Genomic DNA, 223886 nt, shown 5'->3' on the forward strand with positions numbered 1-223886 from the left:
TTCACGCGCTTTCGCGCCTCCGAACCGGAGCCGAAAGGCGAGCTGGAGCATGTGAACGCCTATACGCTGGTCGTGGCTGTGGCTCTCTCGGCGCAGGCGACGGATGCAGGCGTGAACAAGGCCACGCGCGCGCTTTTCCGGATCGCGGATACGCCGCAGAAGATGCTCGACCTCGGCGAAGAGGCGTTGATCGGCCATATCAAGACGATCGGTCTCTATCGCAACAAGGCCAAGAACGTCATCAAGCTCAGCCGCATTCTGGTGGAGCAGTATGACGGGCAGGTGCCGTCCTCCCGCGCGGCGCTGCAATCGCTGCCCGGGGTGGGGCGCAAGACCGCCAATGTGGTCCTGAATATGTGGTGGGGCTATCCCGCGCAGGCGGTCGATACGCATATCTTCCGCCTTGGCAACCGTTCGGGCATCGCGCCGGGCAAGGATGTCGATGCGGTGGAGCGCGCGATAGAAGACAATATTCCGGTGGAATTCCAGCAGCATGCCCATCACTGGATGATCCTGCACGGGCGCTACATCTGTGTGGCGCGCAAACCCAAATGCGCGGCCTGCATCATCCGCGATCTGTGCCAATTCGAGGACAAGACCTTATGAGTAAAACCTATGACGTGGTGGGCATCGGCAATGCGGTCGTCGACGTGATTTCCCATGGCGATGACAGTTTCCTGGACAATATGGGCATCACCAAGGGCATCATGCAGCTGATCGAGCGCGAGCGCGCCGAGGTGCTTTACGCCGCCATGTCGGACCGCGTCCAGACGCCGGGCGGATCGGTCGCCAACACGCTGGCGGGTCTTGGTACGCTGGGTTTGAGCACGGCCTTTGTCGGCCGGGTCAAGGATGACGCGCTTGGCCGGTTCTATGCCGACAGCATGGTGGCCGAAGGCACCGATTTTCCGAACCCGCCGGTGAATGGCGAGCATCTGCCGACCTCGCGCTCGATGATCTTCGTCTCGCCCGATGGCGAACGCTCGATGAACACCTATCTGGGCGTGTCCTCCGAACTGAGCGAGGAGGACGTGGACCCAAGCGTGATGGGGGCCGCGAAACTCCTGTTTCTAGAGGGCTATCTTTTCGACAAGGACAAGGGCAAATCCGCCTTTCTCGCCGCCGCGGCGGCATGCCGGGCGGCCGGCGGGCAGGCGGGCATCACCCTGTCCGATCCGTTCTGCGTGGACCGCCACCGCGACGGGTTCCGGGCGCTGATCGAGGATGAGATGGATTTCGTCATCGGCAACGAGGCCGAATGGCTGTCGCTTTATGAGACCCACGATCTGGATGTGGCCCTGCGCGAGGCGGCGATGGTCTGCCCGACGCTGGTCTGCACCCGCTCGGGCGAGGCGGTGATCCTGCGCCGCGATGACGAGCAGGTGGAGGTGCCGGTGGACAAGATCACGCCGGTGGATGCAACCGGCGCGGGCGATCAGTTCGCCGCCGGGTTCCTTTACGGGCTGGTCACGGAGCAGAGCCTTGAAATGGCGGGGCGCATGGGCGTGCTGGCCGCGGCCGAGGTGATCCGCCATATCGGCCCGCGCCCGCATCGCTCGCTCAGGCAGCTCTTCGCCGAAGAGGGGCTGATCCAGACCGAAGGCTAGGTCCGCCCCCCGCGATTTGCTAGCAAGGGTCTGGGCCGCCATGCACAGAGCCGCCGCAGCCCGTTGTTCTTGAAGCAGATTTTCCGGGGCGCCGATCATGGATCGCTACATCATCCTGCGCGATGAAAACACCGCGCTGCGGCGTGGACAGCCCTTTGGCGTGCCCGGGGCGGGCGCCGAGCCGTTCAGCCGCGGCATGGCGTCGACGATCCCGCCCGATCCCGTCTTCGAAACCGCCGAGATGCACAGCGCCGAGGCCCGCAGTCTTAAGCATGACCCGGGCGTGCTTCACGTCGCCCGCGCCATGCCGACCCGGCTGGTGGCCCCGGTCGCTTCCGCCACCCCGGGGCCGGGCGTGGGGGATGGGCCCACATGGGGCGTTGTGCGGACCGGTGCCGCCGACAGCCCGTTTGACGGGGTGGGGGTGAAGGTGGCCGTGCTGGACACCGGCATCGATGCCGCCCATCCGGCGTTCCGGGGCGTACAACTGGAGCAGCGGGACTTTTCCGGCGATGGTGACGGCGATCCGAACGGTCACGGCACCCATTGTGCGGGCACGATTTTCGGCCGGGATGTGGAAGGAACGCGGATCGGCGTTGCCCCCGGGGTCGGGACGGCGCTGATCGGCAAGGTTCTGGGCGATGACGGCTCGGGCAGTTCGGAGATGCTGTTCGATGCGCTGAAATGGGCCTCCAGCAACCGGGTGCGGGTGGTCTCGATGTCGCTCGGCTTCGATTTTCCCGGATTTGCGGAGCGGTTGGTCGCGGAGGAGGGCATGCCGGTGATCCTGGCCACCTCCATCGCGCTGGAGGCCTACCGGATGAACCTGCGCATGTTCGACCGGATCATGGACCTGTTTCGCTCGCAGGCCGCCTTCGATGGCGGCGTGGTCGTTGTGGCGGCGAGCGGCAACGAAAGCGCGCGCGAGACGAACCCGGATTTCGAGGTTTCGGCCTCCGTCCCGGCGGCGGCGGAGGGCGTCATCTCCGTCGGTGCGGTTTCCGAGGCGAGCGGCGTGCTGTCGGTTGCGCCCTTTTCCAACACCAACCCGGTGCTGAGCGCGCCGGGGGTCAATGTCGTCTCCGCCGCGACCGGGGGCGGGCTGGTGGCGCTGAACGGCACCTCCATGGCCTGCCCGCATGTGGCCGGCGTTGCCGCGCTCTGGTGGCAGGCGCTGGCGGGCGCGGGCGTCCCGCTGACCAGCCGGGCGGTGGAGGCGCGGATGCTGGCCAGCGCCACGCGGGACGGGTTCGTCGACGGCACCGATATCGCCGATCGGGGGCAGGGTCTGGTGCAGGCACCCTCCGCCGCGCTTGCCTAAGCCATCGGAAGGCTTTTCCTATCAATTGTTGCAATGACTTGCAGACCGGAATCTCTGTAACAGGGTAGCGGTGCTTTGGCAGGCCCGGGGCATCCAATCCAGCCAGGCCATCGTCGCAACATTGCCGGAGGCCGCTACGTATGACTGACGCGCTCAACAGCTATATCTTCTACGAAATCGCCGCCCTTCTGGTGCTGGCGGCGTCGGTCGGCTTCGTCGGGCTGATGCTTCGCCAGCCGCTGATCGTGAGCTTCATCGCCGTAGGCATCCTGGCCGGGCCGTCGGTTCTGGACATCGCGCGCTCGGATATCCAGATCGACCTGCTGGCCGAGCTTGGCATTGCGGTGCTGCTGTTCCTTGTCGGGCTGAAGCTGGATCTGAACATGGTCCGAACCCTCGGGCCGGTGGCGTTGCTGACCGGGTTGGGGCAGGTGGCCTTTACCACGATCTTCGGCTTCCTGATCGGGCTGGCGCTTGGCTTCGGCTGGGTCACGAGCCTTTACATCGCGGTTGCGCTGACCTTCTCCTCCACCATCATCATCGTGAAACTGCTGACCGACAAGCGCGAACTGGGTTCGCTCCACGGGCGCATCGCGCTGGGGTTCCTGATCGTGCAGGATCTGGTGGTGGTGATGGCGATGATCGTGCTGTCGGCCATCGGTGTGGGGGCGGGACAGGACGGCGCCTGGACCGAGGTGCTGGCCGTGTTCGGCTATGGCGCGCTGATGCTGGTGGCGGTCGGGCTGTTCATCCGCTATCTGGCCGACCCGCTGGTGCAGCGGCTGTCCCGGTCGCCGGAACTGCTGGTCTCCTTCGCCATCGGATGGGCGGCGATGCTGGCGGCGCTCGGCCATTATCTGGGCTTCGGCAAGGAGCTGGGCGGTCTGCTGGCGGGTGTCTCGCTCGCCTCCACCCCGTTCCGGGAGGCGATTGCCGCGCGTCTGGCAAGCCTGCGCGACTTTCTGCTTCTGTTTTTCTTCATCGCGCTCGGTGCCTCGCTGGACCTGTCGGTTCTGGGCGCCAGCGTCTTCGCCGCGCTGATCTTCTCCGCCTTCGTTCTGATCGGCAACCCGTTGATCGTACTGGCGATCATGGGGGCCATGGGATACCGCAAGCGAACCGGGTTTCTGGCGGGTCTGACCGTGGCGCAGATCAGCGAGTTCTCCCTGATCTTCATGGCGATGGGCGTCTCCATCGGCCATGTCAGCGACGAAGCGCTCGGGCTCGTCACGCTGGTCGGGCTGATCACCATCGCGGCCTCGACCTACATGATCACCTATTCCCACCAGCTCTATGACCGGGTGGAGCCGGTTCTGGGCGTGTTCGAACGCGCCTCGGCCGGGGCGATGGAGGATCGAAGCGAGGCGCCCACCCGCGCCCATGATGTCATCGTCTTCGGCCTTGGCCGCTACGGCATGGCGATCTCCCGCGAACTGGCGGAGCAGGGGCAGCGCGTTCTGGGGGTCGACTTCAATCCGGTCGCGGTCCGCTTCGCCCGCGATCAGGGCATGGATGTGGTCTATGGCGATGCGACCGACCCGGAATTTCTGGCCCATCTGCCCTTGTCGAACGTGCGTTGGGCGGTTTCGGCGGTGCCGGAGCATGACACGGGCATCACCCATGACGATCCGCGCCGCGCCCTTGTGCTGGCGTTGCGCCAGTTGGGCTTTGCGGGGAAGGTCGCGGTGGCTGTCCACAATGACAGGACGGGGGAGGCGATGCGGCTGGCCGGTGCCGATCTGGTGCTGCGCCCGTTCCAGGACGCGGCCACCCAGGCCGCGCGACTGGTGATGGACGGCACCGCGCGCCCCGCAATCGCCGATGTCACCGACCCCGAGGGGCAGCGCGATCTGGCCTCATGACCCGCGTTGCGGGCCCGCAGGCCTAGCCGAACTGCCCATCGATGAAGGCGCGCGCCTCGCGGGTCTTGGCATGGGTAAACATGGTTTCCGTGGGCCCGATCTCCAGAAGCCGGCCCAGATGGAAATATGCCACCCGGTCCGCGACCCGGCGGGCCTGCATCATCGAATGGGTGATGATGACGATGGCCTTGCTTTCCTTCAGCTCCAGCACCAGTTCCTCGACCTTGGCGGTCGCGATCGGGTCGATGGAGCCGGTGGGTTCGTCCATGAGCAGCACATCGGGCTGGGTGGACAGCGCGCGGGCGATGCACAGCCGTTGTTGCTGCCCGCCTGACAGATCGGTGCCCGCTTTGCGGTGCAGATCGTCCCGCACCTCCTCCCACAGATGGGCGCGGCGCAGGCAGGTTTCCACATGGCCCTCCAGCTCTGCCTTGTCGCGCATCAGCCCGTGAAGCCGGGCCCCGTAGGCGACATTGTTCCAGATCGAGGAGGGGAAGGGGTTGGGCTTCTGCGCGACCCAGCCGAAGCGCCGGCGCAGAAGCGGCGGGTCCACATCGGGGTCGTGAATGTCTTCGCCATCCAGCACCAGTTGGCCGGTGATCCGCACGTCCCGCGTGTCGTCATGCATCCGGTTCAGGCATTTCAGCGCGGTGGATTTGCCGCAGCCGGAAGGGCCGATAAAGGCCAGCGCCTCGCCGGGATGGAGATCGAAATTCACGTCGATCAGCGCCTGTTTCTCTCCATACCAGAGGTTGAGGTCGCGGATCTCCATGAAGGGCGCCGTATTGCGGCCCGAGGGATGAATGACGGTGGTGGTCGTGGCGGCGTCCGTGTCAGCAGTGTCGAACATCTTTGCGCTCCTGATTTTGGTCCTGATCCTTGCTCTCGAAGGTCTCACGCGGACAGAGACGGGATGTTGATCTGGATCGAACCGGGGCAAGATTTCATGAAAGTTTCACAAACCTGAGGAATCACGTCAGACTGATGTCACCTGCCTTCATTAGACAGGATCTTTGATACCCTTTTGTGACGGAGACGATCCCATGCAGAGTTTTACCGCGGCCTTTGACCGTCGCTGGGTGCTGAAGGCCATGGCCGCCGCCCCGATTGCCGCCGGTCTGCCCGCCCGGGCGCGCGCGCAGGAGAGCCGGGATGCGATCCTGCTCAGCATCTCGGACCTGCATTCGCCCTATGCGCGGCTTCCCGCCCTGCTGGAGGAGGTGCGCGGGATCGTGCGCGGGGCCGGCGTGCCCGTGGGCATGGTGATCAACGGCGATCTCTTCGAGCGCGGGAATGTGGCGGCCACCCGGTCCGGCGCCAGCGCGGACTGGGCGTTTCTTGAGGCGCTGGCGGCGGAACTGCCGCTGGTCGTCAATCTGGGCAATCATGAAACCGCGATCCTCGACGATATGGCCGTGTTCGTGGCCCGCGCCACGGCCGCGGGCGCGCAGGTGATCGGCAATCTGGTGGACCGCCGGACGGGGCGGTTCTTCGCGCCCGTCTCAACCCGGATGGGGCTGGGCGGGATCGACATCGCGCTGATGGGTGTGGGAACCGACAACCCCTTCGTCTATCGCCCGCCCGCCCGGGAGACGCTCAGCCTTCTGGATCCCGTGGGTTTCGTTTCCGATGCCTTCGCCGATGCGACCGGCGGCGCCGACCTGCCGGTGCTGGTCAGCCATGCGGGCGTGCTGGCGGATCGGGCGATCCTGCCGGATCTGTCGCCGGGCACGCTGATCCTCGGGGCTCATGACCATCTGGATTTCGCCCATGAGGCCGACGGGCTGAGCTATCTTCACGGCGGGGCCTGGGCGCGCAACCTGACGGTGATCGGGTTGAGCAGGACCGGCGAGGGCGTGGCCGTCAGCCATGAGATGCGCGCGATCGCCCCCATGGGCGGCGACGCGGCCCTGGCCGAGACGATCGCGGCGGTCAAGGCCGAGCATCTGACCGCGGAGGATACCGCCGTCATCACCGAACGGGCCGCCGCGCTGGATCTGCCGGCCTCGATCCTGCTGGCCGCCGAGGCGGTGCGCGCGGCAAGCGAGGCCGATCTGGCGGTTCTGGGCCATACGACCTTCGGCGCGCCTTTGGCCGCGGGACCGCTGACCCGCTATGATTTCGACGCGTTCATCCGGTTCGACGGGGCCATCGCCGTGGCCGAGGTGCCGGGCGATGTGCTGGCGCAGATCATGACCCGCGCCAATCAGCATCAGGCCGGCAGTCTGGACCAGCGGACCGGCGATTTCATTCACGCCGCCGAAATCGAGATCGATCCCGCGCGCATCTACCGGCTGGCCACCAATGGCTGGACCGCTCGGAACCAGGACAGCTATCTCGGGACGAGCGATCTGGAATTTGCCGAGATCGAGGGCATGAGCCTGAAATCCGTGGTGGCGGAGGCGCTGGCGGCCGGGCTTTGACGACCCGGGCTTGACCGGATCCTGAGGGCGCGCGGGGAGGCTCTTTGCGCGTCAGAGTTGCGGGACGACCAGCCAGAGCGTTGCGCGCTGGCCGCTCTCCTCATCCGCGCATGTCAGCCGGACAAGCGCGGGGTCCGTGTCGGCATGAAAGAGGCGCATCGCGGCATCGGCCCGGCAATCCGCCACCGGATCGAAGGCGGAGGGATCGAACGCATCCGGGCCCGTGTTGCCGCCACCAAGCGCATGCGGCGGCAGGATCTGCCGGCCGGCGCGCAGCGTATCCTCGATCCGCGCGGCCAGATCCTTGGCCGACAGGTGATAGGCGGGCCCGGACGGGACAGCGGAGTTCGGGCGGTACCCAAGGCCGATCCGGTCGAGCGTCAGGGCATCCTCGCGGGGCAGGGCGGTGCGCCCGGCGTCAAGCGGTCAGGCATCGGCCGCGGCAAAAAGATCATACGGGTTGGCGGGGTCTTGCAGGGGAAGCGTCTCGACACGCGGCGCGCCATCGGGGCCGAAGTCGATCACCCGCGCCACACCGCGAAATCCGCGGTCGTCGCCCCCGGCGAGAGAGCGATGGATCAGGAGTGTATCGGTCTGCCGGACCATGTGCAGCCTGTGATTGTCGGTGATCGTGCGCAGCAGAAACAGCGTATCGGCGTTGCGCGCGAACAGCGCATCCTCCACAGTCACGACCTGCGGCGGGGTGGCCCAGACAGGCCCCGCCGCGATCAGGGCCGCGGCGCAGAGCCTAGTCGCCCAGTTTCGCGTGCACCTCGTCAAGGTCGATCTCTCCGATGGGCATCTTGTTGGATGGATCCTCGAAATCATACCGGAACAACTGGAAATCGCGTTTGTAGATCTCATAGACCAGATGCATCGACAGATCGTCGAAATAGTCTTCGACCGGGTGGGCACGCTTGGGGCCATGCCCTTCGGATTCGTTGAACCGCGGCACGGCGTCCAGCGCGACCTCATGGGCCATCGGGATCGCATCCAGAACGGTCTGCATCCCGTCATTGAACTTTTCGGTCCAGAAAATGTGGTCGTAGCGCCCGCCATTCACGATGAAGGTGGAGATATGGCCCGACATTGCCGACCAGTGGATATCCGGGTCCATCGGGCGCCGCCAGCGGATGGTGTCGCGCGCGAACAGCAAGAAGCGCCGGAAGCTCCTGATCTGGTCGAACTCCTCCTTCCCGTCATCGCCGCCGACCTCGATCCCGTATTTCTGGATCAACAGCGGCACCATGTTGCCCCGGTAGCGCTTGCCGTTGCGCTGAATGCCGCAAATCTTGTCGAAAAAGCTGGACAGGATGCGGGTATAGGGGTTGCGCACGCAGGTGAAGGCATAGGATTTATGCGCTTTCACATTCGCTTCGATCTTGGGCTGGCTGGCCTCAAGCGCCCATTTGTGGATGCCCGCCTTGGCATCATGGATATCGCCGTCGAAATACGCGCCCTGATCGGAGTAATACATGATCTGGCCGATGGTGGAGCAGGCGCATTTGGGCACCACGCGATAGACCACGCTTTCGCTTTCGGTCATCCAGGTTCCGGGAAAACCCATGGGCGGAGCACCTCCTACTCGATATTCGACGCCTTATAGCGCGCTGATTGATACCGAAAAAGCAAACAACTAGGGTTTCTTCAACCGATATCAGGTATTAGTGGCACAACTATAAGGAAAGATTGAGGCTTCTGTTTCGGAAATGGCAAAGATCGCCTTCATCCTTCTGTGCCACAAGGATGCGCCTGCCATCATCCGGCAGGCGGAGCGTCTGACCGCGACGGGCGACTATGTGTCGATCCATTTCGACGGGCGTGCCAACCAGGCGGACTATGTGGCCATCACCACGGCGCTGGCGGATAATCCGGGCGTCGTCTTCGCCAGAAAGCGGATCAAATGCGGTTGGGGGGAATGGTCGCTGGTGCAGGCCAGCCTGAATGCGCTGGAGGCGGCGGAGGCCGCCTTTCCCAAGGCCACGCATTTCTACATGCTGTCGGGCGATTGCATGTCGATCAAATCGGGCGCCTATGCGCGGCGCTTTCTGGACGCCGCCGACAAGGACTACATCGAAAGCTTCGATTTCTTCACCTCCGACTGGATCAAGACCGGGTTCAGGCGCGAGCGTCTGGTCTACCGGCATCTGGTCAACGAGCGGAAGAACAAGTGGCTGTTCTACCTGCTGTTCAACACGCAACGGCGTCTTGGGCTGGAACGCAGCATCCCCGAGGATCTGCAAATCATGATCGGAAGCCAGTGGTGGTGCCTGCGCCGCCGCACGGTGGAGGCGGTGCTGGGGTTCTGCCGGCAGCGCCCGGATGTGATCCGGTTCTTCCGCACGACCTGGATCCCCGACGAGACGTTCTTTCAGACGCTGGTGCGCCATCTGGTGGCCGATGTGGAGATCGAGACGCGCTCGCTGACCTTCAAGATGTTTTCCGATTACGGGATGCCGGTGACCTTCTACAACGATCACTACGATCTGCTGATTAGTCAGGATTACCTCTTTGCCCGCAAGATAAGCCCCGAAGCGACGTTTCTGAAAGACCGGCTTGGCGCGCTCTGGGCCTCCAGCGAAACGAATTTCGCGATCTCGGGCGATGGCGAGAAGCTTTACACGTTCCTCACCGGCCGGGGCCGGATCGGGCGGCGGTTCGCGCCGCGCTTCTGGGAGCGGGAATCGACCCTCGGGCAGGACCGGGAACTGATGATGATCGTCTGCAAGAAATGGCATGTGGCCAAGCGGCTGCTGCATGCCGCCGAAGCCGCGACCGGGATCAGGGGGATCGAGTATCTGTTCGACGAGGCATCCTGCGCCATCCCGCATCTCGGCGGGCTGGAACGCACATTGGACAAGCGCAACCGCCACCGTCGCGCGGTGATGCGGATGCTGTTCGACTATTACGACACCGATCAGATGATCATCTGCCTCGACCCCAACAATCTCGACCTGATGCAGGATTTCATGTCCGACCGGGCCAATGTCAAACTGCTGGAGATCCAGTGTGTCTTCGACGATGCGTATCTGATCGGGCATGCCGAGCGGGTGGGGCTGGCGGCGCCGGAAACCCCGGCAAAGATCGTCGACCGGCTGCTGCCGACGCTGCGCTATGAGTTCGATTACGAATCGGACCGGATCCGCGAGGCGGACTTTCCCAATCACCTGCGCCTGCGGCAGGATCGCCTGGCCGAGGAGAACACCGATGTGCTGCACAGCTTTTTCGGCGGCTCGCGGGAGGTGGCCATGGCGCTGGCGGACACCCCAAATCTGTTCGACGACTGACCGCATGCGCAACATCCGGGTCGCGGCGAGGGGGCCCGGCACCGCATGCTGGCCCCGATGACGACCTATCGGGGAGATACAGCCATGTCCGTAACCTTCGAAGCCCTGCCCACCGATCTTGTCGAGGCGCTCAGATCCGGGGCGCCGGATGCCAATGGCATGGCGGCCGAGCGGATGGTCTCCGACGGGCAGGGAATGCCCTGTCGTCACTGCCTGCGAAATGTACCCGCCGGTCGGGAGGCGCTGGTGCTGAACCACCGGCCGTTCGCCGCTCTGCACCCCTACGCGGAAAGCGGCCCGATTTTCCTCTGCGCCGACGCCTGTACGCCCGGCGACGGGCCGACGCCCGAGCTCCTGACCTATTCGCCGGATTTTCTTGTCAAAGCCTATAATGCGGAGGAGCGGATCATCTACGGCACCGGCGCGATCACCCCGGCTGAGGACGTGGCCAGCCGCTGCGAGACCCTGCTGCGCGATCCCGATGTCGCCTTCGTCGATGTGCGATCCGCGCGCAACAACTGCTTCCTGACCCGGGCGAAGCGGGCCTGATCAGGCGTTGGTGGAGGTCAGCGCCACGAACACGTCTTCCAGATCGGGCTCTTCCGTCGCCACGTCGCGGATCGTGATCCTGGCCTTGCGGACCGCTTCCAGGATCGCATTGGCCGAGACTTCCGACCGGTGATAGGTGAACACCAGCGCGCCGTCGTCGCGGGTCAGGCATTCCACCCCGCCCGGCACGTCGATCGGGCCCGAAGGCGCCTCGGGCGTGATGACAAGGGTCTTCGCATCCATCCGGGCCAACAGATTGTCCGTGCGGTCGCGGACGATCACCTCGCCATGATTGATGATCGCGATTTCGTCGCACATTTCCTGGGCTTCTTCCAGATAATGGGTCGTCAGGATGATCGTCATCCCTTCTTCGTTCAGGCGGCGGACATTGGCCCAGAGCATCTGCCGCAACTCGATATCCACGCCCGCGGTCGGTTCGTCCAGAACGAGGATTTGCGGATGATGGACGAGCGCCTTGCCCAGAAGCAGCCGCCGCCGCATCCCGCCCGAAAGCGATCTGGCATAGGCCTCCGCCTTGTCCTCCAGCCCGATCAGGCGCAGGATATCGTCCGTCCGGCGCTGTGCCTTGGGCACGCCGTAAAGCCCGGCCTGCACCTCCAGCGCGCCGCGCGGGGTAAAGAACGGATCGAGGTTCAGTTCCTGCGGCATCACTCCGATTGCGGCGCGGGACTGGCGCGGGTTCACGTCCTGATCGAAGCCCCAGATCCTGACCTTGCCCGAGGTTTTGTTGACCAGCCCGGCCAGGATGTTGATCATCGTCGATTTGCCTGCGCCATTCGGCCCGAGCAGCCCGAAGATCGACCCTTGGGGGATTGTCAGATCGATCCCTTTCAGCGCCTCTTTCGCCGGGCCGCTGCCGGCCGCCGCATAGGTCTTGCGCAGCCCCGTCAACTCGATCGCGTTGCCTGACATCTGGCCCCTCCTCCCCGGGCTTGCCCGAAAGGGGGCAACCTGCAATATGGACCCCGCACTTAGGCTGTAAGCCCCCGACGGGCAAGAACGAGGACGACCAAAATGACCCAGGATGCCCCCGAAACCGAGATTGTCACTCAATGGCGCGTGTCCTGTGACGGCGGGGAGGGTGCATTGGGGCATCCGCGGGTCTGGTTGCAGATCCCGCCCGACCGGGGCTGGGTCGAATGCGGCTATTGCGACAAGCGATACATCCATGAGGACTTCGCGGATCAGACCGGCAAGGGCTGATGCGGCGGACGCTGCGCCGCGTCGCGCTGGCGCCGGTGCTGACCATCTGCGCGTATCTGGCCGCAGCGATCATCGGCGCGCTGATCCCGGGGCCCGTGGCCGAGATGCCCCGCGACGGGGCGCAAAGCGTCGAGATCGGCCTGATAGGGGGCCCGATCCATTACGATTTCCTGCTGCCGGCCACGGCGGAAAGCCGCGCCGCCCTGTCTGACGCGGAGGCCGCGGGCGTTCCCGTCCGGCACACGCTGGTGGCGCATTTCCTGGTCGGTTGGGGCGCCCGCGCGTTCTACACCACTGCGGGCAGCTACGCGGACATCACCGGCACCGCGCTGGCCCGCGCGGTCGCCGGCGACGGCTCGGTTCTGCGGGTGGAGGCGTTGGGCATCGTGCCGCCGGGGTTCGACTATGCCCGGATATCCCTGACGCGGGCGCAATACGACGCGCTGCTGGCGGCCATCGCGGCAACCTCCACCGGTGTGCCCGTTCCCGGGGCAAGCTTCACTGAAGCCGACGGATTTCTGGAGGCGCGGGGGCGGTTTCACATATTTCGCACCTGCAACACCTGGATCAGCACCATGTTGCGCGCCGCCGGCGTGGAGGCCGGGATCTGGACGCCCACACCCTATGCGGTGCGCCTGTCGCTCTGGTGGCATCAAGGCTGAACCGCAGCGTCGGCGGGCCGCGCCGCCCGCCGACGCGCGGGTCCCCGAAAAAGGCAGTCGCGCAGAGCGCGGCACTTGGGTAGAACCAAGAGCATCAGCGTGGGAGACGGCAATGGCGGGCGACAAATTCGGCAAGGGACATCATCTGCACCTCGTGGACGGCTCGGCCTTCATCTTTCGCGCCTACCATGCGCTGCCGCCGCTGACGCGCAAATCCGACGGTCTGCCGGTCGGTGCGGTGAGCGGCTTTTGCAACATGATCCACAAGATGATCGAGGGGAACACCGGCCCCGATGCGCCGACCCATGCGGCGGTGGTGTTCGACAAGGGATCGCACACGTTCCGCAATGACATGTACGACCAGTACAAGGCCAACCGCGATGAAATGCCCGAGGATCTGCGCCCGCAAATCCCGCTGACGCGGGAGGCCACGCGCGCGTTCAACCTCGCCTGTCTGGAGTTGGAGGGCTACGAGGCCGACGACATCATCGCCACATTGGCGCGACAGGCGCGCGAGGCGGGCGGGCGCTGCACGATCATTTCGTCGGACAAGGACCTGATGCAGCTTGTCGGTGGCGGGGTCGAAATGCTGGACGCGATGAAGAACCTGCGCATCGACGCCGAGGGGGTCGAGGCCAAGTTCGGCGTCGGCCCGGACCGGGTGGTGGACGTGCAGGCGCTGGCGGGCGACAGCGTCGACAACATTCCCGGCGCGCCCGGGATCGGGGTGAAGACCGCCGCGCTTCTGATCAACGAATACGGAGATCTGGAGACGCTTCTGTCACGGGCGGACGAAATCAAGCAGCCCAAGCGGCGCGAGACGCTGATCGAGTTTGCCGAGCAGATCAGATTGTCGAAACGGCTGGTAACGCTCGACACGGAAACACCGATCGAGGTGACGCTGGAAGAGCTTGAGGTGAAGGACCCCGAGCCGGGCCCGCTGATGGCATTTCTGGCGGAAATGGAGTTTCGGACGCTCACCCGCCGGATCGCCGAGCAGATGGGTGTGGAAGCGCCCGAGATCGCCGATACACCCGCCCCCGTGGCCGAGGGCGCGCCGGAAGCCGTACCTTTCGACCATTCCGCCTATGAGATCGTGCGCGACATGGCCGCGCTGGAGGCGTGGATCGCCAGGGCCCATGCGGTGGGATATGTCGCGGTCGACACCGAAACCACCAGCCTGAACGAGATGACTGCCGATCTGGTGGGGGTATGCCTGTCGACGGAGGCCGGCGGCGCTTGCTACATTCCCGTGGGCCACCGGGAGGGCGGGGACGATCTTTTCGGCGGAGAGAAGCGGGTCGAGGGTCAACTGCCGCTGACCGATGTGCTGGATGCGCTGAAACCGATGCTCGAGGATCCCTCGGTCCTGAAAATCGGGCAGAACATGAAGTACGACGCCAAGATCCTTGCCCGCTACGGGGTGGATGTGGCGCCCATCGACGATACGATGCTGATGTCCTACGCGATGCATGCAGGGCTTCACGGGCACGGCATGGACACGCTCTCGGACCGCTATCTGGGGCATGAGCCGATCCCGATCAAATCCCTCCTGGGAAGCGGCAAATCGCAGATCACCTTTGCCGAGGTCGGCATCGCCGATGCGGCGCCCTATGCGGCGGAGGATGCGGATATCACGCTCCGCCTCTGGCAGCAGTTCAAGCCGGCCTTGCACCGGGCGCAGGTGACCACGGTCTATGAAACGCTGGAGCGCCCGCTGGTGCCCGTGCTGGCGCGCATGGAGATGGCCGGGATCAAGGTCGACCGCGATACGCTCAGCCGCATGTCGAACGCGTTCGCGCAGAAAATGGCCGGGCTGGAGCATGAGATCCATGCCCTGGCGGGGACGCCGTTCAACGTAGGCTCGCCCAAGCAATTGGGCGAGATCCTGTTCGATCAGATGGGGCTGGAGGGGGGCAAGAAGGGCAAGACCGGGGCATATGCCACGGGCGCCGACGTGCTGGAGGATTTGGCCGCGCAGGGCCATGATCTGCCCGCGCGGGTGCTGGACTGGCGACAGCTTTCCAAGCTGAAATCGACCTATACCGACGCCCTGCAGGACCATATCAACGCCGAGACCGGCCGGGTCCACACATCCTATTCCATCGCGGGCGCCAATACCGGGCGGCTGGCCTCGACCGATCCGAACTTGCAGAACATTCCGGTGCGCACCGAAGAGGGCCGGCGGATCCGGGAGGCGTTCATCGCAGAGCCGGGCAAGGTTCTGGTCTCGCTTGATTATTCACAGATCGAATTGAGGATCCTTGCCCATATCGCGGGGATCGACGCGTTGAAACAGGCGTTCAGGGAGGGCCAGGACATCCATGCGATCACTGCATCCGAGATGTTCAACGTGCCGCTTGACGAGATGACGCCGGATGTGCGCCGGCAGGCAAAGGCGATCAATTTCGGCGTGATCTACGGTATCTCCGGCTTCGGTCTGGCGCGCAATCTGCGCATTCCCCGGGCCGAGGCCCAGGGTTTCATCGACCGCTATTTCGAGCGGTTCCCCGGTATCCGCGACTACATGGATGCGACCAGGGATTTCGCGAAATCGAACGGCTATGTCCAGACGTTGTTCGGCCGCAAGATCCATACGCCCGAGATCAACGCCAAGGGGCCGAAGGCCAGCTTTGCCTATCGCGCGGCGATCAATGCGCCGATTCAGGGCACGGCGGCCGATGTGATCCGGCGTGCGATGATCCGCATGGAACACGCCATCGAGGGGTGCCCGGCCCGGATGCTTTTGCAGGTGCATGACGAATTGCTGTTCGAGGTGGAGGAGAACGCAGTGGACGATCTGATCGCCCGCGCCCGCGAGGTGATGGAGGCGGCCGCCGACCCGGCGGTGCAACTTTCGGTGCCGCTGACCGTGGATGCGGGGCAGGGGGCGAACTGGGCCCAGGCGCATTGAGGGCCGGGCGCGCAGAGGTGACGCGGGCCCTGCGCCTGCCGCGCGCATGACCGGGCCGGAGGATACACCCCTTGTGACCGTCAGGTCGCGCGCGGAGTTGCGTGACTGGCTGGCCCAGAACCATGCCACCGCCAGGACCGCCTGGCTTGCCACCTACAAGAAACATCACCCCGATTACCTGCCATGGGAGCAGGCGGTGGAAGAGTTGCTGTGCTGGGGCTGGGTCGATGCGCAAGTGGCCGCGCTGGACGCGGACCGGATGAAGCACCGCGTGGCCCCCCGCAACGAAAGCTCGGCCTGGTCGGCGGTCAACAAGGAGATCGTGGCGCGGATGCGGGCCGAGGGCCGGATGACGCCGGCGGGCGAGGCGAAGATCGCCGCCGCGGAGGCCAACGGCATGTGGCAGTTTCTGGACGATGTGGAGCGTCTGGAGGTGCCGGACGATCTTGCCGAGGCTCTGGGGCCGCTGATGCCCGTCTGGGACGGCTGGCCGCGCAGTGTGAAACGCGGCACGCTGGAATGGATCAAGACCGCCAAAACCGCGCCGACCCGCATCAGGCGCGTCGATGAAGTGGTCGAAAGCGCCCGCGCCGGATTGCGGCCCAGCCCGTTCCGGCGATAGCGCGACGCCCGGTCAGGCTTGACCCAGCCCCCGCCGCCCGGTCTGTTCGGTCGCGGGTAGCAAGGGGAGAGCATCCATGGGCACGCTGGTTTCCGTCATCGATGAACAGGGCCCGGTAGTGGAGCTGCGGCTGAACCGCCCCGAAAAGAAGAACGCGGTCACGCTGGAGCTTCTGGATGAGCTGGTGGAGCTGGGCGAGGCGCTGGCAGACCGGGACGACCTGCGCGCGGTCATCCTGACGGGGGAGGGCGGCGATTTCAGCGCCGGGATGGATACAGGCGTTCTGATGCAGATGGCGGGCAAGCTGGATCAGGTGAAGGCCCAGATGCTGGCCCCGCCCGAGGGCCGGACCGCCAACCGGTTTCAGCGCCCGGCGCAGGTCTGGATGGATCTGCCCGTGCCCGTGATCGCCGCCATCGAGGGCGTGTGTTTCGGCGCCGGATTGCAGATCGCGCTGGCGGCGGATTTCCGCATTGCCGCCCCGGAGGCCCGGCTGTCGATCATGGAGGCGAAATGGGGCCTGATCCCGGATATGGGCATCAGCCTGTCCCTGCCGCGCCTGATGCCGGTGGACCGGGCCAAGGCGCTGATCATGACGGGGCAGGTCTTGTCGGGCGAGGCGGCGCTGGCCGAGGGGCTGGTGACGCGGGTGGCCGCGGACCCGCTGGCCGCCGCGCGGACCCTTGCCGGCGAGCTTGCGGCGAAATCGCCCGATGCGGTGCGCGCGGCGAAGGTGCTGGCCGATGCGCTCTGGGCCGGGGAGACGGAGGCCGATCTGGCGCTGGAGGCGCGCCTTCAGGCCGGGTTGCTTGGGGCGCCGAACCAGATCGAGACGGTGATGGCGCAGATGCAGAAGCGCAAGCCGGACTACCGGTAGCCGGCATCGAAACGGGCAGCGCCGGTTCCGGCGCCGCCCGTTTTGCAGCAGGTTCTTCCTTTGCGACCGAAGCCCGCGATCAGGCCAGCATCACCATCGGATTTTCCAGATTGTCGACGATGGCTTGCAGCAGTTCTGCGCCAAGCGCCCCGTCGATGACCCGGTGATCGACGCTGAGCGTGACCGACATCACGGTGGCCACGGCCAGTTCGCCATCCTTGCCGACGACCGGTTTCTTGACGCCCGCGCCAACCGCAAGGATCGCGCCATGGGGTGGATTGATGACCGCGTCGAAATTGTCGATGCCGAACATGCCGAGATTGGAGATCGCGAAGGTGCCGCCCTGATACTCATGCGGTGCCAGTCTGCGTTCCCGCGCGCGGGCGGCGAGATCCTTCATCTCCGTCGAGAGGGCGGACAGGGATTTCATCTCCGCGTCTTTCAGAACCGGGGTGAACAGGCCGCCCTCGATGGCGACGGCCACCGCCACATCGGAGGGTTTCAGTCGCAGCATGCGATCGTTGGCCCAGACCGCGTTGGCCGCCGGAACCTGTTGCAGCGCGTTGGCGCAGGCCTTGATGATGAAATCATTGACGCTGAGTTTCACGCCGCGGGCTTCGAGTTGCTTGTTGAGCTGGCCGCGGAAGGCCAGAAGCGCATCGAGTTGGATATCCCGGCGCAGGTAGAAATGCGGGATCGTCTGTTTCGCCTCGGTCAGGCGGGCGGCCACGGTCTTGCGCATCCCGTCCAGCTTGACCTCTTCGAACTCGCGGCCCTCGTACATCTTGAGCACGGTTTCGGTGGCCGGACCGGTGGGCATCGCCCCTCCGGCCGCCGCGGCGGCCGCGGGGGCCGCCGAGGGCGCGCTGGCGGGCGCGTCCGCCCTGGGGGCGGCGGTGGCGTTTTCCACATCCGATTTCACGATGCGGCCTTTGGGGCCGGACCCTTTGATCGCGGCCAGGTCAAGGCCCTTGTCCGCCGCGATCCGCCGTGCCAGCGGGCTGGCGAAGATGCGCGCGCCATCGCCCGATGTGGGGGCGGCGGGGGCGGGCGTGGCCTCCGTCGCGCCACGGCCATGGCCCTTGGCGGGGGCGGTCTGCTCCGATGCCTCCGCCGGTGCGGTCTCCGATGACGTCTCCGCCGGTTTGGGCGCGCTGTCGGTGCTGCCGATATCGTCCGCGCTTTCGCCATCGGCCAGAAGCACGGCGATGGGGCTGTTGACCTTGACGTTCTCGGTGCCCTCCGCGACGAGGATCTTGCCGATCACGCCGTCATCCACCGCCTCGAATTCCATCGTGGCCTTGTCGGTCTCGATCTCGGCCAGAAGGTCGCCGGAACTGACCTCGTCGCCCTCCTTGACCAGCCATTTGGCGAGCGTGCCTTCCTCCATCGTGGGGCTGAGGGCGGGCATCAGAATTTCGGTAGGCATCGCTTAACTCTCCTCTGCCAGCGCCAGGCCGTCATATGGCGCGCGCGGGGTCTTTCCATTGGCCAGAACGCGGGCCGCATCGACCAGCGCGTGTTGATTGGCCGCAATCCATTCATAGGCTTCGGTGTGGCTGACACGGGCGTCCCGGCCGTATTCCGAGGACAGGAGCGCATCGCCGACCCACAGTTCGACCGGCGGCTTGCCGTCCAGATCGACGGCGACCCGGTAGGCCGCTCCGTCTTTGGTTTTGCCAAGCACATCCATCCGATCAGCGATAGGTCACTTGCTTCACCGCCGCGATCACCTCGTCGGTGGTGACCAGCGCGTGTTTCTCAAGATTCGCCGCATAGGGCATCGGCACATCCTTGCCCGTGCAGTTGATCACCGGTGCGTCAAGGTAATCGAAGGCGTTTTCCATGATATAGGCCGACAGGTGATTGCCGATGGCGCCCACGGGGAAACCTTCCTCCACGGTCACGCAGCGGTTGGTTTTCTGCACGCTCGCGATCACCGTGTCATAGTCGAGCGGGCGCAGCGTGCGCAGATCGACCACTTCGGCCTCGATCCCATCCTCGGCCAGCTTCTCGGCCGCTTCCAGGGCATAGGTCATGCCGATGCCGAAGCTGACGATTGTCACATCGCCCCCCTCGCGCCAGATCCGGGCCTTGCCGAAGGGCACGGTGAAATCGTCCATCACCGGGACGTCGAAGCTGCGGCCATACAGGATCTCGTTTTCCAGGAAGATCACCGGGTTCGGGTCGCGGATCGCTGTTTTCAGCAACCCCTTGGCGTCGGAGGCGGAGTAGGGCATCGCCACTTTCAGGCCCGGAACGCTGGAGTACCATGCCGCGTAATCCTGGCTGTGCTGCGCGCCGACGCGCGCGGCGGCGCCGTTGGGCCCCCGGAACACCATCGGTGCCCCCATCTGGCCGCCGGACATGTAAAGCGTCTTGGCGGCCGAATTGATGATCTGGTCCATCGCCTGCATGGCGAAGTTGAAGGTCATGAACTCGACGATGGGGCGCAGGCCGCCGAACGCCGCGCCGACGCCGATGCCGGCGAAGCCATGCTCGGTGATCGGCGTGTCGATGACGCGCTTGGCGCCGAACTCGTCCAGCAGCCCCTGGGAGATCTTGTAGGCGCCCTGATACTCGGCCACCTCCTCGCCCATCAGGAACACCGTGTCGTCGCGGCGCATTTCCTCGGCCATGGCATCGCGGAGCGCTTCGCGGACGGTCGTCTGCTTCACCTCGGTGCCCTCGGGCCAGTCCGGTTCCATCTTCCGCGCCTGGGCCGGCGTCGCGGGGGCGGGGTGGTCCATGCCGGCGGCCGGCTCATCCTCGGAAGACCGGGCCTTTTCTACCGGCGCCGGCTGCTGCGGCTGCTGGCTGCTTTCCACGGTCGCGCTGTCGGCGTCCTCGCCCTCGTCCAGCAGCACGGCGATGGGGCTGTTCACCTTCACGCCCTCGGTGCCTTCCTCGACAAGGATCTTGCCCATGACACCTTCGTCCACGGCTTCGAATTCCATCGTCGCCTTGTCGGTTTCGATTTCGGCCAGAATGTCGCCGGACGAGACGGTATCGCCTTCCTTTACCAGCCATTTGGCCAGCGTGCCTTCCTCCATCGTCGGAGAGAGCGCCGGCATGAGAATTTCGGTTGCCATGGGTAGTCGTCCTTCAGTCGGGCGCGGCGCAGCGGGACGCGAGCGCGCGGATATCGTCGAGCACGAACTCGGCCCGGGAGCCGGCCATCGGGCCGCCCACAACGAGCGAGGCCGAGGGCGCGTCGTCCCGGGCGGGATGTTCGAGCGTGATGGTGCAGGCGGTGTCGGAGCAGGTCGCGCCCTGCTGGGTCCAGGAAGCGCGGGTTTCGGGCTCGGTCGTGGTCAGCGTGATATCGACCATCACCGGCTCCGCGCCGTCGCGAAGAAACAGGTTGATCTGCGCGATGTCCAGCGTATCGACCGTGCCCATCTCGTTGATGTCGGTGCGGATGTCGGCATAGTCGATCGGGGTGCGGGTCGTGCGCTCGGCCCCGTCCGAATACACTTGGGTCATGGTCGCGGTGGCTGTGCAGCCGTCGTTTTCATATCCGAACAGGATCGAACCGTCATTGCTCTGCCCGTTGAGATAGGACGCCATGCGGGCATCGGTGGTCTGGGCCAAGACGACCGCAGGCACCGCCAGCGCGAGGCCAAGCATCGGGGCGGCACGCATCATGCGGACGCCTCCTGCGGGACCTCATCGGCATAGATGTCGGTCCAAAGCTCGTCCAGCGCCGGTTCCGGGCTTTCCTTGGCGAACTCCGCCGCCTCGTTCACGATCGCCTTGATGTCCTTGTCGATGGCCTTCAGATCGTCCTCGGTCGCGTGTTTGCCCTGCAGGAGCAGCTCGCGCACATGTTCGATCGCGTCGCGTTCCTCGCGCATTTTCTGAACTTCTTCGCGGGTGCGATACTTGGCCGGGTCCGACATGGAGTGCCCGCGATAGCGGTAGGTCTTGATTTCGAGGATGTAGGGGCCCTTGCCCGCGCGGCAGTGCGCCACGGCCTTTTCGCCCGCGGCCTTCACGGCCAGCACATCCATCCCGTCCACCTCCTCGCCGGGGATGCCATAGGCCGCCCCGCGTTCCCAGTAGGATGGCGATTTGGTGGAGCGTTTGGTGGAGGTGCCCATGGCGTACTGGTTGTTCTCGATCACGAAAACCACCGGAAGGTCCCAGAGCTCTGCCATGTTGTAGGCCTCATAGACCTGCCCCTGGTTGGCCGCGCCATCGCCGAAATAGGTGAAGGTCACGCGATCATTGCCAAGGTACTTGTCGGCGAAGGCGAGGCCCGCTCCGATCGGCACCTGCGCGGCAACGATGCCATGGCCGCCGTAGAAATGCTTCTCTTTCGAGAACATGTGCATCGAGCCGCCCTTGCCCTTGGAATAGCCGCCCTCGCGCCCGGTCAATTCGGCCATCACCCCCTTGGGGTCCATGCCGCAGGCGAGCATATGGCCATGGTCGCGGTAGGATGTGACGCGCTTGTCACCCTCCTCGGCGGCGGCCTCAAGGCCCACGACGACCGCTTCCTGACCGATATAGAGGTGGCAGAACCCGCCGATCAGGCCCATGCCGTAAAGCTGGCCGGCCTTTTCCTCGAATCTGCGGATCAGCAGCATCTCGCGGTAATATTCCAGCAGCTCCTCGGCGGAAACATTTGGTTTCGCGGCAGTTTTTGCCGTTGTCTTCCGTGCGGCCATGCGAACGGCTCCTCCAGCCTTGGGCAGATAGTTTAGCGTTGAACTATCGTTAGCAAAGGATTTGAGGAATTGCACCAGTGGAATTCGACGTTGCGTCAAAGCGTCGTGCGGCGGGCATCCGCGCTAGGGCAACACGATCTCGTCTGCGCGCATGTACCCCAGAACGGTGCGGGCCTGTTCGTCCAGCAGATCCAGGTCGAGATACTCGTCCGACATGCGCCGGGTCAGTATCTCCATCTCGGCGGTTTCCTCGCGCAGCATGGCAAGCTCTTCAGTCAGGCTCGCCACTTCCGCCTCTACCTGTATCCGATGGAACAGGCCATAGTTTCCCTGCACTGCGGAAAAGGTGAAATACGCCCCCACAAGCAGAAGCACCATCGGGATCAACAGCCCGGAAGCGGAGCGTTTTTTGGTCATCTGGTCGTGTTGCCTCAATGCCGCGCGGTCTCTGTCGGATCGCTGCACGGGGGAGATTCGCATATCTGCTTTGAAAAGGGAATCCCTTGAAAACAGATTGTTGCGCTATAATGACAAGGGAAAGGTGATCATGATCGATCCGCAATCGCATCTGCCGACCCATGAGGTCACCAATCAGCCGCCGGGCCCGCCCGAACGGCATCTCTGGCATGACGATCCGGTGTTGCGCAGCTACGCCGATGCGGATGCGGCCCCCTATGCGGAGATGTTGAGCCAACCGGACTGGACCGAGATCGCCCGGCAGGCGCAGCATCCGGGCCCCGAACTTCGGCTCTTCGATGCGGGCGGCCGGCGTCTGGACGAGGTGCGTTTCGCGCCCGCGTATCATCGCTTGTTACAGGCGGGGCTCGCGGCCGGATACGCGGGCGGGCCATGGACCGGCGGCAGCCATCTGAGCCATGCGGCGATGGTCTATCTCCATTCCCAGGTGGAGCCCGGCACCTGCTGCCCGATGACGATGACCTATGCGGCGATCCCGGTGCTGGCGAACACGCCTCTGGCCGCGGAGTGGGTGCCGAAACTCTCCGCGCGGGAGCATGATCCGGCGATTGCCCCGATCGGCGGCAAGCGGGCCGCGACGCTTGGCATGGCGATGACGGAAAAACAGGGCGGATCGGACGTGCGGACCAACACCACCCGCGCCGAGCGCGACGGGGCGGTCTATCGCCTGACCGGGCACAAGTGGTTCTGTTCCGCGCCCATGTCCGACGGGTTTCTGACATTGGCGCAGGCGCCCGGCGGTCTCAGCTGCTTTCTGGTGCCCCGCTGGCTGGAGACGGGCCGCAACGGCATCCATCTGCTGCGTCTGAAGGACAAGCTGGGCAACCGCGCGAACGCCTCCGCCGAAATCGAGTATCACGGCGCGCAGGCCCATCTGATCGGCGAGGAGGGGGAGGGCGTTCAGCGGATCATCGAAATGGTGCATCACACCCGGCTGGACACGGCGCTGGCGCCCGCGGGGCTGATGCGCGCGGCTCTGACCCATCTGCACCACTGGGTGTCCCATCGCCGGGTGTTCCAGCGTAGCCTGATCGATCAGCCGCTGATGCGGAGCCTTCTGGCCGATCTGGTTCTCGACTGGGAAGGGGCCACCGCGCTCGGTCTGCGCGTGGCGCGCGCGTTCGACGGTGACCGCTCCGAGGATCGCGCCTTTGCCCGGATCGGTGTGGCGCTGGCGAAATACATCAACAACAAGCTTTGCCCGCGCGTGGTGGTGGAGGCGATGGAGGGGCTGGGCGGCATGGGCTATGTGGAGGACACGCCCCTGCCGATGCTCTACCGGGAGGCGCCGTTGAACGGGATCTGGGAAGGGTCGGGCAATGTGATCTGCCTCGATATCCTGCGGACGCTGGCGCGGGACGGGCTGGCCGCGGCGACATTGGGCGAGGAACTGGAGGCCGCGCGCGGCGCCGACCGGGCCTATGACGCGGCGCTGGCCGACCATCGCGCGCGCTGGCCGGTCCTGCCGGAGGAGGCGGAGGCGCGGTGGTATGCCGAGCGTCTGGCGCTTCTGCTGACCGCGTCGGTCCTGCTGCGCCATGCGCCGGGCGCGGTCGCCGACGGGTTTTGCGCGACCCGGCTGGCCGGGATGCGGGGCCATGTGGCCGGAAGCGTCGGCGGATTGGACATGGACGCGCTGATCGCGCGGCTGGGGCGGTAGCGGGCCGCCCTGCCACGGCCCTGTCCCGTCATGCCGAGAGGGGAATGGCGCGCCCGACCCCGCAGGCTCGGCGCTAGCCGGCGACGGAGGCCGCGTAGATCGTATCGATCGATTTGCCGATGGCGGCGTTGAACTCCGCATCCGATTGCCGGGCCGACAGACCTTCGGTCAGGGCGCGGGAAAAGCTTGCGATGACGCCGGTGTTCTGCGCCAGTTTCGCGTTCGCCTCGTCCCGCGAATAGCCGCCGGACAGCGCCACGACCCGCATCACGGCGGGATGCTCCACCAGCGGTTTGTAGAGGTTGGGCTGGTCCGGCAGGGTCAGTTTCAGCATCACCTGCCGGCCTTCGGGCAGGGCGTCGAGATGCCGGGTAAGCTCGGCCAGGAGGATCTCCTCGGCGCGCGCCTTGTCGGCGATGGAGATCGTCACTTCCGGCTCGATGATCGGCATCAGGCCCTTGGCCGAAATCCGCGCCGCGATCTCGAACTGCTGCGCCACGTTGGCGGCAATCCCGTTTTCCGAGGCCGCATTGATGACCGAGCGCATCTTGGTCCCGAAAATGCCGGCGGCGACCGCGCGGTCAAGCAGGGCGTCAAGATCGGGAATGGGCTTCATCAGCTGGACGCCATCGGCCTCCTCCTCAAGGCCCTTGTCGATTTTCAGAAACGGCACGACGCGCCGGTCCTCCCACAGAAACCGCGCCGAGGGCTTGCCGCCGATCTCCCGGTCCATCGTCATCTCGAACAGGATCGCCCCGATCACCTTGTCGCCGGTGAAGGCCGGGGCCTGGGCGATGCGGGCGCGCATCTGGTGGATCAGGTCGAACATCTCCGCCTCCGAGCCATAGGCGTCCTCCTCGACCCCGTAGAGACACAACGCCTTGGGCGTGGAGCCGCCGCTTTGGTCCAGCGCGGCGATGAAACCGGGGGCCGAGGTCATTTGGGCGGCTTGGGCATCGGTCATGGGGACAGGGCCTTTCGTTGGAGGAAACGGGTGACCCCGTGCTTATGCGCTGCGGCGGCGGCGGGCAAGATTGGTGGCGCTAACGACGCGCCGGACCGGTTGCCCGCCGCGTCCGTTCACGGCGCGCGGTAGCGGCTGGCCAGATCGAGCGCGATCCAGTCCGCCAGCGCCGCGCGTTGGGTTTCGGCGCTCAGATCGGACCAGAAGGCCGCAACCGCGGGCCCGCGGGCGCCAAAGCGCGCCTCGATCTCCTCGCGGAGCGCCGTGGCACCGATATCGCCCGCGGCTTCGGCCAGAAGCGCATAGTAATAGGCCCGCGCATAGGCCCGTGGCGCACCCAGACCCGTGAAATGGGCCAGCGCCAGCGCCCTGAGATCGCGCGGGTCGGTGCCGGTGCCAAGCGCATCGGCGGGGCTGCCGGTCAGATTGACGTTCTGCGCGGCGATGACGGTCGGCGTGGTCAGCCGCGCCTCCAGCGCGTCAAGCATCGAAATGGCCCCGGGCACTTCGGCGGCGGTGGCGCGCAGCGCGTGGCCATAGGCGGTTTCCGGGTCGGTCCGGGCCAGCGCATTGGCCACCAGACCGGCGGCTTCGGCGGCGCGGTCATCGTCACTGCCGAGGACCGGGGCCAGAAGCTCGGGCACAAGCGCGGTGGCCAGCGGCACGCCGTCTCCGGACATCAGCGCCCGGGCCAGATCGAGCCGCTCGGCGATGGTCAGGTCGCCGCCGTCGATCTGCGACAGAAGGCCGGTGTCGATCAGGCGCGACCGCGACAGGGGCGTCATCCGTGCATCCAGCGCCAGCGCCGAGATCAGACCGTGGGGTTTGGCGTAGGTGTCGGGTTCCAGCACGATGCCACCGGGTGGCAGATCGGCCTCGATGGTGATTTCGCCCGGGTCGCGGACATAGGCCTCCACCTGCGTCATCAGCGCGTCGATGAAGTTGCGTTCGATGGCGCTGAGATTGCGGGTGCCGCCTTCGGAAAGGGCCTGGGTCAGCTGCTCGTTCCCGAGGGCGCGGATGGTTTCGGGCGCGCGCAGGTTTTCCGGCAGCAATTGCGACAAGGCGGCCCATCCGCCGGTGTCGCGCAGGCTGGCCACGGCCCGCGTGACACGGAAGGCGGGATCGCCCGATTGCCCGAACTCACCCGGCCGCGGCAGGAAGGTCCCGGCGGCCGAGACATCCAGAATGGCCACCCCGTTCAGCGCCGCGGACAGATCGAAAAGCGTGGCGCCGGTGCCATAGACGTAATCGGCGGTCAGGGTCAGCCGGTCGAGCGTGATGGCATTGAAACCGGCCGTGCGAAGCCCGAGCGATGCCTCCGGCGGCAGGCAGGCGATGGCGGCATTGGCCCCGATCAGCGTCAGCGCAACCTCGGAGGAGACGGCGAAAGGCTCCGACAGGTCGGAGCTGAGCACGGCCCGTTCCACGGTGATCTCGCATTGCCCGGCGCGGTCATAGGGCAGGCGGGGGCGGGCGGTGACACCGGACAGGGACAACGTGCCGCGCAGGACATCGGTGGACAGATACTCGTATTCGAGCTCCATCTGGGTCCGGATCGCGGCAATGCCGACATTGGCGAGTGCCGTTGCCAGACGATCGGGCGCGAAAATCTCGCCATAGCCCGGGCGTGGGTCGCCCTCTTGGGCGGCGGCAGGCAGGCTCAGCGCGGCGGCGACAAGTGCTGCCCGCGGCAGCATGGTGAAAAGACGCATGAAAAATCTCCCCTCAGAAATGTCCGGGGCAGAGAGTACCGCAGAATTGCCGTTTGGTAAGGGGGGTTTCACTTACCCTGCCTGGCACCGGGCCTGTCGCGCGCGGCCGGCCCGGCTTCACCCTTCCAGCGCGGCGACGCCGGGCAGGGTCTTGCCCTCCATCCATTCCAGAAACGCGCCACCGGCGGTGGAGATGTAGGTGAAGCGATCCGCCGCGCCAGCCTGGTTCAGGGCCGCGACCGTGTCGCCGCCGCCCGCCACGGTGATCAGATCGCCCGCGGCGGTCAGGCGTGCCGCGGCGTCGGCGGCGCGATTGGTGGCGGCATCGAACGGCTTCAGCTCGAACGCGCCAAGCGGGCCGTTCCAGATCAGCGTTTTGGAGGCCCCGAACACCGCCTCCAGCGCCGCGACGGTCTGCGGTCCGGCATCCAGGATCATCGCGTCCTCCGGGCAGGCGTCGGCGGGCAGGGTCTCGTGCGGGGCCTCGGCGGCGAACGCGCGCGCGACGACGATATCCTTGGGCAGATGGATCGTGCAGCCTGCGGCGTCGGCCTTCGCCAGCACGTCACGGGCGGTTCCGGCCATGTCCTTTTCGGCCAGAGAGGTGCCGATTTCATGGCCCTGCGCATACAGGAAGGTGTTCGCCATGCCGCCGCCGATCACCAGATGATCGACCTTTGCCACGAGGTTGCCGAGCAGATCGAGCTTGGTGGAGACCTTGGCGCCCCCCACCACGGCCACAACCGGGCGCTTGGGGGTGCCAAGGGCGGCCTCCAGCGCGCTCAGTTCGGCCTGCATCAGTCGCCCGGCGCAGGCCGGCAGAAGCCGGGCCACGGCCTCGGTCGAGGCATGGGCGCGATGGGCGGCGGAAAAGGCATCGTTGCAGTAGATATCGGCAAGGGAGGCGAGGCGGGCGGCGAAATCGGGGTCGTTCTTCTCTTCCCCGGGGCGAAGCGGATATTCTCCAGAAGCAGGATATCGCCCGGCTGCATCGCCTGCACCGCCGCGCCATAGTCGCCGTCGGCGAAGGTGACCGGCTGCCCAAAGGCCTTTTGCAGCGCCGGCAGAAGCTGGCGCAGGCTCATCTCGGGAACGACCTTGCCCTTGGGGCGGCCGAAATGCGCGACCAGAACGGGCAGGCCACCCTTGGCGAGGATGTCCTTCACCGTGGGCAGGATCCGGTCGATCCGCGTGGTGTCGGTGACCTCGCCGTTTTCGACGGGTACGTTGATATCCACCCGCGTCAGTACGCGCTTGCCCGACAGGTCCAAATCGTCAAGGGTTTTCCAGGTCATGTCACGCTCCTTCCGGCCGGGGGCCGCCTCTTTGAAACCGGCGCGGGGGCCGGGCGTTCCGAAGAAACCGATCTCCCTGCACCTGTCAGAGATATCTGCCCATTTCAACGGCGGTATCGGCCATCCGGCAGGAGAAGCCCCATTCGTTGTCATACCAGCTGAGCACGCGGCACATGTTGCCGTCCATCACCTTGGTCTGGTCGGTGGCGAAGATCGAGGAATGCGGGTCATGGTTGAAATCCATCGACACCAGCTTGTCGTCGGTGACGCCGAGAATGCCTTTCAGCGGGCCATCGGCAGCGGCGGCATGGATCGCGGCGTTGATCTCATCGGGGCTTGTGTCGCGCCCGGCCTCGAAGGTCAGGTCGACGACCGAAACGTTCGGCGTGGGCACGCGGATCGCCACCCCGTCAAGCTTGCCGGACAGCTCCGGCAGGACAAGGCCCACTGCCTTCGCCGCGCCGGTCGAGGTCGGGATCATGCTCATCGCGGCGGCCCGCGCGCGGTAGAGATCCTTGTGCATCGTGTCGAGCGTCGGCTGGTCGCCGGTATAGGAATGGATCGTCGTCATGAACCCGCGCTTGATACCTATCGTGTCATTCAGCACCTTGGCCACGGGGGCAAGGCAATTGGTGGTGCAGGAGGCGTTCGAAACGACGATCTTGTCGCCGTCCAGCAGCTCGTGGTTGACCCCATAGACAATGGTCGCGTCCGCGTTCTTGCCGGGGGCCGAGATCAGCACCCGGCTGGCGCCGTTCTCCAGATGCGCCTGGCAGGCCTCCTTCGAATTGAAGATGCCGGTGCATTCCAGAACGATATCCACGTCCGACCACGGCAGATCGGCGGGGTTGCGGATGGCGGTGACGGCGATCGGGCCGCGGCCCACATCGATGCTGTCGTCGGTGGTCGTGACGGTGGCGGGAAACCGCCCGTGAACGCTGTCGAACCGCAGCAGATGGGCATTGGTCTCGACTGGCCCCAGATCGTTGATCGCGATCACCTCGATATCGGTGCGGCCCTGCTCGATGATGGCGCGCAGCACGTTGCGCCCGATCCGTCCAAACCCGTTGATTGCAACTTTGACGGCCATGATCTGTCTCCTCGCCATGTAACTCTGGATGCTCTCGGTGCCATTATGCAGATCGTGTTGGGGAATGGCACATGTTAGCGGTAACAGTCCGCTTGTAACGGTATGATGTCGGGATGGAAAGACCGGCTAGCGCCAGAAGGCCATCCAGTCGAGGAGGCGCAGGAGCAACTCCCCGAGAATCAGGTGCAGATCCCAGTCGAAGACCAGAAAATCGGCGGCGAAAACGGTGAGGATGATGGCCGCCAGCCAGAGCGCGAGCGTATTGGTCATCTGGGCAGGGTCCCGGGGCTGATCCGTCGCGGCAGACTGGTCCGGGCCGGGGCCGGGCGCAACCCCTCAGTGCAGGAGCCGGCCCATGGCGCCCGCCACATCCGCCATCCTGACGGAGAAGCCCCATTCATTGTCGTACCATGCCAGCACACGCACCGTGCGGCCGCCCACGACCTTGGTCTGATCCGGCGCGAAGATCGAGGAATGCGGCGTGTGATTGAAATCGATCGAAACCTTGGCCTCGGGGTCGTAGGCCAGAACTGCGCCCATATGCCCGGCCGCGGCTTCGGCGACCACGGCGTTCACCTCCTCCACGGTGACGTCGCGCGCCGCCTCGAAGGTCAGGTCGACCGCCGAGACATTCGGCGTGGGCACCCGCAGCGCGATCCCGTCAAGCTTGCCGTCGAGTTCCGGCAGCACCTCCTTCAGCGCCTTGGCGGCCCCGGTGGAGGTGGGGATCATCGCCAGCGCCGCGGCCCGCGCGCGGTACAGATCCGCATGGCGCCGGTCCAGCGTCGGCTGGTCGCCGGTATAGCTGTGGATCGTGGTCATGATCCCGCGTTCGATGCCGATCGCGTCATTCAGGACCTTGGCCAGTGGAGCCAGGCAATTGGTCGTGCAGGAGCCGTTGGAGACCACATGGTGTTCGGGCCGCAGCTCCCGGTGGTTCACGCCATAGACGATGGTCTTGTCGGCCCCCTTGGCCGGCGCGGAGACAAGCACGCGTTTCGCCCCGTGCTCCAGATGCACCGCCGCCTGATCGCGGGAATTGAACTTGCCCGTGCATTCCAGAACCACGTCGCAGCCGGACCAGTCCAGCTCGCGCGGCTCGTAGGTTGAAAACACCTTCATCGGCCCGCGACCCAGATCAAGCGTGTCGCCGCTGACCCGCACCTCGCCGCCGAACCGGCCGTGGATACTGTCGTATTTCAGCAGATGGGCATTGGTCTCTATCGGGCCGGTGGCGTTGATCTTGACCACCTGCACATCGTTGCGCCCGCTTTCGGCGATATGCGCCAGCGTGCAGCGCCCGATGCGGCCAAAGCCGTTGATCCCGATGGTGACAGTCATGCCCGGTGTCCTTTTGTCGTCGCGCGTCGCATTTCCCGGTCCGAATACAAAACCGGACCCGGGATCGAAAGGAAAAACCGACATGTTTCCGGCATGTTAGCGCAAACCCCTGTCGAAACGGCCATGGTGGCGCTAACGAAATGCGTCCTCCCCTCTCCGGACCGGCGGAACCGCCCGCAGGCGCAAACGTTGCCTTCCGGGGCCGATTGGGCCACCAGTGGGGACACAAGTTGCACACAAGGCGGGCAGGATGAGCGGGCTACTGGCACTGTTGGACGATGTGGCGGCGATCGCCAAGGTTGCGGCGGCGTCGGTCGATGACGTGATCGGGCAGGCGACGAAGGCCGGGGCCAAGGCCGCGGGCGCGGTAATCGACGATGCCGCGGTGACGCCGAAATATGTCCACGGTTTCGCGGCCGAACGCGAGTTGCCGATTGTCTGGCGGATCGCGCGCGGCTCGATCTTCAACAAGCTGGTGATCCTGTTGCCGGTGGCGCTGCTGCTGTCCGTCTTCGCGCCCTGGATGATCCCGCCGCTGCTGATGCTGGGGGGCGCCTATCTCTGTTTCGAGGGGGCGGAGAAGATCTGGCACAAGCTGAACCCTACACCGCATCCCGAGATTCCCATCGACGAACAGCTGAAGGATGCCGCCCATCTTGAAGAGGAAAAGGTCAGGGGCGCGATCAAGACCGATTTCATCCTGTCGGCCGAGATCATGACCATTGCGCTGGCGGCCTTGCCGGAAAGCAACCTCTGGTTCGAGGCGGCCGCGCTGGCCATCGTCGCGGTCGGGATCACGGTGCTGGTTTACGGCAGCGTCGCGCTGATCGTGAAGGCCGATGATGTCGGTCTGCACATGGCCGCGGAGGGGCGCCTGGGCGTGACCCGCCGCGCGGGCCGGGCAATCGTCCGGGGCATGCCCGGTTTCATGACGGTGCTGACCTGGGTCGGCACGGCGGCGATGCTCTGGGTCGGCGGGTCGATCATCGTGCATGGGCTGGCGGAGCTTGGCTGGCACGCGCCCGAAGACAGGATCCACCATGCGGCCGAGGCCGTGGCGCATCTGGTGCCCGCCGGTCTGGCCGGGTTCACCGAATGGCTGGTCAAGGCCGTCATCGACGGCATTCTTGGCCTTGTGCTCGGTCTGCTGCTGATCCCGGTCGCGACCCGGGTGATCGGCCCCACGATCCGCGCCGTGACCGGCAAGGCCGAGGCCGGCGGGCACTAAGCCCGTCAGCCCCGCAAGGTCGCGCGCCCCGTCGCGCGCGGGCCGGATGTGCGGCCCCGGCATGGGCCGGCGCTATTTCAGCAGGGATTTCACCTTGTCCGCCACGGCTTCGGCGGTGATGCCGAAATGGGCGTAGAGATCTTCCGCCGGGGCCGATCCGCCAAAGCCATGCATGCCCACGAAACCCGATTTCTCCCGCTTGCCGCGTTCGCCGAAAAGCCAGCGGTCCCAGCCGAAGCGCACCGCCGCCTCGACCGCGACGCGGACCGGCCCGCCGGGCAGAACTCGTTTGCGGTAGGCTTCGGGCTGCTCCTCGAACAACTCCCAGCATGGCATCGAGACGACGCGGGTTCCGATCCCGTCGGCCTGAAGCAGATCGCGGGCGGCCATGGCAATCGCCACCTCGGACCCCGTGGCCATGAGGATCGCCTGCCGCTTGCCCTCGGCATCGGCCAGCACATAGCCGCCCTGGGCAACCATGTTGCGGGTCTTGTGGTCGACCCGGACCGTGGGCAGCCCCTGACGGCTGAGCGCCAGAACGGATGGCGTTGATTTCTGCGACAGGGCCAGTTCCCACGCCTCGGCGGTTTCCACCGCGTCGGCGGGGCGGAAGACAAGGCAATTAGGGGTGGCGCGCATCATCGCCAGATGTTCCACGGGCTGGTGGGTGGGGCCGTCTTCGCCCAGACCGATGCTGTCATGGGTCATCACATATTGCACCGAGACGCCCATCAGCGCGCTCAGCCGGATCGCGCCGCGCGCATAGTCGGTAAAGCACATGAAGGTGCCGCCATAGGGGCGCACGCCCCCGTGAAGCGCCATGCCGTTCATCGCCGCCGCCATGCCGTGTTCGCGGATGCCGTAATGGATGTGGCGGCCCTTGCGGTCCTCGGGCGAGAACACGCCGAGATCTGCGGTCTTGGTGTTGTTCGATCCGGTCAGATCGGCCGAGCCGCCAAGCGTTTCGGGCACGATCGGGTTGATCACCTCAAGCGCCATCTCGCTGGCCTTGCGGGTGGCCACCTTGGGCCGGGTTTCGGAGATCTGCTTTTTCAGCGCCTTGATCGTGGCCGACAGTTTCGGGGGCATATCGCCCGCGAAGGCCCGCGTGAAACTTGCCTGTCTGGTGGCCGATTGCAGGGCAAACTCCGCCTCCCAGGCCTCGCGCGCGGCGCGGCCGCGCGACCCGATCGCTTCCCATTCGGCTTTCAGATCCTCTGGGATCTCGAACGGTCCGTATTTCCAGCCATAGGCGGCCTTGGTGTCGGCGATGAGCTTGGGATCGGTCAGCGCGCCATGGCCCTTGGCGGTATCCTGGGCGGAGGAGCCGATGGCGATATGCGTCTTGCAGGCGATCATCGCCGGGCGCGGGGACGCCTTGGCCTCGCCAAGGGCGCGGTCGATATCGGCGGGGTCATGGCCGTCGCAGTCGAACACATCCCAGCCGGAAGCGGCAAAGCGCGCCTTCTGGTCGGTCCGGTCCGAGAGCGACACCGCACCGTCGATGGTGATGTTGTTGTTGTCCCACAGCACGATCAGCCGGCTCAGCTCGTGGCGGCCGGCAAGGCCGATGGCCTCCTGGCTGATCCCCTCCATCAGACAGCCGTCGCCTGCGATGCAATAGGTGTAATGGTCGATCAGCTTGCGGCCCCACCGGGCGCGGAGGCTTTCCTCGGCCATGGCAAAGCCCACAGCATTGGCGATGCCCTGCCCAAGCGGGCCGGTCGTGGTCTCCACGCCCTTGGCATGGCCGTATTCCGGATGGCCCGCGGTGATCGCGCCCAGTTGGCGGAAGTTGCGGATCTGGTCGATGGTCATGTCCGCATAGCCCGTAAGGTGCAGCAGGCTGTAGATCAGCATCGAGCCGTGGCCCGCGCTCAGGATGAACCGGTCGCGGTTGGGCCAGTCCGGGGCGCTTGCGTCGAAGCTCAGATGTTTCTCGAACAGAACGGTCGCCACATCGGCCATGCCCATGGGCATGCCGGAATGTCCGGAATTCGCGGCACCGACCGCGTCAAGCGTCAGGGTGCGGATGCAGGCGGCTCGGCGCCAATGATCGGGGTTCTGTGCGGCAAGGGCGGAAAGGTCCAAGGCGGGCGTCCTGTCTCAAGTGTCGTTAGGTCGGGGCGGTGATAGCAGAGGTCGGGCGAAGTGCAAGCGCGCCCGCGCCGGTGGCGGTGCCGATTTGGCGGCGAAAAATGCGTGCGCGACCGGGAAAACCCCGGAAACGGTTGCAAAACCGGTCCGGATAAGATTCGCTAGGCGCGAGGGTCCGGAATGCGGCGACAGGCCCGCCGGACAAGGTGAAAAACGGCCCCCGTCCAAAGGGGGCGCCAGAGACCGGGGGCATCCGCAGAGCATGAGCGAGACCGCAGATATGGACCAGATCGCCGCGTTGGAGGGGCGTCTTGCCGCCGCGCTTGACCGGATCGCCGCGGGCGTGACCGCCCTGCAGAGCCAGACCGGTGCCGCCGAAGACATGAACGCCGCCGCAGCCGCGCTGGAAGCCGCCGAGGCGCGCGCGACCGAACTTGCCGCCCGTCTGGCCGAGGCCGAGGAGGGGGCAGGGGGCGAGGCGCTGGCCGAAACCCAGGCCGCGCTGGCCGCGGAACAGGCCGCCAATGCGGATCTGACGGAGCAGGTTCGCGCGCTGGAGGCCTCCCGTCAGGCAAGCCGGGACGAACTGGCCCGCGCCGCCAGCGCCCATGATGGTCATCTGGACGAGATGAAGGCCGAACTGGAGCAGGCGCGCGCCACCATCGAAGAGCTGCGTGGCAAGGTCGCCGAGGCGGATACGGCGTCTTCGGCTGACGCGGGCGACCCCGCCGACAAGGACCGGATCGCCCAATTGGAAAACGAGGTCGAGGTTCTGCGCCGCCGGGTGAAGCGGTTGCGCGGCGAAAGCCACGCCGCCATGGCCGCCCGCGACGAGGCGCAGGATGCGCTGGACGAACTGCGCGCGTCGGATTCGGATGGCGCCGCAATGCCGGAGGCCGCGCTGCGTGCCGAACTGCGCAAGTTGCGGCTGGCCAATGCGGAACTGATCGCAACCAGCGAGGAGATGCGCCGGAACGCGGCGGCCGGCGACGCGGTGGATGCCGACCTGCTGAATGCCGCGCTGGCCGCCGAACTGCTCGCGCTCAAGGCGGAACGCGCGGCGGATGCGGCCGAGATGCAGGATATCGTGGACGAGTTGACCCCCCTTGTAAGCGGAGACAAAGCCAATGCCTGAGCTGGATATCGAAATCGGCGGCCGCACATTTGCCGTGGCCTGTCAGGAAGGTGAAGAGCCGTTTCTGGAATCCGCCGCCCGCATGCTCGATACCGAGGCGGCGGTGGTTCTGGGCCAGATCGGCCGGATGCCGCCCGAGCGCATGTTGCTGATGGCGGGCCTGATGCTGGCCGACAAGACCGCCGGATTGGAGGAGGATCTGGGCCGCATGCAGAGCGAGATGGAGGCGATGCAATCGGCCCTGACCACGGCGCAGAACCGGCTGGACGACCGGGCGCGCCGGATCGCCGAACTGGAAGAGGCGGCGCCGCCCGCCGAGATCGCCGTGATCCCGGCGCAGGTAACCGATGGTCTGGCCGAACTGGCCGCACGGGCCGAAGCAATGGCCGATACGCTCGACCGGGCGCGCGGGTAGGTCCGCGCCGGTCTGCCGCGGATTGTGCCTGTGGCTCATAGGTTTATTCGATTGATCCCTTCGGGTTGACCCTGCCCGGCGGCATTCATCTCACAGATGACTTGGCCTAATCTTTGCCCCGTCGGGAGCGTCCCGTCGACTTTCGGAAGGGGTGAAGATGAAGCGGGTCGTGTTGCGGGTGTTCCTTGGGCTGGGGCTGATTCTGATCCTGGCCGGGGCGGGGGGCTACATCCTGTTGCGCAACAGCCCGGCCTGGGACGGTCTCATGCTGTTTTCCGAAGGTACGCGGGTTGAGAATTTCCGCAATCTCGATGCCTTGTTCCCGTCCGATCCGGTTCGGCGCGGCACGACGGTCTGGGCGTTGGACGAAGCGCCCCACAGCCTACCGGACGGCTATGAGTTCGAAGGCGAAAACCGGAACCTGGCCGCATTTCTGGACAGAACCGAGACGACCGGGCTGCTTGTCCTGCATCAGGGACAGATCGCCCACGAGGACTACCGGCTCGGGGCGGACGAGACCTCGCTCTTCACGTCATGGTCGGTCGCGAAATCAATGCTGTCGGCCTTGATCGGCATCGCGCTGGAAGAAGGCCATATCGCATCCATCGATGACCCGGTCGCGGATTATGTCGGCGCGCTGGACGGGTCGGCCTATGGCGCGGTTCCGATCCGGCATGTGCTGACCATGTCATCGGGCATCGGGTTCGACGAGAACTACGCCAATCCGTTGTCGGACGTGTACCGCATTTTCATGAGCTTCTCCACCGGCACCCCGCTGGCCGAGGTTCTGGCCGACTACGAGGCGGAGCGGGAGCCCGGCATCTACAACGACTATATCAGCAGCGACAGTCTGGTGCTCGGTCTTGTGCTGGAGGGTGCGACCGGTATCGGGCTTGCGGACTATGCGCAAACCCGGCTCTGGGCCCCCATGGGGGCGGAGGCCGATGCCACCTGGAGCCGCAGCGTCTCCGGCGAAACGATCGCGATGTGCTGCTTCAACGCCACGCTGCGGGATTATGGCCGGTTCGGCCAGCTCTATCTGCAGAACGGGGCCCGGGATGACGTGCAGATCGTGCCGCAGGACTGGATCGAGGCCAGTATCACGCCGGAGGCGCCGCATCTGCAACCGGGTGACAACCCGGCCTCGTTCTGGAGCTTCGGCTACGGGTATCACTGGTGGATCCCCGAAGATCCGCAGGGCGATTACCTCGCCATCGGCATTTGGGGGCAGTACATCTATATCGACCCGTCACGCGAGATCGTGATCGTGAAGAAAAGCGCCGACGCGGGGTTCGATACCCGCGACCATGAAACCGTCGCGGCGTTTCGCGCCATTGCCCGGCATGTCGCGGGGGGCTGACGCCGACCCTCAGGCGCCGAGCAGAACCGGCAGCAGTCGCGCGGCCTCGTCGCGGGGGGAGGCGAGGGCGTCCCTGTCTTCACCGGGATAGAACCGGGCCCGGATCGCGGTGGGCATCGGCTCGGGCTTGAGCAGGTGGATCTTCGGGCCGGATTTCGCCGTTTCGGCCCGCCAGCTTTCCACCAGCGCCCGCTGCGCCGCTTTGGACATGCCATAGCCGCCCGCGAATTTCCGGTCCCAGTCGCTGTCGAAGAAAACCGCCCTGGGGGCCGGGCTGGGCGCAATCAACGGATCGACCAGCGCGATCAGCCGGGCCAGCGCGCGGATATTGGTGGCGATCAGCCGGTCCAGATCCTTGGCCGTCAGATGTGGCGTGGGGGTCAGCGCCGTGGCGTGAAAGGCGCTGTGAACCCAGATATCGGCATGCCCCCACCGGTCATGTATCGACCGGCAGAGATGGGCCATCGCCCCTTCATCGGTCACATCCATCGGCGCAAGCGTGGCCTTTCCGCCCGCAGCCTGGATGCGGTCATCCAGTTCTTCCAGCGAGCCCGTCGTGCGGGCCACCGCCACCACATGCGCACCCCGTGCCGCCAGCCATTCGGCGCTGGCCGCGCCGATCCCGCGGGAAGCGCCGGTCACCAGCGCGATCTGTCCGTCCAGTATCTTTTCCATGGCCGCCAAATGCCGCGTCTGGCGCCGCTTGGCAAGGGGTGCAGCCTGCGGCGGATTGCTTGACTTTGCCGCGCCTGCATCAGACAACATCCCCCGACATGGACATTATGCAAGGAGAGGCCGATGAGCCGCGAAATGACCCTGAGCCAAGCCGCTTTCGGAACCGATGGTCTGCTGCGCAAGACGCTGATGGTGGTGTTCGGCACCTTGCTGATCGCGCTTGCCGCGAAGGTCAGCGTTCCGCTCTGGCCGTCGCCGATCAGCCTGCAGACCCTGGCCATCCTGACCGTCGGCTTCGCCTTCGGCTCGCGCATGGGCGCGGTCACGTTGCTGGTCTATCTGGCGCAGGGCTGGGCCGGTCTGCCGGTCTTCACGCCCACCACCGCACTCGGGCCGCTGGCCTTCGTCGGCCCGACCGCGGGCTTCCTCGTGGGCTTCGTCGGCATGGCATGGCTGGCCGGCCTGGCGGCGGAACGCGGGCTGGCCAAAGGCTTCCTCGGCACCGCGCTTGCGGGCGTGGTGATCTCGGCGCTGCTCTATATCCCCGGTGCGATCTGGCCAATGGCCGTGGCCGGTGTGCTCGGCGTTGAGGCCGGCTGGGTCGGTCTGGATGCCTCGGCGATCTGGGCCGGTTTCGTCGCGCCCTTCCTGATCGGCGATGCGATCAAGGCGGTACTCGCGGCCCTGATCGTCACCGGCGCCTGGACGGTGCTGCGCAAGCGCGGCTGAGCGCCTTCCGGGCCTCGCGTCGGTCCCTACCACATTCAAAGCGCCGTCCCCGTCCGCGGGGGCGGCGTTTTGCGTTGCAGGGCCCCCCGAAACCACGGCCATGGCCGTCGGCGCAGAAGAAAGCTGGACTTGCGTGGCATGGCGGCGCAGGCTGCCTGCGGTGGCGGGCACAATCGCCCGCCCGGGTCGAAAGCGGTTTGCCGATGCACCTTGTTCAGTTGATCTATTCCTCGCGCCCCTTCGGCTATGATCAGGCCACGCTGAACGGCATTCTCGTCACTGCCCGCGGGCGCAACTCCGCGGCTGGCGTGACCGGCGCGCTGATCTGTCGGGCGGATCTCTATCTCCAGCTTCTCGAAGGGCCCGAACCGGCGGTCACCGAGATCTACAAAAGCATCATCCGCGATGACCGGCATCTGGACGTCACCCTGCGCAGCGACGGGGCGGTGACAGAGCGGCTTTTCGGCGAATGGGACATGCTGGACGATCCGGCGCGGGGCTGGATGTGGGACCGGGACGCGGTGGCCGACGGGGTGCTGGACCACGCGACCGCGCAGGAATTCGTGTCCGTGTTTCGCCGGGTGCGCCGGGAGATCCCGGCGGGCTGAACGCCGCCTGTCGGTCTACTCGGCCGGTTCGCGCTGCCGAAACTCGAACCCCTTGGCCTCCATATCCGTGGGACGCACCGGGTAATCGCCCGAAAAACACGCATCGCAATATTGCGGCGATCCGGCATCGCGCCCCTTGGGCTCGCCCACGGCGCGGTAGAGACCGTCAAGGGAGATGAAGCGCAGGCTGTCCACCTGCAGATGCGCGCGCATCTCCTCCTCCGACATGGTGGAGGCCAGAAGCTTTTCGCGTTCGGGCGTGTCGACCCCGTAGAAGCAGGGCCATGCCGTGGGCGGAGAGGCGATGCGGAAATGCACCTCCGCCGCGCCGGCATCCAGGATCATCTCCTTGATCTTGCGGGAGGTCGTGCCGCGCACCACGCTGTCGTCCACAAGGATCACGCGCTTGCCGCGGATCAGCGCCCGGTTCACGTTCAGCTTCAGGCGCACACCCATGTTGCGGATCTGTTCGGTCGGCTCGATGAAGGTGCGGCCCATATACTGGTTGCGGATGATGCCCATCGCATAGGGAATGCCGCTTTCCTGGCTGAAGCCGATGGCCGCGGGCGTGCCGCTATCGGGCACGGGGCAGACCAGATCGGCATCCACCGGCGCCTCCCGGGCCAACTCCACCCCGATCTGACGACGGGTTTCATAGACCGACTGGCCGCCCAGAATGCTGTCGGGCCGGGAGAAATACACATGCTCGAAGATGCAGCTGCGCGGTTTGCGCGGCTCGAACGGCATGTAGCTTTCGATGCCGTCGCCATTGATCACCACCATCTCGCCGGGCTCCACCTCGCGCACGAACTCGGCGCCGATGATGTCCAGCGCGCAGGTCTCCGAGCTCAGCACCCAGGCTCCGTCACCGATCCGGCCCAGAACCAGCGGCCGCACGCCAAGCGCATCGCGCACGCCGATCAGCTTGGTGCGGGTCATCGCGACGATGGAAAACGCGCCTTCGACCCGTCTGAGCGCGTCCTTCATCCGCTCGGGGATGTTCTTCTGATAGCTGCGCGCCATCAGGTGGATGATGCATTCGCTGTCCGACGAAGACTGGAAGATCGAGCCGCGCCCGATCAGCTCCCGCCGGAGTTCCTCCGCATTCACGATGTTGCCGTTATGGGCGATGGCCGCGCCGCCCATGGCGAACTCCCCGAAGAAGGGCTGCACGTCGCGGATGGCGGTGTTGCCCTTGGAGCCGGTGGTGGAATAACGCACATGGCCGATGGCCAGCGGGCCGGGCAGGGTCTCCATCACCTTGTGGGAGGTGAAATTGTCCCGCACATAGCCGAAGCGCCGGGCGGAGTTGAACCCGTGATCGGGGTGGTGGGCGACGATCCCGCCCGCCTCCTGCCCGCGATGCTGAAGCGCATGCAGGCCAAGGGCCACGAAATTCGCCGCATCGGTCACGCCGATCACGCCGAAGACGCCGCATTCCTCATGCAGTTTGTCATCATCGAAAAACGGGTCGAAAGGATGGGTGGGAAACCGGTCGTCAGCGCCAGTCGGGTGGCTCATTCAGTCGCTCCTGTGGCAGCAGGTCAGGGCCGAATCCGGGGTCAGAGTTCAGCTTGTATGTAGGGCGTCGGGCAGGGGCTGTCACGCGCCGCTTCATCAAGCTGTCACAATTGTTGCGGCGATGCCCTAGTTGCCGGTCGTTTCGGGGGCGGCCGGTTCGTCGGTTGCGGGCTCGGTGGCGTTGATCAGCTCTTCGTACCGATCGAGAATCCAGGCCGGTGCGTTGCTGGGGATCTGCGCCTCGATCCGGTCCTGAAGCTGGCCGAAGATCTGGGCGGTGCGGCTGTCATCGACCATCGACACCGCCTGATCGCCCGACACCCGGTCATAGACGATCAGCGCCACCACGATCAGTAGAATGCCCCGCGCGACCCCGAAGAGAAAGCCCAGACCGGCATCGAGCCCCCCCAGCACCGAGCGTTGCACGGCGCTGGCGAAGAGCGGCGTGAAGATCGAGACGATGACGAGCGCGATGGCAAAGACACCCGCGAAGGCGACGATGATCCCAAGTTCGTTGCTGCCGCCGATGAAACTGCCCAGATAGGGGATCTCGTCCACCAGCGGAAAGGCAATGGGGGCGAAGATGAAGGCCACGACCGCCGCGATGATCCAGCCGACGATTGCCATGACCTCGCGCACGAAGCCCCGGGAATAGGCCAGAATCGCGGAAATCACGATGACCCCGGCCACGACGCCGTCGATGATGGTGAAGCCGTCCATGGCTGCCCTCGTTTCTTTCTGCGCCCCTGCTGCTGGCGCCGTCCTTGCCCCGGCGCGCCTAGGCGGCGCCGAAAATATCGCCCACGAACCGGGTCAGATCGGCCATGGCTTTCAGTTCCATACCCGCGCCATCGCCGGTTTTGCACCCCTCGGGCGCTATAGCCTGTGAAAAACCAAGTTTCCGGGCCTCTTTCAACCTGTTTTCCGCCTGCGACACGGGGCGAAGCGCGCCGGAAAGGCTCAATTCCCCGAATACCACGCAGTTCGGCGGAATCGCGGCATCTTCCCGCGCGGACAAAAGCGCCGCCGCCACGGCCAGATCGGCGGCCGGTTCCGAGATGCGCATGCCGCCCGCGATGTTCAGATACACATCCAGCCCCTGAAAGGAGATACCGACCCGCGCCTCCAGCACCGCAAGGATCATCGACAGCCGCCCGCTGTCCCATCCGACTACCGCGCGACGCGGCTGGCTGAGCGACGAGGGCGCCACGAGGGCCTGGATTTCCACAAGCACGGGACGCGTGCCCTCGATACCCGCAAAGACGACCGACCCCGGCGCGGGCGTGTCCCTGTCCGACAGGAACAGCGCCGAGGGGTTCGGCACTTCGGCCAGCCCCGCACCGGTCATTTCGAACACGCCGATTTCGTCGGCGGGGCCGAACCGGTTCTTGACGCTGCGCAGGATGCGGAACTGGTGGCCGCGCTCACCCTCGAAATAGAGGACGGTATCGACCATGTGTTCCACCACCCGCGGCCCCGCGATCTGGCCGTCCTTGGTCACATGGCCCACCAGCATCACCGCGACACCGCGTTTCTTGGCGAATGTGACCAGTTCATGGGCCGCGGCGCGCACCTGCGACACGCTGCCGGGCGCGCTCTCGACCGTGTCGAGCCACATGGTCTGCACCGAGTCGATGATCGCGAGATCGGGGCGTTCGGCATCCAGCGTGGTCAGGATGTCGCGCAGGTTGGTTTCGGCGGCAAGCTTGACCGAGGCATCCGCCAGCCCCAACCGCTGCGCCCGCATGCGAACCTGCGCCGTCGCCTCCTCTCCGGAGACATAGATGACCTTCAGGCCCATGCGCGCGAAGCTGGCGGCGGCCTGCAGCAGAAGCGTGGATTTGCCGATGCCCGGATCGCCGCCCACCAGACAGGCCGACGCCGCGACAAGCCCGCCGCCAAGCACCCGATCCAGCTCCGCCAGACCGGAGCTTTGGCGGGGCGGCGGCGTTTCCTCGCTCGTCAGATCGGTCAGGGCCATGGCGCGGCCCTTGACCGCGCCGAGCGATTTTCCGGGCCCGGCACTCAACGGGGCTTCCTCGGCGATCGTGTTCCACTCGCCGCAATTGTCGCACCGGCCCGACCACTTCTTGTGGACCGAGCCGCAGGCGGAGCAGATGAACTGGGTGACGGGTTTTGCCATGGCGGGTTGGTACCTTGCCCAATGCGGAAAGACCATGGCCCGGATTGCGCCAGCCGTCAGGCGGCACGGACCGGAAGCCATGGGTTTTCTTCAGGGGAAAAATATTGACTTGATGAGTCGGCAGGCGGTATTCCGCCTATAGTGGAATGGTAAAACAAGCGCGAAATTGCGCGATACAGGCATAAGGCTCTCCATATGGATTATGTTCGGTTTTCAACGGCTCTGGCCGCAACCACACTGCTGTCTTCTGCAGTGTTCGCGCAGGACAGCTTCACACATGTGTCAACCATAGATGCCACGGGTACGCAGAGGCTCAACACTTCTCAACCTTACAGCACGGTTCAGGTAACCATTACCGATGTATCCGTCTTCTCCATACGCCGCGATCTTCAAACCGTCGTTAACGGGTGTTGCGGAGATGAGCATTACGGAACCCTTATTTATTTCCATACCGGATCGGCCCCTTTCCCGGGTGATGCGACCATTAACTCGGCTCTTTCCGGGATCGATGGCTATGCTGGAACGTCCAGTTTGTTTCAAGGCAGCACGACCAGCGGGCCGTCGGGCCTGAGTAACGGTCAGTACACGATTTTGTTCATGCCGGATCATCTCGATACAGGAAATGAAGTGTTCACGATTACGAAGACGTTTACAGGCGCGGTTCTGGGGTGGGGGCCAGCAGTCAGCGAACAGTTTGCGCAGCTTGTCGGGGCCGCCGGCGCCTTGAGCCGCAGATCCTCCGCCTCTTCTTTCGCAGTGGCCCGGTCATCTGCCGAGGACAGTTTTGTCGCCCGGGGCCGGGCGCTGAGCTATGAACTGGCTCCTGCCGAAGATGGCAGCCCACAGGTTGTTGCGGTCTCGTCTCAGTCGCCCGATCTGGTCGGCAACTTATATACATGGTTCGAATTCACCGGATATGAGGCCTCTGGCCGGTCCGACAGTCGCGACTACTCCGGTCGGGGTCTGCAATTCGGGGCCGATGTCGCGGTGTCGCCGAACTGGATCGTTGGCGTTTCACTGGGCGCGGCCGATCTGAACGCGTCCTCGACCGGATTTGCCCAGGAAGGCACGTTTCGCTTCATTCAACCTTATGCAAGCTATCGCAACGGATCGTGGTCGGCCGATCTCAGCCTTGTTTACGGCCAAAGCGATTATGATCAGGTTGATGCCGGCGGTACGGGCAGCGCGGAAAGCGACACGCTGGCGTTCAGTGTGTCGCTTACCCGCGACATCGCACTGGGCGATCGGACCCTGACGCCGTCGATCACGGTTCTGACCGGTCAGGAGGAGATCACAGGAACCGGTGGCACGCTGGCCGCCGCCGGAACCGAAGATATCGACTACACGGAGATATCGCTTGGCGCGCGCTACAGTTTCCCTACGTCCTTCGGCGGGGCCTATCTCGGTCTGTACGGGGACCATCTGTCGACCGATGCAACGACCGCGCTGGCGTCGGGCAGCTTCGATGAAGAAGGCTGGTCGGGCCGTGTGGAACTGGGGGCCGATTTCGATCTGTCGGATCGCAGCCGTCTGGCGGCCGGGGTTGCGGTCGGCGGGCTTGGATCCGATCTTCGCACGACGTCGGGCAATCTGCGCTTCGAGATCCGGTTCTAGGGCGCCCCGTCCGCTGCCAGACGCCTGCCGCTCGCCAGGCTGATCGCCAGCGAGGCGAGCACGCAGGCCGTGAACAGCCAGAGCCCCCAGGCGGTTTCGATGCGCCCGACGCTGACGCCCTTGGCCAGAACGATGTAGAGCGCGATCAGGAAGATATCCGCCATTGCCAGCTTGCCGAGCATCGTGGTGACGCGCAGCGCCCGACCGGGCAACCGGCCGAGATGGATCAGCGCGATGGCAATCGTCTTGGCCATGGGCGCGATCAGGGCGAAGATCGTGACCAGAACGGCCAGCAGCTTCTCATCCTCCCAAAGTGCCGCGATGCCCGACAGGACGGAGATCTCCTCCAGCCCGAAGAGCGGCAGCACGCCCGCCCGCATCAGCGGCGCGGTCCAGGAGATGGGGAACAGGATCAACAGCGCCAGATTGGCGACTTGAAGCGCGCGCATGGAAGGGCCTTTTTGCAACCGGTCTTCTGACGCAGATGACCCGATGCGCCCGGGCAGGCAAGTCTTCGCTGAAAGATCGTGCTTGGGATATCGCCCCGACCGATGTAATGTTCACCATATGTTCTGATATTATCCTTGCCCCGGGAAGAAGTCTGTGGCTTCGGGCGCGACGCGGTGCCCCCGCCGTGATCGCGCCGGCCTGCGGACCGGTGCAGGACCATTGGTGGAGAAGACGGATGCAGACGCGTGAAGGAACGCCCGGTGGCCCTTCGATGATCTTTGACATCCGCCCCGCGGATTGGGCCGGGTTTGCCAGCGTGATGGGCGAAAAGGGTGGCTGCGGCGGGTGCTGGTGCATGTTGTGGCGGCAATCCCGCGCGGAGATGGAGGCGGGCATGGGCGCGGGCAACCGGGCGGCGATGAAGGCGCTGTTCGCGGAGGGGCCGGGGCCGGGTCTGATCGCCTATCACGACAGTCTGGCCGTGGGCTGGGTGCAGGTCGCCCCGCGCATGGCGTTCATCCGGCTCGCGCGGTCGCGGGTCCTGCAACCGGTGGATGACAGACCGGTCTGGAGCGTCTCGTGCTTCCTGATCGACAAGCGGTTTCGCCGCACGGGCCTATCGGTGCAGTTGCTGCGCGCGGCCTGCGGCTTCGCGCGAGAGAGGGGCGCGGATATGCTGGAGGGGTATCCGGTCGACACGCCGAAACGGACCTATCCGCCGGTCTATGCCTGGACCGGATTTGCGGGCAGCTTCCGGCGGGCGGGGTTTGTGGAGGTTGCCCGCCGGTCGGAGACGCGGCCGATCATGCGCAAGGAATTGATATAGCGGGAGATTAAGGGGGCCCGCGCGGTCAACTGAACTGCCGCCGCCAGATCGTGACGCCCGCAACCGCAAGAACCACCAGCAGCTTGACCGTCTCGAACCGCCAGTTGGCATCCCGCATGTCGTTGAGCGACTGGTGCAGCCCGAACGCCAATCCGGCGGGAAACAGCAGCGCGATGATCACCACGACCGAGGGCAGGCCGACCACGGCGCCCGCCATCACCACCACGATCAGGGCGATCATCACCGGCACCAGATTGGCCAGAAGCTCGGTGACCATCGGAATATGCTGCCGCCTTTCGGCGCGCGCGGCGCGCAGCAGCCACTCCAGCAGCCCGGCCCCCGCATAGACCCACAGGATCGTGGCAATCGCCTCGATGGCGGCGATAGGGGTCATCGCTTCGCCGCCTCCGGCAGGGCGGTGCCGAGGGCGGGCGGCGTCCTTTTGGCGCGGCGTTCGGGGGCCATCAGCGCACGGCCTCGATCGGGCCGTCGGCCGATCCGGTGATGAACTGATGCAGATAGGGATCGGTCGCATCATCCATCCGCGCCACCGGGCCTTTCCATTTCACCACCCCGTCATGCAGCATCGCCACCCGGTCGGCGATGGCGCGCACCGACGACATGTCATGGGTGATGGTCATCGCGGTCGCGCCCATCTCGACCACGATTTCCCGGATCAGTTCGTTGATGACGCCCGCCATGATCGGATCAAGGCCGGTGGTCGGTTCGTCGAAGAAGATCACATCCGGTTCCGCGGCGATGGCGCGGGCCAGTCCCACGCGTTTCTGCATGCCCCCCGACAATTCCGAGGGGAAGAGATCCGCCACATCCGGGGTCAGCCCCACCCGCCGCAGTTTTTCGATGGCGATCTCGCGCGCCTCGGCCATCGGCCGTTTCAGGGAGCCGCGCAGAAGGCGGAAGGCGACATTCTGCCAGACGGCGAGCGAATCGAACAGCGCGCCGCCCTGAAACAGCATCCCGAAGCGCGCGAGGAACGCATCGCGCTCGGCGGTCAGCACGTCCTCGCCCTCCAGCGTGATGGTGCCGCTGTCATGACGGATCAGGCCAAGGACGCATTTCAGCAACACGGATTTGCCCGTGCCCGAGCCGCCGATGATCACCATGCTCTGGCCACGTTCGATGGTCAGATCGACGCCGCGCAGCACCCGTTTGGGCCCGAAGGATTTATGAACGCCCTCAAGTCTGATCATGCGGTGAAAAACAGCTCCGTCAGCAGGTAGTTCGAGGCCAGGATCAGGATCGAGGCCGAGACGACGGCGTTGGTCGTGGCGCGCCCCACACCGCGGGCGCCGCGGCCCGAATTCATCCCGTGATAGCAGCCCATCAGCGCCACGATGAAGCCGAAGACGGCCCCCTTTACAAGGCCCGAAAGCACATCCCAAAGCTCCAGGAAATCGACCGTGTTGTCGAGATAGGTGGCCGGGTTGAACCCCAGCCGCGAGGTCCCCACCAGATAGCCGCCGAAGATGCCGATCACGTCGCCCACGGCCACCAGAACCGGCAGGCTGAGCGTGGCGGCCAGCACCCGCGGCGCGGTCAGGTACTTCATCGGATGCGTCGACAGCGTGACAAGCGCGTCGATCTGCTCGGTCACCTTCATCGTTCCGATTTCGGCCGCGATGGCCGAGGCGACACGACCGGCCACCATCAGGCCGCCCAGAACCGGCCCCAGTTCGCGGACCATGCCGATGGCCACGATGGAGGGCACCACGGCCTCGGCGTTGAACCGCGCGCCGCCGGCGTAGATCTGCAAGGCGAGCGCGCCGCCGGTGAACAGTGCGGTCAGCCCCACGACCGGCAGGCTGAGCCAGCCGATCTGCAGCAGGGCCTGGGCGAATTCGCGCGGGTAGAAGGGCGGGCGGACCAGATGGCTGATCGCCTGCGCGGCATAGATCGCGACGCGCCCGATCAAGCCAAGCATCGACAGGGTCGAACGGCCGATCGCCCCAAGCGGAGAAAGCAGGATCATGCCGTGGTGCCCCCGGAATACAGGCGGTCATAGCGCGCGCCCAGAGAGGTGAGGATTTCATAGCCGATGGTGCCCGCGGCCTCGGCCAGATCGTCGACCGTCTGCGCGGGGCAGAGGATATCGAGGTGATCGGGCATGTCACGGAGGCCGGTCACGTCCACTGTGATCAGGTCCATCGACACGCGGCCCGCGACCGGGCAGGGCGTGTCGCCCGCGTAAAGCGTGGCCCGGCCGCTCAGCGCGCGGATCAGCCCGTCGGCATAGCCGCCCGACACCGTGGCGATCTTCCGCGGCGCCGGGGCGGTGTAGGTCGCGGAATAGCCGACCGTTTCGCCGGGCGCGAGATCGCGGACCTGCACCACGGGCAGGGACAGGCGGATCGCGGGGCGGGCCGCGGCATAGGGCAGCCCGCCATAAAGCCCCACCCCCGGGCGCGTCAGGTCGAAATGATATGCGCGCCCAAGCAGGATGCCGCCCGTCGCAGCAAGGGAGCGGGGCACGGTGACGCCCTCGGTCATGGCGGTGAAGGCGGCCAGTTGCGCGGCATTCTGCGGATGGGCGGCCTCGTCGGCGCAGGCCAGATGGCTCATCACAAGCCGCATCGGGCCGGTTTCCAGCCCATCGCGCAGTCCGGCCCAGTCTGCGGCTTCCATCCCCAGCCGGTTCATGCCGGTGTCAAGCTGCACGCCATAGGGCGCATCGGGCAGCGCCTTGCGGTGGCGCGCGGCTTGTTCGGCGCTGTTGAGCAGCGGGATCAGCGCGGCGTCGCGGATCGGATCGGTATCGCCCGCCATATGACCGGAAAAGACGTAGATCTCCGCCGACGGGCCAAGGATGTCGCGCAGATCGGCGCCCTCCCGCGCGGTTGCCACGAAAAAGCTGCGGGCGCCCGCACCGGCCAGTGCGCGGGCCACATGCGCCGCGCCCAGCCCATAGCCATCGGCCTTGACCACCGCACCGGTTTCGCCCGCCGACAGGGCATCCAGCGCCCGCCAGTTGGCGATCACCGCATCCAGATCGATATGAAGCTGCCCGCATGCCATGGGCTCTTCTGTCCGCGTTCCGGGCAGAGGCGTCAAGGCCCATGCTCCGGCGCGGGCCTTTTCGGGTGCAAGACGCCGCAGGAGGCCTCCCGCCATGAGATGGCCCGCCGCTGCCGGGCGTTCAGCGGAACCCGTCGCCTTCGACCGCCGCCTGCCACGGTTTGACCAGATTGCCGAACCGGGTGAAGCGGCCCTCGAAGCTGAGATCGACCGACCCAACGGGGCCGTGACGCTGCTTGCCGATGATCACTTCGGCCTTTCCGTGCAGTTGCTCCATCTCCTGCTGCCATTTGGCCATGGCCTCAAGATTATCCTCGCCGGGTTTCTCGCGCTCTTTGTAGTATTCGCCGCGATAGACGAACATCACCACATCGGCATCCTGTTCGATCGACCCGGATTCACGCAGGTCGCTCAGTTGCGGGCGCTTGTCCTCGCGTTGTTCCACCTGCCGGGAAAGCTGCGACAGGGCGATCACGGGGATGTTCAACTCCTTGGCGACCGCCTTCAGCCCTTGGGTGATCTCCGAGACCTCGTTGACCCGGTTTTCCGATTTTCCGCCGCCGCGCAGAAGCTGGAGATAATCGACGATCAGAAGATCCAGACCCTGCGGCGAACGTTTCAGCCGCCGGGCGCGGGCGGCCAGCTGGCTGATCGGCAGGGCGGGCGTGTCGTCGATGTAAAGCGGGCAGCTTTCCAGATCCTGCGCCGCGCGCAGGTAACGCTGGAACTCCTGCTCGTTCAGGTCGCCCTTGCGGATCAGTTCGGAGGGCACCTCGGCGGCCTCGGACAGCACCCGCTGCGCAAGCTGCGCGGCCGACATCTCCAGCGAGAAGAACCCCACCACGCCCCCGTCCACCGTACCCTCGGAGCCATCGGGCTTCTGTCCGCGCTTCCACGATTTGGCCACGTTGAAGGCGATGTTGGTGGCCAGCGATGTCTTGCCCATCGACGGCCGCCCGGCAAGGATCAGCAGGTCGGAATTGTGCAGCCCGCCCAACATCTTGTCCATGTCGATAAGGCCGGTGGAAATACCGGCCAGCCCGCCGCCCCGGTTATAGGCGGCATTGGCGATATCGACCGCATCGGTCAGCGCGCGCAGGAAGCTCTGAAAGCCGCGCGAGGTGGTGCCGGAAGAGGCGAGCTTGAACAGGTCGGCCTCCGCTTCGACGATCTGCTCATCGGGGGTGGCGTCGTCGCGTACGGTCTGCGCCCGGTCGGCGATGGTGCGGCCCAGATCGATCAGTTCGCGCCGCAGCGCCAGATCGTGGATCAGCTGCGCGTAGTCGCGCGCGGCGGAGGTGGCGATGGCGGAAAGCTGCAGGCGCAGCAGATATTCCGCGCCGCCCAGATCCTTCAGCCCCGGGTGATCGGCAAGGAAGTTCTTGAGTGTGGTGGCGTCGGTCTGCAGGCCCTTGGTGATCCGGCTGGCGGCGGTGGCGAAGATCTCGCCATGCACGGGATCGTAGAAATGATCGGGTTTGACCAGATCGTCGACCCGGTCCAGCACGTCGTTGGAGGACAGGATCGCGCCCAGAAGCTGCTGTTCGGCCTCGATATTATGGGGCAGCTCGGGCGCGGCATCCAGCGCGGCACCGGTCGGGTTGATGGCCTTCACCTCGTTCATGACGCTGCCCCTGTTTTTGCTTTGGATCGCTGCCCCCGACAGTGGTCACGGGCCTACAGGAGCCGCCGCGCTGGGGTCAATCTGGATATCCCTGTGGATAGCCTGTGGGCCGAAATCAGGGGCGCATATTGCCTTACTTCGCCTGCCCGCGTCAACATCTGGTGTCTGCCGGCCGGCGGCGTGGCGCAAAGACCACGCCCGCGATTTATTCCCGCGGTCCCGGATCAGGCGCCGCCACGTGCGGCTTGCCAGGCGTCGGGCGCGGCAAGGAATCGCTCCACCTCGGTCAGCGTGTCCTCGTCGAAATCACCGGCGCGGCGCGCCTCGGCCACCACATCGGCCCAGGTGCAGAGGTAATGGAGCGCCACACCTTCCGCGGCCAGCGTCTTCACCGTATCGGGAAAGATGTCGTAGAAGAAAACCACCGCCGTGTGGTTGCAGCTTGCGCCGGTCTTGCGGATCGCCTCGACGAATTTCAGCTTCGACCCGCCATCGGTCGTCAGATCCTCCACCAGCAGGACCCGCTCGCCCTCGTTCATCTGGCCTTCGATCTGGGCGTCGCGGCCATAGCCTTTGGGCTTCTTGCGCACATAGGTCATCGGCAGCGCCATGCGTTCGGCGACAAGCGCGGCGAAGGGGATGCCCGCGGTTTCGCCGCCCGCGATATTATCGAAGGCTTCCAGCCCGGCATTGCGCAGGATCGTGCAGGTCAGGAAATCCATCAGCGTGGAGCGGATGCGCGGGTAGGAGATCAGCTTGCGGCAGTCGATATAGGTCGGGGCCTGCTTGCCCGAGGCATGGGTGAAGGGCTCGGTCGCGTTGAAGTGGACGGCGCGGATATCCAGCAGCATGCGGGCGGTCATCTGCGCCATGTCAGCGGGAGAAAGATAGGTAGCGGGGATCATCGGCGCGGGTCTCCTTGGCGGGCCGCGGGATGCCTCCGGCGGCCATGTGTCGAAAGCGAAGGTGCGGTCAGGTCACGGCCCAGTACAGCGGGTGGCCGGGATCGAACAGGGTGACCGGCCCGTCGCCGGTGTCGAGCTTCGCGGGGTAGGCGACCGGCGTGGCCTGTCTGGTGAGGGTGATCATGTCCGTGTTCGGGGGCAGCCCGTAATGGGCGGGGCCGTGCAGCGAGGTGAAGCCTTCAAGCCGGTCGAGCGCGTTCTCCTCCTCGAACACATGGGCGAGGCAGGAGAGCGTGTTCGTGGCGGTGAAGCAGCCGGCGCAGCCACATGCGCTTTCCTTGTTCGGATCCGTGTGCGGCGCGGAATCGGTGCCCAGAAAGAAGCGCGGATTGCCCGAGGTCGCGGCCCGGCGCAGCGCCTGCTGATGGGTGTTCCGCTTGGCGACCGGCAGGCAGTAGTAATGCGGCCGGATCCCGCCTGCGAGAATATGATTTCGGTTGATCATCAGGTGGTGGGTGGTGATGGTTCCGGCGATTTTGCCATCCACATCAGCAACATAGTCGATACCATGGCTGGTGGTGATATGTTCCAGCGTGACCGTCAGGCCGGGCGTGGCGCGGCGGAGCGGGTCGAGCACCTTGTCCAGAAACACCTGTTCGCGGTCGAAGATATCGACCTGCGGATCGGTCACTTCGCCGTGGATGCACAGCGGCAGGCCGATCTCGGCCATCGTTTCCAGAACGCCGCGCACCCGGTCGAAATCGGTCACACCCGAGGCGGAATTGGTGGTGGCCCCCGCGGGGTAGAGCTTGACCGCCGTGATCAGTCCGCTGGCATGGGCGGCGGCCACGTCGCGGGCATCGGTCTCCTCGGTCAGATAGAGCGTCATCAGCGGGGTGAACTCGGCGCCTTCGGGCAGGGCCGCGAGGATCCGGTCGCGATAGGCGGCGGCATCGCTCCCGCGGACCACGGGCGGCACCAGATTGGGCATGATGATCGCGCGGGCGAAATGGCGGGCGGTTTCGGGCAGAACGGCCTCCAGCATGGCGCCATCGCGCAGGTGCAGGTGCCAGTCGTCGGGGCGGCGGAGACGAAGTGAGGTCATGACCTCTCCGCTACACCGGGGCGGCGGCGCTGCCAAGGGGGAAGTCCGCCGCAGCGCCATGCGCGGCCTGCCGATTCTCGCGGCGCTTTGCCTGAATTTTGGGCGAATCTGCAAGGCGCGGGCGGGTCCGGTCGGGGACCGCTTGTCACCATCCGAAAGCGTGCCAAAGCTTGGCCGATGTTCGACGCAACCAGCACCGCCACCGGTTTGCAACGCACCCGCGGGCGGGCCCGGGTGGCGATGGCAGATGGCCGGCTGACCCATCTGCATCAGGAAGGCGCGGCCAAGGCGATGCTGCCCCGGATGCATGGTCGCTGGCCCGAGGTGGTGTTTCTGAACACAAGCGGCGGGATCACCGGCGGCGACAGGCTGGATTACGCGCTGGATCTGGCCCCGGGAAGCCGGGCTGTGGGCACCACGCAGACCGCCGAGCGTGCCTATCGCGCCGCGGGCGGGGTGGGGCGGGTGCGCACCCGGCTGACATTGGGCGCGGGCGCTGAGCTGCATTGGCTGCCGCAGGAACTGATCCTCTTCGACGGCGCCGCGCTGGAGCGGGATCTGCAGGTGGAGATGGCGGCGGATGCTACGCTGGTGATGCTGGAAACGCTGGTTCTGGGCCGTATGGCGATGGGCGAGACGCTGACCGATCTGCATCTGCGCGACCGGCGGGCGGTGCGCCGGGGCGGGCGGCTGGTTCTGCTTGAACCCGTCCGGATGGACGCCGCCGACCTGATGCGCCCGGGCACGGCCGGGCTGAACGGGGCGCGGGCGCTGGCCAGCCTCAGTCTGATTGCGCCCGATGCGGTGGATCGGCTGGCGGGGCTTCGCCGGGTCCTGCCCGCCGATGGCGTGCGGGCCGCGGCGTCCGTCTGGGGCGGGCGGCTGACCGCGCGGCTTGTCTCGGCGGATGCGTTCGCCCTGCGCCGCTGCGTGGCCCGTGCCGTGACTTTTCTGACCCGCCAGCCGCTGCCGCGGGTCTGGCAGATTTGAGCTTCGAGGAGACCGGATGAACCTGACCCCCCGCGAAAAAGACAAACTGCTGATCAGCCTTGCCGCGATGGTGGCGCGCAACCGCCTGCAGCGCGGTGTCCGGCTGAACCATCCCGAGGCCATCGCGTTGATTACGGATTTCGTGATCGAAGGGGCGCGGGACGGGCGGAGCGTGGCCGATCTGATGGCCGCCGGCGCCGGTGTGATCCGTGCCGATCAATGCATGGAAGGGGTGCCCGAGATGATTCATGACGTTCAGGTCGAGGCGACATTTCCCGACGGCACCAAGCTGGTGACCGTGCATCACCCGATCCGATGAGCGGAGCGGCCGGCATGCCTGCGACATCCCAATCGCCCGCACGCTCCGCCGGTCTGTGGTATCGTCGGGGGCGGGCCCGCTTCCGGGCCCCGCGCAAAGCTGCTGTGGCAAAGGAGTAGAGACGGATGTTGTGGAACCTGATCCTGGGGGCGGTCGCGGGCTATCTGACACCGATGGCCGAACCGCATGTCAAACGGGTGCTCAAAGAGCTGGTGCAGGCCGAAATACCCGTCGGCAAGACTGAATACGACATGCTGACGCTGGTATTGCTGCTGATGGCGGCGGCGATCCTGGTCTGGCTTCTCGGCGGGGACAGCGCGGCGTTCCTGCTGTTGCTGGGCGCGCTTGGCGGGCTTTTCGGCAAGAGTATCTACAAGGCGATCGTGAACCCGGGCGTGGCGGAAAACCCGGGCACGGGCGCGCGCTATGCGGCGGCGGCCTCCCCCGCTGCGCCGGCCGATGCAGGCGTTGTGGCGGCGGAACCGGTGAGCGTGGCCGAGGCCCCCCAGACGGAGCCGGTGGCGGAGACGCCCGCCGAAGATACGGTGCCCGCGGAGGATGCCGCACCGGCCGAGGACGCCGCGCCCGCCGCCGCGCCCGCCGAGGATACCCCGTCCGCGGAAGAGACCGCGCCCGCGAAGGCCAGCCCGTCCAAGCGCAAGACCCGATCCCGGACGCCCAAATCATGATCCCCGGAGAGATCATCGCCGCGCCGGGCGACATCACGCTCAATGCGGACCGTGCGGTGGTCACGTTGCGCGTGGCGAATACGGGCGACCGGCCGGTGCAGGTCGGCAGCCATTACCATTTCGCCGAGGCCAACGAGGCGCTGAGCTTCGACCGCGACGCGGCGCGCGGCCACCGGCTGGACATCCCCGCCGGCACCGCCGTCCGGTTCGAACCGGGCCAGACCCGCGATGTGCAACTGGTGCCCTATGGCGGGGACCGGATCGTCTGGGGCTTCAATCAGAAGGTCATGGGGGCATTATGAAATCCTCTCCGTTCGATTACTGGCGCGCCGGGTTCGAGCTTGCGCAACTGGGTGTGGAGGCCAGTTCGGTCATCTGGATGCGGATGATGGGGCTGGCGGGCGCGTGGAACACACCGTTTGACGAAAGCTGGCGGATGATGCGGGAAAAACCGGGCGCATTCGTCGAGGCGACCGGCCGCGGGGTGGAGGCGATGCTGCGAGGCCAGCCCCCGGCCAATGTGGTGTCCGCCACCGTCGCACCGCTCAACCGGCACGCGGCGACGAACCGGCGGCGGCTGGCGCGGCGCGGCCCGCAGAGGAGACGCTGAGATGCCGTGGGGCGAGGCGGCGGCGATCGCGCGGGCCGGGAGGGGGTAGCGATGGGCACCGTCCGGCTTTTGCGCGATGACGAGTTGAGCGACACGGCCCGCGCCGTGTTCGACGATATCCGGGCCACACGCGGCACCGATCACATCAACAATTTCTGGCGCGCGCTGGCCCATGACCCGGCCCTGCTGAAGGCGACATGGGAGCGGTTGAAGGTGGTCATGGCCCCGGGGGCGCTCGACCCGCTGGTCAAGGAGATGCTCTACGTCGCGGTCTCCACGGCGAACGGGTGTTCCTACTGCATCCACAGCCACACGGCGGCCGCGAAGGCCAAGGGGATGACGCCGGAGCAGCATGGCGAATTGCTGGCCGTGATCGGGATGGCGATGCAGACGAATGGGCTGGTGCAGGGGCTGGGGGTCGAGGTGGACGAGGGGTTCAAGGCGTGAGGTTCGGCCGCAGCACCCCGGCGCGGAATCAAGCGCGTCGCGCGTTGCGCCATACATCGCCCGACAGGCGATCTTGCGCAGCCGGATCCGCCGAAAGGGGACGGGTCGCCCTGGTCGTGCGGAGCACCCAGCGCGTTAACAGCGGTCGCAGGCCGCCGCGCCATCTACGGGCCGCCCCCCGGCACGTCGATTGGGTTGATCTGGGCGCGCCGCTCGGAGGGTCTTCTGATCTGGCTGCCATAAATCGACTTCGCTCAGAGGTCGGTTCGACGCCCCGCGGCCCGTCGATGGCGCTCCGGGGACGGCGAAATTCAGACCGAGTGGCCTCATTTGAACCTGCTGAAAAGCAGTACCAGCATGATTTCTACAAGTGCTTTCAAAGCAACTTTGGCAATGAGGTGCCAAGTCTCGATGGGTTCCATTCTGGGTGCCTTTCAGTTTCGATGGCGAACGAATTACCCGTTGCGCGGGCACCCTCTCTAATAATCAGGCTCAACAGGCGTGTGCGGCGGAATTCTAGCCCGCCGCCAAATTCTTGAGGTTCAAATGCCCACCCGCATCCCCCGCAGCACCTATGCCGACATGTACGGCCCCACCACGGGCGACCGGGTGCGGCTGGCCGATACGGATCTCATCATCGAGGTGGAGCGCGACCTCACCACCTATGGCGAGGAGGTGAAATTCGGCGGCGGCAAGGTGATCCGCGACGGCATGGGCCAGAGCCAGGTCACCCGGGCAGACGGCGCGGTGGACACCGTCATCACCAACGCGCTGATCGTCGATCATTCGGGCATCTACAAGGCGGATGTGGGCCTGAAGGACGGGCGGATCCACGCCATCGGCAAGGCGGGCAACCCCGACACGCAGCCGGGTGTCGACATCATCATCGGCCCCGGCACCGAGGCGATTGCGGGCGAGGGGCGGATCCTCACGGCGGGCGGGTTCGATGCGCATATCCATTTCATCTGTCCCCAGCAGATCGAGGATGCGCTGCATTCCGGCATCACCACGATGCTGGGCGGCGGCACCGGCCCGGCCCATGGCACGCTGGCCACCACCTGCACGCCCGGGTCGTGGCATATCGGGCGGATGTTGCGGGCGCTCGACGCGTTTCCGATGAATTTCGGCCTGTCGGCCAAGGGCAATGCCAGCCGGCCCGCCGCCCTGGTGGAGATGATCGAGGCCGGCGCCTGCGCGATGAAGCTGCATGAGGATTGGGGCACCACGCCCGGCGCCATCGATTGCTGCCTGTCGGTCGCCGAGGATATGGATGTGCAGGTGATGATCCACACCGATACGCTGAACGAAAGCGGGTTCGTGGAAAACACGCTCAAGGCCATCGGGGAGCGCTGCATCCACGCCTTCCACACCGAAGGGGCGGGCGGCGGGCATGCGCCGGACATCATGAAGGTGGTGGGCTACCAGAACATCCTGCCCAGCTCGACCAACCCGACGATGCCCTACACCGTCAACACGCTGGAAGAGCATCTGGACATGCTCATGGTCTGCCATCACCTCGACAAGTCGATCCCCGAGGATGTGGCCTTTGCCGAAAGCCGGATCCGCAAGGAAACCATCGCCGCCGAGGATATCCTGCACGACATGGGCGCGTTTTCCGTCATGGCCTCCGACAGTCAGGCCATGGGCCGGGTGGGGGAGGTCATCATCCGCACATGGCAAACGGCTGACAAGATGCGCAAGCAACGCGGCCGTCTGGCCGAGGAGACCGGCGATAACGACAATGCCCGCGTCAAACGCTACATCGCGAAATACACGATCAACCCCGCCATCGTGCATGGGATGAGCCGGCATATCGGCTCCGTCGAGCCGGGCAAGCGCGCCGATCTGGTGTTGTGGTCGCCCGCCTTCTTCGGCGTGAAACCCGAGATGTCGCTGATCGGCGGCAGCATCGCGATGGCGCAGATGGGGGACCCGAACGCCTCCATCCCCACGCCGCAGCCGGTCTATAGCCGGCCGATGTTCGGGGCCTTCGGCGGCGCGGTCGGGCAATCGTCGGTCAGCTTCGTCAGTCAGGCGGCGCAGACGGCGGGCATCGGCGCGGCGCTGGGGCTCGCCAAGGACACGGTCGCGGTCGAGGGCATCCGCGCGGTCCGCAAGGCCGACATGATCCACAACTCGGCGACGCCGGAGGTGCACGTGCATCCCGAAACCTACGAGGTGCGCGCCGACGGGGAACTGCTGAGCTGCGCGCCCGCGACCGAGTTGCCCATGGCGCAGCGCTATTTCCTGTACTGAGGCCGCCCTTTCCGGCGGCAGGCGTCGGGGCGGCCCGGATCGGGCCAGCCTTGACAAGAAAGGCCAACCTCCGCCCCCATGGGATACGGGCGATGCGGAAGAGCCGTCCGGTGACCGGCACGGCCCGCTTGGTCCGCCCGGATGAAGGAAGGGGGGTTATTATCCATGCGCGATTATCTGATGGCGGCCTGTCTGGCCCTGATCGCGGCGGGCCCCGCCATGGCCAGTTGTCCCGCCAGCCGGGAGGATGTGACCGATGGCATCTATGTGGGGTTCGACGGCTATGTGATGCGGTATCAGCTGCGCCGCGACGGCAGCATGGAGGAGGTGGAAACCCATTTCGACGGCAGTTCCACCTTTCGGTTCCTGACCCGTGGCGGCGTCTTCGTGACCGACAGCTGGGAGATGGAGCATGGCCGGCTTCTGGCCGGATCGCATCACCGGACATCCTTTGCGGTCCCGCCCGGGGATCTGCCGCGCCTCAGCGCCGGTCTGCGCTGGAACGCTGCGACGCAGACCCGTTTCGCCGACGGAAGCGTGTCGGCCGATACGATGACAGTCAACGTGGCGCAGCCGACGCAGCTTCGCCTTGGCGCCTGCAGCTACGAGGCGCTGCCGGTGCAGGTGACCCGGACCGAAGGCACCGCAGGCGAGCCCTATGTGGAACGGATGCTTTACCTGCCGCAAATGGGCATCGGGATCTATCTGGCCGGGGGTGGCGCGTCGGAGACGGTTCGCCCGGCGATCCCCCTGACGATCGGTTTCGAGCCGCCGGAGACGGAGCCGGAAGATGACGGCGGGCAGGGCGGCGGTGCGGCGCTGCTCCCGCCCGCGGGCGGCACGGCCCCGGCCAAGTAGCCGCTAACCCCGCCCGGCCCGGTTCGGCGGCGGTTCGGGGCGCGCGCCATGCGCGGCGGCTGCCCGTCCAGCGCAGACCGGGGTTGCAGGAATGGCAATTGCCCGGGCCGAGCGCCACGCCTAGCTATGGATCAAGGGAGGAAACACCTGACACGACCCTGAAGGAGTTTCCATATGGCATCGAGCACAGCCAGTATCAGAACGGCCCCCATCAGACCTCTCGCGGGACTTGCCGCGCTGATCGCGAAACCTTTCGCGGCAATCGGCGGTTTCCTGGTGCGGATGATGGATGGCAACGACCGGGTTCGCGAGGTCGAAAAGCTGAACGCCCTGAGCGATGCGCAGCTTGCGCACCGGGGGCTGAAGCGCGAGAACATCGTGCGCCACGTCTTTCGCGACATGGTTGGCTGATCGGCGCAGCGCATAGGCAATGCAGGAAGGCGGTCCGTCAGGGATCGCCTTTTTTTTGTGCAATGCGATGAATTGGCGGGCAGGCCGTTCTTGCCGGCCCGACCGTGGCCCGGCGAGGGGATTGCGCCCGCCGGCGCGGCGCTTATCGTCGCTCCTGACCCGCGCATCCATCCGCCGAAATCAAGGACATCATCGCCCATGACCGCCGCCCAGATCGTTCATAAAGCCGGGCACTGGTCCGGCCCCGCCGCCGACCGGCTTGTGCTGGACTACGAGGCGCGGTTTCTGCGCCGCAAGCGGCTGGTGACCGAGGCAGGGGCCGAGCTGATGGTGGATCTGGCCGAGACCGTATCGCTTGACGAGGGCGACGCGCTGGAAACCGGCTCGGGCGAGATGATCGAGATCCGCGCGGCGGCGGAGCCCTTGCTGAAGGTGACCGGCGATCTGCCCCGGCTGGCCTGGCATATCGGCAACCGGCATACGCCCTGCCAGATCATGGGCGACCACCTGCTGATCCGCGCCGATCACGTGCTGGCCGGAATGCTGGCGGGCCTCGGCGCGGAGACGGAGGCCCTCACCGCGCCCTTCACGCCGGAAGGCGGGGCCTACGGACATGGCCGCACCCATTCCCATGCCCATTGAGGCCGCATTGCCCGACGACGGGCTCTTGCGCCTGACCCAATGGCTGTCGCCGGGCTTTCCGGTCAGCGCCTATGCCTATTCCCATGGGCTGGAGGCGGCGATGGAGGCGGGCGAGGTGACCGACGCGGCAAGCCTGTCGCTCTGGATCGAGGGGGTGTTGCGCGCGGGCGCGGGGCGCAACGACGCGATCCTGCTGGGCCGCGCCATGGCCGGGGAGGACCCCGCCGGCCTGGCCGAACATGCCGAAGCGCTTGCGGGCTCCGCCGAACGTTGGGAAGAAACCCGAGATCAGGGCGCGGCGCTGGCGCGGACCTTGACGGCAATGGGCCACCCGGTGCCGCCCTTGCCCTATCCGGTGGCTCTGGGCGTGGCGGCGGCGGGGCTGGCGGTGCCGGCGGAAACGGTCGCGCGGCTGATGCTGCATGCTTTCGCCGCCAATCTCGTCTCGGCGGGGGTGCGGTTCATCCCGCTCGGGCAATCGCAGGGGCAGGCGGTGCTGGCCGGGCTGCACGGCGCCGTGGCTGAGGTGGCGGCCAAAGCCGCCGGGGCCACGCTTGACGATCTCGGCGGCGCGGCCTTCGGAGCCGATCTGGCGGCGATGATCCATGAGCGGCTGGAGGTGCGGCTGTTTCGCAGCTGAACCGCCCGGCAGGGCGCGGCGCACGCAGGACGCCGAAGCAAGCGCCGCCCGCTCCGATCGCATCGGGCCGGGGCGGCAGATCTGAAGGGAGATCGGACTATTGGCACATGCGAACGGGCCCCTCAGGGTCGGGATCGGCGGGCCGGTGGGCGTGGGCAAGACCACGCTGACGGCGGAACTTTGCCGGGCGATGGCGGCGGAGTTTTCCGTGGCCGTCATCACCAACGATATCTACACCGCCGAGGATGCGGAGTTCCTGCTGCGCGCGCAGGTCTTGCCCGCCGACCGGATCAAGGGCGTGGAAACCGGGGGCTGCCCGCACACGGCGATCCGCGAAGACGCCTCGATCAATCTAGCGGCGGTGGCGGAGTTCCGGGAGCGGCTGCCCGATCTGGACGTGATTTTCATCGAATCCGGCGGCGACAATCTGGCCGCGACCTTCAGCCCGGAACTGGCCGATCTGACGCTCTATGTGATCGACACGGCGGCCGGGCAGGACATTCCGCGCAAGAAGGGGCCGGGGCTGACCCGCTCCGACCTGCTGATCATCAACAAGACCGATCTGGCGCCCTATGTGGGCGTCGATCTGGACCTGCTGCGGCACGATGCGGAAACGGCGCGGGGCACGCGGCCCTTCGTGATGGCGACGCTGCGCGAGGGCCGGGGCGTGGCCGAGGTGGTGGCCTTCCTACGCCGGGAGGGTGGGCTGTGACCCGGGCGCGGCGCCGAGTGTCTGCAGCGCGGCGGCGAATTCCGGGTGGCCGGTGACCTCGGCGCCGTGGGCCGCGACCTTGCGGGCCAGAGCTGGGCGCCCCTTGTCGAGCGCGCGGGCCATCAGCCGTTTCAGATAGGCCGGATCGCTGCGCCGGGCGGTGCGGGTGATCCGCGCGAAGCCGTGGACCGTCATCCTGCCCCGGGCGGCCTCCTGCAACAGGCGGTCGAGCGCGCCGTTGCGCGCCAGAAGCGGGAGCAGGTTGGCCCCGCACCAGCGCATGGGCAGGCGCATGGTATTGGGCGCGCGGAACAGCGCCGCATGCGCCGCCGAGGGCGGATCGTAGGGGTCATAGACGATGGTCGTCTGGGCCGTGCCGTCCACCATGTAGGGCGCATAGCCGTAGCGATCGGTGAAGTTCAGCCGCCGGGCGCCGCGGAACCGCATTTCGAACGGCGCGTCTTCGCGATCCAGCGTGGCCGCCGGGCCAAGCGCCAGCACCCACGCCCCCGGCGAGCTCACCGCATAGGCGCAGGCCGCATAGCCGCACATCGGCCCCGCCCCCAGAAACACCACCCGGTCGAAGTTGTCGAAGAAGCCCTCGTCCACCAGCTTGTCGAAAAACGCGTAGAGATCTGCGTCGCGGAACCAGCTCTGCCCCGAGGCCATGATGTTCAGCAGCGACCATTCATGGCGCTGCACGGCGTCGAAACCGATGGGCAGGCCGTCTTCCGTCTGGCCGTAGACGCGGGCGGCCTCATCGAACGTGACCAGAAGGGTGGGGCCCTCTTCGACGAACAGCGCCGAATGCCGTTTCCCGATCCGTTCGAAAAAACCGTGCGCACGGCCGATCTCGGTCAGGTGGGCCAGCCAGGACTGGCGCGAGTCGTGGCTCGGCCGGGTCGGGTTACTCATGACACTCTCTCAAAACTAATCAACTCGTACCGCTGCCGTCTTGGGAGACAACTGTGGCAGCGCTGCGCATCGGATGTGGTTTTTCTTGGGGAAGTAGTTACCAAAACCTTAACGGTGTCAGAAGGGGTAATCGGGTCAACGAACGGGCGCGATTGTTTCGTGGCGGCTCAAGGCGGGGCTTGACGGTCATGATCTGCGCCGCCTTGATGGGCGCTCAAGGAGGAGAGGCCATGCAAAGCATCGACGCGGTCACCCAAGCCCTCGCTGCGCAGAATTATGTGTGTGGCCGCCCGTTGGCGACGGTGGTGTTTCTGTCCCTGAAACTGGGCCGTCCCCTGTTTCTGGAAGGGGAGGCCGGCACCGGCAAGACCGAGATCGCCAAGGCGATTGCGGCAAGCCTCGGCCGCCGCCTGATCCGTCTGCAATGCTACGAGGGGCTGGACGCGGCCAGCGCCGTCTATGAATGGAATTTCGCCGCGCAGATGGTGGCGATCCGCGCCGCCGAGGCCGAGGGCGGGGCCGACAAGGAGGTGCTGACCAAGGCGCTGTTTTCCGCCGATTACCTGATCGAACGGCCCTTGTTGCAGGCGATGCGGCCGGATGCGGCGGGCGCGCCGGTGCTGCTGATCGACGAGCTGGACCGGACCGACGAGCCGTTCGAGGCGTTCCTTCTGGAGGCGCTGTCGGATTTTCAGGTGACGATCCCCGAACTGGGCACGATCCGGGCGCCGGAGCCGCCCATCGTGATCCTGACCTCGAACCGCACGCGCGAGGTGCATGACGCGCTGAAACGCCGTTGCCTCTATCACTGGGTCGACTACCCCGATTTCGCCCGCGAGATGGAGATCGTCACCGCCCGCGCGCCCGAGGCGTCGCACGCGCTCAGCCGCGAGGTGGTGGCCTTCGTGCAGAAACTGCGCACCGAGGATCTGTTCAAGAAACCCGGCGTGGCCGAGACGATCGACTGGGCCAAATGCCTGCTGGCGCTGGACGTGATCTCGCTCAGCCCCGAGGTAATCGCCGACACGCTGGGCGCGATCCTGAAGTACCAGGACGATATCCAGAAGATCGAAGGGTCTGATGCGAAACGGCTGCTCGACGAGGTGCGCGCCGATCTCAGCGCGGCCTGATGTCTGTGCCGGTCGCGCCCGTTATCCATATCGGCGGCTGGCCCGGTGCAGGAAAGCGGACCGTCGGGCGGATCGTAGCGCGCCGTCTTGGCGGACGACTGATCGACAATCATCTGATGCTGGACGCGGCGCACGCCATCCACGACCGGGGAACCCGGGCCTTCGGGACCTTGCGTGGCGAGGTGCGTGACGTGATCTTCCAGCATGCCCGGCAATTGCCGCTGGAGGTGGCCTTGGTCCTGACCGATGCGTTGGCTGACGAGCCCGCCGCATTGCCGCTGTTCCAGCCGACGGTCGATCTTGCCGCCGCACGGGGCGCGCCGCTTCGCGTGTTCGTGCTGGACCTCGACCCGCAGGAGAATCGCAGACGACTCACCGACCCGGCGCGCGGAGGTTACGGCAAGCTGATGGATCCCGACATCCTGGCCTCGCTGCGCGCTCACGAGAAACTGTTTTGCCCCGACGGCGCGATCACGCTGGATGTGACCGATCTGTCACCGGAGGCCGCGGCCGAGGCGATCCTGTCGCGCCTTGAGGCGCCGTGATGCCTGAATATGCCCCCCTCGATATCCCCAATGAGGGCAAGCTGGCCCGGAACATCACCCATTTCGCGCGCGCCTTGCGCAAGGCGGGGCTGCCCGTCGGGCCGGGGCGGGTGGTCGAGGCGATCCGCGCGGTGGAGGCGGCGGGCTTCTCCGACCGGACCGATTTCTACTGGACGCTTCACGCCTGTTTCGTCTCGCGCCCCGAACAGCGCATGGTTTTCGCGCAGGTGTTCCGGCTGTTCTGGCGCGATCCGCGTTATCTGGAACACATGATGGCGATGATGCTGCCCGCGCTTTGCGGCGTTGCCGAGGACCGGCTTGTCAAACCGGCGGAGAAACGGGCCGCCGAGGCGCTGCTGGACGGCGCGGCGCGGGATCTGCCCGAGGGCATGGACGAGGAGGAGGGGACCGAGATCGAGGTCGATGCCTCCTTCACCATGTCGGGGGAGGAACGGTTGCGCAGCCTCGATTTCGAACAGATGAGCACGGCCGAGATCGCGGCGGCCAAACGGATGCTGACGCGTCTGAGCCTGCCGGTCCGACCCCTGCAAAGCCGCCGGACCATGGCCGCGCGTGGCGGGGCCCTGCCGGACTGGCGGCGCACCATGCGCGCGGCGATGCGGCAAGGCGGCGAGATCACCGGGTTCGAGATGCGCCGCCGCCGCCTGCGCTGGCCCAATCTGGTGTGCCTGTGCGACATTTCGGGCTCGATGTCCGCCTATTCCCGGGCGGTTTTGCATTTCCTGCACGCGGTGGCGAACCGCAAGGGCGCGGGCTGGGCGCGGGTGCATGCCTTCACCTTCGGCACCCGGCTGACCAATATCACCCGGCATCTGGACCAGCGCGATGTGGATGCGGCGCTGGCCGCGGCCGGGGCCGAGGCGCAGGATTGGGAGGGCGGCACGCGGATCGGGGCCTGCCTGCATGCGTTCAACCGCGACTGGTCCCGCCGGGTGCTGGGGCAGGGCGCGGTGGTCCTTTTGATCACCGACGGGCTCGACCGGGACGACCCGGAGGCGCTGGCCCGCGAGATGGAGCGGCTGCACCTGTCGGCGCGGCGCGTGATCTGGCTGAACCCGTTGCTCCGGTGGGAGGGGTTTGCGCCGAAAGCGGCGGGGATCCGCGCGATCCTGCCCCATGTGGATACGTTCCGCGCGGGCCACAACATCGCCGCTCTCGAAGGGCTGGCCGCGGCGCTGTCGGACGGGGTCGATCCGGGGGAGGCCGCGCGCCTGCGCGAGTGGCTTGCGCGGGAGGCGCCTGGGCCGGAGCGGGAACTTTTGGCTGACGGGGCCGTTAACCTTTCGCACTGAAACATTTCGGGAATAAGACCATGCGACTTTCGCTGAAAACGTCCACCGCCCTGATCGCCAGCCTTGCCCTCGCCATGCCGGGAACGCTGCCGGCGCAGGGATTGGGAGAGGCCGTACCGGAATTCGAGTGCCCCGAGGGCACGTCCGAGGCGGATTGCCTTCTGCTTGGCGAACAGGCCGCAGCAGACGCCGCAGCCGCAGCCGAGGCCGCCGCCGAGGCGGAAGCAGCCGTTGAGGCCGAGGCCGCCGCCGAGGCAGAGGCTCAGGCCGCCGCAGAGGCCGAAGCCGCCGCACAGGCGGAGCTGGAAGCCGCCGCGGAAGAGGCCGAAGCCGCCGCTGCCGAAGCGGAGGCGCAGACCGAGACACAGACCGAGGCTGAGGCTGAGGCTGAGGCCGAGACTGAGGCCGCGGCCGAGACAGATGCCACAGCCGATGCGCCCGCCGCGGACACGGAAACCGCCGTCGAAACGGAAGCCGCCGCCGAGGGGGACGCCACATCCGAGACGGAGACGCCGGCCCCGGAAGGCACGGCGGAGACAGAAGCCGAGGCGACAGTCGAAACCGAAGCCGAGGCCGCCACCGGCGAGGCCGCGACACCCCCTGCGGAGACGACGGACACCGCCGAGACGCAGGACGCGGAGGGGACGGAAACCGAAATGACAGAGGCGGGATCGACAGAGACCGCGACATCCGAAACCGCGACCGCGGAGGCGGACGCCGCCGCCACCGAGGAGGAGACGCAAGCCCCTCTCGCCGCCCTCGGCGCCGAGGGTGAGGCCGAGGCCGAGGTCACGACCGAAACCGTGACCGAGGAGAACTCCCGCTCCAGTTCCGAGGATTTCGAGCAATCCGCCTCGGGCGAGGCCACGGCGGAGGCCGGTGCGGAAACGACTGCCGCCCCCGCGGCCGGCAATGACGATGACGGGCTTTCGAACCTCGAACGTGCCTTGCTGATCGGCGCGGGCGCAATCTTCGTCGGCTCGATCCTCAACGGCAACCGCGAAGTCGTGAGCCAGACCGATGACCGCGTCGTGGTGCAGCGGAGCGATGGCAGCTACGAGATCCTGAAGGACGACAACGCGCTGCTGCGCCAGCCGGGCTCCGAGGTCCAGACGCAGACCTTCTCCGACGGCTCGACGCTGACCACGGTCACCCGGCCCGACGGCTTTCAGGTGATCACCGTGCGCGATGCCGAATTGCGGGTGGTCCGCCGCGTCTCGATCGCGCCGGACGGCACCGAAACCGTGCTGATCGACGACACGAACCGGGCCGAGCCGGTGGATGTGACCACGTTGCCGGCCCCGATCGAGACCACGACTGACGGGGATCTGCGGGCGGCGCTGGAACGTCAGGCGCTGATCGACCGGCGCTTCTCGCTGGCGCAGGTGCGCGACATCCGCGAGGTTCGCCTGCTGGCGCCCGCCATCGATCTGGACAACATCACCTTCGAAACCGGCTCCGCCGCCATTTCGCCGTCCCAGGCGGAGGAATTGACGATGATCGGCCGGCTGCTCAGCGACATGATTGACGAGAACCCGGGCGAGATCTTCCTGATCGAAGGCCATACCGATGCCGTGGGCGGAGCCGCAATGAACCTGACCCTGTCGGACCGGCGCGCGGAATCGGTCGCGCTGGCCCTGTCGGAGTATTTCGACGTGCCGCCGGAAAATCTGGTGGTGCAGGGCTATGGTGAATCCAATCTGCGGGTGCAGACGGACGGCCCCGAGCGCGCCAACCGCCGCGCGGTCGTGCGCCGGATCACGCCGCTTCTGCAGGTTGCCGCCGCGCAGTAACCCGAGCCGGCGGAAACCCGCAGACGACGCCCGGACATCCTCACGCGCGCCCCCATCCGGGGCGCGCGTTTGTCCGTGCCCCCGCCTGCGTCCGTCCGCCTGCGCCCCGGCGCGCGGGGTCGATTTTCCTTGCAGACCTACCGCTCTTCCGGCCTGATTGGCGCGGGAAAGGCGGGGGCTGCGTGGCAAGAGGCGCGGGCCGGCCGGGAGGGCCAGGATGGACGATCTGGAAAATCTGCCCGAACGGGCGCTGGAATGGCATCGCCAGGGCAAGGGCGCGGTGCTGGCGACCGTGGTCGAAACCTGGGGCAGCGCGCCGCGCCGGGTGGGCAGCCAGTTGCTGGTGTCCTCGGACGGGGAGATGGCGGGCTCGGTCTCCGGCGGCTGTGTCGAGGGCGCGGTGGTGGTGGAGGCGATGGAGGCGCTTGAGGCGGGCGACGCGCAGCTTCTGGAATTCGGCGTGAGCGATGACGAGGCCTTTGCCGTGGGGCTGGCCTGCGGCGGCACGATCAAGGTTCTGGTCGAACCGGTGGGCCGGGTCCTGCCGGTGGAAATGCTGGAGGCGCTGGTCGATGCGCGCGCCGCGCGCCAGCCCGTCGCCTACGTGGTCGAGATCAAGAAAGGCCAGCGCTGGCTGGCGGGGCCGGGCGATGACGGGCTTGCCGCGCGGTTCCGGGAGGATCGCTCGGGCATGGATGCCAACCGCTATATCGGCATCCACAACCCGCCGCTTCGGATGGTCGTGGTGGGCGCCGTCCATATCGCGCAGGCCCTGGTGCCGATGGCGCGGATGGCCGGGTATGATCCGGTGCTGGTCGACCCGCGCCCGGCCTTCGGCGCGGAGGCCCGGTTTCCCGGTGAGCGCATTCTGGAGGACTGGCCCGATGCGGCGCTGGCCGAGGTCGGTCTGGATGCGCGCACCGCCGTGGTGACGCTGACCCATGACCCGAAACTGGACGATCCCGCGATCGCCGCGGCCCTGCATTCGGAGGTGTTCTACCTTGGCTGTCTGGGGTCCAGCCGGACCCATGCCAAACGGGTCGGCCGGTTGAGCGAGGCGGGGTTCACGCTGGAGGATATCGGGCGCATCCACGCCCCCGTGGGCCTGAATATCGGCGCGCAGGGCCCGGCGGAAATCGCCGTGGCGATCATGGCGGAGATCACCCAGAGGCTGCGATTGGGATGAAGTTCGGTCCGGTTCCCGTGACAGAGGCGCAGGGCGCGGTTCTGGCCCATTCGCTGGCGCTGCCCGGCGGGCGGCTGCGCAAGGGCCGGGTGCTGGAGGCGGAGGATATCGCGGCGCTCCGCGAGGCGGGCCAGACGGAGGTGATCGTCGCAAGACTGGAGCCCGGCGACGTGGACGAGAATGCCGCCGCCGCCGCGCTGGCAGATGCGCTGGTGCCCGATCCCGACGCCGCCGGGCTGTCCGTCGAGGCGCCCTTCACGGGCCGGGTGAACATCCGCGCCGCCGGGCCGGGCATCGTGGGGCTGGACGCCGCCGCGATCGCCGCGCTGAACGCGGTGGATCCAATGATCACTCTGGCCAGCCTGCCCGAGCATCAGCGCGTCAGCGAGGGGATGATGGTGGGCACGGTCAAGATCATCTCCTACGCGGTGTCGCGGGCGGCGCTGGACCGGGCGCTGGCGGCGGCGCGCGGCGCGCTCTGGCGGGTGCCGGTCCGGCGGCGGAGCGCCGATCTGATCGTGACGGAGGTGCCCGGCGCCCCGGCCAGCCCCGAGGACAAGGGTGTGCGCGCCGTGGCCGGCCGGCTGGACGCCCTCGGGATCGCGCTGGCGCGGATCCGGATCGTGGCGCATGACACCGCCGCAATCGCCGAGGCGCTTGCCGGCTCGGAGGCGGAGATGGCCCTGATCCTGACCGCCTCGGCCACGTCCGATGCCCATGATGTGGCCCCGGCAGGCCTGGGCCGGGCCGGTGGCGCGCTGACCCGGTTCGGGATGCCGGTCGATCCGGGCAACCTGCTGTTTCTGGGCGATCTTGCGGGCAAGCCGGTGGTGGGGCTGCCGGGCTGCGCCCGGTCGCCTGCGCTGAACGGGGCCGATTGGGTGCTGGAACGCGTGGCCTGCGGGCTGGAGGTGACCAGCGCCGATATCGCGGCCATGGGCGTGGGCGGGCTCCTGAAGGAAATCCCGACCCGCCCGCAGCCGCGCGACCGGCCGAAACGACGCTGACGGCGCCGCGCCGGCAGGCCCGGGCCGGGCTGTCGGAAAATGCACAGAAAATCCTTTTTGCGATTCCGCCGATCCATGGTTGGATGGGGCGGACAACCAAGGGAGGATTTGGATGACCCAGGTAACCATGACCGTGAATGGCAAGGCTGTTTCCGGTGACGTGGAAGGGCGGACGCTGCTGGTCGAGTTCTTGCGCGAAGGCCAGGGCATGACCGGCACCCATGTGGGATGCGACACCAGCCAGTGCGGCGCCTGCGTGGTGCATGTGGATGGCAAGGCGGTGAAGGCCTGCGCGGTTCTGGCGCTGGAGCTGGAAGGCGCGGAGGTGACGACCATCGAGGGAATGGCCAATGCGGACGGATCGCTCGGGACCATCCAGCAGGCGTTTCAGGACCATCACGGCCTGCAATGCGGCTTCTGCACGCCGGGCATGGTGATGTCGGCGGCGGCGCTTCTGAAAGACAATCCGTCGCCGAGCGAGGCCGAGATACGGGAGTATCTGGAAGGCAATATCTGCCGCTGCACGGGCTACCACAACATCGTCAAGGCGATCATGGCGGCCAGCGGGCAGGACGTATCGGCGATCGCGGCGGAATAGCGCCGGGCCCGGCGCCCGAGGACGGCGCCGACCCGGCCGGAGGACCCGACGCGACGACAAGACAGGGCCGGTGGCCCTTGGGATGATCCTTCAGAGGCCCCCTATGGTGGCGGTGCCGGAAGGACACAGAGATAAGGGAGGACAACCATGCCGAAAGACAGTGGCATAGGCGCAAGTTCCAAGCGGCGCGAAGATCTGCGGTTTCTGACCGGGGAAGGACGCTACACGGACGACATCAATCTGGCGGGGCAGGCCTATGTGTATTTCCTGCGCTCCGACATGGCGCATGCGAAGATCAACCGGATCGACACATCCACCGCCGAGAACATGCCCGGCGTGCTGCGCGTCTTCACCGGCGCGGATTTCGAGGCGGTCGGCGGCATTCCCTGCGGCTGGCAGGTGACCGACAAGCACGGCAACCCGATGCAGGAACCGGCCCACCCGGTTCTGGCCAGCGGCAAGGCCCGCCATGTGGGCGACCCGATCGCCGCGGTCGTGGCCGAGACCTATGCCCAGGCCCGCAACGCCGCCGAGGCGATCGAGATGGATCTGGATGAGCTGCCGGCGGTCGTGGATATGAAAGCCGCGCTCGCCGACGATGCGCCCAAGGTCCATGACGAACTGGACGGCAACCTGTGCTACGACTGGGGCTGGATCGAGGATAACAAGGCGGCGACCGATGCGGCCTTCGAGGCGGCGGCCCATGTGACGACGCTGGAACTGGTCAACCAGCGGCTGGTGGCCAATCCGATGGAGCCGCGGGTGGCTGTGGGCGATTACGCCAAGCATTCCGACGAAAGCACGCTCTACACCACCTCGCAGAACCCCCATGTGATCCGGCTTCTGATGGGGGCCTTCGTGCTGGGCATTCCGGAACACAAGCTCAGGGTCGTGGCCCCGGATGTGGGCGGCGGTTTCGGCTCCAAGATCTTCCATTACGCGGAAGAAGCCTTCTGCACCTTCGCCGCGAAACAGCTCAGACGTCCGGTGAAATGGACCTCCACCCGGTCGGAGGCCTTCATCTCCGACGCCCATGGCCGCGATCACGTGACCAAGATCGAACTGGCGCTGGACGCGGAGAACAATTTCACCGCCATCCGCACTGAAACCTACGCGAATATGGGGGCCTACCTGTCCACCTTCGCGCCCTCGGTGCCCACCTATCTGCATGGCATCCTGATGGCGGGCAATTACAAGACGCCCAATATCTACGTGAATGTGAAGGCGGTCTTCACCAACACCGTGCCGGTCGATGCCTATCGCGGCGCGGGCCGCCCCGAGGCCACGTTCCAGCTTGAGCGTGTGATCGACAAGGCGGCGCGCGAACTGGGCGTGGACCCGGTGGAACTGCGCCGGCAGAACTTCATCACCGAGTTCCCCTATGCCACGCCGGTGGCGGTGGAGTATGACACCGGCGATTACAACGCGACGATGGACAAGCTCCTCGAAATGATCGACCGCGACGGGTTCGAGGCGCGGCGCGCCGAAAGCGCCAGGAACGGCAAGCTGCGCGGGCTGGGCGTGAACTGCTATATCGAGGCCTGCGGCATCGCGCCCTCGGCCCTTGTCGGGCAACTGGGCGCACGCGCGGGGCTTTACGAAAGCGCCACGGTGCGGGTCAATGCCACCGGCGGTCTGGTCGTGATGACCGGCAGCCACAGCCACGGGCAGGGGCACGAGACCTCCTTCGCGCAGGTGGTGGCCGATATGATCGGCATCGACGAGAACATGGTCGAGATCGTCCATGGCGACACCGCCAACACGCCGATGGGCATGGGCACCTACGGGTCACGCAGCCTCGCGGTGGGCGGCTCGGCCATGGTGCGCGCGACCGAGAAGATCATCAACAAGGCCAAGAAGATCGCGGCCCATCTGATGGAAGCCTCCGAAGCGGATATCGAGCTGAAGGACGGCCAGTTCAGCGTGGCGGGCACGGATAAATCCGTGGCCTGGGGCGATGTGACCCTCGCCGCCTATGTGCCCCATAACTACCCGATCGAGGAGATCGAACCGGGGCTTGAGGAAACCGCGTTCTACGACCCCAGCAACTTCACCTACCCGTCCGGCGCCTATGCCTGCGAGGTGGAGGTGGACCCCGAGACCGGGAAGGTGCAGATCCTGTCCTTCGCCGCGGCGGATGATTTCGGCAATATCGTCAACCCGATGATCGTCGACGGGCAGGTGCATGGCGGCGTGGCGCAGGGCATCGGTCAGGCGCTGCTGGAACAGGCTGTGTATGATGAGAACGGGCAGTTGGTGAATGCCTCCTACATGGATTACACCATGCCGCGCGCCGACGACGTGCCGTTCTACCGGGTGGATCATTCCTGCGTGACGCCCTGCACCCACAACCCCTTGGGCGTGAAAGGCTGCGGGGAGGCGGGCGCGATCGGCTCGCCGCCATCGGTCGTCAACGCGGTGGTGGATGCGCTGCAACGGGCGGGGCACACCCATGTGACCCATATCGACATGCCGCTCAGCCCCTCGCGGGTCTGGCAGGCGATGCAAGGCTGAGGCGGGCGGGGGCCGCCACACCGGCGGGCCCGTCCGACCATTTCGAACAAGGAGAGGGCGCATACCCCTCTCGGGAGGAGACAAGGATGTATAATTTCGACTTAGCGCGCCCCGGCAGCCTCGATGAGGCCGCAACGGCGCTTCAGGGCGAAGAGGCACAGGCTCTGGGTGGGGGGCAGACCCTGATCCCGACCATGAAACAGCGGCTGGCCGCCCCGGCGACCCTCGTCAGCCTGACCGGCATCCCCGAGATGCAGGGCGTCTGCCTCGACGATGACGGCCGGGTCTGCATCGGGGGCGCCACGCCGCATGCGGTGGTGGAGGCCGAAGCGGCGGCGCATTTCCCGGCGCTGGCGGCCCTTGCCGGGCGCATCGGCGACCCGGCGGTGCGCAATCGCGGGACGATCGGCGGTTCGCTGGCCAACAACGACCCCTCCGCCTGTTACCCCGCCGCTGCGCTTGGCACCGGGGCCACGATCAAGACCAACACCCGCGACATCGCGGCCGATGATTTCTTCGAGGGGATGTTCACCACCGCCCTTCATGAAGGCGAAATCATCACCGAGGTGCGCTTTCCGGTGCCCGAGGCCGCGAATTACCAGAAATTCGTCCAGCCCGCCTCGCGCTTCGCGCTCGTCGGTGTCTTCGTCGCGAAGTATGGCGATGGCGTGCGGGTCGCGGTGACCGGCGCATCGGAGGATGGCGTGTTCCGCTGGAGCGAGGCGGAGGCGGCCCTGTCGGCGGATTTCTCCGCCGAGGCGATTGCCGATCTGTCGGTGCCCGCCGATGACATGATCTCGGATCTGCACGGCTCGGGCGCCTATCGGGCGCATCTGGTCGGCGTCATGACCCGGCGGGCGGTGTCCGCCGCCGCCTGAGCCGGGACCGGACCGAAACCGGGAACAAAGCCCTGCCATCGCGGCAGGGCTTTTCCTGTTTCAGTGGGGCGCGATACGGGTCGGGTCGAACGGCAGGTCGGCCAGCTCGCGTTTGCTCATCCGGGCGATATCCGGATGCGAGAGCGGATCGCGCCGCCATTGCCGCCCCGCCTCGTCGGTCCGGCGGCATCGCCAGAGACGCAGCAGATGTCGGGGATGTCGGAAAATCTGTGTCATGGCTATAGAGATAGCGATGGGCCTGCCAGTATGTTATGGAGTATTCCGGCATCGGACTTTAGGAAAACTGAATGAGAGAGCTGAACCGTGTCCATCTGTCGGGCCTTAGGGCGGTGGAGGCCGTGGGCCGTCTGCACGGGTTGCAGCCCGCCGCCGACGAGCTTGGCGTTTCCATCGGCGCGGTCAGTCAGCAGGTCAAGAAGACCGAAGCAGCGCTTGGCCGCACCTTGTTCCACCGCACCTCGGCGGGAATGCGCCCGACCAAGGCGGGGGACGAGGTTCTGGTTCATCTGGGCCGGGGCATGGCCGAACTGGCCACGGCGGTGCGTCTTGCCGGGCGCGGCGCGGAAGATCGGCTGGTCGTCTCCGTCGCGCCGATTTTCGCAAGCCGCTGGCTTGTCTGGCGGCTCAGCGATTTTCATGCGCGGTTCCCCGATATTCGCGTGCGGATCGAGCCCGACATGGCGCTGGTCAATCCCGACGAGACGGATGTGGATGTGTGCATCCGCGTGGGCCGCGGCGGCTGGCCCGGCGTGGTGGCGGAGAAGCTTCTGGATCAGCGCGTGTTTCCGGTCTGCACAGCCCAGATGGCCGGGCGGCTGGCCGCGCCCGCCGATCTGGCCCATGTCCCGGTGATCCGCGAGAACGAGGCGCTGTTCGGCTGGGATGTGTGGCTTGGGGCCCAGGGCCTGAGCCCCGATATTCTGGGCGAAGGGCCGACCTATGCCGATGCATCGCTTTGCCTCGACGCGGCGATTGCGGGGCAGGGGGTGTTTCTGGCCTGGGAAACGCTGGCCTGTCCGGCGCTGGAGATGGGCCAGCTTGTCACCCCCTTTCCGCAGCGGTTTCAGACCGGCGTCCATTACTGGGTCATCGCCCGGCAATCGGGCCTGCGGGCACGGGCCATCGCGCAGTTCACAAGCTGGCTGAAGGCGGAAATGCAGGCTTCCGTCCGTCAATGGCGGGCGCGGGAGGTGCAGGCGGGATGATGTCCGAACGCGAAAAGATGGCGACCGGCGCGTGGTATTCCTGCCTTGATGAGGAGCTTGAGGAGATGCGCAGGGCCGCCCGGCGGGCCGTGCATCAGCATGTGACCATGGCGCCCGATGCGCGCGGCGGGATGGCCCCGATGCTACGCGATCTGTTCGCCTCGGTCGGGGCCGGTGTGATGCTGGAGGCGCCGTTTCACTGTTCCTACGGGGTGAATATCTCGCTGGCCGACCGTGTTTACATGAACGCGGGCTGCGTGATCCTGGATACCGCGCCGGTGCGCATCGGGGCGCATACGATGCTGGGCCCGGGCGTACATATCTATTGCGCGGAACACGATCACGATCCCGCCCGCCGCGCGGCGGGGCTGGAGATCGCACGGCCGGTCACGCTTGGGGCAAATGTCTGGATCGGCGGCGGCGCGATCCTGTTGCCCGGGGTCCGCATCGGCGATGGCGCGATCGTGGGGGCGGGCGCGGTCGTGACCCGGGATGTGGCCGCGGGGCAGACGGTGACCGGTACGCCCGCGCGGGCAAGGCCCGGCTGATCCGCCGCATCAGTCCGCCTTCGGGAAAAACAGCGGCTCCCGGTCCCGCGTGAAGGCGCGATGGCGCTCTGACCCTTTTCCGACTCAGCCACCGGGTAAAGGCCGCCGCTCCCCGCCGGCCTTACCCTTCGGTCAAGGCTTCGGGTTGACCGGCACCAAACCGTCTTGATTGAACAACGCCGCGCCCCCGGTCGAACGATTGCGGCATGATGGGGTCCGCCCGCGGCACGGATCCGGCGCGCAGCAAAAAGGCGCGGCGGGTCCGACCCGCGCGCGCCTCATGTTTCGTTTCGGACCAATGACTTACTTGGCCGGGCCGATCATCATCACCATCTGGCGGCCTTCCATCCTGGGCATGTTTTCCACCTTGCCGAGCCCCTCGATATCGGTGGCCACACGTTCCAGAAGCTCGCGTCCCAGATTCTGGTGAGCCATTTCGCGGCCGCGAAAGCGCAAGGTCACCTTCACCTTGTCGCCGTTTTCCAGAAACCGCGTCACGTTGCGCATTTTCACGTCATAATCATGGGTGTCGGTGTTGGGGCGGAATTTCACCTCCTTCACCTCGATGATCTTCTGTTTCTTCCGCGCCTCGGATTCGCGCTTTTGCTGTTCGTATTTGAACTTGCCGAAATCCATGATCTTGCAGACGGGCGGATCTGCATTCGGAGAGATTTCCACCAGATCAAGGCCGGCCTGCTCAGCCATTTCCATGGCGCGGGCGGGTGTCACGACGCCGACATTTTCGCCTTCGGCGCCGATAAGGCGTATTTCGGGTGACCGGATGCGTTCATTGACGCGGGGTCCTGTCTCGCGCGTGGGCGGCGCATTATGGGGTCTGCGGGCTATTGGATTTTTCCTTCTGTAGCCTGAGGTTCGGGCCGCAAATCTAACCTTACCACCGTCGGCTTTCAAGGCGAATTGATGGCGGCCCCTTGCCGAGGGGAGCGGAGCCGCCGCTTTCCCATTGTGCCGACGCTGCGGGGCAATTATGTGCCGAGTCATATGAAGTTGAACACCCTTGGGGGATAAGATGAATCGGATTCTGATCATTGTTGCGGTGCTGATCGTTGTTGGGGTGGGCGGGTACTTCCTGACCCAGGGCGGGGATGAGGCACCCATGGCCGACGCGGTCGAAAGCACGACCGAAGACGCCGAGGCCGCCGCGGCCGAGGCGGAAGCTGCCGCTGAAGAAGCCGCTGCTGCCGCAGAAGCGGAAGCCGCCGCCGCGGCAGAAGCTGCCGCCGCCGCAGAAGCGGAAGCCGCTGCCGCCGCCGAGGCTGAGGCCGCCGAAGCCGCCGCCGCTGCGGACGCCGCCGCCGCCGAAGCCGCCGCCGCCGCAGAAGCGGCCGCCGCAGAAGCCGCGGCAGAGGTCGAAGCCGCTGCCGACGCCGCCGCAGAGGCGGTTGAGGATGCCGCGACCGAGGCCGCAGACGCGGTTGAAGGCGCCGCAGCCGATGCCACCGCCGATGCCGAAGTGTCGGCCGAAGCCAACGCCGCGCTGACGGTTGACGGGTTCGATGCCGATGCCGCGCTGCAGGCCGTGGAAAACTCCGATCTGGGCGAAGGCACCAAGCTGGGCCTGCGCACGGCCATCGAAGCGGCCCGCGACAACCCGGCGCTGGTCGAAGGCGTGGTGACGCAGATCCGCGAGGCGCTCGGCCTCTAGGCCGGAGCCGGGCCAGCCCCATGACGACGCAACCCCGCACCGGACCGGTGCGGGGTTTTTTCATGTCTCGGCCGGAAAGGCGTTTCAGCTCGCGCGCGGCGTGGACGCGCCGGGATCAGTCCAGAAACGCCTTTTCCACCACATATTGGGCGGGTTTGGAATTGGCGCCTTCCTCAAGCCCGTATTCCTCCAGCATCGCCTTCAGTTCCAGATTGAAGGCCAGGTTGCCGCAGATCATCGCCCGGTCGTTTTCGGGGCAGAGCGGTTCGACGCCCAGATCCGCATAGACCTCGCCCGAGCGCATAAGGTCGGTGATCCGCCCCATTTTCGGGCTCTCTTCGCGGGTCGTGGTCGGATAATAGCGGATCTTGTCGGCAAAGCCTTCGCCGAACAGCTCGGCCAGAACCTCGTCCTTGCGGATGCTGTCGATCAGCTCGGCACCATAGGCCAGCTCGCCCGCCTCGCGGCAGGTATGGGTGATGATGACCTCTTCGTAATCCTCGTAGGTCTGCGGATCGCGCAGCAGGCTGGCAAAGGGCGCAAAGCCCGTGCCGGTCGCGAAAAACCAGATCCGCTTGCCCGGGATCAGCGCGTCATGCACCAGCGTTCCCACGGGTTTGGGCCGCAGGATGATCTCGTCACCGGGCCGGATATGCTGCAACCGGCTTGTCAGCGGGCCATCGGGCACCTTGATCGAATAGAACTCCAACTCCTCGTCCCAGGAGGGGGAGGCGATGGAATAGGCCCGCAGAAGCGGTTTCTGCTTGCCCGTCTTCGGATCCGGGTCGCCCATCAGGCCGATCATCACGAACTCGCCCGAGCGGAACCGCAGGGAAACGGGCCGCGTCACGCGAAAGGAAAACAGCCGATCCGTCCAGTGCTTCACGAAGGTCACGGTCTGGGCGTCGGGCAGGGTGGGTGCCGGTTTGGCGGCGGTCTGGGTCACGGGGGTTTGCTCGGTCATGCTCATGTAACGGCTCTAGCAGCCGTCCCTTGTCTTAGGCATTGATCTGGATCAGGGGAAGGGGCCTTAGCCGCGCAGCCGGGCCTGATAATCGAATGCGCGCCAGTTCGCGCGCGCCAGCCATTGCTCCTCGGGCTGGCGGGCCGCCAGATCGGGGCCGATCTCCACCTCGTCGAACCCGGCCCGCCGCGCCATCGCATATTGATCGGCCAGCACGTGGCCGCAGGCCCGCAGCCGCCCGCCATAGCCCATCGCACGCAGCCGTCTGGCAAGCGTGAAGCCGCGCCCGTCGGCAAAGCTGGGAAAGGCGATGCGGATAATCTCCAGCCGGTCCAGATCCGCGGCCAGATCGGTCACGTCATCCGCCGGGCCCAGATCCAGCCCGGTCGCATTGGTCGCGCATCCGTCGCCAAGGGTCACGAAGCCCCCGGTCCAGTCCTCCGCCGCGAACCCGGTGTCGCGGACCAGCACCTGGTCTTTCATCGCGGGGTTGCCTGCTGTCTGTTCCAATTGCGCAAGTTCCATTGCCGGGCCCTTTCACGATGCCTGTTTCAGAGGGCCGCGGACGATCCGGCCATCGACGAAATGAATGCCGCATTCGTCCTTGTCCCGGCCCTTCCAGCGGCCCGCCCTCGGGTCTTCGCCCGCCGCAACCGGCGCGGTGCAGGGCGCGCAGCCGATCGAGGGATAGCCGCGGGCCACAAGCGGGTGCCGGGGCAGGCGGTTGTTGATCATGTACTCCTGCACATCCTCTGGCGCCCAATGGGCCAGCGGATTGATCTTGATGCGGAAATCCCCCTCCGCCTCGAAAAACTCCAGCTCCGCGCGGTGCCCGCCCTGAAACCGCTTCCGGCCGGTGATCCATGCATCGAACGGGGCCAGCGCATGGGCCAGCGGCTGCGTTTTCCGCAGGCCGCAGCACGCATCGGGGTCGCGCTGATGCAGATCGCCCTCGGGATCATGGGCGGCCAGCGCCGTCTGGCTCGCCCGGATGATCCGCAGCTCTTCCAGACCCAGAACCCCCGCAACCTCCCGCTGATACGCCAGCGTCTCGGGAAACAGCATTTCGGTGTCGATAAAAAGCACCGGCGTGGCCCGGTCGACCACCGACACCATATGCAGCAGCACGATCGACTCCGCCCCGAATGCGCTGACCAGCGCGATCCGCCCCGTATCGGTGTCGCGCAGCCCGTGCTCCAGCACCGAAATCGCCGAATGATGCCGGTAGCGGGCGTTCAGCCGGGCCACCCGCGTTTCAACCGGCGGCAGCCTCGCGTCACGCGGCATCGGCCTTGGCCTCCGCCGGGTAAAGGGCCGCCTTGAACGGCGCGATGCCAAGCCGCCGATAAGTTTGCAGGAACGTCTCCTCCGGGTCGTCGCGAAGATCCAGATAGGCATGGACCAGCCGTTCGATGGCCGGAACGATCTCCTCGGCGCCGAAGCCGGGGCCCGCGCGCTCGCCGATGGTGGCCTCCTCGGTTCCGTCGCCGCCAAGGGTGATCTGGTAATTCTCCACCCCCGCCCGGTCGAGCCCCAGAATGCCGATATGGCCCACATGGTGATGCCCGCAGGCATTGATGCAGCCCGAGATCTTGATCTTCAGCGGGCCGACATCCTGCTCCAGTTTCAGCGCCTCGAACCGGGTCGCGATCTCCTGCGCGATCGGGATCGACCGGGCCGTGGCCAGCGCACAGTAATCCATGCCCGGGCAGGCGATGATGTCCGAGATCAGCCCGATATTCGCCGTGGCCAGCCCCGCCCTGCGCAGCGCCGCGTAGATCCGGGGCAGATGCCGGCGCGGCACATGGGGCAGGATGACGTTCTGCTCATGGCTGATCCTCAGCTCGTCATGGGCATAGGTCTCCGCCAGATCGGCCATCACCCGCATCTGCTCCGCCGTCGCGTCGCCGGGTGTCGCCCCATGCGCCTTGAGCGAGATGGAGACGATTGCATAGCCGTCCTGCCGATGCTTATCCACATTTGTATCCACAAAGGCGCGAAATGCCGGATTTGTCGCATATGTGATATCGAATTTATCATTATCCTCGGTTTCGAACACGGGCGGCGCGAAGTGATTTTCGATTTCTGAAAGCATACGCTGGTCGATTCCGGCGAATGCGGCCTTGCGCATGGCAAATTCATCCCCAACCATGTTGCGGATTTCGTCGATCCCGGTTTCATGCACGGTGATCTTGATCCGGGCCTTGTACTTGTTGTCGCGCCGGCCCAGCAGGTTATAGACCGCAACCACGCTTTCCAGATAGGGCAGCAGGTCCTCGCCGGGCACGAAATCGGCCAGCACCTTGCCGATCATCGGTGTCCGGCCAAGGCCGCCGCCGACCAGCACCCGATAGCCGATCTGCCCGTCCCGCGCGACGATGCGCAGCCCGATATCATGGGCCGCCGTCACCGCCCGGTCATTGGGCGCGCCGGTGACGGCCACCTTGAACTTGCGCGGCAGGAACTGAAACTCCGGATGGTCGGTGGACCATTGCCGGATCAGCTCCGCCACCGGGCGCGGGTCGGCGATCTCGTCGGCGGCGGCGCCCGCGAAATGGTCGGCGGTCACGTTCCGGATTGTGTTGCCGCTGGTCTGGATCGCATGCATGCCCACCTCGGCCAGCGCGTCCAGCATGTCGGGCACATCGGCCAGTTTCGGCCAGTTGAACTGGATGTTCTGGCGCGTGGTGAAATGGCCATAGCCCTTGTCCCACCGCTCGGCGATCATCGCCAGCTGCCGCATCTGCGCACTGTTGAGCGTGCCGTAGGGGATCGCCACGCGTAGCATATAGGCATGCAGTTGCAGGTAGAGCCCGTTCATCAGGCGAAGGGGTTTGAACTCCTCCTCGGTCAGCGATCCGTCGATGCGGCGCGCCACCTGCGCCCGGAACTGGGCGTTGCGTTCGGCCAGAAAGGCGGCGTCGAAATCGGTGTATCTATACATTTTCCGGCTCCGCCTGCTTGCCATGGGGGTAGTTGGACGGCCCCGTGGCGCGAAACGTCTCGCGGAAATGGACCGGGGCGGGGCCGTCGGGGCCGGCGATGGCGTCGGCCAGATAGGGCCCGACAACCTGACCGGGGCGCATCTCCGCATCCAGAAGGCGCAGTTGCGCATGCGCCTCGTCCTCGATCAGCTCCGCTTCGGTCAGCTGCCGGGTCCAGCGGTCATCTTCGGTCAGATACACCACATCGCCTTCCAGAAGGGCGTTGGCGGTGACGACTTTGGGCGTGAAGGCACGGGGCATCAGGCATGGTCCTTTTGCAGATGGGGAAGGGCGGCCTCGGCGGCGCGGGGGCTCAGGCCATAAAGCAGGATCGCGGGCCCCGCCATGGCGGCGGCATCGATATCGGCAGCCAGACGCGCCAGCGTGGTCGACAGCACCCGCGCCCCGATGCGGGAGGCGTTTTCGACCACGCTCACCGGCGTGTCGGGGGCCGCGCCATGCATCAGCAGCCGCCCCTGCAGGAACCGCGCGCCGCGCTTGGCCATGTAGATCGCGGCCACCTCTCCGCGCCGGGTCAGACCGCGCCAGTCATGCTCGGCAAAGCCCTTCACGTCATGGCCGGTCAGAAACCGCAACGCCGAGTTGCGATCCCGCTTGGTGAGGCTTTGGCCGATCCCGGCTGCCGCGGCCGAGGCGGCGGTGATCCCGGGAACCACCGACCATGGAACGCCCGCGGCCTCAAGCGCCTCGATCTCCTCGTCGAGACGGCCATAGATCGCGGGATCGCCGGATTTCAGGCGGACCACATAGGCGCCCTTGGCCGCGTGCCAGATGATCAACCGGCAGATTTCCTGCTGCGACATGGACGGGCCGAACCCCTCTTTGCCGGCATGGATCAGCACCGCTTCGCGCCGCGCGAGTTCCAGAATTTCCGGCGCGACAAGCCGGTCGTAGATCACCACATCGGCCTCATCCAAGGCGCGGCGGGCCTTCAGCGTCAACAGTTCCGGATCGCCGGGGCCTGCGCCCACCAGCGCAACGCGGCCCGGCTGGGCCTTGCGCGCCAGGTGGTCGGAAAGCAGGGTCTCCAAGTTCTCCAGAATACCGTCTTCATCTTTTGCATCAGCGGCTTCCGGCCCGGCCTTGAAGTAGTACTCCGCCCAGAAATCGCGCCGGGCGCGTCCCATGGGCAGCGCCTCCGCCGCTTTGCGAAAGCCCTTGCCGACCCGTGCCAGAAGGCCAAGCTTGACCGGCAGGCGCGCCTCCAGATCGGATTTGATCGCGCGCGCCAGAACAGGGGCTGCGCCCTCGGTGCCGATCGCCACCGTCACCGGATCCCGGTCGACGATGGCGGGCGTGATGAACTGGCTTCGTTCCAGATTGTCCACCCAGTTCGTCAGGGCGCCATCGGCCTGGGCCAGCGCGGTCACGCGCGCATCCTCGGCCGCGTCGTCATTGGCGGCGTAGAAAAGCGCCGCGCAGAGCGCATCGCCCGGGCCAAGCGGGCGCCGGATCACGGTTAGTCGGCCATCCGCCGCCCAGGCGTCGATCTCCGGCGCGGGATCGGGCGCGAAGACCGACAGGCGCGCCTCGGTCTTCATCAGCAGCCGCAGCTTGGCCAGCGCCGCCTCGCCTCCGCCCGAGACGACGATGCGGCGACCGGCGACGGCCAGAAAGATCGGGAAATGCTGCATGGCGAACCTCAGGCGCTATTTTCATGCCAAAGGTAGAATAATTTCCCGATAAATGGCAGATCGAGCTTGCGAAAAGGGACGTATGTTCTATGACCTGAGTGAGATCAGATACCCTGTTCGCCCGATGAAAGGCCCTTGGAATGACTGTTCAGGTCGATGAGATGGACCGGAAAATCCTACGCGCGCTGCAGGAGGATGCGAGCCGGTCTCTGGACGAGATCGCGCGGGAGGTCGGCTCCTCCAAGACCCCGGTCTGGACCCGGATTCGCAAATTGCGGGAGGCCGGCATCATCGGCCGGCAGACGGTGATCCTAGATGCCGAGGCGCTTGGGCTGGAGGCCTGCTTCTTCGTGCTGATCCGCACGTCGGAGCATGAGGCCGAGTGGCAGCAGACATTCCTTGCCGCGCTTCGCGCCCGGCCCGAGGTGATGGAGGCGCACCGCCTCGCCGGTGAAATCGACTATATCCTGAAGGTGCGCGTCCCCAACGCCCGGGCCTATGACGCGTTCTATCAGGCGCTGATTTCCGAGGTGCGGATCTACAATGTGACCGCGCTTCTGAGCATGGAAGAGATCAAGTCAACGCCGCTTCTTCCACTTGGACAAGCTCCGTCGAAATCTTAGCACTTTGCTCCAGGCTCTTGTGAACAGGGCATTTATCCGCGATCTCCAGAAGGCGCAGGCGCTGGTCGGTATCCAGATCGCCGCTGAGCGTGATGGCCCGTGTGAAATGATCCAGCGGCATCGCGGGGCCCGCGGCGTCCTGCCCGTGCATCCGGTTGTGGGTCACGTCCACGGCCACATGGTCCAGCGGCCATTTCTTGCGCCGCGCATACATCCGAATGGTCATCGACGTGCAGGCGCCCAGACCCGCGGCAAGGAACTGATAGGGCGTCATGCCCCGGTTGGTCCCGCCATAGCTGAGCGGCTCGTCGGCATAGGCGTGGTGGAACGGGCCGGCCTGAACGTCCTGCAGGAAACCGTCCGGGCCCGCCTCGCTCACGCGGGTGATGCCCTCCGGCGCGCCGGGCGGTGGGGCGGGCGGGCGCAGGTCGACATAGCGGCCGACCCATGCGGCGATCACATCGGCGGCGTATTCCGCGTCCTCGGCCCGGCTGACCAGATGATCGGCGCCGTCCAGCGTGACGAAGCTTTTGGGGTGTTTTGCGGCAACGAAAATCTGCGTGGCGTTTTCGATCCCCACGATCTCGTCACGGGGTGCGTGAAGGATCAACAACGCCTTGTTGAGCCTTGAAATTGCGGGCGCAATATTCTCCGCCTTCACATCCTCGACAAAGCCCTGACCGATCCTCACCGGTCGCCCGCCAAGGTTCACCTCGCCCACGCCCTCGGCCGCGATCCTGTCCAGCGCGTCGCCGAAATTATGGGTCACATGGCCCGGATCGAACGGCGCGCCGATGGTGGCCACGGCCTTCACGCTGTCGATCCGGCCTGCCGCGCGCAGCACCGCAGCACCTCCAAGCGAATGGCCGATCAGAAGCGCGGGCGCCATGCCGCGCGCTTGCAGCGCGTCGGCGGCGGCCAGCAGATCGCCCACATTCGAGGTGAAGGAGGTGTTTTCGAACTCGCCGCCGGAATGGCCCAGCCCGGTGAAATCGAAGCGCAGCACCGCAAAACCCATCGCCGCCAGCCGGGCGGAGATGCGCCGCGCGGCCGGAATGTCCTTCCCGCAGGTGAAGCAATGCGCCATCAGCGCCGTCGCCAGATGCGGCCCGTCCGGCAGGTCGAGCCGCGCAGACAGGTCATGACCCCCGTGACCGGGGAAGGTGAAGCGCTCTGTTGGCATGGGGACACGGGCTCCTTTGTGCACCATTCAGCATGTGGTCCACAGGCGGTCTGCCGCAAGCTTGGTGTCGGTGATCTCACGGCCTTGTGCATGGAACACAGGCGATGCGTGACAATTCCGTGGCGTTTCGAACGCCCGCGCCGCGCGGCTTCGGGCAATGCGCCCCGGTTTGCCGCATGCGGGCGCCGGTCCCGGTCTCCGGGGCGGGTCCGCAGCCCGCGGGCGATGCCCGCGGCGCTATCGCACGCCTCAGCCTGCAATCGGCTATGCCGAATCGCCGCTCAGCCCCATCAGGCGCTCGTCAAACGGATACCGGGTCAAATCCTCGTACCCGTCTTCCGTCACCAGCACCTGATCTTCCAGCTTGATGCAGAAATCTCCGCCCTCTTCGCCCACCAGCGCCTCGACGCAGAGCGTCATCCCGGCCTCCAGATGATACTCGAAGGCCCCTTCGACCAGGGTTTCCGGATACGCGATGAGCGGCCATTCATCGCACAGCCCCACCCCGTGGAACCGGCACGAGTACTGCCGCGCCACATACTCCCGGTCCAGCTGATGGCCGCCGAAGGTCAGCTCCCGGAACGACACGCCGGGTTTCAGCATCTCCTTGTTGGTCATGATATGCTCATGGGCATGCTGCATCGCCGCGATCATGTCGGGGCGCGGGGTGCCATCGCCCACCCACCATGTGCGGCTGATATCGACGCAGATGCCATAGCTGCCGATCAGGTCGGTGTCGAAGGCCACGATCTCGTTGTTCTGCACCACCCGCGGCCCGCATTCCTGGAACCACGGGTTGGTGCGCGGGCCCGAGGCCAGCAGCCGCGTTTCGATCCATTCGCCGCCGCGCCTGATATTCTCGGCATGCAGCACCGCCCAGATCTCATCCTCGCTCAGCCCCGGCGCGCAGGCGGCCTCCATCTCGGCCACCGCAACCTCGCAGGCATGGGCGGCGCAGCGCATGGCGAGGATCTCGTCGGGGCCCTTGAGCACGCGGGCCTTCTCGGTCACCTCCTCGCCTTCGAAAATCTCGAACCCGGCCCGCTCCAGCGCCCGGGCGCCTTTCAGCATGATCTTGTCCACCGCCAGCCGCCTGTTGCGCCCGGCATGGGCCGCCATCACCTCCGCCACCTGGGCCGCGAACCCCTCGGCGGCCTCGCTTGTCCGGTCCCCGGCCGAGAAATAGAACATCGACGCGCCGGAGCGGGTTTCGCGCACCAGCGGGTTGTGATCGGCCAGAAAGGGCGAGTTCTTGTAGTCCCACAGCACCATGTACCCATCCGCCGTGACGAGGCAGGCGCGAAACGGGTTATGGGTGTTCCAAAGCTGCATCGAGGTCGAATCGGTCGCGTAGCGGATGTTCAGCGGGTCGAACATCAGCAGCCCGCCATAGTCCCGCTCCGCCAGCTTCTCCACCAGCCGTTGCAGCCTGTAGGCCCGCATCGCGGCCAGATCCGGCAGCGTCAGCCCCGCCGCCTCCCATTCGCGATAGGCCAGCATCGTCGGCCCGATCTCCACCCGGTCATTGTCGTTTGGCGTACCGTCGGGCAGGGCGGTGCCCCTGCCGGGGTCGATCTTGCGCTTGGGCGGGCGATAGGCTTCATTCATCTCGGGCGTCCTCACCACCATGGGGCCAGCCTGCGGGTCCGCGACGGGCCCATCGCGCCGGAATGCGGCACCGGAAAGGTCGGATTTGGAACACATCTTTCAGAAGACCCTGCCTTTTGCGCCCTGGACGACCGAAGCAAGCCGGCGCCTTCCGGGGGTGCAGCCGCTGCGGATGACCGACTGGCTGGTGGTGGATGACGCCTTCGCCGGGCAGATGGCCGCGCGGGACCGGTTGCTGAGCGAACGCCGGGCGGAGGTGCTGGCGCCGGGCCCGTCAGACGCACCCGCGGCGGAGCTTCTGGCGCTGATCCTCGCCCATCTGGGCCCCGGCTACCGGCGCGCGGCAGGGCAGGTGACCCGCCCCGACGGGGTGACCGTGCCGCTTGACGGGCCGCCGCTTCTGACCGCCGCCCGGCTGGTGCAGGAGGATCTGTGCATTCTGGAAAAACCGGACGGCGCGCCCGAGCATGTGCTGACCGCCGCGGCGCTCTGCTTTCCAGCAAGCTGGACACTGGCCGAGAAGATCGGCCACCCGCTCAGCCGCATCCACGCCCCGGTTTCCGTCTATGACGCCGATATGGCCCCTAGGGTGCAGCGCCTGTTCGATAGGGTCCACCCCGATCGCCCGCTCTGGCGGCAGAACGCGCTGCTCTACGCGGACCCGGCGCTCTATCACCCCAGAACCGAGATGCAGCCGCGCGTCGCCCCGGCGGAGCGTCCGGACTACCTGCGCTCGGAACGGCAATGCATATTGCGTTTGCCGGACACCGGGGCGGTGGTGTTTTCCATCCACACATGGGTGTTGCCCTTCGCGTCCCTGACCGCGTCCCAACTGGCCACGCTCAAGACCCATCCGATCGAATATGAAGGGCGAACCTGATGGATGATATCGCCGCCCAATACGACGCCTATCCCTATCCCCATCGCGACCCGGAGGATGAGAAGAAGCGGCTGGTCACCGGCTCGCCCAGCCATCCGCTGGAGATCGACCATTTCCTGTTCGCAGGGCAGCGCGACTGGTCGCGCCGCTTTCGCGTTCTGGTGGCCGGCGGGGGTACGGGCGACGCGCTGATCCAGCTTGCACAAACGCTCACAAGTGCCGGAAAGCCTTACGAGATTACCTATCTCGACCTGTCCGCCGCCGCGCGCCGCGTGGCCGAGGCGCGGGCCAGGGCGCGGGGTCTGCGCGGCATCGCCTTCCACACCGCATCGCTTCTCGATGCGGCGCAATACGGGCCGTTCGACTATATCGATTGCTGCGGCGTGCTGCATCATTTACCCGAGCCGCAGCTTGGCTTCGATGCGCTTGGCGCGGCGCTGGCCGATGGCGGCGGGATCGGGCTGATGGTCTATGCGCCCTACGGCCGTGCCGGGGTCTATCCCCTGCAAGAGGCGTTCGGTGCGCTGTTGCAGGGCAGCCCGCGCGACAGGCTGCGTCAGGCCCGGGCGATCTTCGCCCGCCTGCCCGAGGGCCATCCGTTCAAGCGCAACCCGCATCTGGGCGACCATCTGGAGGGGGATGCGGGCTTTTACGACCTGCTCCTGCATGGGCAGGACAGGCCCTACACGATCCGCCAGCTTGTCGAAACGCTCGGCGCGGCGGGGCTGGACCTGGTCGGCAGCCCGCAGGCCCATCTCTACGATCCGGCGCCCATCGTGGGCGATCCGCGTCTCATGGTGGGGATGGACGATCTGGCGCGGATGGAGCTTGCCGAAAAGCTGCGCGGCACGATCAAGACCCATGTGATCTATGCCGCCCATAACGCGGCCGGGCGGGTGGCGCGGCCGGGGCCCGGGGCGGTGCCCCATCTCAAGGGCGTGTCCGGGCCCAAACTGGCCGAGGTGGTCACCCGCAAAGGCGTGGTGCCGGTGACATTGGCGGGCGAAAAGATGGAACTGCCGGTGTCCGGCATGGCCGCCCGGTGCCTGCGCCATGTCACGGGCCGGGCCAACCTGAGCCAGATCGGGGCGGCGGCGGGGCTCGATCCCATCGCCTTCAACGCCGTCTGGGCCCCGGTCTCCGATGAGCTGACTCGGCATGGGCTGATGTATTATTCCACACTTCTGACCGGCTGAACGGCCGCGCAGGGCCCGCTACATCCTGAAATGCTTGGAGAGTTTCAGCCCCTGACCTTGATAGTTGGAGGCCAGATCGGCGCCGTAGAGCCGCTCCGGCAGGGCCGCCATCTTCTCATAGACCAGACGCCCGACGACCTGCCCGTGTTCCAGCACGAAGGGCGCCTCGTGGCACCGCACCTCAAGCACGCCGCGCGCGCCCGTGCCGCCCGCCTCCGCATGGCCGAAACCGGGATCGAAGAACCCCGCGTAATGCACGCGGAACTCGCCCACCATCGCCAGATAGGGGGACATCTCGGCGGCGCAATCGGGCGGGATCGTCACCGCCTCCCGGCTCACCAGAATGTAGAACGCGCCGGGGTCCAGAATGATGCGGGCTTCGTCCGTGCGCACTTCTTCCCAGAAATCGGCCGGGTCATAGCCTGCGATGTTGTCCAGATCGATCACGCCGGTATGCGGTTTGGCCCGGTAGCCCACCAGATCGCCGGTATCCGGCTTCAGATCGACGGAAAAGCCAAGCCCCTCGTCGATCACCGCCGTGCCCGAGACCAGCGGGCTTTCCGCGTGGCGCGCGCGCAGGTCGTCATCGCTCATCACGGCCTGTCCCTGCCGGAACCGGATCTGGTTGAGCCGCATCCCGGGGCGGACCAGCACGCTGAAGGAGCGCGGACAGATCTCCGCATAGAGCGGGCCGCGATAGCCCGGGCCGATCCGGTCGAACTCCACGCCGCCATCGGTGATCGTGCGGGTCAGAAGGTCTAGCCGACCGGTGGAGCTTTTGGCATTGGCCACCGCGCTCACATCTTCGGGCAGCGACAGCTCCTCCATCAGGGGCACCACATAGACGCAGCCCTTTTCCAGAACCGCGCCCTGGGTCAGATCGACCCGGTGCATCTCGAACTCGTTCAGCCGCGCCGCCACCGTCGTCCCGTCGCCGGCCAGAAAGGAGGCGCGCACGCGATATGCGGTGGTGCCAAGGCGCAGGTCGAGACTGGCCGGCTGGATCTGATCCGCGGTCGGGGGAATGACGGCGGCAATCTCCCGCCGGTCGATCATCGCCCGGATTGCGTGGTCGGGCAGAACGCCTTGCATCATCACGGCCCCCTTTTCAGCCATCAAAAAACCGCCCCGCCCAAACGGGCCCGGGCGGTTCTTGAAATGGTCGGGCTAGCAGGACTCGAACCTGCGACCTTCCGTCCCCCAGACGGACGCGCTACCAGGCTGCGCCATAGCCCGACGTCCCGCCCTTCTAGCGATTTTGCGAGAACGTGCAAGCTGGAAACAGGGGGGGTCATCGGTGGGCGCGCGGGGGCCGGTCTCAACCCGGCGGGCTGCCGGCCAGCCTGTCGCGCAGGGCCTGCAACCGGGCCAGCGCCGGGGCCAGCGCCTGACGGCGATCCGCCGGCAGATCGGCGCCGCGGGCCACGAGATCGCGCAGATGGGCGACATGATCGACCTGCCCGGCGGGGGCGGCGCGGGGCGAATCGGCCCCGGCGGCCGTCTCCGGGCTTTGCGCTGCCACGGGTTCCGGCTCGGGGTACGGTTCAGCCTCAGCCTCAGATTGAGTCGTCTCCTCAAGCGGCAGTTCCGCAGGGGCAGGGGGGGTGTCCGGCACCTGCTCCGCCTCGGGCGCAGCCCCGTCCGCCTCCGTATTGCCAGCGGGGTCCGCCGCATTCTCCTGCAGATCCTCCTCGGTCACCAGCGTTCCGCTCAGCGTTTCGACGCCCGCGGCCTCGAACGGCGGCGACAGGCTCGCGATATGGGCCACGCCTTCCTCGCGGATCATCTTCTTGACCCCGCGGATGGTCAGGCCCTGCTCATGCAGCAGAACCTTGATCCCGCCGACCAGAGCCATGTCCGCGGGCCGGTAATATCGCCGTCCGCCGGCCCGTTTGACCGGTTTTATCTGTGGAAACTTGCTTTCCCAGAAGCGCAGCACATGGGCGGCCACGTCAAGCCATTCGGCCACCTCGCGGATGGTGCGAAAAGCTTGCGGAGATTTGGACATCTGCGCGGCCTTACCTGCGGTTGCCCGCGGCCACCCGGTCTTTCATGAGATGGCTGGGGCGAAAGGTCAGCACCCGGCGGGGCAGAATGGGCACCTCTTCGCCGGTCTTCGGGTTCCGGCCGACACGCGCGGTCTTGTTGCGGACCGAAAATGTGCCGAAGGACGAGATTTTCACCTGACCGCCCTCCACCAGATTGTCCGACATCAACTCCAGCACGCGCTCCACCAGTTGGGCGCTTTCGTTGCGCGACAGACCCACCTCGCGAAACACCGCTTCGCTGAGATCCATCCGTGTGAGAGTTTTGCCAGCCATGCCATCATTCCCCATGTATTTCGCAACAGCATGAGCGATGGTATTTCTCAAGTCAATATCAAGGGCTTGTGGATAGGCGCTGATTTGCCGCCCGCTTCGGGCCTACCAGCGCAGGATAACCGCGCCCCATGCCAGCCCGCCGCCGATCGCCTCGGTGACCAGCAGATCGCCCCGCTTGATCTGCCCGCGCGCCACGCCGACGGACAGCGCAAGCGGGATCGACGCGGCCGAGGTATTGCCATGATCCTGCACGGTCACCACGACCCGATCCATGCCCACGCCCATCTTCTGCGCGGTGCGGGTGATGATCCGCAGATTGGCCTGATGAGGCACGATCCAGTCGACGTCTTCGGCCCCCAACCCGGCCTTGCCGAGCGCGGTATGGGCTGTTTCGGCAAGCTTTTCAACGGCATGGCGGAACACTTCGCGCCCCTGCATCCGCAAGACACCGGTGGATTGCGTGGACGAGACGCCTCCGTCCACATAGAGCAGATCGCGGAAATCCCCGTCCGAATGCAGATCGGTCGCCAGAATGCCCCGATCCTGCGGGGTGCCCTTGCCCTCCTGCGCCTCAAGGATCAGCGCACCGGCCCCGTCGCCGAACAGCACGCAGGTGCCGCGATCCTGCCAGTCCATGATCCGGCTGAAGGTCTCCGCACCGATCACCATGACCCGCTTGACCTGCCCCGAGGTGATGAACGCATTCGCCGTGGAGAGCCCATAGACAAATCCCGCGCAGACCGCCTGCACGTCGAAGGCAAAACCGCTCTTCAGGCCAAGGCCCGCCTGCACCATCGTCGCCGCCGACGGGAATGTCAGATCCGGGGTCGATGTGGCGACGATCAGCGCGTCGATATCGCCGGGGTCAAGCCCCGCATCCGCCAGCGCGGCCCTGGCCGCGGCAATCGCCATGTCGGACGTGGTTTCGCCCTCCGCCGCGAAATGGCGCCGCTCGATGCCCGAGCGGGACCTGATCCACTCGTCGGTGGTGTCGATCGTCTTCTCGAACTCGGAATTCGGCACGATCCGCGCGGGCAGATAATGGCCGATACCGACGGGAACGGCGCGCAGGGTCATGACTTGCTCTCTTGTTGTTCTTCTTGTTCTTGTTTTTCTTCCGCCTCGTGGATGGCGGCCGCCGCGGCCTCTTCGGCATCGCCGATCCGGGCGGCCAGACGCTCGGTGAAATCGGAGGCCGCAAGCCGCGCCGCAAGCTTGATCGCGGCCGCCATTCCCGTCGGGTCGGAGGAGCCGTGGGATTTCACGATCGTTCCGTTCAGGCCCAGAAACACGCCGCCATTCACCCGGCGCGGGTCGATCCGTTTCGACAGGCGGCGCATCGAGGTCAGCGCCAGAAGCGCGGCGATCCGCGACAGGGGCGAATAGCGAAACGCCTCACCCAGCAATTCGCGGATCATCCGCGCCGTGCCTTCGCCGGTTTTCAGCGCCACGTTGCCGGTGAACCCGTCGGTCACCACCACATCCACCCGGTCCGAAGGCAGGTCGCCGCCCTCCACATTGCCGATGAACTCGAAATTCGCCGCAGGCGCCACCCGTTCGATCAGGTCATGGGCCATCTTCAGCTCGGCCCGGCCCTTGTGCTCTTCGGTGCCCACATTCAGCAGGCCCACCCGCGGGCGCTTCAGGTCCAGCCCGTTGCGGGCATAGCTGGCGCCCATCAGCGCGTATTGCAGCAGGTCTTCGGCATCGGCGCGGATATCGGCGCCCGCATCCAGCATCACGTTGAAGCCCTGCGGATTGCGCGACGGCCAGAGACAGGCGATGGCGGGCCGGTTCACACCCTCGATCTTGCGAAGGCGTAGCATCGACATCAGCATCAGCGCGCCGGTATTCCCGCAGCTCACCGCGACCTTGGCCTCGCCCGCCCGCACCGATTCCACCGCCGACCACATGGAGGTGTTCTTGCCGTGGCGCATCACCAGGCTGGGCTTTTCGTCCATCGTCACGACCGCTTCCGCATGGCGGATGTCGCAGCGACCCGCCAACACTTTCTTGCGCTCGATCAGGCGGGTCAGTTCCGTCTCGTCGCCATGGACGATGAACCGGATATTGGGATTCTTGCTGGCCGATTTGGCCATGCCGGAGACAACCGCGGAGGGGCCCAGATCGCCCCCCATGGCATCAATAGACAGAACTGTGCCGGGAATCTGCGCCCCGGTCAGTGCTGCCTTATCGGTCATGCCGCCCCCGGGCCGCGCTTAGGCCGCGTCGTCGTCGAGGTCGATCTCATCGGCCTGGGCGATCACTTCGCGGTCGGCATAATGCCCGCAGGACGGGCAGATGTGATGCGGGCGTTTCAACTCGCCGCAATTGGGGCATTCATTGGGATTGTCTGCAACCAATGCGTCATGCGCCCGGCGCATGTTGCGGCGCGATTTGGTGATCTTGTTCTGGGGGACAGCCATGTCTCAACCTCAAATTTAGGGCGGGGTCGGCCTGGCCGGTTTTACCCCTGGGTTCCGTCTAACTCTATTCCTGTCATCGCGCCTTAGCCAAGCGGCTACCGGCACACCCCGTCCGGCCGGGCGCAACCTTGTGGTAAGGCGCGTCTTTTCTTGGCGGCGAATGAGGCCGGGAACATACTCGGATTCCCCCGCCATGCAAGCCCTAATCCCGGCCCCGCGCCAAACCCGCCGCAAAGGGCTCAGCCCTGTCCGCCGCCATCCTCTCCCCCATCGTCCGGATCGGCGTCCTTCAGCGCCGCGCGCAGCCCCGACAGGCCCGCAAACGGGCGCGTATCCTCGTCGCGCAGGGGCGCGACACCCGGTTCGGTGAACACCGCCTCGCCCAGATCGGCCCCTTCGGCGCGCGGATAAAGCGGCAGGTTCAGCGCCAGCGCCTCGATCATCACCTCCGCCAGGTCCAGACGCGGGCGCAGAGGTTCCATCGTCTCGTCCTCGGGCATCTCCACCTCCTCCTGCTCCGGATCCGGCTCGGGCATCTCGGCCAGATAGCGGCGGGTCACCTCCGCCTCGATCCGGGTCGTCACCGGAGCCAGTGTGATGATGCAGGGTTGCACGACCGTTGCGCCCAGATGGCCGTTCAGCCGCAATTCGCCATCCGAAACGCGGTCCAGCGCGCCGGTGAAGCGCAGTTTGCGCAGCCCGTCGATCTGCAGCGACCGGGCGATCGCGCGCATCTCCCCGGCAGTCGGGATCAACTCGAACGCCTGCGCCTTGTCGCGGCGGATGTCGCCAAGGCGGGTGACGGCGCGGGGCAGGTCGCTGGCGGGCTCTGTCATTGCGAAAGGCTCCTGATGTCAACGGATACGCGCGTGCAGCTTGCCCTGTGCGCGCGGGTCGGGTAAGCCGATAGAAAGGATTGGCGGGCCTTGCAAGAGCCTGCGGCAGAAGGGTTGGGCAATGGCGATCGGGCGAACTTTCCCCATCAGGCAGCGGGTGCGGCTTGGTTTGGCACTGCTGGTGATATCGGTGGCGGCGGCCTGTTCGGCCACGTTCAACAATCACGGATATGTCCCGCCCGAAGAGGAACTGGCCGCGATTCTGCCCGGCGTGGACACCCGCGAAAGCGTGGAATCCAGCGTCGGACGGCCCGCCGCCTCGGGCGTGATCCGCGACGAGGCGTGGTTCTACGCCGATTACCGTGTCCGCAATTTCGCCTACCGCGCGCCCGAGATCATCGAACGCAACATCGTGGCGATTTCCTTCGACGATGCCGGCGTGGTGCAGAATATCGAACGCTTCGGTCTGGAAGACGGGCAGGTCGTGCCGCTGTCGCGCCGGGTCACCGAAACCAGCGTTCAGGAAATCACCCTGCTGCGGCAGATCTTGCAGAACTTCGGGCGGATCAACGTGGCCGATGCGCTTGGCGGCGACAACTAGGGCCCGGCATCGGCCCCGGTTGGCCGGAACCGGATTGATATACCATTGATACAGTAGCGCAGGCCCGTCGGGGCCGGCCCGTCGCCGAAGACATGGCCCAGATGGGCGTCGCAACGGGCGCAATGCACCTCCGTGCGGCGCAGGAACCAGCCGCGATCGACGCTTTCCCCAACGGCAGCCGGATCGACCGGCTGTGTGAAGCTGGGCCAGCCTGTTCCACTGTCGAATTTGGCGGTCTGCCCGAACAGGGGCAGATCGCAGCAGACACAGTGGAACTGCCCGGGATCCTTGGGAAAATCATCGTTGCTGAACGGGCGCTCTGTCGCGTGTTTGCGGGTCACGCGATAGGCCAGATCGCTCAGCTCGGCGCGCCACTCCGCATCCGGTTTCATCAGTTTTTCCACGCGCGCCCTCTTGTCGTTTCGCTGTCATAGTCCCAAGCTATTGGGGGTGCACAAGATGTAGGCCACGTCTGCATCCTGACAAATTGCCCGGCAAAGGCAGGAGCTTGGGCCGATGTTGAATCTTCTGAAAGGGCGATATCGCGCCCGGTTTGCCGAGAACGACGCCGATATCGACGCGGCACAGCGGCTGCGGTGCCTTGCGTTTCGCGCCGATGGAGCGGGGCGCGATGCGGATGCCTACGATGCGGCCTGCGCCCATGTGCTGGTGGAAGAGGTCAGGACCGGGCGGCTCGTCTGCTGCTTCAGGCTGCTGCATCTGGCCGGCGGCGCAGAGATCTCGCGGTCCTATTCCGCGCAGTATTATGAGCTTTCCGCGCTGAAGGATTTCGCGGGCCCGATGGTGGAGATGGGGCGGTTCTGCCTTCACCCCGAGTGCCACGACCCCGATATCCTGCGCGTGGCCTGGGGCGCGATGACGGCCTATGTCGACCGTGAGGGGGTGGAGATGCTGTTCGGCTGCTCCTCCTTCCACGGAACCGAAGCGCGGGAGTATTACGACGCCTTTGCCCTGCTTCGGGACCGCCACATCGCTCCGAAACGCTGGCTGCCGCGGGTCAAGGCGCCCTCGGTCTTCCGATTCGCCAGCCGGCTTCGCCGGAAACCCGATCTGAAACTGGCCCAGGCCAAGATGCCGCCGCTTCTACGGACCTATCTGCTCATGGGCGGATGGGTCAGCGACCACGCGGTGGTGGACCGGGACCTGAACACGCTGCATGTGTTCACCGGGCTGGAGATCAAGGCGATCCCGCCGGCCCGCGCCCGTCTTCTGCGGGGCGTCGCCGGTTAGCGAGACGCAAGGGCGCAACGGCCCGCGGCGGAATGCCAGGGCGAGAGGCGGGTTCCACCCTGCGCGGCAAGGCCCTTTCACGCTAGCGGGGCCGGGTGCGCCACCAGCGCGCCTGCGCTCTGCCGTCAGACCCGCGGGCCAGCGGTGCGAGCGCGGTAGACCCTCTGTCCGAGGCAAAAAGCAGGACGCCGGCCGCATCGGTCCGCGGCCCCTATGTCCTGTGCCACCATTCGGCGATGGATTGCACCGGGCCAAGCGTGGCCGAGCATGCCCAGGTGCCGCCAAGCGGTCTTGTCCGTGCCCCGCTGCCGCGCTTGAACCGGGCAAGCCCGGGCGCGTCATCCGGGTTGTGTGCACCAAGATCTATCCGCTGATGCCCTGCGGCGGAGAGGGACTGCATCGTCTGCCAAAGCAAGAGGTTATGGGCGGAGTTCGCGCGGCCCTTCTCACTGCTCCAGCCGATGTGATAGCTCGCCACGGGCCCGTGGCAGAGAAACAGCATCGCCGCAACCGGCCGCCCCGCGGCGCGCGCGGTGAAGAGCTGGGCAGCCCCCGGCAAGGCGCTGGCCATGGCCAGCGTGACCGCATGGGGCAGGGCGCGGAAATTCAGGCGTTTTTGCTGCGCGATGTCTTCGCTCAGCAGCCAATGGGCCGGGTCGGGGCGGAAAGCGTTCTGGGTCACCACCAGCCCGGATTTCTGCCCGTGCCGCAGCCGGTTGCGCCATTTGACGGACATTGCCGCCCACCACGCCTCTCGCGGGCCCTGCAACGACAGCTCCGCCACCTCGCGCGGCGCGGCGATCCGCAGGAAACCGGCCTGTCTCAGCGCCGCGGCGTCCGCCGCATCCTCTGCATTCACGATCAGATGGCGGATGCCAAGCGCGCGTCTCAGCCCGGCCAGCGCCTGCGGATTGCGCCGCCCCGTCCAGACCGGCCCGCGGGAGATCAGCCCCACCGTGCCGATCCCGGGCCAGCGCCGCCGGATCACCAGCGCGCGCCCGCCGGGCAGAACGTGGGAGATCGCATCGACCCCGGCCGCTGTCAGCGCATCGGCGAACAGCGGGGATTGCTGGAGCGGCAGGGCGGTGGCGGGCGGGCTTGGGGCGAAATCGAACATGCGGGCAGGGTAGAGCCAACTCTCTAATGGCTGGTTAACCCTGCGCCGGGATCGGCGGTGCCGGTCCGCAGTGCGCCGGGGATGGTCCTCTCCCGATGGCCGCCTTCGCCACACGCCCGGCGCTGACCGCCGATGACGGCGGGAGAGGTTACTCCATCACCACCAGAGCGTGGCGTTTCCGGCCCGCGCTCAGCTTGATGGGTTCCGCCAGATCGGCCGCGGAAATCATCAACCCGGCATCGCTGAGCAGCTCGTCATTGATCCGGGCACCCTTCTCGGCGATCAGGCGCTTGGCCTCCTTGCCCGATTTGGCCAGCCCCGCGCGGGTGATCAACTGCACGACGGAAATCCCGTCGCCCACCTCATCTGCGCCAAGGCTCAGCTTCGGCAGATCCTCGCCCGCGCCGCCATGCTCGAAGACCTCCCGCGCGGTCGCCTCAGCCGTTCCGGCGGCATCAACGCCGTGCAGCAGGCCCGTGACTTCATTGGCCAAAATGATCTTGGCATCATTGATCTCGGAGCCTTCCAGAGCGCCAAGACGGTCACATTCCTCCACCGGCAGTTCGGTGAACATCTTCAGGAATTTTCCCACATCCGCATCGGGCACGTTCCGCCACCATTGCCAGAACTCATAGGACGACATCATGTCTTCATTCAGCCAGACGGCACCATCGGCGGATTTGCCCATTTTCTTGCCGTCCGCGCGGGTCACCAGCGGCGTGGTCAGCCCGAAGGCATCCGCGGCCTCGACCCGGCGGATCAGATCGGCGCCCGAGACGATATTGCCCCACTGGTCCGACCCGCCCATCTGCAGGATGCAGCCATATCGCCGGTAGAGTTCCAGATAATCGTAGGATTGCAGCAACATGTAGTTGAATTCGATGAAGCTGAGCGCCTGTTCCCGGTCCAGCCTCGATTTCACGCTCTCGAAGGCCAGAAGCCGGTTGATCGTGAAATGCTTGCCGATATCACGCAGGAAATCGATGTATTTCAGCTTGTCGAGCCATTCGGCATTGTTCACCAGCGGGGAATCCGTGGGCCCGTCGCCATAGGAAATATAGCGCGAAAAAACCTTGCGGATCCCCTTCGCATTCGCCTCGATCTGCTCCACCGACAGGATCTTGCGCATCTCGTCCTTGCCCGAGGGGTCGCCGACCTTGGTGGTGCCGCCGCCCATCAGCGTGATCGGGCGATGTCCGGTCTTCTGCAGCCAGCGCAGCAGCATGATCTGGACCAGATTGCCGATATGCAGGCTGGTCGCGGTCAGATCGAAGCCGATATACCCCGTCACCACGCCCTTGGTCAGACGCTCGTCGAGCTCTTGCAGATCGGTGCAATCGGCGATGAATCCGCGTGTGCTCAGTTCCCGCAGGAAATCGGATTTGGGGTGGTAGGTCATGGGTGATGCGTCCATTCTTTCGGCAACGGGTCTATAGCGGGGCAGGTTGTGAAGGGAAAGAGCGAAGCGCGGCCTTTGCGGGTGGCAGGCGCGATGTCGGGCACCTCGCTGGACGGGGTCGATCTGGCGGTGATCGAAACCGATGGCGTCTCGATCCTGGGGTTCGGCGAAACCGCCTACCGGCCCTATGACAAGACCGAGCGGGCCGCGTTGCGCGCGGCGCTTGGCCGCTGGCCGGGCGAGGCGGGGGTGGCCAATGCCGCCGCCATCGTGGAGGCAGCGCATCTGGCGCTGGCCCGGGATCTCGCGCCGGTATCGGCGCTCGGCTTTCACGGGCAGACCCTTGCCCATGAGCCGGACGGGTGCGGGACGCATCAGGCGGGCGATGGCGCACGGCTGGCGCGCGATCTGGGTTGCCCCGTGATCTGGGATTTCCGCAGTTCCGATATCCAGCTTGGTGGGCAGGGCGCGCCGCTTGCGCCCTTCTTCCACTGGGCCTGCGCCCGCTGGATCGGGGCCGAAAGGCCGGTTGCATTCCTCAATCTCGGCGGTGTCGGCAACCTGACTTGGGTCGATCCGCTGGCCGATGCCCCCGATGCGCCGGCGGCGCTTCTGGCCTTCGATACCGGGCCCGCCAATGCCCCGCTCGATGATCTGATGCGGGCGCGGGGGCTGGGCGAGGTCGATCTGGATGGCGCGCTGGCGCTGTCGGGCCGGCCCGATGAGGAGGCCGTAGCGGCGTGTCTGGGCGACGGGTATCTCCTGAAAATCCCGCCGAAGTCGCTGGACCGCGGCGATTTCGGCCATCTGGCCCAAAGGGTTGCGCGCTTGCGGGACGCCGATGCGATGGCGACGTTGGCGGCCTGTGTCACGAGGTCGGTCGCGCGCGGAATGGTGCACCTGCCCACGCTCCCGGCACAGGTTCTCGTCACCGGTGGCGGGCGTCACAACCCGGCGCTGATGGCGGGGCTGCAACAAAACCTCGACATGCCGGTCCTGCCGGTGGACGCGGTCGGGCTCGACGGCGATTTTCTGGAGGCTCAGGCCTTTGGCTATCTGGCCGTCCGGGTGATGCGCGGCATGACCACGAGCGCGCCGGGAACGACCGGCGTGGCGGCAGCGGTGGGTGGCGGGCGGATCAGCCGGCCCGACACCGCGACCTGAGCGGCGGCGGTGCCGCCTGCGGGCGTTACCGGCGCGGGATATCGAAGCCGGGCGGCGCGAGGGTGAAGCCGCTGAACCGGAAACCGGGCGAAACCGTGCAGGAGACGAGCGTGTAGGCCCCGGTGGTGCGGGCGGCCTGCCAGTGGTTTTCGGGCACGATGCATTGCGGCCTGCCCTGGGCGAGATCCGGCGTCAGCAGGTGATCGGTGGCGGGGCCTGCCTCCGTCTCGCTGAGCGACAGGATCAGCGGCGCGCCCGCATGGAACAGCCAGATCTCGGTCGCATCGACCTTGTGCCAATGGCTGGCTTCCCCGTCGCGCAGCAGGAAATAGATGCAAGTGCCCGACGGCCGGCCCGGAATGTCGGCAACCCATGTCTGACGGTAATGGCCCCCCTCGGGATGGGGGGCCAGATCGAGCGTTGCGATGACCTCATCGGCCGTCATGTCGCGGGGGCTCATCCTGGTGTTCCAACTCGGTGCCGGACACGGGCGGCGGTGCCTCGGACGGCACCTGCCGTGTCTTTTTCGCGCTGTCTGACGTCAGGCCTTCGGCCACACCGGCCAGACCATTGTCGAGGCTCATGCCCAGCTCTTCGCCCAGGCGTTTCAAGGCGGGCATTTGCACCGCCATGCCCATGATCGAATCCAGCGCCTGATTGACGACCGGCTTGTCGCCGCCGGGCGCATCGGCGCCGCCGCCGGGCCCGCCCGTGCCAAGCCCGCCGACCTGATGGATCTTGATCGAGTCGATCTTTTCGACCGGTTTGACCATCTGCTCCATGATCCCGGGGATGGCCTCGATGCGGGCCATGTCGACCTTCATCGCGACGATCTCGGGGCTGAGCGCGTTGTCGGCCTCCACGATGGCGCGTTTGCCTTCGGCCTCGGCCAGCATGTCCTTCTTCTTGGCCTCCGCCCGGATCGAAATTGCATCCGCCTCGGCCTGCGCCTCTTCGCGGCGGGCATCGGCGCGGTCCTGTGCCGCGTCCTTTTCGGCCGTGGCGGCAAGGCGGATCTTCGTCGCTTCCCGCTCGGCCTCGCGGGTGGCTTCGATCAGGGCGATCTGCTTGGCGCGCTCGGCCTCCGCTACCGCGCGCGCGGTGGTCACGGCTTCCAGCGCCTTGGTGGCCTCGGCGCGGGCCAGATCGGCGGAGCCACGGGCGCGGCTTTCTTCCTCGGATTTCTGGTTGATGATGATCTGGCGTTCCTGCTCGGCCACCTCAAGTTCGCGCTCCTTGGTGATCTCGGCCTCGCGGATCTTGCGTTCTCGGGCGATCTCGGCGGAGCGAATGGCCTCTTCGCGCGCAATGCGGGAACGTTCGGTTTCGCGCATGGAATCCTCTCGCCGGGCGGCGATTTCGGCTTCCTGCGCGGCCTTCATGGTTTCGATCTGCTGCACCTGCGCAATCGCGGCCTGTTCCTCGTCCTGCTGGATCGCCAGTTTCTGACGTTCGGCCTCCATCGCGGCGCGGCGCACGGCGACCTCGGCCTCGGCGTCGATCTCGGCGCGCTCTTTCTTCGACTTCGCGATGACTTCGGCCAGTTTGCGCATACCCACCGCGTTGAACGCGTTGTTTTCGTCGAGCGCCTCAAACGGTGTCTGGTCCAGCGCGGTCAGCGACACCGATTCCAGCGACAGACCGTTTTTCAGCAGGTCCTCGGACACGGCGTTCTGCACCTGCTGGACAAAATCCGACCGGTTTTCATGCAGCCCATCCATCGTCATCTTGGCGGCCACGGCGCGCAGGCCGTCGATCAGCTTGCCTTCGATCATCTCGCGGAGCTGGTCGACATAGAAGGTCCGGTCGCCAAGGGTCTGGGCGGCGCGGGCGATGCCGTCATCGGTGGGGTTGACGGAGACGTAGAACTCCACGCCGACATCGACGCGCATCCGGTCCTGGGTGATCAGCGCGCCTTCGGCGGTTCGGCGCACTTCAAGGCGCAGGGTCTTCATGTTGACCGGGCTGACCTCATGCAGAAGCGGCACGACGATAGTCCCGCCATCCATGATGACCTTCTTGCCGCCGGCGCCGGTTTTCACAAGGCTCACCTCGCGCGTGGCCCGGCGGTAAAGGCGGCCCAGAACAAGGCCGATGAAGAGAATGAAGGCCAGGATGGCCCCGACGATGATACCAAGGGTGGCGAGATCCATGGGGTCTCCTTTCAGGATCGGTTGGGCGCAAGGTCTGCGCGTGCAATTTGCCCGTCAGTCGCTGAGCGGGATCAGTCGAAATCCGCCGGTCGGGCGGTGGCGGAGCACGAGAACCTCGGCCCCCTGGGGGATCTCCTCGCCGGGCCTGAACGGTTCGGCGCGAAGGTAGTGGCTGTTGCCATAGCGGTCGGTGACGCGGACCTCGGCGGGGGTCCCGGTCCGGGCGGTGCCTTGCGTAACGGTGCCCCTGCGCCGCGCGAGGCTGCGGGCGGCGACGGACTGGGTTTCGGTCTTGGGAATGGCGCGGGCAAAGACCGCGCCGAAGCTGCGGGCGAACCAGATCGCGGCAAGAACCGCAGGCAGGCTCGCAAGGGCGGCGGGCAAGGGGGCCCAGAGGGCCGTGGCAGCATTCTGGATCACGATCCCCGACACGCCGAAGGCCAGCAGGACCGCGCCCAGCCAGATCAGGGCCGGGACACGGCCAAGGCCAAGCCAGGCGGCAACTCCCGTCGCCGACCCGGCGGCGGCGCCGGTATCGAGATCGGGGGCAAAATCCTCGGCACTCGGAAGCTCGAACTCGGCGGGGTCTATGTCGAGCGCGTCGAAATCCATGTCGAGATCGAGCTCGGGAACATTCGCCAGATCGGGCAAATCGATCTCGACCTCCGGCTCGCCGCCGCCTGCACCCAAAAGCGTCGCCCCCATGATCGCAAAGACAAGCTCCAGCGCCAAAAGGCCGAAAAGCAGGGCGAGAGACAGCGTGAAAGGCGCGTATGCGCCGGACAGAAGAGTGTCGAGCATCCGTTGGAACCGTTCATTGTGTGCCGTGGTATACTGAAAACATAGGAGGTCACGGGTTTGTTACAAGTCTGGCGATGGGCGTTCGGACTGCGATGCGACGAGATCACAAGGCAGACCGTGTGGCATGATCGTATCGAGATTATTACCTTGGCGCGTCACGGGCGGCGCCGCAACGGGGAAAGACCTGACGCCCCGGGCTCATGGTACGCGGGCGCCAAAACCCGGCGTCCCGCGATCTTCGGGGTGGCGCGCCAGATAGGCGTCCTTGATCTGTTCGGAGGTCTGGCGCGAGCCGTCATGGCTCCAGCCCGGCGGGGCCAGCGCATAAAGCAGCCGCTGGCGGAGCGTCAGACCGGGCTGCGTGATGTCCCGGAAGATCCCCACCCATTCATGAAAGGCGACGCGCAGCGGATTGAAGGTGCCGATATTGTGGACCAGCCCGTAATCCGGCTTTTCCTCCTTCAGTTCGGGCACGAAGGTGCCGAACATCTTGTCCCAGACGATGAAGACGCCCGCGTAATTGGCATCGAGATAGCGGGCATTGCGGCCGTGATGGACCCGGTGGTGGGAAGGTGTGTTCATCACCGCCTCGAACCAGCGGGGCATCTTGCCGACCGCCTCGGTATGGATCCAGAACTGATAGATCAGGTTCAGCCCGCCCACGAACAGCACCATTGCCGGGTGAAAGCCCAGAAGGATCAGCGGCGCACGGACCACCATCATGAAGGTGAAGGTTCCGGTCCATGTCTGGCGCAGCGCGGTGGTCAGGTTGTAATGCTGACTGGAATGGTGGTTCACATGGCTGGCCCAGACCCACCTTATCCGGTGGCCGAAACGGTGCACCCAGTAGTAGCGCAGATCGTCCAGCACGAAGCACAGGACCACGACCCAGACCGATGTGCCCAGATCGAGGGGCGTGATGGCCCAGAGCAGCATGAAAAAGCCCCAGGCAATGAAGCCCAGCAAGATGCTGGAGGCGACATTGCCGGCCCCCATGATCAGCGAGGTGATCGCGTCACGGGTTTCATAGCGCCCGCCGCGATGTCTGAGCGTGATCCAGAGCAATTCGGCCAGAATCGCGGCGATGAAGAGCGGCACCGCCCATTGGACCACGTCGGGATAGATAAGAAGGTCGGTCATCGGGTCCTGTCCAGTTTTTGCCGCCAGAGGGCGCGCGCATCGGGCGCCAGTGAAACGGTGAGGCCCGGTGCCCCGAAATCATGCAGGTCGATCCTGAGACCGCGCGCGGTTTCGGTGACGGTGGCGCCGGCCAGCCGGTGCGCGGTGCTGTCCGCGCCCATCACCCAGACGAGGCCGGGGCCATGGTCGGTTTCCACAAGAGCCGACAGGCCGTCGTCGCTGACATGAGTGGCCGATATGGTGTCGTCGGGAAAATGGCGGGCCCATTCGCGGCGGATCGTGGCGTCATCGGCGAAATGCAGACGCCGCGAACAGCCCAACAGATGCAGCAGGATCGCGATGGCGGCAATTCCGCCGATCACCAATGCAAGCAATAGCGGCAGCGGCATGGTCTGGTCGGCCCTTCCCTCCGGTTGCTCCTCCGCGGATCACTCTGCCATGTCGGACGCGTCTGTCAAAGGCACCGTGGCGTCACGATCGGCCTGCGGCAGGACAAGCGTCGCCTCCAGCCCGCCCTCGGGCCGGTTGCGCAGCGAGAGCGCGCCCTCGGTCTGTTCGGCAAATCCCACGACCATGGACAGCCCAAGGCCGGAGCCCTTGCCAAGGGGCTTGGTCGTGAAGAACGGGGCCTTGACCTCTTCCAGGCGCGCCTCGGGGATGCCGGGGCCGTTGTCGCGGACCGCGATCGCGCAGAACCGCCCCGACAGGCGCCTGCCGTCGGAGCGGTGCGGGGCCTGCGGGTACGGCAGTTTCCGGGGCCGCGCGGTGACCGAGATATGCCCGCCCTCCGGCATCGCGTCGCGCGCGTTGATGACCAGATTGAGCAGCGCCGTGGACAGCTGGTTCGGGTCGGCCCGGCAGGTCAGACCCGGCGGCCCGGCATCCATGATAAGCGTGATCGTCGCCGGCAGGATGCGCCGGTACATCGTGCCCATACCGTCGAGAAACTCAGCGATCTCGATGGGTTCGGGGCGAAGCGTGGCGCGGCCCGAAAAGCTCAGCAACTGCGCGGTCAGCGTGGCGGCGCGATTTGCGGCGACCTGCGCCTCGCGGACGACGCTGTCGCGCTCGCCCGGATGATCCAGTTCCTCGTAGAGATCCAGATTGCCCAGAATGACCGTCAGGATGTTGTTGAAATCATGGGCCACCCCACCGGTAAGCCGCCCCACGGCCTCCATCTTCTGGGCCTCGGCCCGGATCATCTCCGCCTTGTTGAGACGGCCGCGGATATGAAGGCTGCCCAGATAGGCGACGCCGAAATAGACCGACAGCCCCACAACCCCGGTCAGGATCAGCACGGCCTCGCCGGTGCTGGCGGCGTTGCGGACAAAAACCCAGGCAACCAGCGCTGCCCCGATGCCCATCAGGATGACATCCCAGACCGCCACATGGGTCAGACCCCGGTGGCGCACCAGATTGTGCACGCACATGCCCAGAAATCCGCAGAGGCCGGCGAAGGTCAGCCCAAGCTGATCGGTGATGATCAGATAATAGGGCATCACCGCAAAGGCCGATGAGGTGACGATATTCATCGCCATGATCATCATGTAGCCGGGCAGGCGAACCGGCGGGCGCCAGCGGCGCATGATCGACACATAGGAAGCGTCGATCACGATATAGCTCATCGCCCAGATCAGCGGCAGGGGCGCGGCCATCGCATACCATAGCGCCAGCGCGCCCACGGTGATGACCGACCACCTCACCACGATATCCAGCGAGGCGCGCGTATCCGCCTGGATCAGTTCCGATGCCTCGGGCCAGAAGTCCCGGCGCGGGGGCGGGGCGTCTTCGGTCCGGCCATCATGGGCAGGCTCAACTCTCATGTATCAACATCATACTCGATAGACTTCTTGCGTCACCGACGAAGTTGCCGCCAGAAACCCGAAAAACTGGTTAACGATAGTTGACCATGTATCGGAACGCCGCGCGCGTCCCGACAAGGCCCCGCCCGAACGGCATCAGCCGCGCAGAATGCTGCGCCCGGCATAGACCGCCGTATCGGCCAGTTGCTCCTCGATCCGGATCAGCTGGTTGTATTTCGCCAGCCGGTCCGACCGTGCGAGGCTGCCGGTCTTGATCTGTCCGCAATTGGTGGCAACCGCCAGATCGGCGATCGTCGCATCCTCGGTCTCGCCCGAGCGGTGCGACATGACGCAGGTCATCCGGTTGCGATGGGCCATGTCCACGGCGGCCAGCGTTTCGGTCAACGTGCCGATCTGGTTCACCTTGACCAGAAGAGAATTCGCCGCGCCGCGATCTATCCCCATCTGGAGCCGTGCCGGATTGGTCACGAACAGATCGTCGCCGACAAGCTGCACCTTGGCGCCAAGCGCATCGGTCAGCATCTTCCAGCCGTCCCAGTCGTCTTCGGCGCAGCCGTCTTCGATCGACAGGATCGGGTAATCGGCGCAAAGCGCCTCCAGATAGGCCACATTCTCTTCGGCGCTCAGGGATTCTCCTTCACCGGCAAAGACATATTTTCCGTCCTTGAAGTATTCCGTTGCGGCGCAATCCAGCGCCAGCATCACCTGTTCGCCCGGCGTGTAGGAGGCTTTCTCGATGGATTTCAGGATGAAATCCAGCGCATCGCGGGTGGAGGAGAGATCCGGCGCAAAGCCGCCCTCGTCGCCGATCCCGGTGGACAGGCCCGCGGCCGACAGCTCTTTTTTCAGCGTGTGGAAGATCTCCGAGCCCATGCGGACCGCGTCCTGCATCGTATGGGCCGCGACGGGCATGATCATGAATTCCTGAATATCGATCGGGTTGTCCGCATGCTCGCCGCCATTGATGATGTTCATCATCGGCACCGGCAGCACATGGGCCCGGGTGCCGCCGACATAGCGATAAAGCGGCTGCGTCGTGAACTCCGCCGCCGCCTTGGCCACGGCCAGCGACACGCCCAGAATGGCGTTTGCGCCCAGACGGCCCTTGTTCTCGGTTCCGTCCATCTCGATCATCGTGGCGTCGATTGCCGCCTGTTCCGTGGCATCGAAGCCCACCAGCCCCTCGGCCAGTTCGCCATTCACTGCGGCCACCGCCTCGCGGACGCCCTTGCCAAGATAGCGCGCCGGGTCGCCATCGCGCTTTTCAACGGCCTCGTGCACCCCTGTCGACGCCCCCGAGGGCACGGCGGCCCGGCCCATCGTGCCATCTTCCAGCAAGACATCGACCTCGACGGTCGGATTGCCGCGGCTGTCGAGGATTTCGCGGGCGTGGATATCGATAATGGTGCTCATGGGGTCCCTCATGTTCAGGTGTCGCGCGGTCTATAACAGGGCCGGGGCCGGGATCGAAGGCATATGTTGGCGGTCGCGGCGCGCGCCCGCCCGGGTCATGGTCGCCGCAGCCGCGCCTCGCGGGCGAATGTGTACAGCCCGGTTGCGATGACGATCGCGGCGCCGATCAGCGTCCAGAGATCCGGGCGTTCGTCGAAGATCACCAGCGCGATGATCAACGCAAAGACCAGCCGTGTATAGCGGAACGGCGTGACCGCGCTGATTTCGCCGACGCGCATCGCCTTTGTGATCGAGAAATAGGCAACCAGCCCCATCGCCAGCGCGCCCGCCATCGCGCCCCAGATCAGCGGCTCGGGCCAGACCGCTCCGCCGCCGGTCAGCGCCAGAACGGCCAGCCCGCCGGGCACGATCGCGGCCATGCTGTAGGCCGATAGCTGCGCCGCCGAGATCGAGTGCGGCACGGGCCGGGTGGCCAGATCGCGGGCGGACATGAAGATCACGCCGAAGACCGCGAACCAGACATTGGCATCGAACCCCTCGACGCCCGGGCGGATGATGATCAGCACGCCTGCCAGACCCACGATGATCGCGGTCCAGCGCCGCCAGCCCACGGGCTCCGCCAGAAACAGCGCGGCACCAAGTGTGACCAGCAGCGGGTTGGCCTGCAAAATGGCCGAAAAGGTGGAAAACGGCACCAGCGCGATGGCCGAAACGATGCAGATCGTGCCGCCCATTTCGGAGATGTTGCGGATCATCACGGGACGCATCCACAAGACCGGTGAGAGCAGAATCGCCCCTTCGCGTTTGGCCACCGCCCCAAAAACCAGCGCCCCGCCAAGCCCGAACATCGCAAGGATCTGGCCCACGGGCAGGGTTTCGGACGCGAATTTGATGAACATGTCGGCCAGCGCAAAGCCGAGCATCGCCAGCGTCATCCACGCCATGCCGCGAATATTGTCCATGGATCGGCCCTTCCGGAGGTCTCAGGTCTTGGCCATAGGCTCAAGCGCCGGAAAGGGAAAGCCCGGCGCGCCTGTTTCGCAGCCTCCTTGGGGGATAGACGCGCGTGTCGCGCCCACCGCGACGACCCTGGCAACAAGACGGTGCCGCAAGCCGGCCCGCTCGGCCCGGTCAGCGTTTCCTGATCGGGACGCCGTAAAGCTCCAGCTTGTGCCCCTTCAGGCGATATCCCAGCTTTTCGGCGATCTTTTCCTGCAAAGCCTCGATCTCGGGGTCGACAAACTCGATCACCTCGCCGGAATTCATGTCGATCAGGTGGTCGTGATGGTCGCGCTCGGCATCCTCGTAGCGCGCGCGCCCGTCGCCGAATTCCAGCCGCTCGATGATCCCGGACTCCTCGAACAGCTTCACCGTCCGGTAGACCGTGGCGATGGAAATCCGCGGGTCGCGGCCCGAAGCGCGGGCGTAAAGCTCCTCCACATCGGGATGATCGGCGGAGCTTTCCAGCACCTGCGCGATGACCCGGCGCTGGTCGGTCATGCGCAGGCCCTTTGCCTCGCAGCGATCCTCTATGGTGTCGGTCATGGCCCGGTCCCCGGCGTATCGTGTTGGGCCATTCTTCTAGGGCAAAGCGGCGGTTTGGAAAACCCCGCCATCGGCCTTTGGCGCATGATTTTCAGCTGGCCGGTAGGCGGTCCCGTGGTGGGGGTTCAGGGAGCGTCGGTCAGCCGCCGGGCGAGGGTGCCGACGGTCAGGCCCTGCACGATGATCGAGAACACCACCACCAGATAGGTGGCGCCCAGAATGACCGGCTTCCACTCCCCTTCGGGCAGGGACAGGGCCAGCGCGACGGAGATGCCGCCCTTCAGCCCGCCCCATGTCATGATCGGGATCACGCCATCGGAAAACTCGCGGAACGGGCGCAGCATCAGGATCGGCACCGAAACCGCCACCAGCCGGGCCAGAAGCGCAAGGGCGATCGCCGCCGCCCCGGTCAGAAGCACATCGCCGGTAAAGGCCACGGCGAAGACTTCCACCCCGATCAGCAGAAACAGCACCGCGTTCAGGATCTCGTCGATCAGCTTCCAGAACGCATCCACATAGGAACGGGTCTGCTCGGACATGCCGCCCTTGGGCCCGGTATGGCCGATCAGCAGCCCCGCCACCACCGCCATGATCGGGGCCGAGACATGCAGCGCGATGGCCAGTTCATAGCCGCCGAAGGCCAGGCCAAGCGTCAGCAGCACCTCAAGCGACGGGTCGTCGATCCGCCGCATCACCCGAAAGGTCAGAAAGCCCAGGACAGCGCCCAGCAACGCACCGCCAAAGGCCTCCTGCACGAACAGGATCGCGGCGTCGCCCAACCCGCCTTCGCCATGGGACTGGTCGCCGGTGAAGGCCAGCCCGATCAGGATCAGGAACACCACATAGGCGACCCCGTCATTGAAAAGGCTTTCCCCCGCGATCTTGGTTTCCAGAGATTTCCGCAGATTGGCGGCCCGCAGCACGCCCAGAACGGCTACCGGATCCGTGGGTGTCACGATGGCGCCGAAGACCAGCGCAATCAGCAACGGCATGCCGGTTATCCAGGAAAACCCGACACCGATGATCGCCGTCGACAGACCCACGCCAATCGTCGCCATCAGGGCCACGACCCGCCATTCGGCGCGGAGATCCTCGATCTTCACATGCAGCGCGCCCGCAAAGAGCAGCAGGCCCAACATCCCGTCCAGCAGCGCTTCGGAGAAATCGATGCTGCTGACCAGCCCGCGGGCCTGATCGGCGATACCAAGCGCGGGGAAGGCCGCATCGACCGCAAGTGCGACGAGCGAGGCCGCCAGCGCCACGATCAGAATGCCGATGGCCGATGGCAGGCGCAGGAACAGATAGTTCACGGCCCCGAACGCGCCCGCCAGCACGATGAGAAGAGAGGTGATCTGCAAAAGCGACATCTGGATGGTCCTATCGCGAAGTTTGGCCTCTCCTATCACGGGGCCGTGCGGTTGACACCGGGCGATTGCGCGCCTCTGGTCGGATTTCAGGAGAAGGGCAGGGCCGCCATGCAGCGCAAAGACACCATGGATGCGTTCGGCGTGATCTCGCTGACCGGTTTCGCGCTGCTACTGGCGATCAATCAGGTCACGATCAAGGTCACCAACGAGGGCATCCAGCCGATCTTTCTGGCCGGACTGCGCTCGCTTGGCGGGGCGGTCTGCATTCTTGCCTGGATGCGGTTCCGGGGGCTTTCCACGCAGGTGGCGCCGGGCACCGCGCGGGCAGGGCTGCTGATCGGGCTGCTTTTCACCTTCGAGTTCGTCTTCCTGTTTCTGGCGCTCGATCTGACGACCGTCACCCGCAGTTCGGTGATCTTCTACACCATGCCCGTCTGGCTGACGCTTGGCGCGCATCTGCTCCTGCCGGGGGAGCGGATGAGCGCATCCAAGGCCGTAGGCCTTGCCATGGCCGTCGCCGGCATGGCCTGGGCGATCCTCAACCGGGGCGGCCCCGAGGGGGAGGCGTCGCTTCTTGGCGATCTCTTCGCGCTCGCGGCCTCCATCTGTTGGGCGGCGATTGCGCTGTGCGCCCGGGCCAGCGCGCTGAAGGCGGTCCGCCCGGAGATGCAGCTTTTGTGGCAACTGGTTATCTCCACCCCGATCCTGCTGCTGGCCGCGCCACTCTTCGGGCCGCTCCTGCGGGAGCCGTCGCTCATTCACTGGGCTGGGCTGGGGTTTCAGATCGTGGCGGTGGTCAGCGCGGGCTTTCTGTTCTGGCTCTGGCTGCTCAGCCTCTATCCCGCGGCCTCAGTCGCCTCGTTCAGCTTTCTGTCGCCGATTTTCGGCGTGTTGCTCGGCTGGGCACTGCTGGGCGAACATGTGGGTCCCGAGATACTGGTGGCGCTCGGACTGGTCTGTGCGGGTCTGGTGCTGATCAATCGACCCGTGAGAGATCCGCCCATACCGGCAAATGATCCGAGGCCCGGCCCGCCGCGCCCGCCCGCATGACCCCGGCCCGTTCCAGCCGCAGGTCCGGGCCCGTCGCGACCCGGTCAAGCGCGGCCACAGGCCGGAAGGCGGGAAAACTGCGGCCGGGCCGGTGCACCGTGAAATAGGGGTCGAGCGGGGCAAACCCCGCGGCGGGCGCCCATTCGTTCAGATCGCCAAGCAACACCGTCGGGCGCGCGGGCAGGCCCGCAAGCTCGGCCATGATCAGCGTCATCTGCCGCTGCCGGTCGCGCCGCCGCAGACCCAGATGGGTGGCCACCACCCGAAGCGGCCCGAAGGGTCCGGCCAGATCCGCGATGACCGCGCCGCGCGGCTCCAGACCGGGCAGGCTCAGCCGGTGGATATGCGTGCTGTTCCAGCCATCGGCCAGCAACAGCGCATTGCCGTGCCAGCCCAGAGAGACCGCGTTGAGCGCCACCGGCGCGCGCTGCAATCCCGCCTCCGCCCGGGTCAGATCGGCGGACAGGGCCGCCCGGCGCGGCGGAAGCCGCCGGTCGGCTTCCTGCAGGGCCACCACATCCGCCGACAGCGCGGCCAGCACGCGGGCCACGCGATGCGGGTCGCGCCGCTGATCCAGACCCACGGATTTGCGGATGTTGTAGCTGGCGACGCGCAGATGATCGTCGGTTTTGCGGGGCAGGGCGGTCATGATCGGCAAGGTGCCAGTGTCTCCGGCTCTGGGAAAGTGCGGTTATGGTGCCTAGATACCAAACATGAGCATCCTGCGCGGGCAAACACCGGTCACCTATCTGATCTGGGGCATTCTGGCCGTGGCCTGTCTGGCGTCCCTTGCCATGGGCCGCTGGGCCGTCGCCTTCGTGTCGGTCGCCACATGGGCTGTCTCCATCCTGCCGCTGATCCTGGCGCCACGCTTCGGCCTGCAATTGCCGCGCCAGTTCATCGCGCTGATCGTGGTCTTTGTCTTTTCCACCCTGTTTCTGGGCGAGGTCTTCGATTTCTATGAACGCTACTGGTGGTGGGACATCGCCCTGCACGGGCTTTCGGCGGTCGGGTTCGGGCTTCTGGGCTTTCTGCTGATCTTCATCCTCTTCGAAGGCGACCGCTATGCCGCCCCGGCCTGGGCGCTCGGCACGATCGCCTTCTGCGTCGGCGTCACCATCGGCGTGGTCTGGGAGATCTTCGAGTTCGGGATGGACCAGATCTTCGGGCTGAACATGCAGAAATCCGGGTTGATGGACACGATGGGCGACCTGATCGTGGACTGCATCGGCGCGGCCCTGGGCGGTTTTGCCGGGTTTCTCTACCTCAAGGGCCGCAGTCTGGGCGGCAGCGGTGCGCTGATTGACGAGTTCATCGGCCTGAACCGGCGCCTCTTCGGCCGGTCCCGCAACCGCTAGGTGCCGCAGAAGGTGCGCGTCACCTCCTCCCCGACGGCGGGCGCGGCCTGATAGGCCCGGTGTTCGGGCTGATCCTCGAACGGGGTCCGCAAGATCTCGTGCAGGGTGAAGAAAGGCGCGTAATCCCCTGAAACGGCGGCCTGTATCATGTCTTCCACGCGATGATTGCGGGGGATATAGGCCGGATTGACGGCCTGCATCGCCGCGGGCCTTTGGCCCGGGTCGCGCCGCTCGCGGGTCAACCGCTCCCGCCAGCGGACCAGCCAGGCCTCGAAGGGGCCCGGATCGTCGAATTCCTGCGCGGCCAGGCCCGGATCCTCGCTGGACAGAGCGCGGAACGTGCGGGTGAAATCGGCCTTGCCGTCTTCCATCGCGGTCAGAAGGTCGAAGGCGAGCGCCGCATCGTCGGCCTCGATCTCCGCCAGCCCCAGCTTGGCATTCAGGACCTCGTGCCAAGCGCCGTTGAAGAGATCGGGGAAGCGGTTGATCTCTTCGGTGAAGACCTCGATCGCGGCCTCCCTGTTGTCCATCAGCGGCAGTAGGGCCGTGGCCAGTTGCGCAAGGTTCCACACCGCGACATTCGGCTGATTGGCAAAGGCATAGCGCCCGAACTGATCGATCGAACTGAACACCTTGTCCGAATGATAGGCATCCATGAAGGCGCAGGGGCCGTAATCGATGGTCTCGCCCGCGATCGACATGTTGTCTGTGTTCATCACCCCGTGGATGAACCCCACGCCCATCCATTTCGCGATCAGATCGGACTGCGCCGCTACGACGGCCTTCAGCAGGCCAAGCGGGCCGTCTGCACCGGGATAGTGGCGCGCGATGGCATGGGCCGCCAGCGCCTGCAACGCGTCCACATCCTGCCGCGCGGCAAAATACTGAAACGTCCCCACCCGGATATGGCTGGCCGCAACACGGGTGACGACAGCGCCGGGCAGTGCGGCCTCCCGCAGGACGGTCTCTCCGGTGGTGACGGCGGCCAGCGCGCGGGTGGTGGGGATACCAAGGGCGTGCATCGCCTCGGACACGATGTATTCCCGCAGGACCGGGCCCAGCCACGCCCGCCCGTCGCCCATGCGCGAATAGGGCGTGGGGCCCGATCCCTTGAGCTGAATGTCCCGGCGGTTGCCTCTCGTGTCGACCACTTCGCCCAGCAAGATCGCCCGGCCATCGCCAAGCTGCGGCGACCAGCCGCCAAACTGGTGCCCGGCATAGACCTGCGCCAGCGGCGCCGCCCCGTCGGGCAGGGCGTTGCCGGCGAAAATCGCCGCGATCTCCTCGTCCGCGTCGGGCAGGGTGATGCCCAGCTCGGCGGCCAGCGGGCGGTTCACGGTAATCAGCGCAGGTTGCGCCACCGGCGTGGGCGGCTGCGCGGTGAAGAACCGGCCCGGAAGACGGGCATAGGAATTGTCGAAAGGGATCTGGATGGTCATGACGCGCTCCTTACACCAAAGCTAGGAGGTACGCACGGGATTACCAGATCACAGACGGGCGATCCGGTCCGTCAGCAGGTCGAAAAATCCGGCCGCATCCACGCGGCCCATGAAGGTGGCATTGGGCGCCCTGTCGGTCACGCCCCACCAGTCGGCAACGGTCATGCCGAGCGTCAGTTCCGAGCCGGTCTCGATCTCCACATTGACAAAGCGCCCCGCAAACAGCTCGGGCCGGATCAGATAGGCGATCACGCATGGGTCATGGAGCGGCGCGCCTTCGGAGCCGTATTTCTCTTTGTCGAAACGCTCGAAAAAATCGGTCCATTCCGCCACCATCTTTCCGACATGGGTGCCCATGGCGCGGAACGCCTCCACCCGGTCGGCGGTGGTCAGCGCCTTGTGGGTCAGATCAAGCGGCATCACCGTGATATCCGCGCCCGATTTGAACACGATATCAGCGGCCTGGGGGTCGACATAGATGTTGAATTCGGCCGCCGGCGTGATGTTGCCCACCTCGAAATAGGCCCCGCCCATCAGCACGATCTGCTGCACCCGGTCGACGATATCGGGCGCGCGCCGAAAGGCCGTGGCGATATTGGTCAGCGGGCCAAGCGGGCAGAGCGTGACCGTGCCCGGGGGATGGCTGCGCAACGTCTCGATGATGAAATCGACGCCATGGCGGTCCTGCAGAGGCATCGTCGGGTCGGGCAGTTGCGGGCCGTCAAGGCCGGTCTTGCCATGCACATGCTCTGCCGTCACCAGCTTGCGCTGAAGCGGGGCGTCGCAGCCTGCGAAGACGGGGATATCGGTGCGCCCCGCCAGTTCGCAGACGATCCGGGCGTTGCGTTGGGTCAGCGGCAGCGGCACGTTGCCGGCCACCGCGGTGATGCCCAGCACCTCCACCTCCTCAGGGCTGGCCAACGCCAGCAGGATCGCGACGGCATCGTCCTGGCCCGGATCCGTGTCGATGATGATTTTGCGGGTCATTTCGGGGGCGCTCCTGCGGCTGGCTCAAGCGCCAAACTCGCGCGGTCCCGGAAAAGATTCAATGCTTTCCGTGGCGCTCCTCACAACCGGATGACAGGGCCGCCTGCGTCCGCTGCACACGAAAAGGCCGCCCCTTTTTCAAAGGGCGGCCGTTCGTGTCGGTTGCGTGGGCGATCAGCGGTTTTCGATATCCACGTAATCGCGGTAGGTCTCGCCGGTATACAACTGGCGCGGACGGCCGATCTTGCCCGACGGATCGGCGATCATTTCCTTCCACTGGGCGATCCAGCCAACCGTGCGGCTAAGCGCGAAGATCGGGGTGAACATCGAGGTCGGGAAGCCCATCGCGTCCAGAATGATCCCGGAGTAGAAATCCACGTTCGGATAGAGCTTCTTGTCGTGGAAATAGGAATCCTCGATCGCGATTTTCTCAAGCTCCTTGGCGACTTGCAGGGTGGGGTTGTTCTCCACGCCAAGCAGGTCCAGCACCTCGTCGGCGCTTTGCTTCATCACCTTGGCGCGCGGGTCGAAATTCTTGTAGACCCGGTGGCCGAACCCCATCAGGCGGAACGGATCGTCACGGTCCTTCGCACGGGCGATGTATTCGGGAATGCGGTCCACAGTGCCGATCTCGCGCAGCATTTCCAGGCAGGCCTGGTTCGCGCCGCCATGGGCCGGGCCCCAGAGACAGGCGATGCCGGCGGCGATACAGGCAAACGGGTTGGCACCCGAGGATCCCGCAAGGCGAACCGTCGATGTGGAGGCGTTCTGTTCGTGATCCGCATGCAGGGTGAAGATCCGGTCCATCGCGCGGCTCAGGATCGGGTCGGGCTGGTACTCCTCCGCCGGAACGGCGAAACACATACGCAGGAAGTTGGTGGCGTAATCGCAATCGTTGCGCGGATACACGAAGGGCTGCCCGATCGTGTATTTATAGGCCATCGCCGCAATCGTCGGCATCTTTGCGATCAGCCGGATCGAGGCGACCTCGCGCTGCCACGGATCGGAGATGTCGGTCGAATCGTGGTAAAAGGCCGACATCGCGCCCACCACACCGGTCATGACCGCCATCGGATGCGCGTCGCGCCGGAAACCGCGGAAGAAATTGGCCATCTGCTCGTGGATCATCGTGTGGTTCGTCACACGGCTTTCGAAATCCTCAAGCTCCGCTGCGGTGGGCAGTTCGCCGTAGAGCAGCAGGTAGCAGACCTCCAGGTAATGGGATTTCCCGGCAAGCTGGTCGATCGGATATCCCCGATGCAGCAATTCGCCCTTGTCGCCATCGATATAGGTGATCTTGCTTTCGCAGGCCGAGGTGGACGTGAAACCCGGGTCATGCGTGAATACGTTGCCTTGCGCGTAAAGCTTGGTGATGTCAATCACATCCGGCCCCGCGGTAGGCGAATGTATGGGCAACTCCAGTGTCTTGCCGTCAAAGCTCAGCGTCGCGAATCTGCCATCAGCCATGTCAGTCCCTCTTCGATTGGCCACATCTGACAAGGTGTCAGACGGGTCGTTTTCAGGGCCTTGTTCCGGCCCGCATTTCTGAGCCGGGGCCCGAGCACCGTCAGCGGGCGGGGGCGGCGGCCTCCGTCAAGCGGGCGATGGTTTCATCGCGGCCAATGACGAGCATCATATCGTAGACACTGGGCGTCGCAGTCCGACCGGCAAGAGCTGCGCGAAGAGGTTGCGCAAGCTGACCGAATTTGAGCCCGTGAGCTTCGGCCGCCGATGTCAGGGTCGCCTCAAGCGTGTCACGGGACCAGCTACCATTCTGCAACTGCGTAGTCAATTCCGACAGTATACCACGGGATACATCGGTCAGCGCCGCCTGGCTCTTCCCGTCCCGCTCGATCGGTCGACCCGTCATGATAAACTGGGCTTTTTCAAGCAGATCGGGCAAGGTTCTGGCCCGATCCTTGAGGCAATACATCGCAGCCAGAAGCCCGTCATGCTGCGCCTGCGAAAGCGGCGGCTGACCGGTCAGGGCGCGAAACCGCGCGATCTCCGCCAGCAGGTCGGCATCGTCCATCCGCGCGATATGCCAGGACGATACGCTGTCCAGTTTCTTGAAATCGAGGCGCGCGGGCGATTTGCCGATACCGTCGAGATCGAACCACGCGCGGGCCTGCGCATCGTCGAACAATTCGTCATCGCCATGGGACCATCCGAGGCGGGCAAGATAGTTGCGCATCGCCGCAGCCGGGTAGCCCATCGCGGCATATTCCTCCACCCCCGTCGCGCCGTGGCGTTTCGACAGTTTCTTGCCGTCGGGCCCATGGATCAGCGGAATATGCGCCCAGACCGGCACCTCCCAGTCCATGGCCTGATAGACATGGATCTGCCGGGCGGCATTGTTCAGATGATCGTCGCCGCGGATCACATGGGTCACCCCCATGTCGTGATCGTCGACCACCACGGCCAGCATGTAGGTGGGCGTCCCGTCCGAGCGGAGCAGGATCATGTCGTCCAGCGTGGCGTTGCGGATCGTCACATCGCCCTGAACCCTGTCGGCGATCACCGTCTGGCCGTCGCGCGGGGCTTTCAGGCGGATCACATAGGGCGCATCGGGATGGCTGGCCTCGGCCGCATCGCGCCAGGGCGACAGGAACAGGGTCGAGCGGCCTTCGGCCTTGGCGGTTTCCCGGAACGCGGCTATCTCCTCCTGGGTGGAGAAACACTTGTAGGCCGTGCCGCTGGCCAGCATCGCGCGGGCCACCTCCGCATGGCGATCACGCCGCGCGAACTGGCTCACCGCCTCGCCGTCGTAATCCAGCCCCAGCCACGCGAACCCTCGCAGGATCGCCGCGGTCGCCTCGGGGGTGGAGCGGGCCCGGTCCGTATCCTCGATCCGCAACAGGAACCGCCCGCCATGCCTGCGGGCGAACAGCCAGTTGAACAGCGCCGTCCGCGCGGTTCCGATATGCATGTAGCCCGTGGGCGAGGGGGCGATGCGGGTCACCACGGGGCGCGCGGCACGGGGGTCGGTCATCTTCGTCCTTTCGGCGCGGGGCGTCGGACGGCACGCGCGTTAACGTCTTGGAAACCATGAGGCGGATAGGTGTGGCTGAGTGTTTAGGCAACCGCGCGCGGGGTGACAAGGGTGCGCCTCTGGCATCTGATCAACCGGCTTCAGCAGGGCCAGCGTGGGGCCCTGATGCCGTGGTCGCCGGTGTTCGCGGGTTTGGGCGTGGCCTGGTATTTCGGCCTCCGTGCGGAACCGGGCTGGCCGGTCTACGGCGCCGCCTTGGCCGTGGCGGCAGTGTCGCTTCATCTGGCATGGCGCTGGCGCGATCAGGCCGGGCCGATCTTCGCCGCGCTTTGTCTGGTCGCGCTTGGGCTGGGCCTTGCGGGGCTTCGCGCACATCTGGTCGCGGGGCCGGTTCTGGACTTCCGGTATTACGGCCCGATCGAGGGGCGGATCGTGGCCATCGACCGCTCCGCCTCGGACGCGCTGCGCCTGACGCTGGATCAGGTCGTGCTGGACCGGACCGATCCGGCGCGCGTGCCCAGACGGGTGCGGGTGTCACTGCATGGGGATCAGCGATGGCTGGTGCCCGAACCCGGCGCGCGGGTGATGATGACCGGGCATCTGAGCCCGCCCGAGGGCCCGGCGGAACCCGGCGGCTTCGACTTCCAGCGCCACGCCTGGTTCCTGCAGATCGGCGCGGTGGGGTACACGCGCAATCCCGCCCTGCTGCTGGAACCGCGGCAGGGGCAGGCGCGCCCGCTCACCCATTTGCGGCTGGATCTGTCGGCGACCATTCAGGCGCGGATCCTGGGCGATGCGGGCGCATTTGCGGCGGCGGTGCTGACGGGGGACCGTTCGGGCCTCTCCACCGGGCCGCTGGAGGATATGCGGCGGTCCAACATCGCCCATCTTCTGGCAATCTCGGGCTTGCATATGGGGCTTCTGACGGGGTTCATCTACGCCGCGCTGCGCTTCGGGCTGGCCCTGATCCCGGCGCTGGCGCTGGTCTACCCGATCCGCAAATGGGCCGCGCTGGCCGCGTTGTCGGCAGGGGCATTCTATCTGGCCCTGTCGGGCGGCAACGTGGCCACCGAACGGGCCTTCATTCAGGTGGCGGTGATGTTCGTCGCCGTCCTTCTCGACAGGCGCGCGATCACGCTCAGATCGGTGGCCATCGCGGCGCTGATCGTGCTGGCCCATCGCCCCGAAACGCTGATGGGCCCCGGGTTTCAGATGTCCTTCGCCGCCACCACCGCTCTGGTCGCCGTCTTCAACGCCCTCCGGGATCGGGCATGGCTGAGCGGTCTGCCGGTCTGGGCCAAGGGCGCTGCGGCGCTGGTCATCTCCTCGGCGGTGGCCGGGGCCGCGACGGCGCCCTTTTCGGCGGCCCATTTCAACCAGATCGCGGTTTACGGGCTGGTCGCCAATCTGCTGACCGTGCCGGTGATGGGCAGCATCGTGATCCCGGCGGCGGTCTTCGCGGCCGTTCTGTGGCCTCTCGGGCTGGAAGGGCTGGCCTTCTGGGTGATGGAGCAGGGGCTGGTCTGGATTCTGGCGGTGGCGCATCACGTGGCGGATCTGCCGGGGGCGACGCGCGCCGTGATGGCGCCGCCCCCGGGCGTTCTGGGGCTCATCACGCTCGGGATGCTGCTGGTCATCCTCTGGCGGGGGCGGGCGCGGATGCTGGGCCTTGCGCCTGTCGCGGTTGCGCTGGCGATCTGGTCCGCGGCGGATCGGCCCGATCTCCTGCTCTCCTCCTCCGGTCGGCTGGCCGGCGTGCTCGCGCCCGAGGGTCGCGCCTTGACGAAGCCGCGCGGAGACGGGTTCGTGGCCGGTATCTGGCTGGAAAACGATGGCGACCCCGCCGATCAGGAGGCCGCGGCGTCCCGCCCGGGCTGGCAGGTCGCGGGGACGGGCCACAGCCTTGCGCTGCCCGATGGGCAAAGCCTCTGGCATGGCGGTGGGCGGCGGGCCGCGCGCGAGGTTGCGGAGGCCTGCGCCCGCCATGACATCGTTCTGATGTCCGAACCGCTGGAGGATTTCTGGCCCGATCTCCTGCCGCTCGGGCGCGCCTCGGGCGATCTGCTCTCGGATGCGGACGGGCTGGTCTGGCAGGGCAGGCCCGGGGGCGCGGGCGGAGCCGTCGTGTCGCTGGCCCGCGCCGCTCCGGCGGAGTTCCCCTGCCTTCTGATTTCAGGCGAAACACTGCGCGAAACCGGGGCCATCGCGATGGAGGCAAGGGACAGGGGTCTGCGGATCACCAGCGCCCGCGCCCGTCAGGGCGCGCGCCTCTGGACGGGGGCGGGCCAATAGGCCTCGCCGCGCCCGTGGAGCGGGGGGATCGCCGGGTTCGCGCGGGTCAGTAGGTGCGGATCAGCCCCACCAGCTTGCCCTGCACCTTGACCTGATCGTCGCGCAGCATCCGCGTCTCGTAGGCCGGGTTCGCGGCTTCCAGTGCGATCATGTTGCCCTTCTGGCGGAACCGTTTCAGCGTCGCCTCCTGATCCTCCACTAGGGCCACAACGATATCGCCGTTATCGGCGGTACTGCCCTCTTCGATCACGACGATATCGCCGTCATTGATCCCGGCTTCGATCATCGAGTCGCCCTTGACCTCCAGCGCGTAATGATGCTTGCCGGTGCCGATCATCTGCTGGGGCACGGCCACATGGGCCGCGACCTGGCTGATCGCCTCGATCGGGGTGCCGGCGGCGATCCGGCCCATCACCGGCAGTTTCATCGCGCCATCCGTGGCAACCGGCATCGCGCCCGCGGGCAGGTTCTGCCGGTCCCCTTCGATCACGCGCGGGGTGAACCCGGTCTTCGCCTCAAGCGCGTCGGGCAGCTTCACGATCTCGATCGCGCGGGCCCGGTGGGCGAGCCGCCGGATGAACCCGCGTTCCTCCAGCGCCGTGATCAGCCGGTGAATGCCGGATTTCGAGCGCAGATCCAGCGCCTCCTTCATCTCGTCGAAAGAGGGGGGGACGCCATCGCGCTGCATCCGCTTGTGGATAAACTCCAGTAGGTCGAGCTGTTTCTTCGTCAGCATAAGAGATCTCTCCGCCTGTCCGATAGGGCCTCGTTCAGGGTATGTTCTACCCCTGTTCCCCCTCTGTGTCAACGAATCCGCGGGGCGTTATTATACTTGACGTACCCAACATGAATCCCCATATTAATTGGGAAGCAAGAAGGTGCCCGTTATGTCCGCTCTGTCCCGCCCCGAATTTCACAACGAAGAAGCCGCCTATGCCTACGTGGAAGCGCGGGTCTGGCCGCATGGTGCAACCTGCCCAAAATGCGGTGAGCGCAAGCGCGTAAGCAAGATGGGCGGCAAGTCCACCCGGATCGGCGCTTACAAGTGCTACAGGTGCCGCAAGCCCTTCACCGTGAAGGTGGGCACCGTCTTTGAAAGCAGCCACGTCAAGATGCATCTCTGGTTGCAGGCCATTTACCTGATCTGCGGTAGCAAAAAAGGCATTAGCAGCAATCAATTGCACCGTATTCTTGGCGTCACCCTCAAAACTGCATGGTTCATGTCGCACCGTATCCGTGAGGCTATGCGTTCGGGATCCATGTCGCCCTTCGGTTCCGGCGGCGGGGTTGTGGAGGTCGATGAGACCTTCATCGGTAACGAGCCGCACCGCCCACGCGGCATTGCGGGATATGGCCATAAGAACAAGGTACTGGCACTGGTGGACCGTTCCACCGGGCGTTCCAAGAGCGTTGTGGTCAAGGACCTGCGCAAAGACACTCTGATCCCGATCATTCTGCGCAACGTCTCGCGTGAGGCGCACATCATGACCGATGAGGCGCGCCAGTACCAAGCACTCCATGAGGACTTCGCGGGCCACGATTCTGTGGATAACAGCAAGAGCGAGTACGTCCGGGGCGAAATCCACACCAACACCATCGAGGGCTACTTCTCGATCTTCAAGCGCGGTATGCGCGGCGTGTATCAGCACTGCAAGCGTAAACATCTGCATCGCTATCTCGCAGAGTTTGATTTCCGCTACAGCAACAGGCAGGCTAATGGCATTGACGACACCCTGCGGACCGATCTGGTCCTTGGGGGTATCAAAGGCAAACGCCTGACCTACCAAACGATTGGTTTCTGATGCCGAAGAAGAAAAACGAGGAAAGCCAGAAAGAGCAGTCAGACCGCTTCCGGGAAGCGGTCCGAAAGCTCGTGGCCGCTGGCGAACTAAACCCCACCGAGGCTGAGGAGGCGTTCGAGCGGGCAATGATTGACATTGCCCGCAAATCTCAAGCGAACTCATGATTTGTATCCAGAGTTACAAAAGGGGTGCGAGACTTGAGCGTTTGACGGTCTGGCATCCCCATCGTCGCGCTTCCGCTTAATGTGATCTACACCTATTGAATTAGAATGGATGAGCCCGCCACAAATACCACACCGAACTCCATTCTTTTGCAGCTCTTTTACATACGCAAAAGATTTGGTTCCCGAACTAAAGGTTTTGCGGCGTCCAGTTCCTCTTGACGGAGCCGGAGAAGATAAGAAGGAAAACTGTTCACTTTCCGCAGCAGCCCCGCTTAGTATCTCTGGCGTTGTTTTTCCAGAAGCAAGCTGATCGAAAACATACTTGAGGAACTTTTCAATCGCTGGTCGGCTTCTAGCCCCTGAGCCAAGGTTTTTTACCAGAAGAGTAAAGGCCTCTTTGTGCCCCAGCAAAAAGTCCTCAAAGTTTCTCCGAACCCGCGTAAAGTCATCCAGCTTCTTGTCTTTTTCCAGGTTTTTGACAAACTGGATGACCGCAAGAAATGCATTTGGCTGAAATTGCCCTCCGCGGGTATAGAAATACACAAGCGGGTGCAGGCCCAATGATTTAGGCTTGTCAGTAGAAATCAGCTCAAGCGAGTCTTGCACTCGCCGCAACATCTCAAGTGTTTCTTCTCCATCTGGGTCTTCCGGGTCCTTTCTGGTCTTTGGACTGATTTCGTTAACTACGTTTACAAACTCAAACAGAAAAGGAAGTGTGCTATAGCCTTTTCCTCCAATGGGAACATCAGCTGTCTTGATAACACTTCCAGACAGAGAGGGCTTATATAGAATATCGTTGATTGATCGTCCAAACGACTCAATTTCTCGCTGTGTCGCGGCATCAAAATGTCCCCAATACTTATGACCAGAACCACTTCGATTTATTGCCCTGGTTGATATGGCATTTGCTGACGATCTCGATCTTAATATCCTCTTTTCGATTGGATTAACTGGTGTTGGCGCTTGGTTTATCTTGAAAAACGACTTTTCCGCGCCTTCCGCGTTTTCTGCAGGCACCCATTGAACAACAAAAGAATTCGACGCTAGTGCCCCCAACCGGTTCTTGATTTTTTCATCAGCATAGGCAGGCGACTTAGCAGCTTCTTTATAAGAGCTATATGAGCCTACGCGCTCATTCATAAGTGATCTTGTCTTTTCGGCGATTTCCACCTGCTCAACCGGAACTTGGTTTTCTAAAAACTCCCTTGATCGGCGCTTATCCCCATAATCGTCGTACACCCAAGCAAGCATTGCGCTAATTCTGTGCGCGCCGTCTATGACAAATACGAATTGTCCAGACCTCCAAAGGATCACCGCTGGAACCAAATCCCCGTCCAGAAACGCCTCCACAAGGTCAACTATTTTCTGAGGGTTCCAATTTGCAGTTTCTCTTTGAAAGTCAGGCTTTCTGAGGCTGGAAACAAAAAAATCATCTGATAGCGTTGACAAGCTAATAGACGACATTGAACTTCCGGCTGATAGACCGCTTAACGTAGCAAAATCCTCGCGCGGTATCAGGGCGTCCAAATATACCTCGTTTGCTGCCATTTCGAACGCTCCTACGAATCTCGGTTGACTAGTCATAGCCTACCTCCTTCGTTGCGCGGGGCACAATGGGTACGGCAAGTATAACATCGCCATCCGCGGCCTTCAAGCCGGCGAGAGCAAAAGCGGGGCCAGATCGCCCAACCGGCTGCCGGGGGCGGTCAGCCCGATGAGACCCCGGCAGAGCGCCTCGCTGCGGGCCCGGCCCAGAACCGGCGCCGCAAGCCCGGTGAACTTCGCGGCGATCTCGGCCTCGCTCAACGGGCGGCGCCTGTCGCCGCGGGCATGGGTGTCGCCCGAGGCCAGACTGCGCCCGTCGGTCGTGATGATACGGATATCGGCCATCCGGCAGGCCGGAAACGTGGCGTCGTGACGGGCCGCGCGGGCCACGTCGATCCGGCGGTGCATCGCGATCACGTCGGCATCGGCAAGCCCGCGCCCCGAAATCTGCTCCAGTCCGATCGTCCCGTGAACAAGATAGGCGGCGAGGGCGAAGGGCAGGGAATACTGCGCCTGCGACGTGGTCCGCGGCAGGCCCGGAAACAGGGCCACAGCCTCGGCAAAGCTGTTGACCTGCACATGGGCGATATCCCCGGGGCCAAGCTTGTGGGCCAGCATCACATCGCGGGCCGCGTCAATCGCGCCATGGGCCCATCGGCAGATCGGGTAGGGCTTTATGTACTGATCCTCCACCAGCCAGTTGCGCCCCAGATCGGCCCAGAATTCGGGCGCGTCCTCCACCGTCACCGCAGGCGCGCCGGTAAATCTCTTTTCCGCCAGAACCGCCGCGGAGAGGCCCGCCAACGTGCCCCAGCCGGACCCGTCATGCAGCATCGTGGGGTTGGCGATCTCGCGCATCATCTGGCTGCGGGGACCGTGATATTCGGCAATGCCCAGCCCCTCGCGCAGCATCGCCGCCCCATGGCCGCGCATCCGTGCCGCCATCGCCGCGACGCCAAGCGCGTTCCAGGCCCCCGATGTGTGATAATCGCAGGCGGTCGCATGCAGCGCCTTGCCCGCGCGGCCCGCGACCTCGTAGCCCACCACAAGATGGGCCAGCGCCTCGGGGCCCGTCATCTCCGGCGCCCGCTGCATCAGCGCGCAAAAGGCCGCCACCGCCGCCACCCCGATATGGCCCTTGCAGGGATTGTAGCCGTCATGGGCATCCAGATTGTCGATCTGCGTGGCCGCGGCATAGCCCGCACCGGCAAGGCTGACCGGTCGCCCGTCGAACATCATCCGCGCGGTCAGGGCCGGATCGGCGCTGCCATAAAGGGCGCAGGCCGTATCGCGCGCGATGATGCCCGCCTCCATCGGGCCCGCGGCGGCGGCCACGCCGACCGTATCAAGCAGCAGCCAGGCTGCGCTTCGCAGGGCGCTGGCGGGCATGTCGGCGGCGGGCCGGTCCAGCACGAAGGCGGCGATATGCGCGAAAGTCCGGCTCATGGCCCATAGCGGCATGCGCCTCTCCGCCAGTCTCGCAATGAAAACGGGGTCTCACGCATAAATATTCTGGCCCATGGGGCGAATTGCGGGTTTCATGTGCCGCACATGGCAAGAAGGCGCCCGGCCCCCGTGGAACACCGACCCTACCTGAATCACCTCCGCTCCTTCGAGGCGGCGGCGCGGCACCTGAACTTCACGCTCGCCGCGGAGGAGCTGAACTACACCCAGGCCGCGATTTCCAATCACGTCCGCTCGTTGGAGGAGTATCTCGGCAAACCCCTGTTCATCCGCCACGCCCGCAGCCTTGAACTGACCGGTCCGGGGCAGGCCTATCTGCCCGGCATCCGCCGCGCGCTGCTCCAGATCGAGGACGCGACCGAGGCCATCATCGCCCGGACCCATGACCAGACGGTGGTGATCTCCTGCCCGATCAGCCTGGCCGAGAACTGGATGGCGGCCCGGGTCGCGGCGTTTCTGGCGGATCATCCCGATTTCACGATCACCCTGAACGGAACGGTCTGGGGCGACCGGATCGGCGAGGTTGCCGATCTGACCGTCGCGATCAAACCCCGGGACGAGGTTCTGCCCGGCGACGCGCTGCTGGCGCCCGAGCGTCTGACCGTGGTCTGCGCCCCCGGATACACGGTCGCCGGAGAGGTGTTGTGCCGGCCCGGGCAACTCAAGGGGGCCGGGCTGATCCATATCCTGACCCGGCAGGATTGCTGGGGCGCGGTCGCCGCGGGGCTGGATCTCGACGATCTGGATCTGCACGGGGGCGTGCGGTCGAATTCCTCCAACGTCGCGCTGGAACTGGCGGCGAACGGGTTGGGCTGCGTGGCGGTTCTGCGGTCGCTCGCCGAACCCTATCTGGCGCGCGGCGTGTTGACCGAGCCCTTCGCTTGCGCCGTCGACAGCCCGTGGAACTACTACCTGACCCGCCCCGCCCGGACCCTGAAGCCGCCTGCCAGACGTTTCCGCGACTGGTTGCTCGACGGCAACGGCTGATCTCATCCGCGCAGTCTCAGCCCCTCGGGGTCGAACGGCGGCGCGGGCAGCATCCGGGCCCGGTGCGGGCGCCCCAGCACGTGGATCTCCACCACATCGCCCGGCTGCGCCGTCCCGGCCCGCGCGAAGCCAAGGGCGAGGGATTTGCCCGTATGGGCCGAATACGCCCCCGAGGTGACCCGCCCCACACCGGTGCCGTCCGGCAGGAAAATCGGTTCTCCGCCGCTGGCATCGGCATTGTTCACCGCGTCGATCTCGAAGATCGACAGGGTCTCGCGCGGCGACGTCCCGGCCAGCGCAACATAGGCGCCCTTGTGCAGGAAGTCCTTGTCCAGCTTGATCAGCCGGTCCAGCCCCACTTCCTGCGGCCGGTATTCGGGGCTGTATTCGCGGCCCCATGAGCCGTATCCCTTCTCGATCCGCAACGCGCCGAGCGCGCGGCTGCCGACCGGGCCGCCGCGCATGTCGCGCGCGGCCCCGATCAGGGCACGGTACAGGGCGGTCTGCTGCTCCTCCGCGCAATGCAGCTCCCATCCCAGATCGCCGGTGAAGGACACGCGCAGCGCCACCACCGGCACACCGGCCACCACCATCTGCCGCGCCTGCATGAACCCGAAGCCCGCGTTGGACAGATCCTCGTTCGTCAGCCGTTGCAGAAGCTCGCGCGATTTCGGTCCGGCGACATTCATGCCGCAAAGCGCATCGGTCCGGTTCTCGAAGATGGTGCCCTGCGGCAGCGGCACCATATCGAAAAACCGCCGGTGATAGCGTTCCGCCAGGCCCGAGCCGATCATCATGAAGCGGTCCGGGGCCAGTCTGCTGACGGTGAAATCGCCCGCCACGCCGCCCCGCACCCCGATCAGCGGCGCAAGGCAGGCCCGCCCCACAACGGACGGCACCCGATTGGCCAAAAGCGCATCCAGCCAGTCCTGCGCGCCGGGCCCCCTGATCTCGTAGGTGGCGAAGTTGGAGATGTCGAGCACGCCGACATGGGTTCGCAGCATCCGGACCTCGCGGCCGACCGGTTCGAACCAGTTTTGCCGCTCGAACCCGGTCGTTTCGGTCACACCGGGTTCATCGGCGAACCACAACGGATGTTCCCACCCGCAATTCAACCCGAACACCGCGCCCATGGATTTCTGCACCTCATAGGCGGGCCGCAGGCGGGCAGGGCGGCCGGCCGCGCGTTCCTCGTTGGGGAAATGTATCGCGAAGCGGTTGGCATACTGGTCCCGCACCCGCGCCTTGGTGAAGGCCTTGCCGGCCCATGGGCCGAACCGCGCCAGATCCCAGCCGAACATGTCCAGCCTCGGCTCCCCCTCGATCATCCATTCCGCCGCCAGAAGCCCCAGCCCGCCGGATTGGGAGAAGCCCGGAATGATCCCGTTGCAGCAGAAGTAACCCCGCAGTTCCGGCACCGGGCCGAAGAGCGCCGCGCTGTCGGGCGACCAGATCATCGGCCCGTTGATCACCCGCTTGATCCCCGCCGTCGCCGCAACCGGCACCCGCGCCATCGCGCGCATCACGTTGTCCATGATCCGGTCCAGATCGTCGGCGAAGAGTTCATGGCCGAAGCCCTGCGGCGTGCCATCCTCGGCCCAGAACCGCATGTCGCGCTCATAGGCGCCGATCAGCAGGCCCTGACCTTCCTGGCGCATGTAGTATTCGCCGTCCCGGTCCGCGACCGAGGGTAGGCGACGGCCCTGCGCGGCCACTTCGGGGATGGTTTCGGTGACGAAATACTGGTGCTCGGTCGGGATCAGCGGCAACTCCAGCCCGGCCATCGCCGCCACTTCCCGGCCCCAGAGCCCGGCGGCATTCACCACCCAGTCCGTGCGGATAGACCCTTTTGGCGTCTCGACGATCCAGGACCCGTCGGGCTGCGGCACCGTGGCGGTGACGGGCGTGAAGCGGTGGATCTCCGCGCCCCGTGCGCGGGCGCCCGCGGCATAGGCCATGGTCACGCCGGACGGATCCACATTGCCGCCATCGGGTTCGTACATGATGCAGCGGATACCGTCGAAATCCACCAGCGGGTGCAGCCGCTCCGCCTCGTCCCGGCTCACCGCGTGGAAATTCATCCCGTAATAGCGCGCCTTGGCCTCCTGAAGCCGCAACTGGTGTTCCCGCGCCTCGGTCTGCGCCAGATAGAGCGAGCCCGGCTGAAACACGCCGCAACCCTGGCCGGTTTCCGCCTCCAGCTCCTTGTACAAGCCCATCGTGTAATGCTGGATCCGGCTGATATTGGTGCTGTCGTGAAGCCCGTGAATGCCGGCCGCCGCATGCCATGTGGACCCCGATGTCAGCTCGTCCCGCTCCAGCAGGATGACGTCGCGCCAGCCCAGTTTGGCCAGATGGTAAAGGATCGAACAGCCGACCAGCCCGCCGCCGATCACCACGGCCTGTGCATGTGTTTTCATCGCGCGCCCGTCCTCTTCGCCCCTGGCCTTCAGGCCCGGGCTAGAGGCTTGGCCGGATCACGGCAACGAAAAAACCTTATGGGAATGACCCCGCTTTTTCGGGGTCATCGGCTCAGAGTGGCAGGATCTCCACCAGCGCGCCGGCCTTCAGCGGCGGCTGATGCGGGGGCAGGACCAGAAGTGTGTCCGCCTCCGCCAGCCGCGTCAGAAGGGAGCTGTCCTGCATGTCGACGGGCGTCACTTCGGGCAGCTCAGCCCCGTGGGACAGGCAGGCGCGCATGTAGTGCTCCCTCGGGCCGTTCGCGGGCAGATCCACGGCCAGCCGGGCGCGGCTTCGGCGGCGCTCGCCCGCGGGCAGGCCAAGAAAGGCGCGCAGCATCGGTACTATGAAGAGATGCCCGCAAACCATTGACGAAACGGGATTTCCGGGAAGGCCGACCAGGGCCGACCCGGCCAGCCGCCCGGCCATCAGCGGTTTGCCCGGACGCATGGCGATCTTGTAGAAGGACCGCTCCAGCCCCATCGCCTGCGCCACCTGTCCGACAAGATCGTGATCGCCCACGGACGCGCCGCCGATCGTCACGATCAGATCGGCGCCCGCGGCCAGACCCAGCACCTGTTCCAGGCTTTCATGCGTGTCCCGCGCGATGGGCAACAGCCGGGCCTGCCCGCCCTCGGCCTCGATCACGGCCTTCAGCCCATAGGTGTTCGACGCGATGATCTGGTCGGGCCGCGGGGTCTCGCCGGGCTGCACAAGCTCGTCGCCGGTGGCGATCAGCGCCACATCGGGGCAGCGGGTCACCGGCAGGCGGGGGTGGTTCATCGACGCCGCCAGCGCGATATCGGCGGGCGACAGGCGGCGCGGCGCCTCGATCCGGTGCCCCTCGCGGAAATCCACGCCGGCCGCGCGGATATGCAGGCCCGCATCCAGCTTGTCGCCAAGCGTGATCCGGTCGCCCTCGCGCTGCACATCCTCCTGAATAACGATCCGGTCGGCGCCTTCGGGCACCGGCGCGCCGGTGAAGATCCGCAGCGCCTCGCCCGCGCCGATCCTGCCGGGCCACATATGGCCCGCGGGGGCCTCGCCCACCACGGTCAGCCGCGCGCCCGGCGCCACGTCCGCGCCGCGAACCGCATAGCCGTCCATCGCCGAGGCCGCAAAGGGCGGCTGGTCCCGCCGGGCCAGCACCGAGCGGGCCAGCACCCGGCCCGCCGCCTCGCTCAGCGGCACGTCCTCCACCTCCAGCGGGCGGGTCAGGGCCAGGCAATGGGCCAGCGCCTCGGCGACGGAAATCACGGGTCGGCCTCGAAACGCCCGGATTTGCCGCCATCCTTCAGAAGTACGCGCAGCCCGCCGATCTCCATCCCCCGATCGACGGCCTTCAGCATGTCATAAACCGTCAGCGCCGCGGTGGAGGCCGCGGTCAGCGCCTCCATCTCGACCCCGGTCTGCCCGTTGGTCTTGACCGTCGCCACGATCCGCACCCCGGGCAAGGCGGGGTCCGCCACCAGTTCCATGGAGACCTTGGTCACCGGCAGCGGATGACACAGCGGGATCAGATCGGCGGTGCGTTTGGCGCCCATGATGCCCGCAAGCCGCGCAACCGCCAGCACGTCACCTTTCTTGGCATTGCCTTTCTCAATTAGATCAAGGGTTTCGGGCAACATCTTCACCCAGACCCCGGCCTTGGCAACTCGGGCGGTTATCGGCTTTTCGGACACATCGACCATATGGGCCTGCCCGTCGCCGTCGAAATGCGTGAGTTTCGGCATCAGAACCGCGCCGTCAGCGGGTTGGCCAGCAGGTTGCGGGTCGCTGTGGCCACATCCTCCTGCCGCATCAGGCTCTCCCCGATCAGGAAGCAGCGCGCACCGTATTGCGCCATATCGGCCAGATCCTCCGGCGTGGATAGCCCGCTTTCGGCGACCACCAGCCGGTCATCGGGGATCATCCGCACCAGCCGCCGGGTCACATCCAGAGAGGTCTCGAACGTGTTGAGATCCCGGTTGTTTATGCCGACAAGGCGCGAGTTCAGATGGCTTGCGCGATCCAGTTCCGCTTCGTCATGCACCTCGATCAGCGCATCCATTCCCCAATCGGCCGCGGCCGCCTCCAGTTCGCCGGCCTGCCCGTCATCGACACTGGCCATGATGATCAGGATGCAATCGGCACCAAGCGCGCGGGCCTCCGCCACCTGATAGGGGTCATAAAGGAAATCCTTGCGCAGCACCGGCAGGTCGCAGGCCTCCCGCGCGGCCACCAGAAACTGGTCGGCACCCTGAAAGCTCGGCCCGTCGGTCAGCACGCTCAGGCAGGTCGCGCCGCCCGTGGCATAGGCCTGCGCAAGGGCGGGCGGGTCGAAATCCGCGCGGATCAGGCCCTTGGACGGGCTCGCTTTCTTGATCTCCGCGATCAGGCCGTAGCCTTCGCGCGCCGCCGCGCTCAGCGCTTCGGCGAAAGGGCGGACCGGCGGGGCGCTGCGGGCCTCCGTCTCGACCGACTCAAGCGGGCGTTCGGCCTTGCGGCGCGCGACCTCCTCCAGCTTGTAGGCTTTGATCTTTTCCAGAATCGTCGGCGTTGTCATGAGCTCTCCGATGTGATGCGGGCCAGGGTCTCCACGGCCTGCTTCGCCTTGCCGCTATCTATGCTTTCCCGTGCGATTTCAACACCCTCCAACAAGGTCTCCACCTTGTCCGCAACGATCAGCGCCGCCGCCGCGTTCAGCAGGACCGCATCCCGGTAGGCCCCGGTTTCGCCCGCCAAAAGCGCGCGCAGCGCCGCGCCGTTCTCCTCGGGCGTGCCGCCCAGAATGTCGCGGAGCGGATGCACCGGCAACCCGGCCTCTTCGGGATGCACCTCCCGGGCGGTGATGTCGTCCCCGTCCAGGACCGCCACGGATGTCGGCCCGCTGATCGAAATCTCGTCCGTGCCGTCGGCGCCATGCACCAGCCAGGCTTTCTCGCTGCCCAGATCCTGCAGGGTTTCGGCCATGGGAAAGATCAGGTCGATGGCGAATGCGCCCGTCAGTTGCCGCTTCACGCCCGCGGGGTTGGTCAGCGGCCCCAGAATGTTGAAGATGGTCTTCGAGCCAAGTTCAAGGCGCACCGGCATCACATGTTTGATCGCCGGATGGTGCATCGGGGCCATCATGAAGCCGATCCCCGCTTCGGCGATGGCGCGTTCCACGATCTCGGGGCCGACCATGACATTGATGCCCATCTGGCCAAGCGCGTCCGCGGCGCCGGATTTCGAGCTGAGGTTCTTGTTGCCGTGTTTCGCAACCGGCACACCGGCCCCCGCAACCACGAAGGCCGTCGCGGTCGAGATATTCAGCGTGCCCATGCCGTCGCCGCCGGTGCCGACGATATCCATCGCCCCGTCCGGCGCGCGCACCTTGATGCATTTGTCCCGCATCACGGCGGCGGCGGCGGCATATTCGGCGACGGATTCGCCGCGCGCCCGCATCGCCATCAGCAGCCCGCCGATCTGCGCCGGCGTCGCGGCCCCCTCGAACAGATGCTCGAACGCGGCGCGCGCCTGCGCCCGGCTGAGCGGCCCTTCGGAGGCCGAATAGATCAGCGGCTTCATCGCGTCGGTCATGCAGGCTCTCCGATCCGGGCGCTGTCGAGGAAGGTGCGAAGCATCCCGTGCCCGTGTTCCGAGCGGATGCTTTCGGGGTGAAACTGCACCCCTTCTATCGGCAGATCCCGGTGGCGCAGGCCCATGATCGTGCCGTCGGCCAGTTCCGCCGTCACCGTCAGGCAGTCCGGCAGATCGTCGCGCGCCACCACCAGCGAGTGATAGCGCGTCCCCAGAAGTGGGGAGGGGAGCCCGGCAAAGACACCCTCGCCCCGATGCAGGATCTGGCCCATCTTGCCGTGCACGATCTCCGCATGCTGGACGACGCGGCCGCCAAACGCCTGCCCGATCGTCTGATGGCCCAGACACACGCCCAGAAGCGGGGTTCCCGCTTCCGCCGCCGCCCCGGTCAGGGCCAGACAGATGCCCGCCCGGTCCGGGTCGCACGGGCCCGGGGACAGCACGATCGCCCGCGGCTTCAGCGCCATCGCCTCCTGCACGGTCAGCGCGTCATTGCGCGCAACCTGCACATCGGCACCCAGTTCCCCAAGGTAATGAACCAGATTATAGGTGAAACTGTCGTAATTATCGATCAAGAGCAGCATGTTGCCCAGGCCTTTCCGAAAGGGGTCGAAGGCGACGCGCGCCCGCGTTATACATGTTCAACAGCCGCGCGGCAGGGTCAAGGGACCGGGCAGGGACGGTGCGTGATAGCGGATGAGGAGCGGAATGGGCAGAGGTGTGGTGACCGGGATGCTGCTGGGGGTGCTGTTCGCGGCGCTGTTTCTTGCGATATTGTCACTCAGCGCCCCGCTTCCGAACCGCTCCGGCGGCGTGAACGATGCGCCATCCGCCCCTTCGGGCACACCGGTTCCGGAAGAAACTGCCGGCGCGGAGACGGCCCCCGCAGCGGTCGCGCCCGCGCCCGAACAGCCCGGGAGCGAACCGCCCGCCGACACGACGCCCGCCGATCCCGCGCCCACGCCCGCCGATCCCGCCCCTGCGGAGGACGCGCCCGCGGATCGACCGGCCGCGTCCGCAGATACCGCGACCCGCACCGGGCCTGCCGACAACGTGCCGCTGCCCGCAGGGTCCGAGTTCAATCGCCCGCCGCCCGAACAGGCCGCGACAGTGCCCGCGCCTGACAGCGCGCCGGTTTCCGCGCCGCCGCAAGGCAGCCCGGCCCCCGCGCCCGATACGCTGGCGGCCTCACCGGTGCCCGACACGGCGCCTGCGCCGCGCCCCACAGGGACGGCCGCGCTGGATCTGCCGCAGGTGCAGAGCCCGGTGCCCGACACGTCCACCCCCGAGGTGAGCGATACAAGCGCCGATCCCCTGGCCCCGCCGCCGGAATTGCAGCCCGCCCCTCTGGGTCTGCCGCAGATCGACACCGACCCCGGCACGCCCACGACCATGCCCGCCCCGGCCCCGGAACTGCCGGAAGAGCCCGCAACCGGCGCTCCCGCGGCGGGCGAAGAGACCGCGCGCGCCGCGCCTGCGCCTACCGTCACACCGGCGCCGCCCGCGTCGTTCCGCCCCGCGCTGCCGCGGATCGGCGACGCGGCCGATGCTTCCGAACCGCAGGCGGCCGAAACGGCGGCGGGGGTGCCCGTGCCCGATCCGTCCGAGGGGGAGGATCCGCGCCCCGCGATCGAGGCCTATGCCGCGCCTTTCGACCCGTCGGAAACCCGCCCCCTGATGGCCGTGATCCTGATCGATGACCCGGCCTTCGGTTCCGACAGGTCGGTGCTGCTCGATTTCCCCTTTCCGGTCAGCTTTGCCATCGACCCGACCGCCCCGGGCGCTGCCGAGAGCGCCGCGGCCTATCGCGCCGCCGGGTTCGAAGTGCTGATCCTTGCCGGGATGCTGCCCGATGGCGCTGCGCCCTCGGATGTGGAGACGGCGCTGGCCGGTGCTCTGGACGTGTTGCCCGAAACCGTGGCCCTTCTCGATACCGACCAGAACCGCGTGCAGGGCGATCGCCCGGTGCTCGATGCGGTCGTCGCCGCGCTGGCCGATACCGGCCATGGGCTCGTGGCCTATCCGCGCGGTCTGAACGCCGCCGAGCAAAGCGCTGTCCGGGCAGGGGTGCCCGCCGCGACGCTTTTCCGTCAGATCGACAGCGAGCGGGAGCGCGCCACGGTCATCACCCGCTATCTGGACCGCGCCGCCTTCGCCGCCGGACAGGAGGGGCGCGTCATCGTCGTCGGGCATACCTATTCCGACACGGTGACGGCGCTGTTTTCCTGGGCGCTTGGCGATCGGTCGGAAAGCGTGGTGATGGCGCCCGTGTCGGCGGTGCTGACGCGCTAGCAAACGCGGGCTCCGAAGAAGGGCCGCGCGAGCCGATCTCAGCCGTTGCCGCGCGATGTGAACATCGCCGCATCTTCCGCCGCCTTGCGGATGGCGCGGGCCTTGTTCACGGTCTCTTCGAACTCGGCCTCGGGGTCGCTGTCATGGACCACGCCGCCGCCGGCCTGAATATAGAGCTTTTCATCCTTCACCACGGCGGTGCGCAGGGCGATACACATATCCATGTCGCCGCCGGCGGAGAAATAGCCGACACCGCCGCCATAGATGCCGCGTTTTTCCGGCTCCAGCTCGTCGATGATCTCCATCGCGCGCACCTTGGGTGCGCCTGACACCGTGCCCGCGGGCAGCCCGGCCAGCAGCGCCGAGAGCGCATCATGCTCCTCCGACAGCTCGCCCACCACGTTGGAGACGATATGCATCACGTGGCTGTAGCGTTCGACGATGAATTCCTCGGTCGGGCGCACCGTGCCGATCTTCGAGACGCGGGCAGTGTCGTTCCGGCCCAGATCCAGCAGCATCAGATGCTCGGCCAGTTCCTTCTGATCGGCCAGCAGATCGGCTTCCAGCGCCTTGTCCTCCTCGGGCGTGGCACCGCGCTTGCGCGTGCCCGCAATGGGCCGGATCGTGACCTCGCCGCCGAAAACCCGCACCAGGATCTCGGGGCTGGCACCCACCACCTGAAACGGCCCGAAATTGAAGAAGAACATGAAGGGGGAGGGGTTGGTCCGCCGGAGCGCGCGGTAAAGCGCGAAGGGCGGTTCCGGAAACTCCTGGGTCCAGCGCTGCGAGGGGACGACCTGAAAGATGTCGCCCGCGCGGATATAGTCCTTGGCCCTTGCGACCGCGGCCAGATAATCGGCCTTGGTGAAATTCGAAACGGGCTCCGCCATCGGCGCCCTCGCGCCCATTTCGCGGGTCGCGCCCACGGGCGCGCGCTCCAGATCGCGCAGCGCGTCGGACACCCGCTCGGCGGCCTGCGCATAGGCCGCGCGCGCCGACAGGCCGCCCGAAACCCAGGCCGGCGACACCACCGTCACCTCGCCCTTCACCCCGTCCAGAACGGCAATGACCGACGGGCGCATCAGCACCGCATCGGGCAGGCCCAGTGGGTCGGGGTTCACATCCGGCAGATGCTCCACCAGCCGGATCATGTCATAGCCCAGATATCCGAACAGGCCCGCGGCGGCGGCGGGCAGATCGTCGGGCATGTCGATGGCGCTTTCGGCCAGCAGCGCGCGCAACGCATCGAGCGGCGGCGCGTCGCAGGGGGCAAAGGTATCGCGGTCGTAGCGGGCGGTGCGGTTGATCCGCGCGGTGTCGCCCCGGCACTCCCAGATCAGATCGGGTTTCAACCCGATGATCGAATAGCGCCCACGCACCTCGCCTCCGGTCACCGATTCCAGGATGAAGCTGTCGCGGCCCGCATCGGCCAGCTTCATCATCACCGAAACCGGCGTATCCAGATCCGCGGCCAGCCGGGCATGGACAAGCTGATTGCGCCCCGCCGCCCAGCCTTCGGCGAACGCGTCATATGTGGGGATCAGCGCCATGCCTCAGGGGAACTGGGCATGGACGGCATTGATGACCGACGGGCTCAGCGAAATGCCCACATCCGCCTCCAGCGCCTGACCGAAGCTCTCGAACACGTCCTGCGCGATGGACTGGCGGACCTGCTCGGAAATGAGCGCCAGCAGCGCCTCGGCGCCGGGGCTGCCACGGGCGCCGGAATTGATCTCGTCCAGCCGCGCGATCACGGCGAAATCCGCGCCCGGGATCACGGCGGTATCGCCCGGCGCGTCAAGCTGGAAGATCTGCGCAACCAGCGTGGGCGGCATGTCCGGGATGAAATCCTGACGCCGGATCTGAACCTCCCGGCTCACCGCCGGCCCCAGATCCTCAAGTGCTGTGCCCCGCGTCAACCGGCCGACCAGCTCCTGCGCATGGGCGGCCAGCTGTTCGCGCCGATGCCGCGCCAGCCAGCTTTCGGCCACCTCCTCGCGGATCTCCTCCAGCGGCGGCAGCGCCGGGGGGATCACCTCGTCCAGACGGATCGCGAACAGCCCGCCATCGGACAGCTCCAGCAGTTCCGGGAAATCGCCCTCCCGCGCCGCCGCGGCGGCCTCGCGGAAGGCGTCGTAGCCCGCGATCCCTTCGTCGGAGCCGGGGGACCACTCGATCGTGCCCAGCTCCATCAGCGTATCGCCGGCCAGTTCCTCAAGGGTTGCGCCGCCGGCCAGCAGGTCGTCCACATCGCTCCGGATATCGTCGATCGCCCGGCGCGCGGCCTCCGCGGCCAGTTCGGCGCTCAGATCCTCCTCGGCCTCCTCGAAGGGCACCTGCGTGGCATCCAGCACCGCGTTCACCCGGAAAATCGCGGGGCCGAAGGCGCTTTCCACCGGCCCGATGATCTCCTGCTCCTCGGTCCCGAACACGGCCTCGGCGGCGGCCTCGCTCAGATCCGGCGCGGCCACTTCGCCCATATCCACATCTTCCAGCGTCAGACCCCGCGCCGCGACCAGATCGTCATAGCTCGCCTCGCCGGCATCCAGCGAGGCGCGCGCGGCCTCGGCCTCTTCCAGCGACGGATAGACCAACCGCTCCAGCAGCCGCCGCTCGGGCTGATTGTACAGCTCCGCGCGTTCCTCATAGAGGTCGCGCAGCGCCTGCTCGTCGATCTCCATGTCGTCCATGATCATGCTGGGCCGGACCCAGGCATAGGTGATCGCCCGCGCCTCGGGCCGCATGAAGCGCGCCTCGTTAGCGGCGTATTCCGCCTGCAGGTCGTCCTCGCCCGGCGCGGCCAGCCCGGTGGGCAGCTGCGCCTCGGTCACGCGCAGCACCGAAAAGTCGCGCGTTTCGGTCTGGTAGGCGGTCAGGGCCTCGGCGAATATCTCGGGCGCCTGAACCCCGCCCACGACCGCGATCTGCAACAGCGAGCGGGCCACGTCCTCGCGCACATTCTGTTCGAACTCCGCCGGGGTCAGCCCGGTTTCGCGCAGGGCGAATTCATAGGCCGCCCGGTCGAACCCGCCCTCGGGCGTGGCGAACCCGCTGGTTTCCCGGATTTGCCGCGCAACCTCCAGATCGCCGATCGAAAGGCCCATTTCCTGGGTTTCGTTGGCCAGCGCCGCCCGCGCGATCAGCCCGTCCAGCACGGCGCGGTCCAGCCCCTGCGCCGTCAACTGGTTCAGGTTCACCGGCCGCCCGGTCTGGGCCACCTGCGCGCTTATCTCCCGCTGGAGCGCGCGCGCGTAGTCATTAGCGGTGATCCGGGCGGAGCCGACGCTGCCCACCTGGCTGGCGGAGCCGCTGAAACTGGTGATCCCGAACCCGGTCAGGGCAATCATCAGAAGGCCCAGAATGATCCAGACAAAGATGTTGGAGGCTTTCTTGGCGGTACCTTTGACCATCGCGGATCATCCCCTCCCATGGGCGTTGTTTGGCTTGATCTACGCGCTGCGGGGCAGGGGGGCAAGAGGTGGCTAGAGCGTAACGCCGGCCAAACGGTCCACCACCTGCGCCAGCCCCTCCGCATCGGCATTGGCAAAGGCGATCCGCAGGCTGGCCTCCGCCTGCCCGTCGCCGCCTTCCGCGCGGGTCGGGCCGAACATGGTGCCCGGCAGCACCAGAATGCCGGCCTTGCCCACCAGCGCCTTCGCCACCGCGTCCGACGGACGCGCGAAAGGGTGGCGCGCATAGGCGAAATAGGCGCCGCAGCCCAGCAAATGCCAGCCCGGCAACCGCTGGAAGCCCGCGATCAGCGCATCGCGGCGGCGCAGGATCTCCAGCCGTTCGCCGTCCAGCCAGTCCCCCAGATTGCGCATTCCCCAAAGTGCGCCGATCTGGCCGATCTGCGGCGGGCAGATCGCGACGGTGTCGAGAAACTTCTCCACCTCCACCAGCCGCGCGGGCGAGGCCATGACCGCGCCCACACGGTGTCCGGTCAGCCGGTAGGCCTTCGAGAAGGAGTAGAGATGGATCAGCGTCTCGTCCCAGTCGGGATCGGCGAAGAGGTCATGTGGTGCGCCGGTCTGCGAATGAAAATCGCGATAGGTCTCATCCACGATCAGGGCCAGACCGTGCCGTTTTGCCAGATCGCGGAAGGCGCGCAGAACTGGGGCGGGGTATTCGACCCCGCCGGGGTTGTTCGGGCTGACCAGAATGATCGCGCGGGTCCGCGCGCAGACAAGGGCCGCCGCCGCCTCCGGGTCGGGGATCAGGTCGTCGCCGGTGGCCAGCAGCTTGGCCTCGACCCCTTCCATGTCCAGCCACATCTTGTGGTTGAAATACCAGGGCGTCGGCAGGATCACGGCATCGCCCGCGCCCGCGATGGTGGAAAGCGTCGCGGTGAACGCCTGGTTGCAGCCCGCGGTCACCGCGACCTGATCGGGTCGGATCGTCCCGCCATAGGCCGTGCTCCACTGCCCGGCCAGTTCGGCGCGCAGCTCGGGCAGGCCCAGAACCGGGCCGTACAGATGGCTCTCCGGCCGGTTCAGCAGCGCCTCGGCCATCGCTTGGCGAAGCGGCTCCGGCGGCGGCGCGACGGGGGCGGCCTGGCTCAGGTTGATCAGCGGGCGATCCTCGGGAAAGGTCACGCCGTCGATCCAGCGCCGCGCCTCCATCACCGGTGGGGCGATCGTCCTTGCGTATCGCGGGTTTATCGGTGTCCCACTCATTGCGTCCCTATCCCCAGATCGTGGCCCTGCCTGTCGGGGCGCGGGTTCGATGGCGCTCTGGTCCCCTCCGGGGCCGTCGCACGCGCCTGCCGCGCCCATGGCTGCACTCACACCGGTGGCCTGCCGCTGCCGCGCGCCTTGGCGCATGGGAGCCCGTCCGCCCGGTCGCTTCAGAACGGTATTTCGTCATCCAGATCGCTGGCGCCGCCAAATCCGCCCGCGGGCGCGCCGCGATCGTCCGGCGGGCCGCCGCGATCGTCGCCATACCCGCCACCGCCGCCGCCGCCACCCCCGCCGGAGCCGCCGTCGCGCCCGTCAAGAAACGTCATTTCGCCGGCATAGGGCCGCAGCACCACTTCGGTGGAGTACCGGTCCTGCCCGGATTGATCCTGCCATTTGCGGGTTTCCAGCTTGCCCTCGATATAGACCTTCGACCCCTTGCGCAGATACTGCTCGGCCAGCCGCGCAAGATTCTCGTTGAAGATCGCCACCGAATGCCACTCGGTCCGCTCGCGCCGTTCGCCGGTGGTGCGGTCCTTCCAGGTTTCCGAGGTGGCGATGCGCAGGTTGCAGACCTTGCCGCCATTCTGGAAGCTGCGCACTTCCGGGTCGCGGCCAAGGTTGCCTATCAGGATCACTTTGTTGACGGAACCGGCCATATCACCTCCTGGAAAATCGTCGCACGAATCTGCATCTGATCCAGAGTTAGACCATCCGAATTTGGTGAATGGAAGGTGAATTGCCCGGCCCGGGCACGCTGGTACTGGAAATGGCGGCGGGTTTCCGTATTATGCGCGCGTTGGTTCGGGGCGTCACGGGGGATCGGATAGCCATGGGGGACAGAGGATTTGCGGCGCGTCTCGCGCTGATCGGCGGGGCCATGTGCCTTGTGGCAGGCACCGCGCTGGCCGATACGCAACGCGACCGGTTCAGCTCCGCAACGCGGCTTCTGGACAACCGCGCCTCCACCCAATACGCGGCCTCGGTACGGCTGACCCCCAATTACACCGAAAGCGCCGGCAGCGCCTCCACCGTCGTGCCCCGCTGGACCGGCAGCTATCGCGGCCCCTATCTCGATCTGGCCCGCGCCGCCGCGCGGCGTCACGGAATTCCCGAAGACCTGTTTCTGCGGCTGGTCAGTCAGGAAAGCAACTGGAACCCCGATGCGGTCAGCCATGCGGGCGCCATCGGTCTGGCGCAGTTGATGCCCGGCACGGCGCGCATTCTGGGCGTGAACCCGCGCGATCCGTCGCAGAACCTCGATGGCGGCGCGCGGTATCTGGCGGAGCAATACCGCGCATTCGGGTCCTGGCGGCTTGCGCTGGCGGCCTATAACGCGGGCCCCGAAGCCGTGACCCGGCACAATGGCGTGCCGCCGTTCCGCGAAACGCGGAACTACGTGCGCGTGATCCTGGGCAGCAGCTGAGCCCGCCGCGGGAACCGCGCCTGTCCGTCGGTCTCGCCGTCATCCAGTCCCCCGACCGACCGCATCACGCCCGCACCCCGCCCGCCGCGCCGGTTGAACTCCTGTCAGATCGCGTTCAGCGCCTTCAGTCCTCCGCGCAGCCTCTCGGCCTCCGGCGTGCCCGCCTCAAGCGCAAAGACATAGGCCTGCGTCAGATAGAAGGCGCGGGCCGTCCGGTCCGTCGCCATGTCCGACGCCTTGGCATAAAGCCCGATCAGCGCCGCCCGGTCGTCCCTGGCATGGGCCGCCAGAAGGGCGCGGTCCAGATCGTCGCGCGTCATGCCCGCCGGGCGGCGATCCGGCCCGCGACCCAGGCGTGGAACAGATGCGTGGGGCCGTCCATCGCCGGTGAAAACCGCCCGCCATCGAACCCCGGCGCGGCGCGCCCGGCCTGCATCCCCTCGACCACGAAAATGTCCTCCTCGAAGACGGCGCGCCACTGCTCGGCATTCCGCGCGCGCAGGGCCGGGTCGGTGTCGGGGCGCGCATAGTAGATGTTCACGTGCTCCCGCGTCCGCATATGGCCGACCGGTTCCAGAACGATCGAATAGGCGTGGTCGCGGTGAACCCCGAACAGCACATTGGGAAAAAGAGAGATGTATTCCGCGCCCGTGTCCCATTTCGGCGACAGTCCCTCGAAATCGGGGAAGCTCCGGCCCGCCTCATCGGTCAGTTGCCGATAGACATGGGTGCCCTGACCGGAAAACCGGCCCGGCGCCTCGATATGATAGTGATCCTCCAGCCGGGAATAGCTGTTCAGGCCCGGATGAACCCAGGGCAGGTGATAGCTCTCGCAGTAATTCTCCACCGCCAGTTTCCAGTTCGTCGCCACATCCAGCGTGAAGCGGCTGTCCTCGCCGCCATGGTGAAGCGGTCTGTCGAACTCCGCCCACCGCGCGATGACATCGCCATGAACCTCCGCGAAGCCGGGCGCGTCGCCCGACAGGTTCACGAAAACCACATCGCGCCAGACATGGCTGCGGACCTCGATCAGCCCAAGCGTGGCGCGGTCGATCCCCGCATGGCTGTTCCGGCCGGGGCCGCCCACATGGGGCGTGGCCACCAGCCGCCCATCCTTGGCATAGCACCAGGAATGATAGGGGCAGCGGATCGCGCCCTCGATCCGGCGCGGCGCGGAGACGAGGATCATGCCGCGATGGCGGCAGATGTTCTGGAACACGCGAACCTGCCCCGCCTCGTCCCGCAGCAACAGAAGCGGCTGGCCCAGAAAGCTGATCGGCACGGCATCGCCCGGCGCGGGCACATCCGCGCCCACCGCCAGCCCGGCCCAGGTATCGGCCAGCACCGCGCGGGTCTCCTCGGCAATGGTTGCGGGGTCCGTGTAATGGGCGTTGGGCAGGCCACGGGCCCGTTCGATCGGGGCTTGGACGTCTTCCAGCCCGGTGATCCGCATATCGTCGGCCATGTGCTTGAACCCCCTCGGCGTGTCAGTCTCACCGCGACAGGCTGGCGCGGCGGGTCGGGGGCCGTCTTCTTCACTGGCGACATGGGCCATGTCGCGAACAAACCGCGGAGCGTGCGGGCATGGGTGTGATGACGGGGCGGGGTTCGGGCGGGGCTTTCGGTGCGCTTGCGGTGCCGCCCGCCGGTCTCAGCCCTGGTCGAGTAATGCGGATACCGGCGTGTCGGGGCTCAGCCCCATCTTCTCGCAGAGCGCCGCACGCCCCCGCGCCAGCCGCGAGGTGACGGTCCCGATGGGCAGCCCCGTGGCCGCCGCGATCTCCGCATAGCTCTGGCCCTCAAGCGCGCGCAGGCGCAGCAGATGGGCCTGATCGGCGGGCAGCGCGTCGATCGCGGCCAGCGTTTCGGCGCAGGCAAGGCGCGCGGGCGCCTCCGGCGGGCTGGCGGGCTCGGTCGTCAGTTCGGCCCAGGGCAGGCTTCGCGCGCGCGCCCGGTTGCGCAAGGCGGTGAAGGCATAGGCGCGCAGATCCTCGATCTCCCCGCCCTCCGGATCGGCCATCCGGGTCCAGACCCGCAGGAGCGTGTCCTGCACCAGATCGTCGGCATCCTCCCATGTCCGGCTCAGGCGCCGTCCGACCCGCCGCAGATCGGGAAGGAGCGCCTCCAGCTTGCGGGCGGTATCGGTGGGCATCACCCGCGGGGCGGGGCCGTCGGATGGGGCGGGGCCGTCAGACGGGGCGGGACCGTCAAACGGGGCGTGCCCGCCGTCAGGGTGCATCGCCGCGACATCCAGCGGCGCGTGGTGCGGGCGCGGCGGGCCGTCTGGCCGGGCCTGAGGGTCGGGTCGGGGTCCGTCGGACGGGGGCCGGGGCTGGGGCATGGACGCTCTCGGGACGGGTTTGAGATGTGGCATGGGCCTCACCCTTAGGCACGCGCGGGGCATGTGCAATCGGGGGTGCGCATTGGCCCGTCCATCTCGGCGGCGGCTGGCCCAAAGCGGCGGCGGATCGGCGAAGGACCGCGCGGGCTCATTTGCATCGGCGGCGGCTTGCTGGGTCCGGTGGCGCGGTTTCAGCGGGGCCCTGCCGAGATCGGGCGGGCGGTGCGATGGGGGGATTAAACTCTCGCTAACCTTGTCTTGGTAACCACGGGTGCCGGTTCGGACCGGCCCTCGAAACCCAACTGTTCTCAAAGGAGACGACACGGATGACCTTTCCCCAAATCAAACAGGCCACGGGCCGCCGCACTTTCGCTCTCTGGCTCGGCGCGCTGGCGCTTGTCATGGGTCTCGTTGCCGCAAGCTACGCGATGGGCCAGGGCTCGTCGCTGGATACCGATGGCGACGGGCTGGTCTCGTATACCGAGCTGTTGATGGCCATGCCCGACATGACCGAGACGGATTTCGCCACGCTGGACGCCGATGAAAGCGGCGCGCTGGATGCGGATGAACTGAATGCGGCGCAAGAGGCCGGCATCATTCCCGCAGGTTAACGCGGGGACGTGTGTACCTGCGCCCCGTAATCCCCGATCCACCGGGGCAGGGTGCATGCGGGAACCGGCGCGGCTGTTTATGCCTCGGCTGCGCCGGTTCTAATCACAGGGGCCGGTTCCGACCGACGGGACCGGCCCGATTACGGCCCGAAAATGTCGTTTCGGGGTCGCCGGGCGAACCAGCGCGGCTCAGACCCCGCGCGCGATTGCCGCCACGCCCGTCCGGGCCAGACGCACATCGCCAAGCGGACGCATCAGTTCGCAAAAGGCGTCGATCTTGTCCGGCGTGCCGGTGATCTCGAAAACAAAGCTTTCCAGCGTCGAATCCACCACATTGGCGCGGAAGATCTCGGCAATCCGCAACGCCTCCACCCGGGCCTCGCCCTTGCCCATCACCTTGATCAGCGCGAGTTCACGGCTGACGAAGGCGCCTTCGACCGACAGGTCCGAGACCTCGTGGACGGGCACCATGCGTTCCAGCTGCATCTTGATCTGCTGGATCACCTGCGGCGTGCCGCTGGTCACGATGGTGATGCGGCTGCGATGGCCTTCATGGTCCACCTCGGCCACGGTCAGGCTGTCGATATTGTAGCCGCGGCCCGAGAACAGGCCGATGACGCGGGCCAGAACGCCGGCCTCGTTGGTGACCAGGACGGCCAGCGTATGGGTCTCGATCTCGTCGGACATATGGCTGCGAAGGTCATAGGCGGAATGGCTGCTGGCGCCTTGTTCGATTTTCAGCGGGGACATGTTCGGGCTTCCATCTTTGGGGGTCTTGTGGGCGCGCGGCCCCGAGGGGTCGGCAATCTTGCGGGGCGGTCACATCATCAAGGTGCCGCAGGCCCGTTCGGGCGGTTGGTCGGGAAACTCGGTCCGCAGCGCCGCGACCGAAACGGGCCGGGTGAAGGGCAGGGCGAACGGGCGCAGGCCGGAGGCGAGATTGTAGGGGTCGCCGTCGCGCACACCATCTTGCGGCACATCCGAGATCAGCATCTCCCAGTCGAAGCAGAATTCCGAACCCGGATCGTCCGCGCCGAACGAGCCCGGACGATAGACATAGCAGACCTCCCCGATATCGGGCGTGATCTCCGTGACCTCCCAGGTGCCCAGCACCAGACCCTCGTTGCCGCTATGCCAGAGATAGGCGGAGCCGTCGGGCGCGGTGTATTCGATCTGGTTGCCAAGCTCGGGGCTGAAGTAATGCACCGTACGCCCGCAGATCAGCGCGAGGATCGAGGCCGCGTCCTGCGCGCCGGCGGGCAGGGCGGTGAGAGCGGCCGCAAAAATCCCGGCAAGGCGGGCGCGGTGGCGCATCGGCCGCCCCGCACGGGCAAGCTCACCGGCGCTCATGACAGGTTGGCGCTGCAGCTTGTGCTGCGCGCGTCATCGGGGAAATCCATGCTGAGCGTGGCGATATCGAGCGGCGGCTGCGCGGCAAGAACATGGGGCGGGGTGCCGCTGCGCAGGTTGTAGGGGTCGCCGTCGCGCAGGCCGTCCCTGAGAAAGGTGCCCAGAAACCAGTCGCCCGAAAAGCAGAACTCCTCCCCGTCATAGCCCGGGTGGAGCGCGCCTTCGGCATATTGGAAACAGATGTCCTCGCCGCCCTGCTGCGTCTCGCCGATGCGCCATGCGCCCACGATGACCGCCGCGCTGCCGGGCCGCCAGAAATAGCTGTCGCCATTGGCCGCAAGAAACTCGATCTGGTTGCCGATCCCGTAATAGACATGGAGCGTCCGGTCGCACAGAAGCTCGTGCAGGCTGCCGGGCGTGTCGGCCCGCGCGACTGACCCGGCAAGGCCCACGGCCCCGAGCCACGCCACCAGCGCGGCGCCGCATATGGCCGCTCGGGATGTCACACCAGAACGCCCCCCTCGGCGCCGATCACGCCCTGGGTCTCCGCCTCGCCCAGAAGCATCTCGTTATGGGCCTTGCCCGACGGGATCATCGGGAAGCAGTTCTCGTGCTTCTCGACCAGACAATCGAAGATCACCGGCCCGTCATAGGCCAGCATCTCCATGATCGCGTCATCCAGATCGGCGGGATCCTTGCAGATGATCCCCTTGGCGCCGAACGCCTCGGCCAGCTTCACGAAATCGGGCAGCGCCTCCGACCAGCTGTGGCTGTAGCGCTCGCCATGCAGCAGCTCCTGCCACTGGCGCACCATGCCGAGCCGTTCATTGTTGAGGATGAACTGCTTCACCGGCAGGCGATACTGCACCGCGGTGCCCATCTCCTGCATGTTCATCAGCCACGATGCCTCTCCGGCGACATTGATGACCAGCGCGTCGGGATGGGCGACCTGCACCCCGATGGAGGCCGGGAACCCGTAGCCCATCGTGCCGAGACCGCCCGAGGTCATCCAGCGGTTCGGCCCCTCGAACCCGAGATATTGCGCGGCCCACATCTGGTGCTGGCCCACCTCGGTGCAGATATAGCGGTCGTGATCCTTGGTCAGCGCCTCAAGCCGTTCCAGCGCGTATTGCGGTTTGATCGTCTTGGCGTCGGGCTTGTAGGACAGGCAATCGGTCTTGCGCCACGTCTCGATCTGATCCCACCACTTGGCCAGCGCGGCGGAATTGGTCTTGCGCCCGCGCGCCTTCCAGATCCGCAGCATATCCTCCAGCACATGGGCCACATCGCCGATGATCGGGAAATCGGCATGGATCACCTTGTTGATCGAGGAGGGGTCGATATCCACATGGGCCTTGCGCGATCCGGGGCTGAAATCGGCGATGCGCCCGGTGATCCGGTCGTCGAACCGCGCCCCGATATTGATCATCAGGTCGCAGCCATGCATCGCCAGATTGGCCTCGTAGAGCCCGTGCATCCCCAGCATCCCCAGCCAGTTCCTGCCCGAGGCCGGGTAGCTGCCCAGACCCATCAGGGTCGAGGTGATGGGAAACCCGGTCGCCTCCACCAGTTCGCGCAGCAGGGTGCTGGCCTGCGGGCCCGAGTTGATCACCCCGCCGCCGGTGTAGAAAACCGGCCGCTCGGCCGTTTCCATCGCCTCGACCAGCGCGGTGATGATCTCCGTGTCGCCCTTCACGCGCGGCTGGTAATGGTGCAGCCTGATCTGCCGCTTGTCGGTATAGGTGCCGGTGGCGAACTGCACATCCTTGGGAATGTCCACCAGAACGGGGCCGGGCCGGCCCGCGGTGGCGATATGGAAGGCTTCGTGGATCGTGCCCGAAAGCGCCTCGGTCTCCTTGACCAGCCAGTTCATCTTGGTGCAGGGCCGGGTGATGCCCACCGTGTCGGCTTCCTGAAACGCGTCCGATCCGATCATGAAGGTCGGCACCTGACCGGTCAGAACCACGATCGGGATCGAATCCATCAGGGCATCGGTCAGCCCGGTCACCGCATTCGTCGCCCCGGGGCCGGAGGTCACCAGAACCACGCCCGGCCGGCCGGTGGCGCGCGCATAGCCTTCGGCCGCGTGCACCGCGCCCTGTTCATGGCGGACCAGGATGTGGCGGATCTCGTTTTGCTGGAACACCTCGTCATAGATCGGAAGCACCGCGCCGCCCGGATAGCCGAAAATCGTATCGACGCCCTGATCCTTCAAAGCCTCGACCACCATCTGTGCGCCGGTCATCTGACGTGTCATCTTGCCCTTGTCCTTTACCGTCTGTGTGGCGTGTCCGCCGACACTCTCGCATAAAAAAGCCCCCGATCCGGCGGGGGCGCATGGGAAACCGATATGGTTGTCGTTACCGACCCATGCGCGTGTTTCCTACAAGTACGAGAATGCCGGTCATGTGACCCTCTGAGTTATCGTCTGCGCGGGACATTAGGAGCGGGTGCCAGAGGCGTCAACAGGCAATTCCGCTAATAAACTGTCTCGGGCGCGATTTTTTGCGCAAGAATGCTGCGCGCACGGCCTCTTCCCCGCAATGCGGCCGCCCGAACCGGCGTATCGGGCGTGATCCGGGGCAGGCCGCCGCACCCGCGGCCCCGCCGGGGTCCGTGATCCGGGGCAATCCCGCCCGCCGGTGGCCCGACCTGCGGCGCCCGGGCCTCGGTGACAGGCCGGTGATTTCCATGCAAACGGGTCGCGTCCGGGCCGATCCGGGCGGCGACAGACCCCGAGTCACGACCGATCCCGGCGCGAATTCCTTGCACCCGAAGCTAATTTTTCGGGCATCCACGGGAGTTAGCGATAACGTTATGCAACCTGAGGTGGAAAATCCGCCCAAAAGCCGATTTTGGTAAAAAAATTTGACAAAAAACCGTGTTTCGAGTTGAAAACTGTTTTCTGCGACCCACGGCTTCGCTAACGTGCGGTCACCATGAACCAATAATCCGCTATCCGAGGGGGATAGCGGCAATTCCGAATGGGGAGGATACCATATGGATCGTCGTTCTTTCTTGAGAACGTCTGCACTTGGTGGCGCGGCAGCGGCATCGACAACGCTGGCCGCACCGGCCTACGCGCAGGGCAACCGGACGCTGACCATGGTCACGTCCGTGCCGGATGGCTTCGCCATCTTCGACGATGCGGCACAGCTGGCCATCGACTACATCACCGCGATGACCGATGGCGCGCTGAGCTTCAACAAGATGCCCGCGGGCAGCCTCGTCGGCGCGTTCGAAGTGTTCGACGCCGTGTCTTCGGGTCAGGCGGATGTCTACCATTCCGCGGAATACTACTTCCTGAACCAGCACCCGGCTTTCGCCTTCTTCACCTCCGTGCCCTTCGGCATGACGGCGCAGGAAATGGCCAACTGGTACTATCGCCGTGGCGGTCAGGACCTGCATGACAACCTGTCGTCGCTGTTCAACCTCAAGCCGATCATGTGCGGCATGACCGCGATGCAGCCCGGCGGCTGGTACAATATCGAGATCACCTCGGCGGAAGACTTGCAGGGTCTGCGGTTCCGGATGCCGGGGCAGGGCGGTCAGGTTCTCGGTCGCCTCGGCGCCTCGGTTCAGAACATCCCCGGCGGGGAGATCTATCAGGCGCTGGCAAGCGGCCAGATCGACGGCGCCGAGTGGATCGGCCCCTATGCGGACGAGCGCATGGGCTTCCAGGAGGTCACCAACACCTACTACGCCGCCGGTTTCCACGAGCCGGGTTCGGCGCTGGCGCTGGGCTTCAACCTCGACATCTGGAACGAGCTGAGCGAACAGCACAAGGCGATCGTCAACGTCGCCGCGCAGGCCGCACACGCACAGAACACGGCGCTGTCGCTGGCCGAAAACGGTGCAGCCCTCGCCCGTCTGCAGGCCGGTGGCGTGCAGGTGCGTCAGTTCCCCGACGATGTCTGGGATGCGTTCGGTCGTGCCTCCGCCGAGGTCCGCGAAGAGAACATGGGCGACCCGATCTATTCGGAAATCGCCAACAGCTACTTCGCATCGATGGAAGAATCGGCCGGCTGGTACGAGATCGCCGATGGCGAGTACATGCGTCAGCGTAACCGGGTCAACGCCGCCGGTTAATCCGCCTCAGGTGGAACCATGATGGCCCCGCCCGACCCGTAATCCAGGCGGGCGGGGCCAGCTTCGAGACATACCATGATCGTCGCGTCCGCAATTCGGCCGCGTTCGGGGGGGGACAACCGTATGATCGACTTCATCGTCTGGGTGCTGCAGAATATCGCGCTGGCGCCGTACCATCTGTTCCTTGCGATCACGAACCCCGGCGACTGGCTGAACTGGTCCAACCCCGAAGCGGTGATGCGCTTCATCTATTACGGGGCTTCGGTCGAATTCTTCTTCGTGGTCATGACCGCCTTCGCCGTGATCACCGCGCTCGGCATGGCCTGGAAGCGCGAAATTCTCTGGACCTGCGTGCGCGGGCTGGAGGCCTTTGCGAACGGCGTCGGCCGGTTCGCGGCCTGGGCCGGCCTGCTGATGGTCCTCCAGCAGGTCATGATCGTGTTCCTGCAGCGCATTTTCCGGGTCGCGGAAATACAGATCGGCCCGCTCGGCACCGCGTTTTCGCAAGATCTCAGCTGGTGGGGCGAGGAGCTGAAGCTCTACAATGCCATCGTTGTCTGCCTCTGCGTGTCCTACACCTTCGCGCAGGGCAGCCATGTCCGCGTCGATCTGGTCTATTCCGCCGTCAGTCACCGCACGCGGCGCGTGATCGACATGTTCGGCAGCCTGTTCTTCATGATCCCGGCGATCACCATCACCTATCTCTACGCCTGGTTCTTCATGTGGCGCCACCTGATGACGCCCACGGTGACCGCCACCAGCGATCTCGACCGGATGCTGATGCAGGCCCGCATCTTCCGCTGGAATGTCGAGACGATCGGTTTCAGCCCGAACGGCTTCAACGCGTATTTCCTGTTCAAGATCCTGATCGTGGCGTTCTGCGTCATGGTGTTCCTGCAGGCCATCGCGTTTTTCTGGCGCTCCTACCTCGAATGGATCGAAGGCGAGGAGAGCGCGGGCAAATATGCCGATTACGACACCACCGGTGACGAGGCCGAAGACCTCGAACACGCGATTCACTCGGGCTCGACCTGATCCGTAACGACGACGCCAAAGACGCGCGCAGCAAAGGGACATAAGCACATGCTTTTCGGATTGGATGGAGTCGAGATCGGACTGATCATCGTCTTCCTGACACTCTTCGCAGGGATCATGACCGGCTTTCCGGTGGCCTTCGCCATCGGCGGGGCCGGGGTCATTTCCTTCGCGATCATCGCTGCGCTCGACAGTGCGGGGCTCCTGATCCATCAGGCCATCGACACAAGCTCGGCCGAATACTCCGCGCTGGTGGCCGAGGGGGTGGCGCGGGACGCCATATCGGTCTTCCGATACCCCGAATTGCCCCGGATCGAAGAGGCCCTGTTTCCCGGCGGCTGGGAACAGGCGATGGACCGGAACATTTCCTTCATCGTCAACCGGATGAACGAGCGGGTGATCGCGGGCCAGAGCATCGAAACCCTGCTGGCGGTTCTGATGTTCGTGATGATGGGCATCACGCTGGAACGCTCCAAGATCGCCGAAGACCTGCTCACCACCATGGCCCGCGTCTTCGGCCCGCTGCCCGGCGGCCTCGCGGTTTCCATCGTGATCGTGGGCGCCTTCCTCGCCGCCTCCACCGGGATTGTCGGCGCCACCGTGGTGACTATGGGCCTGCTGGCCCTGCCGACGATGCTGCGCAACAATTATTCGCCCGAACTCGCCACCGGCGTCATCGCGGCCTCGGGCACGTTGGGCCAGATCATCCCGCCCTCCATCGTCATCGTTCTTCTGGGCACGCTCGTGGGCGACCTCTATGCGACCGGTCAGGAAACCCGCGCGCAGCTTGCGGGCTGTTCCGACGCGCTGACCTTCCTGGGCGAACCGGCGGTCCTGTCGGTGGGCACCCTGTTCCAGGCGGCGCTTTTGCCGGGTCTGTTCCTGGCGTTCCTCTACGGCGCCTATGCCTTCGGCTTCGCGCTGGTCAAACCCTCCGCGGCACCGCCGGTGGTCATCGAAGGCGGCAGCAACAGCGAGCCGGTCACCCGCAACGAAGCGCTGACCTGGTATCTGGCGGCGCCGGTCGCACTGATCGTGGCCATGGTTCTGGCCGGGTCCGCCGGCCTTGTGGGCAGCCAGACGATCTTCGTTTCCGACTATGCCGAGCGGGAAGCGGGCCCCGCCCTGCGGACCAACGTCTCCGAACAGTGTCAGGCCGCGATGATCGATCTGCACGGGCAGGAGGCCTGGGATGAGGCGGTCGCGCAACGCGCCGCTCAGGTCGAGGCCGGGACCGATGGCGACCGGGCCGTCGAACTCACCGAAGAGGAAATGATCGCCGCGCGCGCCGATGAGCTGGCCAATGCCGCGCCCATCGGCACCGGTGTCGCGGTGCTCTTCACGCTGCTCGCTCTGGTGCTGATCATCGCGCGCGGTGTGTCGCCCTCCGGCGATCCGATGCCGCTGATCATCGGCGGGGGCGGTATCGTGCTGGCCCTTCTGGCCGATATCCTGCTGATCGGGCCGCTGACCGGCCCGGGCGCCACCTTCATGATCCTGGCGGTCCCCACGCTGCTCACGCTCTACGGCTGCCGTGTCGCGATGATGCGGCTGTCGAAGAACGAGCTGTTGCGCGTCGTGTTCCCGCCGCTGGTCCTGATCGTGGCGGTTCTGGGCTCCATCCTGGGCGGGATCACCAACCCGACCCCGGCGGCGGCGCTCGGCGCGGCGGGTGCCATCATGCTCGCGGCCTATCGCAAGCTGAAGGAGGAGAACGGCAAGTCCAAGATCGTGATCTGGGCCAGCTTCGCCCTTGTGATCATGATCATCGTGGGTGTGAACTTCGACCTGCGGATCACGCGCGAAAGCGTGCCCTTTGCCGATTGGGTCGCCTATGTCGTGGCGCAGGGTGCCTATCATTTCGCCTTCTTCGGCCTGCTGTTCAGCTGTTGGGTGCTGTTCCGGACCAGCGTTCTGGGCCCCGTGGTGCGGGAAACGGCCAAGGTCACCTCGATGGTCTTCACCATCCTGATCGGCTCGCAGCTTCTGAACCTCGTGCTGATCTCCTTCGGCGGGGAGCATTACATCCAGCAGTTCCTGCGCGCCTTCGACAACGAGATGGTGGTGTTCCTGCTGGTGATGCTGATCCTGTTCATCCTGGGCTTCGTGCTGGATTTCCTGGAGATCATCTACATCGTGATCCCGATCGTGGGGCCGGTCATCTATGGCGGCACGCTCGATCCGAAATGGGTGACGATCATGATCGCGGTGAACCTGCAGACCTCGTTCCTGACGCCACCATTCGGCTTCGCGCTCTTCTACCTGCGCGGCGTGGCGCCGAAATCGGTGACAACGGGGCATATCTACCGCGGTGTCATCCCCTTCGTGGGGATCCAGGTGATCGGGTTGGCGCTGCTCTGGCTGTTCCCGGGGATCGTGACGATCGTGCCGGACCTGCTGCCCTGATCCGAGATCGGCCTCAAGGCGGCACCGGGCCGGACGTGGGGAGGCGTCCGGCCCGTTTGGTTTTTGCGGTGACGCGGGGACGCCGGGCAGGCAGGGCAATTGGGGCACACCACACGCGCCTCATAAGGTCGTTTCGCCCAAGATGACGAGCGCGCGTCAGCCTGCGGGCTGGAGCAAATCCCACAGATTGCCGAACGGGTCGCGCCATTGCGCGACGGTGCCATAGGGCTCCGTCCGCGGCGCTTCGAGGAAGGTGCCGCCGGCGGCGGTGATCCGGGCCGCGTCGCGCCCGAAATCATCGGTTTCAAGGAAAAACGCCACCCGGTCGCCGGTCTGCGCGCCGATGGTCCGGGTCTGGAGCGGTGTCGTCGCCTCGGAGAGGAGCAGCGCAGCACCGCCCTCCGGGTCAGCGGAAACGGTCACCCATCGCTTGCGTCCCTGATCCTCGTCCGCGGTGCAGGTCCAGCCGAGGCCGCCCACGAAAAACGCAAGGCCCGCGTCGTAATCCGGCACCAGCAGGGTGATCGTGGCCAGCCGCGGCACGTCTCAATCGTCGGCGCGCAGGTCGGGCAGGCTGATCTGCGCCACCTGCTGCGCGATGGGATCAACGGAGAGCGGATGGGTCTGGTTGGAGTATTCCGCAGGGTCACCCAGATCCTGCCACGCGCCATCGAGATAGATCTCCAGGGCGGAGAAGTTGGCCTTGTAGCCCATCTTGCTGCTGCCGGGCACCCAATAGCCCAGATAGACATGGGGCAGCCCCGCCTCGCGCGCGATTTCCAGATGGTCGAGGATCACATAGGTGCCAAGCGACTGGGCCGGCAGATCCGGCCGGAAGAAGCTGTAGACAAGGCTCAGCCCGTCATCCAGCACATCCGTCAGGCACACCGCCGTCAGCTCGTCGGTCGTGCTGTCGCGATACTCCACAACCCGCGACCGGACCGGCGTCTCCTCGATCATCGCGGCGAATTCGAACACATCCATATCCGCCATCCCGCCATCGGCATGGCGGCTGTCAAGATAGCGGCGGAAGAGGGCATATTGTTCCTCGGTCGCCCATGGCGACCGCGCGGTGCGGGTCAGATGGGCGTTGCGGCGGATCGACCGGCGCTGGCTTTTCGAGGGTTCGAAATCCGCCACCCGGATCCGCGCCGACAGACAGGCCGAGCAATCCGCGCAGGATGGCCGGTAAAGCACGTTCTGCGACCGGCGAAAGCCCTGCTTGGACAGGGCATCGTTCAGCTTGCCCGCATGTTCCCCCTGCAACGCCGTGAACAGTTTCCGCTCCCGCCGGCCATCCAGATAGGGGCAGGTCTGCGGCGCTGTCACATAGAACTGTGTGGCAATCGGAAGGGTGTGGCGCATATCCAAGGCTGAGTTGTCCGCGTGTTACGCCAAAGCCTGCACCAGTCGCCCGGTTGGGGGCAACTGGTTTTTGTTTCGTTAACGATGATCCGGTCAGCGGGGGCGGTTGATGGCGGCCGATCCGATCAGCATGTCATGCAGGCCCTGGTGTTTGTCGCCGATCACGATCAGTACCGCGGAGATCACTTGCGGCAGCAGGAAGGCCGAACAGGTGAGATAGGTCAGCGTGTGGATCGTCGCCTCGCCGGCCGAAAGCCGCTCGCCCGTGGGGCCGCGCAACTGGAGGTTCATGATCCGCATGCCAAGCGTGGCGGAGCCGCCCGCGATGGTGATCGTGCGATAGAGGAAACTCACGGTCAGATAGACCAGCGGCCACAGGAAGAACAGCAGCGTCAGCGTCAGGATGCCCAGGGTCACCGTGATCAGCGTGATCAGCGCGACATCGATCAGCCAGGCGAAAAACCGTTTCGCGGGCACGCCCTCGTAGAAGACGGACTGGTAATGCGGGTCGGGCAGGCGGGAAGAAAATGACATGGAACTGGACATGGGGGGTCGTGAACCTTTTGCAAGATGAATGATGTCGCGGCCCCGGAGCCGGGAGGGCTGTGACCGGCCCGGGACCGCGTTGCGCTCAGCCGGAGTGGGGGACGAGAGCTGCGGCCGGGCGGCTCTGCTCATGGCCCCGCGACATGGCGCGGTCATCCATGAACCTGTCGAACTCGAACGTGTCCTTGGCGGCGCGCAGCCGCGACAGGAAGCCCTCGAATTCCGTCTGCTCCTTTTCAAGCCGGTTGAGAAGCTGGTCGCGATAGGAGTCGAAGCTCTGGTTGCCGCTCGATCTCGGTGCGCTGCGCTCCACCTCCGGGCGAAGCAGATCGACCGCGTCGTCAACGCTCATGCGGCCGCCCAGTGCGGGGATGCGGCCCCATTGCCAGGCGAAGAGAACGGCCAGAAAAACCCCGATCAGGCCGAACAGCGCCATCGCCACGATCGAAACCGAAATCGCGAAACCGCCATAGACGAGGATCGAGAGGATCTGCACCGGGACCGGGATGCGCTGGCTCGGCACTGCAGATGATGAAGAGGCTCCACTGTTGGTGGTCATGATGTCTTTCCTTCAGAACGCGCGGCCAATATCCGCAATAAAGGATCGCCGGACCCGTTTTTCGCGGGCCCGGCATTTCACGTCAGTCGTCGGACTCGTCGGCCGTTGCCGGCTTCTTGCGATCGTTCATGAACTGGTCGAACTCGGCCTTGTCCTTGGCATCCCGCAGGCGTTGCAGGAATTCCTCGAACGCGGTCTGCTCCTCTTCCAGCCGCCGCAGCGTATCGGCCTTGTAGCTGTCGAACGCCGTGTTGCCCGAGCTGCGGAAGTTGTGGCTGCCCATATGGGCAAGACGGCGGGATTTGCAGGAACCGTTGAACATGCGTTTGCTCCAGATCATATAGAACAGAAGGGCCAGCCCGATGGGCCAGAAGAAGATGAAGCCAAGGATCATGGCAGCGATCCAGGCACCTTTGCCTTTGCTGTCAAGCCAGGCCTCGGAACGCGAAAACCAGCCTTGGGCGGTTTCGACGTGGGCGGCTGTTGTAGACATTTGCTGTGCTCCTTTATCCGTGCTTGGATGTTAATGTTAATCACATTAACTCATATGGCATTCCGCCCGCGCCGCGCAAGAGGGCGCATGTCAAAAAGTGAATCTTTTTTACATGCGGCCCGAAGGAGGGAGTGATCGGGTGCATCGGTCTGCCCGCGACCCTCCCGTGCCGGATGCCGCATCCGGCTTTCCAGAAGACACTATCTTCCAGGAGACATTCTTCCAGGAGACATTACATAGCGAATCTGTTATATAAGCATATATGCATTTAACAGGATGCCCATGCCATGCAGCTTGACCGAACCTTCGCCGCGCTGTCCGATCCCACCCGGCGCGCAATCCTCGCAAGGCTCGCCAGCGGGGAGGCGACCGTCACCCAACTGCGCGCGCTTTCCCGCATCAGCCAGCCCGCCATGTCCCGCCATCTCAAGGTACTGGAGGAGGCGGGGCTGATCGAGGGGCGGGTTGCGGGCCAGTCGCGCCCGCGGGCCCTGAAGGCCGAGGCGCTGACCCCTGCGCGGGACTGGCTGGAAGATGTCCGCGCCGCGTTCGAGCAGACCTACGCCCGGCTGGACGCGCTTCTGGCCGAGATGCAGGACGCTCCCCCCAATCAGACCGGAGACGACACATGACCACCCCTTCGAACAAGGCCCGGGTCACACAGCCGGGCGATGCGGAAATCCTCGTCACCCGCCGGTTCGCCGCGCCGCGCGCTCTGGTCTTCCGGGCCTATACCGAACCGGCGCTGATGCAGCGCTGGCTGCTTGGCCCGCCCGGATGGACCATGCCGGTCTGCGAGATGGACCTGCGCGTGGGCGGCGCCTATCGCTGGCAATGGCGGAACGAGGCCGATGGCGCCATTTTCGGCTTTCACGGAGAGTTTCTGGAGGTTGTCACCCACGCCCGGCTGGTGGAAACGCAGATCTACGATCCCGGCACCATGGGCGGGGAAATGGGGTCGCCCAGCATCATCACCATCGATTTCGCTGAGGATGGTCCGGAAACGGTCCTGACCACGCGGATCGCCTTTGCCTCGGCCGAAGCCTGCCGGGCCGCGCTTGAAACCGGCATGACCGACGGGATGGAGCAAAGCTACCGGCAGCTCGACCGGCTGATCCCCGGGATGTCCTAGCCGCGTCCGCGCCCTTCGAACCGGGGCAGCATGGCGGAGAAATCGCGGCCCGCGCCGCCTTCTTCCTCCACGAACCGCTGATAGAGCGCCATCGCCGCCTGACCCATGGGCGTGTCGGCATCCGCGGCCTCGGCGGCCTGCTGGCTCAGGCGCAGATCCTTCAGCATCAGGTCCGCCGCGAAGCCGGGTTTGTACCCGTTGTCGGCGGGGCTCTGCGGGCCGATGCCGGGGGCCGGGCAATAGGCGTTCATCGTCCAGCTATACCCCGACGAGGTGCTGACGACATCGAACATCGCCTGCCGGTCCAGCCCCAGCTTGTCGGCCAGCGCGAAGGCTTCGCAGGTGGCGATCATGGTCACGCCGAGGATCATGTTGTTGCAGATCTTCGCCGCCTGTCCGTTTCCCGCGCCGCCGCAATGCACCGCTTTCTGGCCCATGATGTCGAAAAGCGGTCTGGCGGTCTCGAATGCCGCGTCGCTGCCGCCCACCATGAAGGTCAGCGTGCCCGCCGCCGCGCCGCCAACCCCGCCGGAAACCGGCGCGTCGAGAAACCCGAGACCCGCCGCCTCTGCTGCGCCCGCCACGTCGCGGGCCGCGTCCACCTCCACGGTGGAGCAATCCACCAGCACCGCGCCCGGCCGCATCGCCGGCAGGATCTCGTCGGCCACCCGGCGCAGGATCGCACCATTGGGCAGCATCGTGATCACCACATCCCGGTCGCCCGCGGCCTCGGCCGCGCTGCGGGCCTGGCTCACCCCCTCGGGGCATTCGGCCACAAGGTCGAACCCGGTCACCCGATGGCCCGCCGTCGCCAGATTGGCCGCCATCGGCGCGCCCATGTTTCCCAACCCGATAAACCCGATCTTCATGGCGTAATGTCCCTGTTGCTAGATATCCGGTGCGTCCGCCGCCGGAACCGGGCGCAGCATCTGCGCCACCTCCACCGGCGTCACATCCCGGGCCGCCGCATGGGCCCATTTCGGTGTGCGGTCCTTGTCGATGATCTGGGCGCGGATGCCTTCCAGAAAATCGCCCTGTTCCATCGACCGCGAGGTAAAGCGGTATTCCTGCATCAGTGCCTCGTCGATCCGGTCCCGGCTGCGCGCCCGATGCACCAGCTCCACCGTGCAGGCCATGGACAGGGGCGCATTGCGCGCGATCTTCTTCAGGCTCTCGCGGGCGAACTCCGTGTCCCGAAACTCCAGCATCGTCAGGATATCGCGCAGGGTTTCCCCGGCAAAGCTGTCGTCTATATCGGCCTGCATCGCGGCCATCGGGCAGTCGGGCGGGGGCAGGGCGCTCCGGTCCACCGCGTCCCAGTCGCCGGTTTCGCACAAGACCCCGATCAGCCGGGGCCAGTCGGCGCGCGGAATGTAGTAATCGGCAAAGCCCGCGAAAATCGCGCAGCCCGGGCCCATCCGGGTGCCGGTTACGCCCAGATACTCGCCCACGCGCCCCGGCGCGCGCGCCAGCAACAGCGAGCCGCCCACATCGGGCACAAGCCCGATGCCGCATTCCGGCATCGCGATCTGGCTGTCCTCGCAGACGATCCGGTGCGACCCGTGGCAGCCGACGCCGACGCCGCCGCCCATGGTGAACCCGTGCAGAAAGGTCACGACCGGTTTCGGAAATTCGAACATCCGCCGGTTCATCCGGTATTCATCGGCCCAGAACCTGCGCCCGTAGCCGAAATCGCCCCGCGTGCCGGTCTCGTACATCTGCATCAGGTCGCCGCCGGCGCTGAACGCCCGCTCGCCGGTGCCGTCGATCACCAGCAGGGCTATGGCCGGGTCCCCCTCCCAGGCCATCAGCGCCTCTTCGATCGCCAGACACATCTCGTGGGTCACCGCGTTCAGCGCGTCGGGCCGGTTCAGCGTGATCCGCCCCGCGCGGCCCTCGATGCGGATATGGATATCGGTGCTCATCAAACCTCCTGCCTCAGTCATTGCGGCCCGCCCGGTGCGCGCGGCCTAGCCCCGCTCCGCCAAGAGATGCCGCGCGGTGATCACCCGCATGATCTCGTTCGTGCCTTCGAGGATCTGATGAACCCGCAGATCGCGCACGATCTTCTCCACCCCGTAATCGGCCAGATAGCCGTAACCGCCATGCAGTTGCAGGCATTGATCGGCGATGCGGCTTCCCGCCTCGGTCACGAATTTCTTCGCCATCGCGCAATGCTTGGAGGCATCCGCCGCACCATGATCCAGCTTCCACGCCGCCTGCCGCAGGAACACGCGCGCCGCCTGAAGCTCGATCTCCATATCGGCAAGCCGGAACTGCAACGCCTGAAACTGGTCGATCGGCTGCCCGAAGGCCGTCCGTTCGCCCATATAGGCCAGCGTGGCCTCCAGCGCCGCCTGCGCCGCGCCAAGCGAACAGGCCGCGATGTTCAGCCGGCCCCCGTCCAGCCCCGCCATCGCATAGCTGAAACCCTTGCCCTCTTCTCCCAGCAGGTTCTCGGCCGGCACGGCGCAATCGTCCAGCTGCACCTGCCGCGTAGGCTGCGACCGCCAGCCCATTTTCTCCTCCAGCCCGCCGAAGCTCAGCCCCGGCGCCCCGTCCTCCACGATGATGGAGGATATGCCCCGCGGCCCGCCCTCGCCGGTCCGGCACATGACGATATAGGCATCCGCATAGCCCCCGCCCGAGATGAACGCCTTGGTGCCGGTCAGCCGGTAGCCGTCATTGGTCCGTTCCGCGCGGGTCTTCAGGGCCGCCGCGTCCGAGCCGCTGCCGGGTTCGGTCAGGCAATAGGCAAGAAAGCTCTCCATCGCGATGGCCCTGGGCAGAAACCGGGCCTTCAGGTCGGGGCTGCCGAATTTTTCCACCATCGCGGCGCACATGTTGTGGATCGACAGAAACGCCGCGACCGAGGGGCAGGCCATCGACAGCGCCTCGAACACCAGCGTCGCATCCAGTCGGGACAGGCCCGATCCGCCGTTCTCCTCCGAGACGTAAAGCCCGCCGAACCCGAGTTCGGCCAGCTTCGGCCAAAGCTCTTTCGGGATCATGCCGTCGCTCTCCCAGGCCTGGGCATGGGGCGCGATATGCTCGGATCCGAACCCGCGCGCCATCTCGAAAATCGCCTCCTGCTCCTCCGTCAGTGCGAAGTCCATCGGCTCCCTCCCTCGATGAATTGAACGATTGTTTAATTAGCGATTGTTGCAGAACTATTGCAAGCCCTCACAGGTCGGCATGATACTCCTCGATCAAATGCCGCACCACGTCGCGCATCGCCTCGTCATGATCCCGTTCGGCGACCCGCGCGCCGTCATAGACGCCGCGCTGACGCTCCGAACTGGTGCCGTCGCGCAGGATGTTCCGCGCCCCCTCGACCTCGGCCAGACAGCCAAGCGCCTCGGCGTCCTCCTGCACCAGCTCGATGATCTCGTCGAGCAATTCGGTCATCGGCACCAGCGCGCGCCGCCCGAAATCGATCAGCCCGTCACCCACCCCGTAGCGTTGCGCGCGCCACCGGTTCTCGCCCACCAGAAACCGGTCATACAGCCGCCAGCGCTGGTTTTTCTGCCGCAGCCGCGTCAGCATCCGCGCAAGGCTCTGGATCAGCGCCGCCACCGAAATCGTGTGTTCCAGCCGCGGCATCACATCGCAAATCCGGGTCTCCAGCGTCGGGAACTGGTGCGAAGGGCGCAGATCCCACCAGATCTTCGAGGAATCCTCCACCAGCCCCAGTTCGATGATCGCATCCACCGACCGGCGATAATCCGACCAGCTGTCGAAATGCGGCGGCAGCCCGGTGCGCGGCAGATTGTCGAAAATCGTAAGCCGGTAGCTGGCAAGCCCCGTATCCTGCCCCTGCCAGTAGGGCGACGAGGTCGACAGCGCCAGAAGATGCGGCAGGAAATAGCTCAACTGCCCCATCAGGTCGTTGCGCAGATCGTTGTCATCCAGCCCCACATGCACATGCATCCCGCAGATCAGCATCCGCCGGGCCACACCGGCCAGATCCCTCTCAAGCGTGTTGTAGCGCTCCTTGTCCGTATGGGTCTGATGCTTCCAGTCCGCGAACGGGTGGCAGGACACCGCGATCGGCGCCATGTCGAAGGTGGCGGCCTGTTTCGCCACGCAGGCGCGGAGCCGCTTCAGATCCTCCCGCGCCTCTGCGATATTCGCGCAGACCTTGGTGCCGATCTCGATCTGGCAGGCCAGGAATTCCGGGCTGACCTGGCCTTCAAGCTCGGCCTTGCATGCCTCCATCAGGGCCTCGGGCGCCTCGACCAGATCAAGGGACTGGCTGTCGACCAGCAGGTATTCTTCCTCGATGCCCATGGAAAAGGGCGGCATGGATGGCGCCATCGCGGTCTCCTTTTGCCCCAGCAAAGCGATCCGCGAGCGAATTGCCAAGAGAAAACCGCGATTTGGTCGCCCGCGGGCCCGGCCCGCGCGGCCCCGCGCTACAGCAGCCGGACCTGCGCGCCGATCGGCGTCAGCTCGAACAGCTCGGCGATATGTTCGTTGAACAGCCCGATGCAGCCCGAAGACGACCGCCGCCCGATCTTGCGCGTGTCATGAGTGCCATGGATCAGATAGGCCGGCCATGTCAGGTACATCGCATGGGTGCCAAGCGGGTTGTCCGGCCCCGGTGGCATATAGGCGGGCAGCGACGGGTCGCGTTCCCGCATGGATTGCGTCGGCGTCCAGTCCGGGTCCACACGCTTGCGCACGATCTCGGAATAGCCGCGCCGCGTCAGCTCGTCGGTCAGCGGCACGGAGGACGGGTAAAGCCGGTAATCGCTGCCATCGGCGCTCCAGTAATGCAGCGCGCGGGACTGGATATCGGCGACGATGGTGGCCCGGCCAAGGCTGTCGAAATGGTCCTGCCAGCGCTGCACCCGGAACGATGACAGGTTGCGCCTTGTGCCGGCGCCGGCCCGCACGTTCGGGGCAGGGGCCTCAGCCATGGCCAGCATCGGGGTGGCCAGCACCGCCGCGCCGCTCAACAGCGTGCTCCGCCGTGTGATCCGTGATCCGCTCATCGGTTTCTCCCTCATTCTTTTGCCTTTTGCAGGTATGTGGTGTCCGCGACGCGCGCGGACAACGGCGCGCGGGGCACCTCACGCAATTGTCAGACCGTGGATGCAGGGTAAGGCATTCCTCCATTGCCCGGCCGGGCCCGATCCGGCAGGCTTCCCTTACGTCAAGTTATTTCATGAAGTCATTTTACAAAGGATCGGAGCCACCCCATGCCAGACCCGACCCGTGTCGCCATTGCCGTGATCCACGGCATGGGCAGTCAGGGCGACAAGCCCCAGGGCCCCAACGATATCAGCTTTTCCGCCGGGCTTTACCGCGCGCTTCGCAACTACATGGCGCCGGAGGAATGGAACGGCCGTGTCGCCTGGCGGGAGGTTTTCTGGGCCGACATCCTGCAGGAGCGGCAGGAAGATTACGTGCTGAAGGCCCTGAAGGGCAAGGCGCGCTGGCTCAAGACCCGCCGTTTCGTGATGCACAACCTCACCGACGCCGCCGCCTATCGCAAGGTGTCCGACAACGAGACGGATGTCTATCAGCGCGTTCAGGCCCGCGTCACCGACGCAATCGACAATCTGCAGGCGGTGGCCGGGCCGGACACGCCGCTTCTGGTCCTCGCCCATTCGCTTGGCGGGCATATCGTCTCCAACTACATCTACGACCGGCAGAAGGCGATGCGGCTCGATGCGCCGTGGGTGCAGGCACTGACACCGTTCCAGCGGCTGGAAACCATGGCCGGGTTCGTCACCTTCGGCTGCAACATCCCGATCTTCACCTTCGCCTACCCCCCCGATGAGGTCTGGCCGATCAATTATCCCGGCATCCGCATCCCGCAGCCGCGGCGGATCTCTCCGTGGTGGCAGAACTTCAACGACAAGGACGATGTGCTGGGCATGCCGCTCGCCCCCGCCGGCACCAGATATCAGGACATGGCCGATGCCGGGGATCTGAGCGATCGCTGGATCAACGCGGGCAGCCCGCTCACCTCCTGGACCCCGGCCTCCCATAACGGCTACTGGACCGACAGGCATTTCTACCGCCCGGTCGCGGCGATGATCCGCAAGGCGCTGAAAATCGGTCCCGTCACCTGAACACGGTGGAGACCCGGCCCGGTCGGCTTTCATCCCGGGTCCCGCTGCCCGCCGGCCCATGCGAAAGGCGCGCGGCCAATCGGACCGCGCGCCGTGATGCCCCTCGGACGGGGCAAATCCGAACGACCTGCGCGCGGGCCTCAGCCCGGCGCCGTCATTCCATCACCGGGATCGAGAACTCGCCGCCTTCCTTGATGCCCGACGGCCAGCGCGCCGTCACCGTCTTGGTCCGCGTGTAGAACCGGAACGCATCCGGCCCGTGCTGGTTCAGATCGCCGAAACCCGATTTCTTCCAGCCGCCGAAGGTATGATAGGCCAGCGGCACCGGGATCGGCACGTTGATCCCGACCATCCCGATATTGATCCGGTTGGCGAAATCCCGCGCCGTGTCGCCGTCGCGGGTGAAGATCGCGGTGCCGTTGCCGTATTCATGATCCATCGCGTAGCCGATGGCCTCCTCATAGGTCTTGGCCCGGACGGTGGACAGGACAGGGCCGAAGATCTCGGTCTTGTAGATGTCCATATCCGTCGTCACCCGGTCGAACAGATGCGCGCCGACGAAAAAGCCGTTCTCGTAGCCCTGCAACGAGAAATCGCGCCCGTCGACCAGCAGCTCCGCCCCCTGATCGATCCCGGTCTGCACCAGCCGCAGGATGTTCTCCTTGGCCGCCGCGGTCACCACGGGGCCGAAATCCACATCGTCGCCCGAGGTATAGGGCCCGATCTTCAGCGCCTCGACCTTGGGCACCAGCTTCTCCATCAACCGGTCCGCGGTCTCCTCGCCCACCGGGACCGCGACGCTGATCGCCATGCAGCGTTCGCCCGCCGCGCCATAGCCCGCACCCACCAGCGCATCCGCCGCCTGATCCAGATCGGCGTCGGGCATGATGATCATGTGGTTCTTGGCGCCGCCGAAACACTGCACGCGCTTGCCGTTGGCGCAGCCGCGGGAATAGATGTATTCCGCGATCGGCGTCGATCCGACGAAGCCCACACCGGCAATCACCGGGTTGTCCAGGATCGCATCCACGCTTTCCTTGTCGCCGTTGATCACCTGCAACACGCCATCGGGCAACCCGGCCTCTTTCAGCAGTTCCGCCAGCATCAGCGGCACCGAGGGGTCACGCTCCGACGGCTTCAGGATGAAGGCGTTGCCGCAGACCAGCGCGGGCGCCATCTTCCACATCGGGATCATTGCCGGAAAGTTGAACGGCGTGATGCCGGCCGCCACGCCAAGGGGCTGGCGCAGCGAATACATGTCGATCCCGGGCCCGGCGCTGTCGGTGAACTCGCCCTTCAGGTGATGCGGCGCGCCGATGCAGAACTCCACCACTTCCAGCCCGCGCTGCACATCGCCCTTGGCGTCGGGGAAGGTCTTGCCGTGCTCGCGGCTCAGCGCCTCGGCCAGCTTGTCGATGTCGCGGTTGATCAACTGCACGAAGGCCATCATCACCCGGGCGCGTTTCTGCGGGTTCATCGCGGCCCATGCCGGCTGCGCGGCGGCGGCATCGGCCACGGCTGCGTCCAGCTCCTCCTTGGAGGCCAGCGGCACGCGCGCCTGCACCTCGCCGGTGGCCGGGTTCATCACATCGGCAAATCGCCCCGATGTGCCCTTGACATGTTGGCCGTTGATCCAGTGGCTCAGCTCTTCCATCGCCGGTGTCCTCCCATATGCGGTTCGGCGCAAACCCTAGCCTTGCAATGCTGCGCGGAAAAGGGGCAGGTTCTCAAAAGCGTTTTGCGAAAATGCAAGGATGACCCCGATGACCAACTGGGATGACCTGCGTATCTTCCTGTCCGTCGCGCGCGGCCAGAGCCTGACTGCGGCGGGCAAATCCCTGCGGATGGATCCCGCGACCGTGGGCCGCCGCATCGCAAGGCTGGAAAGCCGGATCGGGGCCGATCTGTTCCTGAAATCGCCGCAAGGCTACGCGCTGAGCGAGGCGGGCGCCCGCCTGATGCCCGCCGCCGAAGAGGCGGAGGCGGCGCTGTCCGCGGGCGTCGGCGATCTGACCGGGGGCGGCGAAACGCTTTCCGGCAGCATCCGGATCGGCGCGCCCGATGGCTGCGCCAACTATCTCCTGCCGCAGGTCTGCGCCGCGATCTGCGACCTTAACCCGGGGCTGGAGGTCCAGATCCTGGCCTTGCCGCGCGTCGTCGATCTCAGCCGGCGGGAGGCGGATCTCGCCATCGCCGTCTCGCGGCCCCGCACCGCGCGGCTCCGCGCCGAAAAGCTCAGCGCCTATCGCCTGTCGCTCGCCGCGTCCGACGCATGGCTCGCCCGGAACGGGGCCCCGCAAAGCCGGGCCGATCTGCAGGGCGCGCGGATGATCGGCTATATCCCCGACATGATTTTCGACGCCGAACTGGACTATCTGGCCGAACTGGGGCTCAGCCATGTGCCGCTGACCTCCAATTCCGTTTCGGTCCAGCTCAACTGGGCGCGCGCGGGCGCGGGGCTGGCCGTGGTCCATGATTTCGCGCTGCCTGCGGCGCCGGGTCTGCGCCGGGTGCTGCCGGGGCAGATCGCCCTGCATCGCAATTTCTGGCTGATCCGCCATGCGCAGGCGCTTCGCGACCGCCGGTTGCAGCGATTTGCCGGGCTTCTGGCCGATGGCATCCGCGCGGAAATCATCCGGCTGGAAACCGCCGTCACCCGGGCCGAGACCGGCGCGGCGCAGAACACATCTTCTTGACAGTAAAGGGCGATCCGGTGGACGCTGCTCTCAAGGGACGCATCATTCCAGACATCCAGACAAAAGGAGGCGCCCATGCTTGTTCAGCAGATCCTCAAAAGCAAACCCACCCAGGGTGTGGACACGATCAAGCCCGGCAGCACCGTCGCGCAGGTGGCCGAAGCCCTGTCGAAGAAGCGGATCGGTGCGCTGGTCGTCTCCGCGGATGGAAAGGCTGTGGCCGGGATCGTGTCGGAACGCGATATCGTCCGCGAACTGGGCGCGCGCGGGCCCTCCTGCATGGCCGAAACCGTGGACAGTCTGATGACGAAGGACATCATTTCCTGCACCGGGGAGGAGACCTCCGATGCGGTGCTCGCCAAGATGACACAGGGCCGGTTTCGCCACATGCCGGTGATGGACGGGGCCGACATGGTGGGGCTGATCTCCATCGGCGATGTGGTCAAGGCGCAGCTCTCCAAACTGGCGATGGAGAAAGAGGCGCTGGAAAGCATGATCAAGGGGTTCTGAGACGGCGGCAGGCCGGTCGCCGCAGGCGCGCCCGCTCAGGGGCGGCGCGCGGCATCCGCCTGTGCCTCTCTTTGTGCGCGCGGGATGCCGGGCAGGCCCCGCCGGCAACACGGCCCGGGCGTCCGGTGCATCCGGGGCTGGACAAGGCCGCGCAATGATGTTGCGTTGGCGAGGCTGAGACTTGGAAGGGACGGCTGGCGATGCGTGTGGGGCTTTATCCGGGCACTTTTGACCCGATCACCTTGGGTCATATCGACATCATCAGGCGGGCCTGCACGCTGGTCGACCGGCTGGTCATCGGTGTGGCGATCAACCGCGACAAGGGGCCGCTGTTCACGCTGGAGGAGCGTGTGGAGATGGTGGAGGCGGAATGCGCGCGTCTGGCGGAGGCGACCGGATGCGAGATCGTGGTCCATCCGTTCGAGAATCTGCTGATCGACTGCGCCAAGGATGTCGGCGCCGGCGTGATCATCCGCGGCCTGCGCGCGGTGGCCGATTTCGAGTATGAATTCCAGATGGTCGGCATGAACCGCAAGCTGGACAGCAAGATCACCACCGTGTTCCTGATGGCCGAGGCCGACCGGCAGGCCATCGCCTCCAAACTGGTCAAGGAGATCGCGCGGCTTGGCGGCGATGTGTCCCATTTCGTTCCGCCTGCGGTGCATCAGGCCCTTCTCGGCAAGTTCCCGCACTAGGCGCTTTTCCTTTCGGGCCGCGCGCAGTAGGGTCCGCCGCGACTGTTGCAGAAGGAGCGCCCGATGGCCGAGATCAAAGACCCCGAAAACACCATTCTGATGGAGCTGGAAGCCGGCACCGTCGTCATCGAGTTGATGCCCGATGTGGCCCCCAAACATACCGAACGGATGAAGGAACTGGCCCGCGACGGCGCCTATGACGGCGTGGTGTTCCACCGGGTGATCGAAGGGTTCATGGCCCAGACCGGCGATGTGGCCAACGGCAAGGAAGGCGGCAATCTGCGCGCCGCCGGCACCGGCGGCTCCGACAAGCCCGATCTGCCCGCCGAATTCTCCAAGCTGCCCCATGATCGCGGCACCCTCGGCGCGGCGCGCTCGCAGAACCCGAACTCGGCCAACAGCCAGTTCTTCATCAACTTCTCCGACAATCACTTCCTGAACGGGCAATACACGGTCTATGGCCGCGTGATCGAGGGGATGGAACATGTGGATGCGATCACCCGTGGCGAGCCGCCCGCGAACCCCGACAAGATGATCTCCGTCAAGGTGGCCGCCGATGCGTAGGCTGGCCGCCGCGCTCTGCCTGCTGAGCGGCCCGGCGCTTCTGTCTCTCGCCGCGCCCGCCGCCGCGACCGGGCTGGAGATCGACCTTGCGGGCGAGGCGGAGGGCACCATCGTCATCGACCTCTTCGAAGAGGTGGCCCCCGCCCATGTGGAGCGGATCGTGACCCTGGCCGCCGAAGGCGCCTATGACGACGTGGTGTTTCACCGGGTGATCGACGGGTTCATGGCGCAGACGGGCGATGTGGAATTCGGTCGCATGGGCATGGATATGCGCTATGCCGGGCGCGGCGGCTCCGAGCTTGCGGATCTGCCCGCCGAGTTTTCCGAGCTGCCCTTCGAGCGGGGCGTGATCGGCATGGCCCGCGCCGCCGACCCCGACAGCGCCAATAGCCAGTTCTTCATCATGTTCGCGCCCACCCCGCAACTGAACGGCGACTATACCGTGATCGGTGAAGTGGTCGGCGGCATGGATGTGGTCGATGCGATCAAGCGGGGCGAGGGGCGCAATGGCGCCGTCATCGGGCAGCCCGACCGGATGGTTGCCCTGCGCGTGCTGGAGGAAGACCCCGAGCCCGTCGCCCCGGCGGAGTGACCGATCAGGAAAACGCACATCCGCGTGAGCGGGGCTAGGCGGCCCGGCGGCGCTCTGGCAGGGTAGGGTTGCCCTGTGGAAGGAGCCCCGGTCCAGATGCGCCTTGCCCCGCTCGTCGTGCCGCTCGTCGCGGTCTTCATCGCCGCCTTCGGCCAGCCGGCCCCGGCGCAGCAGCCCGGGTTGGCCGCCGAATGGCCGAATACCGATTTCGGCACCGCCTCAGTAGATCTTGATGAGATCCGCGCCGGCGGGCCGGGGCGCGACGGCATTCCGGCCCTCGACGATCCCGCGTTCATTCCGGCCGCCGGGGAAACCCGCATCGCCGCGCGCGAGCCGGTCATCACACTGGAATTCGACGGGGCCGCGCCGCGCGCCTATCCGATCCGCTACCTGACCTGGCATGAGATCGTGAACGACACGGTCGCGGGCATTCCCGTGGCGGTCACCTTCTGCCCCTTGTGCAACTCCGCCATGACCTTCGACCGCCGCGTCGACGGGCGGACGCTCAGCTTCGGGGTCTCGGGCAATCTGCGCCATTCCGACATGGTGATGTATGACCGCGAAACCGAAAGCTGGTGGCAACAGGCGGTGGGCGAGGGGATCGTGGGCACGATGACAGGGGCCAAGCTCACCGAATTGCCAAGCTGGATGGAAAGCTTCGCCGCGTTCCGCGCCCGCAATCCCGACGGTCTGGTGATGGACGAACCGGACTGGCGCCGCCCCTATGGCCGCAATCCCTATGTCGGTTATGACAGTCTGGCCCAACCCTTCCTCTATGATGGCCAGATGCCGCCCCATGGCATCGAACCGCTGGCCCGCGTGGTCCGCGTGGGCGACCGGGCCTGGCCGCTGACCCGGCTGGCCGACCTGGGCGAGATCACCGAAGCGGGCGTGACGATCTCATGGGCGGCGGGCAAGGCCTCCGCGCTCGACACCGTGGATATCGCGACCGGCCGCGATGTGGGCATGATCCGGGTGCGCGATGCCGCCGGCGCGGACCTGCCCCATGACGTGCTCTTCGCCTTCGCCTATCATGCGTTCTGGCCCGATGGCGACTGGATGCTGGGCAACTGACACCTTGACCTCCGCGGCTCCGCCCCATAGCAGGCGGCCATGGCCCGCGCACCGCTTTTGCAACTCAACGATATCTCGCTGACCTTCGGCGGCGACCCGGTTTTCCCGGGTCTCGATCTGGTCGTGCAGGAGGGTGATCGCGTCGCGCTCGTCGGGCGCAACGGTTCGGGAAAATCGACGCTTCTCAAGGTGATGGCGGGGCTTGTTGAAGCCGATAGCGGCACCCGAACCCTGCCGCCCGGCATCCATACCGGCTATATGGAGCAGGACCCGGATTTCGCGGGCTTCGCCACCTTGGGCGATTACGCGCTCAGCGATCTGGGCCCCGATCAGACTTGGCGGGTGGAGGCCGCCGCCGAGGGGCTGAAACTCCGGCTCGATGCCGATGTCGACAAGGCCTCCGGCGGTGAGCGGCGCCGCGCGGCCCTCGCCAAGCTGCTGGCCGAAGCGCCCGAACTGATGCTGCTGGATGAGCCCACCAACCATCTCGATATCGAGGCGATCCGCTGGCTGGAGGCCGAACTGGGGCAGACCCGCGCCGCCTTCGTGCTGATCTCCCATGACCGCGCGTTTCTGACCGCGCTCACCCGCGCCACGCTCTGGATCGACCGGGGCAAGGTGCGGCGGCAGGAAAAGGGCTTCGCCGATTTCGAGGCCTGGCGCGACAGGACATGGGAAGAGGAAGATCTCGTCCGCCACAAGCTTGACCGCAAGATCAAGGCGGAGGGGCGCTGGGCCGTGGAAGGCATCTCCGCCCGGCGCAAGCGCAATATGGGCCGGGTGCGCGCGCTGGCCGATCTGCGGGCCGAGCGGGCCAATATGATCCGCCGTCAGGGCGCGGCGGGCATGGTGCTGGACGCGGGCCAGAAATCCGGCAAGCGGGTCATCGAAGCGAAAGGCATTTCAAAGAGCTACGGGGGGAAGCTCATCCTGAAACCTTTCGATTTCCGGGTCCTGCGCGGGGATCGGGTGGGCTTTGTGGGCCCCAATGGCGCGGGCAAGACGACGCTGGTCAACATGTTGACCGGGCAGCTTGCGCCCGACACCGGCAGCGTCACCCTCGGCACCGGACTCTCGATGGCCGTCTTCGACCAGACGCGCAGCGCGCTCGACCCGGACGCCACGCTCTGGGACAGTCTCACCAACGATCCGCTGATGGGGGTCAGCGGCCGCTCCGATCAGGTGATGGTGCGCGGACAGCCGCGCCATGTGGTTGGCTATCTCAAGGAATTCCTGTTCGACGATGCGCAGGCGCGCGCGCCGATCCGGTCGCTTTCGGGCGGGGAAAAGGCGCGCCTGCTTCTGGCCCGGATCATGGCGCGTGAATCCAATCTTCTGGTGCTGGACGAGCCCACCAACGATCTCGACGTGGAAACCCTCGATCTGTTGCAGGATATCCTTGGCGATTATCCCGGCACCGTGCTGCTGGTCAGCCATGACCGGGATTTCCTTGACCGGGTGGTCGGCACCACCGTCGCGATGGAAGGCGACGGGCAGGCCACGGTCTATGCCGGCGGCTGGAGCGATTATCAGGCGCAGCGGGGCGCGCAGGCGGGCGCCACCGCCGCCGCCCCGAAACCCGCCCGGTCCGCCGCCGCGCCGAAACCCGCGCCTGCGCCCAGATCGTCGCGTCTCTCCTTCACCGAGGCGCACCGCCTGAAGGATCTGCCGGCGGTCATCGCCCGTCTGGAGGCCGAGATCGCCAAGCTTGAATCCCTCCTGACCGATGCGGAGCTTTTCACCCGCGAGCCGGTGAAGTTCCGCAAGGCGACCGAAGCGCTTGCCGCCCGTCAGACCGCCCTGGCCGAGGCGGAGGAGGAATGGCTGCTTCTGGCGGAAAAGGCTGAAGGCTAGGGCAGGACCGCGGCCTCGAATTGATATACCATTGTTCTACCCCCTTGCCCCGAATTGCGTCAGGGCGACGCCCGCGGCCATCACCACAATCCCCGCGGCCCGCATCGGCGAGAGGCTCGCCACCTGCGCCCCGAACAGCCCGAAATGGTCGATCGCGGCCGCCGAGATCAATTGCCCCAGAAGCACGAAAAACACCGCGTTTCCAACGCCGAACGTCGGCGCGACCCAGGTGATCGACAGCACGTAGAACGCCACCAGCAACCCCGCCAGAAACAGATGCCGGGGCTGATCCGGCAGATCGGCCAGCGCGCCGGTCCCGCCGCTGAGCACCATCGTCACCGCCGTCGCCGCAAAGGCCACGATGAACAGGATCAGCGCCGCCGCGGCGGGCGAGCCGATATTCGCACCCAACCGCGCATTCAGCGCCGCCAAAAGCGGAATGCCGATCCCGGCGGCCAGCATGATCAATGCCTGATGTGTCATTTCAAGATCCTGATAAATATGGGGGAATCACGAACATATCCCGCGCAGTTCCACCCCGTCCCATGGGAGATAAACCTGCATCCCGTCGACGCGGGATTGCAAGGGCTGAACCGGCATCACCTCTTGCAGCAGGTGCAACAGCCGCTCCGTCCGCGCGCCGCCAGGGTCCAGCGTGCGGCAGCAGACATATTCCTCCACAAGGCTCGCCTGCTGCTCGTAGCCATAGTCCAGAAACCCGAATTCGCTATCTCCGTCAAAGAGATAGGGGTCTTCCGTCCGCAGATGCTCGGCGAAGGCGCGGGCCGGGTGATAGCCGGTAATATCGCGGTTCTGCCATTGCCAGATATGGGTCATTTCATGGGCGAAGAACATCGCCGCGACCAGATTCATGCCGCCATCGGCGGTGCGCACATAATCGGGTATCGCGTAATCCCGGCGCACATGCAGCCGGTTGAACAGCACGATCCCCGCGGTCTGCCCGACCAGAAACTCCCCCTCCGGCTCGGGAAAAATCCTTTCCCGGCAAGTGGTTCGGGGCCGGACCGGGAAAACCTGTCTGCGCAGCCCCACCAACGGATTCTCGATGATCCTGACCTGGCTCACATCCAGCTGGTTGCCCTGCAGCGTGCCCATGAAGGCCCGCTCCGCCTCTGTCAGCGGGCGGCCGCAGGCGGCAAGGCTCAGGAAAAGCAAACAGATCATCAGGCGCATGAACGCCACGATAGGGCAAGCCATCCGGGCTTGGAAATGCCGTTGACGAAAAATCCCGCCCGCGCAGAGGATTATCCGATTGCCGGTCGGGTTTGACGCCGATCAATGCGGCATGTGATCAATCGGTCATCCTGTCCGTGTCATCAGCCGAGGAGCCCATCGATGCGCATCACCATGCTGACCTTCGCAGCCCTTGCCACCGCCCATGCCGGCGCCCTTGTCTCCGCCCCGCCCGCTCTGGCGCAGGATGCCGCCGCCGGGCGGGAGCATTTCGTCACCTACTGCGCCGCCTGCCACGGGATGGAGGGCCGGGGTGATGGCCGCATGGCGGAGTTGCTGACCGTTCTGCCGCCCGATCTGACGCAGCTAAGAGCCGGAAATGACGGGGTTTTCCCCACCTACCGCGTGGCGCGCCAGATCGACGGGCGCGATCCTTTGCTGGCCCATGGGGGCGAGATGCCGCTTTTCGGAAGCTTCTTTCAGGAGGCCGGCGCCGATGTCGCGATTGCCGATGCCACGGGCCAGCCGATCATGACAACGCAACCGATTGCCGAATTGGTGACGTATTTGCAGGAGATACAGGAATGAGGCTGGCCCAGGGCGGGGCCGGTCGCGTATCCCGGCCCGGACAAGGGCCGCAGACGGAGTAAGACATGGCGGTGAAAGCACTGATTTTGACTGGAGCCCTGCTCCTTGGCGTGCCGGCGCTGGCGCAGGATGTCCAGCGCGGCGAACGGCTCTATTTCCAGCATTGCGCCGTCTGCCACGGCGAGATCGCGCAAGGCGGCGGTCCGATGGCCGAGGTGCTGATGGTGCCGCCCCCCGATCTCACCCGCATCGCCGAGCGTCGCGACGGTGTGTTCCCCGTCATCCAGATCGCCCGGCTGATCGACGGGCGGGACCCGATCCTGACCCATGGCGGCGACATGCCGATCTTCGGCTTCGTCTTCGGGGAGTTCAACGTGGTCCTGCGCGAACGCGGCGGAGGCACGCTCTTGACCAGCCGCGAGGTGGTGGATCTGGTTGGGTGGTTGGAAACGGTGCAGGTGGAGTAGCGCCCCTTAGCCCGAACCTGCATTGAAGCGCCAACCCGCCCGGAAACAAGGCGAAGCCGCCGGGCGAGCGCCTGCTCGGTGAGGGGGTTTGGTGGGCATAGAGCCTGTAGACCAGATGGTGGGACCTGAACTCACAGGAAGGCGCTACGAGTCCCAAAACTCCTTCGTCAGTTCGCCGGACTGATGATAAACGCGCACTTGCCGAAACACAGCTTCGGCGTCAGGATTTTCTTCGGCCAAGCGGTTCGCGGCAGTCCAATCAACTTCTGGTCTTTCCCTTGCTTGAATTGAGATCGAACTTTCGCTTTCAGCGTTTGTAGCAAGAATAATAACACCGACTCCATGCTGACTTGAGAGCATTCTGAGTTCTTCCAAGGTGCCCCGCCCGGAAACTTCCGCAGCGACTAAGTAAGACATATTTGCCCAAGCGGAATTGCTAAGCGCTTGAAAGAAAACCTCTCGCAAATTTGCCCTGTTTACGAGTTTCTTCACTTCAAATGACCAAAGCCTCGAGTTTGGGTCCGATCTAGCCTGAACAAGCGTTCTTACCGTATCGCCCCACTTTTCGCTCAATACTTCGAAGCCTATCAGGTCTGGGTGCAGCCACTGATTGCCCTTGGGGCCCTGACGGTTGCGCGATTTTCGTTCGTCAATCCGCTTTGCCAAGACGCCATGTTCTGATGCGAGGTAGCGCGCAAGCAACGGATAAAGGTCATTCTCAGAAATTGCGCCGGAAACAGGCCCATCTGGCTCATTTTCGACCGCATCAATCTCTTCTTCCTCGGAAAGATCGGTGAAGTAATAGCGACGCGGACTATCTTCTGTCATTCTGAGGTTCGGGTGGCGCTCAATACGCTCTCGATGAGATCCGATTTCACTTTGAACTTGCGCTCTAAGCTCCTCGAAGCCTCCTTCACGAATAGACTTATTCCTGCTTTTCTCTCGTTTGCGCTGGGCCCAATCGCCGTTTCGCTCGACCATCGCTCTTGACAACTGATTGGCGGTCAGCCGACTGCCGTTTTCAGATCGCAGCGTTTCCAAAATTAGGTCCAGAGTCGTTTTAGTCATCAAACATCCAACTCCTCCACGAACCGCGCGTTCTCCTGGATGTACTGGAACCGCAGTTCCGGCTTCTTGCCCATCAGCCGCTCCACCAGATCGCCGGTTTCGCCCGGTTCATCCTCGTCGATGGACACGCGGATCAGCTTGCGGGTCTCCACATTCATCGTGGTGTCCTTCAGGTCTTTCGCGTCCATCTCCCCCAGACCCTTGAAGCGGGAGACGTCGATCTTGCCCTTGCCGCCCAGACCCTTGGCCAGCCATTCATCGCGCTCCGCCTCGTCCAGGCAATAGACCCGGCGCGCGCCCTGGGTCAGCCGGAAAAGCGGCGGGCAGGCGAGATACAGATGCCCCGCATCGATCATCGGGCGCATCTGGGTGAAGAAAAACGTCATCAGCAGGGAGGCGATATGCGCCCCGTCCACATCCGCGTCGGTCATGATGATGATCTTGTCGTAGCGCAGATCGTCCAGGTTGAACCGCGTGCCCATTCCAACGCCAAGCGCCTGACACAAATCGGAAATCTCGGCGTTCTGGGACATCTTGGAGGAGGCCGCGCCAAGCACGTTCAGGATTTTCCCGCGCAGCGGCAGCAGGGCCTGGGTCTTGCGATCCCGCGCCATCTTGGCCGAACCGCCGGCGGAGTCCCCCTCGACGATGAACAGCTCCGTGCCCTCGCGGGCCTGTTGCGAGCAATCCACCAGCTTGCCGGGCAGGCGCAGCTTCTTCGTGGCCGATTTTCGCGCGGTTTCCTTCTCCTGCCGCCGGCGCAGCCGTTCCTCCGCCCGCAGGATCAGGAAATCGAGAATCGCGCCCGCCGATTTGGTATCGGCCGCAAGCCAGTTGTCGAAATGGTCCCGCACCGCGCCTTCGATCATCCGCGCCGCCTCGGTGGTGGCCAGACGGTCCTTGGTCTGGCCCACGAATTCGGGCTCCCGGATGAAGCAGGAGACCAGCGCGCAGCCCCCGGTGATCAGGTCGTCGCGGGTGATTTGCGCAGCCTTGCGGTTGCCGGCCAGCTCGCCATAGGCGCGGATGCCCTTCAGGATCGCGGCCCAGAACCCCTGTTCATGGGTGCCGCCTTCGGGCGTGGGTACGGTGTTGCAATAGCTCTGGATGAACCCGTCCCGCGATGGCGTCCAGTTGATCGCCCATTCCACGCTGCCGGGTTCGCCGAAGCGCTCCTGAAACGCGACCTTGCCCGCAAAGGGCCGCTCCGCATAGGTGGAGGCGCCGCCGAGCGTCTCACCCAGATAATCCGACAGGCCGCCGGGGAAGTGGAACACCGCCTCCGCCGGGGTCTCGCCATCGTCGATCGCGGTTTTCCAGCGGATCTCGACGCCCGAGAACAGATAGGCCTTGGAGCGCACCATCTTCATCATCCGGGCGGGTTTGAACCGGTGCTGGCCGAAAATCTGGTCATCCGCATGGAAGGTGATGGACGTGCCGCGCCGGTTCGGCGCGCTGCCTGCCGCGGCCACCGGGCCCTGCGGGAGACCGCGGGAAAACTCCTGCACGAACAGCTCGCGATTGCGCGCGACCTCCACCCGCAGGTGATCCGACAGGGCGTTGACCACCGAAACGCCCACGCCATGCAACCCGCCCGAGGTCTGATAGGCCTTGCCGGAGAACTTGCCGCCCGCATGCAGCGTGCACAGGATCACCTCCAGCGCTGATTTGTCGGGGAATTTCGGGTGTGGATCGACGGGGATGCCACGTCCGTTGTCGCGGATCGTGACGGAGTAATCGGCGTTCAGCTCCACCTCGATCCGGGTGGCGTGGCCGGCCACCGCCTCGTCCATGGAATTGTCGAGCACCTCGGCCACCAGATGGTGCAGCGCGCGCTCATCGGTGCCGCCGATATACATGCCCGGGCGTTTGCGCACGGGCTCCAGACCTTCCAGCACCTCGATGGAGGAGGCATCATAGGCATTGGGATCGGGCGCGCCGGAAAGAAGGTCGTCAGCCATGCATCTGCTCTATCTTGTGTTTGTTGCGCCGTATTAGAGCAGGTTTGGGGGCAGGGGGGAAGTGTCTCCCGCCGCCTCAGCTACAGGCGACCACCAGCGAACTGGGCTCGGTCTCGCGCCGGGCAAAGAATTCCGAGGCGCGGGGCGAACTGCCGTCGATATCGGAGACGGTGCGGATCGACTGGCGGTTGTTGCAGGCGGTGCGCGCATCCGCGATGCAGTCGCCCGGCACCGAACACCACAGCGCAAGTCCCTGGCTGCCATCGGTCAGCGTGACAGGCACGCCGTTGATCACCGGCGCGGGCGCGGGGTTGGAGGGCACGGGCGTGTAGGTGGTCGATGTGCGGATCGGTCCGGTCTGATACGTGATGCAACCCGAAAGCGCGATCAGGCTGGTCAACAGAATGGGTCGGATCATGACTGCTCCCTCCGGTCATTTTCACCAGAATGACAGCGCGCGGGGCAGATGCAAGCCCCCCGCCGCCCGTCGGCCGGTTCCTGCCCGGATTTCAGAAGGACAGAAGGCCCGCGTTATACGCCTCCCCGTTGATCTGGACCGGGCCGCCATTCAGGGTTTCGGCCTCGATATGGACGGGCGGGTGGCCGAGGTCGCTGGCAAGCTGGTTGGCGGGCGAATTGGGCAGAAGGTTGACCCGCACACCGCCGCCCGGATTGTCGAAACTGACCCCGCCGCTCGGGTCGTAATGGCCGTCGGCGCGCAGATATCCGCCCACCGGCCCGATCGACGCCCCGGCCTCCACCCGCACATCGACACTGCCGTCCCCTTGCACCAGAACATGGGCCGAGAAACCGGGCACCGCCACCGAGAAACCGGAATTCAGACCCGGGATCAGGATGCCGTATTCGGGCAGATCCTCCTCGCAGCGATAGCTGGTCGGGTAGGGGCGGCCTTCGGTGCAGGCGATTTGGGCGGAGCTGTTTTCGATCTCGCAGGTCACCGACATCAGCCCGCCGATGATCGAGCGGGGGCAGATCTCCTGACAGCGGAAATTGACGTCGCACTGGGTCTGCAGGGCGCGGGAATAGCCGGGCGCGGCCCCGGGCAGCATGGGCAGGGTTTCCAGCAGGGCCAGACCGTTGGGCTCAAGCAGATGGGCACGCGCCAGCGCCGCGGCGGCCCCGTCCGCATCGCCCGCGGCCGCCATCGACCGGGCAAGGTTGGTCCAGTAAAGCGGTTCCTCCGGGGCGAGTTCGGTGGCGCGGGCGCCATGCTCCACCGCCGCGTCATGCAGCCCCAGCCGCCGGGCGGCATTGCCCAGATTGTTCAGAATCGCGGGCTCGTCCGGCTGCAAGCCGTTCGCCGCGACCAGCGCGTCATGGGCGGCCTGCAGCATCGTCTCGGGCCAGGCGTCGGGGGCATCGGCATAAACCTCCATCGCCAGCGCGCCGAAATTGCTCAGGCTCGCGGCACTTGCCTCGGGCCGTTGGGCCGCGACGCCGAAGAACCATGCGGCCCGGTCGAACTGCCGGCGCGGGTAAAGCAGATGGCCGATCGTGTCCGCGCTCACCCCGTCCGGCAGGCCGATGAGCATCTGGGTGAAGCTTTCGGCCTCCCCCTCGGGGAAGCCCGCGGCCAGCACCGCCATGGTCGCGGGGATGTCCGCCCCGCCTGCGGGCGCGGGGCCGCTGCTCTCCTCCGGCGCGGGTGCTGCGGCTTCGGGCGGGGCTGTGTCGGCCGCCTCCTCGGGCGGGGTTGTCTCGGGCGCCGGTGCCGTCGGGACGGGCCGCGGGGTGTCGTCATTCTTGCCACCCCCGGCGGCGGGCGGCGCAGGCGCGGGTTGCGGCGGCTCAGGTTGCGGGGCCGGGGCGGGCAGCGGGACGGGTGCGGGGGCCGGGCCGTCCTTCGGGTGCGCCGTACCGGCCGCGGGCTCGGTCGGTGGCGGCGCGGGCTGCGGTGCGGGCCGTGGCGCCAGCGGGCCGGTGCCACCGGCGACATTCTTGCCCTCGTCGGGATTGCTCAGCAGGGTCTGGGCGCTCAGATCGCCCGCCAGCGCGCCGCCGATCACGGCGCAAAGCCCCAGAATGGACAGGCGCATCGACAGGATACGAACCGAATCCCGCACCCCCTGGCTGACAGAATGGGTCATGCCGGTCCCCCCTCAGACGGTCATGCTCGGCCGGAAACACGCGGCCGATTGCGTAAAACCTATCACAATGATGCATTTTTCCAAAGATATCGCGTCCGATTTGACACTGATCAAGGTCCGCCGGCGCGGAACGTGACAAGGGCGTGACACCTTTCAGCAAGATCTTTTCAGCAAGAGTAGAGGTGCCGTGCCGATGGAAGACCTTGATCCCGCGACCGCAGGAAATGCGGCAGAGACGGCCAAACCCGCCATTGACACCCTCCCGCGCAAGGGCGGGTTCCCGACCGTGACGCCGGATACGATCCGCCACGCGTTCGAGACCGGGGCCTATCCCTACGACACCAAGCTGTCGCGCCGCAGTTACGAGGCGCAGAAAGCCAGGCTTCAGGCAGAGATGCTGAAAGTGCAGAAATGGGTGGGCGAAACGGGTCAGAAAATCGTGATCCTGTTCGAAGGCCGCGATGCGGCGGGCAAGGGCGGCACGATCAAGCGTTTCATGGAACATCTGAACCCGCGGGAAGCGCGCGTGGTGGCGCTCAACAAACCCACCGACGAGGAGCGCGGCCAGTGGTTTTTCCAGCGCTATATCGAACATCTGCCCACCACCGGCGAAATGGTGTTCTACGACCGCTCCTGGTACAACCGGGCGGGTGTGGAGCGCGTCATGGGGTTCTGTGCGCCCAACGAGTATCTGGAGTTCATGCGCCAGACGCCGGATCTGGAGCGGATGATGGTCCGCTCGGGCATCAGGCTCTACAAATACTGGTTTTCCGTCACGCAGGAGGAACAGCGCGCCCGCTTCGAAAGCCGGCGGCTCGACCCTCTCAAAAGGTGGAAATTGTCGCCCATCGACATGGCCAGCCTCGACAAATGGAACGACTATACCGAGGCGAAGGAGGCGATGTTCTTCTACACCGACACCGCCGACGCGCCCTGGACCGTGATCAAGTCGGACGACAAGAAACGCGCGCGGCTGAATTGCATGCTGCATTTCCTGGATAGTCTGGACTACCCCGACAAGACCCCCCGGATCGCGCGGCACCCCGACCCGCTGATCGTGGGCCGTGCGGCCCAAGTGATCCACAAGGCAGACCACATCCTTGGCACCTCGTTGCATCCGGATGCCCGTCGCGGGGGATGACTGGGGGGGCGGCAGCGCTGAAGACAGGGCCGGCCGCAGAAGAACCGCCGCTAGTTCCGGTGGAAAATCAGGGCCATGGCGGTGTGCTGGGCGTCAGACGGTATGGATGTCGCTGAAGAACTGCTCGATGACCGCATCGTCGACAATGTTCCGCTGGTAGGCCACCGAAGCCACCGCGACCAGTTCGGCCATCTGCGCATCTGTCAGGGTGCCGGCGTTCATCGCCGAGATGCCGCTTTCCAGCGCGGTCAGAATGGCCGCATTGGTCATCTCGTTGGCGTTGGTGAACAACTGCTCCGCCTGCGCGACGGTCAATGTGTCTTGCTGATAGAAAGGCTCGAAATGGGCAGACGTGAACTGGACGAAGGAATCCGATATCTGCTGCGTCCGCAGCTGAGCCTCAAGATCCGACGCAAGCTCGCCGATACTGCCTTCCAGAACATCGGTTGCCGCAATCGCCATCGAGACGGCCGCAGCGGACAACACAACCCAGTCCACAGTGATGGCGCCGCTTTCATCGCGGAGAAACTGTCTAAAATATTCAGACATTTTTCATCAACCTCACCACATCCAATCAAAGACATTATATGCCCCAAAATGTGGGCATAATTGTGGCCGATTGTGGATCAGCGCCACAACAATGAACCAGGTTTTGCGAAACAATGGCTTGGGCAGGTGTCTGCCGGCGTGGGGTTCGGGCGGTTGCGGCGGGCCGCCGAAGGGTCCTATATCGCGCTCATGACGCGATCGTTTCTGCGCCCTCTCGCCCTGTCGGCCTTCCTGGCATCGGCCCCCACGCTGGCGGGCGCGCATCCGCATATCTTCATCGACGCGGGGCTCGACCTGATCCATGATGACAGCGGCAGCCTTGTGGAGGTGCGGGTGACATGGCGCTATGACGAGCTTTACTCGCTTCTGATCCTTCAGGACTATGGGCTGGACCCGGATTTCGACGGCGTTCTCACCGAAGACGAAATTGCCCGAACTCTTGGCTTCGACCTCAACTGGGGCGCAGGGTTCGAGGGGGGGCTGACCCTCTCGGCGGATGGTGCTGTGCTGGATATCGGCGCGCCCGAACCGGTCAGCCTGACCCTGACGGACGGGCATCTGGAAACCACCCATCGGCGCCCCGTCACCGGCCCTGCCTCCGCCGCCTTGCCGCTGGAAGCCGCGATCTACGATCCCGAATTCTATATCGCCTTCGAGATGACGCTGCCGATGGCGATCTCGGGCCGCGACGGCTGCACCCCCCGGCTGGTGCGCGCCGATCTGGATGCCGCCTATGCCACGCTTCAGGCCGAGATCGAGCGGATCGGCGGCGCGGTCTCCGCCGAAGACAATTTTCCCGCCGTGGGCGCGGTCTTTGCCGATCGGGTGGTGGTGACATGCGCCGCGCCCTGATCCTGCTCGCCGGTCTTCTGGCCCTCGGGCTGGCGGCGCTGGTTCTGACCGGGGCCGACGACATGCTTCTGCGCTGGGCCATGGAGGAGCAGCGCGACACGCAGAACGCGCTGGCCCGGGCGCTCCGCGCGCTCCGCGCGGGCGACCCCGGCGCCATGGCCGCCTTTGCAGCGCTCTGTTTCGCCTACGGGTTCTTTCATGCCGCAGGGCCCGGCCACGGCAAGATCCTGATCGGCGGCTATGGCGCGGCGCGGCGGGTGGGGCCCTGGCGTCTGTCGGGTATCGCGCTTCTGTCGAGCCTTGCACAGGCCCTGACCGCCATTCTGCTTGTCGCGGCGGGGCTCTGGGTTCTGGGGTGGAGCCGGGAGCGGATGACCGGCCTTGCCGAAGACAGCTTCGCGCCGCTCAGCTTCGCGCTGGTGGCCCTTGTGGGGCTGTGGCTGGCCTGGCGCGGGGCCCGCGCGCTGGGTGGCGGGCATGCCCACGCCCATGCCCATGCCAACGGGCCCGATGGTCTCTGCACGACCTGCGGGCATACCCATGCGCCCGCGCCCGCGGATCTGGAGCGCGCCACCGGCTGGCGCGATACGGCCATGCTGGTGGGCGCGGTGGCGGTCCGGCCCTGCACCGGCGCGCTGTTCGTCCTGATCCTCACCGCGCAGATGGGCATCTTCGCCACCGGCATCGCCGGTGCACTGGCCATGGGGCTTGGCACCGCAAGCGTGACGGTGGCCGTGGCCATTGCCGCCGTGACCCTGCGGGAGGGCGCGCTGGCCAGCCTGCCGGGCAGCGCGGCCATCGCCCGCGTGCAGCCGATGATCGAGCTTGGGGCCGGCATCGTCATCGCGCTTCTGGCGGGCCGTCTGGCGCTGGGCGCGATTTAGCCAACGCGCATCTTGGCAAGTCCGCCAACCCCGGATAAGCCCGGATCGTCATGTCTCCGTTCCGCACCCATATGCGCGCCACGCTCACGCTTGGCCTGCCGCTCATTGGCGGCCAGCTGGCCCAGATATCCATCGGGCTGACCGATACGATCATGGTCGGCTGGTACGGTGTGCCCGAACTGGCCGCCGTGGCGCTCGGCGCGTCCTATTTCCATATCGTTCTGGTCGTCGGTCTGGGCTTCGCGCTTGCGGTGATGCCGATGGTGGCCGCCGCCGTCGCCAATGACGACAAGACGCAGGTCCGCCGGGTGACCCGCATGGGTCTCTGGATCGCGGTGCTTTTCAGTCTGGCCACCCTGCCGGTGTTCTGGTTTTCCGGGCCGCTTCTGCTGGCCCTCGGGCAGGAGCCGCAGGTCGCCGTCGACACGCAATCCTATCTGCGCATCGCGGGCGGCGCGATCGGCTTCGCGGTGATGTTTCTGGTGCTGCGCAGCCACCTGTCGGCGCTGGAACACACCAAGGTCGTGCTCTGGTCCACGCTGGCGGGCGTGGCCATGAACGTGGCGCTGAACTGGGTGCTGATCTTCGGCAATCTGGGCGCGCCCGAACTGGGCCTGCAGGGCGCGGCCATCGCGTCGCTGGGCACCAATGCGGTGATGATGATCATTATCGCCGTCTACGCGGCCCGCGCGCGCGGCGTGGCCGAATACGATCTCTTCGCCCGGCTCTGGCGCCCCGACTGGGAGGCGTTCGGCCAGGTCTTCCGCCTTGGCTGGCCCATCGCGCTGACGCTGCTGTCCGAAGGCGGGCTGTTCATTGCCACCATGATCATGATGGGCTGGATCGGCACGCTGGAACTGGCCGCTCACGGGGTGGCGCTCCAGATCGTGTCTGTCACCTTCATGGTGCATGTGGGGCTCAGCTCGGCGGCAACGGTGCGCGCCGGCCATGCCTGGGGGCGCAGCGACGTCTCCGCCCTGCGCCATGTGGCCATCGCCGCGCTGACCCTCTCGGCGATCATGGTCGCGCTGACCATCGTGCTGTTCCTCGCCCTGCCGGAACCGCTGATGTCGGTCTTCGTCGATCCCGCCGATCCGCTCAGGCCGCAGATCATCGCCATCGGCTCGGGGCTGCTGGCGGTGGCGACCCTGTTCCAGCTGGCCGATGCGGCCCAGATCATGGCGCTCGGCCTTCTGCGCGGGGTGCAGGATACGCGCCTGCCGATGCTTTACGCGGTCTTCAGCTACTGGCTGATCGGCATCCCCTGCAGCTACCTGTTCGGGTTCCTCCTCGGCATGGGTGGCGTGGGGATCTGGCTCGGTCTCGTCGTGGGGCTGGCCTTTGCAGGCGCGCTGATGATGGCGCGGTTCTGGCGCGGCCCGGCCCGGCTGACGAACCCGGCCTGACCGCGACCGCGCGGGGCATGGCGGAAACCGCCGCGCCCCGCCTGCCAAGTATCTCTTCCCTCTGGCGGCACCCGCCGCCAGCCGCATGGGTGCCGCGTTCAGGTGGCGAGGCCGCCCAGCACCCGTGCCCAGGCCCGGATGCCGCGATGGAAGCTGCTCAGATTGTACTTCTCGTTCGGCGAATGCACGGCGTCGTCATCATTGCCGAACCCGGCCAGCAGCGCGTCCATGCCCAGATGGCTCTTGAAATACCCCGCCACCGGGATCGAGCCGCCGCAGCCGATGAAGGCTGCCGGTTTCGGCCATTCCGCCGACAGCGCCGCCCGCGCAACCTCGAAGGCGGGGTGGCCAGTATCCATGTGGCCGGCGGGGGAGGCGCCGTGATCGGCGAAGCTCACCTCGCAATCGGCTGGCAGCCGGTCCCGCACCCAGGCCCGGAAACTCTCGCGCAGCTTCAGCGGATCCTGACCGCTCACCAGCCGGAAACTGACCTTGGCGTGTGCCTCCGATGGCAGGACGGTCTTGAACCCCGCGCCCGTATAGCCGCCCCAGATCCCGTTGATCTCCGCCGTGGGCCGGGACCAGACCATCTCAAGGCCCGAACGCCCGATTTCGCCCGCTTTCTCGGACAATCCGACATCGCCCAGAAACCGCGCCTCGTCGAAGCCGAGCGCGTCCCATTGCGCCTTCAGCCCGGGCGACAGCTCGGCCACATCGTCGTAGAAGCCCGGCACCTGAATGACGCCGTTGCCGTCATGCAGCCCGGCCAGAACTCTGGTCAGCGCCCGGATCGGGTTCATCGCGATCCCGCCATACATCCCCGAATGCAGGTCGAGCGACGGGCCGGTGACGCGGATCTCCTCCCCCAGAAGCCCGCGCAACTGCGTGACGATTGCGGGCGTTTCGGGGTCGAACAGCCCGGTGTCGCAGATCAGCGCGATATCGGCGCGCAGTTCGTCGGCGTTTTCCTCCAGAAACGGGATCAGCGAGGGCGATCCGCTTTCCTCCTCCCCTTCGAAGAAGATCGTCACCCGGGCGGGCAGGGTGCCGGTTTCCGCCTTCCAGGCGCGGCAGGCCTCCACGAAGGTCATCAACTGGCCCTTGTCGTCGGCCGCACCGCGTCCGCGAATGACCTTGCCCTTGGGCGTCTCCTCGATCGCCGGATCGAACGGATCGCGATGCCACAGATCCAGCGGGTCCACCGGCTGCACGTCGTAATGCCCGTAGAACAGGACATGCGGGCCATCCCCGTCGCCATGGGCCACAACCATCGGATGGCCGGGCGTGGGCCGCGCCGACGCGTCGAAGCCAAGCTCGGTCAGCTCGTTCACCAGCCAGTCGGCGGCCTTGCTGCAATCCGCCTTGAAGGCCGGATCGGTGGAAATCGACGGAATGCGCAGCAATTCCATCAGACGGTCGGTGGCGGCATCCAGATCGGCGTCGATTCGGGCAAGAACGGCATCAAGGGACATGGGTGTGTTTCCTTCGGGTCAGGCGGTTTCGCCGAACATTACGCCGCTCCCGCGCGGTGTCCAGCGGTTGCCGGAGCCGGGCCGATCCGCTACATCGCGCGACACCGGCCCACGCGCCGGGCGGAGGGACCGGAACGCCACCGGCGGAGAGTTTGGAACGCAGCAAGAGGAGCGGAGACATGCGCGCCATTATCGGAGCAGTTGCGATTGCGGCCCTGGGCCTGCCGGTTCTGGCCCAAAGTCTGCCGACCGGCCGGGAGGCGCAGCGAATGCTGTTTTCGCCCCGCGGCCAGGCCGAGGGTGTGGTCATCCCCCATGAAAGCCTGAATGCGGCCGAAATCGCGCTGCTGGGCGGGGCGATCGACGAGGGGCTGCTGCCGGATATGCTCTATTACGGCGCTCTGGCGATTGCACCCGATGCGGGGCTGGCCAACCCGGTCACGACCGCCGCCGTCGGAAACTACCATGACGAGGCTGCGGCGCGGGCCGCCGCATTGGCCCAGTGCGAGGCCGGCCGGGAGGAGGGCGCGGACTGCGTGGTGGTTCTGGTCGTGCGTCCGCGCGGCTGGGAGCCGGGCGCGGCCCTGCAGCTCAGCGCATCGGCCAGCGCGGTCCTGCGCGGCGATTACCGGCGGGCCGACCGGCCCAAGGTCTTCGCGATATCGCCGGCCACCGGCGCCTGGGGGATAGGCGATACAGAGACATCCGCGAATGCCGCCTGCGGGCAGGCGGATTGCCGTGCCGTCATCGCCGATTAACGAGAGGTTTCCGCCGCTTGCTTGACACATGTCAAAGTACACAGCGCGGCAATTTGTAACTTGGCCAAGACAGCCCCGCCGCCATAAGTCAGCGGCAGAAGAGAGAGATGGCCGTTCGCTCGGGGGCGGCGGGAAGAGACAGCCAGCGTCTTTGGGTCAGGTCCCGGATGACAGTCCGGAGCCCACCCGGAAGGGAGACAGCCAGTGAACTACGACAGCGCGCTTGATACAGCCCTGAACCGTCTGCATGACGAAGGGCGGTATCGGACCTTCATCGATATCGAGCGGCGGCGCGGTCAGTTCCCCCACGCGGTCTGGACCCGGCCCGACGGCTCCACGCAGGAGATCACCGTCTGGTGCGGCAACGACTATCTGGGCATGGGCCAGCACCCGGTCGTGCTCGACGCGATGAAAGAGGCGCTGGATGCCACCGGCGCGGGTTCGGGCGGTACGCGCAACATCTCGGGCACAACGGTCTATCACAAGGCGCTGGAGGCCGAGCTTGCGGATCTGCACGCCAAGGAGGCCGCCCTTGTCTTCACCTCCGCCTATATCGCGAATGACGCGACGCTGAGCACGCTGCCCAAGCTGTTTCCGGGCCTCATCATCTATTCCGATGCGCTGAACCACGCCTCGATGATCGAAGGGGTCCGTCGCAATGGCGGCGCCAAGCGTATCTTCCGCCATAACGACATGGACCACCTGCGCGAGCTGATGGCCGCCGACGACCCGGACGCGCCGAAACTGATCGCCTTCGAATCGATCTATTCCATGGATGGCGATTTCGGCCCGATCGAGCAGGTCTGCGATCTGGCCGACGAATTCGGCGCGCTGACCTATATCGACGAGGTGCATGCCGTGGGCATGTACGGACCGCGCGGCGCGGGCGTGGCGGAGCGTGACGGTCTGATGGACCGGATCGACATCATCAACGGCACGCTGGGCAAGGCCTATGGCGTGATGGGCGGCTATATCACGGCAAGCGCAAAAATGTGCGACGCCATAAGGTCCTATGCGCCGGGCTTCATCTTCACCACGTCGATCCCGCCGGCCATAGCCGCTGGGGCCGCCGCCTCCGTACGGCATCTGAAGACCGACCAGACCCGCCGCGATCTGCAACAGGAACGCGCCAGGGTGCTGAAGATGCGCCTGAAGGCGATGGGCCTGCCGATCATCGATCACGGCTCCCATATCGTACCGGTGATCGTGGGCGACCCGGTCCATACCAAGAAGATCTCCGACATGCTTCTGGCCGATTACGGGATCTACGTGCAGCCGATCAACTACCCGACTGTGCCGCGCGGCACCGAGCGGCTGCGGTTCACGCCTTCGCCGGTTCATGATCCGAAAATGCTCGACGGGCTGGTGCGCGCCATGGACGGGCTCTGGAGCCATTGTGCGCTGAATCGTGCCGAGTTGAGCGCCTGAGCCTTTTTCTGCTGGTGCACAGGCTTCTCCCTTTGTGATAAGGTGTTTCAAACGCGGGTGATTGGGGAATCACCCGTTCGGGGATGACGACGCCGAACCAACAATGCGGGCCCGATCCGCCGATTGGTGGAAAAGGGTCCGGATAAAAGCGCGGGGCAGGGCCGGTATGGGCCATGACAGGGTAGAACATCAGGTGCCGGGTGTACCGTTCGAGGAGTTCGCAGCTCTCGACGTGCCCTTGGGCGATCTGATGCGCGGCGAGCGCGCGACGCTCGGCAAATCCCTCCTTGATGTCGAGCGTGAACTGAAGATCAAGGCCGCCTATATCGCGGCCATCGAAAACGCCGATCTCTCCGTCTTCTCCTCGCAGGGTTTCATCGCCGGATACGTACGCTCCTATGCCCGTTATCTGGGGCTCGATCCCGAATGGACCTTCGAGAGATTCTGCAGGGAAAGCGGGTTTTCCGGCGTGCACGGGTTTTCCGCCCGTCAGGCCGGGCTTGCCAAGCGTTCGCTGGCCGAAGCGCCGGGGCGTGTCGACCCCAATGACGTGATCAGGGCCGCGCGGGTCTCCTTCGCGCCGGAGCGCGAAAGCGTATTCTCGAAGGTGGAGCCCGGTGCGATGGGCTCGGCGCTGGTGCTGATCGCGCTGGTCGTCGGCATCGGCTACGGCGCCTGGGCGGTGCTGAACGACATTCAGCGCCTGCAATTCGCGCCCGTCGAACAGGCTCCCGATACGCTGGCCACGCTGGCGCCGCTCGGCGGCGCGGTCGATGGCAATTTCGGCGCCGACCTGCCCGATGATGTGGCCACTGCCGTTCCCGCCGCCGATGCGCTCGACCGGCTTTACCGCCCTCAGGCGCTGGATGTGCCGGTGATGACCCCGCGCGACCAGCCGCTTGCCACGCTCGACCCCGACGAGGTCGGGGCGCTGGCGCCGGCGGTGCACCGTCTGACCGGCGATCCGCTGCCCCTTGCCGACACCCCGCCCACGGGCAGTCAGGTGCAGGTGACCGAACGCACCGGGGACGAGGTGATGCTGTTTGCCGTCCGCCCCTCCTGGGTGCGCGTCACATCCGCCTCCGGCACGGTGATCTACGAAGGCACGCTGAACGCGGGCGACAGCTATGTGCTGCCCGCCTCGGAAGTGCCGCCGACCTTGCGCGCGGGCAATTCCGGCTCGCTCTATTTCGCGGTGAACGGCGTCACCATGGGCCCTGCGGGTCCCGGAACCTCCGTGGCGCGCGACGTGGTCCTTTCCGCCGATGCGATCTCCGAGGCCTATGTGATGGCCGACGCCACGACCGACCCGGATCTGGCCGAAGTGGCCGCCCTGGTTCTGAGCGACGAGCCCCAGGCAGACGAATGAGGCCCGAGGGCGTTGTGCCCGCGGCCCGGTCGGCCTATCTTTCAATCTGACTCTCACGCCGATCCGACGGAGTTTTCGCGCATGTCGCATAATCCGATCCGCCCATGGCGCAATATCGATCGCCGTAAGACCCGGCAGATCCATGTGGGCAACGTTCCCGTGGGCGGCGACGCCCCGATAACCGTGCAGACCATGACGAACACGCTGACCACCGATGTCAAAGGCACCATCGCGCAGGTTCAGGCCTGCGCGGAGGCGGGGGCCGATATCGTCCGCGTCTCGGTCCCGGATCAGGCGTCCTCTCGGGCGCTGAAGGAGATCGTGGCCGAAAGCCCGGTGCCGATCGTGGCGGATATCCATTTCCACTACAAACGCGGCATCGAGGCGGCGGAGGCCGGCGCGGCCTGCCTGCGGATCAACCCCGGCAATATCGGCGACGAAAGCCGGGTGAAGGAGGTCATTCAGGCGGCCCGCGACAACAATTGCTCCATGCGGATCGGGGTGAATGCGGGATCGCTGGAAAAGCACCTGCTCGACAAATACGGCGAGCCCTGTCCCGATGCGATGGTGGAATCCGGTCTCGATCACATCAGGATCCTCGAAGACAACGACTTCCTGAACTTCAAGATCTCCATGAAGGCGTCGGACGTGTTCATGACGGTTGCGGCCTATCAGATGCTGGCCGAACAGACCGATGCGCCCTTCCATCTGGGCATCACCGAGGCCGGCGGCTTTGTCGGCGGCACCGTGAAATCGGCCATCGGACTGGGCAATCTGCTATGGGCGGGGCTTGGCGACACGATGCGGGTCAGCCTTTCCGCCGATCCGGTCGAAGAGGTGAAAATCGGCTTCGAAATCCTGAAATCCCTTGGCCTGCGCCATCGCGGGGTCAACATCATTTCCTGCCCGTCCTGCGCGCGGCAGGGGTTTGACGTGATCAGGACGGTCGAGGCGCTGGAGCAGCGTCTGGAACATATCAAGACCCCGATGAGCCTCAGCATCATCGGCTGCGTGGTCAACGGCCCGGGCGAGGCGCTGATGACCGATGTGGGCTTCACCGGCGGCGGGGCCGGCAGCGGCATGGTCTATCTTGCGGGCAAGCAGAGCCACAAGCTGTCCAATGACGAGATGATCGAGCATATCGTCGAACAGGTGGAAAAAAAGGCCGCCGAGCTTGAACAAGCCCGTGCCGCCGAAGACGCCGCAAGCCAGGCTGCGGAGTAGCGCGGGTAGGGGCAGGTTCCGCGCCGCCGCACCGGGCCGGCAGAAATAGGGGCAGCCCCTGGGGGCCACCCCACACTTCATCAAATGATCGTACCGCAGGGGGTAATTCCCCGGGGGCCGTGCCTGGGGCCTCAGGTCTCCGGTCCCCGGCAATCTGCCTGACGGAACAAGGGTCCCGGCTCTGCGCTGTTGGGGGCCAGCACCGGGGGCCGGGTAGGGCAGACTGCCGCGGACCGGAGGGCCAAAGCAGGCAGGGCCGACTCTGCCGACGAACATGTCAGCCACGTAAAGCCCCGGTGACATCTGCATAATCATCCCTGTCCGCGCCCCGAAACCTGTGGATAAGCGGCCCCCGCCGTGCCGGGCGTGCGCCGCGCCCCTGTTCCTCCATCCGCGCCCCGGGGTGGCCCTTGCGGCGGCGGGCCCGCGAATTCCGATACACCTTGGGCAGAAAAGGCCATAGTCTGGGCCGGAGACAACTGTGAAGGACCACCGCCATGGCGCTTCTGGCCGATCTGCCGCGCAACGAAGACGGGATTACCGCGGCTCTGGGTATCCTCGCCCAACGGTTCGGCCCGCGCATGGATACGGGCCGCGCGCTGCGCGAACAGCATGGCCATACCACGACATGGCTGAAGAACCAGCCCCCCGACGCGGTCGTCTTTCCCCATACGACCGAGGAGGTGCAGGAGATCGTGCGCATTTGCGCCACCCACCGTGTGCCGATCATTCCCTTCGGCACCGGCACCTCGCTGGAAGGCCATGTGAACGCCCCCGCGGGGGGCATCAGCGTCGATCTCAGCCAGATGGACCGGATCCTCGCCGTGCATCCCGAGGATATGGATGTGGTGATCGAGCCCGGCGTGACCCGCAAGGCGCTGAACACCCATCTGCGCGACACGGGCCTTTTCTTCCCCATCGATCCCGGCGCCGATGCTTCGCTCGGCGGGATGGCCGCGACCAATGCCTCGGGCACCAATGCGGTCCGCTACGGCACGATGAAGGACAATGTGCTGGCGCTGAAAGCGGTCCTGCCCTCGGGCGAGGTGCTGAAAACCGCCGCGCGCGCCCGCAAGACCTCCGCGGGCTACGATCTGACCCGGCTGATGGTCGGCTCCGAAGGCACGCTTGGCCTGATCACCGAACTGACGCTGCGCCTGCAGGGCATTCCGGAGGCAATTTCCGCGGCCACCTGTTCCTTTCCGAGCGTGGAGGCCGCCTGCAACACCGTGATCGCCACCATCCAGTACGGCCTGCCCATCGCCCGGATCGAGCTGCTGGATGCGCTGACCGTCCGGGGCGTCAACGCCTATTCCCGGCTCAGCCTGCCCGAAACGCCGCTCCTGCTGGTGGAGTTTCATGGCTCGCCCACGGGCGTGGCCGAACAGGCCGCCGCCTTTGGCGAAATCGCGGGCGACTTCGGTGCGGACGGGTTCGAGGCGACGACGCTGGAGGAAGAGCGCAACCGCCTCTGGCAGGCGCGTCACGATGCCTACTGGGCTTCGCTTGCGCTGCGGCCCGGGGCAAAGGGCATCTCCACCGATGTCTGCGTTCCGGTCTCCCGCCTTGCCGATTGCGTGACCGCGGCGCAGGAGAAGACCGCCGAGATGGGCTTCGTCGCCCCGGTCGTGGGCCATGTGGGCGACGGCAACTTCCATGTCCTTCTGCTGATCGACATGGACGACACGGCCGAGGTTGCGCGGGCCGAAAACTTCGTCGGCTGGCTGAACGATCTGGCCATCTCGATGGATGGCACCTGCACCGGCGAACACGGCATCGGGCAGGGCAAGGCGCCCTATCTGGTCCGCGAGCTGGGCGACCCCGCCATGCAGGTGATGGCGGCGATCAAGGCGGGGATCGACCCGTACAACATCCTCAACCCCGGCAAGATCGGCCTGCCGACCTGAGCTAGCCTCCTCCCGTCCCCTCCGTAGTCCAAAGAACCCCCATGACCGGAACGCATCGCTTCACCGCCCATAAGGAACCTCATCTCTCCGGCCGCTCCGGCTGGCTGCGCGCGGCCGTCATGGGCGCCAATGACGGTATTCTGTCCACCGCGTCTCTCATCGTGGGGGTGGCCGCCGGCGGCGCGGACCGGGTGGAGATGATCCTGGCCGGCGTGGCGGGCATGGTGGCCGGCGCCATGAGCATGGCGGCGGGCGAATATGTTTCCGTGTCCAGCCAGGCGGATGTGGAGCGCGCCGATATCGCGCGCGAGAAAACCGAATTGAAGCGCAATCCCGAAGGGGAGCTGCGCGAACTGGTGGCGATCTATCGGGCCCGGGGGCTCAGCACCGAACTTGCCACGGAAGTGGCCCAGGAACTGACCCGCGCCGATGCGCTCGGCACCCATCTCAGGGACGAGATCGGGCTGACCGATCTGTCGCCACCGCGCCCGCTTCAGGCGGCCGTCGTCTCCGCGTCGACCTTCGCGCTCGGGGCGGGCGTGCCGCTCATCGTGGCCATGATGAGCCCGCTTGCGATGGTTCTGCCGTCGGTGGGGATTGCCACGCTCCTGGCGCTGGCGATCCTCGGCGGGCTCGGCGCACAGGCAGGCGGCGCACCGAAACTGCGTGCGGCGGGGCGGGTGATGCTCTGGGGTGTCCTGGCCATGGCCGCCACATCGGTCATCGGTGCGCTGGTGGGGCAGGCGCTCTGAGCCCGGCCCATTGCACGGGTCACCTGAAAAGCAAACACCATCGGGCGCGCGGGGGGTGACATGCGCCGGACCGTCCGGTCAGCCGGGGGACGATTGTGCCCACATGCCGGATGCACCGCGCTCAGGGCAGCGCCGCCGCCATCGCCAGCGCCCCGTCCAGCGCGCTGCCTTTCGCCGGGACAAGACCGGCCCGCAACCCCTCAGGCAAATGCATGGCGAGCGCCTTGCCGAAACCGCCGGTCAGGACCAGCGGCGCACCCGGGACATGGCCCAGATCGTCCAGCGCGCGGGTCACCTCGGCCACGGCCTCCCCGATCAGGCATTGCCCAAGCGCCGATCCGGCATGGTCCAGCACCACGGGCGCGAGCGCCGCGTAATCCACCGGCGCCGCGTCCCTCAGGGTGATCAGCGGATGCGGCGCAAGCCGGGCCATCAGCGCGTCGCTCAGGGCATCTGCCGCGATCCGCCCCTCCACCGCCTTGAGGCTTAGCGCGACCGCCCGCCGGCCCAGCCACGCGCCCGAGCCTTCGTCGCCAAGGGCAAAGCCCCAGCCCCCCAGATGGGTCAGATGCCCGCCCGCCTTGCGGATGAAGAACGACCCGGTGCCAAGGCTCGCCAAGGTCCCGTCGCCCCCCGCAAAGGCACCATGAAGCGTCGTCTCGCTGTCATCAACGATCCGCGCGGGAAACGGCAGCCGTGCGGCCAGTTCCGCGGCAAGCGGCGGCAGGCGGCAACCCGCGACCCCGGCGCAGATCCGGGCCCGTGGCAGAACCGCCCGTGTCAGCCCCGCCTGATCCAGCGCGCGCCCAAGGGTTTCCGAGATCTCGACCCCCGCGCGCCCGGCATCGGTGAAGGCGTTGGCCGGGCCGCCATCGACCCGCAGCACGCCGCCACCGGGCAGGCGTATCGCCACCCGGCAGCCGCTACCCCCGCCGTCTATCCCGATCGTGATCCGCGCCCTCATGAAGGGCAATCTACGCGGCAAGGCGATCCCCGGCCAGCGGTCATCACAGGGTCACGACCCGCCCCTCGCGGGCCGCCTCCTGCGCGGCCAGCCCCATGCGCACCGCCGCAATCCCGTCGCTCAGGCTGACCGCGGGCGGCATGCCGCTTTGCACGGCCTCCAGAAACAGCCGGTGCTGATAGAAGGTCGCGCCATTGTGGTCTCCGGCCTCCAGCAGTGTCGGATCGACCGGAATTTCCATCTCGCGCGGGCCCTGCGGCATGCGCGGGCTGACGATCACGCGCGGCACCGGGGCGGGGCCCAGATGGGCGGGCCAGAACCGTCCGGGCCCGGGCACCAGCGCCTCGATCTTGCCGCGCGGGCCGACCGCCGACAGCTCTTCCTGATAGCGGGAGCCTTCGGCGAACATGCATAATTCCAACATTCCCCGCGCCCCGTTTGCGAAATCGACGATCACGTAGCCATGGTCCCAGATATCCGGGATCTCGTCGCCATACCGCTCCTCCAGATGGTTCAGGGCCTGCCCGGCACTGGCCATCACCCGAACCGGTTCGGAATTCAGTGTGTGGCGCATCAAGTCAAAGAAATGACAGCATTTTTCGACCATCGTGCCGCCGGTGTTGCGATTGAAGCGGTTCCAGTTCCCGACCTTCGGAAGAAACGGAAACCGGTGTTCCCGAATGCTCAGCATGGCGATGCCGCCGGTCTCTTCCTGGGCCAGGGAGAGGAATTTCGCAATCGGTGGCATATATCGATATTCCAATGCGACCCAGATCAGGGCAGGATAGCTGACCTGAAGTTTTTCCAGCCGCGGCGCCTCGGCCGGATCGGTGTAAACGGGCTTCTCCACAAGGACGGGTAGGGGCCGGGTCGCCGCGATTTCCTCCAGTTGCGCAAGATGCTGATGATTGGGCGTGGCGATCACCAGCGCGTCGATATCGGGGCGGGCCAGAAGCTCGGCGATGCTGTCGCAAAACGCGGCATCCGGGGCCAGCGCCCGCGCCGTTTCCCGCATGCCCGGATCCGGCTCCGCGATCGCCGCGACGGTGACACCTAGCAAGAGCCGGATATTGCGGATATGTTCCTGCCCCATCATGCCGCAGCCAATGATGCCGTATCGCATATGCGTTCTTTCCTGTTGTGGAACGTCAGTTCATTCGGGTGGCGTCAGCTGATCCGCGCCACGTAGCGCGCACGGGCGGGATCGAACCAGGTGCGGGAGAACTCCGCCGGCTCGTTATGCTGGCTCCAGGCGCGGCGCTCGACAAGGCCGGTCGTGGCGCCCGCGGCAAGGCCGAACGCGTCCGGCACCCAGTCCGGCGCCTCGGCGATGCCCACCCTGTCATCGGCGCGCAAAACCGACAGGCGGAGCGCGTCCCGGTAATAGAGATAAAGGGACTGGCTCAGATCCACGGCGCGGATATCGCCGGTGAAGCGGCCATCGAGCCAGATCTCCTCCACCGCGACAGCCAGCTTGTTCAGAAACCTCAGCCGCCGGATGCGCCAGCCGAAATCGACCACATTGCCGATATCCGGGATGTCGTCGGGTTTGGTCATCTTGCGCAGATCAAGGAGCCGCGCCGTGGGCAGGCCGCCACCATTGAGCAGTTCGAGCCGGAAGAGCGCATACAGCCCGCGCGCGTTCTGTCCCGCCCGGATCGTGTTGCCGGAGCCCTGCCGGCGCTCCAGCAGGTCGCGCCGCTCAAGCTCGGCCAGCGCCTTGCGCAGCGTCACCACCGACACGCCATGATCCGCCGCCATCCGGCGCTCCGGTGGCAGGCGCTGCCCGTCGGCCAGACGCCCCGCGGCGATGTCGCGGATCAGCAGCTCGCTGATCTGGAGATAGGCCGGCAAGGCGCCCGGTTCGGTCATCTCGGCGCCCTCCCGCGCGGAAATTGATATACCATTGATCTACCCCAAACCCGATGCTACGCAAGTCGAAACTGCGCATCCGGGGGAGGATCAAGATGACAGTTGTGCCCGTCACGTCAGCCGACCTGGATGCCGCGGAAATCTCGTGGTTCGCAGCACTCTGCTCCGACGATTATCAGTTTCTCGGGGTGCCCGACGGTTCCCTCAGATCCAGTTGGGAGCATTGCTCCGCGATCCTGAAAGAGGCTGAAAATCAGGGCTTCAGGAACATTCTTTGCCCCAGTTCCTATCAGGTCGGGCAGGACACGCTGAGCTTCGTTGCGGGCTGTGCGCCGATCACCGAGAGGATCAACATGCTTGCCGCCGTCCGCTGCGGAGAAATGCAGCCGATCATGCTGGCGCGCACCATCGCGACCCTCGATCACATGCTGAAGGGGCGCTTGACGGTCAATATCATCTCCTCCGATTTTCCGGGTGAAAAAGCCGAAAGTTCCCTTAGATATCAACGGTCCCGCGAGGTGGTCGAGATCCTGAAACAGGCTTGGACCCAGGATGAGATCAGCTACAAGGGCGATGTCTACGAGTTCGAGGGGCTGACCACCGATCCGGCAAAACCGTATCAGACGGGCGGGCCGCTTCTGTATTTCGGCGGGTACAGCCCGGCGGCGCTTGAGTTGTGCGGCCAGCATTGCGACGTGTATCTGATGTGGCCCGAGCCCAAGGAGCAGATCGCGCAGCGTATGAAGGACGTCCACGAAGTTGCTGACAGATATGGCAGAACCCTGGATTACGGGCTGCGCGTTCACATGATCGTGCGCGACACCGAAGCCGAAGCACGGGAATATGCCGAATATCTGACCAGCAAGCTGGACGATGACTATGGCAAGCTGATCCGTGACCGTGCCCATGACAGCATTTCACTTGGTGTCGCACATCAGGCCAAGGCGCGGGAACTGGCCGATAAGTTCGGCTATGTGGAGCCCAATCTCTGGACCGGGATCGGCCGCGCGCGGTCGGGCTGCGGGGCGGCGCTGGTGGGCTCGACGGATCAGGTGCTCAGCGAGATCGAGGCCTATCGGAAGATGGGTATCCGGGCCTTCATCTTCTCGGGATATCCGCATCTGGAGGAATGCCGCCAGTTCGGGCAAAAGGTGATGCCGCATCTTGAAACTTGTTCGCTGCCAGAGGTTTACGGGCGGGTGCCCGATCGGCCGCCGGCCACGCCGCTGGCCGCGGGGGAGCGGCGATGATGGAGCGGATCGACCTACCGTTCGGCGGCCTTGCCCTGTCGCGGCTCGTATATGGGATGTGGCGGATCGGGGATGATGTGGATACCTCGCCCGCCCATGTTCAGGCCAAGATCGAAGCCTGTCTGGCCCAGGGCATCACGACCATGGATCAGGCTGATATCTATGGCGATTACGGGGCCGAGGAGATCCTTGGAGACGCATTTCGCGCGGCCCCGCAGTTGCGCGATCGGGTGGAACTGGTCACCAAATGCGATATCATCGCGCCGATCGGCAAATATGCCACCAAGCGGGTGAAGTATTACGACACTTCCGCCGCGCATATCACCGCCTCGGTGGAAGGCTCGCTGGCCCTGATGCGGACGGACCGGATCGATCTGCTGCTGATCCATCGCCCGGACCCCTTCATGGATCATGTGGACACGGGCCGGGCGCTGGACGATCTCGTCGCCTCCGGCAAGGTGCGCGCGGTGGGCGTGTCGAATTTCAGGCTGCATGACTGGACGCTGCTGCAATCGGCCATGTCCACGCTGCTGGTGACCAACCAGATCGAGGCGAGCGTGCTGCATCATGTGCCGTTCACCAATGGCGATATCGCCTGGATGCAGGAGCGGGGCATCCCTCCGATGGCGTGGTCGCCCCTTGCGGGCGGGGCGCTGTTCGGACCGGAGGCCGCGCCGGTCCGCGTCGTGCTGGACCGCGTCGCCGAAGTGCAGGGCGTGGGGCTGGACGCGGTTGCCGTGGCGTGGCTGCTGGCGCATCCGGCCCGCATCATGCCGGTTATGGGAACCAATAATCTGAACCGGATCAAGAGGATCGGGGATGCGGCTAAGGTAGATATGGACCGGGAGACATGGTTCGAGATCTATACCGCCGCCTTGGGCCAGGAGGTGCCATAGGCATCTCCGCCCGGTGCCGGGCCGGGTGTGTCGGCGGTTGGGGATGTGGCAAAGCCCGTCTCACGACAGGGCCGCGATGACGCCCCTGAGTTCGGCCAGCCCCTTCATCCGTCCGATCAGGGGATATCCGGGCTGCGAGGCGCGGGTGAGATCATCCAGCAGATCGTGCCCGTGATCGGGGCGCATCGGAATTTGCCAGTCGTCGCGGCCTTCGGCCTGTCTGCGGCTCTGCTCGGCCAGAAGCGCGCGGATCGTTGCGACCATATCGGTATCGCCGGCCAGATGATCGCTTTCGGTAAAGCCGGGCCGCGCCGCCGGCATGTCGCGCCGTGTGTTTCTGAGATGGACGAAATGGATCCGCGGCCCAAGCGCTTCTACAAACGCCACCGGGTCGAAATCGGCGCGGACACCCAGTGAACCGGTGCAGAAGGTGATGCCGTTGGCGGGCATGTCCACCGCCGCCGTCACGGCGCGGTAATCCAACAGGTCAGACATCACCCGGGGCAGCCCGAGCAGCGGAAAGGGCGGATCGTCGGGATGACAGCACAGGCGCAGGCCAAGGCTCTCCGCAAGCGGCGCGACCTCGCCCAGAAAGTCGATCAGGTTCCGGCGCAGGCCGTCCGTGTCGATCTGCTCATAACGCAGCAGCAGGCCGCGGACATCCTCCAGTGTCCAGCTGTCATTGGCGCCGGGCAGCCCGGCCACGATATTGGCGACAAGCTGGCCGCTATCCGTGTCCGGCAGCCGCTTGGCGGCCCCGGCCTGTACGCTTTCGGGATAGTCATCGGCCGCGCCGGGACGCGCCAGAAGGTGAATGTCGAACAGGGCGAAATCGGTCAGGTCGAACCGCATGGCGGTGCCGCCGTGGGGCAGGGGGTGGCGCAGGGCGGTTCTGGTCCAGTCAAGCACGGGCATGAAATTGTAGCAGATCACCTGCGGGCCCGTTGCCGCGAGCGCCTTCAGGCTTTCCTTATAGGCCGCGATATGGTCGCGCCACGGACCGGTCCGGGTCTTGATCGCCTCGCTGACCGGCAGACTTTCCACCACATCCCAGGAAAGACCGGAGGGCGCGTCCTCCGGCCCTTCGATCTGGGCCTTGCGCAGGGCGATTTCGGCGGCGGGCCAGACCTGCCCGGGGGGGATGTGATGCAGGGCAGACACCACGCCCTGCGCCCCGGTCTGCCGGATCTCGGCAATCGAGATCGGGTCGGCGGGCCCGAACCAGCGCCAGGTTTGCCTCATGGCGTCTCGCGGAGGGTCAGCCCCGTTTCGGTGTCGAACAGATGCACCGCGTCTGGCGCAAAGCTGAGCGCCACCCGCTCACCGGCCACCACCCGGGTCTGTCCGGGATTGTGGACGGTCAGCCGCGTGCCATCGGCCAGTTGACCGTAGAGATAGCTGTCGCTGCCCAGTTGCTCCACGCTGCGCACATCGGTGTGGATGCTCCCCATCTCACTTGGCAAAAGATCGTTCGGGCGCACGCCAAGCGTCACCTTCTGCCCTTCGCGATGGGCAAAGCCGTCAACCGGAAGGCTGACCTCCTCCCCGGTGTCGAGCGTCAGGAGCGAGCGGTCGGCGGGATGGACGGCGCCGGTCATGAAGTTCATCTTGGGGCTGCCGATGAAGCCCGCCACGAACAGATTGCGCGGATGGTTGAACAGATCGAGCGGGCGGCCGAACTGCTCCAGCTCTCCCAGGCGCAGCACCGCGATCTTGTCGGCCATGGTCATCGCCTCGACCTGATCGTGGGTGACGTAGATCATCGTGTTTTCAAGCCGCTTGTGAAGCGCCGAGATCTCGCCGCGCATGTCCACCCTGAGCTCGGCGTCCAGATTGGAAAGCGGCTCGTCGAACAGAAACACCCGCGGCTCGCGCACCACCGCGCGCCCGATGGCGACCCGCTGCCGCTGCCCGCCCGACAGATCCTTGGGCCGCCGGTCCAGAAGCTGATCGATCTGCAGCATCGTCGCCACTTCGTTGATCTTGGTGTCGATTTCCGCTCTGGGCGTCTGGATGTTTTCCAGCCCGAAGCTGAGATTCTGCCGCACGGTCATATGCGGGTAGAGCGCATAGGACTGGAACACCATCGCCAGCCCGCGATCGGCGGCGGGGATGGTGTTGACCACTTCGCCGCCGATTTCGATGTCGCCCGACGAAATGCTCTCAAGCCCCGAGATCATCCGCAGCAGCGTGGATTTTCCGCACCCCGAGGGCCCCACGAAAACGCAGAATTCACCGTGCGCGATCGACAGGTCGATCCCCTTGATCACATCCGCCGCGCCGTAGGATTTGCACAGTCTCTTGAGTTCGATCGATGCCATCATTTCCCTCCCGTCGAGGCGATGCCGGTGGCGATGTATTTTTGCAGGAACATGAAGACGGCCGCGATGGGAAGAAGTGTCAGCACCGTCATCGCCAGCAGGCTCGACCAGTCGGTCTGCAACTCCCCCTGGAAGGAGTTGAGCGCCAGTTGCAGCGTGAAGTTTTCCGACTGCGTCAGCACGATGAGCGGCCAGAGAAAATCATTCCAGCGCCACATGATCGCAAGAATAGCAAGAACCGCGATGGCCGGGGCCGACAGCGGCAGGATGATCCGCCAGAAGATCTTCCACTCGCTGGCCTTGTCCATCCGCGCGGCGTCGAGGATCTCGTCGGGAATCGTGATCATGTATTGCCTGAGCAGGAAGACACCGGTGGGCGTGGCCGCGCCCGGAATGATCACCCCCCATAGTGAATTGAGCATGCCCAACTCGCTCACGATCAGGAAAAGCGGCACCAGCACCACCGTTTGCGGGATCATCAGCGTGCCGATCACCAGAAGCAGCACGGTCGTCCGCCCGCGGAACTCGTATTTCGAAAGGGCGAAGGCAGCCATCGCATTGACCAGCAACATGATCAGCGTGGCGGTCACCGTGATGAAGGTGGAGTTCCAGAAGAAGCGCAGGAAATTGAACCGCTCGAACAGGCCGGTGTAGTTCTCCAGCGCAAGCGCCACGCCCTGCACCGGTTCCCGGTCGTTTATCGAGACACGCAGCCGCTCCGCGGGATTGGCAGGGTCGATCATCTGCGCCTGCAAGCCCACCCGCCGGAGCTGTGCAAGGGTCTGCCCCTCGTAGTCTCCGGCGGTCATCCGGAACAGCGGCAAGGGCTCGTCAAAGCCGTCCACCACCACGGTTTCCTGCTGGTAAGGCAGGAACGTGGGCGGGTAGCGCTGCAAATCGGCCTCGGTCTTGAAGCTGGAAAGGACCAGCCAGATGACCGGGAAGAACATCAGGAAAACGCCAAGGAACAGGTAGGAGTAGGACACCCAGTCGGTCCAGTCCCACCGCCCCTTGCCCCGTGTCGCCGTCAGCATCGACCAGAGATTAGCCATCCACATTCCTCCGGTTGATCCAAAGCTGGATCAGCGTGAGCACCACCAGCACGATCGCCACCATCAGAGATGCGGCGGCTGCAAGGCCGAAGAGCCGCGGCGCGCCGGCGAAGCCTTCCTCGTAGATATACTGGATGATGAAGGTTGTGGCCGTTCCCGGCCCGCCGCCGGTGAAGGCATAGACCTCGTCGAAGGTCTGCACCCCCTTGATCAGTGCCAGCACCAGCACCACCAGCATCGTGGGCGACAGAAGCGGGAGGGTGATCCGCCGGAAAGTCCGCCAGGGGGAGGCCCGGTCCATCAGGGCGGCCTCGTAGACATCCCGCGGGATCGCCTGCAACCCGGCCAGCAGGATCAGCGTGTAAAATCCCATATGCGCCCAGACCGACAGAAACACGGTCCACGCAAAGGCCCATTCCGCGTCGATCAGCCAGTTGAACCCGCCGATCCCGATCCAGTCGAGAAATGCGTTCAGCACGCCCTCACGCTGCAGGATCCACTTCCAGATCAGCGCCACGACAACCGGCGACAGCAGCACCGGAAAGAAGAAGACCGAGCGAAAAAAGCCGCGCGCGCGGATATCGCGATTGAGGATGATCGCGGTCAGCAGGGCGAAGCCGACCATGATGCCGACCTGAAGCGTCACGAACCACAGCGTGTTCCAGACCGCGCGCCAGAATTTGTCTTCTATACAGGTGTTGGGGTCGAGAAAGCTGCTGCAACTGGTCAGCGTCTCGAAATTGCGCCCGCCCACATAGGGCCGGGCCTCCAGCAGCACATTGTCGCCGCCGGTCAGCGAATAGGAGAGGTTTAGAATGACAGGCAGAAAGGCGAACAGCCCGAACAGCAGGAGATTGGGCAACAGGAAGACCCAGGCCAGCCGATTGACCCCGAGAAGCCGTTGCAGCGCCATCATCGGAATTTCGATGATCCGCATCAGAGGATTGAGTATCACCAGCATGGCACGTACCGGTCCCGCGCGATCCGGAAACCGCGCGGGACCATCGCTTTACTCGGTCTCGGCCATGGCGGCCTGAAGATCGGCCGCGGCACGTTCCATCGCCTGATCGACCGTCAACTCGCCGACAATGGCCTGGCTGACCCGCTCGACCGTGATGCCGAACATCGCGCGGTTGCCCGCATAGCCCTGATAGGCGAAGGCCGCAGGTGCCACATCCGGCAGATCGCCGGCGAAGGCGTTGAGCGCGGCCTGCGCCCCTTCCGAGACGCCCTCATAGGTCACGCCCGCCGCCGCCACGCCCAGATGTGCGGGCAGGTTCGAGGTGCGCGCCGTCACTTCGGCATAGATATCTTCCTGCGCCAGGAAGTCGATCACCGCGGCCACCGCTTCGGGGTGGTCCGTCTGTGCGAAGCCGACGATGCCCGCGCCGCCCGGCATGCCGGAACACGCACCGGCCGGACCGCAGGGGGAGCCCACGACCTGCCAGTCGAAGAAATCGCCGACCTGTTCGTTCATCCGGCCCACCTGCCAGCTGCCGGAATAGTAGAAGACCAACTCGCCATTGATGAATTCCTGCGCCGCATCCTGATAGGTCGCCCCGCCCTGACCGGCCCAGACATCGCGCGCCATCGTGCCGTCTTCGTGCCAATCGACGAATTGCTGCACGAAGGCCCGGAACCCGTCATCGACGAGGATCGCCTCGCCATCCTCGTTGAAGAGCGCCGCTCCATAGGAGATCGCGGGGCCCGCAACCCGGTGGCCCGAGCGGTCGATCGCCATGGGGAAGGGCGTGTCGGTCGCTTCGGCCACGGCGCGCGCGGCCTCTGCCCATTCGGCCCATGTGGCATCTTCGCCCGGGATCTCGATACCGGCCTGTTCGAACAGCGTGGCATTGATGAAGGCCCCGGTGATCGTCAGCTGGCTGTGCATGCCATAGATGCCCTGACGGTCGTCACCGCCGCGATACCAGTCCAGCGTATCGCCGAAGCTGGCCTCCCAGTACCCGGCATCCACATAGGGCGTCAGATCCAGATAGTATTCGTTGAGGCCGCCCAGATCGGTGACCTTGGCGATGTCCGGCCCCGTGCCGGCGGCAAGCTGAACCGGCAGATTCTCAAGGATCGCCTGATAGGGGACAACGTCGATGGCCACCGTGATGCCTTCGTTCTCCGCCTCGAACCGGTTCAGAACGTCTTCATAGACTTCGCACTCGTTGCCATCGGAATAGCACATGAAGCGGACTTCCTGGGCCGAGACCGCTCCGGCGCCCGCCAGCATTGCCGATGTCAGCAAGGTGGTTGTCAGAATTCTTTGTTTCACGTCGTCTTCCTCCCATTGGATGTGGTCATTTCTGTTCTTGTTTGTTTCCTTTGGCCGCCTGCGCCGGCAGCCAGCCTTGGTAGAGTGCCGCGTTTGTACCAAGCGGTAAAGAAATCCTTTTCCCGGTTCGCGCCGCGTCATAGATCGCCGTGACCAGCTCGATCGAGCGGCGGCCATCCTCTCCGGTGACCTCGCGGCCCGGCCGCCCGTGCATGGCCTCTGCCAGCGCCTCGAAGAAGCCCGCAAAGCCCGATCTGACCTCCGGCACCGCGGCCAGAACCGCGTTTATCCGGCTTTGGTCAACCGGCGCGCGGGCTTCGAATGTCCAGATGTCCTCGGCGGGTGCATAGGGTGTGGTGCCGCTGTTCGCGGTCAGAGTCTCGAAGACCAGCCGCAGCCGAGAGGTATCTGTCGCCGCGCCGAGCGTGACCGAACTTGTGGCCAATGCACCATTTTCGAACTGCATGAGGATTGCGGCGCAATCATCCGTTTCTATGCTGTTTACTCGTGTTGCAACCTGCGCGCTCAGATGCGCGACCGGCCCGAAGTACCGCCCAAGCAGGTCATGATTGTGGATCGCGTGCCCCAGGACCGCGCCGCCGGCTTCACCGGCCCATGTGCCCCGCCACGGGGTTTCGTAATAGACCGCGCCCCGGTTCCAGTGGGTTTCAAGGCTCGCCACCTGCGGCTTGCCGGCGAGGCCCGCGGCGATCAGCGCATCGAGCTGCGCGGTGGCGGGGCCGTACCGGTACTGGAAAACCGGCGAAAACACCCGGCCCGAAGCGCGCGCCACATCGGCCAGCGCATCGGCCTCGGCCAGCGACCGCACCATCGGTTTTTCGCAGACCACATGCTTGCCCGCCCGAAGTGCCGCGGCAGACATCTCGAAATGCAGATGCGGCGGCAGGCAGATGTCGATCAGATCGAGCGTGTCATCGGCGAGTATCGCGGAAAAATCCGTGGCTATGGCCAGCCCGTCGCCCGCGACCAGCCGTGCCCGCGCCTCGTCCAGATCGCACAGCACCCGGACATCGAACAGATCGGGCAGGGCGCGGTACCCTTCCAGATGGGCCGCGCCGATCCCCGCGCCGATGATCGCCACCCGGATCATCCGCGCCCCTCCGCGAGGGTCTGGGCGCGCAACGCAAGCTCCATCACCTTGAAGGCATGAGCCTGCGGCATTGCGGTTTCCGTCCGGTCGCGGATATCGCGGGCAAGCCGCGCGAAATACGGCAGGCCCGCATCGGACGCGTCGATCATCTCGCAGCGGGTGCCGTTCGCCAGCAGCAGATGATCGGTCCCCGCGCGCCCGCCGACATCCACATACTTCCGCAGCTCGATATAGCCTTCGGTGCCCAGAATGGTCAGCCGCCCGTCGCCCCAGTTGGGCAGCGCATCCGGCGTGAACCAATCGACGCGGATATAGCCATGCCCGGTATCCGAGCGAAGGGCGATCTCTCCGAAATCCTGCAGACCGGGATCGTTCTGATTGGCGAAATTCCCGACCGAGGCCAGCGTGATCTCGGCATCGGTGGAACCGGTGAAGAACAGGAACTGGTCGATCTGGTGGCTGGCGATATCGGTCAGGATCCCGCCATAGGCCCCGCGGTCGAAAAACCACTCCGGCCGGGAGGCGCGGTTCAGCCGGTGCGGACCCAGCCCGACGGTTTGCACCACCCGGCCAATCGCCCCCTCGGCCACCAGTTCGGCGGCGCGGGTGACGCACGGCACCTCGAACCGTTCCGAGAAATCTACCGACCAGATCCGCCCGGTCTTCGCCACGCAGGCCTTGATCGCGTCGAGCTGCGCCGATGTGGTACAGCCGGGCTTGTCCACCATCACGTCCTTGCCCGCCTCCATCGCGGCGATGGCGAGGGCGGCACGGTCGCAAGGGATCGCGGAGATCAGGACCAGATCGATCGCGGGGTCGTCGAGCAGCGCGGCCTTGTCCGCCACCCGCGGAACGCCCGGAAAGCGCTTGCCGAACCCGTCCAGAGTGTTGGGGTTGCCCTCGGTCCACCAGCCGGCGAACTCGGACCCCGCGCCGATCATGTTCCCCGCCATCCCGTAGATGTGCCGATGATCGAGGCCGAGGGCTGCAAACCGCAAACTCATGCCACTTCCCCGCAGCTTACGGTGCGACCCTCACGTGCGGACAAAGCGATGGCGTCGATCAGCAGATGGCTCTCCAGAGCCTGCCTGCCGGTGATCATCGGCGGGTGGCCGTCGCGCAAGGCGGCGGCGAAATCCTCCAGGATGCCCTTGTGCCACTCATGGGTGAAGGCCATCGGATCAGCCCCGCCGCCGGTTCCCGCGGTTGCCCCATGGGTCTCCTTGCGGCCGTCGCGCCAGTGGACCGTCAACACGCCTTCGCCCAGATGCAGGCTGGCGCGTTCGAAATGGAGGGTGATGGTCTCGGCGCCTCCCGGGAAGCTGGCCGTGGAGGCAACCAGCGAGCCGATGGCGCCGTTTTCGAACCTGAGCCCGGCGGTGGCGAAATCTTCCGCTTCCATCTCGTGGAACCTGGTGGTCGCGGTCATCGCCTGAACCTCCGTCACCGGCCCGGTCAGGCTGAGGGCAAGGTCAATCGTGTGGATCGCCTGCGAAATGAGGACCCCGCCACCGTCGCGCGCATAGGTGCCGCGCCCGGGCTCGTCGTAATAGGCCTGCTTCCGCCACCAGGGCACGGTTACTTCCACCAGGCCGAGCGCGCCGAGATCGCCCGCGTTCACCAGCGCTGCCGCGTGTTGCGAGGCGGCCCGCACCCGGTGCTGAAAGACGACGCCGAGCGGGATGTTCATCTCCTCGCAGAGGGTGACGACCGCCCGGGCCTCGCTTGCATTTCGCGCCAAGGGTTTTTCCAGCAAGATCGCCTTGCCCGCGCGGGCGAGCGGGGCAATCAGCGCCAGCCTTGCGTCGGGTGGCGTGAGGATCAGCGCGATATCGATACCGGGGTCTGCCGCAACCGCCGCGCTGTCGGCATAAATCACGGGCCGGTAGCCCAGTTCCGTCTCGGCCCTGTCGGCGAACGCGGCGGCAGTTTGGGGGCGCCGGGCGCAGATCCCGGCAAGGCTCAGGGCAGGCCGCGCATCGCGGAGTGCGCGCAGATGCGTGGCGGCCACCATGCCCACACCGATCATCGCGACTGTCAGCGGCGCCTTGTCCATGGTCTTCGATCTCCCCCCAGGATCGCTGCTATCTCTGCATGTTCAAATCGCGTTGTCAATAAACCTGTATACCGGTATGCTGGTTGGTGGGGAGGTGCCTGCTTCATGCCCGCACAGAAGAATGCCGCGGATCTGGCCGCGATCCCGTTTGCCGAACTGGAGACCGCTTCGCCCCCTGCGGAGCAGATCTTCCGTCAGGTGCGCGATGCGGTTCTGCGAATGGAGATCCGCCCCGGCAGTCTCCTGTCGGAGACCGAAGTGGGGCAGCGCTTCGGCGCGAGCCGCACGCCCGTGCGAGAGGCGTTTACCCGCCTTCGGGAGGCCGGCCTGATCGTGACCCGCCCGAGCCGGGGCAATTTCGTCACCCGCCTGTCCGAGACGCGATTGCGTGAGGCGCAATTTCTGCGCAGCGCGATTGAAACGGCCGTCGTGACCCGGCTGTGCGAGATCGGTCTGGGGGCGGAGTATCTTGACCGCATCAAGATGAGTATATCCCGGCAGGTTACTGCGATCGCTGACAATAATGATCTGGACTTTCAGGCGCAGGACGACCGGTTTCACGCCCTTCTTGCGGCAGCCACCGGCTACCCGCGAACGGCCATGCTGCTGGCGCAGGAAAAGACACCGCTGGATCGGCTGCGGGTACTGGCGCTCAGTGATCGGGGCCACAAGGCGCGGCTTCTCTCGGAACATCGGGATATCCTGAACGCGGTGCGCGCGCGCGATCCGGAAGAGGCGCAGGCCGCGATGGCCCGGCATCTTGCCTCGGTGCTGGACCTGATCACGGATCTGCGCGATGCCGATGGCGACTATTTCGAATAGGCGCGCGATCAAAGCCGCCGGTCGAGAAAATCAAGAACCCTTGCCCGCATTGCCGCACTTTCCGCATGACCCAGATCCTCCTCGATATGGGTCTCCAGGGTAGTCTCCGAGCCGGAGATGCGATAGGCCGCGCGCAGATCCACCAGCCCTGCATCAAGCGCCGTCGCGGGCGTGCTCCAGTCCTGAAGTCCGGCGCAGACCAGTTGTGCGCGCGGGGTCACAAGCCCGGCGATCTGCCCCGACCGTGCCCGTGGCAACAGGCCCGGCACCATCATGTAGATCCCGTGCCCGTCATGCGCCCCCAGATCCACCAGCGTTTCCAGATCCGCGAAGCAGCACATATGCGCAACCGCCCTGATCCGCGCATCCAGCGCCGCAAGCCACCAGGCATGAGTGCCGCCCATCGAGAGGCCCATGGCGCCAAGCCTGCCCGCGTCGATCTCGGGCTGTGCGGCAAGCCAGCCAAGCCCTGCGGCAAGTTCGGCCAGCATACGCCCGAAAAGCGGTTTGCCCGACCATAACCCGGCCTTGGCCAGCGCGGTCTCGCCGGGCCTGGCCCGTTCCCCGAAACAAGGCATCTCCATGCACAATGCAGCGATGTTTCGGGTCGCGAGATCCGCCGCATAGGGGGCCTGAAGCGCCGGGCGGCCCCGGATCAATTCATCCCGTCCGACGCCGTAGTTGTTGCCGTGGGCGTGGCAATAGACAACTGCCCTTGCGGGCGTCGCGCCCTTGGGCGGATGGAGGAAAAAGGCCGGTATGGACGTGCCGTCGGCGCAACTCAGCCGCAGATCGTCCAGATACCAGCCCGCAATCCCGGAGCGGCCCGATCGTGCCGCATCGGCAATCTCGACCGTGCCGATCTGATGGCCCAGAAGGGCGTTCAACATCTGCCGGTCCGGTTTCGTCATCCCTGCCTGCTAAGATGGCTGGGCGCGCTTGGCAAGCCTATCCCGAAGCCGCCAGAAGCGAGGCATTGCCACCGGCTGCGGTGGTGTCGATGCAGATATGACGCTCGATGATCAGGCGCGGTATCGGGTTGGCCTCGGTGATGAGCGGGATCAGCGCGCCCTCCCGCGACGCCAGCGCCTGCCGCAAAGGGCGGGTGGTCTCCGCGTCCGCCCAGATTATCACGGCGTCGAAGCCGGTGATGTCCGTCAGCACCTCGGGCGGGATGATGCCGTCGAGGCCGTCCGTCACATCTGGTGCGACCGGCAGTGCCATGCAGCCGATCGAACGGGCGATCCGGGCCTGGCTGGCCGCCGCCTCCGCATTCGGACCGAGGCAGAGAACCCGGCCGCGCGCAAAGGTCGAAAGACGGTTGGATTCGCCGGTGGGCCCTGGCAGATCCTGTGAGGACAAGGCGATGTTGCGGGACGGCGCAAGCGCATCCAGCGCCTGCTGCACCGCCGCTGCGGTGACCGGCTTGCCCCTCGCAACGGGGTTCGCCCGGGTTTCGGCGGCGGCAAAGCGTGGCACGTAATGGGGCCCGCCGGCCTTCGGCCCGGTGCCGGAAAGACCTTCCCCACCAAAGGGTTGCGACCCGACGATGGCACCGATCTGATTGCGGTTGATATAGGTGTTTCCCACCTTCAGCCGTGCGCAAACCGCCTGCACGCGGTCGTCGATCCGGCTGTGCATTCCGAAGGTCAGACCGTAGCCCTTTGCGTTGATCGCATCGACCACGGCGTCGATCTCGTTGGCGGCGAAACGGGCGACATGCAGGACCGGGCCGAATACCTCCCGCTCCAGCGCGGCAATCCCGCCCGGCAGGTCAATCACCGTGGGTGGTACGAAATGGCCACCGGCCGGCGCCGGCAGTGTCTTCAGCAGGCGACCGTCGGTCTTTGCGGCGGCGATGTAGCGGCGGATATCGGTTTGTGCATCCTCCGAAATCACCGGGCCGAGATCGGTCTTCAGCTCCCACGGATCGCCGATCACCAGTTCGTCCATGGCGCCGTGGAGCATGTTGAGGAAAGGCCCGGCGATGTCGTCCTGCACATAGAGCATCCGCAGCGCCGAACAGCGCTGTCCGGCCGACTGAAAGGCGGATGTCACGATATCGCGGATCGCCTGTTCCGGCAGGGCGGTGCTGTCCACGATCATGGCGTTCAGCCCGCCGGTTTCCGCAATCAGCGGTGCGCCGGGGTCCAGCGCGCCGGCCATCGCCCGGTTGATCCGCTGCGCGGTGCCGGTAGAGCCGGTGAAGCACATGCCCGCGATGCGCGGATCCGACGACAGGCCCGCGCCGATCACCGATCCGGGGCCCGGCAAAAGCTGCAACGCGGTGCGCCGGACGCCGGCCTCGTGCAGCAGGCCGACCGCGCGGATCGCAACAAGCGACGTCACCTCCGCCGGTTTCGCGATGACGCCGTTTCCCGCCGCCAGCGCCGCCGCGATCTGTCCGGTGAAAATCGCAAGCGGGAAGTTCCAGGGCGAGATGCAGGCGAAGACGCCGCGGGCCGGGGCCGTCAATCGGGGGGCCTGGGCCGCGTAGTAGCGCAGGAAATCGACGGCTTCCCGCAGCTCGGCCACGGCATCGGCGGGGGTTTTTCCGGCCTCGCGCGCCAAAAGGGCAAAGATCTCGCCGAAATGCGCTTCGTAAAGATCGGCGGCACGATTGAGTACCTCGGCCCGGTCTTCGGTATCGGCGTTCCAGGGGGTGGCGGCTGATAGGGCGGCGTTCAGGTCATCCGCCGTGGCCTCCCGCAGATTTCCCACGATATCATATGGGTCCGCGGGGTTTTTCACGTCGTGGGCGGGGCCATCGCCGGGCTCTCCCGCGATCAGGGGCGCGCCCGTCCAGCGATGGGTGCGATATGGCGCGCGCGCCGCTTCGATCTCTGCCAGATCGACCGGATCGTGCAGATCCCAGCCCCGCGCATTCCGGCGCTCGGGCTGGAACAGGTCGCCCGGCGGAACGACGGCCGGGTTCGGCCCCAGACCCTCCAGAGCCGCGAAGGGATCGGTGGCAACCTCCTCCGGAGCGACAGTCGCATCGAGGATCTGGTGCACGAAGGAGGAGTTGGCCCCGTTTTCCAGAAGACGCCGCACCAGATATGCAAGCAAATCGCGATGCGCCCCCACCGGCGCATAGATCCGGCAGCGGGTGGCGTTGGATTTCAGCACCTGATCGTGCAGCGCCTCGCCCATACCGTGGAGACGTTGAAATTCAAAGGCTTGCGGATTGTCGCTCATCTCGATGATAGCGCCGACCGTGTGCGCGTTATGGGTCGCGAATTGCGGATAGATGCGGTCCGTCATGCCAAGCAGCTTGTTGGCGCAGCACAGATAGGCGGCGTCCGTGGCGGGTTTGCGGGTAAAGACCGGAAAGCTCCGCAACCCTTCCACCTGGGCGCGCTTGATCTCTGTATCCCAATAGGCGCCCTTGACGAGCCGCAGCATGATCTTGCGATCAAGGCTTTCGGCCAGCGCGTAAAGCCAGTCGATCACCGCGCTCGCCCGCTTGCCATAGGCCTGAACCACAACGCCGAACCCGTCCCATCCGGCCAACGCCTCGTCCCGCAGCACGGCTTCGATCACGTCGAGCGACAGGTCCAGCCGGTCGGCCTCTTCGGCGTCGATATTGAGGCCCATGCCCGCCTTGCGCGCCTGCAGGGCCAGCGCCCGCGTCCGGTCCACCAGTTCCGTCATCACCCGGTCGCGCTGAGACACTTCATAGCGGGGGTGCAGCGCCGACAGCTTGATCGAAATGCCGGGATTGTCGCGAATGTCATCCGAGCGGCATTCCGGCGTCAGGTGCGAAATCGCCGCGCGATAAGATTTGTAGAACCCGTCCGCATCCGCTTGTGTCATCGCGGCTTCGCCAAGCATATCAAAGGAATAGGTGTATCCCTTCATCTGCATCTTGCCGCCCCGCTTCAGGGCCTCGTCCATGGTCTGGCCCAGAACGAATTGCTGCCCCATCTCGCGCATGGCCCGGCCCACGGCCACGCGGATCACCGGTTCGCCCAGGCGCCGCACCGCGCCGCGCAGCACATTCGCCATGCCCTCGCCATCCTGCAGCACCTTGCCGGTCAGCATCAGTGCCCAGGTCGAGGCATTGACCAGAGAGGAGGAGGATTTGCCCAGATGCGTTCCCCATTCCGAAGGCGCGATCTTGTCTTCAATCAGCGCGTCCACGGTTTCCGCATCGGGGACGCGCAACAACGCCTCGGCCAGGCACATCAGCGCGATGCCCTCTCGCGTGGACAGGCCGTACTCCGCGAGAAACACCTCCATCAGACCCGGCGTGCTGTCGGAACGCAGGGAGCGGACCAGCCTTGCGCCCCGGGCGGCCGCGGCGGCGCGGGTGTCCGCATCCGGCGCGGCCTCCCCGATCAACGCGGTGAGGACGTCATCCTCCGGCGCGTGGGTCAGGCTGCGGATGCGTGTTCGAAGAGCGGCAAGCGGGTCCATCTGGGGCCTCATGAGGATCGGTTTCGACGCAGATTACAGCAAGCCGGGCAGGGCGGTCTGCCTTGACTTTTCGAACTGGCAGGCGTTTGTCCTGAAATAGGCACATCGAACGGGGAAAAAGATGCCAGATAAACCGGATGCGGGGCAGCTTGACGGATTTGATCGCAAGATCCTGCGGATATTGTCCACCGAAGGCCGGATTCCAGTCACCGATCTGGCCCGCAAGGTCGGTCTGTCGAAGAGCCCCTGCCAGGTCCGGGTGAAGCGGCTTCAGGCGCAAGGCTACATCCTCGGCTTTCGGGCGGTTCTGAATCCCGCCAAGCTGAACCGGGATCAGGTGGCCTTTGTCGAGGTCAAGCTGATCGACACGACCGAGGGCGCGCTTGGCGCGTTCAACGCAGCAGTGCACAAGGTGCCCGAGATCGAGCAATGCCACATGATTGCGGGGGCGTTCGATTACCTGCTGAAAGTGCGCACCAGCGACATGCGCGGCTATCGCCGCGTACTGGGAGAGGTGATCTCGGCGCTGCCCCATGTTGCTTCCAGTTCGACCCATGTCTCGATGGAGGCGGTGAAGGACAGCGCCTTCTAGAGGTGGGTCAGGTGGGAGGCGCAGCCGGTTAGCGCGGCGTAGTCATCCGACACGACGGCCACGCCGAACTGCTCCAGAAACGGCCCGAACCGGCCTTTGGCGCGCATCGCCTCGGCAAAGCCGAACCGGTCCAGATAGGGCGCGAAGGCGCGGCTGACCCCGCCCACCAGAAAGATGCCGCCAAAGGGCAGGTGCACAAGGGCCAGATCGCCCACAACCGTGCCCAGAATGCGCACGAACAGACGTGCGGTCGCCTCCGCCCGGGAGTTTCCGTCCTCCAGCGCAGACATGATGTCGGCGGCCGACATGCGCTGGTTGTGCAGGAAGACATGGATCGCCTCGATCCCGCGCCCGGAGAGCGCTTCTTCAACCGCGGCAAACCCATGCGCATCGCGCAGATGCCCCGACAGCGCCGCGCCTTCTGGGCCGCAAAGCGGCAGGCTGATATGCCCGCATTCCGACGGTGGCACGAACCGGCCGAGCGTTGTGTCGTAGATAGGTGCCGCATTGAAGCCGGTGCCGACACCCACCACCAGTTTCGCGGCCTGTCCGCTTGCCTCGGGCTGGGACAGGACCGGCCTGATCATCTCCGGCGAGAGATGGCCGATCGCGTGACCCTGGGCCTGCAAATCGTTCAGAACGGCTACTTTTTCGGCGCTCAACACCTGCGCCAGCATCGCGCGTTCCACACGCCATGGCAGGTTGGTCAGATCGGCCACCCCGTCATGAACCGGGCCCGCCGCCGCCACGCAAACCCCGGTGATCTGCCCGTGATCGGTGCCCGTGTCGGCCAGATAGCGGTGCAGCACATGGGCCAGATCGGGGGCGTCGCGATTGGCATAGCGGCGCACGCTGTCGGCATCCACGACCTTGCCGCTGGCCAGCGCCACGCGGGTGTTGGTGCCGCCGATATCGGCCACAAGCGACAGGGCAGAGGGCATATGCGGATCCTTCGGGGTTTCGGGCATGGCTTGTCGGGCGGTCAGCGCCACCAGTCTGCCAGTGCCTGATAGGATGCTTTCGGTGTTCGCTGCAAGCTGTCGAAATCCACATGGATCAGGCCGAAGCGTTTTTCATAGCCAAGCGCCCATTCGTAATTGTCCATCAGCGACCAGGTGAAATAGCCGCGCAGCGGCACGCCCTCGGCAATCGCTTCCCGTGCGGCGTTCAGGTGGCGGGAGAGATAGTCGATCCGGGCGATATCGGGCCGATCGGCGGTGTCGGCATTCGCCATCCCGTTTTCGGTGACGTAAAGTGGCAGATCGCCGGTATAGTCGCGGGCCGTCCGGATCAGGAAATCGCGCAGACCGTCGGGATAGATCTCCCACCCCATCTGGGTTTTCTCCAGCGGCCCCTCCACCTCGGCATAATTGGGCCAGGGGCCGGGCCTGTGGTCGATCAGCTTGCGGGTGTAGTAGTTCAGCCCGAGCCAGTCGAGCGGTTGCGCAATGCTGTCGAAGTCGTCCTGCCAGCCGTCGGGCAGATGCGGCTCCAGACCCGCCAGAGCCTCCGCCGGATAGGCCCGCTTGAAGAGGCCGCCCAGAAAGAACCGGTTGTAGATCGCATCATAGGTCGCCGCCGCCCCGGTCGCGGCCGCGTCGTCATTGGCGGGCGCGCTCCACTCGAAATTGCAGACGGCGCCGAGGTTCCGCATCCCCAGGCCGCGCATCACCTCCGTGGCGCGGCCATGGGCCAGAAGCACGTGATGCATCGCCCGCGCGGTGGCGCGTATGTCGCGCAGGCCCGGCGCGTGATGCCCGTCGAAATGGCTGAGCCACCCGACGCACCAGGGTTCGTTGATCGGGGCCGCCGACCAGACGCGATCCCCGATGCGGCCCATGATCACGGCGGTGAAATCGCCGAACCAGCCGGCGATATCCCGGTTGCGCCACCCGCCCAGATCGGCCAGCGCGCTTGGAAGCTCCCAGTGATAGAGCGTGGCCGCCGGTTTGATGCCGCGCGCCAGAAGCCCGTCGACCAGCCGGTCGTAGAAATCGAGCCCCGCCTCGTTCACCGTGCCCCGCCCCTCGGGCAGAACCCGTGCCCAGGAGGTGGAGAACCGGTAGGCATCGGCGCCCAGTGCGGCCAGCAGGTCAAGATCCTCCTCCAGCCGGTGGTAATGGTCGCAGGCGACGGCCCCGTTTTCCGCCCGCACCACATTGCCGGGCGTCGCGGCAAAGCTGTCCCAATGGGTGGGCCCCGCGCCGCCGAAGCCGTGGCCTTCGATCTGATAGGAGGAGGTGGCCGTGCCGAAGACGAAGCCTTCGGGAAAATCGGCGCGGCTGAGGGGCATCTTCATGCGGTGTCTTCCCTGGTGTCAGCCGGCCGGGGCCGGGCCTGTGGACCGGCCCACGGTCAGCTCCGTTTCCCACAACTCCTGCACATGGGGCTGGTTGGGTTTGCGGATGAGGTCGATCAGGATTTCCGCGCAGCGCTGACCCGCGCCGCGGATCGAGGACCGGGTGGCCGTAAAGGCCGGGCCATCTGCATCGTTGTTCATATAGGACAGCACATCGTCATGGGTGACCAGAGAGATATCGCGGCCCAGAACCAGCCCGCGCTCCACCACGGCCCGCCGGACCCCGATCGCGGGGATAACGGAGGAGACGAGAAAGGCCGTGGGCGTTTCGGCCAGATCCAGCATCTGCGACGCCGCGACATAGCCGAAGCCTTCGGTCATGACATCGGCGCGCATCCAGTCGGGGTTGGGGGCCATGCCGCGGGACCATATCGCCTCCGCATAGCCGGCGCGGCGGCGGGCGGCGAAGTCCAGATTTTCCTGCCCGTTGATCAGCGCGATCCGCCTGTGGCCCAGATCCAGCAGGAAGTTGGTGGCCTTGCGAAAGGCGGATTTGTTGGCCACGTCCAGCCAGCTGTATCCGTCGGGGTTCTGGGTGCGGCCATGAACCAGAAACGGCAGGCCAAGCTCCCGCAGAAGCGCGATCCGCGTATCGTCGGTTTCCGGCGACTGGACCATGACGCCATCGACCGACCCGTTGGCCGCCATCTGCCGGTAGGCGCGTTCCGCCTCGCCGTCCGAGACGATGGAGAGAAGCAGATCATACCCCTCGTTGGCATAGACCTCGCCCGCACCGGCCAGAAAATCGGCGAAGATCGGGTTGACCATCTCGGTCTTGCCGGCCAGGGGAATGACATGGCCGATGGTCATCGCACGCCCCGTGGCCAGACGCCGGGCGCGGGAGTTGGGCTGATAGTTTGCGGCCTGCGCCGCGGCCAGAACCCGCGCGCGGGTTTCCTCGCGCACCTCGGGATAGCCGTTCAGGGCCCGGCTGACCGTGGTCTGGGACAGGTTCAACGACTCGGCCAATTGTTTGAGATTCATTGCCAATCTGGACCCAAAGCGCTTCGGAAAGGAGCCCAAGACTAGCCATGCCGATGGTCTCTTGTCAAAGATTCAAACCTGCCGGATTTTTCTGCACCTGCACAATAACTCATTATTTTTCAGGGTGATGGAAGAAGGCGGATTGACTCGTAAGACGGCTTGATTGAGTGTGCCATATGCTCAAAGCGCTTTGAACACAGCTTTGAGGCACTGGGATACCACGCGACCACCACGAGGTCGCATCAACTGGGAGGTACCAATGAAGAATTCATTCTATACCGGTGCTGCGCTTCTGGCGCTGACCGCCGGAATGGCGCAGGCCGACGGACATCTGATTTTCCCGATCGGGGAGGGCGACTTCAACTGGGATAGCTTCGAAGCCTTTGCCGAGGCCCATGATCTGAGCGGCCAGACCCTGACGATGACCGGCCCCTGGACGGGGCTGGATGCGGAACTGGTGGAAAGCGTGGCGGCCTATTTCGAGGAAGCGACCGGCGCGACGGTGCAGTATTCCGGTTCGGACAGTTTCGAACAGGATATCGTGATCGCGGCGCAGGCGAGATCGGCCCCCAACATCGCCGTCTTCCCGCAACCGGGCCTGGCTGCGGACATGGCCGCGCGCGGGTTCCTGACGCCGCTGGCCGATGGCACCTCGGACTGGGTGCGCGAAAACTACGCCGCCGGGCAATCCTGGGTCGATCTGGGCACCTATGCCAATCCGGACGGAGCGGATGAGCTCTTCGGCTTCTTCTACAAGGTCGATGTGAAATCACTGGTCTGGTATTCGCCCGAAGCCTTCGACGAGGCCGGGTACGACATTCCCGAAACCATGGAAGATCTGCGCGCGCTGACCGATCAGATCGTTGCCGATGGCGGCACGCCCTGGTGCATCGGGCTTGGGTCCGGCGCGGCCACGGGCTGGCCCGCGACCGACTGGGTCGAGGACATGATGCTGCGCACGCAGCCGCCCGAGGTCTATGATGCATGGGTTGCCAACGAGATCCCGTTCAACGACGAACGCGTCGTGGCCGCGATCGAGGAGTTCGGCAGCTTTGCGCGGAACGACGACTACGTGAACGGCGGTGCGGCCGCCGTCGCCTCGACCGACTTCCGCGACAGCCCCGGCGGTCTCTTCTCCTTCCCGCCGGAATGCTACATGCACCGCCAGGCGTCGTTCATTCCCACGTTCTTCCCCGAGGGCGCCGATTCGGATTTCTTCTACTTCCCGGCCTATGAAGGTCAGGATCTGGGGCAGCCGGTGCTGGGTGCGGGCACATTGATGGCCATCACCGACGACTCGCCCGCGGCGCATGCCTGGATTGAGTTCGTGAAAACCCCCATCGCGCATGAAGTCTGGATGGCCCAGACCGGGTTCCTGACACCTCATGACGGGGTCAATACCGAGCTTTTCGGCACCGACGCTGCGCGGCAGATGAACGACATCCTGCTGAACGCGACCACCTTCCGCTTCGACGCATCCGACCTGATGCCGGGTGAGATCGGGCAGGGCGTGTTCTGGTCCGGCATGGTCGATTACACCACCGGGGCGGATGCCGCCGACGTGGCGACGATGATCCAGGAACGGTGGGACTCGATCCAATAACCGGTCATCCGGCCTAAGACAGCCCGGCCCGCGCCGACTGCGCGCGGGCCGGGGCAACCACGACATCAGCAAGCCGTCATCGGGCCGACAGGCCGGCAGGCTTAAGGGAGGGTCTCATGTCACCAATGCTGCAAGGTGCGATCACCATCGTCATCGGCGTGGGGGGGTGTATCGGATACTTCTATTTCGCCAATCTGATCCTCGACAAGGTGATCTTCCCCGCGCGCGGCAACGATGCGGGGCGCAACATCAACCGCGCCAATGCCGTGCGACCTTGGCTGTTCCTGTTTCCAGCGATCTTCGCGCTTGGCCTCTATCTGGTCTATCCGGTGGTCGGCAGCTTCATCCGGTCGCTCTACAACCGGGCGGGCAACGAGTTCATCGGGTTCGGAAACTATGCCAACCTGATCGCGGACGAGACCTTCCGCACCGCGTTTTTCAACAATTTCCTCTGGGTTCTGGTCGTCCCCGCGATGGCGACCTTCCTTGGACTTCTGGTGGCGCAACTGACCGACAGGCTGAGCTGGGGCAACATCGCCAAATCCCTGATCTTCATGCCGATGGCGATCTCCTTCGTGGGCGCCTCGCTGATCTGGAAGTTCGTCTACGCCAATGACCCCGATATCGGGATCATCAACGCGATCCGCGCCAGCATGGGCATGGACAGCGTCGACCCGATGCAGATCCCGTTCTGGAACAATTTTTTCCTGATGGTGATCCTGATCTGGATCCAGACCGGCTTTGCGATGGTGATCCTGTCCGCCGCGCTGCGCGGCATCCCCGAAGAAACGGTGGAGGCCGCGATCATCGACGGCGCGAACCCGTTTCAGGTGTTCTTCAAGATCAAGGTGCCGCAGATCATGGGTACGATCGTGGTGGTCTGGACGACGATCACGATCCTTGTGCTGAAGGTTTTCGATATCGTCTACACCATGACGGGCGGCAATTTCGGAACCGAGATCCTGCCCAGTTACATGATGAGCTTCATGTTCCGCGATGACGGGCGGGCGACGGCCGTGGCCTTCGTGATCATGCTGGTGGTTCTGCCGGTCATGATCTGGAACATCGTGCAAGCCCGTAAAGAAATGCGCTGAAAGAGGATAAGAGACATGGACAATATTGCCGGTACCAAATCCTCGCTCACCTGGGCCGTGAACATCTCGGTCGTGTTCCTCGTGGTCCTCTGGCTGATCCCGACAATCGGGCTACTGGTCTCCTCGTTCCGCGACCGGGACCAGATCTCCGTTTCTGCCTGGTGGCAGGCGCCGCTGCCGGTTGAACAGGCCTACCGCCTGCGCGCCGAGGGCGACATCACCCGGACCGGCGATCTCTGGGTGATCGAGGGCAATGTCTTCGCCGCCTCCGAGATGGCGGAGGCCTTCCCCGAAGGCACAGATCACCCGCCGATTTCGGCCTTCGGGACGACCGGGCGCGATCCGGGCGCCTATGCGGCCGGCGAAGAGGTGCCCAACCGCGATGGCGGGACGCTGGTGATCAACGAAGACGGATCCTATGTCTTCACCACCAACGAAGACCCGAGCGAGCGTCCGCCGCGGCTTTACGTCATGGCCGAAACCCCGCCGGAATTCACCACCGCCAATTACGATACGGTTCTGGGCGGGGATGGCATGGGGCAGGCCTTCATCAACACGCTGACGGTGACCATTCCGGCCACGGTCATCCCGATCCTGATCGCGGCCTTCGCGGCCTACGCCCTTGCCTGGATGGATTTCCCCGGTCGCGGACTGCTGATCGCCGCGGTCGTGGGGCTGCTCGTCGTGCCGCTGCAACTGGCGCTTGTGCCGCTGCTCAGCCTGCATCAGCAGATCGGCATTGGGCAAAGCTTTGTCGGCATCTGGCTTGCCCATACCGGATTCGGCCTGCCGCTCGCGATCTATCTTCTGCGAAACTACATGGTCGGCCTGCCGCGCGATATCATCGAAAGCGCCAAGGTCGACGGGGCGACGGATTTCCAGATTTTCACCAAGATCATCCTTCCGCTCAGCTTCCCCGCTCTGGCCAGTTTCGCGATCTTCCAGTTCCTGTGGACCTGGAACGACCTTCTGGTCGCCAAGGTGTTCCTGCCCTCCAGCGATGAAAGCTGGGTGATGACGGTGCGGATCGCCGATGACCTTCTGGGGTCCCGCGGCGGCGACTGGGGCATTCTTGCGGCGGCGGCTTTCGTCTCCATCGCGGTGCCGCTTCTGGTTTTCTTTTCGATGCAACGGTATCTGGTGCGCGGTCTTCTGGCCGGCTCCGTCAAGTAAAGGTCTGAACCACTGATGAACCTGATGCAGGATCTCGCGCCGCAAAAAGTGATGGCGCATGACAAGGACTGGTGGCGCGGCGCGGTGATCTATCAGATCTACCCCCGCAGCTTTCAGGACTCCAACCATGATGGCATCGGCGATCTGGCCGGCATCATCCACCGGCTGCCGCATATTGCCGAGCTTGGGGTGGATGCGATCTGGATCAGTCCGTTCTTCCGCTCCCCGATGCTGGATTTCGGATATGATGTCAGCGATTACCGCGACGTGGATCCGATGTTCGGCTCCCTTGGAGATTTCGATGCGCTGATCGGCCGGGCCCATGACCTGGGCCTGAAGGTTCTGATCGATCTCGTTCTCAGCCACACCTCGAACCAGCACGCCTGGTTCCAGGAAAGTCAGACCAGCCGCGAGAATGCGAGAACCGACTGGTATGTCTGGGCCGATGCCAAGCCCGACGGCTCGCCCCCGAACAACTGGCTGTCGATCTTCGGCGGCTCGGCCTGGGAATGGTCGGGCGACCGGATGCAATACTATCTGCACAATTTCCTGAAAGAGCAGCCCGATCTGAACATGCACAACCCCGCCGTGCAACAGGAGATGCTGGACGTGGCCCGGTTCTGGCTGGATCGCGGGGTGGATGGTTTCCGGCTTGATACGATCAATTTCTACTTCCACGACCAGCAGTTGCGCGACAACCCCCCGCTGGCACCGGAGAGCCGCAACTCGACCATCGCGCCCGAGGTGAACCCGTATAACTGGCAGGATCACATCTATGACAAGAACCAGCCGGAGAACCTGAATTTCCTGCGCCGTCTGCGCGCGCTGCTGGATGAATACCCCGCCGCCGCCGCGGTGGGCGAGGTGGGGGACGGCCAATACGGGCTGGAGCTTCAGGCCGAATACACATCCGGCGGCGACAAGATCCACATGTGCTACAGTTTCGAGTTCCTCTCGGGGATCGCGCCCACGCCCGAACGCGTGGGCAAGGTGATCACCGATTACGAGACCGCCATCGGCGATGGCTGGGCCTGTTGGGCGTTTTCCAATCACGACGTGATGCGCCACCCCTCGCGCTGGAACCTGGGCGAGGAGGCGCGCCGCGTCTACGCGGCCCTGCTTCTGTGCCTGCGCGGGTCGGTTTGTCTCTATCAGGGCGAAGAGCTTGGCCTGACCGAGGCCTATGTTTCCTACGAGGATCTGCAGGATCCCTATGGCATCCGCTTCTGGCCCAAGTTCAAGGGACGCGACGGTTGCCGGACGCCGATGCCGTGGGTCAGCGACAATCAGAATGGCGGATTTTCCGATGCGAAACCCTGGCTGCCGATGGCGGTCGAACATCTGAGCCGGTCGGTTGCCAATCAGGGCCGGGAGCCCGACAGCACGATGGCGTTCTACCGGTCGATGATCCGGTTCCGCCGCTCCTATCCGGCGCTGTCCAAGGGGTCGTTCGCCATGGTTCAGGCCGATGGCGGGATCGTGTCATTCATTCGCGAACAGGACGGGTTGCGGATTTTCTGCGCCTTCAACCTGACCAACATGGCCCAGCCCGCGACATTGCCCGAAGGCGACTGGCGCGAAGACAAGGGCGCGCCCTTCACCGCGATCGCAAATACCGAGGGGGAGGTGACGCTGCCGCCCTATCAAGCCTATTTCGGCGTTCAGGATGCTGCGACCTGACGGCCGCAAAACGAAGACAAGAGGGAGGAAAAACCAATGGCCGAGCTGAAGATGACAGATGTCGCCAAAGCCTATGGCGATGTTCGGGTGCTCAGTGACATCAACCTGGACATCGAGCAGGGGGAGCTGATCGTCTTTGTCGGTCCGTCCGGCTGTGGCAAGTCCACGCTTCTGCGCATGGTCGCGGGGCTGGAAAAGATCACCGAAGGCACGCTGGAAATCGACGGGCAGGTGGTCAACGACGTACCGCCATCCGAACGCGGCATCGCCATGGTGTTCCAGTCCTACGCGCTTTACCCGCACATGACCGTGCGCGACAACATGGCCTTCGCCCTGAAAATCGCGGGCAAGACCAAGGATGAGATCGACGAGGCGGTGAAGGCGGCGGCCGACAAGCTGCAACTCACCCAGTTCCTGGACCGTCTGCCAAAGGCGCTTTCGGGTGGGCAGCGCCAGCGGGTCGCCATCGGGCGCTCCATCGTGCGCGACCCCAAGGTCTATCTCTTCGACGAGCCGCTTTCCAATCTGGATGCGGCCCTGCGCGTTGCCACCCGGCTGGAGATCGCGCAGCTGAAGGAGCAGATGCCCGACAGCACGATGATCTACGTGACCCACGATCAGGTGGAGGCGATGACCCTCGCCACGCGGATCGTGGTTCTGGCGGGCGGCGGTGTCGCGCAGGTCGGCTCGCCGCTGCAGCTCTACGAGAAGCCGAACAGCGAATTCGTGGCCCAGTTCATCGGGTCGCCCGCCATGAACCTTCTGGGTGGTGAAATCGTCGGGACGGGCGAGATCACGACCCTGAAACTGAACGAAGGTGGCGGGACGATCACCTCTCACTATCCGTCCAAACCGGAAGACATGGGCGCGAAGGTGAATGTGGGAATCCGGCCGGAAGACATGGTCGCCACCGACGGCACCGATTTCGCCTATCACGGAACCGTTGAGATCACCGAGGCTCTGGGGGAGGTGACGCTGCTCTATTTCGAGAAATCCGCGCCGGAGCATGACCCGGTCATCGGCAAGTTGCAGGGCATCCACTCCAATGTCCGCCGCACGGATGTGAAACTGACGGCCGATCCGGCCAAGGTGCATGTGTTCAAGGACGGCATCTCGCTTCACTACCGCGACCAGCCGGTTTTCCTGCCCGGTGTGCAGCCGCATTGAGGTTGATGTTTTCGTGTCGCTATCAGCGCTAACTGCTCGAAATTGATAGATTTCTCTCGACAGGTATCGTTTCGGTGTGAACACTCTTGCCGGGGAGCGCGTGCAAGAGGGGTGGCTGTCTATGCCAAAAAGCGCAATAGGCTACGTGGAAACGGCGAGAGCCGACACGGACCGGATTTCCGGTGTATCCGTGGTCGTGCCGATTTATAACGAGATCGACAATATCGTTCCGCTGCATACCGAATTAACGGCGGCCCTGTCGGACATCGGCAAACCCTACGAGATCATTCTCGTAGATGACGGCTCCACGGATGGCAGCTCTGCCGCATTGGCCGATCTGACCGATCGGGACAGCCACGTTCGTGTTGTGGAGTTTCGGCGGAATTTCGGCCAGACGGCCGCGATGAAGGCGGGGGTCGATCACGCCCGGATGGATGCTGTCGTGACGATCGATGGTGATTTGCAGAACGATCCGAGTGATATCGCAGCAATGATTGTGAAGCTTGAGGAGGGCTATGACCTCGTCCATGGCTGGCGGCGGGATCGGCAGGATGCGCTGATCACGCGCAAGCTTCCGTCGCGTATCGCCAACAGGCTGATTTCTTGGTCTACCGGCTTTCCGATCCACGATCTGGGCTGCACACTCAAGGCCATTCGCCGTGATGTGATGGTCGAGATTGAGCTTTATGGAGAAATGCACCGCTTCATCCCGATCCTTCTGCATCAAAGGGGTGCGCGCTGCATCGAAATGGTAACCAATCACCGACCGCGTGTCGCCGGCGTCAGCAAGTATGGCATCGGGCGCACCATCACCGTGCTGCTGGACCTTCTGACTGTGAATTTCCTGTTGTTCAACTCGGCCCATCCCATGCGTACCTTTGGGCTTCTGGGCATGCTCAGCATGGCATTGTCAGTGGTGTCTTTGATTCTGCTCGTTCTGATGAAGGTAATCGGCGGAGTTGACATGACGGGCAACCCTTTCCTGATCCTCTCGGTCATGGCGGGGCTTGCGGGTATCCAGCTTCTTAGTCTCGGCTTGGTTGGCGAGGTTCTGGCACGCGTCTATTTCGGTCAGGATCTGAGGGAAACTTACGCCGTGCGTCGGGTGATTGAGCGGGCGAGTGGCGTATCTCATGGCGGTTGAATCAAACTTTTCTGCGGCGGTGGATCATAAGCGGTCTGTCGATTGGATAATCTTGGCCCTGATAGTTGTGCTGGCCGGGTGCCTGAGAGGTTGGTATGTGCCTCAGCCGCTGGTTGATGTGTTTAGCTGGCGTCAGGCCTCGACCGCTATGATCGCGGACAACTTCCGCCTCGGTAGCTGGAACATTTTTTTCCCCGAGGTAAGCTGGACCGGCCCCGGGCCCAGCTATCAGGGCCGAGAGTTCCAGCTCTTCACTTACATCGTTGCAATCCTGCACGCGGTTTTTGGTTGGCATGACTGGATTGGCCGGCTTGTGGCGACTTTGTTTGGGCTGGTTACAGTCTTCTCGGTGCATCGGCTTGCCGCGTTGATCTGGGATGAGCGACACGCGCATGCCGTTGCATTCAGCTACGCGGTGATGCCGGCGGCAATCATTATTGACAGTTCATTTCTGCCAGATCCGGCGATGCTTGCTCTGATAACGCTTGGTCTTTGGTTGTTCGTACGGCATTGGATCTATGGAGGGTGGCGCGACCTGCTTCTTGGCGCGTCCGCTTTCACGCTTGGGGCGTTGACAAAGCTGCCCGGGCTTGGTGCTGGTTTGGTCGTCGCCTGGTTGATAGTGGTCTGGCTCGCTCGCGGGGAGATCCGTCCTGCGATACGGGCCGCCATCGCGGCTATCGCCGGGATGATCTTGGTTTTCAGCTACTATGCTTGGGCGGTGCATCTAGGTAACAGTTACCCCCCCTATCACGTAGCCGGCGACGGGTACGTCTGGGACTGGGGATTGTCCAGGTTCTGGGAAGAACGATTCTTTATTGATGATTTGTGGGGCATGTGGGTCTGGTGGTACTTCGGATACGTCATCATGGCTATGATTGCGTTGGGCTTTTGGACGATCCCTCCATTGTTCGAGGGGCGGGATGGCGCGCTAGTGGCGGTGCCGCTCGTCTGGTTGGTAGGCGGTATTCTCGTGTACCTTGCCGGGGCAAGAGAAATCTCGAACAACCCTTGGAACCTGCATGTGCTGCATGTCCCCGCAGCTTTCTTATGCGGTCGTGGAATTATAGCTCTGACGCAGTCCAATCGCGTCAAGTCGAGCAGTGTTGGGGATCGTTTCCGGCTTTTTGTCATTCTTTCCGTAATGCTTACCGCGGGTACTTTCGCAGTCGTTCCCAACTTGAAGAAATCGGAAAACGAGAATGCACTGTACTTGGGTCGGTCGCTGGATCGCTTGGCGGAGCCCGATGATCTGGTTATAGCAATAAGTCCGCAAGTCGGCGATCCCGTTGCGATCTACTATAGCCGTCGCCGGGGATGGGTTTTTCCGCCCGGTGGCGGTGATACGGATTGGGCAAGTTTCGTCGATGATGACAACACGGCTATCACGCAGTTAGAGGATCTGCGCCACCAAGGCGCGCGTTGGTTCGGCGTTACTTGGAACGCGCGCGATAGCGAAGATCGGTCATTCTTTGTCCATCACGCAGGTATCATTGAACATCTGGAAGCGACGGGAACAAGGGTTGACGCTACCGAAACCCACGTGATCTATCGATTGGATCCGCCATCCTAGGGATTGCCGTCAAGGCTTGGGCGATGGATTAGCCAAAGATTGCGCAGATAGACTGCCAAGCCCATCGCCTGGCCCAGAATGAACACGGGATCCCAACGATAGATCGCGTAGGCCAGCATGAGCAACCCACCGAAAACGGAAAAGTACCAGAAAGACAGGGGGATCACAGATTGGCCTGCCCGCTCCGAATGCCACCATTGGATGATGAAACGTGCGCCGAACATCATCTGTGCGAACAAGCCCAAAATCACCCACGCCAGTTCAGTCGGGGTTTCAACATTGAAAAGCGTCAGCAGGTTCATCGCGGCGGATCCCTTCGGGCTGTTTTGGTCGTGAGGCCGGTCTTAGCAGCATGGGCGAATGGTGCCGATCTTACAATCTGCTCGCCAATTGACCCGGTGATCGAAGAAGGTTAATTGAACATCTGTTCAATTCGACAGAAGAAGGACCGCGAAGATGGAGATTTCAACGGCCAAGGCCATCGTCACCGGCGGGGCGTCCGGGCTAGGGGAGGCCTGCGTGCGTCATCTTGCCGGGCAGGGCGCGCAGGTGACAATCTTCGATCTGGAGGCCGCGCGCGGGTCCGCCGTGGCGGACGAGCTTTCCGGGGTTCGCTTTGCCGAGGTCGATGTGACCGAAGACGCCGCAACCGCCAGCGCGGTGGCGGAGGCTGCCGAGGCGATGGGGGGGCTTACCGCCGTCATCAACTGCGCCGGCATCGCCACGGGGGCCAAGACGGTGGGGCGCGACGGGCCGCACCCGTTGGACCGGTTTCAGCGCACGATCGACATCAACCTTGTCGGGGCCTTCAATGTTCTGCGTCTGGCGGCGGCGGAAATGGCCAGGAATACCCCCAATGACGATGGCGAGCGGGGGGTGATCGTCAACACTGCCTCGGTCGCGGCTTTCGAAGGGCAGAAAGGGCAGGCGGCCTATGCGGCCTCCAAGGCGGGTGTCGCGGGGATGTCCCTGCCGGTTGCCCGCGATCTGGCCGCGCTTGGTATCCGCTGCTGCGCGATTGCGCCGGGCATATTCCACACTCCGATGCTGGAAGGTTTGGGGCAGGACATCATGGATGGTCTCGCCGCCGACGTGATCTTTCCCAAGCGGCTGGGAAGGCCCGAGGAATTCGCCCGGCTGGCGGCGTTCATCCTGACCTGCCCCTATCTGAACGGCGAGACGATCCGCCTTGACGGGGCGCTGCGCATGCCAGCCTGAACGCAGACAGGTTACGAAAAAATGCAGGATCGTGATTTTTTGCAACCCGTTCCGGCGGCTGGCCTTCGAGATCGCCCAAAGCGGGGGCGCAGATTTCTGGCGCGGCCCCTCTGGAATTGTTAGCGCTAACAGGTTAGAGTGCCTCAAGCCGATGCCAGGAGACACCCATGCCCCTCGACGCCCGTATTGCCGATATCACCGCCCGCATTCAGGACCGTTCCCGCAAGACGCGCAGCATCTACATGGAGCGCATGCGTCGCGCC

General features: G+C 65.6%; 218 protein-coding genes, 1 tRNA gene and 1 pseudogene (2 of these 220 only partly in view). 98 read left to right on the forward strand and 122 right to left on the reverse strand.

Features of this window, described 5'->3' with window-relative positions:
• From nth to ACQ651_RS03415, 4 genes are all read left to right on the forward strand, one after another.
• A protein-coding gene (nth, locus tag ACQ651_RS03400; protein ID WP_430448309.1) for an endonuclease III crosses the window boundary here: on the forward strand, positions 1-606 show its 3' portion. 39 nt of this gene lie to the left of the window's left edge; 606 of the gene's 645 nt are visible here — the last part of the coding sequence; the start codon falls outside the window, past its left edge; the stop codon is at positions 604-606.
• Positions 603-1607, forward strand: coding sequence for an adenosine kinase (locus tag ACQ651_RS03405; RefSeq protein WP_227285328.1), 1005 nt, complete (start codon positions 603-605; stop codon positions 1605-1607). The genes nth and ACQ651_RS03405 overlap by 4 nt, the downstream gene beginning before the upstream one ends.
• 97 nt (positions 1608-1704) lie before the next feature.
• Positions 1705-2928 carry a S8 family peptidase gene (locus ACQ651_RS03410; RefSeq protein ID WP_430448310.1) on the forward strand — a complete coding sequence of 408 codons (1224 nt, stop codon included), beginning with the start codon at positions 1705-1707 and terminating at the stop codon, positions 2926-2928.
• A 140-nt stretch (positions 2929-3068) separates the two neighbouring features.
• Positions 3069-4790, forward strand: coding sequence for a cation:proton antiporter (locus ACQ651_RS03415; RefSeq protein ID WP_430448312.1), 1722 nt, complete (start codon positions 3069-3071; stop codon positions 4788-4790).
• Between the two features lie 22 nt (positions 4791-4812).
• Here ACQ651_RS03415 and ACQ651_RS03420 read toward each other — a convergent pair whose 3' ends face one another.
• Entirely contained in the window at positions 4813-5562 is a 750-nt protein-coding gene (locus ACQ651_RS03420; RefSeq protein WP_430450301.1) for a phosphate ABC transporter ATP-binding protein, read from the reverse strand.
• A 271-nt stretch (positions 5563-5833) separates the two neighbouring features.
• Between ACQ651_RS03420 and ACQ651_RS03425 the strand changes: the two genes are divergently transcribed.
• Positions 5834-7213 (forward strand): 5'-nucleotidase C-terminal domain-containing protein, encoded by a 1380-nt coding sequence (locus ACQ651_RS03425; RefSeq protein WP_430448314.1) that lies wholly within the window; start codon positions 5834-5836, stop codon positions 7211-7213.
• A 426-nt stretch (positions 7214-7639) separates the two neighbouring features.
• On the opposite strand, the gene ACQ651_RS03430 is transcribed toward ACQ651_RS03425, so the two are convergent.
• Both ACQ651_RS03430 and ACQ651_RS03435 read right to left on the reverse strand, forming a co-directional pair.
• Entirely contained in the window at positions 7640-7993 is a 354-nt protein-coding gene (locus ACQ651_RS03430; protein ID WP_430448316.1) for a hypothetical protein, read from the reverse strand.
• Positions 7962-8780: a sulfotransferase family protein gene (locus ACQ651_RS03435; RefSeq protein WP_227285333.1), complete on the reverse strand. Its 819-nt coding sequence runs from the start codon at positions 8778-8780 to the stop codon at positions 7962-7964. Before ACQ651_RS03435 ends, ACQ651_RS03430 begins: the two co-directional genes overlap by 32 nt.
• A gap of 142 nt (positions 8781-8922) precedes the next feature.
• Here ACQ651_RS03435 and ACQ651_RS03440 point away from each other — a divergent pair, with 142 nt between their 5' ends.
• Positions 8923-10500, forward strand: a complete 1578-nt coding sequence (locus tag ACQ651_RS03440; protein ID WP_375550218.1) for a DUF5928 domain-containing protein — start codon at positions 8923-8925, stop codon at positions 10498-10500.
• 84 nt (positions 10501-10584) lie between these two features.
• Positions 10585-11049: a DUF1203 domain-containing protein gene (locus ACQ651_RS03445; protein WP_430448317.1), complete on the forward strand. Its 465-nt coding sequence runs from the start codon at positions 10585-10587 to the stop codon at positions 11047-11049.
• On the opposite strand, the gene ACQ651_RS03450 is transcribed toward ACQ651_RS03445, so the two are convergent.
• Positions 11050-11982 (reverse strand): ABC transporter ATP-binding protein, encoded by a 933-nt coding sequence (locus ACQ651_RS03450; protein ID WP_227285336.1) that lies wholly within the window; start codon positions 11980-11982, stop codon positions 11050-11052. It abuts the gene before it with no gap.
• A gap of 102 nt (positions 11983-12084) precedes the next feature.
• On the opposite strand from ACQ651_RS03450, the gene ACQ651_RS03455 reads away from it, so the two are divergent.
• From ACQ651_RS03455 to ACQ651_RS03475, 5 genes are all read left to right on the forward strand, one after another.
• Positions 12085-12273: a zinc-finger domain-containing protein gene (locus ACQ651_RS03455; RefSeq protein WP_227285337.1), complete on the forward strand. Its 189-nt coding sequence runs from the start codon at positions 12085-12087 to the stop codon at positions 12271-12273.
• The gene (locus ACQ651_RS03460) at positions 12273-12935 is read left to right on the forward strand and encodes a DUF2459 domain-containing protein (protein ID WP_430448319.1); all 663 of its coding nucleotides are present in this window, start codon (positions 12273-12275) and stop codon (positions 12933-12935) included. The genes ACQ651_RS03455 and ACQ651_RS03460 overlap by 1 nt, the downstream gene beginning before the upstream one ends.
• Positions 12936-13047: 112 nt before the next feature.
• Positions 13048-15849: a DNA polymerase I gene (gene polA / locus ACQ651_RS03465; protein WP_430448320.1), complete on the forward strand. Its 2802-nt coding sequence runs from the start codon at positions 13048-13050 to the stop codon at positions 15847-15849.
• Between the two features lie 73 nt (positions 15850-15922).
• Positions 15923-16471 carry a YdeI/OmpD-associated family protein gene (locus tag ACQ651_RS03470; protein ID WP_375552738.1) on the forward strand — a complete coding sequence of 183 codons (549 nt, stop codon included), beginning with the start codon at positions 15923-15925 and terminating at the stop codon, positions 16469-16471.
• 76 nt (positions 16472-16547) lie between these two features.
• Complete coding sequence (locus ACQ651_RS03475; protein ID WP_227285341.1) at positions 16548-17348, forward strand: crotonase/enoyl-CoA hydratase family protein; 801 nt, start codon at positions 16548-16550, stop codon at positions 17346-17348.
• A gap of 79 nt (positions 17349-17427) precedes the next feature.
• On the opposite strand, the gene ACQ651_RS03480 is transcribed toward ACQ651_RS03475, so the two are convergent.
• The 6 genes from ACQ651_RS03480 to ACQ651_RS03505 all read right to left on the reverse strand — a co-directional run bounded on the left by ACQ651_RS03480 (position 17428) and on the right by ACQ651_RS03505 (position 22438).
• The gene (locus ACQ651_RS03480) at positions 17428-18777 is read right to left on the reverse strand and encodes a pyruvate dehydrogenase complex dihydrolipoamide acetyltransferase (RefSeq protein ID WP_430448322.1); all 1350 of its coding nucleotides are present in this window, start codon (positions 18775-18777) and stop codon (positions 17428-17430) included.
• A gap of 3 nt (positions 18778-18780) precedes the next feature.
• Positions 18781-19035, reverse strand: a complete 255-nt coding sequence (locus tag ACQ651_RS03485; protein ID WP_430448324.1) for a hypothetical protein — start codon at positions 19033-19035, stop codon at positions 18781-18783.
• Between the two features lie 10 nt (positions 19036-19045).
• Positions 19046-20440 carry a pyruvate dehydrogenase complex E1 component subunit beta gene (locus ACQ651_RS03490; protein ID WP_227285344.1) on the reverse strand — a complete coding sequence of 465 codons (1395 nt, stop codon included), beginning with the start codon at positions 20438-20440 and terminating at the stop codon, positions 19046-19048.
• 13 nt (positions 20441-20453) lie between these two features.
• Positions 20454-20996: a hypothetical protein gene (locus ACQ651_RS03495; protein ID WP_430448326.1), complete on the reverse strand. Its 543-nt coding sequence runs from the start codon at positions 20994-20996 to the stop codon at positions 20454-20456.
• On the reverse strand, positions 20993-22021 hold the full coding sequence (gene pdhA / locus ACQ651_RS03500) for a pyruvate dehydrogenase (acetyl-transferring) E1 component subunit alpha (RefSeq protein WP_227285346.1): 1029 nt from the start codon (positions 22019-22021) through the stop codon (positions 20993-20995). The genes ACQ651_RS03495 and pdhA overlap by 4 nt, the downstream gene beginning before the upstream one ends.
• Positions 22022-22144: 123 nt before the next feature.
• Entirely contained in the window at positions 22145-22438 is a 294-nt protein-coding gene (locus tag ACQ651_RS03505; protein WP_121898210.1) for an FtsB family cell division protein, read from the reverse strand.
• Positions 22439-22568: 130 nt separating this feature from the next.
• On the opposite strand from ACQ651_RS03505, the gene ACQ651_RS03510 reads away from it, so the two are divergent.
• Entirely contained in the window at positions 22569-24158 is a 1590-nt protein-coding gene (locus ACQ651_RS03510; protein WP_430448327.1) for an acyl-CoA dehydrogenase family protein, read from the forward strand.
• A 73-nt stretch (positions 24159-24231) separates the two neighbouring features.
• Here ACQ651_RS03510 and ACQ651_RS03515 read toward each other — a convergent pair whose 3' ends face one another.
• From ACQ651_RS03515 to gap (ACQ651_RS03540), 6 genes and pseudogenes are all read right to left on the reverse strand, one after another.
• On the reverse strand, positions 24232-25122 hold the full coding sequence (locus ACQ651_RS03515; RefSeq protein WP_430448328.1) for a fructose bisphosphate aldolase: 891 nt from the start codon (positions 25120-25122) through the stop codon (positions 24232-24234).
• 116 nt (positions 25123-25238) lie between these two features.
• On the reverse strand, positions 25239-26837 hold the full coding sequence (locus ACQ651_RS03520; protein ID WP_227285349.1) for a hypothetical protein: 1599 nt from the start codon (positions 26835-26837) through the stop codon (positions 25239-25241).
• Positions 26838-26954: 117 nt separating this feature from the next.
• Positions 26955-28132 (reverse strand): annotated as a pseudogene (locus ACQ651_RS03525) (phosphoglycerate kinase).
• 85 nt (positions 28133-28217) lie between these two features.
• Positions 28218-29222: a type I glyceraldehyde-3-phosphate dehydrogenase gene (gene gap / locus ACQ651_RS03530; protein ID WP_227285351.1), complete on the reverse strand. Its 1005-nt coding sequence runs from the start codon at positions 29220-29222 to the stop codon at positions 28218-28220.
• A 126-nt stretch (positions 29223-29348) separates the two neighbouring features.
• Entirely contained in the window at positions 29349-29492 is a 144-nt protein-coding gene (locus tag ACQ651_RS03535) for a hypothetical protein (RefSeq protein ID WP_227285352.1), read from the reverse strand.
• A 66-nt stretch (positions 29493-29558) separates the two neighbouring features.
• Positions 29559-30563, reverse strand: coding sequence for a type I glyceraldehyde-3-phosphate dehydrogenase (gap, locus tag ACQ651_RS03540; RefSeq protein ID WP_430448330.1), 1005 nt, complete (start codon positions 30561-30563; stop codon positions 29559-29561).
• A 250-nt stretch (positions 30564-30813) separates the two neighbouring features.
• Here gap (ACQ651_RS03540) and ACQ651_RS03545 point away from each other — a divergent pair, with 250 nt between their 5' ends.
• On the forward strand, positions 30814-31791 hold the full coding sequence (locus ACQ651_RS03545) for a DUF808 domain-containing protein (RefSeq protein ID WP_430448331.1): 978 nt from the start codon (positions 30814-30816) through the stop codon (positions 31789-31791).
• A gap of 72 nt (positions 31792-31863) precedes the next feature.
• Here the strand turns inward: ACQ651_RS03545 and tkt are convergent, their stop codons facing one another.
• Positions 31864-33882, reverse strand: a complete 2019-nt coding sequence (gene tkt, locus ACQ651_RS03550) for a transketolase (protein WP_430448332.1) — start codon at positions 33880-33882, stop codon at positions 31864-31866.
• A gap of 268 nt (positions 33883-34150) precedes the next feature.
• Here tkt and ACQ651_RS03555 point away from each other — a divergent pair, with 268 nt between their 5' ends.
• The 3 genes from ACQ651_RS03555 (at position 34151) to ACQ651_RS03565 (ending at position 36798) form a co-directional block, all read left to right on the forward strand.
• On the forward strand, positions 34151-35023 hold the full coding sequence (locus tag ACQ651_RS03555; protein ID WP_430448334.1) for a hypothetical protein: 873 nt from the start codon (positions 34151-34153) through the stop codon (positions 35021-35023).
• On the forward strand, positions 35016-35438 hold the full coding sequence (locus tag ACQ651_RS03560; RefSeq protein ID WP_227285357.1) for a cell division protein ZapA: 423 nt from the start codon (positions 35016-35018) through the stop codon (positions 35436-35438). The genes ACQ651_RS03555 and ACQ651_RS03560 overlap by 8 nt, the downstream gene beginning before the upstream one ends.
• A gap of 157 nt (positions 35439-35595) precedes the next feature.
• On the forward strand, positions 35596-36798 hold the full coding sequence (locus ACQ651_RS03565; RefSeq protein ID WP_430448336.1) for a serine hydrolase domain-containing protein: 1203 nt from the start codon (positions 35596-35598) through the stop codon (positions 36796-36798).
• A 9-nt stretch (positions 36799-36807) separates the two neighbouring features.
• Here the strand turns inward: ACQ651_RS03565 and ACQ651_RS03570 are convergent, their stop codons facing one another.
• The gene (locus ACQ651_RS03570; protein ID WP_430448338.1) at positions 36808-37473 is read right to left on the reverse strand and encodes an SDR family NAD(P)-dependent oxidoreductase; all 666 of its coding nucleotides are present in this window, start codon (positions 37471-37473) and stop codon (positions 36808-36810) included.
• Between the two features lie 123 nt (positions 37474-37596).
• Here ACQ651_RS03570 and ACQ651_RS03575 point away from each other — a divergent pair, with 123 nt between their 5' ends.
• Together ACQ651_RS03575 and ACQ651_RS03580 are read left to right on the forward strand one after the other, a co-directional pair.
• The gene (locus ACQ651_RS03575; RefSeq protein WP_227285360.1) at positions 37597-38202 is read left to right on the forward strand and encodes a biotin transporter BioY; all 606 of its coding nucleotides are present in this window, start codon (positions 37597-37599) and stop codon (positions 38200-38202) included.
• A 203-nt stretch (positions 38203-38405) separates the two neighbouring features.
• Positions 38406-38810, forward strand: coding sequence for a BLUF domain-containing protein (locus ACQ651_RS03580; RefSeq protein WP_227285361.1), 405 nt, complete (start codon positions 38406-38408; stop codon positions 38808-38810).
• Positions 38811-38825: 15 nt separating this feature from the next.
• On the opposite strand, the gene purF is transcribed toward ACQ651_RS03580, so the two are convergent.
• From purF to radA, 3 genes are all read right to left on the reverse strand, one after another.
• On the reverse strand, positions 38826-40331 hold the full coding sequence (gene purF, locus ACQ651_RS03585) for an amidophosphoribosyltransferase (RefSeq protein WP_227285362.1): 1506 nt from the start codon (positions 40329-40331) through the stop codon (positions 38826-38828).
• Positions 40332-40457: 126 nt separating this feature from the next.
• Complete coding sequence (locus ACQ651_RS03590; RefSeq protein ID WP_227285363.1) at positions 40458-41051, reverse strand: CvpA family protein; 594 nt, start codon at positions 41049-41051, stop codon at positions 40458-40460.
• Between the two features lie 58 nt (positions 41052-41109).
• On the reverse strand, positions 41110-42474 hold the full coding sequence (gene radA, locus ACQ651_RS03595) for a DNA repair protein RadA (RefSeq protein ID WP_375552721.1): 1365 nt from the start codon (positions 42472-42474) through the stop codon (positions 41110-41112).
• 627 nt (positions 42475-43101) lie between these two features.
• On the opposite strand from radA, the gene ACQ651_RS03600 reads away from it, so the two are divergent.
• On the forward strand, positions 43102-44088 hold the full coding sequence (locus ACQ651_RS03600; protein WP_430448340.1) for an autotransporter outer membrane beta-barrel domain-containing protein: 987 nt from the start codon (positions 43102-43104) through the stop codon (positions 44086-44088).
• Here ACQ651_RS03600 and ACQ651_RS03605 read toward each other — a convergent pair.
• Positions 44085-44537 (reverse strand): paraquat-inducible protein A, encoded by a 453-nt coding sequence (locus tag ACQ651_RS03605; protein ID WP_227285365.1) that lies wholly within the window; start codon positions 44535-44537, stop codon positions 44085-44087. The genes ACQ651_RS03600 and ACQ651_RS03605 overlap by 4 nt on opposite strands.
• 236 nt (positions 44538-44773) lie before the next feature.
• Between ACQ651_RS03605 and ACQ651_RS03610 the strand changes: the two genes are divergently transcribed.
• Complete coding sequence (locus tag ACQ651_RS03610; RefSeq protein WP_430448341.1) at positions 44774-45364, forward strand: GNAT family N-acetyltransferase; 591 nt, start codon at positions 44774-44776, stop codon at positions 45362-45364.
• A gap of 25 nt (positions 45365-45389) precedes the next feature.
• On the opposite strand, the gene ACQ651_RS03615 is transcribed toward ACQ651_RS03610, so the two are convergent.
• The 7 genes from ACQ651_RS03615 to pyrC all read right to left on the reverse strand — a co-directional run bounded on the left by ACQ651_RS03615 (position 45390) and on the right by pyrC (position 52031).
• Complete coding sequence (locus ACQ651_RS03615; RefSeq protein WP_227285367.1) at positions 45390-45758, reverse strand: hypothetical protein; 369 nt, start codon at positions 45756-45758, stop codon at positions 45390-45392.
• Between the two features lie 70 nt (positions 45759-45828).
• Positions 45829-46575: an ABC transporter ATP-binding protein gene (locus ACQ651_RS03620; protein WP_430448343.1), complete on the reverse strand. Its 747-nt coding sequence runs from the start codon at positions 46573-46575 to the stop codon at positions 45829-45831.
• Entirely contained in the window at positions 46572-47354 is a 783-nt protein-coding gene (locus ACQ651_RS03625) for an MlaE family ABC transporter permease (RefSeq protein WP_121898190.1), read from the reverse strand. The genes ACQ651_RS03620 and ACQ651_RS03625 overlap by 4 nt, the downstream gene beginning before the upstream one ends.
• Entirely contained in the window at positions 47351-48397 is a 1047-nt protein-coding gene (gene alr, locus ACQ651_RS03630; RefSeq protein ID WP_430448345.1) for an alanine racemase, read from the reverse strand. Before alr ends, ACQ651_RS03625 begins: the two co-directional genes overlap by 4 nt.
• A 121-nt stretch (positions 48398-48518) precedes the next feature.
• Positions 48519-50021 carry a replicative DNA helicase gene (locus ACQ651_RS03635; protein WP_430448347.1) on the reverse strand — a complete coding sequence of 501 codons (1503 nt, stop codon included), beginning with the start codon at positions 50019-50021 and terminating at the stop codon, positions 48519-48521.
• Between the two features lie 224 nt (positions 50022-50245).
• Entirely contained in the window at positions 50246-50926 is a 681-nt protein-coding gene (locus ACQ651_RS03640) for an orotate phosphoribosyltransferase (protein ID WP_430448348.1), read from the reverse strand.
• 67 nt (positions 50927-50993) lie between these two features.
• Complete coding sequence (pyrC, locus tag ACQ651_RS03645) at positions 50994-52031, reverse strand: dihydroorotase (protein ID WP_430448350.1); 1038 nt, start codon at positions 52029-52031, stop codon at positions 50994-50996.
• Between the two features lie 177 nt (positions 52032-52208).
• On the opposite strand from pyrC, the gene ACQ651_RS03650 reads away from it, so the two are divergent.
• The 12 genes from ACQ651_RS03650 (at position 52209) to ureG (ending at position 60605) form a co-directional block, all read left to right on the forward strand.
• On the forward strand, positions 52209-53021 hold the full coding sequence (locus ACQ651_RS03650) for an urease accessory protein UreD (protein WP_430448351.1): 813 nt from the start codon (positions 52209-52211) through the stop codon (positions 53019-53021).
• A gap of 16 nt (positions 53022-53037) precedes the next feature.
• Positions 53038-53340 (forward strand): urease subunit gamma, encoded by a 303-nt coding sequence (locus ACQ651_RS03655; RefSeq protein ID WP_430448353.1) that lies wholly within the window; start codon positions 53038-53040, stop codon positions 53338-53340.
• Between the two features lie 125 nt (positions 53341-53465).
• Positions 53466-54029 (forward strand): hypothetical protein, encoded by a 564-nt coding sequence (locus ACQ651_RS03660; RefSeq protein WP_430448354.1) that lies wholly within the window; start codon positions 53466-53468, stop codon positions 54027-54029.
• The gene (locus ACQ651_RS03665; RefSeq protein WP_430448355.1) at positions 54026-54331 is read left to right on the forward strand and encodes an urease subunit beta; all 306 of its coding nucleotides are present in this window, start codon (positions 54026-54028) and stop codon (positions 54329-54331) included. The genes ACQ651_RS03660 and ACQ651_RS03665 overlap by 4 nt, the downstream gene beginning before the upstream one ends.
• Entirely contained in the window at positions 54328-54639 is a 312-nt protein-coding gene (locus tag ACQ651_RS03670) for an antifreeze protein (RefSeq protein ID WP_227285376.1), read from the forward strand. The genes ACQ651_RS03665 and ACQ651_RS03670 overlap by 4 nt, the downstream gene beginning before the upstream one ends.
• A 51-nt stretch (positions 54640-54690) precedes the next feature.
• Positions 54691-55086: a carboxymuconolactone decarboxylase family protein gene (locus ACQ651_RS03675; RefSeq protein ID WP_375552707.1), complete on the forward strand. Its 396-nt coding sequence runs from the start codon at positions 54691-54693 to the stop codon at positions 55084-55086.
• Positions 55087-55632: 546 nt separating this feature from the next.
• Positions 55633-57342 (forward strand): urease subunit alpha, encoded by a 1710-nt coding sequence (ureC, locus tag ACQ651_RS03680; RefSeq protein ID WP_430448356.1) that lies wholly within the window; start codon positions 55633-55635, stop codon positions 57340-57342.
• A gap of 165 nt (positions 57343-57507) precedes the next feature.
• The gene (locus ACQ651_RS03685; protein ID WP_430448358.1) at positions 57508-58200 is read left to right on the forward strand and encodes a hypothetical protein; all 693 of its coding nucleotides are present in this window, start codon (positions 57508-57510) and stop codon (positions 58198-58200) included.
• A gap of 174 nt (positions 58201-58374) precedes the next feature.
• Positions 58375-58611 (forward strand): DUF1127 domain-containing protein, encoded by a 237-nt coding sequence (locus tag ACQ651_RS03690; RefSeq protein WP_227285380.1) that lies wholly within the window; start codon positions 58375-58377, stop codon positions 58609-58611.
• A gap of 198 nt (positions 58612-58809) precedes the next feature.
• Positions 58810-59253 carry an urease accessory protein UreE gene (locus ACQ651_RS03695; protein WP_430448360.1) on the forward strand — a complete coding sequence of 148 codons (444 nt, stop codon included), beginning with the start codon at positions 58810-58812 and terminating at the stop codon, positions 59251-59253.
• On the forward strand, positions 59225-59893 hold the full coding sequence (locus tag ACQ651_RS03700) for an urease accessory protein UreF (RefSeq protein WP_430448361.1): 669 nt from the start codon (positions 59225-59227) through the stop codon (positions 59891-59893). Before ACQ651_RS03695 ends, ACQ651_RS03700 begins: the two co-directional genes overlap by 29 nt.
• Before the next feature lie 100 nt (positions 59894-59993).
• Positions 59994-60605, forward strand: a complete 612-nt coding sequence (gene ureG / locus ACQ651_RS03705) for an urease accessory protein UreG (protein ID WP_227285383.1) — start codon at positions 59994-59996, stop codon at positions 60603-60605.
• On the opposite strand, the gene ACQ651_RS03710 is transcribed toward ureG, so the two are convergent.
• The gene (locus ACQ651_RS03710) at positions 60582-61520 is read right to left on the reverse strand and encodes a phosphoadenosine phosphosulfate reductase (protein ID WP_430448363.1); all 939 of its coding nucleotides are present in this window, start codon (positions 61518-61520) and stop codon (positions 60582-60584) included. The genes ureG and ACQ651_RS03710 overlap by 24 nt on opposite strands.
• Positions 61521-61750: 230 nt before the next feature.
• On the opposite strand from ACQ651_RS03710, the gene ACQ651_RS03715 reads away from it, so the two are divergent.
• The 9 genes from ACQ651_RS03715 to ACQ651_RS03755 all read left to right on the forward strand — a co-directional run bounded on the left by ACQ651_RS03715 (position 61751) and on the right by ACQ651_RS03755 (position 72484).
• Positions 61751-62650: an AAA family ATPase gene (locus ACQ651_RS03715; protein WP_430448364.1), complete on the forward strand. Its 900-nt coding sequence runs from the start codon at positions 61751-61753 to the stop codon at positions 62648-62650.
• A complete protein-coding gene (locus ACQ651_RS03720; protein WP_430448365.1) occupies positions 62650-63195 on the forward strand; it encodes a hypothetical protein in 546 nt (181 codons plus the stop codon). The genes ACQ651_RS03715 and ACQ651_RS03720 overlap by 1 nt, the downstream gene beginning before the upstream one ends.
• Complete coding sequence (locus ACQ651_RS03725) at positions 63195-64508, forward strand: vWA domain-containing protein (RefSeq protein WP_430448367.1); 1314 nt, start codon at positions 63195-63197, stop codon at positions 64506-64508. Before ACQ651_RS03720 ends, ACQ651_RS03725 begins: the two co-directional genes overlap by 1 nt.
• A 20-nt stretch (positions 64509-64528) precedes the next feature.
• Positions 64529-66301 (forward strand): OmpA family protein, encoded by a 1773-nt coding sequence (locus tag ACQ651_RS03730; protein WP_430448368.1) that lies wholly within the window; start codon positions 64529-64531, stop codon positions 66299-66301.
• Between the two features lie 217 nt (positions 66302-66518).
• The gene (locus tag ACQ651_RS03735) at positions 66519-67487 is read left to right on the forward strand and encodes an XdhC family protein (protein WP_375552696.1); all 969 of its coding nucleotides are present in this window, start codon (positions 66519-66521) and stop codon (positions 67485-67487) included.
• Complete coding sequence (locus ACQ651_RS03740; protein WP_430448370.1) at positions 67484-68494, forward strand: molybdopterin-binding protein; 1011 nt, start codon at positions 67484-67486, stop codon at positions 68492-68494. The genes ACQ651_RS03735 and ACQ651_RS03740 overlap by 4 nt, the downstream gene beginning before the upstream one ends.
• Before the next feature lie 112 nt (positions 68495-68606).
• The gene (locus ACQ651_RS03745; protein WP_227285390.1) at positions 68607-69092 is read left to right on the forward strand and encodes a (2Fe-2S)-binding protein; all 486 of its coding nucleotides are present in this window, start codon (positions 68607-68609) and stop codon (positions 69090-69092) included.
• Between the two features lie 147 nt (positions 69093-69239).
• Complete coding sequence (locus ACQ651_RS03750; protein ID WP_430448372.1) at positions 69240-71606, forward strand: xanthine dehydrogenase family protein molybdopterin-binding subunit; 2367 nt, start codon at positions 69240-69242, stop codon at positions 71604-71606.
• A gap of 86 nt (positions 71607-71692) precedes the next feature.
• Complete coding sequence (locus ACQ651_RS03755) at positions 71693-72484, forward strand: FAD binding domain-containing protein (RefSeq protein WP_227285392.1); 792 nt, start codon at positions 71693-71695, stop codon at positions 72482-72484.
• A 60-nt stretch (positions 72485-72544) separates the two neighbouring features.
• Here ACQ651_RS03755 and ACQ651_RS03760 read toward each other — a convergent pair whose 3' ends face one another.
• Positions 72545-72721 carry a hypothetical protein gene (locus ACQ651_RS03760; protein ID WP_430448374.1) on the reverse strand — a complete coding sequence of 59 codons (177 nt, stop codon included), beginning with the start codon at positions 72719-72721 and terminating at the stop codon, positions 72545-72547.
• 71 nt (positions 72722-72792) lie between these two features.
• On the opposite strand from ACQ651_RS03760, the gene ACQ651_RS03765 reads away from it, so the two are divergent.
• Both ACQ651_RS03765 and ACQ651_RS03770 read left to right on the forward strand, forming a co-directional pair.
• On the forward strand, positions 72793-73710 hold the full coding sequence (locus ACQ651_RS03765) for a LysR substrate-binding domain-containing protein (protein WP_430448376.1): 918 nt from the start codon (positions 72793-72795) through the stop codon (positions 73708-73710).
• Complete coding sequence (locus ACQ651_RS03770) at positions 73710-74258, forward strand: sugar O-acetyltransferase (RefSeq protein ID WP_430448377.1); 549 nt, start codon at positions 73710-73712, stop codon at positions 74256-74258. Before ACQ651_RS03765 ends, ACQ651_RS03770 begins: the two co-directional genes overlap by 1 nt.
• Positions 74259-74561: 303 nt before the next feature.
• On the opposite strand, the gene infC is transcribed toward ACQ651_RS03770, so the two are convergent.
• Positions 74562-75377, reverse strand: coding sequence for a translation initiation factor IF-3 (gene infC, locus ACQ651_RS03775; RefSeq protein ID WP_430448379.1), 816 nt, complete (start codon positions 75375-75377; stop codon positions 74562-74564).
• On the opposite strand from infC, the gene ACQ651_RS03780 reads away from it, so the two are divergent.
• A complete protein-coding gene (locus ACQ651_RS03780; protein WP_430448380.1) occupies positions 75289-75924 on the forward strand; it encodes a hypothetical protein in 636 nt (211 codons plus the stop codon). The two genes, infC and ACQ651_RS03780, sit on opposite strands and share 89 nt — an antisense overlap.
• A 115-nt stretch (positions 75925-76039) precedes the next feature.
• On the opposite strand, the gene ACQ651_RS03785 is transcribed toward ACQ651_RS03780, so the two are convergent.
• From ACQ651_RS03785 to cysG, 6 genes are all read right to left on the reverse strand, one after another.
• Positions 76040-76888 carry a ferredoxin--NADP reductase gene (locus ACQ651_RS03785; RefSeq protein ID WP_121898164.1) on the reverse strand — a complete coding sequence of 283 codons (849 nt, stop codon included), beginning with the start codon at positions 76886-76888 and terminating at the stop codon, positions 76040-76042.
• Positions 76889-76954: 66 nt separating this feature from the next.
• Positions 76955-77413 (reverse strand): DUF934 domain-containing protein, encoded by a 459-nt coding sequence (locus tag ACQ651_RS03790; RefSeq protein ID WP_430448382.1) that lies wholly within the window; start codon positions 77411-77413, stop codon positions 76955-76957.
• A gap of 12 nt (positions 77414-77425) precedes the next feature.
• Positions 77426-78175, reverse strand: a complete 750-nt coding sequence (locus ACQ651_RS03795) for a phosphoadenylyl-sulfate reductase (protein ID WP_227285398.1) — start codon at positions 78173-78175, stop codon at positions 77426-77428.
• Positions 78165-79832 (reverse strand): nitrite/sulfite reductase, encoded by a 1668-nt coding sequence (locus ACQ651_RS03800; protein ID WP_430448384.1) that lies wholly within the window; start codon positions 79830-79832, stop codon positions 78165-78167. The genes ACQ651_RS03795 and ACQ651_RS03800 overlap by 11 nt, the downstream gene beginning before the upstream one ends.
• Positions 79825-80133, reverse strand: coding sequence for a DUF2849 domain-containing protein (locus ACQ651_RS03805; protein WP_227285400.1), 309 nt, complete (start codon positions 80131-80133; stop codon positions 79825-79827). The genes ACQ651_RS03800 and ACQ651_RS03805 overlap by 8 nt, the downstream gene beginning before the upstream one ends.
• Positions 80133-81527 carry a siroheme synthase CysG gene (gene cysG / locus ACQ651_RS03810; protein WP_430448386.1) on the reverse strand — a complete coding sequence of 465 codons (1395 nt, stop codon included), beginning with the start codon at positions 81525-81527 and terminating at the stop codon, positions 80133-80135. Before cysG ends, ACQ651_RS03805 begins: the two co-directional genes overlap by 1 nt.
• Positions 81528-81667: 140 nt before the next feature.
• Here cysG and ACQ651_RS03815 point away from each other — a divergent pair, with 140 nt between their 5' ends.
• Entirely contained in the window at positions 81668-82150 is a 483-nt protein-coding gene (locus tag ACQ651_RS03815; protein ID WP_121898159.1) for an Lrp/AsnC family transcriptional regulator, read from the forward strand.
• Here ACQ651_RS03815 and ACQ651_RS03820 read toward each other — a convergent pair.
• Together ACQ651_RS03820 and dddP are read right to left on the reverse strand one after the other, a co-directional pair.
• Entirely contained in the window at positions 82101-83333 is a 1233-nt protein-coding gene (locus tag ACQ651_RS03820; RefSeq protein WP_227285402.1) for a bifunctional alpha/beta hydrolase/OsmC family protein, read from the reverse strand. The two genes, ACQ651_RS03815 and ACQ651_RS03820, sit on opposite strands and share 50 nt — an antisense overlap.
• A 264-nt stretch (positions 83334-83597) precedes the next feature.
• The gene (gene dddP / locus ACQ651_RS03825; RefSeq protein WP_430448388.1) at positions 83598-84941 is read right to left on the reverse strand and encodes a dimethylsulfonioproprionate lyase DddP; all 1344 of its coding nucleotides are present in this window, start codon (positions 84939-84941) and stop codon (positions 83598-83600) included.
• A gap of 19 nt (positions 84942-84960) precedes the next feature.
• Here dddP and ACQ651_RS03830 point away from each other — a divergent pair, with 19 nt between their 5' ends.
• Positions 84961-85821, forward strand: coding sequence for a heme-dependent oxidative N-demethylase family protein (locus ACQ651_RS03830; RefSeq protein WP_430448390.1), 861 nt, complete (start codon positions 84961-84963; stop codon positions 85819-85821).
• A complete protein-coding gene (locus tag ACQ651_RS03835) occupies positions 85821-87017 on the forward strand; it encodes a class I SAM-dependent methyltransferase (protein WP_430448391.1) in 1197 nt (398 codons plus the stop codon). The genes ACQ651_RS03830 and ACQ651_RS03835 overlap by 1 nt, the downstream gene beginning before the upstream one ends.
• 18 nt (positions 87018-87035) lie before the next feature.
• Here ACQ651_RS03835 and ACQ651_RS03840 read toward each other — a convergent pair whose 3' ends face one another.
• The 8 genes from ACQ651_RS03840 to ACQ651_RS03875 form a co-directional block, all read right to left on the reverse strand.
• Positions 87036-88109 (reverse strand): 2'-deoxycytidine 5'-triphosphate deaminase, encoded by a 1074-nt coding sequence (locus ACQ651_RS03840; protein WP_430450302.1) that lies wholly within the window; start codon positions 88107-88109, stop codon positions 87036-87038.
• Between the two features lie 67 nt (positions 88110-88176).
• A tRNA-Pro gene (locus tag ACQ651_RS03845) sits at positions 88177-88253 on the reverse strand.
• Between the two features lie 82 nt (positions 88254-88335).
• Positions 88336-89025: a MerR family transcriptional regulator gene (locus tag ACQ651_RS03850; protein ID WP_430448393.1), complete on the reverse strand. Its 690-nt coding sequence runs from the start codon at positions 89023-89025 to the stop codon at positions 88336-88338.
• Between the two features lie 10 nt (positions 89026-89035).
• Complete coding sequence (gene ihfA / locus ACQ651_RS03855; RefSeq protein WP_121898310.1) at positions 89036-89338, reverse strand: integration host factor subunit alpha; 303 nt, start codon at positions 89336-89338, stop codon at positions 89036-89038.
• 102 nt (positions 89339-89440) lie between these two features.
• Complete coding sequence (locus tag ACQ651_RS03860) at positions 89441-90415, reverse strand: beta-ketoacyl-ACP synthase III (RefSeq protein WP_430448395.1); 975 nt, start codon at positions 90413-90415, stop codon at positions 89441-89443.
• Positions 90412-91539 carry a phosphate acyltransferase PlsX gene (gene plsX / locus ACQ651_RS03865; RefSeq protein WP_430448397.1) on the reverse strand — a complete coding sequence of 376 codons (1128 nt, stop codon included), beginning with the start codon at positions 91537-91539 and terminating at the stop codon, positions 90412-90414. Before plsX ends, ACQ651_RS03860 begins: the two co-directional genes overlap by 4 nt.
• Before the next feature lie 18 nt (positions 91540-91557).
• Positions 91558-91764, reverse strand: a complete 207-nt coding sequence (rpmF, locus tag ACQ651_RS03870) for a 50S ribosomal protein L32 (RefSeq protein WP_121898152.1) — start codon at positions 91762-91764, stop codon at positions 91558-91560.
• Positions 91765-92003: 239 nt separating this feature from the next.
• Complete coding sequence (locus tag ACQ651_RS03875; protein WP_430448398.1) at positions 92004-92600, reverse strand: YceD family protein; 597 nt, start codon at positions 92598-92600, stop codon at positions 92004-92006.
• A gap of 121 nt (positions 92601-92721) precedes the next feature.
• Between ACQ651_RS03875 and ACQ651_RS03880 the strand changes: the two genes are divergently transcribed.
• Positions 92722-93201 (forward strand): outer membrane protein assembly factor BamE, encoded by a 480-nt coding sequence (locus tag ACQ651_RS03880; protein WP_227285410.1) that lies wholly within the window; start codon positions 92722-92724, stop codon positions 93199-93201.
• Here the strand turns inward: ACQ651_RS03880 and msrB are convergent.
• Positions 93198-93593 carry a peptide-methionine (R)-S-oxide reductase MsrB gene (msrB, locus tag ACQ651_RS03885; protein ID WP_430450303.1) on the reverse strand — a complete coding sequence of 132 codons (396 nt, stop codon included), beginning with the start codon at positions 93591-93593 and terminating at the stop codon, positions 93198-93200. The two genes, ACQ651_RS03880 and msrB, sit on opposite strands and share 4 nt — an antisense overlap.
• A gap of 124 nt (positions 93594-93717) precedes the next feature.
• Here msrB and ACQ651_RS03890 point away from each other — a divergent pair, with 124 nt between their 5' ends.
• Positions 93718-94452 (forward strand): GNAT family N-acetyltransferase, encoded by a 735-nt coding sequence (locus ACQ651_RS03890; protein ID WP_430448399.1) that lies wholly within the window; start codon positions 93718-93720, stop codon positions 94450-94452.
• A 211-nt stretch (positions 94453-94663) separates the two neighbouring features.
• On the opposite strand, the gene ACQ651_RS03895 is transcribed toward ACQ651_RS03890, so the two are convergent.
• Positions 94664-95569, reverse strand: coding sequence for a GNAT family N-acetyltransferase (locus tag ACQ651_RS03895; protein WP_430448401.1), 906 nt, complete (start codon positions 95567-95569; stop codon positions 94664-94666).
• Between the two features lie 148 nt (positions 95570-95717).
• On the reverse strand, positions 95718-96968 hold the full coding sequence (tyrS, locus tag ACQ651_RS03900) for a tyrosine--tRNA ligase (protein ID WP_227285413.1): 1251 nt from the start codon (positions 96966-96968) through the stop codon (positions 95718-95720).
• A 93-nt stretch (positions 96969-97061) separates the two neighbouring features.
• Between tyrS and ACQ651_RS03905 the strand changes: the two genes are divergently transcribed.
• Positions 97062-98132, forward strand: a complete 1071-nt coding sequence (locus ACQ651_RS03905; protein WP_430450304.1) for an anhydro-N-acetylmuramic acid kinase — start codon at positions 97062-97064, stop codon at positions 98130-98132.
• 25 nt (positions 98133-98157) lie between these two features.
• Here the strand turns inward: ACQ651_RS03905 and ACQ651_RS03910 are convergent, their stop codons facing one another.
• The 10 genes from ACQ651_RS03910 to ACQ651_RS03955 form a co-directional block, all read right to left on the reverse strand.
• Positions 98158-98577, reverse strand: a complete 420-nt coding sequence (locus ACQ651_RS03910; protein WP_430450305.1) for a cupin domain-containing protein — start codon at positions 98575-98577, stop codon at positions 98158-98160.
• Positions 98564-100285, reverse strand: coding sequence for a flotillin family protein (locus ACQ651_RS03915; RefSeq protein WP_227285415.1), 1722 nt, complete (start codon positions 100283-100285; stop codon positions 98564-98566). Before ACQ651_RS03915 ends, ACQ651_RS03910 begins: the two co-directional genes overlap by 14 nt.
• A gap of 54 nt (positions 100286-100339) precedes the next feature.
• Positions 100340-101086 carry an OB-fold-containig protein gene (locus ACQ651_RS03920; protein WP_430448403.1) on the reverse strand — a complete coding sequence of 249 codons (747 nt, stop codon included), beginning with the start codon at positions 101084-101086 and terminating at the stop codon, positions 100340-100342.
• A gap of 198 nt (positions 101087-101284) precedes the next feature.
• The gene (locus ACQ651_RS03925; protein WP_430448405.1) at positions 101285-102226 is read right to left on the reverse strand and encodes a sterol desaturase family protein; all 942 of its coding nucleotides are present in this window, start codon (positions 102224-102226) and stop codon (positions 101285-101287) included.
• Positions 102223-102615: a hypothetical protein gene (locus ACQ651_RS03930; RefSeq protein ID WP_430448406.1), complete on the reverse strand. Its 393-nt coding sequence runs from the start codon at positions 102613-102615 to the stop codon at positions 102223-102225. The genes ACQ651_RS03925 and ACQ651_RS03930 overlap by 4 nt, the downstream gene beginning before the upstream one ends.
• Positions 102616-102654: 39 nt before the next feature.
• Positions 102655-104049, reverse strand: a complete 1395-nt coding sequence (locus tag ACQ651_RS03935; RefSeq protein ID WP_430448408.1) for an ATP-binding protein — start codon at positions 104047-104049, stop codon at positions 102655-102657.
• A gap of 135 nt (positions 104050-104184) precedes the next feature.
• A complete protein-coding gene (gene eno, locus ACQ651_RS03940) occupies positions 104185-105462 on the reverse strand; it encodes a phosphopyruvate hydratase (RefSeq protein ID WP_430448409.1) in 1278 nt (425 codons plus the stop codon).
• Between the two features lie 95 nt (positions 105463-105557).
• The gene (locus ACQ651_RS03945) at positions 105558-106424 is read right to left on the reverse strand and encodes a DMT family transporter (RefSeq protein ID WP_227285421.1); all 867 of its coding nucleotides are present in this window, start codon (positions 106422-106424) and stop codon (positions 105558-105560) included.
• Positions 106425-106593: 169 nt separating this feature from the next.
• Entirely contained in the window at positions 106594-107007 is a 414-nt protein-coding gene (locus tag ACQ651_RS03950) for a Fur family transcriptional regulator (protein ID WP_227285422.1), read from the reverse strand.
• A gap of 125 nt (positions 107008-107132) precedes the next feature.
• Complete coding sequence (locus ACQ651_RS03955; RefSeq protein ID WP_227285423.1) at positions 107133-108374, reverse strand: cation:proton antiporter; 1242 nt, start codon at positions 108372-108374, stop codon at positions 107133-107135.
• A 108-nt stretch (positions 108375-108482) separates the two neighbouring features.
• Between ACQ651_RS03955 and ACQ651_RS03960 the strand changes: the two genes are divergently transcribed.
• On the forward strand, positions 108483-109424 hold the full coding sequence (locus ACQ651_RS03960) for a DMT family transporter (protein WP_430448411.1): 942 nt from the start codon (positions 108483-108485) through the stop codon (positions 109422-109424).
• On the opposite strand, the gene ACQ651_RS03965 is transcribed toward ACQ651_RS03960, so the two are convergent.
• Positions 109351-110073 carry an endonuclease/exonuclease/phosphatase family protein gene (locus ACQ651_RS03965; RefSeq protein WP_227285572.1) on the reverse strand — a complete coding sequence of 241 codons (723 nt, stop codon included), beginning with the start codon at positions 110071-110073 and terminating at the stop codon, positions 109351-109353. The genes ACQ651_RS03960 and ACQ651_RS03965 overlap by 74 nt on opposite strands.
• A 64-nt stretch (positions 110074-110137) precedes the next feature.
• Here ACQ651_RS03965 and ACQ651_RS03970 point away from each other — a divergent pair, with 64 nt between their 5' ends.
• Complete coding sequence (locus ACQ651_RS03970; protein ID WP_227285425.1) at positions 110138-110782, forward strand: hypothetical protein; 645 nt, start codon at positions 110138-110140, stop codon at positions 110780-110782.
• Here the strand turns inward: ACQ651_RS03970 and ACQ651_RS03975 are convergent.
• The 4 genes from ACQ651_RS03975 to gltX all read right to left on the reverse strand — a co-directional run bounded on the left by ACQ651_RS03975 (position 110779) and on the right by gltX (position 116200).
• Complete coding sequence (locus ACQ651_RS03975; protein WP_430448413.1) at positions 110779-112221, reverse strand: protein adenylyltransferase SelO; 1443 nt, start codon at positions 112219-112221, stop codon at positions 110779-110781. The two genes, ACQ651_RS03970 and ACQ651_RS03975, sit on opposite strands and share 4 nt — an antisense overlap.
• Before the next feature lie 48 nt (positions 112222-112269).
• Positions 112270-113208 carry a nucleoside hydrolase gene (locus ACQ651_RS03980; RefSeq protein WP_227285427.1) on the reverse strand — a complete coding sequence of 313 codons (939 nt, stop codon included), beginning with the start codon at positions 113206-113208 and terminating at the stop codon, positions 112270-112272.
• A 174-nt stretch (positions 113209-113382) separates the two neighbouring features.
• Positions 113383-114675 carry a citrate synthase gene (gene gltA, locus ACQ651_RS03985; RefSeq protein WP_430448414.1) on the reverse strand — a complete coding sequence of 431 codons (1293 nt, stop codon included), beginning with the start codon at positions 114673-114675 and terminating at the stop codon, positions 113383-113385.
• Between the two features lie 100 nt (positions 114676-114775).
• Positions 114776-116200 carry a glutamate--tRNA ligase gene (gene gltX, locus ACQ651_RS03990; RefSeq protein WP_430448415.1) on the reverse strand — a complete coding sequence of 475 codons (1425 nt, stop codon included), beginning with the start codon at positions 116198-116200 and terminating at the stop codon, positions 114776-114778.
• A 111-nt stretch (positions 116201-116311) separates the two neighbouring features.
• Between gltX and ACQ651_RS03995 the strand changes: the two genes are divergently transcribed.
• Positions 116312-118492 (forward strand): ComEC/Rec2 family competence protein, encoded by a 2181-nt coding sequence (locus tag ACQ651_RS03995; RefSeq protein ID WP_430448416.1) that lies wholly within the window; start codon positions 116312-116314, stop codon positions 118490-118492.
• Positions 118493-118538: 46 nt separating this feature from the next.
• Here the strand turns inward: ACQ651_RS03995 and lexA are convergent, their stop codons facing one another.
• Positions 118539-119228, reverse strand: a complete 690-nt coding sequence (gene lexA / locus ACQ651_RS04000; protein WP_430448418.1) for a transcriptional repressor LexA — start codon at positions 119226-119228, stop codon at positions 118539-118541.
• Between the two features lie 151 nt (positions 119229-119379).
• On the opposite strand from lexA, the gene ACQ651_RS04005 reads away from it, so the two are divergent.
• On the forward strand, positions 119380-120294 hold the full coding sequence (locus tag ACQ651_RS04005) for an IS1595 family transposase (protein ID WP_430448420.1): 915 nt from the start codon (positions 119380-119382) through the stop codon (positions 120292-120294).
• Positions 120294-120458 (forward strand): hypothetical protein, encoded by a 165-nt coding sequence (locus ACQ651_RS04010; RefSeq protein WP_430448422.1) that lies wholly within the window; start codon positions 120294-120296, stop codon positions 120456-120458. Before ACQ651_RS04005 ends, ACQ651_RS04010 begins: the two co-directional genes overlap by 1 nt.
• Here the strand turns inward: ACQ651_RS04010 and ACQ651_RS04015 are convergent.
• Both ACQ651_RS04015 and ACQ651_RS04020 read right to left on the reverse strand, forming a co-directional pair.
• Positions 120453-122042: an HNH endonuclease gene (locus tag ACQ651_RS04015; protein ID WP_430448423.1), complete on the reverse strand. Its 1590-nt coding sequence runs from the start codon at positions 122040-122042 to the stop codon at positions 120453-120455. The two genes, ACQ651_RS04010 and ACQ651_RS04015, sit on opposite strands and share 6 nt — an antisense overlap.
• Before the next feature lie 66 nt (positions 122043-122108).
• Positions 122109-123464, reverse strand: coding sequence for an MmgE/PrpD family protein (locus tag ACQ651_RS04020; protein WP_430448425.1), 1356 nt, complete (start codon positions 123462-123464; stop codon positions 122109-122111).
• Between the two features lie 114 nt (positions 123465-123578).
• Between ACQ651_RS04020 and ACQ651_RS04025 the strand changes: the two genes are divergently transcribed.
• On the forward strand, positions 123579-124454 hold the full coding sequence (locus ACQ651_RS04025; RefSeq protein ID WP_227285432.1) for a LysR substrate-binding domain-containing protein: 876 nt from the start codon (positions 123579-123581) through the stop codon (positions 124452-124454).
• A gap of 2 nt (positions 124455-124456) precedes the next feature.
• Here ACQ651_RS04025 and ACQ651_RS04030 read toward each other — a convergent pair whose 3' ends face one another.
• From ACQ651_RS04030 to ACQ651_RS04055, 6 genes are all read right to left on the reverse strand, one after another.
• Positions 124457-126874, reverse strand: a complete 2418-nt coding sequence (locus tag ACQ651_RS04030) for a GcvT family protein (RefSeq protein ID WP_430448427.1) — start codon at positions 126872-126874, stop codon at positions 124457-124459.
• Positions 126875-126986: 112 nt separating this feature from the next.
• Positions 126987-128171 (reverse strand): molybdopterin molybdotransferase MoeA, encoded by a 1185-nt coding sequence (locus ACQ651_RS04035; RefSeq protein ID WP_430448429.1) that lies wholly within the window; start codon positions 128169-128171, stop codon positions 126987-126989.
• The gene (gene moaC, locus ACQ651_RS04040; RefSeq protein WP_430448430.1) at positions 128168-128647 is read right to left on the reverse strand and encodes a cyclic pyranopterin monophosphate synthase MoaC; all 480 of its coding nucleotides are present in this window, start codon (positions 128645-128647) and stop codon (positions 128168-128170) included. The genes ACQ651_RS04035 and moaC overlap by 4 nt, the downstream gene beginning before the upstream one ends.
• A complete protein-coding gene (gene trpC, locus ACQ651_RS04045) occupies positions 128647-129459 on the reverse strand; it encodes an indole-3-glycerol phosphate synthase TrpC (RefSeq protein WP_227285436.1) in 813 nt (270 codons plus the stop codon). Before trpC ends, moaC begins: the two co-directional genes overlap by 1 nt.
• Positions 129456-130475 (reverse strand): anthranilate phosphoribosyltransferase, encoded by a 1020-nt coding sequence (trpD, locus tag ACQ651_RS04050; RefSeq protein ID WP_375552665.1) that lies wholly within the window; start codon positions 130473-130475, stop codon positions 129456-129458. The genes trpC and trpD overlap by 4 nt, the downstream gene beginning before the upstream one ends.
• Positions 130472-131059, reverse strand: a complete 588-nt coding sequence (locus ACQ651_RS04055; RefSeq protein ID WP_430448432.1) for an anthranilate synthase component II — start codon at positions 131057-131059, stop codon at positions 130472-130474. Before ACQ651_RS04055 ends, trpD begins: the two co-directional genes overlap by 4 nt.
• Before the next feature lie 124 nt (positions 131060-131183).
• On the opposite strand from ACQ651_RS04055, the gene ACQ651_RS04060 reads away from it, so the two are divergent.
• On the forward strand, positions 131184-132767 hold the full coding sequence (locus tag ACQ651_RS04060; protein ID WP_430448434.1) for a divergent polysaccharide deacetylase family protein: 1584 nt from the start codon (positions 131184-131186) through the stop codon (positions 132765-132767).
• Between the two features lie 38 nt (positions 132768-132805).
• Here ACQ651_RS04060 and trpE read toward each other — a convergent pair whose 3' ends face one another.
• The 4 genes from trpE to ssb all read right to left on the reverse strand — a co-directional run bounded on the left by trpE (position 132806) and on the right by ssb (position 138102).
• A complete protein-coding gene (trpE, locus tag ACQ651_RS04065; protein ID WP_430448436.1) occupies positions 132806-134317 on the reverse strand; it encodes an anthranilate synthase component I in 1512 nt (503 codons plus the stop codon).
• Between the two features lie 3 nt (positions 134318-134320).
• Entirely contained in the window at positions 134321-136177 is a 1857-nt protein-coding gene (locus tag ACQ651_RS04070; RefSeq protein ID WP_430448438.1) for a SurA N-terminal domain-containing protein, read from the reverse strand.
• Between the two features lie 72 nt (positions 136178-136249).
• On the reverse strand, positions 136250-137443 hold the full coding sequence (locus ACQ651_RS04075; protein ID WP_430448440.1) for an aminotransferase: 1194 nt from the start codon (positions 137441-137443) through the stop codon (positions 136250-136252).
• 170 nt (positions 137444-137613) lie between these two features.
• Positions 137614-138102 (reverse strand): single-stranded DNA-binding protein, encoded by a 489-nt coding sequence (gene ssb / locus ACQ651_RS04080; protein WP_375552660.1) that lies wholly within the window; start codon positions 138100-138102, stop codon positions 137614-137616.
• A gap of 173 nt (positions 138103-138275) precedes the next feature.
• On the opposite strand from ssb, the gene ACQ651_RS04085 reads away from it, so the two are divergent.
• Positions 138276-138869, forward strand: coding sequence for a lytic transglycosylase domain-containing protein (locus tag ACQ651_RS04085; RefSeq protein ID WP_430448441.1), 594 nt, complete (start codon positions 138276-138278; stop codon positions 138867-138869).
• A gap of 104 nt (positions 138870-138973) precedes the next feature.
• Here the strand turns inward: ACQ651_RS04085 and ACQ651_RS04090 are convergent, their stop codons facing one another.
• The 3 genes from ACQ651_RS04090 to ACQ651_RS04100 form a co-directional block, all read right to left on the reverse strand.
• The gene (locus tag ACQ651_RS04090; protein WP_227285444.1) at positions 138974-139189 is read right to left on the reverse strand and encodes a hypothetical protein; all 216 of its coding nucleotides are present in this window, start codon (positions 139187-139189) and stop codon (positions 138974-138976) included.
• A complete protein-coding gene (locus tag ACQ651_RS04095) occupies positions 139186-140334 on the reverse strand; it encodes an aromatic ring-hydroxylating oxygenase subunit alpha (protein WP_430448443.1) in 1149 nt (382 codons plus the stop codon). The genes ACQ651_RS04090 and ACQ651_RS04095 overlap by 4 nt, the downstream gene beginning before the upstream one ends.
• A gap of 186 nt (positions 140335-140520) precedes the next feature.
• Complete coding sequence (locus ACQ651_RS04100) at positions 140521-141021, reverse strand: RNA polymerase sigma factor (protein WP_430448445.1); 501 nt, start codon at positions 141019-141021, stop codon at positions 140521-140523.
• Between the two features lie 515 nt (positions 141022-141536).
• Between ACQ651_RS04100 and ACQ651_RS04105 the strand changes: the two genes are divergently transcribed.
• Positions 141537-141821: a hypothetical protein gene (locus tag ACQ651_RS04105; protein ID WP_121898303.1), complete on the forward strand. Its 285-nt coding sequence runs from the start codon at positions 141537-141539 to the stop codon at positions 141819-141821.
• Positions 141822-142010: 189 nt separating this feature from the next.
• Here the strand turns inward: ACQ651_RS04105 and ilvN are convergent, their stop codons facing one another.
• The 4 genes from ilvN to ACQ651_RS04125 form a co-directional block, all read right to left on the reverse strand.
• A complete protein-coding gene (gene ilvN, locus ACQ651_RS04110; RefSeq protein WP_227285447.1) occupies positions 142011-142571 on the reverse strand; it encodes an acetolactate synthase small subunit in 561 nt (186 codons plus the stop codon).
• Between the two features lie 69 nt (positions 142572-142640).
• Entirely contained in the window at positions 142641-143171 is a 531-nt protein-coding gene (locus ACQ651_RS04115; protein ID WP_430448446.1) for a hypothetical protein, read from the reverse strand.
• Positions 143168-143677, reverse strand: coding sequence for a hypothetical protein (locus ACQ651_RS04120; RefSeq protein WP_227285449.1), 510 nt, complete (start codon positions 143675-143677; stop codon positions 143168-143170). Before ACQ651_RS04120 ends, ACQ651_RS04115 begins: the two co-directional genes overlap by 4 nt.
• Positions 143674-145428, reverse strand: a complete 1755-nt coding sequence (locus ACQ651_RS04125) for an acetolactate synthase 3 large subunit (protein WP_430448448.1) — start codon at positions 145426-145428, stop codon at positions 143674-143676. Before ACQ651_RS04125 ends, ACQ651_RS04120 begins: the two co-directional genes overlap by 4 nt.
• A 743-nt stretch (positions 145429-146171) precedes the next feature.
• Between ACQ651_RS04125 and ACQ651_RS04130 the strand changes: the two genes are divergently transcribed.
• The 3 genes from ACQ651_RS04130 to ACQ651_RS04140 all read left to right on the forward strand — a co-directional run bounded on the left by ACQ651_RS04130 (position 146172) and on the right by ACQ651_RS04140 (position 150701).
• Entirely contained in the window at positions 146172-147260 is a 1089-nt protein-coding gene (locus tag ACQ651_RS04130; protein WP_227285451.1) for a TRAP transporter substrate-binding protein, read from the forward strand.
• Between the two features lie 123 nt (positions 147261-147383).
• The gene (locus ACQ651_RS04135; protein ID WP_375552655.1) at positions 147384-148295 is read left to right on the forward strand and encodes a TRAP transporter small permease subunit; all 912 of its coding nucleotides are present in this window, start codon (positions 147384-147386) and stop codon (positions 148293-148295) included.
• A gap of 48 nt (positions 148296-148343) precedes the next feature.
• Positions 148344-150701 carry a TRAP transporter large permease gene (locus ACQ651_RS04140; protein ID WP_430448449.1) on the forward strand — a complete coding sequence of 786 codons (2358 nt, stop codon included), beginning with the start codon at positions 148344-148346 and terminating at the stop codon, positions 150699-150701.
• A gap of 156 nt (positions 150702-150857) precedes the next feature.
• Here the strand turns inward: ACQ651_RS04140 and ACQ651_RS04145 are convergent, their stop codons facing one another.
• The 5 genes from ACQ651_RS04145 to ACQ651_RS04165 form a co-directional block, all read right to left on the reverse strand.
• The gene (locus ACQ651_RS04145) at positions 150858-151244 is read right to left on the reverse strand and encodes a VOC family protein (protein ID WP_430448450.1); all 387 of its coding nucleotides are present in this window, start codon (positions 151242-151244) and stop codon (positions 150858-150860) included.
• 3 nt (positions 151245-151247) lie between these two features.
• Positions 151248-152066, reverse strand: a complete 819-nt coding sequence (locus ACQ651_RS04150; protein ID WP_227285456.1) for an arginyltransferase — start codon at positions 152064-152066, stop codon at positions 151248-151250.
• Between the two features lie 93 nt (positions 152067-152159).
• Positions 152160-152600, reverse strand: coding sequence for an RDD family protein (locus ACQ651_RS04155; RefSeq protein ID WP_430448452.1), 441 nt, complete (start codon positions 152598-152600; stop codon positions 152160-152162).
• 97 nt (positions 152601-152697) lie between these two features.
• Positions 152698-153171: a DUF2852 domain-containing protein gene (locus ACQ651_RS04160; protein WP_227285458.1), complete on the reverse strand. Its 474-nt coding sequence runs from the start codon at positions 153169-153171 to the stop codon at positions 152698-152700.
• 82 nt (positions 153172-153253) lie between these two features.
• Complete coding sequence (locus ACQ651_RS04165) at positions 153254-153664, reverse strand: DUF2852 domain-containing protein (RefSeq protein WP_227285459.1); 411 nt, start codon at positions 153662-153664, stop codon at positions 153254-153256.
• Positions 153665-153951: 287 nt separating this feature from the next.
• On the opposite strand from ACQ651_RS04165, the gene ACQ651_RS04170 reads away from it, so the two are divergent.
• The gene (locus ACQ651_RS04170) at positions 153952-154296 is read left to right on the forward strand and encodes an ArsR/SmtB family transcription factor (protein WP_430448453.1); all 345 of its coding nucleotides are present in this window, start codon (positions 153952-153954) and stop codon (positions 154294-154296) included.
• Complete coding sequence (locus tag ACQ651_RS04175; RefSeq protein WP_430448455.1) at positions 154293-154796, forward strand: SRPBCC family protein; 504 nt, start codon at positions 154293-154295, stop codon at positions 154794-154796. The genes ACQ651_RS04170 and ACQ651_RS04175 overlap by 4 nt, the downstream gene beginning before the upstream one ends.
• Here ACQ651_RS04175 and mmsB read toward each other — a convergent pair.
• The 5 genes from mmsB to ACQ651_RS04200 form a co-directional block, all read right to left on the reverse strand.
• The gene (mmsB, locus tag ACQ651_RS04180) at positions 154793-155665 is read right to left on the reverse strand and encodes a 3-hydroxyisobutyrate dehydrogenase (protein WP_430448457.1); all 873 of its coding nucleotides are present in this window, start codon (positions 155663-155665) and stop codon (positions 154793-154795) included. The two genes, ACQ651_RS04175 and mmsB, sit on opposite strands and share 4 nt — an antisense overlap.
• Positions 155666-155683: 18 nt before the next feature.
• On the reverse strand, positions 155684-156721 hold the full coding sequence (locus ACQ651_RS04185) for an enoyl-CoA hydratase/isomerase family protein (RefSeq protein WP_430448459.1): 1038 nt from the start codon (positions 156719-156721) through the stop codon (positions 155684-155686).
• A gap of 45 nt (positions 156722-156766) precedes the next feature.
• Positions 156767-157912, reverse strand: coding sequence for an acyl-CoA dehydrogenase family protein (locus ACQ651_RS04190; protein ID WP_430448460.1), 1146 nt, complete (start codon positions 157910-157912; stop codon positions 156767-156769).
• A 67-nt stretch (positions 157913-157979) separates the two neighbouring features.
• Entirely contained in the window at positions 157980-159113 is a 1134-nt protein-coding gene (locus ACQ651_RS04195) for a carboxylate-amine ligase (protein ID WP_227285465.1), read from the reverse strand.
• Between the two features lie 98 nt (positions 159114-159211).
• A complete protein-coding gene (locus ACQ651_RS04200) occupies positions 159212-159793 on the reverse strand; it encodes a L,D-transpeptidase (RefSeq protein WP_227285466.1) in 582 nt (193 codons plus the stop codon).
• A 207-nt stretch (positions 159794-160000) separates the two neighbouring features.
• Here ACQ651_RS04200 and ACQ651_RS04205 point away from each other — a divergent pair, with 207 nt between their 5' ends.
• Positions 160001-160879 (forward strand): hypothetical protein, encoded by an 879-nt coding sequence (locus tag ACQ651_RS04205; protein ID WP_430448462.1) that lies wholly within the window; start codon positions 160001-160003, stop codon positions 160877-160879.
• Positions 160880-161033: 154 nt separating this feature from the next.
• Here ACQ651_RS04205 and ACQ651_RS04210 read toward each other — a convergent pair whose 3' ends face one another.
• Positions 161034-162533, reverse strand: coding sequence for a CoA-acylating methylmalonate-semialdehyde dehydrogenase (locus ACQ651_RS04210; protein ID WP_430448464.1), 1500 nt, complete (start codon positions 162531-162533; stop codon positions 161034-161036).
• 109 nt (positions 162534-162642) lie between these two features.
• Between ACQ651_RS04210 and ACQ651_RS04215 the strand changes: the two genes are divergently transcribed.
• The 7 genes from ACQ651_RS04215 to ACQ651_RS04245 all read left to right on the forward strand — a co-directional run bounded on the left by ACQ651_RS04215 (position 162643) and on the right by ACQ651_RS04245 (position 168864).
• The gene (locus ACQ651_RS04215) at positions 162643-163575 is read left to right on the forward strand and encodes a LysR family transcriptional regulator (RefSeq protein WP_430448465.1); all 933 of its coding nucleotides are present in this window, start codon (positions 162643-162645) and stop codon (positions 163573-163575) included.
• 75 nt (positions 163576-163650) lie between these two features.
• Positions 163651-164085, forward strand: coding sequence for a CBS domain-containing protein (locus ACQ651_RS04220; RefSeq protein ID WP_227285470.1), 435 nt, complete (start codon positions 163651-163653; stop codon positions 164083-164085).
• A gap of 200 nt (positions 164086-164285) precedes the next feature.
• Positions 164286-164780: a pantetheine-phosphate adenylyltransferase gene (coaD, locus tag ACQ651_RS04225; RefSeq protein WP_121898094.1), complete on the forward strand. Its 495-nt coding sequence runs from the start codon at positions 164286-164288 to the stop codon at positions 164778-164780.
• Positions 164781-164843: 63 nt separating this feature from the next.
• Positions 164844-165344, forward strand: coding sequence for a peptidylprolyl isomerase (locus ACQ651_RS04230; RefSeq protein ID WP_375552646.1), 501 nt, complete (start codon positions 164844-164846; stop codon positions 165342-165344).
• Positions 165337-165936: a peptidylprolyl isomerase gene (locus ACQ651_RS04235; RefSeq protein WP_227285472.1), complete on the forward strand. Its 600-nt coding sequence runs from the start codon at positions 165337-165339 to the stop codon at positions 165934-165936. The genes ACQ651_RS04230 and ACQ651_RS04235 overlap by 8 nt, the downstream gene beginning before the upstream one ends.
• 96 nt (positions 165937-166032) lie before the next feature.
• Positions 166033-167010 carry a DUF3179 domain-containing protein gene (locus ACQ651_RS04240; protein ID WP_430448467.1) on the forward strand — a complete coding sequence of 326 codons (978 nt, stop codon included), beginning with the start codon at positions 166033-166035 and terminating at the stop codon, positions 167008-167010.
• 39 nt (positions 167011-167049) lie between these two features.
• Complete coding sequence (locus ACQ651_RS04245) at positions 167050-168864, forward strand: ABC-F family ATP-binding cassette domain-containing protein (protein ID WP_430448469.1); 1815 nt, start codon at positions 167050-167052, stop codon at positions 168862-168864.
• Between the two features lie 36 nt (positions 168865-168900).
• Here ACQ651_RS04245 and ACQ651_RS04250 read toward each other — a convergent pair whose 3' ends face one another.
• Positions 168901-169347, reverse strand: a complete 447-nt coding sequence (locus ACQ651_RS04250) for a DMT family transporter (protein ID WP_121898089.1) — start codon at positions 169345-169347, stop codon at positions 168901-168903.
• Positions 169348-169374: 27 nt separating this feature from the next.
• Entirely contained in the window at positions 169375-170058 is a 684-nt protein-coding gene (locus tag ACQ651_RS04255) for a hypothetical protein (protein WP_430448470.1), read from the reverse strand.
• 162 nt (positions 170059-170220) lie between these two features.
• Here ACQ651_RS04255 and ACQ651_RS04260 point away from each other — a divergent pair, with 162 nt between their 5' ends.
• On the forward strand, positions 170221-170646 hold the full coding sequence (locus ACQ651_RS04260; RefSeq protein ID WP_430448471.1) for a c-type cytochrome: 426 nt from the start codon (positions 170221-170223) through the stop codon (positions 170644-170646).
• 65 nt (positions 170647-170711) lie between these two features.
• Positions 170712-171113: a c-type cytochrome gene (locus ACQ651_RS04265; protein ID WP_430448473.1), complete on the forward strand. Its 402-nt coding sequence runs from the start codon at positions 170712-170714 to the stop codon at positions 171111-171113.
• A gap of 144 nt (positions 171114-171257) precedes the next feature.
• Here ACQ651_RS04265 and ACQ651_RS04270 read toward each other — a convergent pair whose 3' ends face one another.
• The 4 genes from ACQ651_RS04270 to ACQ651_RS04285 all read right to left on the reverse strand — a co-directional run bounded on the left by ACQ651_RS04270 (position 171258) and on the right by ACQ651_RS04285 (position 176250).
• Positions 171258-172181: an HrgA protein gene (locus ACQ651_RS04270; protein ID WP_430448475.1), complete on the reverse strand. Its 924-nt coding sequence runs from the start codon at positions 172179-172181 to the stop codon at positions 171258-171260.
• Positions 172181-174142, reverse strand: coding sequence for a DNA topoisomerase IV subunit B (parE, locus tag ACQ651_RS04275; RefSeq protein ID WP_227285479.1), 1962 nt, complete (start codon positions 174140-174142; stop codon positions 172181-172183). The genes ACQ651_RS04270 and parE overlap by 1 nt, the downstream gene beginning before the upstream one ends.
• A 76-nt stretch (positions 174143-174218) precedes the next feature.
• Complete coding sequence (locus tag ACQ651_RS04280; RefSeq protein ID WP_121898083.1) at positions 174219-174560, reverse strand: hypothetical protein; 342 nt, start codon at positions 174558-174560, stop codon at positions 174219-174221.
• A gap of 91 nt (positions 174561-174651) precedes the next feature.
• Complete coding sequence (locus ACQ651_RS04285; RefSeq protein WP_430448476.1) at positions 174652-176250, reverse strand: hypothetical protein; 1599 nt, start codon at positions 176248-176250, stop codon at positions 174652-174654.
• Positions 176251-176443: 193 nt separating this feature from the next.
• Between ACQ651_RS04285 and ppk2 the strand changes: the two genes are divergently transcribed.
• Positions 176444-177391 carry a polyphosphate kinase 2 gene (gene ppk2, locus ACQ651_RS04290; protein ID WP_375552638.1) on the forward strand — a complete coding sequence of 316 codons (948 nt, stop codon included), beginning with the start codon at positions 176444-176446 and terminating at the stop codon, positions 177389-177391.
• A 93-nt stretch (positions 177392-177484) separates the two neighbouring features.
• Here ppk2 and ACQ651_RS04295 read toward each other — a convergent pair whose 3' ends face one another.
• On the reverse strand, positions 177485-177940 hold the full coding sequence (locus tag ACQ651_RS04295; protein ID WP_227285481.1) for a hypothetical protein: 456 nt from the start codon (positions 177938-177940) through the stop codon (positions 177485-177487).
• Positions 177941-178066: 126 nt separating this feature from the next.
• Here ACQ651_RS04295 and ACQ651_RS04300 point away from each other — a divergent pair, with 126 nt between their 5' ends.
• From ACQ651_RS04300 to ACQ651_RS04310, 3 genes are read left to right on the forward strand one after another with little or no spacing between them, the layout of a single operon-like run.
• Positions 178067-178792 carry a DUF1007 family protein gene (locus ACQ651_RS04300; RefSeq protein ID WP_227285482.1) on the forward strand — a complete coding sequence of 242 codons (726 nt, stop codon included), beginning with the start codon at positions 178067-178069 and terminating at the stop codon, positions 178790-178792.
• The gene (locus tag ACQ651_RS04305; RefSeq protein WP_375552636.1) at positions 178777-179676 is read left to right on the forward strand and encodes a nickel/cobalt transporter; all 900 of its coding nucleotides are present in this window, start codon (positions 178777-178779) and stop codon (positions 179674-179676) included. The genes ACQ651_RS04300 and ACQ651_RS04305 overlap by 16 nt, the downstream gene beginning before the upstream one ends.
• A 50-nt stretch (positions 179677-179726) precedes the next feature.
• Positions 179727-181082, forward strand: coding sequence for an MATE family efflux transporter (locus ACQ651_RS04310; protein WP_430448478.1), 1356 nt, complete (start codon positions 179727-179729; stop codon positions 181080-181082).
• A 98-nt stretch (positions 181083-181180) separates the two neighbouring features.
• On the opposite strand, the gene ACQ651_RS04315 is transcribed toward ACQ651_RS04310, so the two are convergent.
• On the reverse strand, positions 181181-182554 hold the full coding sequence (locus tag ACQ651_RS04315; protein WP_430448480.1) for a M20/M25/M40 family metallo-hydrolase: 1374 nt from the start codon (positions 182552-182554) through the stop codon (positions 181181-181183).
• 179 nt (positions 182555-182733) lie between these two features.
• Between ACQ651_RS04315 and ACQ651_RS04320 the strand changes: the two genes are divergently transcribed.
• From ACQ651_RS04320 to ACQ651_RS04345, 6 genes are all read left to right on the forward strand, one after another.
• The gene (locus ACQ651_RS04320) at positions 182734-183312 is read left to right on the forward strand and encodes a 5-aminolevulic acid synthase (RefSeq protein ID WP_227285486.1); all 579 of its coding nucleotides are present in this window, start codon (positions 182734-182736) and stop codon (positions 183310-183312) included.
• A gap of 204 nt (positions 183313-183516) precedes the next feature.
• Complete coding sequence (gene hemA / locus ACQ651_RS04325) at positions 183517-184740, forward strand: 5-aminolevulinate synthase (RefSeq protein ID WP_430448482.1); 1224 nt, start codon at positions 183517-183519, stop codon at positions 184738-184740.
• 166 nt (positions 184741-184906) lie between these two features.
• Positions 184907-186109, forward strand: coding sequence for a helix-turn-helix domain-containing protein (locus ACQ651_RS04330; RefSeq protein ID WP_375552632.1), 1203 nt, complete (start codon positions 184907-184909; stop codon positions 186107-186109).
• Positions 186110-186190: 81 nt separating this feature from the next.
• Positions 186191-187333 carry a flavodoxin-dependent (E)-4-hydroxy-3-methylbut-2-enyl-diphosphate synthase gene (gene ispG, locus ACQ651_RS04335; RefSeq protein WP_375552631.1) on the forward strand — a complete coding sequence of 381 codons (1143 nt, stop codon included), beginning with the start codon at positions 186191-186193 and terminating at the stop codon, positions 187331-187333.
• 497 nt (positions 187334-187830) lie between these two features.
• Positions 187831-189240: an FAD-binding oxidoreductase gene (locus tag ACQ651_RS04340; RefSeq protein WP_430448484.1), complete on the forward strand. Its 1410-nt coding sequence runs from the start codon at positions 187831-187833 to the stop codon at positions 189238-189240.
• Positions 189241-189281: 41 nt separating this feature from the next.
• A complete protein-coding gene (locus tag ACQ651_RS04345) occupies positions 189282-189992 on the forward strand; it encodes a VIT1/CCC1 transporter family protein (protein ID WP_227285490.1) in 711 nt (236 codons plus the stop codon).
• Positions 189993-190113: 121 nt separating this feature from the next.
• On the opposite strand, the gene ACQ651_RS04350 is transcribed toward ACQ651_RS04345, so the two are convergent.
• Genes ACQ651_RS04350 through ACQ651_RS04360 form a run of 3 tightly spaced genes read right to left on the reverse strand, consistent with a single transcriptional unit; the run spans position 190114 to position 192828 of the window.
• Positions 190114-190956, reverse strand: a complete 843-nt coding sequence (locus tag ACQ651_RS04350) for a BadF/BadG/BcrA/BcrD ATPase family protein (protein ID WP_430448486.1) — start codon at positions 190954-190956, stop codon at positions 190114-190116.
• Positions 190957-190999: 43 nt separating this feature from the next.
• Positions 191000-192079, reverse strand: a complete 1080-nt coding sequence (locus tag ACQ651_RS04355) for a Gfo/Idh/MocA family protein (RefSeq protein WP_430448487.1) — start codon at positions 192077-192079, stop codon at positions 191000-191002.
• Positions 192080-192123: 44 nt separating this feature from the next.
• A complete protein-coding gene (locus ACQ651_RS04360) occupies positions 192124-192828 on the reverse strand; it encodes a GntR family transcriptional regulator (protein WP_375552627.1) in 705 nt (234 codons plus the stop codon).
• 95 nt (positions 192829-192923) lie between these two features.
• Between ACQ651_RS04360 and ACQ651_RS04365 the strand changes: the two genes are divergently transcribed.
• Together ACQ651_RS04365 and ACQ651_RS04370 are read left to right on the forward strand one after the other, a co-directional pair.
• Complete coding sequence (locus tag ACQ651_RS04365; protein ID WP_227285494.1) at positions 192924-194078, forward strand: LLM class flavin-dependent oxidoreductase; 1155 nt, start codon at positions 192924-192926, stop codon at positions 194076-194078.
• On the forward strand, positions 194078-194974 hold the full coding sequence (locus ACQ651_RS04370; protein WP_430450306.1) for an aldo/keto reductase: 897 nt from the start codon (positions 194078-194080) through the stop codon (positions 194972-194974). Before ACQ651_RS04365 ends, ACQ651_RS04370 begins: the two co-directional genes overlap by 1 nt.
• A 60-nt stretch (positions 194975-195034) precedes the next feature.
• Here ACQ651_RS04370 and uxuA read toward each other — a convergent pair whose 3' ends face one another.
• The 8 genes from uxuA to ACQ651_RS04410 are packed head-to-tail and all read right to left on the reverse strand — an operon-like array spanning position 195035 to position 203795.
• Positions 195035-196216: a mannonate dehydratase gene (gene uxuA / locus ACQ651_RS04375; RefSeq protein ID WP_430448490.1), complete on the reverse strand. Its 1182-nt coding sequence runs from the start codon at positions 196214-196216 to the stop codon at positions 195035-195037.
• Positions 196213-197295: an ABC transporter ATP-binding protein gene (locus ACQ651_RS04380; protein ID WP_227285496.1), complete on the reverse strand. Its 1083-nt coding sequence runs from the start codon at positions 197293-197295 to the stop codon at positions 196213-196215. Before ACQ651_RS04380 ends, uxuA begins: the two co-directional genes overlap by 4 nt.
• Positions 197295-198347, reverse strand: coding sequence for a carbohydrate ABC transporter permease (locus ACQ651_RS04385; RefSeq protein ID WP_430448492.1), 1053 nt, complete (start codon positions 198345-198347; stop codon positions 197295-197297). Before ACQ651_RS04385 ends, ACQ651_RS04380 begins: the two co-directional genes overlap by 1 nt.
• The gene (locus ACQ651_RS04390) at positions 198340-199308 is read right to left on the reverse strand and encodes a carbohydrate ABC transporter permease (RefSeq protein WP_227285498.1); all 969 of its coding nucleotides are present in this window, start codon (positions 199306-199308) and stop codon (positions 198340-198342) included. Before ACQ651_RS04390 ends, ACQ651_RS04385 begins: the two co-directional genes overlap by 8 nt.
• A gap of 48 nt (positions 199309-199356) precedes the next feature.
• A complete protein-coding gene (locus ACQ651_RS04395; RefSeq protein ID WP_227285499.1) occupies positions 199357-200628 on the reverse strand; it encodes an ABC transporter substrate-binding protein in 1272 nt (423 codons plus the stop codon).
• Between the two features lie 25 nt (positions 200629-200653).
• Positions 200654-201739 (reverse strand): Gfo/Idh/MocA family protein, encoded by a 1086-nt coding sequence (locus ACQ651_RS04400; RefSeq protein WP_430448494.1) that lies wholly within the window; start codon positions 201737-201739, stop codon positions 200654-200656.
• Positions 201736-202743, reverse strand: coding sequence for a Gfo/Idh/MocA family protein (locus ACQ651_RS04405; RefSeq protein WP_430448495.1), 1008 nt, complete (start codon positions 202741-202743; stop codon positions 201736-201738). The genes ACQ651_RS04400 and ACQ651_RS04405 overlap by 4 nt, the downstream gene beginning before the upstream one ends.
• Positions 202740-203795 (reverse strand): Gfo/Idh/MocA family protein, encoded by a 1056-nt coding sequence (locus tag ACQ651_RS04410; protein ID WP_430448497.1) that lies wholly within the window; start codon positions 203793-203795, stop codon positions 202740-202742. Before ACQ651_RS04410 ends, ACQ651_RS04405 begins: the two co-directional genes overlap by 4 nt.
• Positions 203796-203900: 105 nt before the next feature.
• Between ACQ651_RS04410 and ACQ651_RS04415 the strand changes: the two genes are divergently transcribed.
• Positions 203901-204617 (forward strand): GntR family transcriptional regulator, encoded by a 717-nt coding sequence (locus ACQ651_RS04415; RefSeq protein ID WP_227285503.1) that lies wholly within the window; start codon positions 203901-203903, stop codon positions 204615-204617.
• A gap of 8 nt (positions 204618-204625) precedes the next feature.
• On the opposite strand, the gene ACQ651_RS04420 is transcribed toward ACQ651_RS04415, so the two are convergent.
• Entirely contained in the window at positions 204626-205528 is a 903-nt protein-coding gene (locus tag ACQ651_RS04420; protein ID WP_430448499.1) for an alpha/beta hydrolase family protein, read from the reverse strand.
• A 37-nt stretch (positions 205529-205565) separates the two neighbouring features.
• Positions 205566-209036 (reverse strand): bifunctional proline dehydrogenase/L-glutamate gamma-semialdehyde dehydrogenase PutA, encoded by a 3471-nt coding sequence (gene putA / locus ACQ651_RS04425; protein ID WP_430448501.1) that lies wholly within the window; start codon positions 209034-209036, stop codon positions 205566-205568.
• A gap of 121 nt (positions 209037-209157) precedes the next feature.
• Here putA and ACQ651_RS04430 point away from each other — a divergent pair, with 121 nt between their 5' ends.
• Positions 209158-209628 carry an Lrp/AsnC family transcriptional regulator gene (locus ACQ651_RS04430; protein WP_430448503.1) on the forward strand — a complete coding sequence of 157 codons (471 nt, stop codon included), beginning with the start codon at positions 209158-209160 and terminating at the stop codon, positions 209626-209628.
• On the opposite strand, the gene ACQ651_RS04435 is transcribed toward ACQ651_RS04430, so the two are convergent.
• Genes ACQ651_RS04435 through ACQ651_RS04445 form a run of 3 tightly spaced genes read right to left on the reverse strand, consistent with a single transcriptional unit; the run spans position 209625 to position 212971 of the window.
• Positions 209625-210569, reverse strand: coding sequence for an ROK family protein (locus ACQ651_RS04435; RefSeq protein ID WP_227285507.1), 945 nt, complete (start codon positions 210567-210569; stop codon positions 209625-209627). The two genes, ACQ651_RS04430 and ACQ651_RS04435, sit on opposite strands and share 4 nt — an antisense overlap.
• Positions 210570-210610: 41 nt before the next feature.
• Positions 210611-211921, reverse strand: coding sequence for a GH1 family beta-glucosidase (locus ACQ651_RS04440; RefSeq protein ID WP_430450307.1), 1311 nt, complete (start codon positions 211919-211921; stop codon positions 210611-210613).
• Between the two features lie 24 nt (positions 211922-211945).
• Positions 211946-212971, reverse strand: a complete 1026-nt coding sequence (locus ACQ651_RS04445; RefSeq protein WP_227285508.1) for a substrate-binding domain-containing protein — start codon at positions 212969-212971, stop codon at positions 211946-211948.
• Positions 212972-213230: 259 nt separating this feature from the next.
• On the opposite strand from ACQ651_RS04445, the gene ACQ651_RS04450 reads away from it, so the two are divergent.
• The 7 genes from ACQ651_RS04450 to ACQ651_RS04480 all read left to right on the forward strand — a co-directional run bounded on the left by ACQ651_RS04450 (position 213231) and on the right by ACQ651_RS04480 (position 222405).
• Entirely contained in the window at positions 213231-214574 is a 1344-nt protein-coding gene (locus ACQ651_RS04450) for an ABC transporter substrate-binding protein (RefSeq protein WP_227285509.1), read from the forward strand.
• A gap of 116 nt (positions 214575-214690) precedes the next feature.
• Entirely contained in the window at positions 214691-215668 is a 978-nt protein-coding gene (locus tag ACQ651_RS04455; protein ID WP_121898054.1) for a carbohydrate ABC transporter permease, read from the forward strand.
• 15 nt (positions 215669-215683) lie between these two features.
• The gene (locus ACQ651_RS04460) at positions 215684-216841 is read left to right on the forward strand and encodes a carbohydrate ABC transporter permease (RefSeq protein WP_227285510.1); all 1158 of its coding nucleotides are present in this window, start codon (positions 215684-215686) and stop codon (positions 216839-216841) included.
• A 15-nt stretch (positions 216842-216856) separates the two neighbouring features.
• Positions 216857-218521, forward strand: coding sequence for an alpha-glucosidase family protein (locus tag ACQ651_RS04465; RefSeq protein WP_430448505.1), 1665 nt, complete (start codon positions 216857-216859; stop codon positions 218519-218521).
• 36 nt (positions 218522-218557) lie between these two features.
• Positions 218558-219688: an ABC transporter ATP-binding protein gene (locus tag ACQ651_RS04470; protein ID WP_227285512.1), complete on the forward strand. Its 1131-nt coding sequence runs from the start codon at positions 218558-218560 to the stop codon at positions 219686-219688.
• A gap of 121 nt (positions 219689-219809) precedes the next feature.
• Positions 219810-220832, forward strand: a complete 1023-nt coding sequence (locus ACQ651_RS04475) for a glycosyltransferase family 2 protein (RefSeq protein WP_430448507.1) — start codon at positions 219810-219812, stop codon at positions 220830-220832.
• A complete protein-coding gene (locus ACQ651_RS04480; RefSeq protein WP_430448509.1) occupies positions 220822-222405 on the forward strand; it encodes a glycosyltransferase family 39 protein in 1584 nt (527 codons plus the stop codon). Before ACQ651_RS04475 ends, ACQ651_RS04480 begins: the two co-directional genes overlap by 11 nt.
• Here ACQ651_RS04480 and ACQ651_RS04485 read toward each other — a convergent pair.
• Complete coding sequence (locus ACQ651_RS04485) at positions 222402-222707, reverse strand: lipid-A-disaccharide synthase N-terminal domain-containing protein (RefSeq protein WP_375552608.1); 306 nt, start codon at positions 222705-222707, stop codon at positions 222402-222404. The two genes, ACQ651_RS04480 and ACQ651_RS04485, sit on opposite strands and share 4 nt — an antisense overlap.
• A gap of 154 nt (positions 222708-222861) precedes the next feature.
• Here ACQ651_RS04485 and ACQ651_RS04490 point away from each other — a divergent pair, with 154 nt between their 5' ends.
• Together ACQ651_RS04490 and edd are read left to right on the forward strand one after the other, a co-directional pair.
• The gene (locus tag ACQ651_RS04490; RefSeq protein WP_430448510.1) at positions 222862-223623 is read left to right on the forward strand and encodes an SDR family NAD(P)-dependent oxidoreductase; all 762 of its coding nucleotides are present in this window, start codon (positions 222862-222864) and stop codon (positions 223621-223623) included.
• Positions 223624-223790: 167 nt separating this feature from the next.
• A protein-coding gene (gene edd / locus ACQ651_RS04495; protein ID WP_227285514.1) for a phosphogluconate dehydratase crosses the window boundary here: on the forward strand, positions 223791-223886 show its 5' end (the start). The gene runs 1710 nt beyond the window's last position; the window shows 96 of its 1806 coding nt (coding positions 1-96); it begins with the start codon at positions 223791-223793; its stop codon lies off the right edge, out of view.

The sequence above is a fragment of the Rhodophyticola sp. genome, from assembly GCF_965284195.1.
Lineage (GTDB): Bacteria > Pseudomonadota > Alphaproteobacteria > Rhodobacterales > Rhodobacteraceae > Rhodophyticola.

Bases quoted from the DNA above. Each gene is read 5' to 3' on its own strand.
- ACQ651_RS04060 (WP_430448434.1), top strand. From the start codon at position 131,184: ATGGGCAGAGGTGTGGTGACCGGGATGCTGCTGGGGGTGCTGTTCGCG.
- putA (WP_430448501.1), bottom strand. From the start codon at position 209,036: ATGGACCCGCTTGCCGCTCTTCGAACACGCATCCGCAGCCTGACCCAC.
- ACQ651_RS03590 (WP_227285363.1), bottom strand. From the start codon at position 41,051: ATGGACGGCTTCACCATCATCGACGGCGTCGTGGCCGGGGTCATCGTG.
- rpmF (WP_121898152.1), bottom strand. From the start codon at position 91,764: ATGGCTGTCCCCCAGAACAAGATCACCAAATCGCGCCGCAACATGCGC.
- ACQ651_RS04150 (WP_227285456.1), bottom strand. From the start codon at position 152,066: ATGCGCCACACCCTTCCGATTGCCACACAGTTCTATGTGACAGCGCCG.
- ACQ651_RS03765 (WP_430448376.1), top strand. From the start codon at position 72,793: ATGAGAGAGCTGAACCGTGTCCATCTGTCGGGCCTTAGGGCGGTGGAG.
- dddP (WP_430448388.1), bottom strand. From the start codon at position 84,941: ATGAATGAAGCCTATCGCCCGCCCAAGCGCAAGATCGACCCCGGCAGG.
- ACQ651_RS04360 (WP_375552627.1), bottom strand. From the start codon at position 192,828: ATGACCGAACCGGGCGCCTTGCCGGCCTATCTCCAGATCAGCGAGCTG.
- ACQ651_RS03535 (WP_227285352.1), bottom strand. From the start codon at position 29,492: ATGACCAATACGCTCGCGCTCTGGCTGGCGGCCATCATCCTCACCGTT.
- ACQ651_RS03755 (WP_227285392.1), top strand. From the start codon at position 71,693: ATGTATAATTTCGACTTAGCGCGCCCCGGCAGCCTCGATGAGGCCGCA.
- ACQ651_RS03735 (WP_375552696.1), top strand. From the start codon at position 66,519: ATGGACGATCTGGAAAATCTGCCCGAACGGGCGCTGGAATGGCATCGC.
- ACQ651_RS03945 (WP_227285421.1), bottom strand. From the start codon at position 106,424: ATGGACAATATTCGCGGCATGGCGTGGATGACGCTGGCGATGCTCGGC.
- ACQ651_RS04440 (WP_430450307.1), bottom strand. From the start codon at position 211,921: ATGCCCCTCAGCCGCGCCGATTTTCCCGAAGGCTTCGTCTTCGGCACG.
- ACQ651_RS03695 (WP_430448360.1), top strand. From the start codon at position 58,810: ATGACCGCCGCCCAGATCGTTCATAAAGCCGGGCACTGGTCCGGCCCC.
- ACQ651_RS04175 (WP_430448455.1), top strand. From the start codon at position 154,293: ATGACCACCCCTTCGAACAAGGCCCGGGTCACACAGCCGGGCGATGCG.
- ACQ651_RS04285 (WP_430448476.1), bottom strand. From the start codon at position 176,250: ATGACCCATTCTGTCAGCCAGGGGGTGCGGGATTCGGTTCGTATCCTG.
- ispG (WP_375552631.1), top strand. From the start codon at position 186,191: ATGTCGCATAATCCGATCCGCCCATGGCGCAATATCGATCGCCGTAAG.
- ACQ651_RS03655 (WP_430448353.1), top strand. From the start codon at position 53,038: ATGAACCTGACCCCCCGCGAAAAAGACAAACTGCTGATCAGCCTTGCC.
- ACQ651_RS04295 (WP_227285481.1), bottom strand. From the start codon at position 177,940: ATGTCTGAATATTTTAGACAGTTTCTCCGCGATGAAAGCGGCGCCATC.
- ACQ651_RS03730 (WP_430448368.1), top strand. From the start codon at position 64,529: ATGCGACTTTCGCTGAAAACGTCCACCGCCCTGATCGCCAGCCTTGCC.
- ACQ651_RS04305 (WP_375552636.1), top strand. From the start codon at position 178,777: ATGCGCCGCGCCCTGATCCTGCTCGCCGGTCTTCTGGCCCTCGGGCTG.
- uxuA (WP_430448490.1), bottom strand. From the start codon at position 196,216: ATGAGGCAAACCTGGCGCTGGTTCGGGCCCGCCGACCCGATCTCGATT.
- ACQ651_RS03790 (WP_430448382.1), bottom strand. From the start codon at position 77,413: ATGGAACTTGCGCAATTGGAACAGACAGCAGGCAACCCCGCGATGAAA.
- ACQ651_RS03440 (WP_375550218.1), top strand. From the start codon at position 8,923: ATGGCAAAGATCGCCTTCATCCTTCTGTGCCACAAGGATGCGCCTGCC.
- ACQ651_RS04140 (WP_430448449.1), top strand. From the start codon at position 148,344: ATGCTTTTCGGATTGGATGGAGTCGAGATCGGACTGATCATCGTCTTC.
- alr (WP_430448345.1), bottom strand. From the start codon at position 48,397: ATGGCATGCGGGCAGCTTCATATCGATCTGGATGCGGTGATCGCCAAC.
- ACQ651_RS04220 (WP_227285470.1), top strand. From the start codon at position 163,651: ATGCTTGTTCAGCAGATCCTCAAAAGCAAACCCACCCAGGGTGTGGAC.
- ACQ651_RS03935 (WP_430448408.1), bottom strand. From the start codon at position 104,049: ATGAGAGTTGAGCCTGCCCATGATGGCCGGACCGAAGACGCCCCGCCC.
- ACQ651_RS03760 (WP_430448374.1), bottom strand. From the start codon at position 72,721: ATGACACAGATTTTCCGACATCCCCGACATCTGCTGCGTCTCTGGCGA.
- ACQ651_RS03975 (WP_430448413.1), bottom strand. From the start codon at position 112,221: ATGACCATCCAGATCCCTTTCGACAATTCCTATGCCCGTCTTCCGGGC.
- ACQ651_RS04075 (WP_430448440.1), bottom strand. From the start codon at position 137,443: ATGAGTGGGACACCGATAAACCCGCGATACGCAAGGACGATCGCCCCA.
- trpE (WP_430448436.1), bottom strand. From the start codon at position 134,317: ATGGCGCTGATCCCCACATATGACGCGTTCGCCGAAGGCTGGGCGGCG.
- cysG (WP_430448386.1), bottom strand. From the start codon at position 81,527: ATGCAGCATTTCCCGATCTTTCTGGCCGTCGCCGGTCGCCGCATCGTC.
- moaC (WP_430448430.1), bottom strand. From the start codon at position 128,647: ATGCCGAAACTCACGCATTTCGACGGCGACGGGCAGGCCCATATGGTC.
- msrB (WP_430450303.1), bottom strand. From the start codon at position 93,593: ATGAAACCGGATGCGGAGTGGCGCGCCGAGCTGAGCGATCTGGCCTAT.
- ACQ651_RS04030 (WP_430448427.1), bottom strand. From the start codon at position 126,874: ATGAAAACACATGCACAGGCCGTGGTGATCGGCGGCGGGCTGGTCGGC.
- ACQ651_RS04380 (WP_227285496.1), bottom strand. From the start codon at position 197,295: ATGGCATCGATCGAACTCAAGAGACTGTGCAAATCCTACGGCGCGGCG.
- gap (WP_430448330.1), bottom strand. From the start codon at position 30,563: ATGACTGTCACCATCGGGATCAACGGCTTTGGCCGCATCGGGCGCTGC.
- ACQ651_RS04215 (WP_430448465.1), top strand. From the start codon at position 162,643: ATGACCAACTGGGATGACCTGCGTATCTTCCTGTCCGTCGCGCGCGGC.
- ACQ651_RS03460 (WP_430448319.1), top strand. From the start codon at position 12,273: ATGCGGCGGACGCTGCGCCGCGTCGCGCTGGCGCCGGTGCTGACCATC.
- ACQ651_RS04405 (WP_430448495.1), bottom strand. From the start codon at position 202,743: ATGAGTTTGCGGTTTGCAGCCCTCGGCCTCGATCATCGGCACATCTAC.
- ACQ651_RS04250 (WP_121898089.1), bottom strand. From the start codon at position 169,347: ATGACACATCAGGCATTGATCATGCTGGCCGCCGGGATCGGCATTCCG.
- ACQ651_RS04130 (WP_227285451.1), top strand. From the start codon at position 146,172: ATGGATCGTCGTTCTTTCTTGAGAACGTCTGCACTTGGTGGCGCGGCA.
- ACQ651_RS04070 (WP_430448438.1), bottom strand. From the start codon at position 136,177: ATGGTCAAAGGTACCGCCAAGAAAGCCTCCAACATCTTTGTCTGGATC.
- ACQ651_RS04255 (WP_430448470.1), bottom strand. From the start codon at position 170,058: ATGCGCCTGATGATCTGTTTGCTTTTCCTGAGCCTTGCCGCCTGCGGC.
- ACQ651_RS04315 (WP_430448480.1), bottom strand. From the start codon at position 182,554: ATGTCCCTTGATGCCGTTCTTGCCCGAATCGACGCCGATCTGGATGCC.
- ACQ651_RS04200 (WP_227285466.1), bottom strand. From the start codon at position 159,793: ATGAGCGGATCACGGATCACACGGCGGAGCACGCTGTTGAGCGGCGCG.
- ACQ651_RS03710 (WP_430448363.1), bottom strand. From the start codon at position 61,520: ATGAGTAACCCGACCCGGCCGAGCCACGACTCGCGCCAGTCCTGGCTG.
- ACQ651_RS03890 (WP_430448399.1), top strand. From the start codon at position 93,718: ATGTTGAATCTTCTGAAAGGGCGATATCGCGCCCGGTTTGCCGAGAAC.
- ACQ651_RS03675 (WP_375552707.1), top strand. From the start codon at position 54,691: ATGGGCACCGTCCGGCTTTTGCGCGATGACGAGTTGAGCGACACGGCC.
- ACQ651_RS03640 (WP_430448348.1), bottom strand. From the start codon at position 50,926: ATGATCCCCGCTACCTATCTTTCTCCCGCTGACATGGCGCAGATGACC.
- ACQ651_RS04475 (WP_430448507.1), top strand. From the start codon at position 219,810: ATGCCAAAAAGCGCAATAGGCTACGTGGAAACGGCGAGAGCCGACACG.
- ACQ651_RS04410 (WP_430448497.1), bottom strand. From the start codon at position 203,795: ATGGACAAGGCGCCGCTGACAGTCGCGATGATCGGTGTGGGCATGGTG.
- ACQ651_RS03770 (WP_430448377.1), top strand. From the start codon at position 73,710: ATGTCCGAACGCGAAAAGATGGCGACCGGCGCGTGGTATTCCTGCCTT.
- ACQ651_RS03510 (WP_430448327.1), top strand. From the start codon at position 22,569: ATGATCGATCCGCAATCGCATCTGCCGACCCATGAGGTCACCAATCAG.
- ACQ651_RS04240 (WP_430448467.1), top strand. From the start codon at position 166,033: ATGCGCCTTGCCCCGCTCGTCGTGCCGCTCGTCGCGGTCTTCATCGCC.
- ACQ651_RS04015 (WP_430448423.1), bottom strand. From the start codon at position 122,042: ATGACTAGTCAACCGAGATTCGTAGGAGCGTTCGAAATGGCAGCAAAC.
- ACQ651_RS04480 (WP_430448509.1), top strand. From the start codon at position 220,822: ATGGCGGTTGAATCAAACTTTTCTGCGGCGGTGGATCATAAGCGGTCT.
- ACQ651_RS04235 (WP_227285472.1), top strand. From the start codon at position 165,337: ATGCGTAGGCTGGCCGCCGCGCTCTGCCTGCTGAGCGGCCCGGCGCTT.
- ACQ651_RS03915 (WP_227285415.1), bottom strand. From the start codon at position 100,285: ATGGATCTCGCCACCCTTGGTATCATCGTCGGGGCCATCCTGGCCTTC.
- ACQ651_RS04370 (WP_430450306.1), top strand. From the start codon at position 194,078: ATGGAGCGGATCGACCTACCGTTCGGCGGCCTTGCCCTGTCGCGGCTC.
- ACQ651_RS03840 (WP_430450302.1), bottom strand. From the start codon at position 88,109: ATGCAAGGCGTTCTGCCCGACCACGCAATCCGGGCGATGATCGACCGG.
- ACQ651_RS03415 (WP_430448312.1), top strand. From the start codon at position 3,069: ATGACTGACGCGCTCAACAGCTATATCTTCTACGAAATCGCCGCCCTT.
- trpC (WP_227285436.1), bottom strand. From the start codon at position 129,459: ATGACAACGCCGACGATTCTGGAAAAGATCAAAGCCTACAAGCTGGAG.
- ACQ651_RS03575 (WP_227285360.1), top strand. From the start codon at position 37,597: ATGAGCCGCGAAATGACCCTGAGCCAAGCCGCTTTCGGAACCGATGGT.
- ACQ651_RS04390 (WP_227285498.1), bottom strand. From the start codon at position 199,308: ATGCTGGTGATACTCAATCCTCTGATGCGGATCATCGAAATTCCGATG.
- ACQ651_RS03805 (WP_227285400.1), bottom strand. From the start codon at position 80,133: ATGCCCCGTGCCTTCACGCCCAAAGTCGTCACCGCCAACGCCCTTCTG.
- ACQ651_RS04185 (WP_430448459.1), bottom strand. From the start codon at position 156,721: ATGAGCACCGATATCCATATCCGCATCGAGGGCCGCGCGGGGCGGATC.
- ACQ651_RS04445 (WP_227285508.1), bottom strand. From the start codon at position 212,971: ATGAATCTCAAACAATTGGCCGAGTCGTTGAACCTGTCCCAGACCACG.
- ACQ651_RS03620 (WP_430448343.1), bottom strand. From the start codon at position 46,575: ATGATCAGACTTGAGGGCGTTCATAAATCCTTCGGGCCCAAACGGGTG.
- ACQ651_RS03555 (WP_430448334.1), top strand. From the start codon at position 34,151: ATGAGCGAGACCGCAGATATGGACCAGATCGCCGCGTTGGAGGGGCGT.
- ACQ651_RS03455 (WP_227285337.1), top strand. From the start codon at position 12,085: ATGACCCAGGATGCCCCCGAAACCGAGATTGTCACTCAATGGCGCGTG.
- ACQ651_RS03670 (WP_227285376.1), top strand. From the start codon at position 54,328: ATGAAATCCTCTCCGTTCGATTACTGGCGCGCCGGGTTCGAGCTTGCG.
- ACQ651_RS04105 (WP_121898303.1), top strand. From the start codon at position 141,537: ATGACCTTTCCCCAAATCAAACAGGCCACGGGCCGCCGCACTTTCGCT.
- ACQ651_RS04195 (WP_227285465.1), bottom strand. From the start codon at position 159,113: ATGGCGCCATCCATGCCGCCCTTTTCCATGGGCATCGAGGAAGAATAC.
- lexA (WP_430448418.1), bottom strand. From the start codon at position 119,228: ATGCTGACGAAGAAACAGCTCGACCTACTGGAGTTTATCCACAAGCGG.
- ACQ651_RS04470 (WP_227285512.1), top strand. From the start codon at position 218,558: ATGGCCGAGCTGAAGATGACAGATGTCGCCAAAGCCTATGGCGATGTT.
- tyrS (WP_227285413.1), bottom strand. From the start codon at position 96,968: ATGACCTACCACCCCAAATCCGATTTCCTGCGGGAACTGAGCACACGC.
- ACQ651_RS03950 (WP_227285422.1), bottom strand. From the start codon at position 107,007: ATGACCGACACCATAGAGGATCGCTGCGAGGCAAAGGGCCTGCGCATG.
- ACQ651_RS04170 (WP_430448453.1), top strand. From the start codon at position 153,952: ATGCAGCTTGACCGAACCTTCGCCGCGCTGTCCGATCCCACCCGGCGC.
- ACQ651_RS03980 (WP_227285427.1), bottom strand. From the start codon at position 113,208: ATGACCCGCAAAATCATCATCGACACGGATCCGGGCCAGGACGATGCC.
- ACQ651_RS04090 (WP_227285444.1), bottom strand. From the start codon at position 139,189: ATGACGCGCGACGATCTGGACCGCGCCCTTCTGGCGGCCCATGCCAGG.
- ACQ651_RS04365 (WP_227285494.1), top strand. From the start codon at position 192,924: ATGACAGTTGTGCCCGTCACGTCAGCCGACCTGGATGCCGCGGAAATC.
- ACQ651_RS04095 (WP_430448443.1), bottom strand. From the start codon at position 140,334: ATGGCCGACGATATGCGGATCACCGGGCTGGAAGACGTCCAAGCCCCG.
- ACQ651_RS04205 (WP_430448462.1), top strand. From the start codon at position 160,001: ATGCCAGACCCGACCCGTGTCGCCATTGCCGTGATCCACGGCATGGGC.
- ACQ651_RS03835 (WP_430448391.1), top strand. From the start codon at position 85,821: ATGGATGATATCGCCGCCCAATACGACGCCTATCCCTATCCCCATCGC.
- ACQ651_RS04485 (WP_375552608.1), bottom strand. From the start codon at position 222,707: ATGAACCTGCTGACGCTTTTCAATGTTGAAACCCCGACTGAACTGGCG.
- ACQ651_RS03610 (WP_430448341.1), top strand. From the start codon at position 44,774: ATGCAGACGCGTGAAGGAACGCCCGGTGGCCCTTCGATGATCTTTGAC.
- plsX (WP_430448397.1), bottom strand. From the start codon at position 91,539: ATGACCGATAAGGCAGCACTGACCGGGGCGCAGATTCCCGGCACAGTT.
- ACQ651_RS03920 (WP_430448403.1), bottom strand. From the start codon at position 101,086: ATGCTCGACACTCTTCTGTCCGGCGCATACGCGCCTTTCACGCTGTCT.
- ACQ651_RS03960 (WP_430448411.1), top strand. From the start codon at position 108,483: ATGCAGCGCAAAGACACCATGGATGCGTTCGGCGTGATCTCGCTGACC.
- ACQ651_RS04270 (WP_430448475.1), bottom strand. From the start codon at position 172,181: ATGACTAAAACGACTCTGGACCTAATTTTGGAAACGCTGCGATCTGAA.
- ACQ651_RS03875 (WP_430448398.1), bottom strand. From the start codon at position 92,600: ATGACAGAGCCCGCCAGCGACCTGCCCCGCGCCGTCACCCGCCTTGGC.
- ACQ651_RS04125 (WP_430448448.1), bottom strand. From the start codon at position 145,428: ATGACACGTCAGATGACCGGCGCACAGATGGTGGTCGAGGCTTTGAAG.
- ureC (WP_430448356.1), top strand. From the start codon at position 55,633: ATGCCCACCCGCATCCCCCGCAGCACCTATGCCGACATGTACGGCCCC.
- ACQ651_RS04135 (WP_375552655.1), top strand. From the start codon at position 147,384: ATGATCGACTTCATCGTCTGGGTGCTGCAGAATATCGCGCTGGCGCCG.
- ACQ651_RS04345 (WP_227285490.1), top strand. From the start codon at position 189,282: ATGACCGGAACGCATCGCTTCACCGCCCATAAGGAACCTCATCTCTCC.
- ACQ651_RS03850 (WP_430448393.1), bottom strand. From the start codon at position 89,025: ATGTCCAAATCTCCGCAAGCTTTTCGCACCATCCGCGAGGTGGCCGAA.
- infC (WP_430448379.1), bottom strand. From the start codon at position 75,377: ATGGGTGCCTCATCCCCGCCCTGGGTCAGGAAGTACCCGCCCACCCCA.
- ACQ651_RS04330 (WP_375552632.1), top strand. From the start codon at position 184,907: ATGGGCCATGACAGGGTAGAACATCAGGTGCCGGGTGTACCGTTCGAG.
- ppk2 (WP_375552638.1), top strand. From the start codon at position 176,444: ATGGAAGACCTTGATCCCGCGACCGCAGGAAATGCGGCAGAGACGGCC.
- ACQ651_RS04385 (WP_430448492.1), bottom strand. From the start codon at position 198,347: ATGGCTAATCTCTGGTCGATGCTGACGGCGACACGGGGCAAGGGGCGG.
- ACQ651_RS03580 (WP_227285361.1), top strand. From the start codon at position 38,406: ATGCACCTTGTTCAGTTGATCTATTCCTCGCGCCCCTTCGGCTATGAT.
- mmsB (WP_430448457.1), bottom strand. From the start codon at position 155,665: ATGAAGATCGGGTTTATCGGGTTGGGAAACATGGGCGCGCCGATGGCG.
- ACQ651_RS03435 (WP_227285333.1), bottom strand. From the start codon at position 8,780: ATGGGTTTTCCCGGAACCTGGATGACCGAAAGCGAAAGCGTGGTCTAT.
- ACQ651_RS03480 (WP_430448322.1), bottom strand. From the start codon at position 18,777: ATGCCTACCGAAATTCTGATGCCCGCCCTCAGCCCCACGATGGAGGAA.
- ACQ651_RS03495 (WP_430448326.1), bottom strand. From the start codon at position 20,996: ATGATGCGTGCCGCCCCGATGCTTGGCCTCGCGCTGGCGGTGCCTGCG.
- ACQ651_RS03895 (WP_430448401.1), bottom strand. From the start codon at position 95,569: ATGTTCGATTTCGCCCCAAGCCCGCCCGCCACCGCCCTGCCGCTCCAG.
- ACQ651_RS03780 (WP_430448380.1), top strand. From the start codon at position 75,289: ATGAATCGGATTCTGATCATTGTTGCGGTGCTGATCGTTGTTGGGGTG.
- ACQ651_RS03905 (WP_430450304.1), top strand. From the start codon at position 97,062: ATGTCGGGCACCTCGCTGGACGGGGTCGATCTGGCGGTGATCGAAACC.
- polA (WP_430448320.1), top strand. From the start codon at position 13,048: ATGGCGGGCGACAAATTCGGCAAGGGACATCATCTGCACCTCGTGGAC.
- ACQ651_RS03750 (WP_430448372.1), top strand. From the start codon at position 69,240: ATGCCGAAAGACAGTGGCATAGGCGCAAGTTCCAAGCGGCGCGAAGAT.
- ACQ651_RS03520 (WP_227285349.1), bottom strand. From the start codon at position 26,837: ATGCGTCTTTTCACCATGCTGCCGCGGGCAGCACTTGTCGCCGCCGCG.
- ACQ651_RS04005 (WP_430448420.1), top strand. From the start codon at position 119,380: ATGTCCGCTCTGTCCCGCCCCGAATTTCACAACGAAGAAGCCGCCTAT.
- ACQ651_RS04450 (WP_227285509.1), top strand. From the start codon at position 213,231: ATGAAGAATTCATTCTATACCGGTGCTGCGCTTCTGGCGCTGACCGCC.
- ACQ651_RS03690 (WP_227285380.1), top strand. From the start codon at position 58,375: ATGGCATCGAGCACAGCCAGTATCAGAACGGCCCCCATCAGACCTCTC.
- ACQ651_RS03955 (WP_227285423.1), bottom strand. From the start codon at position 108,374: ATGTCGCTTTTGCAGATCACCTCTCTTCTCATCGTGCTGGCGGGCGCG.
- gltX (WP_430448415.1), bottom strand. From the start codon at position 116,200: ATGACCGACCCCCGTGCCGCGCGCCCCGTGGTGACCCGCATCGCCCCC.
- ACQ651_RS03445 (WP_430448317.1), top strand. From the start codon at position 10,585: ATGTCCGTAACCTTCGAAGCCCTGCCCACCGATCTTGTCGAGGCGCTC.
- ACQ651_RS03490 (WP_227285344.1), bottom strand. From the start codon at position 20,440: ATGGCAACCGAAATTCTCATGCCGGCGCTCTCTCCGACGATGGAGGAA.
- ACQ651_RS03410 (WP_430448310.1), top strand. From the start codon at position 1,705: ATGGATCGCTACATCATCCTGCGCGATGAAAACACCGCGCTGCGGCGT.
- ACQ651_RS03720 (WP_430448365.1), top strand. From the start codon at position 62,650: ATGTCTGTGCCGGTCGCGCCCGTTATCCATATCGGCGGCTGGCCCGGT.
- ACQ651_RS04460 (WP_227285510.1), top strand. From the start codon at position 215,684: ATGGACAATATTGCCGGTACCAAATCCTCGCTCACCTGGGCCGTGAAC.
- ACQ651_RS03665 (WP_430448355.1), top strand. From the start codon at position 54,026: ATGATCCCCGGAGAGATCATCGCCGCGCCGGGCGACATCACGCTCAAT.
- ACQ651_RS04435 (WP_227285507.1), bottom strand. From the start codon at position 210,569: ATGCCCTCTGCCCTGTCGCTTGTGGCCGATATCGGCGGCACCAACACC.
- ACQ651_RS04100 (WP_430448445.1), bottom strand. From the start codon at position 141,021: ATGCCCACCGATACCGCCCGCAAGCTGGAGGCGCTCCTTCCCGATCTG.
- pyrC (WP_430448350.1), bottom strand. From the start codon at position 52,031: ATGACCTCACTTCGTCTCCGCCGCCCCGACGACTGGCACCTGCACCTG.
- ACQ651_RS04465 (WP_430448505.1), top strand. From the start codon at position 216,857: ATGAACCTGATGCAGGATCTCGCGCCGCAAAAAGTGATGGCGCATGAC.
- ACQ651_RS04415 (WP_227285503.1), top strand. From the start codon at position 203,901: ATGCCCGCACAGAAGAATGCCGCGGATCTGGCCGCGATCCCGTTTGCC.
- ACQ651_RS03815 (WP_121898159.1), top strand. From the start codon at position 81,668: ATGACTGTTCAGGTCGATGAGATGGACCGGAAAATCCTACGCGCGCTG.
- ACQ651_RS04320 (WP_227285486.1), top strand. From the start codon at position 182,734: ATGCGCGCCATTATCGGAGCAGTTGCGATTGCGGCCCTGGGCCTGCCG.
- ACQ651_RS03970 (WP_227285425.1), top strand. From the start codon at position 110,138: ATGAGCATCCTGCGCGGGCAAACACCGGTCACCTATCTGATCTGGGGC.
- ACQ651_RS04455 (WP_121898054.1), top strand. From the start codon at position 214,691: ATGTCACCAATGCTGCAAGGTGCGATCACCATCGTCATCGGCGTGGGG.
- ACQ651_RS03425 (WP_430448314.1), top strand. From the start codon at position 5,834: ATGCAGAGTTTTACCGCGGCCTTTGACCGTCGCTGGGTGCTGAAGGCC.
- ACQ651_RS03405 (WP_227285328.1), top strand. From the start codon at position 603: ATGAGTAAAACCTATGACGTGGTGGGCATCGGCAATGCGGTCGTCGAC.
- ACQ651_RS04420 (WP_430448499.1), bottom strand. From the start codon at position 205,528: ATGACGAAACCGGACCGGCAGATGTTGAACGCCCTTCTGGGCCATCAG.
- ACQ651_RS03830 (WP_430448390.1), top strand. From the start codon at position 84,961: ATGGGGCCAGCCTGCGGGTCCGCGACGGGCCCATCGCGCCGGAATGCG.
- ACQ651_RS04490 (WP_430448510.1), top strand. From the start codon at position 222,862: ATGGAGATTTCAACGGCCAAGGCCATCGTCACCGGCGGGGCGTCCGGG.
- ACQ651_RS04430 (WP_430448503.1), top strand. From the start codon at position 209,158: ATGCCAGATAAACCGGATGCGGGGCAGCTTGACGGATTTGATCGCAAG.
- ACQ651_RS03965 (WP_227285572.1), bottom strand. From the start codon at position 110,073: ATGACCGCCCTGCCCCGCAAAACCGACGATCATCTGCGCGTCGCCAGC.
- parE (WP_227285479.1), bottom strand. From the start codon at position 174,142: ATGGCTGACGACCTTCTTTCCGGCGCGCCCGATCCCAATGCCTATGAT.
- ACQ651_RS03795 (WP_227285398.1), bottom strand. From the start codon at position 78,175: ATGCCGCGTGACGCGAGGCTGCCGCCGGTTGAAACGCGGGTGGCCCGG.
- ACQ651_RS03515 (WP_430448328.1), bottom strand. From the start codon at position 25,122: ATGACCGATGCCCAAGCCGCCCAAATGACCTCGGCCCCCGGTTTCATC.
- ACQ651_RS04260 (WP_430448471.1), top strand. From the start codon at position 170,221: ATGCGCATCACCATGCTGACCTTCGCAGCCCTTGCCACCGCCCATGCC.
- ACQ651_RS03715 (WP_430448364.1), top strand. From the start codon at position 61,751: ATGCAAAGCATCGACGCGGTCACCCAAGCCCTCGCTGCGCAGAATTAT.
- ACQ651_RS03475 (WP_227285341.1), top strand. From the start codon at position 16,548: ATGGGCACGCTGGTTTCCGTCATCGATGAACAGGGCCCGGTAGTGGAG.
- ACQ651_RS03650 (WP_430448351.1), top strand. From the start codon at position 52,209: ATGTTCGACGCAACCAGCACCGCCACCGGTTTGCAACGCACCCGCGGG.
- ACQ651_RS03860 (WP_430448395.1), bottom strand. From the start codon at position 90,415: ATGACCCTGCGCGCCGTTCCCGTCGGTATCGGCCATTATCTGCCCGCG.
- gltA (WP_430448414.1), bottom strand. From the start codon at position 114,675: ATGGCTGATGGCAGATTCGCGACGCTGAGCTTTGACGGCAAGACACTG.
- ACQ651_RS03785 (WP_121898164.1), bottom strand. From the start codon at position 76,888: ATGACCGAGCAAACCCCCGTGACCCAGACCGCCGCCAAACCGGCACCC.
- coaD (WP_121898094.1), top strand. From the start codon at position 164,286: ATGCGTGTGGGGCTTTATCCGGGCACTTTTGACCCGATCACCTTGGGT.
- ACQ651_RS04115 (WP_430448446.1), bottom strand. From the start codon at position 143,171: ATGAGCGCCGGTGAGCTTGCCCGTGCGGGGCGGCCGATGCGCCACCGC.
- pdhA (WP_227285346.1), bottom strand. From the start codon at position 22,021: ATGGCCGCACGGAAGACAACGGCAAAAACTGCCGCGAAACCAAATGTT.
- ACQ651_RS03800 (WP_430448384.1), bottom strand. From the start codon at position 79,832: ATGTATAGATACACCGATTTCGACGCCGCCTTTCTGGCCGAACGCAAC.
- ACQ651_RS04245 (WP_430448469.1), top strand. From the start codon at position 167,050: ATGGCCCGCGCACCGCTTTTGCAACTCAACGATATCTCGCTGACCTTC.
- ACQ651_RS04010 (WP_430448422.1), top strand. From the start codon at position 120,294: ATGCCGAAGAAGAAAAACGAGGAAAGCCAGAAAGAGCAGTCAGACCGC.
- ACQ651_RS04355 (WP_430448487.1), bottom strand. From the start codon at position 192,079: ATGCGATACGGCATCATTGGCTGCGGCATGATGGGGCAGGAACATATC.
- ilvN (WP_227285447.1), bottom strand. From the start codon at position 142,571: ATGTCCCCGCTGAAAATCGAACAAGGCGCCAGCAGCCATTCCGCCTAT.
- ACQ651_RS04230 (WP_375552646.1), top strand. From the start codon at position 164,844: ATGGCCGAGATCAAAGACCCCGAAAACACCATTCTGATGGAGCTGGAA.
- ACQ651_RS03740 (WP_430448370.1), top strand. From the start codon at position 67,484: ATGAAGTTCGGTCCGGTTCCCGTGACAGAGGCGCAGGGCGCGGTTCTG.
- trpD (WP_375552665.1), bottom strand. From the start codon at position 130,475: ATGACCGACGCGATGAAGCCGCTGATCTATTCGGCCTCCGAAGGGCCG.
- ACQ651_RS04265 (WP_430448473.1), top strand. From the start codon at position 170,712: ATGGCGGTGAAAGCACTGATTTTGACTGGAGCCCTGCTCCTTGGCGTG.
- ACQ651_RS03685 (WP_430448358.1), top strand. From the start codon at position 57,508: ATGCGCGATTATCTGATGGCGGCCTGTCTGGCCCTGATCGCGGCGGGC.
- ACQ651_RS03565 (WP_430448336.1), top strand. From the start codon at position 35,596: ATGAAGCGGGTCGTGTTGCGGGTGTTCCTTGGGCTGGGGCTGATTCTG.
- ACQ651_RS04210 (WP_430448464.1), bottom strand. From the start codon at position 162,533: ATGGAAGAGCTGAGCCACTGGATCAACGGCCAACATGTCAAGGGCACA.
- ACQ651_RS04340 (WP_430448484.1), top strand. From the start codon at position 187,831: ATGGCGCTTCTGGCCGATCTGCCGCGCAACGAAGACGGGATTACCGCG.
- ACQ651_RS03745 (WP_227285390.1), top strand. From the start codon at position 68,607: ATGACCCAGGTAACCATGACCGTGAATGGCAAGGCTGTTTCCGGTGAC.
- ACQ651_RS04165 (WP_227285459.1), bottom strand. From the start codon at position 153,664: ATGTCTACAACAGCCGCCCACGTCGAAACCGCCCAAGGCTGGTTTTCG.
- ACQ651_RS04160 (WP_227285458.1), bottom strand. From the start codon at position 153,171: ATGACCACCAACAGTGGAGCCTCTTCATCATCTGCAGTGCCGAGCCAG.
- ACQ651_RS03930 (WP_430448406.1), bottom strand. From the start codon at position 102,615: ATGCCGCTGCCGCTATTGCTTGCATTGGTGATCGGCGGAATTGCCGCC.
- ACQ651_RS04350 (WP_430448486.1), bottom strand. From the start codon at position 190,956: ATGAGGGCGCGGATCACGATCGGGATAGACGGCGGGGGTAGCGGCTGC.
- ssb (WP_375552660.1), bottom strand. From the start codon at position 138,102: ATGGCCGGTTCCGTCAACAAAGTGATCCTGATAGGCAACCTTGGCCGC.
- ACQ651_RS03625 (WP_121898190.1), bottom strand. From the start codon at position 47,354: ATGATCCTGCTTTCTCCGCTTGGGGCGATCGGCCGTTCGACCCTGTCG.
- ACQ651_RS04085 (WP_430448441.1), top strand. From the start codon at position 138,276: ATGGGGGACAGAGGATTTGCGGCGCGTCTCGCGCTGATCGGCGGGGCC.
- ACQ651_RS04020 (WP_430448425.1), bottom strand. From the start codon at position 123,464: ATGCCGCTATGGGCCATGAGCCGGACTTTCGCGCATATCGCCGCCTTC.
- ACQ651_RS03570 (WP_430448338.1), bottom strand. From the start codon at position 37,473: ATGGAAAAGATACTGGACGGACAGATCGCGCTGGTGACCGGCGCTTCC.
- ACQ651_RS03615 (WP_227285367.1), bottom strand. From the start codon at position 45,758: ATGACCCCTATCGCCGCCATCGAGGCGATTGCCACGATCCTGTGGGTC.
- gap (WP_227285351.1), bottom strand. From the start codon at position 29,222: ATGGCCGTCAAAGTTGCAATCAACGGGTTTGGACGGATCGGGCGCAAC.
- ACQ651_RS03545 (WP_430448331.1), top strand. From the start codon at position 30,814: ATGAGCGGGCTACTGGCACTGTTGGACGATGTGGCGGCGATCGCCAAG.
- ACQ651_RS03925 (WP_430448405.1), bottom strand. From the start codon at position 102,226: ATGACCGACCTTCTTATCTATCCCGACGTGGTCCAATGGGCGGTGCCG.
- ACQ651_RS03560 (WP_227285357.1), top strand. From the start codon at position 35,016: ATGCCTGAGCTGGATATCGAAATCGGCGGCCGCACATTTGCCGTGGCC.
- ACQ651_RS04055 (WP_430448432.1), bottom strand. From the start codon at position 131,059: ATGCTGCTCTTGATCGATAATTACGACAGTTTCACCTATAATCTGGTT.
- ACQ651_RS04280 (WP_121898083.1), bottom strand. From the start codon at position 174,560: ATGATCCGACCCATTCTGTTGACCAGCCTGATCGCGCTTTCGGGTTGC.
- ACQ651_RS03880 (WP_227285410.1), top strand. From the start codon at position 92,722: ATGGCGATCGGGCGAACTTTCCCCATCAGGCAGCGGGTGCGGCTTGGT.
- ACQ651_RS03725 (WP_430448367.1), top strand. From the start codon at position 63,195: ATGCCTGAATATGCCCCCCTCGATATCCCCAATGAGGGCAAGCTGGCC.
- radA (WP_375552721.1), bottom strand. From the start codon at position 42,474: ATGGCAAAACCCGTCACCCAGTTCATCTGCTCCGCCTGCGGCTCGGTC.
- ACQ651_RS03605 (WP_227285365.1), bottom strand. From the start codon at position 44,537: ATGCGCGCGCTTCAAGTCGCCAATCTGGCGCTGTTGATCCTGTTCCCC.
- ACQ651_RS03450 (WP_227285336.1), bottom strand. From the start codon at position 11,982: ATGTCAGGCAACGCGATCGAGTTGACGGGGCTGCGCAAGACCTATGCG.
- ACQ651_RS04190 (WP_430448460.1), bottom strand. From the start codon at position 157,912: ATGGACTTCGCACTGACGGAGGAGCAGGAGGCGATTTTCGAGATGGCG.
- ACQ651_RS04400 (WP_430448494.1), bottom strand. From the start codon at position 201,739: ATGATCCGGGTGGCGATCATCGGCGCGGGGATCGGCGCGGCCCATCTG.
- purF (WP_227285362.1), bottom strand. From the start codon at position 40,331: ATGAGCCACCCGACTGGCGCTGACGACCGGTTTCCCACCCATCCTTTC.
- ihfA (WP_121898310.1), bottom strand. From the start codon at position 89,338: ATGGCTGGCAAAACTCTCACACGGATGGATCTCAGCGAAGCGGTGTTT.
- ACQ651_RS03505 (WP_121898210.1), bottom strand. From the start codon at position 22,438: ATGACCAAAAAACGCTCCGCTTCCGGGCTGTTGATCCCGATGGTGCTT.
- ACQ651_RS03635 (WP_430448347.1), bottom strand. From the start codon at position 50,021: ATGAACGAGGTGAAGGCCATCAACCCGACCGGTGCCGCGCTGGATGCC.
- eno (WP_430448409.1), bottom strand. From the start codon at position 105,462: ATGAGCACCATTATCGATATCCACGCCCGCGAAATCCTCGACAGCCGC.
- ACQ651_RS03700 (WP_430448361.1), top strand. From the start codon at position 59,225: ATGGCCGCACCCATTCCCATGCCCATTGAGGCCGCATTGCCCGACGAC.
- ACQ651_RS03420 (WP_430450301.1), bottom strand. From the start codon at position 5,562: ATGGAGATCCGCGACCTCAACCTCTGGTATGGAGAGAAACAGGCGCTG.
- ACQ651_RS03820 (WP_227285402.1), bottom strand. From the start codon at position 83,333: ATGCCAACAGAGCGCTTCACCTTCCCCGGTCACGGGGGTCATGACCTG.
- ACQ651_RS04155 (WP_430448452.1), bottom strand. From the start codon at position 152,600: ATGTCATTTTCTTCCCGCCTGCCCGACCCGCATTACCAGTCCGTCTTC.
- ACQ651_RS03660 (WP_430448354.1), top strand. From the start codon at position 53,466: ATGTTGTGGAACCTGATCCTGGGGGCGGTCGCGGGCTATCTGACACCG.
- ACQ651_RS04310 (WP_430448478.1), top strand. From the start codon at position 179,727: ATGTCTCCGTTCCGCACCCATATGCGCGCCACGCTCACGCTTGGCCTG.
- ACQ651_RS03910 (WP_430450305.1), bottom strand. From the start codon at position 98,577: ATGACGGCCGATGAGGTCATCGCAACGCTCGATCTGGCCCCCCATCCC.